239 protein-coding genes, 3 tRNA genes, 2 rRNA genes, 1 pseudogene and 1 riboswitch (2 of these 246 running past the window's edge) are annotated in these 220,416 nt (G+C 70.4%); of the genes and pseudogenes, 107 read left to right on the forward strand and 138 right to left on the reverse strand.

Annotated elements, in window-relative coordinates; all coding sequences use genetic code 11:
- A 23S ribosomal RNA gene (locus BJ964_RS15935) occupies nucleotides 1-2,647 on the forward strand (it extends 463 nt beyond the left edge of the window).
- Between the two features lie 100 nt (nucleotides 2,648-2,747).
- Nucleotides 2,748-2,864 (forward strand): 5S ribosomal RNA (rrf, locus tag BJ964_RS15940).
- Nucleotides 2,865-3,048: 184 nt separating this feature from the next.
- On the opposite strand, the gene BJ964_RS15945 is transcribed toward rrf, so the two are convergent.
- Nucleotides 3,049-3,837, reverse strand: a complete 789-nt coding sequence (locus BJ964_RS15945; RefSeq protein WP_203832674.1) for a hypothetical protein — start codon at nucleotides 3,835-3,837, stop codon at nucleotides 3,049-3,051.
- A gap of 125 nt (nucleotides 3,838-3,962) precedes the next feature.
- Between BJ964_RS15945 and BJ964_RS15950 the strand changes: the two genes are divergently transcribed.
- The 3 genes from BJ964_RS15950 to BJ964_RS15960 are packed head-to-tail and all read left to right on the forward strand — an operon-like array spanning nucleotide 3,963 to nucleotide 8,271.
- Complete coding sequence (locus BJ964_RS15950; protein WP_188121393.1) at nucleotides 3,963-6,593, forward strand: valine--tRNA ligase; 2,631 nt, start codon at nucleotides 3,963-3,965, stop codon at nucleotides 6,591-6,593.
- Nucleotides 6,590-7,915 (forward strand): bifunctional folylpolyglutamate synthase/dihydrofolate synthase, encoded by a 1,326-nt coding sequence (locus BJ964_RS15955; RefSeq protein ID WP_188121394.1) that lies wholly within the window; start codon nucleotides 6,590-6,592, stop codon nucleotides 7,913-7,915. Before BJ964_RS15950 ends, BJ964_RS15955 begins: the two co-directional genes overlap by 4 nt.
- The gene (locus tag BJ964_RS15960) at nucleotides 7,912-8,271 is read left to right on the forward strand and encodes a DUF4233 domain-containing protein (protein ID WP_188121395.1); all 360 of its coding nucleotides are present in this window, start codon (nucleotides 7,912-7,914) and stop codon (nucleotides 8,269-8,271) included. The genes BJ964_RS15955 and BJ964_RS15960 overlap by 4 nt, the downstream gene beginning before the upstream one ends.
- 34 nt (nucleotides 8,272-8,305) lie before the next feature.
- Here BJ964_RS15960 and BJ964_RS49520 read toward each other — a convergent pair whose 3' ends face one another.
- The gene (locus tag BJ964_RS49520; RefSeq protein WP_229807239.1) at nucleotides 8,306-11,824 is read right to left on the reverse strand and encodes a VOC family protein; all 3,519 of its coding nucleotides are present in this window, start codon (nucleotides 11,822-11,824) and stop codon (nucleotides 8,306-8,308) included.
- A 149-nt stretch (nucleotides 11,825-11,973) separates the two neighbouring features.
- On the opposite strand from BJ964_RS49520, the gene ndk reads away from it, so the two are divergent.
- Nucleotides 11,974-12,390, forward strand: coding sequence for a nucleoside-diphosphate kinase (ndk, locus tag BJ964_RS15970; protein ID WP_188121396.1), 417 nt, complete (start codon nucleotides 11,974-11,976; stop codon nucleotides 12,388-12,390).
- 12 nt (nucleotides 12,391-12,402) lie between these two features.
- On the opposite strand, the gene BJ964_RS15975 is transcribed toward ndk, so the two are convergent.
- Genes BJ964_RS15975 through BJ964_RS15990 form a run of 4 tightly spaced genes read right to left on the reverse strand, consistent with a single transcriptional unit; the run spans nucleotide 12,403 to nucleotide 15,962 of the window.
- On the reverse strand, nucleotides 12,403-13,188 hold the full coding sequence (locus tag BJ964_RS15975) for an ABC transporter permease (protein WP_188121397.1): 786 nt from the start codon (nucleotides 13,186-13,188) through the stop codon (nucleotides 12,403-12,405).
- Entirely contained in the window at nucleotides 13,185-13,955 is a 771-nt protein-coding gene (locus BJ964_RS15980; protein WP_188121398.1) for an ABC transporter permease, read from the reverse strand. The genes BJ964_RS15975 and BJ964_RS15980 overlap by 4 nt, the downstream gene beginning before the upstream one ends.
- Nucleotides 13,952-14,929 (reverse strand): ABC transporter ATP-binding protein, encoded by a 978-nt coding sequence (locus BJ964_RS15985; RefSeq protein ID WP_188121399.1) that lies wholly within the window; start codon nucleotides 14,927-14,929, stop codon nucleotides 13,952-13,954. The genes BJ964_RS15980 and BJ964_RS15985 overlap by 4 nt, the downstream gene beginning before the upstream one ends.
- A gap of 28 nt (nucleotides 14,930-14,957) precedes the next feature.
- Nucleotides 14,958-15,962 carry an ArsR/SmtB family transcription factor gene (locus BJ964_RS15990; protein ID WP_188121400.1) on the reverse strand — a complete coding sequence of 335 codons (1,005 nt, stop codon included), beginning with the start codon at nucleotides 15,960-15,962 and terminating at the stop codon, nucleotides 14,958-14,960.
- Nucleotides 15,963-16,349: 387 nt separating this feature from the next.
- Between BJ964_RS15990 and ileS the strand changes: the two genes are divergently transcribed.
- Nucleotides 16,350-19,466 (forward strand): isoleucine--tRNA ligase, encoded by a 3,117-nt coding sequence (ileS, locus tag BJ964_RS15995; RefSeq protein WP_188121401.1) that lies wholly within the window; start codon nucleotides 16,350-16,352, stop codon nucleotides 19,464-19,466.
- A gap of 133 nt (nucleotides 19,467-19,599) precedes the next feature.
- Nucleotides 19,600-20,268: a lysophospholipid acyltransferase family protein gene (locus tag BJ964_RS16000; RefSeq protein ID WP_188121402.1), complete on the forward strand. Its 669-nt coding sequence runs from the start codon at nucleotides 19,600-19,602 to the stop codon at nucleotides 20,266-20,268.
- Between the two features lie 32 nt (nucleotides 20,269-20,300).
- Here the strand turns inward: BJ964_RS16000 and BJ964_RS16005 are convergent, their stop codons facing one another.
- The gene (locus BJ964_RS16005) at nucleotides 20,301-21,515 is read right to left on the reverse strand and encodes a hypothetical protein (protein ID WP_188121403.1); all 1,215 of its coding nucleotides are present in this window, start codon (nucleotides 21,513-21,515) and stop codon (nucleotides 20,301-20,303) included.
- Between the two features lie 204 nt (nucleotides 21,516-21,719).
- Between BJ964_RS16005 and BJ964_RS16010 the strand changes: the two genes are divergently transcribed.
- The 17 genes from BJ964_RS16010 (at nucleotide 21,720) to BJ964_RS16090 (ending at nucleotide 41,663) form a co-directional block, all read left to right on the forward strand.
- On the forward strand, nucleotides 21,720-22,517 hold the full coding sequence (locus tag BJ964_RS16010) for an alpha/beta fold hydrolase (RefSeq protein WP_188121404.1): 798 nt from the start codon (nucleotides 21,720-21,722) through the stop codon (nucleotides 22,515-22,517).
- A 28-nt stretch (nucleotides 22,518-22,545) separates the two neighbouring features.
- Complete coding sequence (locus BJ964_RS16015; protein ID WP_229807238.1) at nucleotides 22,546-25,047, forward strand: SpoIIE family protein phosphatase; 2,502 nt, start codon at nucleotides 22,546-22,548, stop codon at nucleotides 25,045-25,047.
- Complete coding sequence (locus BJ964_RS16020) at nucleotides 25,044-25,388, forward strand: STAS domain-containing protein (protein ID WP_188121405.1); 345 nt, start codon at nucleotides 25,044-25,046, stop codon at nucleotides 25,386-25,388. The genes BJ964_RS16015 and BJ964_RS16020 overlap by 4 nt, the downstream gene beginning before the upstream one ends.
- Before the next feature lie 31 nt (nucleotides 25,389-25,419).
- The gene (locus BJ964_RS16025) at nucleotides 25,420-27,363 is read left to right on the forward strand and encodes a TIGR03960 family B12-binding radical SAM protein (RefSeq protein ID WP_188121406.1); all 1,944 of its coding nucleotides are present in this window, start codon (nucleotides 25,420-25,422) and stop codon (nucleotides 27,361-27,363) included.
- Nucleotides 27,364-27,430: 67 nt separating this feature from the next.
- The gene (locus tag BJ964_RS16030; RefSeq protein ID WP_203832677.1) at nucleotides 27,431-28,150 is read left to right on the forward strand and encodes a TIGR03936 family radical SAM-associated protein; all 720 of its coding nucleotides are present in this window, start codon (nucleotides 27,431-27,433) and stop codon (nucleotides 28,148-28,150) included.
- A gap of 229 nt (nucleotides 28,151-28,379) precedes the next feature.
- Entirely contained in the window at nucleotides 28,380-31,571 is a 3,192-nt protein-coding gene (locus BJ964_RS16035) for an Rne/Rng family ribonuclease (protein ID WP_188121407.1), read from the forward strand.
- 110 nt (nucleotides 31,572-31,681) lie between these two features.
- Nucleotides 31,682-32,167 carry a hypothetical protein gene (locus BJ964_RS16040; protein ID WP_188121408.1) on the forward strand — a complete coding sequence of 162 codons (486 nt, stop codon included), beginning with the start codon at nucleotides 31,682-31,684 and terminating at the stop codon, nucleotides 32,165-32,167.
- A 156-nt stretch (nucleotides 32,168-32,323) separates the two neighbouring features.
- A complete protein-coding gene (gene rplU, locus BJ964_RS16045) occupies nucleotides 32,324-32,638 on the forward strand; it encodes a 50S ribosomal protein L21 (protein WP_093621557.1) in 315 nt (104 codons plus the stop codon).
- A 7-nt stretch (nucleotides 32,639-32,645) separates the two neighbouring features.
- Nucleotides 32,646-32,903 carry a 50S ribosomal protein L27 gene (gene rpmA / locus BJ964_RS16050; protein ID WP_188121409.1) on the forward strand — a complete coding sequence of 86 codons (258 nt, stop codon included), beginning with the start codon at nucleotides 32,646-32,648 and terminating at the stop codon, nucleotides 32,901-32,903.
- A 136-nt stretch (nucleotides 32,904-33,039) separates the two neighbouring features.
- Entirely contained in the window at nucleotides 33,040-34,539 is a 1,500-nt protein-coding gene (obgE, locus tag BJ964_RS16055; protein ID WP_188121410.1) for a GTPase ObgE, read from the forward strand.
- A 72-nt stretch (nucleotides 34,540-34,611) separates the two neighbouring features.
- Complete coding sequence (gene pepN, locus BJ964_RS16060) at nucleotides 34,612-37,107, forward strand: aminopeptidase N (RefSeq protein ID WP_188121411.1); 2,496 nt, start codon at nucleotides 34,612-34,614, stop codon at nucleotides 37,105-37,107.
- Between the two features lie 68 nt (nucleotides 37,108-37,175).
- Nucleotides 37,176-38,678, forward strand: coding sequence for an ATP-binding protein (locus tag BJ964_RS16065; protein WP_188121412.1), 1,503 nt, complete (start codon nucleotides 37,176-37,178; stop codon nucleotides 38,676-38,678).
- 23 nt (nucleotides 38,679-38,701) lie between these two features.
- Nucleotides 38,702-39,307, forward strand: coding sequence for a nicotinate-nucleotide adenylyltransferase (nadD, locus tag BJ964_RS16070; protein ID WP_188121413.1), 606 nt, complete (start codon nucleotides 38,702-38,704; stop codon nucleotides 39,305-39,307).
- A 40-nt stretch (nucleotides 39,308-39,347) separates the two neighbouring features.
- A complete protein-coding gene (rsfS, locus tag BJ964_RS16075; protein WP_183226183.1) occupies nucleotides 39,348-39,749 on the forward strand; it encodes a ribosome silencing factor in 402 nt (133 codons plus the stop codon).
- Nucleotides 39,746-40,378: a histidine phosphatase family protein gene (locus tag BJ964_RS16080; protein WP_188121414.1), complete on the forward strand. Its 633-nt coding sequence runs from the start codon at nucleotides 39,746-39,748 to the stop codon at nucleotides 40,376-40,378. The genes rsfS and BJ964_RS16080 overlap by 4 nt, the downstream gene beginning before the upstream one ends.
- A gap of 35 nt (nucleotides 40,379-40,413) precedes the next feature.
- Nucleotides 40,414-40,785 carry a hypothetical protein gene (locus BJ964_RS16085; RefSeq protein WP_188121415.1) on the forward strand — a complete coding sequence of 124 codons (372 nt, stop codon included), beginning with the start codon at nucleotides 40,414-40,416 and terminating at the stop codon, nucleotides 40,783-40,785.
- Between the two features lie 29 nt (nucleotides 40,786-40,814).
- Nucleotides 40,815-41,663, forward strand: a complete 849-nt coding sequence (locus BJ964_RS16090; protein WP_188121416.1) for a DegV family protein — start codon at nucleotides 40,815-40,817, stop codon at nucleotides 41,661-41,663.
- 179 nt (nucleotides 41,664-41,842) lie between these two features.
- On the opposite strand, the gene BJ964_RS16095 is transcribed toward BJ964_RS16090, so the two are convergent.
- Both BJ964_RS16095 and BJ964_RS16100 read right to left on the reverse strand, forming a co-directional pair.
- On the reverse strand, nucleotides 41,843-42,883 hold the full coding sequence (locus BJ964_RS16095; RefSeq protein WP_188121417.1) for a hypothetical protein: 1,041 nt from the start codon (nucleotides 42,881-42,883) through the stop codon (nucleotides 41,843-41,845).
- 34 nt (nucleotides 42,884-42,917) lie between these two features.
- The gene (locus BJ964_RS16100) at nucleotides 42,918-43,697 is read right to left on the reverse strand and encodes a putative protein N(5)-glutamine methyltransferase (protein ID WP_203832676.1); all 780 of its coding nucleotides are present in this window, start codon (nucleotides 43,695-43,697) and stop codon (nucleotides 42,918-42,920) included.
- A 100-nt stretch (nucleotides 43,698-43,797) separates the two neighbouring features.
- On the opposite strand from BJ964_RS16100, the gene BJ964_RS16105 reads away from it, so the two are divergent.
- The 4 genes and pseudogenes from BJ964_RS16105 to BJ964_RS16120 form a co-directional block, all read left to right on the forward strand.
- Nucleotides 43,798-44,658, forward strand: coding sequence for a ComEA family DNA-binding protein (locus tag BJ964_RS16105; RefSeq protein WP_307838041.1), 861 nt, complete (start codon nucleotides 43,798-43,800; stop codon nucleotides 44,656-44,658).
- The gene (locus BJ964_RS16110; protein ID WP_188121418.1) at nucleotides 44,658-46,985 is read left to right on the forward strand and encodes a ComEC/Rec2 family competence protein; all 2,328 of its coding nucleotides are present in this window, start codon (nucleotides 44,658-44,660) and stop codon (nucleotides 46,983-46,985) included. Before BJ964_RS16105 ends, BJ964_RS16110 begins: the two co-directional genes overlap by 1 nt.
- A gap of 242 nt (nucleotides 46,986-47,227) precedes the next feature.
- Nucleotides 47,228-48,211, forward strand: a complete 984-nt coding sequence (gene holA / locus BJ964_RS16115; RefSeq protein ID WP_188121419.1) for a DNA polymerase III subunit delta — start codon at nucleotides 47,228-47,230, stop codon at nucleotides 48,209-48,211.
- Nucleotides 48,208-48,438: pseudogene (locus tag BJ964_RS16120) on the forward strand (hypothetical protein); the annotation flags it as partial. The gene holA and the pseudogene BJ964_RS16120, both read left to right, overlap by 4 nt.
- A 771-nt stretch (nucleotides 48,439-49,209) precedes the next feature.
- Here BJ964_RS16120 and rpsT read toward each other — a convergent pair.
- Together rpsT and BJ964_RS16130 are read right to left on the reverse strand one after the other, a co-directional pair.
- The gene (gene rpsT, locus BJ964_RS16125; protein ID WP_188121420.1) at nucleotides 49,210-49,476 is read right to left on the reverse strand and encodes a 30S ribosomal protein S20; all 267 of its coding nucleotides are present in this window, start codon (nucleotides 49,474-49,476) and stop codon (nucleotides 49,210-49,212) included.
- Nucleotides 49,477-49,641: 165 nt separating this feature from the next.
- Nucleotides 49,642-50,616, reverse strand: a complete 975-nt coding sequence (locus BJ964_RS16130; protein WP_188121421.1) for a phosphotransferase — start codon at nucleotides 50,614-50,616, stop codon at nucleotides 49,642-49,644.
- 55 nt (nucleotides 50,617-50,671) lie between these two features.
- Between BJ964_RS16130 and BJ964_RS16135 the strand changes: the two genes are divergently transcribed.
- The 4 genes from BJ964_RS16135 (at nucleotide 50,672) to BJ964_RS16150 (ending at nucleotide 54,617) form a co-directional block, all read left to right on the forward strand.
- Complete coding sequence (locus tag BJ964_RS16135) at nucleotides 50,672-51,205, forward strand: DUF4240 domain-containing protein (RefSeq protein ID WP_188121422.1); 534 nt, start codon at nucleotides 50,672-50,674, stop codon at nucleotides 51,203-51,205.
- 155 nt (nucleotides 51,206-51,360) lie between these two features.
- Nucleotides 51,361-52,275 carry a transcription elongation factor gene (locus tag BJ964_RS16140; protein WP_188121423.1) on the forward strand — a complete coding sequence of 305 codons (915 nt, stop codon included), beginning with the start codon at nucleotides 51,361-51,363 and terminating at the stop codon, nucleotides 52,273-52,275.
- Between the two features lie 91 nt (nucleotides 52,276-52,366).
- Nucleotides 52,367-54,253 (forward strand): translation elongation factor 4, encoded by a 1,887-nt coding sequence (gene lepA, locus BJ964_RS16145; protein WP_188121424.1) that lies wholly within the window; start codon nucleotides 52,367-52,369, stop codon nucleotides 54,251-54,253.
- An 82-nt stretch (nucleotides 54,254-54,335) separates the two neighbouring features.
- On the forward strand, nucleotides 54,336-54,617 hold the full coding sequence (locus BJ964_RS16150) for a GlsB/YeaQ/YmgE family stress response membrane protein (protein ID WP_188121425.1): 282 nt from the start codon (nucleotides 54,336-54,338) through the stop codon (nucleotides 54,615-54,617).
- A gap of 73 nt (nucleotides 54,618-54,690) precedes the next feature.
- Here BJ964_RS16150 and BJ964_RS16155 read toward each other — a convergent pair whose 3' ends face one another.
- Together BJ964_RS16155 and BJ964_RS16160 are read right to left on the reverse strand one after the other, a co-directional pair.
- Nucleotides 54,691-55,557, reverse strand: a complete 867-nt coding sequence (locus BJ964_RS16155; protein WP_188121426.1) for a hypothetical protein — start codon at nucleotides 55,555-55,557, stop codon at nucleotides 54,691-54,693.
- A gap of 63 nt (nucleotides 55,558-55,620) precedes the next feature.
- Entirely contained in the window at nucleotides 55,621-56,385 is a 765-nt protein-coding gene (locus BJ964_RS16160) for an enoyl-CoA hydratase-related protein (RefSeq protein WP_188121427.1), read from the reverse strand.
- A 27-nt stretch (nucleotides 56,386-56,412) separates the two neighbouring features.
- Here BJ964_RS16160 and hemW point away from each other — a divergent pair, with 27 nt between their 5' ends.
- Nucleotides 56,413-57,612 carry a radical SAM family heme chaperone HemW gene (hemW, locus tag BJ964_RS16165; protein WP_188121428.1) on the forward strand — a complete coding sequence of 400 codons (1,200 nt, stop codon included), beginning with the start codon at nucleotides 56,413-56,415 and terminating at the stop codon, nucleotides 57,610-57,612.
- A 3-nt stretch (nucleotides 57,613-57,615) separates the two neighbouring features.
- Here hemW and BJ964_RS16170 read toward each other — a convergent pair whose 3' ends face one another.
- Nucleotides 57,616-58,083: a DUF4870 domain-containing protein gene (locus tag BJ964_RS16170; RefSeq protein ID WP_188121429.1), complete on the reverse strand. Its 468-nt coding sequence runs from the start codon at nucleotides 58,081-58,083 to the stop codon at nucleotides 57,616-57,618.
- A gap of 129 nt (nucleotides 58,084-58,212) precedes the next feature.
- Here BJ964_RS16170 and hrcA point away from each other — a divergent pair, with 129 nt between their 5' ends.
- From hrcA to BJ964_RS16185, 3 genes are all read left to right on the forward strand, one after another.
- On the forward strand, nucleotides 58,213-59,238 hold the full coding sequence (hrcA, locus tag BJ964_RS16175) for a heat-inducible transcriptional repressor HrcA (RefSeq protein WP_188121430.1): 1,026 nt from the start codon (nucleotides 58,213-58,215) through the stop codon (nucleotides 59,236-59,238).
- A gap of 34 nt (nucleotides 59,239-59,272) precedes the next feature.
- Entirely contained in the window at nucleotides 59,273-60,409 is a 1,137-nt protein-coding gene (gene dnaJ, locus BJ964_RS16180) for a molecular chaperone DnaJ (RefSeq protein ID WP_188121431.1), read from the forward strand.
- A 334-nt stretch (nucleotides 60,410-60,743) separates the two neighbouring features.
- On the forward strand, nucleotides 60,744-61,478 hold the full coding sequence (locus BJ964_RS16185) for a 16S rRNA (uracil(1498)-N(3))-methyltransferase (RefSeq protein ID WP_188121432.1): 735 nt from the start codon (nucleotides 60,744-60,746) through the stop codon (nucleotides 61,476-61,478).
- A gap of 57 nt (nucleotides 61,479-61,535) precedes the next feature.
- On the opposite strand, the gene BJ964_RS16190 is transcribed toward BJ964_RS16185, so the two are convergent.
- The gene (locus tag BJ964_RS16190; protein WP_188121433.1) at nucleotides 61,536-63,902 is read right to left on the reverse strand and encodes a beta-glucosidase; all 2,367 of its coding nucleotides are present in this window, start codon (nucleotides 63,900-63,902) and stop codon (nucleotides 61,536-61,538) included.
- A 73-nt stretch (nucleotides 63,903-63,975) separates the two neighbouring features.
- Between BJ964_RS16190 and BJ964_RS16195 the strand changes: the two genes are divergently transcribed.
- The 8 genes from BJ964_RS16195 to BJ964_RS16230 all read left to right on the forward strand — a co-directional run bounded on the left by BJ964_RS16195 (nucleotide 63,976) and on the right by BJ964_RS16230 (nucleotide 71,724).
- Nucleotides 63,976-64,323 (forward strand): HIT domain-containing protein, encoded by a 348-nt coding sequence (locus BJ964_RS16195; protein ID WP_229807236.1) that lies wholly within the window; start codon nucleotides 63,976-63,978, stop codon nucleotides 64,321-64,323.
- Nucleotides 64,324-64,396: 73 nt separating this feature from the next.
- Nucleotides 64,397-65,794, forward strand: a complete 1,398-nt coding sequence (locus BJ964_RS16200) for a serine hydrolase domain-containing protein (protein ID WP_188121435.1) — start codon at nucleotides 64,397-64,399, stop codon at nucleotides 65,792-65,794.
- 116 nt (nucleotides 65,795-65,910) lie between these two features.
- Entirely contained in the window at nucleotides 65,911-66,990 is a 1,080-nt protein-coding gene (locus BJ964_RS16205; RefSeq protein ID WP_188121436.1) for a PhoH family protein, read from the forward strand.
- A gap of 24 nt (nucleotides 66,991-67,014) precedes the next feature.
- Nucleotides 67,015-67,485: an rRNA maturation RNase YbeY gene (ybeY, locus tag BJ964_RS16210; RefSeq protein ID WP_183226208.1), complete on the forward strand. Its 471-nt coding sequence runs from the start codon at nucleotides 67,015-67,017 to the stop codon at nucleotides 67,483-67,485.
- Nucleotides 67,482-68,837 (forward strand): hemolysin family protein, encoded by a 1,356-nt coding sequence (locus tag BJ964_RS16215; RefSeq protein ID WP_262479692.1) that lies wholly within the window; start codon nucleotides 67,482-67,484, stop codon nucleotides 68,835-68,837. The genes ybeY and BJ964_RS16215 overlap by 4 nt, the downstream gene beginning before the upstream one ends.
- On the forward strand, nucleotides 68,830-69,210 hold the full coding sequence (locus BJ964_RS16220) for a cytidine deaminase (protein ID WP_188121438.1): 381 nt from the start codon (nucleotides 68,830-68,832) through the stop codon (nucleotides 69,208-69,210). Before BJ964_RS16215 ends, BJ964_RS16220 begins: the two co-directional genes overlap by 8 nt.
- A gap of 518 nt (nucleotides 69,211-69,728) precedes the next feature.
- Entirely contained in the window at nucleotides 69,729-70,604 is an 876-nt protein-coding gene (era, locus tag BJ964_RS16225) for a GTPase Era (protein WP_188126980.1), read from the forward strand.
- Between the two features lie 82 nt (nucleotides 70,605-70,686).
- Nucleotides 70,687-71,724 carry an acyltransferase family protein gene (locus BJ964_RS16230; protein ID WP_188121439.1) on the forward strand — a complete coding sequence of 346 codons (1,038 nt, stop codon included), beginning with the start codon at nucleotides 70,687-70,689 and terminating at the stop codon, nucleotides 71,722-71,724.
- A 38-nt stretch (nucleotides 71,725-71,762) separates the two neighbouring features.
- Here the strand turns inward: BJ964_RS16230 and BJ964_RS16235 are convergent, their stop codons facing one another.
- Nucleotides 71,763-72,533 carry a DUF4097 family beta strand repeat-containing protein gene (locus BJ964_RS16235; protein WP_188121440.1) on the reverse strand — a complete coding sequence of 257 codons (771 nt, stop codon included), beginning with the start codon at nucleotides 72,531-72,533 and terminating at the stop codon, nucleotides 71,763-71,765.
- 106 nt (nucleotides 72,534-72,639) lie between these two features.
- On the opposite strand from BJ964_RS16235, the gene recO reads away from it, so the two are divergent.
- Both recO and BJ964_RS16245 read left to right on the forward strand, forming a co-directional pair.
- Nucleotides 72,640-73,416, forward strand: coding sequence for a DNA repair protein RecO (recO, locus tag BJ964_RS16240; RefSeq protein WP_188121441.1), 777 nt, complete (start codon nucleotides 72,640-72,642; stop codon nucleotides 73,414-73,416).
- The gene (locus tag BJ964_RS16245) at nucleotides 73,413-74,195 is read left to right on the forward strand and encodes an isoprenyl transferase (protein WP_188121442.1); all 783 of its coding nucleotides are present in this window, start codon (nucleotides 73,413-73,415) and stop codon (nucleotides 74,193-74,195) included. The genes recO and BJ964_RS16245 overlap by 4 nt, the downstream gene beginning before the upstream one ends.
- Here BJ964_RS16245 and BJ964_RS16250 read toward each other — a convergent pair.
- The gene (locus BJ964_RS16250) at nucleotides 74,182-74,874 is read right to left on the reverse strand and encodes an HAD family hydrolase (RefSeq protein WP_229807235.1); all 693 of its coding nucleotides are present in this window, start codon (nucleotides 74,872-74,874) and stop codon (nucleotides 74,182-74,184) included. The two genes, BJ964_RS16245 and BJ964_RS16250, sit on opposite strands and share 14 nt — an antisense overlap.
- A complete protein-coding gene (locus BJ964_RS16255; RefSeq protein WP_188121443.1) occupies nucleotides 74,871-75,164 on the reverse strand; it encodes an MTH1187 family thiamine-binding protein in 294 nt (97 codons plus the stop codon). Before BJ964_RS16255 ends, BJ964_RS16250 begins: the two co-directional genes overlap by 4 nt.
- A 112-nt stretch (nucleotides 75,165-75,276) precedes the next feature.
- On the opposite strand from BJ964_RS16255, the gene BJ964_RS16260 reads away from it, so the two are divergent.
- From BJ964_RS16260 to BJ964_RS16270, 3 genes are all read left to right on the forward strand, one after another.
- The gene (locus tag BJ964_RS16260; protein ID WP_188121444.1) at nucleotides 75,277-75,498 is read left to right on the forward strand and encodes a DUF2191 domain-containing protein; all 222 of its coding nucleotides are present in this window, start codon (nucleotides 75,277-75,279) and stop codon (nucleotides 75,496-75,498) included.
- Nucleotides 75,495-75,917 (forward strand): PIN domain nuclease, encoded by a 423-nt coding sequence (locus BJ964_RS16265; RefSeq protein ID WP_188121445.1) that lies wholly within the window; start codon nucleotides 75,495-75,497, stop codon nucleotides 75,915-75,917. Before BJ964_RS16260 ends, BJ964_RS16265 begins: the two co-directional genes overlap by 4 nt.
- Nucleotides 75,918-76,015: 98 nt before the next feature.
- Nucleotides 76,016-76,909: an aldo/keto reductase gene (locus tag BJ964_RS16270; RefSeq protein WP_229807234.1), complete on the forward strand. Its 894-nt coding sequence runs from the start codon at nucleotides 76,016-76,018 to the stop codon at nucleotides 76,907-76,909.
- Here BJ964_RS16270 and BJ964_RS16275 read toward each other — a convergent pair.
- The 6 genes from BJ964_RS16275 to BJ964_RS16300 all read right to left on the reverse strand — a co-directional run bounded on the left by BJ964_RS16275 (nucleotide 76,900) and on the right by BJ964_RS16300 (nucleotide 83,007).
- Nucleotides 76,900-77,823 (reverse strand): 5,10-methylenetetrahydrofolate reductase, encoded by a 924-nt coding sequence (locus BJ964_RS16275; RefSeq protein ID WP_188121446.1) that lies wholly within the window; start codon nucleotides 77,821-77,823, stop codon nucleotides 76,900-76,902. The two genes, BJ964_RS16270 and BJ964_RS16275, sit on opposite strands and share 10 nt — an antisense overlap.
- A gap of 65 nt (nucleotides 77,824-77,888) precedes the next feature.
- Nucleotides 77,889-78,380: a hypothetical protein gene (locus tag BJ964_RS16280; RefSeq protein ID WP_188121447.1), complete on the reverse strand. Its 492-nt coding sequence runs from the start codon at nucleotides 78,378-78,380 to the stop codon at nucleotides 77,889-77,891.
- Entirely contained in the window at nucleotides 78,377-80,071 is a 1,695-nt protein-coding gene (locus BJ964_RS16285; RefSeq protein ID WP_188121448.1) for a PHP domain-containing protein, read from the reverse strand. The genes BJ964_RS16280 and BJ964_RS16285 overlap by 4 nt, the downstream gene beginning before the upstream one ends.
- 111 nt (nucleotides 80,072-80,182) lie before the next feature.
- Nucleotides 80,183-80,986, reverse strand: a complete 804-nt coding sequence (locus BJ964_RS16290) for an energy-coupling factor transporter transmembrane component T family protein (protein ID WP_188121449.1) — start codon at nucleotides 80,984-80,986, stop codon at nucleotides 80,183-80,185.
- Nucleotides 80,983-82,413 carry an ABC transporter ATP-binding protein gene (locus BJ964_RS16295; RefSeq protein WP_188121450.1) on the reverse strand — a complete coding sequence of 477 codons (1,431 nt, stop codon included), beginning with the start codon at nucleotides 82,411-82,413 and terminating at the stop codon, nucleotides 80,983-80,985. The genes BJ964_RS16290 and BJ964_RS16295 overlap by 4 nt, the downstream gene beginning before the upstream one ends.
- A gap of 3 nt (nucleotides 82,414-82,416) precedes the next feature.
- Complete coding sequence (locus BJ964_RS16300) at nucleotides 82,417-83,007, reverse strand: ECF transporter S component (protein WP_188121451.1); 591 nt, start codon at nucleotides 83,005-83,007, stop codon at nucleotides 82,417-82,419.
- 70 nt (nucleotides 83,008-83,077) lie between these two features.
- A riboswitch (TPP riboswitch) is annotated at nucleotides 83,078-83,180 on the reverse strand.
- A 94-nt stretch (nucleotides 83,181-83,274) separates the two neighbouring features.
- On the opposite strand from BJ964_RS16300, the gene BJ964_RS16305 reads away from it, so the two are divergent.
- Both BJ964_RS16305 and BJ964_RS16310 read left to right on the forward strand, forming a co-directional pair.
- Nucleotides 83,275-84,090 (forward strand): alpha/beta fold hydrolase, encoded by an 816-nt coding sequence (locus BJ964_RS16305; protein WP_188126983.1) that lies wholly within the window; start codon nucleotides 83,275-83,277, stop codon nucleotides 84,088-84,090.
- Between the two features lie 31 nt (nucleotides 84,091-84,121).
- The gene (locus BJ964_RS16310) at nucleotides 84,122-84,628 is read left to right on the forward strand and encodes a DUF6328 family protein (RefSeq protein WP_188121452.1); all 507 of its coding nucleotides are present in this window, start codon (nucleotides 84,122-84,124) and stop codon (nucleotides 84,626-84,628) included.
- Here BJ964_RS16310 and BJ964_RS16315 read toward each other — a convergent pair.
- The 7 genes from BJ964_RS16315 to BJ964_RS16345 are packed head-to-tail and all read right to left on the reverse strand — an operon-like array spanning nucleotide 84,608 to nucleotide 88,818.
- The gene (locus BJ964_RS16315) at nucleotides 84,608-85,216 is read right to left on the reverse strand and encodes a hypothetical protein (RefSeq protein ID WP_188121453.1); all 609 of its coding nucleotides are present in this window, start codon (nucleotides 85,214-85,216) and stop codon (nucleotides 84,608-84,610) included. The genes BJ964_RS16310 and BJ964_RS16315 overlap by 21 nt on opposite strands.
- 16 nt (nucleotides 85,217-85,232) lie before the next feature.
- Nucleotides 85,233-85,634, reverse strand: a complete 402-nt coding sequence (locus tag BJ964_RS16320) for a Fur family transcriptional regulator (protein WP_188121454.1) — start codon at nucleotides 85,632-85,634, stop codon at nucleotides 85,233-85,235.
- A complete protein-coding gene (locus BJ964_RS16325) occupies nucleotides 85,631-85,930 on the reverse strand; it encodes an ArsR/SmtB family transcription factor (RefSeq protein ID WP_183226227.1) in 300 nt (99 codons plus the stop codon). Before BJ964_RS16325 ends, BJ964_RS16320 begins: the two co-directional genes overlap by 4 nt.
- Nucleotides 85,931-85,960: 30 nt before the next feature.
- Nucleotides 85,961-86,830: a metal ABC transporter permease gene (locus BJ964_RS16330; protein ID WP_188121455.1), complete on the reverse strand. Its 870-nt coding sequence runs from the start codon at nucleotides 86,828-86,830 to the stop codon at nucleotides 85,961-85,963.
- Entirely contained in the window at nucleotides 86,830-87,615 is a 786-nt protein-coding gene (locus BJ964_RS16335; RefSeq protein ID WP_188121456.1) for a metal ABC transporter ATP-binding protein, read from the reverse strand. Before BJ964_RS16335 ends, BJ964_RS16330 begins: the two co-directional genes overlap by 1 nt.
- A complete protein-coding gene (locus tag BJ964_RS16340; RefSeq protein ID WP_188121457.1) occupies nucleotides 87,612-88,520 on the reverse strand; it encodes a metal ABC transporter substrate-binding protein in 909 nt (302 codons plus the stop codon). Before BJ964_RS16340 ends, BJ964_RS16335 begins: the two co-directional genes overlap by 4 nt.
- Nucleotides 88,521-88,569: 49 nt before the next feature.
- Nucleotides 88,570-88,818 (reverse strand): DUF6703 family protein, encoded by a 249-nt coding sequence (locus tag BJ964_RS16345; protein WP_188121458.1) that lies wholly within the window; start codon nucleotides 88,816-88,818, stop codon nucleotides 88,570-88,572.
- A 34-nt stretch (nucleotides 88,819-88,852) separates the two neighbouring features.
- Here BJ964_RS16345 and BJ964_RS16350 point away from each other — a divergent pair, with 34 nt between their 5' ends.
- The 3 genes from BJ964_RS16350 (at nucleotide 88,853) to BJ964_RS16360 (ending at nucleotide 91,148) form a co-directional block, all read left to right on the forward strand.
- A complete protein-coding gene (locus BJ964_RS16350) occupies nucleotides 88,853-89,194 on the forward strand; it encodes an antibiotic biosynthesis monooxygenase family protein (RefSeq protein WP_188121459.1) in 342 nt (113 codons plus the stop codon).
- A 16-nt stretch (nucleotides 89,195-89,210) separates the two neighbouring features.
- Complete coding sequence (locus tag BJ964_RS16355) at nucleotides 89,211-89,699, forward strand: hypothetical protein (RefSeq protein ID WP_188121460.1); 489 nt, start codon at nucleotides 89,211-89,213, stop codon at nucleotides 89,697-89,699.
- Nucleotides 89,700-89,768: 69 nt separating this feature from the next.
- Nucleotides 89,769-91,148, forward strand: coding sequence for a glycine--tRNA ligase (locus tag BJ964_RS16360; protein WP_188121461.1), 1,380 nt, complete (start codon nucleotides 89,769-89,771; stop codon nucleotides 91,146-91,148).
- Between the two features lie 10 nt (nucleotides 91,149-91,158).
- Here BJ964_RS16360 and BJ964_RS16365 read toward each other — a convergent pair whose 3' ends face one another.
- Nucleotides 91,159-91,644: an XdhC family protein gene (locus BJ964_RS16365; protein WP_188121462.1), complete on the reverse strand. Its 486-nt coding sequence runs from the start codon at nucleotides 91,642-91,644 to the stop codon at nucleotides 91,159-91,161.
- Between the two features lie 130 nt (nucleotides 91,645-91,774).
- Between BJ964_RS16365 and BJ964_RS16370 the strand changes: the two genes are divergently transcribed.
- The gene (locus tag BJ964_RS16370; protein WP_188121463.1) at nucleotides 91,775-91,990 is read left to right on the forward strand and encodes a hypothetical protein; all 216 of its coding nucleotides are present in this window, start codon (nucleotides 91,775-91,777) and stop codon (nucleotides 91,988-91,990) included.
- A 57-nt stretch (nucleotides 91,991-92,047) separates the two neighbouring features.
- The gene (gene dusB, locus BJ964_RS16375; protein ID WP_188126984.1) at nucleotides 92,048-93,166 is read left to right on the forward strand and encodes a tRNA dihydrouridine synthase DusB; all 1,119 of its coding nucleotides are present in this window, start codon (nucleotides 92,048-92,050) and stop codon (nucleotides 93,164-93,166) included.
- A gap of 120 nt (nucleotides 93,167-93,286) precedes the next feature.
- Here the strand turns inward: dusB and BJ964_RS16380 are convergent, their stop codons facing one another.
- From BJ964_RS16380 to BJ964_RS16410, 7 genes are all read right to left on the reverse strand, one after another.
- Complete coding sequence (locus BJ964_RS16380; RefSeq protein WP_188121464.1) at nucleotides 93,287-94,363, reverse strand: DUF2786 domain-containing protein; 1,077 nt, start codon at nucleotides 94,361-94,363, stop codon at nucleotides 93,287-93,289.
- A gap of 76 nt (nucleotides 94,364-94,439) precedes the next feature.
- Nucleotides 94,440-96,056, reverse strand: a complete 1,617-nt coding sequence (locus BJ964_RS16385; protein WP_188121465.1) for a family 43 glycosylhydrolase — start codon at nucleotides 96,054-96,056, stop codon at nucleotides 94,440-94,442.
- A gap of 185 nt (nucleotides 96,057-96,241) precedes the next feature.
- A complete protein-coding gene (locus BJ964_RS16390) occupies nucleotides 96,242-96,613 on the reverse strand; it encodes a hypothetical protein (RefSeq protein ID WP_043526192.1) in 372 nt (123 codons plus the stop codon).
- Nucleotides 96,614-96,655: 42 nt separating this feature from the next.
- Complete coding sequence (locus BJ964_RS16395; protein ID WP_188121466.1) at nucleotides 96,656-97,147, reverse strand: roadblock/LC7 domain-containing protein; 492 nt, start codon at nucleotides 97,145-97,147, stop codon at nucleotides 96,656-96,658.
- Between the two features lie 38 nt (nucleotides 97,148-97,185).
- Nucleotides 97,186-98,196, reverse strand: coding sequence for a DUF4388 domain-containing protein (locus tag BJ964_RS16400; RefSeq protein ID WP_188121467.1), 1,011 nt, complete (start codon nucleotides 98,194-98,196; stop codon nucleotides 97,186-97,188).
- A gap of 30 nt (nucleotides 98,197-98,226) precedes the next feature.
- Complete coding sequence (locus tag BJ964_RS16405; RefSeq protein WP_188121468.1) at nucleotides 98,227-98,610, reverse strand: roadblock/LC7 domain-containing protein; 384 nt, start codon at nucleotides 98,608-98,610, stop codon at nucleotides 98,227-98,229.
- Between the two features lie 100 nt (nucleotides 98,611-98,710).
- Complete coding sequence (locus BJ964_RS16410) at nucleotides 98,711-99,187, reverse strand: DUF4388 domain-containing protein (RefSeq protein WP_188121469.1); 477 nt, start codon at nucleotides 99,185-99,187, stop codon at nucleotides 98,711-98,713.
- Nucleotides 99,188-99,338: 151 nt separating this feature from the next.
- Here BJ964_RS16410 and BJ964_RS16415 point away from each other — a divergent pair, with 151 nt between their 5' ends.
- The 9 genes from BJ964_RS16415 to BJ964_RS16455 all read left to right on the forward strand — a co-directional run bounded on the left by BJ964_RS16415 (nucleotide 99,339) and on the right by BJ964_RS16455 (nucleotide 108,623).
- A complete protein-coding gene (locus tag BJ964_RS16415; RefSeq protein WP_188121470.1) occupies nucleotides 99,339-99,683 on the forward strand; it encodes a VOC family protein in 345 nt (114 codons plus the stop codon).
- A gap of 31 nt (nucleotides 99,684-99,714) precedes the next feature.
- The gene (locus tag BJ964_RS16420) at nucleotides 99,715-100,923 is read left to right on the forward strand and encodes a deoxyguanosinetriphosphate triphosphohydrolase (RefSeq protein ID WP_188121471.1); all 1,209 of its coding nucleotides are present in this window, start codon (nucleotides 99,715-99,717) and stop codon (nucleotides 100,921-100,923) included.
- A gap of 11 nt (nucleotides 100,924-100,934) precedes the next feature.
- A complete protein-coding gene (gene dnaG, locus BJ964_RS16425; protein WP_188121472.1) occupies nucleotides 100,935-102,797 on the forward strand; it encodes a DNA primase in 1,863 nt (620 codons plus the stop codon).
- Complete coding sequence (locus BJ964_RS16430; protein WP_188121473.1) at nucleotides 102,794-103,330, forward strand: hypothetical protein; 537 nt, start codon at nucleotides 102,794-102,796, stop codon at nucleotides 103,328-103,330. Before dnaG ends, BJ964_RS16430 begins: the two co-directional genes overlap by 4 nt.
- A gap of 32 nt (nucleotides 103,331-103,362) precedes the next feature.
- A complete protein-coding gene (locus BJ964_RS16435; RefSeq protein WP_188121474.1) occupies nucleotides 103,363-104,286 on the forward strand; it encodes an ABC transporter ATP-binding protein in 924 nt (307 codons plus the stop codon).
- Nucleotide 104,287: 1 nt separating this feature from the next.
- Complete coding sequence (locus BJ964_RS16440; RefSeq protein ID WP_188121475.1) at nucleotides 104,288-105,046, forward strand: ABC transporter permease; 759 nt, start codon at nucleotides 104,288-104,290, stop codon at nucleotides 105,044-105,046.
- A 27-nt stretch (nucleotides 105,047-105,073) separates the two neighbouring features.
- Nucleotides 105,074-105,886 (forward strand): ABC transporter permease, encoded by an 813-nt coding sequence (locus BJ964_RS16445; RefSeq protein ID WP_188126985.1) that lies wholly within the window; start codon nucleotides 105,074-105,076, stop codon nucleotides 105,884-105,886.
- Between the two features lie 157 nt (nucleotides 105,887-106,043).
- A complete protein-coding gene (locus tag BJ964_RS16450) occupies nucleotides 106,044-107,162 on the forward strand; it encodes a YihY/virulence factor BrkB family protein (protein WP_188121476.1) in 1,119 nt (372 codons plus the stop codon).
- A 459-nt stretch (nucleotides 107,163-107,621) separates the two neighbouring features.
- On the forward strand, nucleotides 107,622-108,623 hold the full coding sequence (locus BJ964_RS16455; RefSeq protein WP_188121477.1) for an apurinic/apyrimidinic endonuclease family protein: 1,002 nt from the start codon (nucleotides 107,622-107,624) through the stop codon (nucleotides 108,621-108,623).
- 49 nt (nucleotides 108,624-108,672) lie between these two features.
- Here BJ964_RS16455 and BJ964_RS16460 read toward each other — a convergent pair whose 3' ends face one another.
- Nucleotides 108,673-108,984: a hypothetical protein gene (locus BJ964_RS16460; RefSeq protein WP_188121478.1), complete on the reverse strand. Its 312-nt coding sequence runs from the start codon at nucleotides 108,982-108,984 to the stop codon at nucleotides 108,673-108,675.
- A 237-nt stretch (nucleotides 108,985-109,221) separates the two neighbouring features.
- Between BJ964_RS16460 and BJ964_RS16465 the strand changes: the two genes are divergently transcribed.
- From BJ964_RS16465 to BJ964_RS16490, 6 genes are all read left to right on the forward strand, one after another.
- Nucleotides 109,222-109,294, forward strand: a tRNA-Asn gene (locus BJ964_RS16465).
- A gap of 262 nt (nucleotides 109,295-109,556) precedes the next feature.
- Nucleotides 109,557-110,822: an NAD(P)/FAD-dependent oxidoreductase gene (locus BJ964_RS16470; RefSeq protein ID WP_188121479.1), complete on the forward strand. Its 1,266-nt coding sequence runs from the start codon at nucleotides 109,557-109,559 to the stop codon at nucleotides 110,820-110,822.
- Between the two features lie 21 nt (nucleotides 110,823-110,843).
- Entirely contained in the window at nucleotides 110,844-111,026 is a 183-nt protein-coding gene (locus tag BJ964_RS16475) for a hypothetical protein (RefSeq protein ID WP_183226254.1), read from the forward strand.
- A 39-nt stretch (nucleotides 111,027-111,065) separates the two neighbouring features.
- Nucleotides 111,066-111,142: transfer RNA gene (locus BJ964_RS16480), tRNA-Ile, on the forward strand.
- A gap of 72 nt (nucleotides 111,143-111,214) precedes the next feature.
- Nucleotides 111,215-112,144 (forward strand): tyrosine-type recombinase/integrase, encoded by a 930-nt coding sequence (locus BJ964_RS16485; RefSeq protein WP_203832671.1) that lies wholly within the window; start codon nucleotides 111,215-111,217, stop codon nucleotides 112,142-112,144.
- Between the two features lie 391 nt (nucleotides 112,145-112,535).
- Entirely contained in the window at nucleotides 112,536-112,754 is a 219-nt protein-coding gene (locus BJ964_RS16490; protein WP_188121480.1) for a hypothetical protein, read from the forward strand.
- Between the two features lie 43 nt (nucleotides 112,755-112,797).
- Here BJ964_RS16490 and BJ964_RS16495 read toward each other — a convergent pair whose 3' ends face one another.
- Entirely contained in the window at nucleotides 112,798-113,058 is a 261-nt protein-coding gene (locus BJ964_RS16495) for a helix-turn-helix domain-containing protein (protein ID WP_188121481.1), read from the reverse strand.
- 131 nt (nucleotides 113,059-113,189) lie between these two features.
- Here BJ964_RS16495 and BJ964_RS16500 point away from each other — a divergent pair, with 131 nt between their 5' ends.
- From BJ964_RS16500 to BJ964_RS16515, 4 genes are read left to right on the forward strand one after another with little or no spacing between them, the layout of a single operon-like run.
- Nucleotides 113,190-113,993 carry an ABC transporter permease gene (locus BJ964_RS16500; RefSeq protein ID WP_229807233.1) on the forward strand — a complete coding sequence of 268 codons (804 nt, stop codon included), beginning with the start codon at nucleotides 113,190-113,192 and terminating at the stop codon, nucleotides 113,991-113,993.
- A gap of 11 nt (nucleotides 113,994-114,004) precedes the next feature.
- The gene (locus BJ964_RS16505) at nucleotides 114,005-114,250 is read left to right on the forward strand and encodes a hypothetical protein (RefSeq protein WP_188121482.1); all 246 of its coding nucleotides are present in this window, start codon (nucleotides 114,005-114,007) and stop codon (nucleotides 114,248-114,250) included.
- Nucleotides 114,247-114,774 (forward strand): hypothetical protein, encoded by a 528-nt coding sequence (locus tag BJ964_RS16510; protein WP_188121483.1) that lies wholly within the window; start codon nucleotides 114,247-114,249, stop codon nucleotides 114,772-114,774. Before BJ964_RS16505 ends, BJ964_RS16510 begins: the two co-directional genes overlap by 4 nt.
- Nucleotides 114,775-114,776: 2 nt before the next feature.
- Nucleotides 114,777-115,280, forward strand: coding sequence for a hypothetical protein (locus BJ964_RS16515; protein ID WP_188121484.1), 504 nt, complete (start codon nucleotides 114,777-114,779; stop codon nucleotides 115,278-115,280).
- On the opposite strand, the gene BJ964_RS47960 is transcribed toward BJ964_RS16515, so the two are convergent.
- The 3 genes from BJ964_RS47960 to BJ964_RS16525 are packed head-to-tail and all read right to left on the reverse strand — an operon-like array spanning nucleotide 115,201 to nucleotide 115,915.
- Nucleotides 115,201-115,521, reverse strand: coding sequence for a hypothetical protein (locus BJ964_RS47960; protein ID WP_229807232.1), 321 nt, complete (start codon nucleotides 115,519-115,521; stop codon nucleotides 115,201-115,203). The genes BJ964_RS16515 and BJ964_RS47960 overlap by 80 nt on opposite strands.
- Nucleotides 115,518-115,769, reverse strand: coding sequence for a hypothetical protein (locus BJ964_RS16520; protein ID WP_188121485.1), 252 nt, complete (start codon nucleotides 115,767-115,769; stop codon nucleotides 115,518-115,520). Before BJ964_RS16520 ends, BJ964_RS47960 begins: the two co-directional genes overlap by 4 nt.
- Entirely contained in the window at nucleotides 115,766-115,915 is a 150-nt protein-coding gene (locus tag BJ964_RS16525; protein WP_188121486.1) for a hypothetical protein, read from the reverse strand. The genes BJ964_RS16520 and BJ964_RS16525 overlap by 4 nt, the downstream gene beginning before the upstream one ends.
- Before the next feature lie 221 nt (nucleotides 115,916-116,136).
- Between BJ964_RS16525 and BJ964_RS16530 the strand changes: the two genes are divergently transcribed.
- Entirely contained in the window at nucleotides 116,137-116,355 is a 219-nt protein-coding gene (locus tag BJ964_RS16530; RefSeq protein ID WP_229807231.1) for a DNA-binding protein, read from the forward strand.
- Nucleotides 116,356-116,538: 183 nt separating this feature from the next.
- Here the strand turns inward: BJ964_RS16530 and BJ964_RS16535 are convergent, their stop codons facing one another.
- The 3 genes from BJ964_RS16535 to BJ964_RS16545 form a co-directional block, all read right to left on the reverse strand.
- Nucleotides 116,539-117,705: a helix-turn-helix domain-containing protein gene (locus BJ964_RS16535; protein WP_188121488.1), complete on the reverse strand. Its 1,167-nt coding sequence runs from the start codon at nucleotides 117,703-117,705 to the stop codon at nucleotides 116,539-116,541.
- A gap of 160 nt (nucleotides 117,706-117,865) precedes the next feature.
- Nucleotides 117,866-118,258 (reverse strand): GIY-YIG nuclease family protein, encoded by a 393-nt coding sequence (locus BJ964_RS16540; protein ID WP_188121489.1) that lies wholly within the window; start codon nucleotides 118,256-118,258, stop codon nucleotides 117,866-117,868.
- The gene (locus BJ964_RS16545) at nucleotides 118,255-118,464 is read right to left on the reverse strand and encodes a hypothetical protein (protein ID WP_188121490.1); all 210 of its coding nucleotides are present in this window, start codon (nucleotides 118,462-118,464) and stop codon (nucleotides 118,255-118,257) included. The genes BJ964_RS16540 and BJ964_RS16545 overlap by 4 nt, the downstream gene beginning before the upstream one ends.
- A 125-nt stretch (nucleotides 118,465-118,589) precedes the next feature.
- On the opposite strand from BJ964_RS16545, the gene BJ964_RS16550 reads away from it, so the two are divergent.
- Entirely contained in the window at nucleotides 118,590-118,871 is a 282-nt protein-coding gene (locus BJ964_RS16550; protein ID WP_188121491.1) for a PIN domain-containing protein, read from the forward strand.
- 60 nt (nucleotides 118,872-118,931) lie between these two features.
- On the forward strand, nucleotides 118,932-119,153 hold the full coding sequence (locus BJ964_RS16555; RefSeq protein ID WP_188121492.1) for a hypothetical protein: 222 nt from the start codon (nucleotides 118,932-118,934) through the stop codon (nucleotides 119,151-119,153).
- Nucleotides 119,154-119,265: 112 nt separating this feature from the next.
- On the opposite strand, the gene BJ964_RS16560 is transcribed toward BJ964_RS16555, so the two are convergent.
- The 18 genes from BJ964_RS16560 to BJ964_RS16645 form a co-directional block, all read right to left on the reverse strand.
- On the reverse strand, nucleotides 119,266-119,604 hold the full coding sequence (locus tag BJ964_RS16560; RefSeq protein WP_188121493.1) for a hypothetical protein: 339 nt from the start codon (nucleotides 119,602-119,604) through the stop codon (nucleotides 119,266-119,268).
- Between the two features lie 14 nt (nucleotides 119,605-119,618).
- The gene (locus tag BJ964_RS16565) at nucleotides 119,619-120,155 is read right to left on the reverse strand and encodes a hypothetical protein (RefSeq protein ID WP_188121494.1); all 537 of its coding nucleotides are present in this window, start codon (nucleotides 120,153-120,155) and stop codon (nucleotides 119,619-119,621) included.
- 9 nt (nucleotides 120,156-120,164) lie between these two features.
- Complete coding sequence (locus tag BJ964_RS16570; protein WP_188121495.1) at nucleotides 120,165-122,930, reverse strand: hypothetical protein; 2,766 nt, start codon at nucleotides 122,928-122,930, stop codon at nucleotides 120,165-120,167.
- 12 nt (nucleotides 122,931-122,942) lie between these two features.
- Nucleotides 122,943-125,399, reverse strand: coding sequence for a phage tail protein (locus BJ964_RS16575; RefSeq protein ID WP_188121496.1), 2,457 nt, complete (start codon nucleotides 125,397-125,399; stop codon nucleotides 122,943-122,945).
- A 9-nt stretch (nucleotides 125,400-125,408) separates the two neighbouring features.
- Complete coding sequence (locus BJ964_RS16580; protein ID WP_188126988.1) at nucleotides 125,409-125,624, reverse strand: hypothetical protein; 216 nt, start codon at nucleotides 125,622-125,624, stop codon at nucleotides 125,409-125,411.
- Nucleotides 125,624-126,133, reverse strand: a complete 510-nt coding sequence (locus tag BJ964_RS16585) for a DUF7426 family protein (protein WP_188121497.1) — start codon at nucleotides 126,131-126,133, stop codon at nucleotides 125,624-125,626. Before BJ964_RS16585 ends, BJ964_RS16580 begins: the two co-directional genes overlap by 1 nt.
- A gap of 1 nt (nucleotide 126,134) precedes the next feature.
- Nucleotides 126,135-126,887: a phage tail tube protein gene (locus tag BJ964_RS16590; RefSeq protein ID WP_188121498.1), complete on the reverse strand. Its 753-nt coding sequence runs from the start codon at nucleotides 126,885-126,887 to the stop codon at nucleotides 126,135-126,137.
- Nucleotides 126,888-126,896: 9 nt separating this feature from the next.
- Nucleotides 126,897-127,349, reverse strand: a complete 453-nt coding sequence (locus BJ964_RS16595; protein WP_188121499.1) for a minor capsid protein — start codon at nucleotides 127,347-127,349, stop codon at nucleotides 126,897-126,899.
- 1 nt (nucleotide 127,350) lies between these two features.
- The gene (locus BJ964_RS16600; protein WP_188121500.1) at nucleotides 127,351-127,716 is read right to left on the reverse strand and encodes a hypothetical protein; all 366 of its coding nucleotides are present in this window, start codon (nucleotides 127,714-127,716) and stop codon (nucleotides 127,351-127,353) included.
- A 3-nt stretch (nucleotides 127,717-127,719) separates the two neighbouring features.
- Entirely contained in the window at nucleotides 127,720-128,073 is a 354-nt protein-coding gene (locus BJ964_RS16605; protein WP_188121501.1) for a hypothetical protein, read from the reverse strand.
- The gene (locus BJ964_RS47965) at nucleotides 128,070-128,750 is read right to left on the reverse strand and encodes a hypothetical protein (RefSeq protein ID WP_229807230.1); all 681 of its coding nucleotides are present in this window, start codon (nucleotides 128,748-128,750) and stop codon (nucleotides 128,070-128,072) included. Before BJ964_RS47965 ends, BJ964_RS16605 begins: the two co-directional genes overlap by 4 nt.
- Before the next feature lie 16 nt (nucleotides 128,751-128,766).
- A complete protein-coding gene (locus BJ964_RS16615) occupies nucleotides 128,767-130,839 on the reverse strand; it encodes a DUF4082 domain-containing protein (protein WP_188121502.1) in 2,073 nt (690 codons plus the stop codon).
- Nucleotides 130,840-130,863: 24 nt separating this feature from the next.
- Nucleotides 130,864-131,253 (reverse strand): phage tail fiber protein, encoded by a 390-nt coding sequence (locus BJ964_RS16620; RefSeq protein ID WP_188121503.1) that lies wholly within the window; start codon nucleotides 131,251-131,253, stop codon nucleotides 130,864-130,866.
- Nucleotides 131,250-131,582, reverse strand: coding sequence for a hypothetical protein (locus BJ964_RS16625; RefSeq protein ID WP_188121504.1), 333 nt, complete (start codon nucleotides 131,580-131,582; stop codon nucleotides 131,250-131,252). Before BJ964_RS16625 ends, BJ964_RS16620 begins: the two co-directional genes overlap by 4 nt.
- A gap of 70 nt (nucleotides 131,583-131,652) precedes the next feature.
- Nucleotides 131,653-132,252 carry a hypothetical protein gene (locus tag BJ964_RS16630; protein ID WP_188121505.1) on the reverse strand — a complete coding sequence of 200 codons (600 nt, stop codon included), beginning with the start codon at nucleotides 132,250-132,252 and terminating at the stop codon, nucleotides 131,653-131,655.
- The gene (locus BJ964_RS16635; protein WP_188121506.1) at nucleotides 132,249-132,590 is read right to left on the reverse strand and encodes a hypothetical protein; all 342 of its coding nucleotides are present in this window, start codon (nucleotides 132,588-132,590) and stop codon (nucleotides 132,249-132,251) included. Before BJ964_RS16635 ends, BJ964_RS16630 begins: the two co-directional genes overlap by 4 nt.
- A gap of 3 nt (nucleotides 132,591-132,593) precedes the next feature.
- Nucleotides 132,594-133,652, reverse strand: coding sequence for a major capsid protein (locus BJ964_RS16640; RefSeq protein ID WP_188121507.1), 1,059 nt, complete (start codon nucleotides 133,650-133,652; stop codon nucleotides 132,594-132,596).
- A 28-nt stretch (nucleotides 133,653-133,680) separates the two neighbouring features.
- Nucleotides 133,681-134,385, reverse strand: a complete 705-nt coding sequence (locus tag BJ964_RS16645; protein ID WP_188121508.1) for a hypothetical protein — start codon at nucleotides 134,383-134,385, stop codon at nucleotides 133,681-133,683.
- A 111-nt stretch (nucleotides 134,386-134,496) separates the two neighbouring features.
- On the opposite strand from BJ964_RS16645, the gene BJ964_RS16650 reads away from it, so the two are divergent.
- Nucleotides 134,497-135,138, forward strand: a complete 642-nt coding sequence (locus tag BJ964_RS16650; RefSeq protein WP_188121509.1) for a hypothetical protein — start codon at nucleotides 134,497-134,499, stop codon at nucleotides 135,136-135,138.
- Here the strand turns inward: BJ964_RS16650 and BJ964_RS16655 are convergent, their stop codons facing one another.
- From BJ964_RS16655 to BJ964_RS16750, 20 genes are all read right to left on the reverse strand, one after another.
- The gene (locus BJ964_RS16655; protein WP_188121510.1) at nucleotides 135,139-135,282 is read right to left on the reverse strand and encodes a hypothetical protein; all 144 of its coding nucleotides are present in this window, start codon (nucleotides 135,280-135,282) and stop codon (nucleotides 135,139-135,141) included.
- Nucleotides 135,279-138,482 carry a phage minor capsid protein gene (locus tag BJ964_RS16660; RefSeq protein WP_188121511.1) on the reverse strand — a complete coding sequence of 1,068 codons (3,204 nt, stop codon included), beginning with the start codon at nucleotides 138,480-138,482 and terminating at the stop codon, nucleotides 135,279-135,281. The genes BJ964_RS16655 and BJ964_RS16660 overlap by 4 nt, the downstream gene beginning before the upstream one ends.
- A gap of 3 nt (nucleotides 138,483-138,485) precedes the next feature.
- Nucleotides 138,486-140,105 carry a phage portal protein gene (locus BJ964_RS16665; RefSeq protein WP_188121512.1) on the reverse strand — a complete coding sequence of 540 codons (1,620 nt, stop codon included), beginning with the start codon at nucleotides 140,103-140,105 and terminating at the stop codon, nucleotides 138,486-138,488.
- A gap of 73 nt (nucleotides 140,106-140,178) precedes the next feature.
- Nucleotides 140,179-140,290, reverse strand: a tRNA-OTHER gene (locus BJ964_RS16670).
- Between the two features lie 70 nt (nucleotides 140,291-140,360).
- Nucleotides 140,361-140,564, reverse strand: coding sequence for a hypothetical protein (locus BJ964_RS16675; protein ID WP_188121513.1), 204 nt, complete (start codon nucleotides 140,562-140,564; stop codon nucleotides 140,361-140,363).
- A gap of 3 nt (nucleotides 140,565-140,567) precedes the next feature.
- Nucleotides 140,568-140,789, reverse strand: coding sequence for an Acb2/Tad1 domain-containing protein (locus BJ964_RS16680; RefSeq protein WP_203832670.1), 222 nt, complete (start codon nucleotides 140,787-140,789; stop codon nucleotides 140,568-140,570).
- Nucleotides 140,776-140,991 carry a helix-turn-helix domain-containing protein gene (locus BJ964_RS16685; RefSeq protein WP_188121514.1) on the reverse strand — a complete coding sequence of 72 codons (216 nt, stop codon included), beginning with the start codon at nucleotides 140,989-140,991 and terminating at the stop codon, nucleotides 140,776-140,778. The genes BJ964_RS16680 and BJ964_RS16685 overlap by 14 nt, the downstream gene beginning before the upstream one ends.
- Nucleotides 140,992-141,006: 15 nt before the next feature.
- Entirely contained in the window at nucleotides 141,007-142,290 is a 1,284-nt protein-coding gene (locus BJ964_RS16690; protein WP_203832669.1) for a PBSX family phage terminase large subunit, read from the reverse strand.
- A complete protein-coding gene (locus BJ964_RS16695; RefSeq protein ID WP_188121515.1) occupies nucleotides 142,287-142,790 on the reverse strand; it encodes a helix-turn-helix domain-containing protein in 504 nt (167 codons plus the stop codon). Before BJ964_RS16695 ends, BJ964_RS16690 begins: the two co-directional genes overlap by 4 nt.
- Before the next feature lie 337 nt (nucleotides 142,791-143,127).
- Nucleotides 143,128-143,379: a MerR family transcriptional regulator gene (locus tag BJ964_RS16700; protein WP_188121516.1), complete on the reverse strand. Its 252-nt coding sequence runs from the start codon at nucleotides 143,377-143,379 to the stop codon at nucleotides 143,128-143,130.
- Entirely contained in the window at nucleotides 143,376-143,732 is a 357-nt protein-coding gene (locus BJ964_RS16705; RefSeq protein ID WP_188121517.1) for a DUF6221 family protein, read from the reverse strand. The genes BJ964_RS16700 and BJ964_RS16705 overlap by 4 nt, the downstream gene beginning before the upstream one ends.
- On the reverse strand, nucleotides 143,729-144,499 hold the full coding sequence (locus BJ964_RS16710) for a hypothetical protein (RefSeq protein WP_188121518.1): 771 nt from the start codon (nucleotides 144,497-144,499) through the stop codon (nucleotides 143,729-143,731). The genes BJ964_RS16705 and BJ964_RS16710 overlap by 4 nt, the downstream gene beginning before the upstream one ends.
- Nucleotides 144,496-144,738 carry a hypothetical protein gene (locus tag BJ964_RS16715; protein ID WP_188121519.1) on the reverse strand — a complete coding sequence of 81 codons (243 nt, stop codon included), beginning with the start codon at nucleotides 144,736-144,738 and terminating at the stop codon, nucleotides 144,496-144,498. Before BJ964_RS16715 ends, BJ964_RS16710 begins: the two co-directional genes overlap by 4 nt.
- The gene (locus tag BJ964_RS16720) at nucleotides 144,735-144,986 is read right to left on the reverse strand and encodes a hypothetical protein (protein ID WP_188121520.1); all 252 of its coding nucleotides are present in this window, start codon (nucleotides 144,984-144,986) and stop codon (nucleotides 144,735-144,737) included. Before BJ964_RS16720 ends, BJ964_RS16715 begins: the two co-directional genes overlap by 4 nt.
- A 52-nt stretch (nucleotides 144,987-145,038) precedes the next feature.
- On the reverse strand, nucleotides 145,039-145,356 hold the full coding sequence (locus BJ964_RS16725) for a hypothetical protein (protein WP_188121521.1): 318 nt from the start codon (nucleotides 145,354-145,356) through the stop codon (nucleotides 145,039-145,041).
- The gene (locus BJ964_RS16730; RefSeq protein WP_188121522.1) at nucleotides 145,353-145,631 is read right to left on the reverse strand and encodes a hypothetical protein; all 279 of its coding nucleotides are present in this window, start codon (nucleotides 145,629-145,631) and stop codon (nucleotides 145,353-145,355) included. Before BJ964_RS16730 ends, BJ964_RS16725 begins: the two co-directional genes overlap by 4 nt.
- Before the next feature lie 100 nt (nucleotides 145,632-145,731).
- Entirely contained in the window at nucleotides 145,732-146,121 is a 390-nt protein-coding gene (locus BJ964_RS16735) for an Lsr2 family protein (protein WP_188121523.1), read from the reverse strand.
- Nucleotides 146,118-147,062, reverse strand: coding sequence for a hypothetical protein (locus BJ964_RS16740; RefSeq protein ID WP_188121524.1), 945 nt, complete (start codon nucleotides 147,060-147,062; stop codon nucleotides 146,118-146,120). The genes BJ964_RS16735 and BJ964_RS16740 overlap by 4 nt, the downstream gene beginning before the upstream one ends.
- Entirely contained in the window at nucleotides 147,059-147,463 is a 405-nt protein-coding gene (locus BJ964_RS16745) for a hypothetical protein (protein WP_188121525.1), read from the reverse strand. The genes BJ964_RS16740 and BJ964_RS16745 overlap by 4 nt, the downstream gene beginning before the upstream one ends.
- 175 nt (nucleotides 147,464-147,638) lie before the next feature.
- Nucleotides 147,639-147,974: a hypothetical protein gene (locus BJ964_RS16750; RefSeq protein WP_188121526.1), complete on the reverse strand. Its 336-nt coding sequence runs from the start codon at nucleotides 147,972-147,974 to the stop codon at nucleotides 147,639-147,641.
- Between the two features lie 158 nt (nucleotides 147,975-148,132).
- Here BJ964_RS16750 and BJ964_RS16755 point away from each other — a divergent pair, with 158 nt between their 5' ends.
- A complete protein-coding gene (locus BJ964_RS16755) occupies nucleotides 148,133-149,296 on the forward strand; it encodes an RNA-guided endonuclease InsQ/TnpB family protein (protein ID WP_188121527.1) in 1,164 nt (387 codons plus the stop codon).
- A gap of 95 nt (nucleotides 149,297-149,391) precedes the next feature.
- On the opposite strand, the gene BJ964_RS16760 is transcribed toward BJ964_RS16755, so the two are convergent.
- From BJ964_RS16760 to BJ964_RS16800, 9 genes are all read right to left on the reverse strand, one after another.
- Nucleotides 149,392-149,634 (reverse strand): hypothetical protein, encoded by a 243-nt coding sequence (locus BJ964_RS16760; protein ID WP_188121528.1) that lies wholly within the window; start codon nucleotides 149,632-149,634, stop codon nucleotides 149,392-149,394.
- On the reverse strand, nucleotides 149,631-150,428 hold the full coding sequence (locus BJ964_RS16765) for a hypothetical protein (protein ID WP_188121529.1): 798 nt from the start codon (nucleotides 150,426-150,428) through the stop codon (nucleotides 149,631-149,633). Before BJ964_RS16765 ends, BJ964_RS16760 begins: the two co-directional genes overlap by 4 nt.
- A gap of 312 nt (nucleotides 150,429-150,740) precedes the next feature.
- The gene (locus tag BJ964_RS16770) at nucleotides 150,741-151,013 is read right to left on the reverse strand and encodes a hypothetical protein (protein WP_188121530.1); all 273 of its coding nucleotides are present in this window, start codon (nucleotides 151,011-151,013) and stop codon (nucleotides 150,741-150,743) included.
- On the reverse strand, nucleotides 151,013-151,228 hold the full coding sequence (locus BJ964_RS16775) for a hypothetical protein (RefSeq protein ID WP_188121531.1): 216 nt from the start codon (nucleotides 151,226-151,228) through the stop codon (nucleotides 151,013-151,015). Before BJ964_RS16775 ends, BJ964_RS16770 begins: the two co-directional genes overlap by 1 nt.
- Nucleotides 151,215-151,427, reverse strand: coding sequence for a DUF6011 domain-containing protein (locus tag BJ964_RS16780; RefSeq protein WP_188121532.1), 213 nt, complete (start codon nucleotides 151,425-151,427; stop codon nucleotides 151,215-151,217). Before BJ964_RS16780 ends, BJ964_RS16775 begins: the two co-directional genes overlap by 14 nt.
- Complete coding sequence (locus BJ964_RS16785) at nucleotides 151,424-151,621, reverse strand: hypothetical protein (protein ID WP_188121533.1); 198 nt, start codon at nucleotides 151,619-151,621, stop codon at nucleotides 151,424-151,426. Before BJ964_RS16785 ends, BJ964_RS16780 begins: the two co-directional genes overlap by 4 nt.
- Nucleotides 151,618-151,761 carry a hypothetical protein gene (locus BJ964_RS16790; RefSeq protein WP_188121534.1) on the reverse strand — a complete coding sequence of 48 codons (144 nt, stop codon included), beginning with the start codon at nucleotides 151,759-151,761 and terminating at the stop codon, nucleotides 151,618-151,620. The genes BJ964_RS16785 and BJ964_RS16790 overlap by 4 nt, the downstream gene beginning before the upstream one ends.
- Nucleotides 151,758-151,982, reverse strand: a complete 225-nt coding sequence (locus BJ964_RS16795) for a hypothetical protein (RefSeq protein ID WP_188121535.1) — start codon at nucleotides 151,980-151,982, stop codon at nucleotides 151,758-151,760. The genes BJ964_RS16790 and BJ964_RS16795 overlap by 4 nt, the downstream gene beginning before the upstream one ends.
- Nucleotides 151,983-152,025: 43 nt before the next feature.
- Entirely contained in the window at nucleotides 152,026-152,652 is a 627-nt protein-coding gene (locus BJ964_RS16800; protein ID WP_188121536.1) for a hypothetical protein, read from the reverse strand.
- Nucleotides 152,653-152,810: 158 nt separating this feature from the next.
- Here BJ964_RS16800 and BJ964_RS16805 point away from each other — a divergent pair, with 158 nt between their 5' ends.
- Entirely contained in the window at nucleotides 152,811-153,974 is a 1,164-nt protein-coding gene (locus tag BJ964_RS16805) for an RNA-guided endonuclease InsQ/TnpB family protein (protein WP_188121527.1), read from the forward strand.
- Nucleotides 153,975-154,034: 60 nt separating this feature from the next.
- On the opposite strand, the gene BJ964_RS16810 is transcribed toward BJ964_RS16805, so the two are convergent.
- Nucleotides 154,035-154,202 carry a hypothetical protein gene (locus BJ964_RS16810; RefSeq protein ID WP_188121537.1) on the reverse strand — a complete coding sequence of 56 codons (168 nt, stop codon included), beginning with the start codon at nucleotides 154,200-154,202 and terminating at the stop codon, nucleotides 154,035-154,037.
- Complete coding sequence (locus BJ964_RS16815; RefSeq protein ID WP_188121538.1) at nucleotides 154,199-155,248, reverse strand: hypothetical protein; 1,050 nt, start codon at nucleotides 155,246-155,248, stop codon at nucleotides 154,199-154,201. Before BJ964_RS16815 ends, BJ964_RS16810 begins: the two co-directional genes overlap by 4 nt.
- Before the next feature lie 158 nt (nucleotides 155,249-155,406).
- On the opposite strand from BJ964_RS16815, the gene BJ964_RS16820 reads away from it, so the two are divergent.
- Nucleotides 155,407-156,570 carry an RNA-guided endonuclease InsQ/TnpB family protein gene (locus BJ964_RS16820; RefSeq protein ID WP_188121527.1) on the forward strand — a complete coding sequence of 388 codons (1,164 nt, stop codon included), beginning with the start codon at nucleotides 155,407-155,409 and terminating at the stop codon, nucleotides 156,568-156,570.
- Nucleotides 156,571-156,630: 60 nt separating this feature from the next.
- Here BJ964_RS16820 and BJ964_RS16825 read toward each other — a convergent pair whose 3' ends face one another.
- The 8 genes from BJ964_RS16825 to BJ964_RS16855 form a co-directional block, all read right to left on the reverse strand.
- A complete protein-coding gene (locus tag BJ964_RS16825) occupies nucleotides 156,631-156,837 on the reverse strand; it encodes a hypothetical protein (RefSeq protein WP_188121539.1) in 207 nt (68 codons plus the stop codon).
- Nucleotides 156,834-157,436: an RNA polymerase sigma factor gene (locus tag BJ964_RS16830; RefSeq protein WP_188121540.1), complete on the reverse strand. Its 603-nt coding sequence runs from the start codon at nucleotides 157,434-157,436 to the stop codon at nucleotides 156,834-156,836. Before BJ964_RS16830 ends, BJ964_RS16825 begins: the two co-directional genes overlap by 4 nt.
- Nucleotides 157,433-157,564 carry a hypothetical protein gene (locus BJ964_RS47970; protein ID WP_262479342.1) on the reverse strand — a complete coding sequence of 44 codons (132 nt, stop codon included), beginning with the start codon at nucleotides 157,562-157,564 and terminating at the stop codon, nucleotides 157,433-157,435. Before BJ964_RS47970 ends, BJ964_RS16830 begins: the two co-directional genes overlap by 4 nt.
- On the reverse strand, nucleotides 157,561-157,941 hold the full coding sequence (locus tag BJ964_RS16835) for a hypothetical protein (protein ID WP_188121541.1): 381 nt from the start codon (nucleotides 157,939-157,941) through the stop codon (nucleotides 157,561-157,563). The genes BJ964_RS47970 and BJ964_RS16835 overlap by 4 nt, the downstream gene beginning before the upstream one ends.
- Complete coding sequence (locus tag BJ964_RS16840; protein WP_188121542.1) at nucleotides 157,938-158,369, reverse strand: hypothetical protein; 432 nt, start codon at nucleotides 158,367-158,369, stop codon at nucleotides 157,938-157,940. The genes BJ964_RS16835 and BJ964_RS16840 overlap by 4 nt, the downstream gene beginning before the upstream one ends.
- The gene (locus tag BJ964_RS16845; protein WP_188121543.1) at nucleotides 158,366-159,049 is read right to left on the reverse strand and encodes a hypothetical protein; all 684 of its coding nucleotides are present in this window, start codon (nucleotides 159,047-159,049) and stop codon (nucleotides 158,366-158,368) included. Before BJ964_RS16845 ends, BJ964_RS16840 begins: the two co-directional genes overlap by 4 nt.
- A 75-nt stretch (nucleotides 159,050-159,124) precedes the next feature.
- Nucleotides 159,125-159,370, reverse strand: coding sequence for a hypothetical protein (locus BJ964_RS16850; protein WP_203832862.1), 246 nt, complete (start codon nucleotides 159,368-159,370; stop codon nucleotides 159,125-159,127).
- A 105-nt stretch (nucleotides 159,371-159,475) separates the two neighbouring features.
- Nucleotides 159,476-159,733 (reverse strand): helix-turn-helix domain-containing protein, encoded by a 258-nt coding sequence (locus tag BJ964_RS16855; RefSeq protein ID WP_188121544.1) that lies wholly within the window; start codon nucleotides 159,731-159,733, stop codon nucleotides 159,476-159,478.
- 149 nt (nucleotides 159,734-159,882) lie between these two features.
- Here BJ964_RS16855 and BJ964_RS16860 point away from each other — a divergent pair, with 149 nt between their 5' ends.
- Nucleotides 159,883-160,323, forward strand: coding sequence for a hypothetical protein (locus BJ964_RS16860; RefSeq protein ID WP_188121545.1), 441 nt, complete (start codon nucleotides 159,883-159,885; stop codon nucleotides 160,321-160,323).
- 104 nt (nucleotides 160,324-160,427) lie between these two features.
- Here BJ964_RS16860 and BJ964_RS16865 read toward each other — a convergent pair whose 3' ends face one another.
- Both BJ964_RS16865 and BJ964_RS16870 read right to left on the reverse strand, forming a co-directional pair.
- On the reverse strand, nucleotides 160,428-160,784 hold the full coding sequence (locus tag BJ964_RS16865; protein WP_188127577.1) for a hypothetical protein: 357 nt from the start codon (nucleotides 160,782-160,784) through the stop codon (nucleotides 160,428-160,430).
- On the reverse strand, nucleotides 160,777-161,049 hold the full coding sequence (locus tag BJ964_RS16870) for a hypothetical protein (RefSeq protein WP_188121546.1): 273 nt from the start codon (nucleotides 161,047-161,049) through the stop codon (nucleotides 160,777-160,779). Before BJ964_RS16870 ends, BJ964_RS16865 begins: the two co-directional genes overlap by 8 nt.
- A gap of 152 nt (nucleotides 161,050-161,201) precedes the next feature.
- Between BJ964_RS16870 and BJ964_RS16875 the strand changes: the two genes are divergently transcribed.
- From BJ964_RS16875 to BJ964_RS16905, 7 genes are all read left to right on the forward strand, one after another.
- Entirely contained in the window at nucleotides 161,202-161,525 is a 324-nt protein-coding gene (locus BJ964_RS16875) for an HAD family hydrolase (protein WP_188121547.1), read from the forward strand.
- Nucleotides 161,526-161,816: 291 nt separating this feature from the next.
- The gene (locus BJ964_RS16880) at nucleotides 161,817-162,473 is read left to right on the forward strand and encodes a protein kinase family protein (RefSeq protein WP_188121548.1); all 657 of its coding nucleotides are present in this window, start codon (nucleotides 161,817-161,819) and stop codon (nucleotides 162,471-162,473) included.
- Nucleotides 162,474-162,545: 72 nt separating this feature from the next.
- Nucleotides 162,546-162,959, forward strand: coding sequence for a hypothetical protein (locus BJ964_RS16885; RefSeq protein ID WP_188121549.1), 414 nt, complete (start codon nucleotides 162,546-162,548; stop codon nucleotides 162,957-162,959).
- Between the two features lies 1 nt (nucleotide 162,960).
- Nucleotides 162,961-163,692, forward strand: coding sequence for a hypothetical protein (locus BJ964_RS16890; protein WP_188121550.1), 732 nt, complete (start codon nucleotides 162,961-162,963; stop codon nucleotides 163,690-163,692).
- Nucleotides 163,692-164,006 (forward strand): type VII secretion target, encoded by a 315-nt coding sequence (locus BJ964_RS16895; RefSeq protein WP_188121551.1) that lies wholly within the window; start codon nucleotides 163,692-163,694, stop codon nucleotides 164,004-164,006. The genes BJ964_RS16890 and BJ964_RS16895 overlap by 1 nt, the downstream gene beginning before the upstream one ends.
- The gene (locus BJ964_RS16900; RefSeq protein WP_229807110.1) at nucleotides 163,996-164,808 is read left to right on the forward strand and encodes a hypothetical protein; all 813 of its coding nucleotides are present in this window, start codon (nucleotides 163,996-163,998) and stop codon (nucleotides 164,806-164,808) included. Before BJ964_RS16895 ends, BJ964_RS16900 begins: the two co-directional genes overlap by 11 nt.
- A 364-nt stretch (nucleotides 164,809-165,172) precedes the next feature.
- Entirely contained in the window at nucleotides 165,173-165,565 is a 393-nt protein-coding gene (locus BJ964_RS16905; protein ID WP_188121552.1) for a hypothetical protein, read from the forward strand.
- 252 nt (nucleotides 165,566-165,817) lie between these two features.
- On the opposite strand, the gene BJ964_RS16910 is transcribed toward BJ964_RS16905, so the two are convergent.
- The 5 genes from BJ964_RS16910 to BJ964_RS16930 form a co-directional block, all read right to left on the reverse strand.
- Nucleotides 165,818-166,963, reverse strand: a complete 1,146-nt coding sequence (locus tag BJ964_RS16910; protein WP_188121553.1) for a peptidase M16 family protein — start codon at nucleotides 166,961-166,963, stop codon at nucleotides 165,818-165,820.
- Between the two features lie 591 nt (nucleotides 166,964-167,554).
- A complete protein-coding gene (locus BJ964_RS16915) occupies nucleotides 167,555-168,475 on the reverse strand; it encodes a TolB family protein (RefSeq protein ID WP_188121554.1) in 921 nt (306 codons plus the stop codon).
- A 184-nt stretch (nucleotides 168,476-168,659) separates the two neighbouring features.
- Complete coding sequence (locus tag BJ964_RS16920; RefSeq protein ID WP_188121555.1) at nucleotides 168,660-169,130, reverse strand: hypothetical protein; 471 nt, start codon at nucleotides 169,128-169,130, stop codon at nucleotides 168,660-168,662.
- A 179-nt stretch (nucleotides 169,131-169,309) separates the two neighbouring features.
- On the reverse strand, nucleotides 169,310-170,620 hold the full coding sequence (locus tag BJ964_RS16925) for a hypothetical protein (RefSeq protein WP_188121556.1): 1,311 nt from the start codon (nucleotides 170,618-170,620) through the stop codon (nucleotides 169,310-169,312).
- Nucleotides 170,621-170,667: 47 nt separating this feature from the next.
- A complete protein-coding gene (locus BJ964_RS16930; RefSeq protein ID WP_188121557.1) occupies nucleotides 170,668-171,723 on the reverse strand; it encodes a DUF2293 domain-containing protein in 1,056 nt (351 codons plus the stop codon).
- Between the two features lie 153 nt (nucleotides 171,724-171,876).
- On the opposite strand from BJ964_RS16930, the gene BJ964_RS16935 reads away from it, so the two are divergent.
- Genes BJ964_RS16935 through BJ964_RS16945 form a run of 3 tightly spaced genes read left to right on the forward strand, consistent with a single transcriptional unit; the run spans nucleotide 171,877 to nucleotide 176,596 of the window.
- A complete protein-coding gene (locus BJ964_RS16935) occupies nucleotides 171,877-172,677 on the forward strand; it encodes a DUF4142 domain-containing protein (RefSeq protein WP_188121558.1) in 801 nt (266 codons plus the stop codon).
- Nucleotides 172,678-172,700: 23 nt separating this feature from the next.
- Nucleotides 172,701-175,793 (forward strand): DUF4132 domain-containing protein, encoded by a 3,093-nt coding sequence (locus BJ964_RS16940; protein WP_188121559.1) that lies wholly within the window; start codon nucleotides 172,701-172,703, stop codon nucleotides 175,791-175,793.
- A 35-nt stretch (nucleotides 175,794-175,828) separates the two neighbouring features.
- Nucleotides 175,829-176,596, forward strand: a complete 768-nt coding sequence (locus tag BJ964_RS16945; protein ID WP_188121560.1) for an FkbM family methyltransferase — start codon at nucleotides 175,829-175,831, stop codon at nucleotides 176,594-176,596.
- Between the two features lie 3 nt (nucleotides 176,597-176,599).
- On the opposite strand, the gene BJ964_RS16950 is transcribed toward BJ964_RS16945, so the two are convergent.
- Nucleotides 176,600-177,352 carry a CDP-alcohol phosphatidyltransferase family protein gene (locus BJ964_RS16950; protein WP_203832861.1) on the reverse strand — a complete coding sequence of 251 codons (753 nt, stop codon included), beginning with the start codon at nucleotides 177,350-177,352 and terminating at the stop codon, nucleotides 176,600-176,602.
- A gap of 63 nt (nucleotides 177,353-177,415) precedes the next feature.
- Nucleotides 177,416-178,237 carry a hypothetical protein gene (locus tag BJ964_RS16955; RefSeq protein WP_188121561.1) on the reverse strand — a complete coding sequence of 274 codons (822 nt, stop codon included), beginning with the start codon at nucleotides 178,235-178,237 and terminating at the stop codon, nucleotides 177,416-177,418.
- 316 nt (nucleotides 178,238-178,553) lie between these two features.
- On the opposite strand from BJ964_RS16955, the gene BJ964_RS16960 reads away from it, so the two are divergent.
- From BJ964_RS16960 to BJ964_RS16970, 3 genes are all read left to right on the forward strand, one after another.
- Nucleotides 178,554-180,038: a cellulase family glycosylhydrolase gene (locus BJ964_RS16960; RefSeq protein ID WP_188121562.1), complete on the forward strand. Its 1,485-nt coding sequence runs from the start codon at nucleotides 178,554-178,556 to the stop codon at nucleotides 180,036-180,038.
- Nucleotides 180,039-180,168: 130 nt separating this feature from the next.
- A complete protein-coding gene (locus tag BJ964_RS16965; protein ID WP_188121563.1) occupies nucleotides 180,169-181,026 on the forward strand; it encodes a GDSL-type esterase/lipase family protein in 858 nt (285 codons plus the stop codon).
- Between the two features lie 115 nt (nucleotides 181,027-181,141).
- Nucleotides 181,142-181,831 (forward strand): hypothetical protein, encoded by a 690-nt coding sequence (locus tag BJ964_RS16970; RefSeq protein ID WP_188121564.1) that lies wholly within the window; start codon nucleotides 181,142-181,144, stop codon nucleotides 181,829-181,831.
- Nucleotides 181,832-181,875: 44 nt separating this feature from the next.
- On the opposite strand, the gene BJ964_RS16975 is transcribed toward BJ964_RS16970, so the two are convergent.
- From BJ964_RS16975 to BJ964_RS17015, 9 genes are all read right to left on the reverse strand, one after another.
- Nucleotides 181,876-182,454 carry a TetR/AcrR family transcriptional regulator gene (locus BJ964_RS16975; RefSeq protein WP_188121565.1) on the reverse strand — a complete coding sequence of 193 codons (579 nt, stop codon included), beginning with the start codon at nucleotides 182,452-182,454 and terminating at the stop codon, nucleotides 181,876-181,878.
- On the reverse strand, nucleotides 182,451-183,017 hold the full coding sequence (locus BJ964_RS16980) for a TetR/AcrR family transcriptional regulator (RefSeq protein WP_188121566.1): 567 nt from the start codon (nucleotides 183,015-183,017) through the stop codon (nucleotides 182,451-182,453). The genes BJ964_RS16975 and BJ964_RS16980 overlap by 4 nt, the downstream gene beginning before the upstream one ends.
- Nucleotides 183,017-184,744 (reverse strand): purine-cytosine permease family protein, encoded by a 1,728-nt coding sequence (locus BJ964_RS16985; protein ID WP_203832860.1) that lies wholly within the window; start codon nucleotides 184,742-184,744, stop codon nucleotides 183,017-183,019. The genes BJ964_RS16980 and BJ964_RS16985 overlap by 1 nt, the downstream gene beginning before the upstream one ends.
- Before the next feature lie 6 nt (nucleotides 184,745-184,750).
- Nucleotides 184,751-185,434 (reverse strand): ATP-binding cassette domain-containing protein, encoded by a 684-nt coding sequence (locus BJ964_RS16990; RefSeq protein ID WP_188121567.1) that lies wholly within the window; start codon nucleotides 185,432-185,434, stop codon nucleotides 184,751-184,753.
- 1 nt (nucleotide 185,435) lies between these two features.
- Entirely contained in the window at nucleotides 185,436-186,185 is a 750-nt protein-coding gene (gene urtD / locus BJ964_RS16995) for an urea ABC transporter ATP-binding protein UrtD (RefSeq protein ID WP_188121568.1), read from the reverse strand.
- 29 nt (nucleotides 186,186-186,214) lie between these two features.
- A complete protein-coding gene (gene urtC / locus BJ964_RS17000) occupies nucleotides 186,215-187,309 on the reverse strand; it encodes an urea ABC transporter permease subunit UrtC (protein WP_188121569.1) in 1,095 nt (364 codons plus the stop codon).
- On the reverse strand, nucleotides 187,306-188,196 hold the full coding sequence (gene urtB / locus BJ964_RS17005) for an urea ABC transporter permease subunit UrtB (RefSeq protein ID WP_221246213.1): 891 nt from the start codon (nucleotides 188,194-188,196) through the stop codon (nucleotides 187,306-187,308). Before urtB ends, urtC begins: the two co-directional genes overlap by 4 nt.
- A gap of 75 nt (nucleotides 188,197-188,271) precedes the next feature.
- A complete protein-coding gene (gene urtA, locus BJ964_RS17010) occupies nucleotides 188,272-189,570 on the reverse strand; it encodes an urea ABC transporter substrate-binding protein (protein WP_183226149.1) in 1,299 nt (432 codons plus the stop codon).
- A gap of 263 nt (nucleotides 189,571-189,833) precedes the next feature.
- Complete coding sequence (locus BJ964_RS17015) at nucleotides 189,834-190,883, reverse strand: substrate-binding domain-containing protein (protein WP_229807109.1); 1,050 nt, start codon at nucleotides 190,881-190,883, stop codon at nucleotides 189,834-189,836.
- A 71-nt stretch (nucleotides 190,884-190,954) separates the two neighbouring features.
- On the opposite strand from BJ964_RS17015, the gene BJ964_RS17020 reads away from it, so the two are divergent.
- Nucleotides 190,955-191,404 (forward strand): MarR family winged helix-turn-helix transcriptional regulator, encoded by a 450-nt coding sequence (locus BJ964_RS17020; RefSeq protein WP_188121571.1) that lies wholly within the window; start codon nucleotides 190,955-190,957, stop codon nucleotides 191,402-191,404.
- Nucleotides 191,405-191,522: 118 nt separating this feature from the next.
- A complete protein-coding gene (locus tag BJ964_RS17025; RefSeq protein WP_188121572.1) occupies nucleotides 191,523-193,982 on the forward strand; it encodes a rhamnogalacturonan lyase family protein in 2,460 nt (819 codons plus the stop codon).
- On the opposite strand, the gene BJ964_RS17030 is transcribed toward BJ964_RS17025, so the two are convergent.
- Nucleotides 193,954-194,403, reverse strand: coding sequence for a protein-tyrosine phosphatase family protein (locus BJ964_RS17030; protein WP_188121573.1), 450 nt, complete (start codon nucleotides 194,401-194,403; stop codon nucleotides 193,954-193,956). The two genes, BJ964_RS17025 and BJ964_RS17030, sit on opposite strands and share 29 nt — an antisense overlap.
- 31 nt (nucleotides 194,404-194,434) lie before the next feature.
- On the opposite strand from BJ964_RS17030, the gene BJ964_RS17035 reads away from it, so the two are divergent.
- From BJ964_RS17035 to BJ964_RS17045, 3 genes are all read left to right on the forward strand, one after another.
- The gene (locus BJ964_RS17035) at nucleotides 194,435-195,658 is read left to right on the forward strand and encodes an MFS transporter (protein ID WP_188121574.1); all 1,224 of its coding nucleotides are present in this window, start codon (nucleotides 194,435-194,437) and stop codon (nucleotides 195,656-195,658) included.
- 148 nt (nucleotides 195,659-195,806) lie between these two features.
- The gene (gene argS / locus BJ964_RS17040) at nucleotides 195,807-197,450 is read left to right on the forward strand and encodes an arginine--tRNA ligase (protein ID WP_188121575.1); all 1,644 of its coding nucleotides are present in this window, start codon (nucleotides 195,807-195,809) and stop codon (nucleotides 197,448-197,450) included.
- 104 nt (nucleotides 197,451-197,554) lie between these two features.
- Nucleotides 197,555-199,339: a bifunctional metallophosphatase/5'-nucleotidase gene (locus BJ964_RS17045; RefSeq protein ID WP_188121576.1), complete on the forward strand. Its 1,785-nt coding sequence runs from the start codon at nucleotides 197,555-197,557 to the stop codon at nucleotides 199,337-199,339.
- A gap of 30 nt (nucleotides 199,340-199,369) precedes the next feature.
- Here the strand turns inward: BJ964_RS17045 and BJ964_RS17050 are convergent, their stop codons facing one another.
- The 3 genes from BJ964_RS17050 to BJ964_RS17060 all read right to left on the reverse strand — a co-directional run bounded on the left by BJ964_RS17050 (nucleotide 199,370) and on the right by BJ964_RS17060 (nucleotide 202,035).
- Complete coding sequence (locus BJ964_RS17050; RefSeq protein WP_188121577.1) at nucleotides 199,370-199,981, reverse strand: hypothetical protein; 612 nt, start codon at nucleotides 199,979-199,981, stop codon at nucleotides 199,370-199,372.
- 106 nt (nucleotides 199,982-200,087) lie between these two features.
- A complete protein-coding gene (locus tag BJ964_RS17055) occupies nucleotides 200,088-201,539 on the reverse strand; it encodes a serine/threonine-protein kinase (RefSeq protein ID WP_188121578.1) in 1,452 nt (483 codons plus the stop codon).
- A gap of 106 nt (nucleotides 201,540-201,645) precedes the next feature.
- Complete coding sequence (locus BJ964_RS17060; protein ID WP_188121579.1) at nucleotides 201,646-202,035, reverse strand: hypothetical protein; 390 nt, start codon at nucleotides 202,033-202,035, stop codon at nucleotides 201,646-201,648.
- A gap of 295 nt (nucleotides 202,036-202,330) precedes the next feature.
- Between BJ964_RS17060 and BJ964_RS17065 the strand changes: the two genes are divergently transcribed.
- Nucleotides 202,331-202,672, forward strand: a complete 342-nt coding sequence (locus BJ964_RS17065; protein ID WP_188121580.1) for an STAS domain-containing protein — start codon at nucleotides 202,331-202,333, stop codon at nucleotides 202,670-202,672.
- An 18-nt stretch (nucleotides 202,673-202,690) separates the two neighbouring features.
- On the opposite strand, the gene surE is transcribed toward BJ964_RS17065, so the two are convergent.
- The 3 genes from surE to BJ964_RS17080 form a co-directional block, all read right to left on the reverse strand.
- Entirely contained in the window at nucleotides 202,691-203,524 is an 834-nt protein-coding gene (surE, locus tag BJ964_RS17070; protein ID WP_188121581.1) for a 5'/3'-nucleotidase SurE, read from the reverse strand.
- 29 nt (nucleotides 203,525-203,553) lie between these two features.
- Nucleotides 203,554-204,492, reverse strand: coding sequence for a 1-phosphofructokinase family hexose kinase (locus tag BJ964_RS17075; RefSeq protein ID WP_229794943.1), 939 nt, complete (start codon nucleotides 204,490-204,492; stop codon nucleotides 203,554-203,556).
- A 68-nt stretch (nucleotides 204,493-204,560) separates the two neighbouring features.
- Nucleotides 204,561-205,478, reverse strand: coding sequence for a cation diffusion facilitator family transporter (locus BJ964_RS17080; protein ID WP_188121582.1), 918 nt, complete (start codon nucleotides 205,476-205,478; stop codon nucleotides 204,561-204,563).
- Between the two features lie 132 nt (nucleotides 205,479-205,610).
- Here BJ964_RS17080 and BJ964_RS17085 point away from each other — a divergent pair, with 132 nt between their 5' ends.
- Nucleotides 205,611-206,537 carry an SMP-30/gluconolactonase/LRE family protein gene (locus tag BJ964_RS17085; RefSeq protein WP_188121583.1) on the forward strand — a complete coding sequence of 309 codons (927 nt, stop codon included), beginning with the start codon at nucleotides 205,611-205,613 and terminating at the stop codon, nucleotides 206,535-206,537.
- Here BJ964_RS17085 and BJ964_RS17090 read toward each other — a convergent pair.
- Together BJ964_RS17090 and BJ964_RS17095 are read right to left on the reverse strand one after the other, a co-directional pair.
- Nucleotides 206,534-208,657, reverse strand: coding sequence for a HelD family protein (locus BJ964_RS17090; protein WP_188121584.1), 2,124 nt, complete (start codon nucleotides 208,655-208,657; stop codon nucleotides 206,534-206,536). The two genes, BJ964_RS17085 and BJ964_RS17090, sit on opposite strands and share 4 nt — an antisense overlap.
- A gap of 188 nt (nucleotides 208,658-208,845) precedes the next feature.
- Nucleotides 208,846-209,799 carry an alpha/beta fold hydrolase gene (locus tag BJ964_RS17095; protein ID WP_188121585.1) on the reverse strand — a complete coding sequence of 318 codons (954 nt, stop codon included), beginning with the start codon at nucleotides 209,797-209,799 and terminating at the stop codon, nucleotides 208,846-208,848.
- Between the two features lie 180 nt (nucleotides 209,800-209,979).
- On the opposite strand from BJ964_RS17095, the gene BJ964_RS17100 reads away from it, so the two are divergent.
- Entirely contained in the window at nucleotides 209,980-210,597 is a 618-nt protein-coding gene (locus tag BJ964_RS17100) for a carbonic anhydrase (RefSeq protein ID WP_188121586.1), read from the forward strand.
- Between the two features lie 67 nt (nucleotides 210,598-210,664).
- On the opposite strand, the gene BJ964_RS17105 is transcribed toward BJ964_RS17100, so the two are convergent.
- Nucleotides 210,665-210,991, reverse strand: a complete 327-nt coding sequence (locus BJ964_RS17105) for a hypothetical protein (protein ID WP_188121587.1) — start codon at nucleotides 210,989-210,991, stop codon at nucleotides 210,665-210,667.
- 245 nt (nucleotides 210,992-211,236) lie between these two features.
- Here BJ964_RS17105 and BJ964_RS17110 point away from each other — a divergent pair, with 245 nt between their 5' ends.
- On the forward strand, nucleotides 211,237-211,728 hold the full coding sequence (locus BJ964_RS17110; RefSeq protein WP_188121588.1) for a DUF3145 domain-containing protein: 492 nt from the start codon (nucleotides 211,237-211,239) through the stop codon (nucleotides 211,726-211,728).
- A gap of 93 nt (nucleotides 211,729-211,821) precedes the next feature.
- Nucleotides 211,822-213,549 (forward strand): glycoside hydrolase family 3 protein, encoded by a 1,728-nt coding sequence (locus BJ964_RS17115; protein WP_188121589.1) that lies wholly within the window; start codon nucleotides 211,822-211,824, stop codon nucleotides 213,547-213,549.
- Nucleotides 213,550-214,585: 1,036 nt separating this feature from the next.
- Here the strand turns inward: BJ964_RS17115 and BJ964_RS17120 are convergent.
- The 6 genes from BJ964_RS17120 to BJ964_RS17145 all read right to left on the reverse strand — a co-directional run.
- A complete protein-coding gene (locus BJ964_RS17120; protein WP_188126996.1) occupies nucleotides 214,586-215,986 on the reverse strand; it encodes a carboxyl transferase domain-containing protein in 1,401 nt (466 codons plus the stop codon).
- Nucleotides 215,983-217,209 carry a beta-ketoacyl-ACP synthase II gene (gene fabF, locus BJ964_RS17125; RefSeq protein WP_188121590.1) on the reverse strand — a complete coding sequence of 409 codons (1,227 nt, stop codon included), beginning with the start codon at nucleotides 217,207-217,209 and terminating at the stop codon, nucleotides 215,983-215,985. Before fabF ends, BJ964_RS17120 begins: the two co-directional genes overlap by 4 nt.
- Nucleotide 217,210: 1 nt before the next feature.
- Nucleotides 217,211-217,453 carry an acyl carrier protein gene (locus tag BJ964_RS17130; protein WP_183226129.1) on the reverse strand — a complete coding sequence of 81 codons (243 nt, stop codon included), beginning with the start codon at nucleotides 217,451-217,453 and terminating at the stop codon, nucleotides 217,211-217,213.
- 56 nt (nucleotides 217,454-217,509) lie between these two features.
- A complete protein-coding gene (locus tag BJ964_RS17135; RefSeq protein WP_188121591.1) occupies nucleotides 217,510-218,460 on the reverse strand; it encodes a beta-ketoacyl-ACP synthase III in 951 nt (316 codons plus the stop codon).
- On the reverse strand, nucleotides 218,457-219,386 hold the full coding sequence (locus tag BJ964_RS17140) for an ACP S-malonyltransferase (RefSeq protein ID WP_188121592.1): 930 nt from the start codon (nucleotides 219,384-219,386) through the stop codon (nucleotides 218,457-218,459). Before BJ964_RS17140 ends, BJ964_RS17135 begins: the two co-directional genes overlap by 4 nt.
- Nucleotides 219,387-219,545: 159 nt before the next feature.
- Nucleotides 219,546-220,416, reverse strand: partial view of a PucR family transcriptional regulator gene (locus BJ964_RS17145; RefSeq protein ID WP_188126997.1) — the 3' portion only. The gene runs 284 nt beyond the window's last position; the window shows 871 of its 1,155 coding nt (coding positions 285-1,155); its start codon lies beyond the right edge, outside the window — the gene reads right to left on this strand; the stop codon is at nucleotides 219,546-219,548.

The raw sequence follows: 220,416 nt of genomic DNA on the forward strand, positions 1-220,416 counted from the left end.
GCGGACTCCTAGAATCTGCTGTGAATCTGCCAGGACCACCTGGTAAGGCTGAATACTTCCTGGTGACCGATAGCGGACAAGTACCGTGAGGGAATGGTGAAAAGTACCCCGGGAGGGGAGTGAAATAGTACCTGAAACCGTTCGCCTACAATCCGTCAGAGCCTTTCGGGGTGATGGCGTGCCTTTTGAAGAATGAGCCTGCGAGTTAGTGGCATGTGGCGAGGTTAACCCGTGTGGGGAAGCCGTAGCGAAAGCGAGTCTTAATAGGGCGTTTTTAGTCGCATGCTCTAGACCCGAAGCGGAGTGATCTAGCCATGGGCAGGTTGAAGCGTGGGTAAGACCGCGTGGAGGACCGAACCCACCAACGTTGAAAAGTTGGGGGATGACCTGTGGTTAGGGGTGAAAGGCCAATCAAACTCCGTGATAGCTGGTTCTCCCCGAAATGCATTTAGGTGCAGCGTCGCGTGTTTCTTGCCGGAGGTAGAGCACTGGATGGTCTAGGGGGCCCACAAGCTTACTGAAATCAGCCAAACTCCGAATGCCGGTAAGTGAGAGCGCGGCAGTGAGACTGCGGGGGATAAGCTTCGTAGTCGAGAGGGAAACAGCCCAGATCGCCAGCTAAGGCCCCTAAGCGTGTGCTAAGTGGAAAAGGATGTGGGATCGCATGGACAACCAGGAGGTTGGCTTAGAAGCAGCCACCCTTTAAAGAGTGCGTAATAGCTCACTGGTCAAGTGGTTCCGCGCCGACAATGTAGCGGGGCTCAAGCACACCGCCGAAGCTGTGGCATTGACACTTTGCTCGGTCATGGTTTTCGGATCATGATCCAGGCGTGTTGATGGGTAGGGGAGCGTCGTGTTGCGGGTGAAGCGGCGGAGTGATCCAGCCGTGGACGCTACACGAGTGAGAATGCAGGCATGAGTAGCGAATGAAGGGTGAGAACCCCTTCCGCCGGATGACCAAGGGTTCCAGGGCCAGGCTAATCCGCCCTGGGTGAGTCGGGGCCTAAGGCGAGGCCGAGAGGCGTAGTCGATGGATAACGGGTTGATATTCCCGTACCCGCAAAAGAGCGCCCAAGACGAACCTCACTGTACTAACTACTTGAAGTGCCGGCGGTCTTCGGACCAAAAAGCATGGAGACTAGGAACTTGGTGGGTAGTAGTTTAGCGATGGGGTGACGCAGGAAGGTAGATGATCCCGGCCGGTGGTTGTGCCGGGGTAAGCGTGTAGGACGTACCGTAGGCAAATCCGCGGTGCATATAGTCTGAGACGTGATGCCGAGCCGTTCTGGTGAAGTCATTGATCCTATGCTGCCGAGAAAAGCCTCTAGCGATGTTCTGAGCGGCCCGTACCCCAAACCGACACAGGTGGTCAGGTAGAGAATACCGAGGCGACGGGTGAACTGTGGTTAAGGAACTCGGCAAATTGCCCCCGTAACTTAGGGAGAAGGGGGGCCGGACGCGTGAAGCCCCTTGCGGGTGGAGCGTGGTATGGCCGCAGAGAGCAGGGGGAAGCGACTGTTTACTAAAAACACAGGTCCATGCCAAGTCGTAAGACGATGTATATGGACTGACGCCTGCCCGGTGCTGGAACGTTAAGGGGACCTGTTAGCTCTTCGGGGCGAAGCGGAGAACTTAAGCGCCAGTAAACGGCGGTGGTAACTATAACCATCCTAAGGTAGCGAAATTCCTTGTCGGGTAAGTTCCGACCTGCACGAATGGCGTAACGACTTCCCCACTGTCTCAACCACAGGCCCGGCGAAATTGCAGTACGAGTAAAGATGCTCGTTACGCGCGGCAGGACGGAAAGACCCCGGGACCTTTACTATAGCTTGACATTGGTATCTGAATTTAATTGTGTAGGATAGGTGGGAGACTGTGAAGCTCGGACGCCAGTTCGGGTGGAGTCATTGTTGAAATACCACTCTGTTGGGTTTGGGTATCTAACTTGCGGCCCTGATCGGGTCGAGGGACAGTGTCTGGTGGGTAGTTTAACTGGGGCGGTTGCCTCCTAAAGGGTAACGGAGGCGCCCAAAGGTTCCCTCAGCCTGGTTGGCAATCAGGTGTTGAGTGTAAGTGCACAAGGGAGCTTGACTGTGAGACTGACGGGTCGAGCAGGGACGAAAGTCGGGACTAGTGATCCGGCACTTGCGTGTGGAAGCGGTGTCGCTCAACGGATAAAAGGTACCCCGGGGATAACAGGCTGATCTTCCCCAAGAGTCCATATCGACGGGATGGTTTGGCACCTCGATGTCGGCTCGTCGCATCCTGGGGCTGTAGCAGGTCCCAAGGGTTGGGCTGTTCGCCCATTAAAGCGGTACGCGAGCTGGGTTTAGAACGTCGTGAGACAGTTCGGTCCCTATCCGCCGTGCGCGTTGGATACTTGAGAAGGGCTGTCCCTAGTACGAGAGGACCGGGACGGACGAACCTCTGGTGTGCCAGTTGTTCCGCCAGGAGCATGGCTGGTTGGCTACGTTCGGAAGGGATAACCGCTGAAAGCATCTAAGCGGGAAGCCTGCTTCGAGATGAGGTATCCCACCACCTTTGAGTGGGTAAGGCTCCCAGCTAGACTACTGGGTTGATAGGCCGGAGATGTAAGCACGGTAACGTGTTGAGTTGACCGGTACTAATAGGCCGAGGGCTTAACCACCCTAAACATTTTACTTGCGTCCACTGTGTGATTCACAGCAAACGAACAACCACCCCGGGAGAAGTCTTGGGTTGCTGGTTTGTTCCACGCTGATGGCTGTTTCGGTGGTCATAGCGGAGGGGAAACGCCCGGTTACATTCCGAACCCGGTAGCTAAGCCCTCCAGCGCCGATGGTACTGCACTCGGGAGGGTGTGGGAGAGTAGGACGCCGCCGGACTCAACGTGATAGAAAGGCCCACCCCAGACGGGGTGGGCCTTTCTTTTTGCCCTTTTTCGGTGACGGAAGGCTCACGCCCGGCGGGCGCTGCACGGCTGGGACGGTGCAGCGCCTCGCGGCGACCTCCCGGAACGGGGGTGGTGCGTTTGAGGGCGGGGACTTTCGTACCGGAAATGGGTCTTCTTTAGCTTCGGGTTTGGGTGGCGGAACGGATCTGGAGCATCAGGGGAGCGGCTTCGGCCGGGGTGCGGTTCGGGAACATGGCCAGGGCCAGGCTGCCGTGGTCGGCCCATCCGCAGACCGTCAGGTCGCCCTCGGAGGAATGGGTCACTCCGCATTTCATGGTGCCGCCCAGATCGCCGGCCTCCACGTCGCTGATCCCGGTGACCGCGCCCTGGTCGTCGCCCACCAGGTCGAAAGCGGTGCCCAGTTCGGAGCTGGGGGACCAGAACAGCGAGGTGCCGCCGAAGAACAGGACGCTCTTCTTGTCGGCCCCGGTGTAGACGGCGCCCACCGCCTTGGTCATCGGGATCTCCGCGGAGAGAGCGGTCTGCAGGTAGTCGGCGGTCGCGGCGGCCTCCTCGCTGTCGTCGAGGGTGAGCGAGCCGATGCTGGTCGGTGTGGCGAGCGTGGTGTTCCGCTGGGAGTTGATCCGCCAGCCGAAGACGGCCATGGTGCCGGCGCCGGCGACCGTCACCGCGAGCAGGCTCGCCAGGACGATCGTGCGTGTCCTGCTGCGCGGCTTCGTGGGGCGGTCGGTGTCGTCGCTCTCCGCAGCGGTCAGACCGAACGCGTTGTCACTGTCGGGGTCGTCGGGGGTTGCGCTCAGTTCCAGCGGGGTGTCGGCGGGCGCGGGTGATGGAGGGGTGCCGGGTTCGGAAATGGGCTGGTCCGCGGGGGCCTCCGGAGCGGGCGCGGGCTCCGGCTGCTCGGGGGAGGCGGGAGGGGGTGTGTGCTGACCGCGGTCCGACATCAGGCGAGCCTATCCGGTGGTGGCCAGCGCCGCGGGCGGCGGACGGGCCGATCACCCGGGGTGCCGGGGTCCTTCGGAGGAGGTGCGAATTCGGGTCGGTGGGCGGGGATCCGTAGACTTGTCGGGTGACCGATGAGACCGAACCCCGTACTCCCGACAGCCGGCCCACCGGTGGCCTCTCCGCCCAGTACCAGCCGGGCGAGGTAGAGCAGCGGCGGTACGAGCGGTGGGTATCGGAGGGTTACTTCACGGCGGACCCGAAGAGTGACAAGCCGCCGTTCACGATCGTGATCCCGCCGCCGAACGTGACCGGGTCCCTGCACGTGGGGCACGCCCTCGACCACACGATTCAGGACACCCTGGTCCGGCTCAAGCGGATGCAGGGCTACGAGGTGCTGTGGCTGCCCGGCATGGACCACGCCGGCATCGCCACGCAGAACGTGGTGGAGCGGCAGCTCGCCGCGCAGCAGCTGTCCCGGCACGATCTGGGCCGGGAGAAGTTCGTCGAGCGGGTCTGGGAGTGGAAGGCCGAGTCCGGTGGCGCCATCCTCGGGCAGATGCGGCGGCTCGGCGACTCCGTCGACTGGTCGCGCGAGCGGTTCACCATGGACGAGGGCCTCTCCCGCGCCGTTCAGACGATCTTCAAGCGGCTGTACGACGACGAGCTGATCTACCGGGCCAACCGGATCATCAACTGGTGCCCGCGCTGCCTCACCGCGCTCAGCGACATCGAGGTGGAGCACACCGAGGACGAGGGCGAGCTGGTCTCGATCCGGTACGGCGAGGGCGAGAACTCGATCGTCGTCGCCACCACCCGTGCCGAGACGATGCTCGGTGACACCGCGGTGGCCGTGCACCCCGACGACGAGCGGTACAAGCATCTGGTCGGCACCGAGGTCGAGCTGCCGCTGACCGGGCGGCGCATCCCGATCGTGGCGGACGAGCACGTCGACCCGTCGTTCGGCACCGGCGCCGTCAAGGTGACCCCGGCCCACGACCCCAACGACTTCGAGATCGGGCAGCGGCACGGTCTGCCCAGTCCGGCGATCATGGACGAGCGGGCGATCATCACCGTACCCGGGCCGTTTGAAGGTCTTGATCGTTATGAGGCCCGTCCGGCGATCGTCGCGGCGCTGCGGGCGCAGGGCCGGATCGTCGTGGAGAAGCGGCCCTACCTGCACTCGGTGGGGCACTGTTCGCGGTGCAAGACCACGGTGGAGCCGCGCCTGTCGCTGCAGTGGTTCGTCAACACGAAGCCGCTGGCCAAGGCGGCCGGGGACGCGGTTCGTGACGGCCGGGTCAAGATCGAGCCGGCGGAGCTGTCCAAGCGGTACTTCGCCTGGGTCGACAACATGCACGACTGGTGCATCTCCCGGCAGCTGTGGTGGGGCCACCGGATCCCGGTCTGGTACGGGCCGGACGGCGAGGTCGTCTGCGTCGGACCGGACGAGCAGCCGCCCACCGGCGAGGGCTGGAAGCAGGACGAGGACGTCCTCGACACCTGGTTCTCCTCGGGCCTGTGGCCGTTCTCCACGCTGGGCTGGCCGGAGCAGACCGCCGACCTGGAGAAGTTCTACCCGACCAGCGTGCTGGTGACCGGCTACGACATCCTCTTCTTCTGGGTCGCCCGGATGATGATGTTCGGTCTCTACGCGATGGACGGCCGCCAGCCGTTCGACGTGGTGAACCTGCACGGCATGGTGCGCGACCAGTTCGGCAAGAAGATGTCGAAGTCGTTCGGCAACGTGGTCGACCCGCTCGACTGGATCGACCGGTACGGCGCCGACGCCACCCGCTTCACGCTGGCCCGCGGCGCCAACCCCGGCTCCGACGTGCCGGTCAGCGAGGAGTGGTGCCAGGGCTCCCGCAACTTCTGCAACAAGCTGTGGAACGCGACCCGGTTCGCCATGATGAACGGCGCGTCGGTTTCGGGCGACCTCCCTTCGCCGTCCGAACTGTCCGCGATCGACAAGTGGATCCTCTCCCGCCTTCAGCACGTGACCGCGGAAGTGGACGGTTACTTCGCGGCCTACGAGTACGCGAAGGTCTGTGACGCGCTCTACCACTTCGCGTGGGACGACGTGTGTGACTGGTACCTGGAGCTGAGCAAGCCGGTGCTGGCCCAGGGCAGCGCCGTGACGCAGCGCGTGCTCGGGCACGTGCTCGACCAGCTGTTGCGTCTGCTGCACCCGGTCATCCCGTTCGTCACCGAGGAGCTGTGGATCGCGCTCACCGGCGGCGAGACGGTGATGAAGGCGGCGTGGCCGTCAGCCGACCAGGCGCTCGTCGACGACGCCGCCGAGGAAGAGCTGGCCGCCCTCCAGAAGGTGGTCACCGAGGTCCGGCGGTTCCGTTCCGACCAGGGGCTCAAGCCGAGCCAGCGGGTCACCGCCGCGCTCACCGGCCTGGGCAACGTCGGCATCGACGCGCACGAGCCGCTGATCCGTTCGCTGGCCCGTCTCGACGCGCCCGGCGCCGACTTCGCCACCACCGCCACCCTCGCGGTGACCGGCGGCATCACCGTCGACCTGGACACCCGGGGCGCCATCGACGTGGCCGCCGAACGGGCCCGGCTGGAGAAGGACCGGGCGGCCGCCGAGAAGGAGGCCACCCAGTGCCGGGCCAAGCTCGGCAACGAGGCCTTCATCGGCAAGGCCCCGGAAGCCGTGGTCGCGAAGATCAAGGACCGGCTCACGGCCGCCGAGGCCGATCTGGTCCGGATCGCCGCCGCCCTCTCGTCGTTGCCGGCAGCATGAGCGAGTTCGCAGAGGTCGAGGCCGCGCTGGACAAGCGCGGCTTCACCCGGATGGCCTTCGACATGCAGAAGATCCGGGACCTGATGGACGTGCTGGGCAGCCCACAGCGGGCGTACCCGGCGATCCACCTGACCGGGACCAACGGCAAGACCAGCACGGCGCGGATGATCGACGCGCTGCTGCGGGCACACGGGCTGCACACCGGCCGCTACACCAGCCCGCACCTGGAGAGCGTCCGGGAACGGATCAGCCTCGACGGGGAGCCGGTGTCGGAGGAGCGGCTCGTCGCCACGTTCGGCGAGGTGGCGCCGCTGGCCGAGCTCGTCGACGCGCGTCACGCGGAGCCGCTCACCTACTTCGACATGACGACGGCCATGGCATACGCGGCATTCGCCGACGCGCCGGTGGACATCGCGGTCGTCGAAGTGGGGCTCGGCGGCGAGGAGGACGCCACCAACGTCATCGACGCGGGCGTGTGCGTACTCACCCCGATCGGGCTCGACCACACCGAGTGGCTCGGCGACACGATCGAGGACATCGCCTGGCACAAGGTGGGCATCATCCACCAGGGCGCCACCGTGATCACCGCGCTCCAGACCGAGGAGGCCATGCGGCCCATCCTCGAACGGTGCGCCGACATGCAGGCCACCCTCGCCCGGGAAGGCAGCGAGTTCGGGGTGGTCGAGCGGAACCAGGCGGTCGGCGGGCAGGTGCTCACCCTCCAGGGGCTCGGCGGCGTCTACGACGAGATCTTCCTGCCGCTCTTCGGCGCCCACCAGGCGCAGAACGCCGCGATCGCGCTCGCCGCCGTCGAGGCCTTCCTCGGTGCCGGCACCGGCAGGCAGCTCGAGGTCGACCTGGTCCGGGAAGGGTTCGCCCAGGTGGACTCGCCCGGCCGGCTGGAACGGGTGCGCAGCGCGCCCACCATCCTGCTCGACGGCGCGCACAACCCGCACGGGATGGCCGCCACGGTCACCGCGCTGGAGGAGGAGTTCTCCTTCCGGCACCTGGTGGCGGTCGTGTCGGTGCTCGGCGACAAGGACGTCACCGGTCTTCTCGACCTGCTCGAACCGGTCGCCGCCAAGATCGTGGTGACCCAGAACAGCTCGCCGCGCGCCATGCCCGCCGAAGAACTGGGCCGGCTCGCGGTCGCCGTCTTCGGTGAGGACCGGGTGACGGTCACGGCGACCATGCCCGACGCCATCGAGGAAGCCGTCTTCCTGGCCGAAGAGGACGCCTCCGGTGAGACCAGCGGCGTCGCCGTGCTGATCACCGGATCGGTCGTCACCGTCGCCGACGCACGAAAACTGCTCAAACGATGAGCGCCCCGCAAGAGCCACGGCCCTCCGGGCTCAAGAACCCCCAAGCAGCGGTACGGGGACTCGGCGCCGGGACACTGGTGCTGGAGACGGTCGTGCTGCTGCTCATGGTGGCGCCCCTGAAGATGATCGCCGGAGACCGTAGCGGCCCGGCGATCATCATGGTGCTCGTCCTCGTCGTGCTGGCGATCGTGCTGGCCGGCAGCATGAAGCGGAACTGGGCGTGGGCCGGCGGCACCGTGCTCCAGGTCCTGCTGCTGCTCGGCGGGTTCCTGCACTGGACCCTGGCCGCGGTCGGGGTGATCTTCGGGTTGACGTGGGCGTACGTGCTGCACGTACGCCGGACGATCCTGGGCTGACACCCGGTCCCGTTCAGGGACCGGGTGACACCCGTCAGTGGATGGCCCGCCACTGGGTGATGGCGATGTTGTGGTTGTCCGGGTCGCGGAACGTCGCCGACCACAGCTCCAGGCGGTCGCCACGGTTCACCGGGCGGGGCGAGTGGACGAACTTGACGCCCTTCTCCCGCAACTCGGCGTGCACCGCCTCGATGTCGCCGACCTCCAGATTCAGGTAGATCAGGCGGCCCGCGTCGGACGACAGGTTGTGCACCGTACGCAGGACCAGGCGGGTGTCACCGGACGCCAGTACGGCACTGCCGTCGCCGTTGTCGATCTCGTGGAAGCCGAGCACGTCCCGGTAGAACTCGGTCGAGCGCGCCAGGTCGGTGACCAGGATGGTGATACCCACCCCGTGGATCGAGCCGGCCGGGCCCGGGCGGGCGCTCGGATAGCCGGTGATCACATCGGCGGCGTGCTCGTCCGGCTCGCTGCGGCCGGCGAAGTCACCCCAGGGGTTGCCGTCCTCCGGGTGCGGTGAGACGGCCGCGCGGCCCACCGCCACTCCCAGGATGCCGTCACGCAGCGCCGACGTGCCCTTCGAGGGCTGCTCCGAGGGCTGCTCCGAGGGTGCGTGCGTCTCTGGGTGACCGCGCAACGGCAGATCCAGCGGAATGTCGACGTGGTCGCGGGACGGATACGAGGCCGGCGGCGGCGCGCTCGGGAACGGCCGGTCCGGGGTCGGGGCGGTCGGGGGCGTCGTCAACGGGGACGGTGCGGGCGTGGCGCGCTCCGGGCGCGGCTGTGCCGGGAACGCCACCGGGGTCGGACCCGGCCTGGTGCCCGGCTCGTCCTCGGCGGTCGTCGAAGGGGTGCCCGGCTCGGCGCCCGGCTGCACGAAGAACCGGGTTCGGCTGCCCAGCGGATGGGCGTCGACGTTCGGGGGGACCGGAGTGGGTTCCTCCTCCGGCTCCGCCCACGGGGAGGTCGTGGGACGCGCCCAGCGGTCGTCGTGGGGCGGGGCGCTCGGTGCGGCCTGTCGCGGGGCCGGGCGATCCGGTGTTCCGGGGGTGGGCGCGGACAAGCGTTCGCCGCCGCGGGGTGCGGCCGCCTGCGATGGCCCGGCCCACGGGTCCCGGGGCGGTACTTCGGCTCGGGCGGGGCGCGCCACAGGGGTGGCCGTTCGAGGTGCGGGGGACGCCGTGGCCGGGCGTGCCGCGGGTGTGGTCGTTTGAGGTGCGGGCGGAGTCGCGGCCGGCCTGGCCGTTTGAGGAGCGGGCCGGGCCTGAGGCGGGGGCGGCGCCGCGTGACTCGGGCGGGGTACGCGCCTCGGGGGCGGTGCGGGGGCGTCGGCCGGGCGCGGGACCGGTGGCGGTGGTGGCTTCAACCCCTGGCTCCACGCGGTGGGTGGTGGCGGGGGAGTGCCGGTTCGGGGCGTCCGTGAGGCGGGCGAGACCGGATCGACCGGTCCGGAGCCGCGGCGTGGCCGCCTCGAGTCCTCGGGGGCCTGCGCGGATGGGCGCCCGGCGGGGACGGTCGGTGCGCTGGAGGTGGCCGTGGTCTCCGGGGCGGATCGCTGACCGGTGGCTTCACGCTCGTGGCGCACGCGGTCGGAGCCGTCTGGCCCGGCCGAGGTCTCGCGGGGGATGCCCGGGGCGGCTTCGCGGTCGGAGGGTCGCGCCGGGGGGTCGATGTCGTCGGATCGTCGATGGGATGCCTGGCGCGGAATCGCCGCAGACCGGGACGAGGCCGCAGCGGCACCGGCCGCAGCGGCACCGGCCGCAGCGGCGGCCGCGGTTCCGGCGCCGGATTGTGCCGGGCGGGTGGGCGGGCCGTCCAGGTCCAGGTCGACGGCCGGGTCGGCGGACTCCAGGTCGAGATCGACGGCCGGGCCGGTGTCCTCCAGGTCGAGATCGACGGCTGGATCGGCCTCGGGTCCGGCGTGGGTGCGGTGTGCGCCCGTCGTTCCGGTCCAGGCCTGGTGGGCGCCGGACTTCTCGGTGCTGCTCCGGCGGGTGCCGGCCTCATCGGCGTAAGGGCCGGCCGGGGTGGTCTCGTCCAGGTGGACAGTGCTCTGGGGAGTTGCCGCTGCCGGGTCGGCGTGACGGTTCTCCCGGGTAGGTGGTGCGCTGCCGGCTTCGGTGGGCCGGCGGGGGCGGGGCGCCGGGGAGGCGGCCCGGTCGCTCTCGGTGCGGTGGGCCTCGTCCGCATCGGGAGCCTCGACGGTGTGGAGGCCGGCCGGTGGGGTGGGAGCCGACTCGGTCGACGTGCGCTGGGGTGGGGGCATGGTGGCGGCCGTCGTGGTGGTGGTGCGGGCCGCGGCCGGTGGGGTGTCGCGCTCGACCGTCGCGGTGGCGGAGGCGCTCCGGGGGCGCGGGCTCGGGCGGGAGCCGGGTGGGCGGGTGGAGGCCGAGGCGGTCGTGGTGCGGGGACCACTCGCCGGGCCCGGCCCGCCGGCGGAGGGGTCGGAGGGATCGGGGCCGACCGGGCGGCCGGGGGCGTCCGTGGGCGCGGTGGCGAAGGCGGCACCGGACGGCGAGCCCGCGAATGACGCGGCGGGGCTGGGGCCGGGGGCCGGGCGTGGGCCGGTCGACGGGGCGGGGCCGGGGCCGGGAGCCGGGCGTGGGCCGGCCGATGGGGCGCGGCTGGGGCCTGAGGTCGGGCGCGGGCCGGCCGAGGGAGTGGGGTCGGCGTCGTACGACGGGGCCGGGTCGGCGTCGTACGACGGGGCGGGGTCCGGGTCGTACGACGGGGTGGGGAAGTCCTCGGCGTGGTCGGGTGCGCCGGACCGGGGCGGGTCGTCGAAGGCTGTGGACGCGGTGGCGGCGGCGGGGCCGAACGGGCGGGCCCGGCGGGGCAGCGGTGGAGGTTCCTCGTCGGTGCCGACGACCTGGCCCTCGACGATGGTGCCGGCGGGCGTGTCGCGGACCACGACGGGCGTGGCGCTCCGGCGGCCGAACCCTCCGGAGGAGGCACGCGGGCCGGGCGGGGGTGGCGGGTCCTCGGCGTCGACGTCCCACTCGCGTTCGCGGCCCTCCCACGGGGCCGGGTCGGCGGAGCCGAGCAGCTCCTCGTCGAGATCGTCCGGATCGAGGCCGTCGGCGGGGGCGGGAGGTGGCGGCGGGTCCTCGCCCTGGGGGCGGGCGACGGCGTCCTTCCAGTTGATGCGGACGCGGCGGGTGTCGTCGACGTCGACGGTGATCGGGACGGTCGTGCCCGGGTCCGGCCACTTCTCGATCGGCACCCGGGACTCGCGGACGGTGGCGTCGAAGGCGCCCAGGCCGGGCGCCACCACGATGAGTTCGATGGTGGCCCGCCCGTACGCCCCGGCGGGCGGCGGCTCGGTGACCGACCGCACCTCGGCGGTGCCCGCCACGGTGGCCCGGCCGCCACGGCGCGCCACGTTGAGGAAAGCGACCGCTATGGCGATGGCGAGAACGGCGACGCCGAAGAAGGCGACGGCCGCACTGCGCATGCCGAGCCCGTAAACGATCACGAAGGCCGCCAGCGTGGCCATGATCGCCGCTACCAGCTTGCGCGCCGGGGCGATTGGCCGGCCGGTCTGGTTCGCCACTGTGGACCTCCCGGTTGTTCCCGTCAGGTTATGGCCCTGCGGTGCGTCCGCGAAAGTGCGGCAGTACGGACATCGCCGCTCGCCCCGTTCGCGGTACCGATAGGCTGAACTCCCCGCGTGTCGGCCTGTAGTGATAACGGAGGAACTGCGTGTCCAGCCCTACCGAGCGTTCGCTCGTCCTGATCAAGCCCGACGCGGTCCGCCGCGGCCTTCTCGGTGAGATTCTGTCCCGTTTCGAGGGTAAGGGCCTGGTCATCGAGGCGCTGGAGATGCGCACGATGGACGGCTCCCTGGCTGACGCGCACTACGCCGAGCACGTGGACAAGGCGTTCTACCCGCCGCTGAGGGACTTCATGACGAGCGGGCCGCTGGCGGCTCTCATCCTCTCCGGTGACTCGGTCATCGAGGTGGTCCGGGCCATGATCGGCGCGACCGACGGCCGCAAGGCGGCCGCCGGCACGATCCGTGGTGACCTGGCGCTCTCCAACCGGGAGAACCTGGTGCACGCCTCCGACTCCCCGGAGAGCGCCGAGCGCGAGCTGGCGCTCTGGTTCCCGAAGTTCTAGATCTGACAGTCGCTACAGGGTCTCCAGGCTCGCCCGGCGACGGGACTCGGCCTCGAAGACCTTGAGCAGGAGCGCGGCGAGAACCGCGTAGCCGACGCCGACCAGCAGTTCCCGGCCCAGCGCGGGCGCGGCCGCCTCGAGGCCGCGCCCGGCGGCGAGCAGCCGGGCCGCTTCCGCCGCGTTGGTGATCGGCAGCAGCTGTCCGACAGTGATCATCCAGTCGGGCAGTCCGTCGCGTGGCACGTTGACCCCGGTCAGTAGGAGCAGCAGCGCGGCCGACACGTTGGAGACCACCCACACGTCGCGGAACCGCAGACCCAGCGCGCCCAGCGTGAGCCCGAAGAAGCCGCAGGCCAGCGAGCCGGCGGCCAGGGCCAGGGCCAGACCGGGCAGGGCGGCGGCGGGGATCCGCAGGCCGAGCAGCAACACGCCCATGAGCAGCGTGAACGCGGCGATGAGCAGGCCGTTCCCGGCGTACGGCAGCACCCGCCCCCAGAACACCACGGTCCGGCTGCGCGGGGACAGCAGCACGTGGCCGAGGGTGCCGTAGCGGCGCTCGTTGGCGACCGCCATCGTCCCGCCGAACACACAGGCGGTCGACGCGGCCAGCACCGCGTTGCCGACGATGAAGAACCGGTCGTCGGCCACCTGCAACTGCCGCCCCAGATAGGCGAAGAACAGCAGCTGGAAGGTGGGCCCGGCGAGCAGTGTCCCGACGTACATCGCGGGGGTGGTCCAGTTGAACAGGGCCCGGTACGCCAGCGCGCCACCGATGCCGATGAGCCGTAGTGTCCTCATGCCAGCGCCAGGGTCGCGGACGCGCGGGCGCGGCGTTCGAACGATTTCAGCAGGACCGCGCCGAGCACCAGGCACACCGTGCCGAGGGCCAGGCAGATCCCGATCGACGGCCAGACCGGCCCGCCGACGGTGGCCTCGCGCAGCGCCCGGGCTCCCCACGTGGTCGGCAGGACGGCCGCGATCGGGGCGGTCCAGGCCGGCAGCACGCTGATCGGCACGAGCATCCCGGAGAGCAGCCAGATCGGATAGTCGAGCGGGTTGGCCAGCGCGTTGGCGTTGCGCAGCAGGATGAACGTGGAGGCCAGCAGCAGGCCGAACATGCCGAGCCCCGCGATGCAGGCCAGGGTGGCGGCCCCGAAGGCGAGCGGGTGCGCCAGGTCGATCGGGATGCCGTAGACGATGCGGCCCCACAGCAGGGTGGCGACCAGCGCGTAGCAGCCGGTGACCGCGGTGGCGGCGGTGAGCGGCAGGACCACCAGCACCGGGTGCCGGGGCGTCAGCATGATGATCTCGAGGGTGCCCTCGAACCGCTGGTGCTGGATGGCGCCGCCGGAGCCGGTGAGCACCGAGGCCCAGACGCCCATCAGGCCGGCGCCGACCGCGGCCTCCAGCAACCGGTGCGGCTCGTCGCCGGCCTGGAACAGGTAGACCGCGAGGGTGGCTTGGACCAGCGGGATGACCAGGGCCAGGGCCACCTCGAACGGGGACCGGCTGAGGTGCTTGGCGCGCAGCACGGTGCCGATCAGCAGGGTGCGCAGCGTCCTCATGCGGCACCCACGATCGCCACGTACGCGTCCTCCAGTGTCGGCTCCCGGCTGTCCACCCGGCCCAGCCGGATCCCGGCGAGTTCCCGCAGCACGTCACCCTGTACGTCGACGTGCGCATCGGACTGGACGGTCAGCAGTTGCAGCGCCCCGCGGTCCTCCACCGAGGTTTCGCGGACGCCGGGCAGCCCCCGTAGGGCGGTGATCGCGGTGGCCGGGACGCCGTACGCCTCGACCTCCACGACCCGCCGCCCGTCTGCCCGGCTCCGCAGCTCGGCCGGTGTGCCGAGTGCCTGGATCTCGCCGCCGGAGATCACCGCGATCCGGTCGCAGAGCTCATCCGCCTCGGCCATGTAATGCGTGGTGAGCACGACCGTCGTGCCGTTGGCGGCCAGCCCGGCCACGGTGCGGCGCAGTTCCCGGGCGGCGACCGGGTCCACCCCGATCGACGGCTCGTCGAGGAACAGCACCTCGGGGGCGTGCAGCAGGCCGCGGGCGATGTGCAGCCGCTGCCGCATGCCGCGGGAGTAGCCCTCGACCCGCTCCTTCTCCCGTCCGGTGAGCCCGACGAGTTCCAGCAGTTCGGCGATGCGCCGTTTCTGGTCGCGGGGCGGTACGCCGTACAGCTCGGCGAAGTACCGCAGGTTGTCCAGCGCCGACAGCCGGTCGTAGAGGCCGCGGTCGCCGCCGAACACGTACCCGATCCGCCGTCGTACCTCCCGGGTCTGCTTGACCACGTCGAAGCCGCGGATCCGCGCGGTGCCGGCGGTCGGGATGAGCAGGGTGTTGAGCATCTTGATGGTGGTGGTCTTGCCGGCGCCGTTCGGGCCGAGCAGGCCGAACAGTTCACCGCGGCGCACCGTCAGGTCGATCCCGCGGACCGCCTCCACCGTCTCGCGCCGGGGCCGCAGCCAGCCGGTGCGGGTCCGGTACGTGCGGCGCAGGCCCTCCGCCTCGATGGCGTAGTCACTTTCCATGCCAGGAAACTAGGGAACGACTGTCGATTCAGGAAACGAATTCGGTCGTGGCCGAATCGTCGCCGAGCAGGTTGACCAGTGCCAGCCCGGCCGGTTCCAGGCCGTAGAGGACCCGGCGCCCGGCCCGCCGCCGGTGCACCACCCCGGCGGCCTGCAACCCGCCCAGGTGCTCGGAGACCGTGCTCGGCGCCAGCCCCAGCACGGTGGCCAGCCCGGTGGTGGTGGACGGGGTGGTCAGCGCCCGCAGCACGGTGGCCCGGCCCCGGCCGATGAGCAGGGCGAGCCGGTCGTCCGGGGCCGGGGTGTGGCTCTCGGCCAGCACGGCGGCGCCACGCGCCTGGTAGGTCACCAGCACCACCTCGGGATGGTCCGAGGAGTAGAGCAGCGCGCCCCGCGAGAAGATCAGCGGCACCAGCAGGAGCCGCTGGTCGGTCGCGGTGAAGTCGTCCTCCAGCTGCTTCATCAGGGTGAGCACCGGCCGCTCCCAGCGGACCCGGTCGTGCAGCCGGGCGAGCAGGGCGTCCGGGCCGTCGGCGGCCAGCGCCCGGGCCCGCAGCAGCACCTCCTCGTCGAGCGCGGCCCGCATGGCCGGCCAGTACGGCGCCATGGCCCCGTCCCAGAAGGCGGCGAGCCCGTCGGCGAGCCGGTTCAGCGCGGTCTCCCGGTCGTCGAAGAACGGGCGCAGGCAGGGTGGAACGTCCGGGTGGTGCCGGGCGACCTGCTTCGCGATCACCGCGGCGGGCGTGTGCCGGACCTCGTCGAGCTGCTCCTCGAAGGTGGGCGCCGGCGACCCCGGCATCGGGGCGAGGAAGTCCGGCAGCATCCGGCCCACCTCGAAGTAGACCCGCAACGGGACGGTCGCCGGATCGGAGCGCAGCACGGCCCGCGCCCGCCGGGCCCAGCCGTCGTACGGCCAGGGCGCGGTATCCGGGTGGCGGTGCAGCAGCCAGAGGCCGCAGACCGTCTCGATCAGTGGGCTGATCGCGATCCGGGTACGCGACAGCGTCGGTTCGTCGAGCTCGATCCGGATCATGTCGTGAAGTTTAGGGTCGAAGGGCGAGTGGGCAGCTCCGCCCGGCGCGGGCGGCACCGGGCGCGAGCAGCGACGGACGTCGCTTCCGGCCCACGGCGGCCGCGCGTAGGCGTACCCCTGAAGTAATGCGGATGAGGGAAGCGGAGCGTGCCCGGTATCGTTGTGCGCACGCAGGCTTTGAACCGGCCATCACCGGGGAGCCTCCGGAAGAACGGGCCTGTTTTCGAAACAGCCCTAGTAGAACCGGGCGGACACCGGACCGCGCAGCCTTCCGGCGAATGAGCGGGCGGGTCTCCATGAACCGCCAAGCGAGGTGGTACCGCGGGTCTTCACCGAAGGCTCGTCCTCGCAGTCACGTCATGTGAACTGCTTGAGGGGAACACCAAGATGGCCTACCCGAAACACACCGACGCCACCGGCGTTCCGGCGAGCCCGGACCTGCCGGCGGTCGAGCGCGCCGTCCTCGACCACTGGGCCGCCGACAAGACGTTCGAGGCGTCCGTCGAGCGGCGCCCGGCGGGGGAGAACGGCGCCAACGAGTACGTCTTCTACGACGGTCCGCCGTTCGCCAACGGCCTGCCGCACTACGGCCACCTGTTCACCGGGTACGTGAAGGACCTGGTGCCGCGCTACCAGACGATGCGCGGCAAGCGGGTGGAGCGGCGGTTCGGCTGGGACACGCACGGCCTGCCCGCCGAGGTCGAGGCGGAGAAGCAGCTCGGCATCACCACCAAGGCGCAGATCGTCGACCTGGGCATCGACAAGTTCAACGAGGCCTGCCGGACGTCGGTGCTCGCCTACACCAAGGACTGGGAGCGTTATGTGACGCGCCAGGCCCGGTGGGTGGACTTCCAGAACGACTACAAGACCCTCGACCCGGAGTACATGGAGTCGGTCATGTGGGCGTTCAAGACGCTGCATGACAAGGGCCTGGTGTACGAGGGCTTCCGGGTCCTCGCCTACTGCTTCCGGTGCGAGACGCCGCTGTCCAACACCGAGACACGGATGGACGACGTCTACCGGGATCGGACCGACCCCGCTCTGACGGTGAAATTCCGTTTGGAGACCGGCGAGGACATCGCGGTGTGGACCACCACGCCGTGGACGCTGCCGTCGAACCTTGCCCTGGCGGTCGGTCCGGACATCGAGTATGCGGTTCTGTCAGATGGAAACGGACAAAAACTGCTGGTGGGTGCGGCGCGAGTGGGCGCCTACGCCAAGGAGCTCGAAGGCTACGAGCAGGTCGGCAGCGTCCACGGCCGGGATCTCGTCGGCCGCCGCTACACCCCGCTGTTCGACTTCCTGGTCGAGCCGGGTGGGGAGAACGCCTTCCAGGTTCTCGGCGCCGACTTCGTGACCACCGAGGACGGCACCGGTGTCGTCCACATGGCCCCGGCCTTCGGTGAGGACGACCAGAACGCGTGCAACGCGGCCGGCATCCCGACCGTCGTGACCGTCGACGAACACACCCGGTTCACCTCGCTGGTCCCGGACTACCAGGGCCTCCAGGTGTTCGACGCCAACAAGCCGGTGATCGCCACGCTGAAGGAGCGCGGCGTGGTGCTGCGCCACGACGGGTACACGCACTCGTACCCGCACTGCTGGCGCTGTGACACCCCGCTCGTCTACAAGGCGGTGTCGTCCTGGTTCGTGGCGGTGAGCACGTTCCGGGACCGGATGGTCGAGCTGAACCAGCAGATCAGCTGGACGCCGTCGCACATCAAGGACGGCTCGTTCGGCAAGTGGCTGTCCAACGCCCGTGACTGGTCGATCTCCCGGAACCGCTTCTGGGGCTCGCCGATCCCGGTGTGGAAGTCGGACGACCCGCAGTACCCACGCGTCGACGTCTACGGCTCCTACGAGGAGCTCGCGCGCGACTTCGGGGTGACCATCACCGACCTGCACCGGCCCTATGTCGACCAGCTGGTCCGCCCGAACCCGGACGACCCCACCGGCAAATCGATGATGCGGCGCGTGCCCGAGGTGCTGGACTGCTGGTTCGAGTCCGGGTCGATGCCGTTCGCCCAGGTGCACTACCCGTTCGAGAACAAGGACTGGTTCGAGCACCACTACCCGGGTGACTTCATCGTCGAGTACATCGGGCAGACCCGCGGCTGGTTCTACACCATGCACGTGCTGGCCACGGCGCTGTTCGACCGGCCCGCGTTCCGCAACTGCCTGAGCCACGGCATCCTGCTGGGCGAGGACGGTCGCAAGATGTCCAAGTCTTTGCGGAATTATCCGGACGTGTACCGAGTTTTCGATACTTACGGCTCGGATGCCATGCGCTGGATGCTGATGTCGTCGCCGGTCCTCCGAGGTGGAGACATGCCGGTCACCGAGGTGGCGATCCGTGACTCGGTCCGGCAGGTGCTGCTGCCGTTGTGGAATGTCTGGTACTTCTTCAGCCTCTACGCGAACGCTTCGGACTACGTCGCGAAAAATCGGACAGACTCGACTCACCTGCTCGACCGATACATCCTCGCCAAGACCGGTGAGCTGGTCAGCGACGTCCAACGGCAGATGGACGACTACGACATCTCCGGTGCGGCGGCCAGCATCCGGTCCTACCTCGACGCCCTGACCAACTGGTACGTGCGCCGCTCCCGGGACCGCTTCTGGGCCGGCGACGAGGACGCCTTCGACACCCTGGCCACCGTGCTGGAGACCCTCACCCGGGTGGTGGCGCCGCTCGCGCCGCTGACCGCCGAGGAGATCTGGCGCGGCCTGACCGGCGGCCGTTCGGTGCACCTGACCGACTGGCCCTCGGCGGACGTGTTCCCGGCCGACCACGAGCTGGTCGCGTCGATGGACGCGATCCGGGACGTGGCGTCGGCGGCCCTGTCGCTGCGCAAGGCCAAGGGGCTGCGGGTCCGGCTGCCGCTGGCGACGCTCACCGTCGCCACCGCCGACGGAAGCCGGCTGGCCGGCCTCGGTGACCTGCTCAAGGACGAGGTCAACGTCAAGGACGTGGTCTTCACCGACGACGTGGCCGCGTACTGCCAGCAGGTCCTGACGGTCGTCCCGCGGGCGCTCGGCCCCCGGGTCGGCAAGCAGGTCCAGCAGGTGATCAAGGCGGTCAAGAGCGGCGACTGGCAGCTCGTCGACGGCGCCCCGGTCGCGGCCGGCGTCACCCTCGCCGAAGGGGAGTACGAGCTGAGGCTGGTCGCCGCCGACGTGGAGAATTCCGCGCCGCTGCCGGCCGGCGGTGGTGTCGTGGTCCTCGACACGGTCGTCACCGAGGAGCTGGCCACCGAGGGCCTGGCCCGCGACGTGATCCGCGTCGTGCAGCAGGCCCGCCGGGACGCCGACCTCGACGTCAGCGACCGGATCGCGCTCGTGCTGTCGGCCGCGCCGGTGGTCCGGGCCGCGGTCGAGGCGTACCGGGAGTTCGTCGCCGGTGAGACCCTCGCCACGTCGGTGGAGTTCGCCGAGCTGGCGGAGGGCTTCACGGGCGAGGTCGGCGACGCCGAACAGGTGACGGTGACCGTTTCGGCCGTGTGATTCAACCCGATTGGCCCGGATGTTCGCCTGGTGTGGGCGAATGTCCGGGCCGGTCCAAGATCACTAGGTACATCGCGGCCACTGTCAGCTAACCTCACAACACCATCCACCCCCCACGCGTCCGGAGGACGAGTTGCCGCTGCTCTACTCGATCGGCAAGGTCACTGTCGGCAAGGTGCTGATGACCGGCTGGCGGCCGCACGTCGAAGGCATCGAGAACATCCCGCAGACCGGCGGCGCCATCTTCGCGGGCAACCACCTCTCCGTCGCCGACGAACTCCTCCTCGGCGCCGCAGTGCCCCGCCACCTGGCCTTCTGGGCCAAGTCCGACTACTTCACCGGCACCGGCGTCAAGGGTTTCCTCAACCGCAAGCTGATGGAGGGCCTCGGCGCCATCCGCGTCGAGCGCGAAGGCGGCCGGGCCGCCCTCACCGCCTTCGACGCCGCCATCCCGGCGCTGCGCGAGGGTGAACTGATCGCGGTCTATCCCGAGGGCACCCGGTCGCCCGACGGCCGCCTCTACCGCGGGCGGACCGGCGTCGCCCGGCTGGCCGTCGCCGCGGGCGTCCCGATCATTCCGGTCGGCGTCCTCGGGACCGACAAGGTTCAGCCGATCGGCCGTCTCGTCCCGAAGCTGGAGCGCGGCGTCATCACGGTCAAGTTCGGCAAGCCGATCGAGACGGTGGGCCGGCCCGACGACCGCACCGCGCTGCGCGAACTCACCGACCAGGTGATGGGCGAGATCCAGCGGCTCACCGGCCAGGAGTACGTCCCGCGCTACGCCCCCAAGCGCGAGGAATAAGACCCCTTCATCCAGCCCCGGAGCCGGCCGTTTCACGTGGCCGGCTCCAGGACGGTGTCGCGGAGACCGCTCACCAGCTCGGCGCTCTCCTCCAGCGACCGCCGGGTGAGCAGAACCGTGGCGAGACTGCCGTGGTCCGCCCAGGCGCACGCCACCACCGCCGTGTCCTCCAGCCGGCCGGTCCCGCACCACTGATGCGCGCCGAACACACCCAGGTCGAACGGCTGCACGTCCTTCAAGCGGAGCGAATCGGACAGCCGCGCCAGCTGAGCCTCCACGTCGGAGCCCGGGGTGAGCCGGAAACCGGTGACCCCGAAGACGGTGACCCGCTTGCCGCGCCCGTCGGCGTAGATGCCGGCGAACGAGTCGCCGCCCGATCCGGCCGACTGCAACTCGTCGGCCAGCCGCTGTGCGGCGCGCTGGCCGGCCGCGGTGTCGCGCAGCCTCAGATCGGCGAAGGAGTCCGGCAGCACGGCCGTCACCGGGTACTGCCGGGCGCCCGGCACCAGCCAGTAGCCGAGGGCCAGTCCGATGATCACCAGCAGCACGAGGCGGCGCAGCCGGCGGCGCTTGCGTGGCCGGGGGAGCGGCCGGCCCGCCCAAGGGGGTGGCGTGGCCGGCGGGCGGGGCTGAACCGGGATCCGGTGCGGGGCCGTGACCTTCCGGCCCCACGCCCGGATCTTCTCCGGGGCGTTGCCGGCCGCTTCCTGCCCCTTCGCCGCGGCGCTGCGGGCCGCCTCCTGGCTTTTCGTGGCTGTGCGGCGGCCCCAGGCGCGGACCTTCGGAGGGAGCAGCGGCGGCAGGCCGCTGCCGGCGGCCGGCGGCGGGTAGGTGCCCGGCGGTGGGACGGCGGGTTGCGGGGCCGCCGCGCGGGTGGGCTCCGGCACGGGCGCGTCGAGGCGGGTCACCGGCAGATCGACCGGCGCGGCCGGTGTGGTGTAGGCGTCCGGCCAGACCGGAGTGTCCTGGTCGGCCCACGGGTCGACGGCCGGCACCGCGGTGCGGTCGTCCTCCGGGGCGGCCTCGCCGCCGGTGAGCCGGTCGATCATGCGGGACCAGCGGGAGCGGCGCGGACCCGGCTCGGGCACCATCGCGGCGCCGCTCCACCGGCCGGGAAGCGCCTCGGTGGGCGGGTCGTTCTCGCCGGATCCGGCGCACCGGGTGGGGTCGGGCATTCCGGCGGCCGGGGTCTCGTCGCCCGGCTGCGGGTCGGCCATCTCTCCGATCTCCTCCACGCTCGGCGACACAGTCGTCTCACCCAGGTTAGGGACGCTGTGCCAGTGGGACGGCGGGGCCGGATCCGGGCAGCGGACACCAATGGCGGACAACGAGGGCGATGTGCGAGACGCTCCGGAGTCGTATGGTTACCCGGACTTGGCATCGTCTGTCCTCGCTGGCCGGATGAGTGCCCGGATTCACGTTCGCGTGCAGACGGAAGAGGTCGCCGCACCATGAGCACGACGCAGAGGAACGCTGTCACGATCTCCGGGCCGGCCTCCAGCCGTCCGATGCTGTTCGCCCACGGGTACGGCTGCGATCAGAACATGTGGCGGCTGGTGACCCCGGCATTCGCGGACACCCACCGGATCGTCCTGTTCGACCACGTCGGGAACGGGCGGTCGGACCTGTCGGCGTACCGGGACTCCCGGCACGGCACGCTCTCCGGCTACGCCGAGGACATTCTGGAGATCATCGAGGAGAACGATCTGCGGGACGTCGTCTTCGTCGGGCACTCGGTGGCCGCCATGATCGGTGTGCTGGCCGCGATCCGGGAACCGGACCGGTTCGCCGGGATCGTGATGGTCGGCCCGTCCCCGCGGTACATCGACGACGAGGCGGACGGCTATGTCGGCGGGTTCGCCCGCGCCGACATCGAGGAGATGCTGGAGTCGCTGGACAGCAACTATCTGGGTTGGTCCAGCGCGATGGCGCCGGTGATCATGGGCAACCCGGAGCGGCCCGAGCTGGGCGAGGAGCTGACGAACAGCTTCTGCCGGACCGATCCGGAGATCGCCAGGAAGTTCGCGCAGGTCACCTTCCTCTCGGACAACCGCGCCGACCTGCCCAACCTCCGGGTCCCGTCGCTGATCCTCCAGTGCTCGGACGACGTCATCGCCCCCACCGTGGTCGGTGAGTACGTGCACAAGAACACCAGGGAGAGCACTTTCATGGCCCTCAACGCGACCGGGCACTGTCCGAATCTGAGCGCACCGGAGGAGACGGTTGACGCGATCAAGTCCTGGTTGTAGACACGGGCATGATCGGCGGACGATTGGCGTGAGTGAATCTGGCGGGCCGGACGTGACACAGGAGTTACGACTGCCCTGGGACGACGATCCCGAGGATCTGTACGAACACGCGCCGTGCGGCTACCTCACGACGCTCCCGGACGGCACCATCGTCCGGGTCAACGAGACCTTCCTGACCTGGACGGGGTATGCCCGTACCGATCTGATCGGTCACAAACGGTTCCGTGACCTGCTCACGCCCGGTGACCAGATCTTCCATGAGACGCACTACGCGCCGTTGCTGACGATGCAGGGTGAGGTGCATGAGATCGCGCTCGACGTGGTCCGCGCCGACCGGAGCCGGGTGCCCACCCTGGTCAACTCGGTGCTGGAGCGCGGCCCCAACGGCACTCCCCGGATCATCCGCACGATGATCTTCAACGCCACCGAGCGGCGCGGCTACGAGCGGGAGCTGCTGGGCGCCCGCCGCGCCGCGGAGTCCTCCGAGCAGCGGGTGCGGGTGCTCCAGCAGATAGTGGCCGACCTGGCGGCGGCCCCTACCGAGGCCGAGGTGGCGGAAGCGGTGATCCGCGCGCCGGAGCCCGCGTTCCAGGCCGCCAGCAGCAGCATCTTCCTGGTCGACCCGGAGCGCGACGAGCTGATCGCGGTCTCCTCGACCGACCCGACCACCGGCAACTGGGACGACATGCCCCGCTCGTCGACCCGGGCGGTCGCCGAGGTGGCCCGGCGCGGTGACCTGCACGTGATCGCCACCGTGGCGGAGGCCGAGGAGCACTTCCCGGATCTGGCCGAGTCGATGCGCCGCTCCGAGCGCAAGACCGTGGTGCTGCTGCCGCTCACCACCGGGCCGGCCGAGGACCACGGCGCCGTGTCGGTGCTGGGCGTGCTGGCGTTCAGTTTCCGTGAGGAGCGCGTGCTCACCGACGGTGAGCTGCGGGTGATCCGCCTGCTCGGACAGCAGGCGGGGCAGGCGCTGGACCGCGCCCGGCTGTACGACGAGGGCCGCCGCCGTGAGGACCGGTCCTCCTTCCTGGCCCGCACCACCCGGGCGCTGGACGAGCAGCACCGCCTGTTGCAGCGGGCCCGCCGCCTGGTCGAGCGGGTGGTGCCGGAGATCGCCGACTGGGCGCTGGTCCGCCTCCAGGTGGGCCCGGCCGGCCTGGTCGAGTACCACGGCGGCCCCGCCCCCGATCCGGAGCTGCTGGACGCCCGGGTCGCCGAGGCGGTCGAGACGTGTGCGCCGGTCTACGCCGGCGACGGTGACGGACTGGGCTGCACCGTGCTGCCGCTGACCGTCCGCGGCCGGGTGATCGGCACCCTGGCCCTGCGGATGGCCCCGGACCGGCGCGGCGCCGAGGCGGACCGGCTCTTCCTGGTCGATCTGGCCGACCGGGCCGCCCTGGCGCTGGAGAACGCCCGGCTCTACGAGCAGGAGCGGGCCATCGCCCGGACGTTGCAGCGCAGCCTGCTCGCCGCGGACGTGCCGGGCGCCGACTCCCGGTTCGCGCTGGAGACCCACTACCAGGCCGCCGCCCAGGACCTGGAGGTCGGCGGCGACTGGTACGACGCCTTCCTGATCACCGCGAACAAGCTGGCCGTGGTGGTCGGCGACGTGGTCGGGCGGGGCATCGACGCGGCCACCACGATGGGTCAGCTGCGCAGCGCGATCCGGGCGCTGGCCACCGCCGAGAACGGTCCGGCCCGGCTCCTGGAAGGGCTGGACCGGTTCTGCGAGCGGGTCGAGTCGGCGCGGATGGCGACCGTCGTCTACGCCGAGATCGATCTGCTCAGCGGCGAACTCGCGTACGCCACGGCCGGTCACCTGCCGCTGCTGCTGCACGAGCCGGCCGGCTCGCCGCAGTACCTCATGCAGGCCCGTTCGGCGCCGCTCGGCTCCCGGGCCGGCGACCGCCGCCGGGTGGAGGACCGGATCCGGCTGGCCGGCGGAAGCCGTCTGCTGCTCTACACCGACGGGCTCATCGAGCGCCGGGGCCGCCCGATCGACCGAGGTTTCGAGATCCTCGCCCGGGAGTTCTCGCGGCTGCGCGACGCGCCGCTCAAGGGCCTGACCGCCAATCTGGCCGACATCCTGGTCGGCCGAGACCACGGCGACGACGTCTGCATGCTCTGTCTCTCCCTCGGCACCGAGGAGCGGCTGGAGCGCTCGATCGGCGCCGACCCGGTCCAGATCTCCCTGCTCCGCGCGGACATGCGGGGCTGGATGGCGGGCCACGGCATCGACCCGGACTGTCTGAACGCGGTGCTGCTGGCCAGTTCCGAGGCGGTGGCGAACGCGATCGAGCACGGCTACCGGGACGACCCGTTCGGGATGGTGGACGTGTCCGCCACGATCAGCGCCGACGCCGTGGAGGTCCGGGTTCGCGACCACGGCGCCTGGCGCGGGCCGGGCGCCGACCTGGCCCGGGGCCGGGGCCTGCAACTGATCTACGAGTCGATGGACGAAGTGAGTTTCGACCAGGGAGAGGGGACGACGGTGACCATGCGGCGGCGGCGTCGGAGCGCACCATGACGGATCAATGGGTGAGCTTCTCCCGCCGGGGGACCGCCGAACTGGTCCACCTCAAGGGTGAGATCGACCTGGCCAACGCCAACGACATCGGCCGGGCCATCGTGGCCCGGACCACCGGGGCCGACGCCGTGCTGATCGACCTGACCGCGGTCTCGTTCCTGGACAGCGCCGGGGTCCGGTTGCTCGACTTCATCGTGGGTGACCTGGATGATCGGAGGAAGCCGGTTCGGCTGGTCGTCGGCGAGCGTGGGGCCGCACGGATGACGTTGCAGCTCTGTTCGTTCCGCAGTGACCTGCTGGCCACCGATCTGGACCACGCTGCGGCGGAACTGGACCGATAGCCTTCATCTGCCTCGCGTACCCTGGACACCCATGAGCGTGAGTTCCGTCTTCCCGCAGCTCGAGCAGCTGCTGCCCCGGGTCAGCAAACCGATCCAGTACGTGGGCGGCGAGCTCGGCGCCGTCGTCAAGGACTGGGACGCCACCACGGTCCGGTGGGCGCTGATGTATCCGGACGCGTACGAGGTCGGCCTGCCCAACCAGGGTGTGCAGATCCTCTACGAGGTGCTCAACGAGCAGGAGGACGTGCTCGCCGAGCGCACCTACGCGGTCTGGCCGGACCTCGAGGCCCTCATGAAGGAGAACGGCGTCCCGCAGTTCACCGTCGACGCGCACCGCCCGGTGAAGGCGTTCGACGTGTTCGGCCTGTCGTTCGCCACCGAGCTCGGCTACACCAACATGCTGAGCGCCCTGGACCTGGCCGGCATCCCGCTGGACAGCGCCGACCGGGACGAGACCCACCCGATCGTGCTGGCCGGTGGCCACGCCAGCTTCAACCCGGAGCCGATCGCCGACTTCATCGACGCCGCCGTGCTCGGCGACGGCGAGGAGGCGGTCCTGGAGATCACCGGGATCATCCGGGACTGGAAGGCGGAGGGCTGCCCGGGCGGCCGGGACGAGCTGCTGCTGCGCCTGGCCCGCACCGAGAGCATCTACGTGCCCCGGTTCTACGACGTGGACTACCTGCCCGACGGCCGGATCCAGCGGGTCGTGCCGAACCGGCCGGACGTGCCGTTCCGGGTCGCCAAGCGGACCACCATGGATCTGGACGCGTGGCCGTACCCGAAGAAGCCTCTCGTCCCGCTCGCCGAGACGGTCCACGAGCGCTACGCCGTGGAGATCTTCCGGGGTTGCACCCGGGGCTGCCGGTTCTGCCAGGCCGGCATGATCACCCGCCCGGTGCGGGAGCGGTCGATCACCACGGTCGGTCAGATGGTCAAGGAGGGCCTGGAGTTCTCCGGCTTCAACGAGGTCGGCCTGCTCTCGCTCTCCAGCGCCGACCACTCCGAGATCGGCGACATGTGCTCCGGCCTGGCCGAGCAGTACGCGGACACCAACGTCTCGCTGTCGCTGCCGTCCACCCGGGTCGACGCGTTCAACATCGATCTGGCCCAGGAGCTGTCCCGTAACGGACGGCGTACCGGTCTCACCTTCGCGCCGGAGGGCGGTTCGGAGCGGATCCGCAAGGTCATCAACAAGATGGTGACCAAGGAGGACCTGATCCGTACGGTCGTGACGGCGTACTCCAACGGCTGGCGCCAGGTGAAGCTGTACTTCATGTGCGGCCTGCCCACCGAGACCGACGAGGACGTCCTCGAGATCGCGCACATGGCCCACGAGGTGATCCGGGCCGGCCGCGACGCCGCCGGCACCAAGGACATCCGCTGCACCGTGTCGATCGGCGGTTTCGTGCCGAAGCCGCACACCCCGTTCCAGTGGGCCCCGATGGAGCGTCCCGAGGTCATCGACGCCCGCCTCAAGCTGCTCAAGAACGAGATCAACACTGACCGCTCGCTGGGCCGGGCGATCGGTTTCCGCTACCACGACGGCGAGCCGTCACTGATCGAGGGCCTGCTGTCCCGCGGCGACCGCCGGGTCGGCAAGGTCGTCCGCCGGGTCTGGGAGAAGGGCGGCCGCTTCGACGGCTGGTCCGAGCACTTCTCGTACGCCCGGTGGGTCGAGGCCTGCGACGAGGTCCTGCCCGAGATGGGCGTGGATCTGGACTGGTTCACCACCCGCGAGCGTGAGGAACTGGAGGTCCTGCCCTGGGACCACCTCGACTCCGGCCTCGACAAGGACTGGCTCTGGCAGGACTGGCAGGACTCCCTCAGCGAGTACGAGCAGGACGACTGCCGCTGGACCCCCTGCTTCGACTGCGGCGTCTGCCCGGCGATGGACACCGAGATCCAGATCGGCCCGACGGGCAAGAAGCTGCTTCCTCTGACACCCGTGAACAATCTGCGGATTCCCGCTTAGGAGATTTCCGATTCCCCCGAAGAACCAACCCGTCGGCGGCCAGGCACCGGTCGTCCAGCGGATCCGTCTGCGGTACGCCAAGCGTGGCCCGCTGCGGTTCACCTCGCACCGCGACTTCGCCCGAGCGTTCGAGCGGGCGCTGCGCCGTGCCGCCGTACCGATCGCCTATTCGCAGGGCTTCACCCCACACCCCAAGATCTCGTACGCGAGCGCCGCGCCCACCGGGGTCGGCAGTGAGGCGGAGTACCTGGAGATAGGCCTCCAGGCGCCGGTCGACCCGGAGCAGTTGCGCGCCGCACTGGACGCCGCGCTCTCCCCGGGCCTCGACGTCCTGGAAGCGGTGATCGCCGGCGAGGGCAGCCTGGCCGACCGGATCGACGCGTCCCGCTGGCAGCTGGAGCTGCCCGGGATCGAGCCCGCGGACGCCGAGAAGGCGGTGACCGCGTTCCTCGACTCCACGGAAGTCCTGGTGGAGCGCATGACCAAGCAGGGCCGCCGTACCTTCGACGCCCGGGCCGCGGTGACCCGTTGTGCGGTGGCCGGGGAGCCGGACCCACCTTCCGGGGCCGTTGGCGTACGGTGTGCGATAATCGACCTTGTCGTACGGCAGGTGACGCCCGCCGTGCGGCCCGATGACGTCCTCTCCGGCCTGCGCGTGGTGGCCGGCCTGGAGCCGCCGGTGCCCCCGCGGGTTACCCGGCTGGCCCAGGGCACACTCACCGCGCAGGGGGAGATCGTCGATCCGTTGGACGCGGATCGCGGGGACGTCGGCATCGGAGAACGCTAGCCGCGAATCGGCCGGCGTTCGTTGAACGTTTTTCAACGTGGCGAGGGCGGCAGCAACCGGTGCCGGTCAACGGCCCGGCGGTCTTCGGCCCGCTGCCAGGTTGAAAAAGGTTCACTTGACAGACTTCGGCAAGCCCGTCCCCAATCGGCCGGGCCCGAAAAACTTTGCAGCGACCCTGCGTGGCAGCGCTCACCCGCGCCCGGGGCCGCCGAGAACTGGAGAGCGCCCCATGCTCGATAACGAGCCCCCAGTCAACCTGGGAGAACAGGGCGGCGAACGGGACGGAGCAGTAACTCCTCCCGGAGATAGCGCCGCAAGCACCACCCCGGCACGCCGGACGCGGGCCCCCCGTCGCAAGGCGGCGGCACCTCCGCCGGAGGCCGAGGCGCCGGACGGCGCCGCCGAGCCCGGTGCGGAGACCGAGACCCCGGCTCCCGCTCCGGTGAAGAAGGCCACCCGGAGCCGGAAGAAGGCCGCCGCTCCCGCCGCCCCGGCCGAGGAGCCGGCCGTCGACGAGCCGGTCGCCGAGACCCCGCCGCCGGTGAAGAAGGCCACCCGGGCCCGCCGCAAGAAGGTCGAGCAGCCCGCCCTCGTCGAGGTGGAGGAGCAGCCCGCTCCCGCCGCCCCGGTCGCCGAGATCGCCGAGATCCCGGTCGCCGCCGCCGAGGACGAGGACGAGATCACCGAGGACGAGGCCGCCCTCATCGAGGACGCCGCTGTGGAGGCCGCCTCCGCGGCCCGCGAGGCCGCCGTACCGGTCGTCGGGGTCCTGCCGCTCGATGACGACTTCGTCGAGGAGAAGCCGGCCCGGCCGGCCCGGGCCCGACGGGCCGCGATGCCGCCGGCCGTGCTCTTCATGCCGCCGGAGGCCGCCGAGGCCGAGCCCGCCCCGGTGAGCCGTCGCCGTCGCGGCGCCGCCGAGCCGCTGGTGGCCGCCGAGGCCCCGGCCGCCGAGGTCGCCGAGACGGCCGAGGAGGAGACCGAGGAGGCCGTCGAGGCCCCGCGCCGTGGGCGGCGCCGCCGTCGTGGCGCGGCCGAGGAGCCCACCGAGGTCACCGCCACCGAGAGCGAGCCGGTCACCGACGAGGTGGACGAGGTCGACGAGAGCGCCGACGACGTCGAGGACGGCGCCGACGAGGACGAGGACGAGGACGGCGGCATCCGCCGTCGGCGCCGCCGGGGCCGTCGTGGCCGCGGCCGGGGCAAGGGCCCGTCCGACGAGGCCGACGAGAACGACACCGAGGACGGCGACGCCGAGGAAGGCGCCGAGGCCTCCGCCGAGGACGGCGAGGAGGACGAGGAGTCCGAGGACGGCGAGGGCGACGGGGTCACCCGCCGTCGGCGCCGGCGCCGGCGCAAGGGTTCCAGCGGTGACGGCGAGACCGGCGGCATCGAGGACGGCGTGCACACCGTGGTCCGGGTGCGCGAGCCCCGGCGTACCGACGAGGTGCAGGGTGTCTCCGGCTCGACCCGGCTCGAGGCCAAGCGCCAGCGCCGCCGGGACGGCCGGGAGCAGCGCCGTACCCGTCCGCCGATCCTGAGCGAGTCGGAGTTCCTGGCCCGCCGCGAGGCGGTGGACCGGGTCATGGTGGTCCGGCAGAAGCAGGACCGCACCCAGATCGCGGTCCTCGAGGACGGCATCCTGGTCGAGCACTACGTGGCCCGGGCCACCTCCGGCACCATGGTCGGCAACGTCTACCTCGGCAAGGTGCAGAACGTGCTGCCGAGCATGGAGGCCGCGTTCGTCGACGTGGGCCGCGGCCGTAACGCCGTGCTCTACGCCGGTGAGGTCAACTGGGACGCCACCGGCCTGGAAGGGCGGGCCCGCTCGATCGAGCAGGCTCTGCGCTCCGGCGACTCGGTGCTGGTGCAGGTCACCAAGGACCCGATCGGGCACAAGGGCGCCCGGCTGACCAGCCACATCGCGCTCTCCGGCCGGCACCTGGTCTACGTGCCCAACGGCAACGCGTCGGGCATCAGCCGCAAGCTGCCGGACAACGAGCGCAAGCGGCTCCGCGACATCCTGAAGAAGCTGGTCCCGGACGGCGCCGGTGTGATCGTCCGCACCGCGGCCGAGGGCGCCACCGAGGACGAGCTGGCCCGCGACGTGAAGCGGCTCCAGGCGCAGTGGGAGGACATCCAGGCCCGGGCCGCCGAGGGCAACGCGCCGCGCGCCCTCTCCGAGGAGCCGGACCTGGTCATCCGGGTGGTCCGGGACCTCTTCAACGAGGACTTCCGCGAGCTCGTGGTGCAGGGCGAGCAGGCGTACGCCGAGGTGGAGAACTACCTCGACTCGGTCTCGCCGGACCTGGTCGAGCGTCTGCGCCGGCACACCGGTGTGGCGGACGTCTTCGCCGAGTGGCGGATCGACGAGCAGATCCTCAAGGGCCTGGACCGCAAGGTCTTCCTCCCGTCCGGCGGTCACCTGGTGATCGACCGGACCGAGGCGATGACCGTGGTCGACGTCAACACCGGCAAGTACACCGGCGCGGGCGGCAACCTCGAGGAGACCGTCACCCGCAACAACCTGGAGGCGGCCGAGGAGATCGTGCGCCAGCTGCGGCTGCGTGACCTCGGTGGCATCGTGGTGATCGACTTCATCGACATGGTGCTGGAGAGCAACCGCGAGCTGGTGCTGCGGCGGCTCACCGAGTGCCTGGGCCGGGACCGGACCAAGCATCAGGTCACCGAGATCACCTCGCTGGGCCTCGTGCAGATGACCCGCAAGCGGATCGGCGCGGGCCTGCTGGAGGCGTTCAGCGAGAACTGTGACCACTGCAAGGGCCGCGGCCTGATCATCCACTCGGAGCCGGTGCCGGAGAAGCGGTCCAACGGCGGTGGCGGTAGCAGCAGTGGTGGTGGCGCCCAGGTGAAGGTGGTCGCCGCGGCGGTGCGTACCGAGGCGCCGGCCCCGCAGCAGCAGTCCTCCCGGCAGCGGCGCCGCCGGGGTGGTGGCGACAGCGCCCCGGTCGAGCCGGTGGAGCAGATCGAGACCGTCGAGCCGCTGGAGCAGGCCGAGGTCGCCGAACTGGTGGAGTCGGCCGTCGAGCCGGTGACGCTGGTGGAGGCGCCGCCGGCTGTCACTGAGGTGGCCGAGGAGCCCGGTCCGGTCGCGGAGGTGGCCGAGGTGCCGCCGGCCGCCCCGGTGGCGGGTTCCGGCATCGTCCGGCGCGTTCAGCCGGCGCTGACCACCTCGGACGGCGACGACGACTACGACATCAGTGGTTACGACCTGTCCCGGTACGACTCGCCGGAGGCCAACGGGCACGGCGGCGAGGCCGAGCCGATGCGGCTGGCCGGGATCGACGACCCGGACGCGGCCGAGGACGAGGACGACGAGGACGAGGATGTGGTGGGCGCCGGCACGGGCACCCGCCGACGGTCCCGGCGGAGTGGCGCACGGCGCCGTACCCGCCCCTGAGCGGCTGAAACCCGGCCCGGTAGCTATCTGTAAAGAAAGCTAACTACCGGGCCGGGTTTTCCGTTACCCTCGGCGGGATCGATCCCTGTCCCCCGAGGAGACCGACGCCCATGCGTACCCCTGCTCTCGCCTCCGTGGCGCTCGCCGCGCTGCTGCTGACCGGCTGCTCCGGCGGCGACCCCGCGCCCACGGCAGCCGGGCCGACCCCGGCCGTGGCCGGGTCGGCGGCCACCACCACCGAGAAGCCCACCGACACCGCGCTGGCCGAGGACACCGAGGCCATCTGCGCCCAGGCGAGCCGGACCAGCACGAGTTTCGGCACCACCTTCGCCGAGGACCACCAGCTGTTGACCAAGGCCGCCGCCGAGGGCGCCGAGGCGAAGGCCAAAGCCCGGGAGAAGGTCACCCGGGACGTGGAGAACTTCTCCTTCGCCCTGCTGGACATGTCGAAGCTCGCCTCGGACGCGGAGCTCAAGAAGGCGCTCGCCGCCATGGGTGCGCAGATCACCGCTCTCAAGGGTGACGTGGCCAAGATCGACGACAAGAAGCTGGCCGCCCTGCATGCCACGCTGGACAAGGCCTGCGGCCGGGGGTAGAGCCCGGTTTGGGCCTCGGCCCGGCTATGAAGTAGTCTTGCCGACGGCGCCTTTTCGGCGCTAGTTCCGTGCGCGCCTCCAAGCGCTTGCCGGAGCCTCTTAGCAACATCCGCCAGCAGCCCTACGGCTGCGTAAGTCTCAGGGAGTCCGCGTCCCATGTACGCGATCGTCAAGACCGGCGGCAAGCAGTACAAGGTTGCCGAGGGCGACGTGATCGAGGTCGAGAAGCTCGCGGGTCAGCCCGGCGATGCCCTGACCCTCGCCGCGGTCCTCCTCGTCGACGGTGACAACCTGGTGACCGAAGCGGCCAAGCTTGCCAACGTTACGGTGTCCGGCGAGATTGCCGAGCACACCAAGGGTCCGAAGATCCGGATCCACAAGTTCAAGAACAAGACCGGATACCACAAGCGCCAGGGGCATCGTCAGCCGCTGACCCGCGTCAAGGTGACCGGCATCAAGACCGGGAAGTAGGCGCGCCATGGCTCATAAAAAGGGTGCATCCAGCTCGCGTAACGGCCGTGAGTCCGCCGCTCAGCGACTGGGTGTGAAGCGGTTCGGTGGCCAGCTGGTCAACGCCGGCGAGATTCTGATCCGCCAGCGGGGCACGAAGTTCCACCCGGGCGACCTGGTCGGCCGTGGCGGCGACGACACGCTGTTCGCGCTTGCCGCCGGCAACGTCCAGTTCGGCACCTTGCGTGGTCGCAAGACCGTCAGCATCGTGCCGGCCGCGGAGTAGTTTTTCTCTACAGCGGGCCGTGGACCCTCGGGTCCGCGGCCCGCTGTTGTTTTCAACCCGGCGGCTGGCCCGCAGTGCTGTCCCAGCGACGCTGAGACAGCACTGAGAACCAGCCAGCAGTAGTAGGAGTCGCAAAGTGACCACGTTCGTCGACCGGGTAGTGCTGCACCTGCAGGCGGGTGACGGCGGGCACGGCTGTGCCTCCGTGCACCGGGAGAAGTTCAAGCCGCTCGGCGGGCCGGACGGCGGCAACGGTGGGCACGGCGGCAGCATCACCCTGGTGGTGGACCCGCAGCAGCACACCCTGCTGGACTTCCACTTCCACCCGCACATCAAGGCGAACAACGGTGGCGGCGGCGCCGGGTCGAACCGGGACGGCGCGACCGGCCGGGACCTGATCCTCAAGGTGCCGGACGGCACGGTCGTGCAGACCGAGGACGGCGAGGTGCTGGCCGACCTGATCGGCGCCGGCACCGAGTTCACCGTCGCCCGGGGCGGCCGGGGCGGCCGGGGCAACGCCTCGCTGGCCAACGCCCGGCGCAAGGTGCCCGGCTTCGCCGAACTGGGCGAGCCCGGCGACCAGTTGGACGTGGTCCTGGAGCTGAAGAGCGTCGCCGACGTCGGCCTGGTGGGTTTCCCGTCGGCCGGCAAGTCGTCGCTGATCTCGGTGATGTCCGCGGCCAAGCCGAAGATCGCCGACTACCCGTTCACCACGCTGGTGCCGAACCTGGGCGTGGTGCAGGCCGGTGAGGAGACCTACACCATCGCCGACGTGCCCGGCCTGATCCCCGGGGCGGCCACCGGCAAGGGGCTGGGCATGCAGTTCCTGCGGCACATCGAGCGGACCTCGGTGCTGGTGCACGTGCTGGACGCGGCGGCGCCGGAGATCGAGCGGGACCCGCTGGCCGACCTGGACGCGATCGAGGCCGAGCTGTCGGCGTACGGGGGGCTGGAGGACCGGCCGCGTCTCGTGGTGCTCAACAAGGTCGACATCCCGGACGGGCGGGACCTCGCCGAGATGGTCCGCCCCGACCTCGAGACCCGCGGCTACCAGGTCTTCGAGATCAGCGCGATCACCCGTGAGGGCCTGCGTGAGTTCAGCTTCGCCCTGGCCAAGCTGGTCGCCGAGTACCGCGCGGCCAAGCCGGTCGAGGAGGCGACCCGGATCGTGATCCGCCCCCGGGCGGTCGACGACACCGGCTTCACCATCGAGCAGGACGAGGACGGCGTCTTCGTGATCCGCGGCGCCCAGGTGGAGCGCTGGATCAAGCAGACCAACTTCGACAACGACGAGGCCATCGGCTACCTGGCCGACCGGCTGGATCGGATCGGCGTCGAGAGCGAGCTCGCCAAGAAGGGCGCCCAGGCCGGCGACCCGGTGCGCATCGGCACGCGCGAGTTCGACTGGCATCCCAACGCCGGGGAGTACGTCTCCGGCCCGCGCGGCACCGACTCCCGCCTGGAGGAGCTCGACACCCGGCCGTCCGCGGCGCAGCGGCTCGCGGCCCGCAAGGCCCGCCGTATCCGCAACGACGACGAGATTCAGCACATGGCCGCCGACGGGACGGTCAGCACGGTGTCGAACTCGCAGATGCCGGTGCTGGTCACCGACGAGGACGACGACACCGAGGGATAGTCCGGCGCGGACATACGGCGAGGGCGCTGCCCTCGCCGTATCGACGGACCGCGGCGGGGCATGATGGTCGTCATGCCGACCCTGACCCGTGCCGAGGCCGCCGACCGAGCGGCCGTCGTGGACGTCGAGGACTACCACGTCGACCTGGACCTCACCGCGGACGGTGACACCTTCCGATCCCGTACGGTCGTCCGGTTCCGGGCCCGGCCGGGCGCCGCCACGTTCCTGGAGTTCGAGCCGGTCGAGGTCGCCTCGATGACGCTGAACGGTGTGCCCGTGCCGTCCGGGGCGTCCACCGGCGCCCGGCTGGAGCTGACCGGCCTGGCCGAGGAGAACGAGCTGGTCGTCGACGCCCTGATGCGGTATTCGAACGACGGCGAGGGTCTGCACCGGTACACCGACCCGGCCGACGGCCGCACCTACCTCTACCAGCACCTGTTCATCAACAACGCGGGCCGGGTGCTGCCCAGCTTCGACCAGCCCGACCTCAAGGCGTCGTTCCGGGTGAGCGTGACCGCCCCGGCCGACTGGGTGGTGGCCACCAACGGCATCCTGGTCTCCCGGGAGGGCGGGCGCTGGGAGTTCGCGCCCACCAAGCGGATCTCCACCTACCTGGCCAGCCTGATCGCCGGGCCGTACCACGTGGTGACCAGCGAGCACGACGGCATCCCGCTGGCGCTCTACGCCCGCGCCGCCCTGGCCCAGCACCTGGAGGCCCAGGCGCCGGAGATCCTGCAACTGACCCGGCAGGCGCTGGACCGGTTCCACGAGATGTTCGAGATCCGCTACCCGTTCGGGCACTACCAGCAGGCGTTCGCGCCCGAGTTCAACTTCGGGGCCATGGAGTACCCGGGCCTGGTCGTCTTCCGGGACGAGATGATCCCGCGCTCCAAGGTCACCGACAGCGAGCGGGAACGCCGGGCCAACATCATCGCCCATGAGATGGCCCACATGTGGTTCGGCGACCTGGTCACCATGGCCTGGTGGGACGACCTGTGGCTGAACGAGTCGTTCGCCGAGTACCTGGGCAGCCGGGTGACCGCCGAGGCGACCCGGTTCTCCGACGCGTGGACCACCTTCGCCATGCAGCGCAAGGCCTGGGGACTGCGGGCCGACCAACGGCCCTCCACCCATCCGGTCGCCCCGTCCGAGGTCTCCGACACCGACGAGGCACTGCTCAACTTCGACGGCATCTCGTACGCGAAGGGCGCCGCCGTCCTCAAGCAGCTGGTCGCCTGGCTCGGTGACGAGGCCTTCCTGACCGGGCTGAACGCGCACTTCGAGTCGCACGCGTACGGCAACGCCACCCTGGCCGACCTGCTCGGCGCGCTGTCCAAGGCGTCCGGCCGGGACCTGTCCGGCTGGGCCGAGGTGTGGCTGCGCCGGGCCCAGGTCAACACGCTGCGTGCCGAGGTGACCCGGGACGGCGCGAACTACGCCGAGGTGGCCGTGGCGCAGACCGCTCCCGAGGGCTACCCGACACTGCGCCCGCACCGGATCGGCGTCGGCCTGTACGACCGGGTGCCCGGCGGAGGCGTGGTGCGCCGCAAGCGCCTCGAGGTCGAGCTGGAGGCGTCCGGGCGTACCGTGCTGACCGCTCTCGCCGGGGAGCCGGCGGCGGACCTGCTGCTGCTCGACGACGGCGATCTGACGTACGCGAAGATCCGCCTCGACCCGGGGTCGGCCGCCAACGTGCCGCAGCTCCTGCCGCTGCTGGACGACTCGCTGTCCCGGGCCGTGATCTGGGCCGCCATGCTGGACGCCGTGGTCGACGGCGAGCGCCCGGTCGCCGAGCTGGTCACCCTGGTCCTGGCCGCGCTGCCGATGGAGACCGAGGTGGCCGTCGTCGAGGACGTGCTGCGCGCCACCCGGGGCCTGGTCGACCGGTACGCCACCCCGGAGACACGCCCGGCCGCCCTGGAACTCGTCGCCCAGGCCGCCGACCGGCTGCTCGCCGCCTCGATGGGTGGCAGCTCCCGGCAGCTCGCCGCGGTCCGTGGCCTGATCGGCGCCACCGTCGACACCGCCCGGCTGCGCGGCTGGCTGGCCGGCGACGGCGTACCGGACGGGCTGACCGTCGACGCCGACCTGCGCTGGCTGATCATCTACCGGCTCTCGGTCCTCGGCGCCGCCGACTCGGAGATCATCGAGGCGGAGCGCGAGCAGGACCGCAGCGCCTCCGGCGAGCAGTGGGCCGCCCGGTGCCGGGCCGCCCGGCCGGACGCCGCGGCCAAGGAGGCCGCCTGGGCCGCGGTCATCGGCGACGGCTCGCTCTCCAACCGGCTCGCCGAGCTCACCGCGGCCGGCTTCTGGCAGCCCGAGCAGTTGGACCTGCTGGAGCCGTACGTCGAGCGGTACTTCGCCGACATGCCGGAGATGATGCGGGTGCGCAGCGGGATGAGCGCCGAGCACATCGCCGTGGTGGCGTACCCCACGGTCGCCGTGTCGGCGCGTACCCGGGAGCTCGCCGCCGGCCTGCTCGGCACCGACGGGCTGAACCCGATCCTGCGCCGCGTGGTGCAGGATTCCGACGACGACATGCGGCGGGCGCTGGCCGCCCGCGGCTGACCGGATTCGGTCGACTCCACCCCCGCGGCCTCGGGGCTTTCGTAGCCTGAGGCTTCGGGGGTGAATGCGTGGAGTGGTCCGAGGAGCTGGCCGGCGGTCTGCTGCAGGCCGCGCCGGACGCGATCCTGGTTCTGGCCGCCGGCCGCATCGTGCTCGCCAACGACCGTGCCGGGCAGATGTACGGCTGGCCCGTCGAGGAACTCGTCGGCCAGTCCGTCGAGGTGCTGCTCACCGACCATTCCCGGGCCCTCCTCCAGGAACGGCGGCGCGTCGTCGAGGAGGGCGTGCCCGGCTCGATCGGCCGGATCGTCACCACCGCGCGACGGCGCGACGGCGGGGAGTTCCCGGTCGAGTCGTCCACCGCACTCGTCGACACGGCCCAGGGCCGTGTCGCCGTCGCCGTGGTGCGCGACGTCACCGAGCGGGCCCGGGCCGAGGAGGAGAAGGACCGGCTCCGGGCCGAGGCGCACGCGCACCGCAGCCAGCGCCTGGAGAGCCTGGGCCAGCTGGCCGGCGGGATCGCCCACGACTTCAACAACATGCTCGGGGTGATCCTCAACTACGCCAACTTCGTGATCGAGGAGGCCGAGTCGGCCGAACCGGACGTCGCGATGATCGCCTCCGACGCCATGCAGGTGGTCCGGGCCGGTAGACGCGGCACCGACCTCACCCACCAGCTGCTCGCCTTCGCCCGGCGGGAGGTGGTCCGGCCGCAGCCGGTCGACCTCAACGCGCTGCTCACACAGGGCCAGGAGCTGCTGCGGCGTACCCTCGGCGAGCACATCAACCTGATCTTCCGGCCCGGCCCGGCCCTGCCGATGATCACCTGCGATCCCGGCCAGATCGAGCAGATGCTGGTCAACCTGGCCCAGAACGCCCGGGACGCGATGCCCTCCGGCGGCGACCTGGTGATCGACACCGCGGTGCTCGGCGACCGGGTCCGGCTGCGGGTCTGCGACTCGGGCCAGGGCATGCCCGCCGACGTGGCGGAACGGGCCTTCGAGCCGTTCTTCACCACCAAGGGCAGCGCCGAGGGCTCCGGGCTGGGCCTGGCCACCGTCTACGGCATCGTCACCCAGGCCGGCGGTGAGGTGACCCTGAACAGCGAGGTGGGGCTCGGCACCACGATCACCGTACTGCTGCCCGCCGGGGCCACACCGGCCACCGACGGGGCAACCGAACGGCCGGCCGCGACCGGCGGGCGCGGGGAGACCCTGCTCGTCGTCGAGGACGAGGACGCGCTGCGCGACGTGGCCGGGCGGATCCTCACCGGCGCCGGCTACCGGGTGCTCGCGGCCGAGGGCGGCGCCCAGGCCCTGGAACTCGCCGCCGGCCATGACGGCCGGATCGACCTGCTGGTCAGTGACGTGGTGATGCCCGGGATGCTGGGCAAGGAACTGGCCGAGCGGCTGGTCGTCGCCCGGCCGGGGACGCGGGTGCTCTACATGTCCGGGTACGCGCAGCCGGTGCTGGCCTCGCAGGGCACCCTCGACCCCGGGGTGGTGCTGCTGGAGAAGCCGTTCACGGCCGATGACCTGCTTGTGGCCGTACGCCGTCGGTTAGATGGTTGATCTTTCCGGGTTATTCTTCTGCGATGTCCGGAAGACGTGTTGGCATCATGGGCGGCACCTTCGACCCGATCCATCACGGTCACCTGGTCGCCGCGAGCGAGGTGCAGGCCCGATTCGATCTGGACGAGGTGATGTTCGTCCCGACCGGCCAGCCGTACGAGAAGGGCCGCGTCTCACCCGCCGAGGACCGCTACCTCATGACGGTCGTCGCCACCGCCTCCAACCCCCGCTTCCACGTGAGCCGCGCCGACATCGACCGGGACGGCCCCACCTACACCGTCGACACCCTGCGGGACATGCGTGCCGTCTACGGCCAGTCGGCGGAGCTGTACTTCATCACCGGGGCGGACGCGCTGGGCCGGATCATGTCGTGGAAGGACGCGCTCACCATGCTGGAGCTGGCGCACTTCATCGGCGTCACCCGGCCGGGGTTCGAGCTCTCCGGGGCCCACCTGCCGGCCGACAGCGTGACCCTGGTCGAGGTGCCGGCGATGGCCATCTCGTCCAGCGACTGCCGTAACCGGGTGGCGTCCGGCCTACCGGTCTGGTACCTGGTACCGGATGGTGTTGTGCAGTACATCAACAAGCGGGGCCTGTATCGGGACTCGGGTATTGCCAAGCCGGTGTGAGACGCTTGAAGTCCGCAAACCCGACCGAGGGGACTCTTCTTTGCCCGTCACCGAACGTGCTCTTGAACTCGCTCTGACGGCCGCTCAGGCCGCTGCGGACAAGAAGGCACACGACATCTCCGTCATCGACGTCGCCGACCAGATCTACATCACCGACGCCTTCGTCATCGCCTCGGCGTCCAACGAGCGTCAGGTGATCGCGATCGTCGACGCCATCGAGGAAGCCCTCATCAACCTGCCGGAGAAGGCCAAGCCGGTGCGGCGTGAGGGCCAGAACCAGGGCCGATGGGTGCTGCTGGACTACGTCGACATCGTGGTGCACGTGCAGCACAGCGAGGAGCGCGAGTTCTACGCCCTCGACCGGTTGTGGAAGGACTGCCCGATCATCCCGTTCGTCGACCGGGACATGGTCGACGCCACGGCCGGCACCGAGGCGCCGTGACGAGGCTCATCGTCTGGCGGCACGGCAACACCGACTGGAACGCGGGCGCCCGCGTGCAGGGGCAGACCGACGTGCCGCTCAACGATCTCGGCCGGCGGCAGGCCGTCGACGCCGCCGAGCTCCTCGTCCGGATGCGCCCGGCCGCGATCGTCGCCAGCGATCTCAGCCGGGCCGCCGACACCGCGGCCGCGCTCGCCGCGCTGACCGGTCTCGCCATCAGCACCGACGAGCGGCTCCGCGAGCGGCACTTCGGCGAGTGGCAGGGCCTCACCATGGCCGAGGTGGCCGCTGAGCGGCCCGAGGAGCACGCCCGCTGGACCGCCGGTGCGGACGTCATCGGCGGTGGTGTGGAGACCCTCGAAGACCTCGGCAAGCGGGTCTCCGACGCGCTCCAGGACGCGGCCCGGCCGGCCCCGCCCGGCGGCACGGTGGTGGTCGCCACCCACGGCGCGGCAGCCCGGCAGGGCGTCGGCCACCTGCTCGGCTGGGGGCGCGAGCAGCTGCGCACACTCCGTGCCCTGCAGAACTGTCACTGGGTCGAGCTGACCCACGACAGCGCGCGAGGGTGGCAGATGGCGGCGTACAACGTGGGCGTCCTCGCCGACCGGCCCGTCCCGCCGCCCGTCTGAGGGAACCGGCCGATGTCCGGTAACGTCTCACCACCATGCTGATCCGTAAAACCGTCGTCCCCGCCGCGCTGCTCCTGGCGCTCTCCGCCGGTTGCGCGAACAACACCGCCCCCATCGACGCCGGCGGCGCCCCCGAGCCCGCTCCGGTCACCTCCAGCGCCGCCGCGCCCTCGGCACCCGCCGGCTCGACCACCCTCACCGGGACCGTGACCGCCGGCGTCGAGCCGAACTGCCTGCTCCTCAAGGACGGCACCGGCGATCACCTGCTCGTCTTCGGCGACCAGAAAACGCAGGCCACGGTGCAGGTCGGCGCCGAGGTCACGGTGGTCGGCAAGGCCGATCCAGGGATGATGACCACCTGCATGCAGGGTGAGCCGTTCCTGGTCTCCTCGGTGGCCGGCAGCTGAGCTCCATCTGAATCAAGTACCTTGCCTGCATGACCATCGCGGTCGTGACCGACTCCACCGCGTACCTGCCGGCTGAACTCGACGGCATGTACGACCTGACCATCGTGCCGCTCACTGTCGTGATCAACGGCTGGGGCGGCCTGGAGGGCATCGAGGTCTCGCCGGCCGAGGTGGCCCGGGCGCTCACCGCGCGCCGGGCCGCCGTCAGCACCTCACGGCCGGCGCCCTCAGCCTTCACCGAGGTGTACCGTCGCCTGCTCGACGAGGGCGCCGACGGCGTCGTCTCGGTGCACATCTCCGCCAAACTGTCCGGCACCTACGAGGCCGCGCAGCTCGCCGCCGCCGAGATCGGCTCCCGCGTCAAGGTGGTCGACAGCGGGACCGCGGCCATGGGTCTCGGCTTCCCGGCGCTGGCCGCCGCGGAGGCCGCCCGCAAGGGCCACGACCTGGACGCGGTCTGGCAGGAAGCCACCGACCACGCGGCCCGGGTCACCACCCTCTTCTACGTCGACACGCTCGAATTCCTCCGCCGCGGCGGCCGGATCGGCGCAGCGTCCGCCCTGCTCGGCACGGCCCTGTCGGTGAAGCCGATCCTGCGCGTCGACGAGGGCGCCGTCGTGGTCCGCGACAAGGTCCGCACCGCCGGGCGGGCCCTCACCCGCCTGGTCGATCTGGCCGTCGAGGCGGCCGGCGACGGCGATGCCGACGTCGCGGTCCACCACCTGGGCACGCCGGACCGGGCGGCCGCGCTGGTCAGCGACCTCAGCGCCCGCCTCGGCGACCGGCTGCGGGACTGCTACCTCACCGAGGTGGGCGCGGTCGTCGCCGCCCACACCGGCCCGGGCCTGGCCGGCGTGGTGGTCCATCAGCGCGCCTGAGTTTGTGGTACGTGTGTCCTCGTCCCACCTTTCAGGGCCGTTCCGTCCGGTCGGCGCGATCTTGCTGCCCACTCGCGGCCTGCGCCGCGCCCGCCGGACGGGACGGCCCTGATGAAGGCGGGACGAGGACACGCGTACCACAAAAGGATCGAAACGCGGACCTTGGCCACGAACGATCTCTAGCTGGGGAAACGGTCCCAGGAGGAGGCCAGCCAGCGGGCCGGGGTGTGCTCGCCGGCGGTCAGGTGGGGAGCCAGGGCGGACCAGGGGAGGATGCGGTCGCCCAACTGGACCTCGTCGGCCTCGGGAAGCAGCGTGGGGGTGTCGCGGGGCCAGATCGCGCGGGTGCGCCAGCCCTCCGTGGCGTTGCCGAGCAGCTGGATGGCGGCGGAGGGCAGGTTCGGGTCGGGTGGCTGGTGGGCGTACTCGTGAACGGCCAGCAGGCGTTCGGCGCGACGGACCGGCTGGTGCAGGGGGTGGTCCGGCGGAGCCGGGTAGGGGATGGTGCGGCCGCGGTCGTCGCTCGTGTAGGCCATCGGGCTCAGGGCGTGCGGGGAGGTCGCGAAGATCGTTTCCGCCTCGGTGAAGAGGGCCGGCAGGTGGGGGCCGCCGTCGGCGGTGACCAGGAGGGTGCCGCGCTCGGGGGCGAAGGCCACCGGGACGCCGCCGACCTGGTCGGTGAGGCGTGACAGCCAGCCGTCCAGCAGCAGGTGGGAGGTCCAGTAGGCGTTGCCGTCGTCGACGAAACGGACCACCACCGGGCCGGTGGCCACGCCCCGCAGGACCGCGCCGGTCAGGTTGCCGCGGGCGGTCGTGAAGATCCGTTCGATACGGACTCCCCAGGTCTTCGACTGTGCCGGGGTGACGTAGGTCATCGTGTCGGGCTGGTCGACCACCACGAACTCGGAGAGGAACGGCAGCGCCGGCCGGTGCAGCGGGGAGCCCGGAGCGGCGCCGCGGAGCACGGGGCGCAGCAGCGGAGCGGCGTCCCGCCACGTGGCCGGGATGGGCTGCGGGCCGGCGACCAGGGCATCCAGGTGCGTGCGGTCGCGCAGCAGCGGGTCGAGACGCAGGATGGTCGGCTCGGTGTCACCGGGGGCGGTGAACCGAACCTCGAACGGTACGGCGTGATAGCGGGCGTCCCGGACACCGGCCCGGCGCAGCCGCCGGACGACCTTGGCGGCCAGACGGGCGCGGGCGATCCTGCGGAACAGGCCCACGGAGTCCCTCTTCTTACGTCAGGGGTCGGCGTTCTTACGTCAGGGATCGGCGCGACACGATCGCGCGGGCGTCGAGATCATCGTCGGTGGTGACGGTGGGCGTCAATCCGTTCCCGGTGGCCGCCGTGAGCGCCGCCGCGGTCTGCGCCTCGGTGATCTCGGAGATCAGCAGCCCGCCCGGGGCCAGCCAGCCGGCCGCCCCGGCGGTGACCGCGCGGAACACGGCCAGGCCGTCGTCGCCGCCGTCCAGCGCGGTACGCGGTTCGTGGTCCCGGGCCTCGGCGGGCAGGAACGGCAGGTGGCGGGTCGCGACGTAGGGCACGTTGGCCAGCAGGAGGGTGACCCGGCCGCGCAGCTCCGGCGGCAGGGCGCCGAACAGATCGCCCTGATGGACGGCGTGGTCCGGCAGGTTGTCCCGGGCGCACGCCACGGCGACCGGATCCACGTCGGCGGCGTGCAGGACGATTCCCGGAACCCGGTGGTGGACGGCCAGGCCCAGGGCGCCGGAACCGCAGCACAGGTCGACGACCACATCACCCGGACGGACCGCGGCGGCGCCGAGACGTACGAGCAGTTCACTGCGGACCCTGGGCACGAAGACCCCCGGCCGGAGGCGTACGCGGACGCCGCAGAAGTCGGCATGGCCGACCACCTGCTCCAGGGGCTCGCCGGCGGCACGCCGTTCGACCAGCGCGGCCAGGTGGTCAGCGGAGGTCGCGGCCCCGCTCAGGATCTCCGCCTCCTCCTCGGCGAACACGCAGCCGGCGGCACGCAGCCGGACGATCGCGGCGGCCCGGGCATCTGTCACACGCAGTCCTCAGCACGAATCGAAGGGCACGGGACGGTTGTCCACAATGCCGCGTCATCCACAAGGCCACGGGCGGGGGAACGCCGATCGCTCCTACGGTCGGGCCGTGCGAGAGGCGAAGGATAGCGGTGACGTCGTGGGGGCGCGGCTTCGGGCCGTGCTCGACGGGGGCGCGGCGCCGGCGGACGGGCCGCTGGAGTGGGCGGACATCATCCCCGCCTGGTCGGTGGAGGAGGACGATGTCTCCCCTTTAGAGAGCCGTTCCGCCGGCGGTTCGCAGGGTGGGGACGCTCCGCCCGCCGCCGGCTCGGGCGCCTTGCCGGGTGAGGGCGCCTTCGAGGGCGGGCACCGGCGGTGGTTGCACGCCTTCGATCCGGGGCGTCCCGGGGTGCGGGCGCTCGGCGCGGTGGCGCTGACGGTCGTGCTGATCGCGGCATTCCTGGCGTGGCGGGCCCGGCCGCGGGTCGATCCGGTCGAGCCGTCCCCGGTGGTCGCGGAGGCGGGCGCGTCGGCGCTGCCCCGGACCGGGGCCTCCGCCGGCGAGGTGGTGGTGGCGGTGGGCGGCAAGGTTCGGCGGCCGGGCCTGGTGCGGCTCAGCCCGGGCGCACGGGTCGCCGATGCCCTGGCCGCCGCGGGCGGGGCCGACCCGGGCGTGGACGTGGCGATGCTCAACCTCGCGCGGAGGGTCGCCGACGGCGAGTTGATCATGGTGGGGGTCACGCCGCCACCGGGTGCCGTGCCGGCCGCCGGGCCGTCCGCGCCCGCCGGCGCGGGATCGCTGGTGAATCTGAATGCCGCCACCCTCGCCGACCTGGACGGGCTGCCCGGGGTCGGGCCGGTGCTGGCGCAGCGGATCCTGGATGCCCGCGAGGCGCAGGGCGGGTTCCGGGCGGTCAGCGACCTGCGGAAGGTGGACGGCATCGGGCAGGCCCGGTTCGAGCAGCTGAAAGACCTGGTGACGGTCTGATGGGCGGGGCGGTCCCGGATCTTCGGCTGGCCGGGTTCACGATCGGGCTGTGGCTCGCGGCGCTGGGTGCGCTGCACCTCTCCGCCGGGTGGGGGATCGTGGCCGGGGCGGGTGGCCTGGGGTGCGCGGCGGTTCTCGCCGGGGCGCTCAGGTCCGCTGCCGTGGTGCGCTGGATCGGCGTGGCGGTGGCGCTCGGGGCCGGGTGCGGAGCGGTCGCCACCGCGGCGCGGATGTCGGTGCGGGAGGCGCCGGCGCTGTCCGTGCTCGTCGAGTCCGGTGCGACGGTCCGGGCCGCCCTCGTGGTGCGCGACGATCCCCGGCTCCTGGCCCGGTCGGCCGGGCCGCCGACGTTTCTGGTGGCGGTCACCCTGGAGTCGGTGACCCCGGAGGACGCGCCACCGGTCCGGCTCTCCGCGCGGGCCCTGGTGCTCGGCGGCGATCCGGGCTGGCGGGGGCTGCTGCCCGGGCAGCGGGTCACGGTCACCGGCCGCCTCCTGCCGCCCCGCCCCGGTGACCTGCGGGCCGCGGTGCTCTCGGCGCGGACCCCGCCGGTGCCGGAGGGCCGGCCGTCGTGGGCGCAGCGCGGCGCCGGTGTGCTGCGCGCGGGACTCCAGCGGGCCTGTGAGCCGCTGCCGGACGACTCCGGTGGCCTGCTGCCGGGCCTGGTGGTGGGTGACACCAGCCGGCTGGACCCGGCCCTGGAGGAGGACTTCCGGGCCACCGGGCTCACGCACTTGACGGCTGTCTCGGGGACGAACGTGGCGATCGTGCTGGGTGTCGTGCTGTTCGTGGTGCGCCGGTTCCCGGCCGGGCCGGTCCTCTGCGCGGTGCTGTGCGCGGTCGCGCTGGCCGGGTTCGTGATCCTGGCCCGGCCGTCGCCCAGCGTGATCCGGGCCGGTGCGATGGGCGCCATCGGGCTGTTGGGGCTGGCCGGCGGACGGCCACGGGCGGCGGTGCCCGCGCTGGCCGCCGGGGCCGCGGCGCTGCTGATCGCCGACCCGGAGCTGGCCGCCGATCCGGGGTTCGCTCTGTCGGTGCTCGCCACGGCCGGGTTGCTGCTGCTCGCGCCGGTGTGGCGGGACGGGCTGCGGCGGGCCGGATGCCCTCCAGGGGTGGCGGAGGCGCTGGCCGTGCCGGCCGCCGCGCAGGTGGCCTGCGGACCGGTGGTGGCGGCCATCTCCGGCACGGTCAGCCTCATCTCGGTGCCGGCGAACCTGGTCGTGGTCCCGGCGATCGCCCCCGCCACACTGCTCGGCGTGAGCGCGGCGGTGCTCTCGTCGTTCTGGCCGGCGGCCGCCGAGTTCACCGCGTGGCTCGGGCACTGGCCGGCGGAGTGGCTGGTGCTCGTCGCGCACACCGGTGCCCGGGTCCCGGCGGGCGCGCTGCCCTGGCCGGACGGCGCGACCGGCGGGCTGCTGCTGGCCGGGCTGACGGTGGCCGTGCTGTTCGCCGCGCGCCGGGCGATCGTGCGGCGGCTGGCGACCGTGGTGGCGCTCGGGGCGGTCCTCGGCGCGTTGCCGGTGCGGTTGCTCTCCCCGGGGTGGCCGCCGCCGGGGTGGTTCGTGGTGGCGTGCGCGGTCGGGCAGGGAGACGCCGTGGTGCTGGCCGCCGGGGCGGGGCGGGCCGTGGTGGTGGATGCCGGGCCCGAACCGAACGCGGTGGACCGGTGCCTGCGGCGGCTCGGTGTGCGGGAGGTGGCGGTCCTGGTGGTCAGCCACTTCCACGTCGACCACATCGGTGGCGTCGACGGGGTGTTCCGGGGCCGGCGGGTGGGCGCGGTGATCGGGCCCGCCTGGCCGGAGCCGGCGAGCGGGCGGGCCGCGGTGGAGAAGGCCGCCGCGGAGGCCGGGGTCGCGGTGGGGGTGGCCGGGGCCGGGTGGGCGTGTTCGGTCGGTGGGCTGCGGCTGGAGGCGCTCGGGCCGATCACCGAGATGCGCGGCACCAACTCGGATCCGAACAACAACTCGCTGATCCTGCGAGCCGGGGCCGGCGGCCGTTCGGTGCTGCTGCTCGGCGACGCGGAGACCGAGGAACAGGAGGATCTCGTCGCGGGGCTGGGCACGGCCGGGCTCCGGGCCGACGTGCTCAAGGTCGCGCACCACGGGAGCGCGTTGCAGGCGACGGCGCTGCTGGACGCCGTGCGGCCGGCGGTGGCGCTGGTGTCGGTCGGGCGGGACAACGACTACGGCCATCCCAACGCCGGGGTGATCGGGCGGATCGCGCGGGGCGGGGCGAGGGTCCTGCGTACCGATGAGTCGGGGGACGTGGCCGCGGTGATCGTGGAGGGGCGGTTGGCGGTGGCGGTCAGGGGTGATCCGCCGTCGTGAGGGCGGCGTGATGGCCCTTTCAGGCAGCACGACACGCCCGGGGGGAGCGTGAAATTTGCGCCTGATCACGCTCAATAAGGGATGAAAGGTGCAAACAGGCATGGCAGGGCATTGGTCCTGAGCACGCGACCCTACGGACGGGGCGACATGTCGGGCCGCCGATATGTCTGGTTTCGCATTCGGTGATCGGCGTCCTGCGCTAACGAGTGAGGCTCGCGGACTTGTCGCTCCCCCGTGCGACGATGTTGCGCGTGAATGCCGTGCCGCCCCCATCGTTGCTGCTCGTCCAAGGCGATGAGGAGTTGCTCGCCGCCCGTGCCGTCGCTGAGGCCGTCGATGCGGCCCGGGCCGCTGACCCCGGCGCGGACGTTCGGGAGTTCGAGGCCGGGTCGCTGGTCGCCGGTGAGGTCGCCGAGATCCTCAGCCCGTCGCTGTTCGGCGGCCGCCGGGTCCTGGTGATCCAGAGCGGTCAGGACGCGCGCAAGGATCTGACCACCGCCCTGCTCGCCTACGCGAAGAACCCCGACCCCGACGTGACACTGATCGTCACCCATGTGGGCGGGGCCAAGGGCAAGGCGTTCGCTGACGGGCTGCGCGCCGCCGGCGCGACCGTGGTGCCCGTGATGAAGCTGAAGAAGGACTCGGAGCGGATCGCGTTCGTGCGCAACGAGTTCCGCCGCAACGGGGCCCGCTGCGACGACACCGCCGCCTCCGCGCTGCTCCAGGCGGTCGGCAACGACCTGCGCGAGATCGCGGCGGCCTGCTCCCAGCTGCTCGCCGACACGGACGGGAAGATCACCGAGGCGGTGGTGGCCCGCTACTACAAGGGGCGCGCCGAGGTGACCGGGTTCGCGGTGGCCGACGCCGCCATGGTCGGCGACCTTCCCGGAGCGCTGGAGGCGTTGCGCTGGGCGCTGCACGTCGGGGTCGACCCGGTGCCGATCGCCGACGCGCTCGCCGACGGGGTGCGGACCGTGGCACGAGTCGCGTCGGCGGGGCGCGGGAATCCGTACCAGCTGGCCGGCACGCTCGGCATGCCGGCCTGGAAGATCGAGAAGGCCCAGGGGCGCAGCCGCGGCTGGACCCCGGAGGGGCTGGCCGACGCCATGCGGGCGGCCGCCGAGTGCAACGCCGCGGTCAAGGGCGGCGCCGAGGACCGGGGCTACGCCCTGGAACAGACCGTCTTCGCGATCGCGGCGGCCCGCCGGGACGGAGGAAACCGATGACCCGGACCATTCGCTCCCGCCGCGCCGACGAGGCGAACCGGCCGCTGTACGCCCGGGCGCTGCGACTCCGGCGCCTCGCGCCCAGCGGGCTGCTCTGCTTCGTCTTCCTCGAGGGCGCGGTCGTTCTCGGCATCCTCCTCGCGCTGGCCGAGCTGGTCAGCTGGTGGGGAGTGCTCGTCCTGCCGGTCACCGTGGCGCTGATGGTGAAGTTCAACGACCTGGTGGCCGGTGTGATCACGCCACGGCCGGTGGCCACCGAGACCGCGTCGGCGCGGGTTTCCGTGCTGCGCCCGGCCACTATGCCGGAGCACGGGCCGGCGCCCTCGGAGACGCTGTCGGAGTACCGGCCGGTCGACGAGACGGGGGCCGCGCGTTACGCGCCGGAGCGGAAGACCGCCGACTACGGGCCGGCGGTGCTGTCCGACTCGCTCGGGGACGGGTTTCCGACGGAGGACCTGCCCGGTGTGCCGGCGGTGGGATATCCCGGCACGTATTCCCGCGGACCCGCCTACGGTGACGGCGGGGGCAACCACAACGCCGGGCCTGGGCACGGTGGGGCCGGTTCCGCTGGTGGCTCGTTTCACGCTCAGCCGGCGGTGACGCCCGCGACCGGGTACGGCTCGGCCACCCAGGACCCGGCGGAGGAAGCCCCTGCCACGGGGAAGGGCGCGCCGATTCGGCGGCCATGGGCCGAGCAGCTGGACATGCGGCAGCAGATGGCTCGTCAGGCGGCGGCTCGCCGCTACGAGTGAGGGCCGCTTCTCAACGTCAGGCGGTGTGACGGACCAGTCTGTCCGCACCCGCCGCCACGGATTCCTACGGCACGTGAGCCGACGATTCTGAGTGCGGGCTGCCCGCACCGCTGAAAATGGGACCGGGCACCGCTGCGGACCCGAAGGTCCAGCGGTGCCCGGTTGTGTCCAAACCGGCCAACCCGAAGGGTGGCCGGAGTCAGCTGCCGCTGCTGTGCGGCTCTGACATGATCCGGAACGAGCGGATCAGGCGGACAGCGCGGCGATCTTCTTGGCGATGGCCGACTTGCGGTTGGCCGCCTGGTTCTTGTGAATTACGCCCTTGCTGGCGGCCTTGTCCAGCTGACGCGAAGCGTCACGCAGAAGAGCGGTGGCCGACTCGACATTGCCCGAGTCGCTCGCCTCGTGCATCTTGCGGATCACGGTCTTCAGCGAAGACTTGACCGACTTGTTGCGCAGACGGGCCTTCTCGTTCTGCCGGTTGCGCTTGATCTGGGACTTGATGTTCGCCACGCGACAGCCTTGTCCTGACTAGGTTCGGAAAAATGGTCTCAAGCGATGGTCGCCTTGCCCTCTGTCCCGACTCGGAGCCGGAGCAGCTGACAGGGTGTCACCACACGCGATGAGCCAGACTACCAGCACCGTTCCGAGCCGCCAAAACGGCTCCGGCCCCCGCGGTCAGCGAGTCCAGCCGCGGCGCTCGGCCAGCCAGGCCAGCGCCTGGGTTCCGCTGAACCGCTGATGCTGACGGCTGTGCGGGGAGGCGCTGGTCGGTCCGTCGGCCGCCCGGACCAGCCAGTACCCGGCCAGAGCGGCCAGGGCGCCGTCCACCCCGTCCGGCGGCGGGTTCCACGTGCGGATGTGGGCGTCGGTGTCGAGGCCGCTGGCGTACGCGCTGATCAGGAGCGTGACCGTGTCGAACCAGGGTGCGCCCAGACAGGGCCACGTCCAGTCGCAGAGCCAGGCCCGGCCGGAACCGTCGACGAGGACGTTGTCGACGCGCAGGTCGCCGTGGCACATGCCGGTGCCGCCGGCGGTCGAGGGCAGCCGGCGTTCGAGGTCGGCCAGTTCGCGCAGCCGCTCCGGGGCGACGGTGCCCCGCGCGGTCACCGGCATCGGCTCGTGCCCCGCCTCGATCAGCGACCACCAGGACATCTCCGCGCGCAGGATGTCCGGCAGCGCGGGCAGCCCCACAGCGAGCAGTTCGGGGGCGGGGTGGGCCAGTGCCGCCGCGGCCCGGCCCCAGGAGGTCAGCGTGGCCTCCAGGTCGGCCCCGGACCACGGCAGCGACGGGATCCGGCCGTCGACCGGCTCCATGCACAGGACGAACCATCCGGCCTCGGCCAGGGTCCAGCGGGGCCGGGCCGCGATCACCTCCTCGGGGAGGGCCGCGGTGATCGCCTGCTCACGTGCGTACCACTGGGCGGTGGGGTCGTCGAGCCGGGCGGCCTTGACGAAGGCGCCGGCGCCGGCCTCGGTGGTGAGCAGCGCGGCGAAGGCCCGGGTGAAGCCGCCGCCGGCGCTGCGCGCGGCGACGACCGGCGATCCGAGACGCGCGGCGATCGCCTTTCGCACGCCACGCGGCAGATCAGACCATTCCGGGCGTACGGCGGTGGCGTCGTACGGTACGTCGGGCAGCGAGATCGGCCGCATGTTCCCCATCCTGCCGCCGGCGGAATTGTCGTACCCCACTGGGAGGATCGCAGGCATGAGAACCGACGATTTCTGGGCGGTCATCGACCGCGCCACCGCCGACCGGCCGGCCTCGCCCGCCGAGGTCGCCGAGCGGGCCGTCGCCGACCTGGCCACGCGCGATCCGGAGGAGATCGTCGCCTGGGGCCGTCACCTGGACAAGGTGATGGCCGCGTCCGGCACCGAGGATCTGTGGGCCGCCGCCTACCTGATCAACGGCGGCGTCGACGAGGCCGGGTTCGACGCGTTCCGGGGCTGGCTGATCGCCCACGGGCGCAAGGCCGTCGCGGCGGCGGTGCAGAAACCCGATGTGCTCGCCAACGTCGTCGTGATCAAGGAGGCGGCCGACACCGGCGCCGTCTTCGCGGCCGAGGAGGTGCTCGACATCGCGGCCCGGGCCTACGAGCAGGCCACCGGCGGGCCGCTGCCGGCGGGGGAGCGGCCACGCACCCGCCCGGAGGTCGCCGACCTGTGGGATTTCGACAACGAGGACGAGATGCATCGCCGCCTCCCACGCCTGTCCGCCCTGTTCCTGGAGCCACCGGACTGACGCTTCGTCCGGGTCCGCGCCGGATGGGCCGGAGGGCGGGCGTGTGCTCGGGCGGGGGCGGCGCTGTGGGTTGAGTTCCAGCCGGCCGCCGGGCGGGTGTCCGGGGCTTGGGAACGAACCGGGCCGGGTGGGGCGGGTTCGGCAGACTCGGCGGCATGAGTGCTGAATCGGGAAGTGTGGCCGCGGTCAGTCGCAACGACGTCTACTCGTTCACGAAGCCGAATCGCGACGAGATCGTGCTGGTGGCCGGGATCGGTGTGGAGGGCGACGTGCACGCGGGCGTGCACGTGCGGCACCGCAGCCGGGTGAAGGCCGACCCCACTCAGCCGAACCTGCGGCAGGTGCACCTGATTCAGGCGGAGCTCTTCGGCGAGGTAGCCCGGAGGGGCTACGACGTGTCCTCCGGCGGTCTGGGCGAGAACGTGACCACCCACGGCCTCGACCTGCTCGGGCTCCCGCGCGGCACGATCCTGCGCTTCGGACCCGAACCGGCTGAGGGGCCGGGCAGCCGCGCCGGGCAGGTGGCGGCGCGGGCCGCAGAGGTGGACGGCCGGGCCGGGCAGGTGGCGGCGCAGGTCGCGGAGGTGGACGGCCGGGTCGGGCAGGTGGCGGCGCAGGTCGCGGAGGTGGACGGCCGGGCCGGGCAGGTGGCGGCGCAGGTCGCGGAAGTGGACGGCCGGGCCGTGCAGGTGGCGGCGCCGGCCGCGGCCGGTGGCGGGGAGCGGGACGGGACGGCGGTGCTGGGGGCCGTGTTCGCGGCGGCCGACGCCGCGACGCTGGACGAACCCACCGCCCGGGCCGCGGCGGCCGTCAGGGAGGCCGCCCGGCGGGACGGCGGTGACGATCGGCGGCCCGCGGTCATCCTGGCCGGGCTGCGGAATCCCTGCGCGCAGATCAACGGGTTCCGGGCCGGCCTGCTCAAGGAGGTGCTCCAGAAGGACGAGCGGGGCAACCTGGTCCGCAAGGCCGGGGTGATGGGGGTTGTGCTGCGGGGTGGGGTGATTCGTCCCGGGGATCCGGTTGCCGTGGAGCTGCCGCCGGGCCCGCACGGACCGCTCGAACGGGTGTGATCGGACCTGCCCTCGCGGGCGTGGGACGATAGGGGGCGCCGGCTGAAGTCCGGCGCCCACCCGAACCCGAAGACCAGCCCGATAAGAACGGATGACCGTGCCTGGACCGCTCGACCCCGGCGTGAACGTGATCGGATCGACCGATCCGAGCCGTATCCGCAACTTCTGCATCATCGCCCACATCGACCACGGCAAGTCGACGCTGGCCGACCGGATGCTGCAGATCACCGGGGTGGTCGACCCGCGCCAGATGCGCGCGCAGTATCTCGACCGGATGGACATCGAACGCGAGCGCGGCATCACGATCAAGTCGCAGGCCGTGCGCATGCCCTGGGTGGTCCGCGAGGGCGACAAGCAGGGCGAGTCCGCCGTCCTCAACATGATCGACACCCCGGGGCACGTCGACTTCACCTACGAGGTGTCGCGGAGCCTGGCCGCCTGTGAGGGCGCGGTTCTGCTGGTCGACGCGGCGCAGGGGATCGAGGCGCAGACTCTCGCCAACCTGTATCTGGCGATGGAGAACGACCTCCACATCATCCCGGTGCTCAACAAGATCGACCTGCCGGCGGCACAGCCGGAGAAGTACGCCGAGGAGCTGGCCAAGCTGATCGGCTGCGAGCCCTCCGACGTGCTGCGGGTGTCCGGCAAGACCGGCGTCGGTGTCGATCATCTGCTGGATGAGATCGTCCGGCAGTTCGTGGCGCCGGTCGGTGACGCGGACGCCCCGGCCCGCGCGATGATCTTCGACTCGGTCTACGACGTGTATCGCGGCGTGGTCACCTACGTCCGTGTGATCGACGGCCGGATCGGGGCGCGCGACAAGATCAAGATGATGTCCACCGGCGCGGTGCACGAGCTGCTGGAGATCGGTGTCGTCTCGCCCGAGATGGAGAAGGCGACGGCTCTCGGTGTCGGCGAGGTGGGCTACCTGATCACCGGTGTGAAGGACGTCCGCCAGTCGAAGGTCGGCGACACCGTCACCGGCAACAACCGTCCGGCCAAGGACGCGCTCGGCGGCTACAAGGAGCCGAAGCCGATGGTCTACTCGGGTCTCTACCCGATCGACGGCTCGGACTACCCAGCGCTGCGTGACGCGCTCGACAAGCTCAAGCTCAACGACGCCGCGCTCACCTACGAGCCGGAGACCTCGGCGGCGCTCGGCTTCGGCTTCCGCGTCGGCTACCTGGGCCTGCTGCACCTGGAGATCATCGGCGAGCGGCTGGAGCGCGAGTTCGGCCTGGACCTGATCTCCACCGCGCCGAACGTGGTCTACCAGGTGATCACCGAGGACGCGAAGGAGACGGTGGTCACCAACCCGAGCGAGTTCCCGACCGGCAAGATCGCCGAGATCCACGAGCCGGTGGTGCGCGCCACCGTCCTGGTGCCGAACGAGTACGTGGGCGCCGTCATGGAGCTCTGCCAGAGCCGCCGGGGCAGCCTGCTCGGCATGGAGTACCTGTCCTCCGAGCGGGTGGAACTTCGGTACACGCTGCCCCTCGCCGAGATCATCTTCGACTTCTTCGACCAGCTGAAGAGCAAGACCAAGGGGTACGCGTCACTCGACTACGAGCCCTCCGGCGAGCAGGTGGCCGACCTGGTGAAGGTGGACATCCTGCTGCACGGCGAGCCGGTCGACGCGTTCAGTGCCATCGTGCACAAGGACAACGCCTACTCGTACGGCACGACGATCGCCGCCAAGCTCCAGAAGCTCATTCCGCGGCAGCAGTTCGAGGTGCCCATCCAGGCGGCCATCGGCTCCCGGATCATCGCCCGCGAGACGATCCGCGCGATCCGCAAGGACGTGCTCGCGAAGTGCTACGGCGGTGACATCAGCCGGAAGCGGAAGCTGCTGGAGAAGCAGAAAGAGGGCAAGAAGCGGATGAAGATGGTGGGCCGCGTGGAGGTTCCGCAGGAGGCCTTCATCGCCGCGCTCTCCACCTCCGACAGCACTGACGCGAAGGGGCCGGGCAAGAAATAGGGCGGTTTGATTCCTCGGGGGGTCGGGAACACAGGGGCTCGACGGACGCAACCACCAAGCTCCACCCCCGAGGAGGAACCTCATGGAACTCACGCTCACCGGCATCATCGTCGCCCTGATCGTCGGCCTCGTGGTCGGCGCGCTCGGCCGGCTCGTGGTACCGGGCCGCCAGAACATCCCGCTCTGGCTGACCCTGGTGGTCGGTGTGGTGGCCGCTCTGCTGGGCACCGTGATCGCCCGTGCCGCGGGTGTCGCCGACACCGCCGGTTTCGACTGGATCGAGTTCTTCTTCCAGGTGGCTCTGGCCGCCATCGGTGTGGCGCTGGTCGCCGGTGTCGGCAGCCGTCGCCACCTGACCCGATGACCGCCTGACCACAAACACGGAAACGCCGGTCCCGCGCCCCGCGGGTCCGGCTTTTCCGTGTGCTCCGAAGGTCCTAGTGGAAGACCTCGGCCACCACTTGCGCCTGGTCGCCGGTGGCGCCGTCGGTGACCGGCTGCCACTTCCCCTCGGGGGCGCGCCATTCGAGATCACCGAACCGGACCCGTTCGAGGCCGGTGCCCGAGGCGTGCGAGACCAGCCAGTGGGCGAACCGCCAGCCCACGCTGGGATCGGCCACGGCCACGGTCAGCCCGGCCGTCTCGGCGCTGCGGGCCTGGCCGCCCAGCTTCCTGCCCCAGTCCAGCTGGAGGCTGCTGAGCAGGGCGGTGGCCGCCTCGGCGCCGCGGATGGCCGGGGTGTCCGGGACGACGCACTCGACGGCCCCGGTGGCCCGGCCGGTCAGCGCGGCGGCCAGCACCCGGGACTCGTCGGCCCATTTCTCGTACGCGTTCGGGTAGGCCGAGCGCTGCACCCGCTGGGCGGCGTCGGTGACCCGCATCTCTTCCCAGCCCTTGACCTTCTTGAGGGCCGTGTAGAACTTTCCCGCCGCGTACCTCGGGTCCTGGATCTGCTCGACCGTGCCCCAGCCCTGGCTGGGCCGCTGCTGGAAGAGGCCGACCGAGTCGCGGTCGCCGCTGTCCAGGTTCTCCAGCTTCGACTCCTGGAAGGCGGTGGCGAGCGCGACCACCACCGCCTGCTCGGGCATCCCCCGGCGCACGCCCACGGCGGCGATCGTCGCCGCGTTGGCCATCTGTGCCGAGTCCAGGGTCACCTCGCCCTCGGCGCTGACCGTGCACTCCGGGCCCAGTTGCGGCAGCTTGATGGTGCCCGCCAGGTTGTTGATCAGCACGATCACGCCGACCACACCGACGAGGGTCAGCGCGGTGATCACACCGACGATCGATCTGGTTCGCACCGTCACCTCCTCAGCCAAGCCGGACGCCAAGCCTAGACAACGACCGCTCGTGCCCCGGGTGGGGATGATTCATCGAACCCAGTCGGGGTCACGCTTCTCCCGGGACGCGGCCACGCCCTCCCGGCCCTCCGCGGATTTGAAGTATCCCGCCGACCGCTGTGCGAGATCGGCCAGGTCGGTACGGATGGACTCGCTCCGCGTACGCCGGAGAAGTTGTTTGGTGCCGGCGAGCGCGAGCGGCCCGCCGCGGACGAGTGACGCACAGTAGGCCGCGACAGCGGCATCGAGATCCTCCTCGGCGACCGCCGCGGTGACCAGGCCCACCTCGGCGGCCCGGGTCCCGTCGAAGACGTCGCCGGTGAGGTAGAGCTCGGCGGCGGCCCGGGGCGCCAGGCGCGGCAGCACGGTCGAGCTGATCACCGCGGGGATCACCCCGAGCCGTACCTCGGTGAAGGCGAACGTCGCCGAGCGGGCGCAGACCGCGATGTCGGCCGCCCCGATCAGGCCGAGGCCGCCGGCCCGGGCCGGACCGCCGATCCGCGCCACCACCGGCTTGGGGAACTCCCAGAGCGCGGCCAGCACGTCGGCGAGCATCTCGGCGGGCAGCTTGTCGCCGGGCTGGGCCGCGGCGGTCTCCTTGAGGTCGACGCCGGAGCAGAACACCGGGCCGGTATGGGACAGGACCACCACCCGGGAGTCCGGGTCGGCAGCCGACGCGGCCAGCGCGCCGAGCAGCCGCCGGAGCAGGGCGGTGGAGAGGGCGTTGCGGTTTCCGGGATTGTCCAGGGTAAGGGTGGTCACCCCGGCGCCGGTGGCGGTACGGACCAGATCCATGCCGGGAACCTTAACTACGCTTGTTGGATGGCCGGCGCACTCCCCGATGGTGAACCCGTACCCGACGACGGGTCGCTCCCCGACGAAGCCACCCGTGAGGTCGGCAAGGACGGGTTCGCCGTCTACGTCCACGTGCCGTTCTGCGCCAGCCGCTGCGGCTACTGCGACTTCAACACGTACACGGCGAGCGAACTGGGCGGCGGGGCGAGCCGCGAGGAGTACGCCGACACCGTCCTGGCCGAGCTGGCCCTGGCCGCCCGGGTGATCGAGCCGGGCCGGGTGGACACCGTCTTCGTCGGCGGCGGCACACCCACCCTGCTGCCGGCCGGCGACCTGGCCCGGATCCTGGAGGGCATCGACCGCACCTGGGGCCTGGCCCCCGGCGCCGAGGTGACCACCGAGGCCAACCCGGAGTCGGTGGACCCGGCCTACCTCCGGGAACTCCGCCGCGGCGGCTTCACCCGGATCTCGCTGGGCATGCAGTCGGCCGCCGAGAACGTGCTGCGGGTCCTGGACCGCAGGCACACCGCCGGGCGGGCGCCGCGGGCCGCCGCCGAGGCCCGGGAGGCCGGGTTCGAGCACGTCAACCTCGACCTGATCTACGGCACGCCGGGGGAGAGCCCGGAGGACTTCGCGGCCTCGCTGGACGCCGTGATCGGCGCCGGGGTGGATCACGTCAGCGCGTACGCCCTGATCGTCGAGGACGGCACCCGGATGGCCGGCCGGATGCGCCGGGGCGAGCTGCCGTACCCCTCGGACGACGTGGCGGCCGACCGCTACCTGGCCGCCGAGGCCGCGCTGAGCCAGGCCGGTCTCACCTGGTACGAGGTGTCCAACTGGGCGCAGCCGGGCGGGGAGTGCCGGCACAACCTGCTGTACTGGACCGGCGCCGACTGGTGGGGTCTCGGGCCGGGCGCGCACAGCCACGTCGGCGGGGTCCGCTGGTGGAACGTGAAGCACCCGGTGACGTACGCGAAACGCCTGGCCGCCGGGACCTCGCCGGGACACGCCCGGGAGACGCTGAGCGGTGACGACCGGCACATGGAGGACGTCATGCTCCGGGTCCGGCTGCGCGAGGGCATCCCGCTGGACCGGGTCGACGCCACGGGAGCCGCGCGGGCCATGGCGGACGGGCTGCTCGAGCCGGGGGCGTACGACGACGGCCGCCTCGTGCTCACGCTGCGCGGCCGCCTGCTGGCCGACGCGGTCATCCGTGACGTGGTGTGAGTCTCACCTGATGAAGCGCGCGCTCAGCGGATAGTTGAACGGCTCGTTGTTGGCCGCCTTCACACCGGCGACGACACCCAGGATGGTGGCGATGAGCCAGGCCGCGCCGACGATGAAGACGCCCACCCCGACGCAGATGAGCACGCTGCCGACCAGGCCGATGATGCCCCAGAGCAGCTGGAAGTTGAGCGCCTTGACGGCCTCCTCCCGCACGTACGGTGAGGTGTTCCCGCGAGCCAGCAGGGCGACCAGCGGCGCGATCCAGCCGAAGAACGTGCCGCCGAAGAACGCGCCGGCCGCCCCGCCGAAGTGCGCCACCAGGATCCAGGTGCGTTCGTCGCCGGCGGTGGACGGCGGCTTGTAGCCGTAGCCGTACCCCGGAGGCGGGTTGTAGGGAGGCGGCGGATATCCGCCCGGCGGCTGATAGCGGGCGGTCGGGTCGTCGTCCGGTGGGCGGGGCTGTTCTGTCATGAAAGACACGCTAGGACCCGCTATCGAGCCGGTCGACGACCGGGCAGGTACTTTCGATCATCGCGCTGCCGCCCCCGGCGACGTAGACTGGCACTCTATTAGCGGGAGTGCCAGAGGGGGAGGGGTCATATGAGTCTGGATGACCGCAAGCTCGAGGTGCTCCGGGCGATCGTCGAGGACTACGTCGACACCCAGGAGCCGGTCGGCAGCAAGGCCCTGGTGGACCGGCACAAGCTCGGCGTCTCTCCGGCCACCGTGCGTAACGACATGGCGGTGCTGGAGGAGGAGGGCTACATCCGGCAGCCGCACACCAGCGCCGGGCGCGTCCCCACCGACGCCGGCTACCGGCTCTTCGTCGACCGGCTCACCCGGATCAAGCCGCTCAGCCCGGCCGAGCGCCGCGCGATCGAGCGCTTCATGGTCGGCGCCGTCGACCTGGACGACGTGGTGCACCGCACGGTCCGCCTGCTGGCCCAGCTCACCCGCCAGGTCGCCGTCGTCCAGTACCCGAGCCTCTCCCGTTCCTCGGTGCGCCATCTGGAGCTTGTGCCGATCTCCACCACCCGCCTGATGCTCGTGATGATCACCGACACCGGCCGGGTCGAGCAGCGCCTCGTCGAGATGCCCGGCCCGGTGCACGACGGCGACGTGTGGGACCTGCGCCGTCGCGTCAACGAGAAACTCTCCGGTCAGCGGCTCGCCGACACCCCGCCCCTGGTGCAGCGGCTGGTCGACGAGTGTGACGATCCCGAGCGACGGGCCACGATGGCGTGCCTCGCGTCGGTACTCTTGGAGACCCTCGTCGAGCGGAGTGAGGAGCGCCTCGCCCTCGCCGGGACGGCCAACTTGACACGTGGCGGTGTGCTGGACTTCCAGGGCACGCTACGGCCCGTCCTCGAGGCTCTCGAGGAGGAGGTGATCCTGCTGAAGCTCATCGGCGACCTGGAGCCCCGGACCACCCGGGTCCGGATCGGTGACGAGAACGAGATCGACAACCTGCGGTCGGCGTCCGTGGTGAGCAGCGGTTACGGACCGGGCACCACGATCGTTGGTGGGCTCGGCGTGCTGGGGCCCACCCGGATGGACTACCCCGGCACTATCGCTACCGTTCGTGCAGTGGCACGCTACGTTGGCGACCTGTTGGCACAGAATTGACGGATTCGCGCAGACATTGAGGACTCCAAACCCCGTGGCCAAGGACTATTACGGAATTCTCGGTGTGAGCCGGGAGGCAACCGACGACGAGATCAAGCGCGCCTACCGCAAACTCGCTCGGCAGTACCACCCGGACGTCAACCCGGATCCGGAAGCGCACGACAAGTTCAAAGAGATCAACGCGGCGTACGAGGTCCTCTCCGACGACCAGAAGCGCCAGATCGTCGATCTCGGCGGTGACCCGCTCGCGCCCGGTGGCGGCATGCCCGGCGGCGCCGGCGGCGCCGGCCCGTTCGTCGGCTTCCAGGACATCATGGACGCCTTCTTCGGCACGGCCGCCGGTGGCGGCTCCCGGGGCCCGCGCCCGCGCACCCGTCCCGGCGCCGACGCCATCCTGCGTCTCGAGCTGGACCTGGTGGAGACCGCCTTCGGGGTGGAGGCGCCGATCACCGTCGACACCGCGGTGCTCTGCACCCAGTGCTCCGGCGCCGGCACCGCGCCCGGCACCCACCTGGCCACCTGCGACGTCTGCGCGGGCCGCGGCGAGGTCCAGTCGGTGCAGCGCACCTTCCTCGGCCAGGTCGTCTCGGCGCGCCCCTGCCAGAACTGCCAGGGCCACGGCACGGTCATCCCGAGCCCCTGCCCGACCTGCGCCGGCGACGGCCGGATAAGGACACGCCGCTCGCTCACCGTCAAGATCCCGGCGGGCGTCGAGGACGGCATGCGGATCCGCCTGGCCCAGCAGGGCGAGGTCGGCCCCGGCGGCGGCACCGCCGGCGATCTCTACGTGGAGATCCACGAGCGGCCGCACGACGTCTACTCGCGCAAGGGCGACGACCTGCACTGCCGGGTCACCCTGCCGATGACCGCGGCCGCGCTCGGCACCCGGATGACCATCAAGACCCTCGACGGCGAAGAGAACATCGAGGTCAAACCGGGCACCCAGCCAGCCAGCACGCTGCGTATCCGCGGCAAGGGCGTCCCGCACCTGCGCGGCCAGGGCCGCGGTGAGCTCTTCGTGCACCTCGACGTCAAGACGCCGACCAAGCTCACCGCCGACCAGGAGCGCATGCTGCGCGAATTCGCCAAGACCCGCGGCGAGGACGTGGCCGAGCTCTCCAAGCAGGGCGGCTTCTTCAGCCGGATGCGCGACGCCTTCAACGGCCACTGAGAGTTACGCACCCGACCACCCGGCGCTGTCCCCGGCAAGATCAAATTCAAGATCATGTCGTAGCCGGGTGGTGGGTGCGGACCGTCGCTCCCGCCGAGGACCGGGCGGTGGCGAGCTGGCCGCCGGCGCGTCCAAAACGCTCACCACCACCCGGTGACCTGAGCGAGCGGTAACGCTCACCCCACCTACACGCAGCGCCCTTGGTGCGCGGGCCCTGGTGTTATCGGGTGCCCACCCGCACACGCGGTGGGTTCTGTGTGCGGGCGCCGGTGTCTGTGGGTGGTCGGCGGTGCTGGCCGGGTGCGGGATCCCGGTGAGGGGTAGCGTCTCTGGGATGTCCGCGCCGCTGTTCCTGGTCGATAGCCTGCCCGCCGGATCGTCGTACACGCTGGACGGTCCGGAGGGGCATCATGCCGCCACCGTGCAGCGGCTTCGGGTCGGTGAGGCGCTGATCCTCGCCGACGGGCGCGGCGGCACCGCCCGGGCCGAGGTCACCGCGGTCGGGCGGGGCAGCGTCGAGGTGATGGTCAGCGCGGTCGGCCAGGAGCCGGCCGCCGACCCGAGGCTGGTCGTCGTGCAGGGCATCGCCAAGGGTGACCGGGGCGAACTGGCCGTGCAGGCGATGACCGAGGTCGGGGTGGACGAGATCCTGCCCTGGGCGGCGTCCCGGTCGGTGGCCCAGTGGCGCGGCGACCGTGGTGTCAAGGCTCGCGACAAGTGGACGGCCACCGCCCGGGAGGCCGCCAAGCAGGCCCGCCGCTCCTGGCTGCCGGTGGTGACGGGCGACCCCGACTGCTCCACCAAGCGGGTGGCGGACCGGATCGCCGGGGCGGCGGCCGCTTTCGTGCTGCATGAGGAGGCCACCGAGCGCCTCTCCACCGCCGCTCTGCCGGAGCAGGGCGACATCGTCCTGGTGGTCGGCCCCGAGGGCGGCATCAGTGACGCCGAACTGGAGACCTTCCGCGAGGCGGGCGCTACCCCGGTCCGCCTGGGCACCGCCGTCCTGCGCACCTCCACCGCGGGCGTGGCCGCCCTCGCCGTCCTGAACAGCCGCCTGACCCGCTGGTAATCCCTTACAGCCGGTTCCCAGGGCTGTCGCAAGCCCCGGGAACCGGCGGGATCCCGGTCAGTCGACAGTGATCCCGGCGGTCAGGCGGGGGTCGTCGAGGGCGTGTGCGGCGGTCACCGTGTAGTCGCCGGGAACGGTGCGCCAGCCGCCGTCCCACACCTGGAAGGCGCGTTCGGGCAGCGGGATCCTCACGGTCACCGTCTCTCCGGGGGCGGCCGAGGCGGTGGCGAAACCGGCGAGCCACCGCTCCGGGCGGTCCACCGGGCCGGGCTGGTTCGCCGACAGGTACAGCTGCACGACCTCCCGGCCGGGGCGGTCGCCGGTGTTGGTGAGCGTCACCCGTGCTCCGGTGACTTCGAGCGCGATCTCCCCGTACGCCCAGGTGGTGTAGCCCTGACCGGAACCGAACGCGAAGAGCGGGCGGGCCGACCAGCCGCGGTAGCCGATCCGGATGTCCTCGCCGTAGGCGAGCGTGCCGTCCGACGGGCGCACCTCCAGGACCGGGCAGTCCTCCTCCCGGCGCGGCCAGGTGGTGGGCAGGCGGCCGCCCGGCTCCGCGACGCCGAGCAGCACGTCGGCCAGCGCGGCGCCGGCCTCCTGCCCGGGGAACCAGGTGAGCAGCACCGCGGCCGCCTCCTCGGACCAGGGCAGCAGCACCGGCGAGCCGGCGTTCACCACCACGATCGTGCGCGGGTTGGCCGCGGCCACCCGGGACACCAGCTCGTCCTGGCGGCCGGGCAGGGCCAGCGAGACGCGGTCGAAGCCTTCCGACTCGACCTGTTCGGTGGTGCCGACCACGACGACCGCCACGTCCGAGCGGGCGGCCAGGTCGACCGCCTCGGCGATCAGGCCGTCGTCGTCCGGGCCGGGCGCCCGGTGGCCGAGCGTGGTGGAGACCGAGTGGGCCATGCCCGGTTCGAAGGTCTGCCGCAGCAGCACCGGAACCGGTACGCCGGCCTCCAGCTTCACGGTGAACCGTTGCTCGCGCGGGTGCAGCAGCAGGTCGGCGCGGCCGGTGCCGGGCGGGTGCAGGGAGCCCTCGTAGCGCGTCTCGCCGCCGACGACCAGCTGGAACGCGCCGAACCCGGAGACCGCCAGCACGTGTTCGCCACCGGCCGCCGGGGTGATCTCGGTACGCAGTTCGAGGGTGGTGATCGCGGCCACCGGCAGGCCGCCGGGCGGGTCGCCGAGCCAGCGGATGGTGGCCGTCTCCACTCCGAAGTCGTGCCCCTCGGCGGAGAAGGTGAACGGCGCCCAGTCCGGGCCCTGGGCGGGCGGCAGGAACGGGCGCGGGTCGGCGCCGACCGCGTGGGCCACGTCGACTCCGGGCAGCGCCGCGCGCAACCCGTCCAGCGGGGAGATCACGTGCCGCGGGGTGACCTGGGCGCTGCCGCCGCCGAGCACCCGCGCGTCGGTGGCCAGCGCGCCGATCACCGCGACCCGGGTGAGGTCGGCGGCCCGCAGCGGCAGGGCGGCGCGCTCGTTGCGGGCCAGGACGAACGACCGGACCGCCACCTCGTGTGCCACCGCGTCGCCGTCCTCCTCCGGCGGCGGCGCGGGCCGGGTGTGCCCGTCCAGGGCCCCGGTACGGGCGGCGAGCCGCAGCACCCGGCGCACCTTGTCGTCGATGACCTCCTCCGGTACGGCTCCGGAGCGGACCGCCTCGACCAGCGCCGGACCCCACGGGTTGTCCATGGCCGGCATCGCGATGTCGAGTCCGCCGAGCGCGGCCGCCACGGTGTCCCGGGCGGCCCGCCAGTCCGAGACGACCACCCCGTCGAAGCCCCACTCCCGTTTGAGGATCTCGTCCTGGAGGCGCCCGTTGGCGGCCATCGGCGTGCCGTTGACCCCGTTGTACGCGCTCATCACGCCCCACCCGCCGGCCGCCGCCACCCGCTCGAACGGGGCCAGGTAGATCTCCCGCAGCGCCCGCTCCGGGATCTGGACGTCCACGGTCATCCGGTCGGTCTCGAAGTCGTTGCCGACCAGATGCTTGACCGTGGTGCCGACCGAGTGCGCCTGCACCCCGGCCACGAACCCGGCCGCGATCTCCCCGGTCAGCAGCGGATCTTCGGAGTAGCACTCGAAGTGGCGGCCGTTCAGCGGGGTGCGGTGCATGTTGACGGTCGGGCCGAGCAGCACGTGCACGCCTTTGCGCCGGGCCTCCTGGCCGAGCAGCCGGCCGGCCCGTTCGGCGACCGCGGTGTCCCAGGTGGCGGCGAGCGCGGTGGGGCTGGGCAGGGCCACGGACGGGTCCTCGGGGGTGTAGCCGGTGCCCCGGACGCCGACCGGGCCGTCCGACATGACCAGCGACCGCAGCCCGATGTGGGGTACGGCCGGCAGCGACCAGAAGTCCTGTCCGGTCAGCAGGGACACCTTCTCCTCCAGCGTGAGCCGGCCGAGAAGGTCGTCGAGATCGGTCATGAGAGCGCTCCCAGGAGTGTGTCGGAGGTTCCGACGCCCATCTAAGCCCACCCCCGGCCATAAGATCCATGAGGTGGAAAACACCTGCCTGTTCTGCCGCATCCTGAGTGGCGAGATCCCCGCCACCGTCGTGCACCGGACCGAGACCACCCTCGCCTTCCGGGACATCGACCCGAAGGCGCCCAGCCACGTCCTGGTCATCCCGGTCGCCCACCACGCGAACGTGATCGAGCTGGCCGCCGACCCGGCCGCGGCCGCCGACGTGCTGGCCACCGCGGCCAAGGTCGCCGAGCTGGAGGGCCTGACCGACGGCTTCCGGGTCATCTTCAACACCGGGGAGCACGGCGGTCAGGAGGTCCACCACGTGCACGCGCACGTCGTCGGCGGTGCCCCGCTCGGACCGATGCTGGCCCGGCTATGAGTGAGCTTGCGAGCGAATCATCGAACTCGGTCTCGAACTCATGCCGACGCCGGAGCGAAGCGGAGGTGATGGCATGAGCGCGCCCAGTCCTCGTTACGAGCGCGCCGCCCGCCGGGCCCAGGCCGACGGCCGGATACCCGCGCTCTCGGTGGCGCTGCACCGCGCCGACCGGGAGCCGTGGGTCTTCACCGTCGGCGACTCCGGCAACCCGGACCACCCCCTCGGGCCGGGCACCCGCTTCCGGATCGGGTCGGTCACCAAGACCTTCACGGCGGTGCTGGTCATGCAGGCCCGCGACGAGGGCCTGGTCGACCTGGACGCGCCGATCGCCGAGTACCTCGACGTGCCGGCGCACGGCGACGCCACGGTCCGCCGGCTGCTCTCGCACACCGCCGGGTTCCAGCGGGAACCGTACGGCGACGTCTGGGACACCCTGATCTCCCCCGACGCCGGCCGGATGCTCGCCGAACTGGACCGGGCCGAGCGGGTCCTGCCCAACGCCCGGCGGTTCCACTACTCCAACCTCGGCCTGGCGGTGCTCGGCCAGATGGTCGCCCGCCTGCGCGGCGGCACCTGGGCCGAGATCCTCACCGAGCGTGTCCTCACCCCGCTCGGCCTGGAGCACACCACGGCCGGCCGGCCGTCGGACGCGGCCGTCGGCTACCTGGTCGACGCGTACTCCGACGCGGCCCGCCCGGAGCCGCCGGTCGACGTCGGCGGCGTCGCCCCGGCCGCCCAGCTCTGGAGCACCGCGACCGACATGGCGAAGTGGGCCGCCTTCCTGGCCAGCCCGGAGCTCGCCGACCCGGACGGCCGGGTGCTCGCCGCGGACACCGTCGACGAGATGCGCTGGCCGCTCACCACCACCGACGAGAGCCTCTGGGCGGCCGGGTTCGGGCTCGGCCTGATCCTGGTCCCGGAGGGCAAGCGGGTCATGCACGTGGGCCATGACGGCGCCATGCCCGGCTTCCTGGCCGGTGTCTACGGCCGGCGGGGCGGCGACGGCAACCCGGGCGGGCTCGGCTGTGCGGTGCTCGGCTCGTCCGGCACCGCGGGGCAGACCAACGAGCTGGTCCACGACCTGTTGCGGCTCGCCGCCGAGCTGGACCCGGCGGAGATCCGGCCGTGGCGGGCCGCGCCGCCCGCGCCGCCCGCGTACCGGCCGGTGCTCGGCCGCTGGTGGAGCGAGGGCATGGAGTTCGTCTTCGCCTGGCACGACGGCCGGCTCCAGGCGCGGGCCGCCGAGGCGCCGGCCGGGCGTCCGCCGGCGATCTTCGAGCCGCTGCCGGACCGGCCCGGCGTGCTGCGTACCGTCTCCGGGCGGGAGGCCGGCGAGCTGCTGCGGCTCACCCGCGACGACAGCGGGGCGGTGGTCCGGATGCACTGGGCGACCTACCGGCTCACCCGCCTTCAGGAGGGCTTCGACTCCGGCCTGGCGAGCGACGGGCCGGAAACCACCAACCGGCGATAATGGCATCGGCGGGCGGGCGGCCGAGCGGATAGGATGGCACGATCCTTGAGCGAGCCGCCCGACCCGTGGTGGCGAAGTAGAAGAGAGCAGGTGGCGGAGGCCCTTCGGGCCACCCTATGACCGGTACGCCGAACGAATCCAGCACTGGCTCGACCAGCCCGGTGCGGGCGCAGACCAAGATCTCGGTGAGCGATCCGAAGATCATGGTGAACCTGCTCGGCGCCAAGGACGAGATCCTCCGGCTCATCGAGCGCAACCTCGACAGTGACGTGCACGTCCGTGGCAACGAGATCACCATCACCGGCGATCCGGCGGAGAACGCGGCGGCCGAGCGCCTCTTCTCCGAGCTGATCGAGTTGATCGAGAAGGGTGAGACGCTCAGCGTCGACGCCGTCCGCCGCACCCTGCGGATGCTCGAGGAGAACACCTCCGAGCGCCCCGCCGAGGTGCTCACCCTCAACATCCTGTCCCGCCGCGGGCGCACCATCCGGCCCAAGACGCTGGGCCAGAAGAAGTATGTCGACGCCATCGACCAGAACACCATCGTCTTCGGCATCGGCCCCGCCGGCACCGGTAAGACGTATCTGGCCATGGCCAAGGCGGTGCAGGCCCTCCAGGCCAAGCAGATCAACCGGATCATCCTGACCCGGCCGGCGGTCGAGGCGGGGGAGCGGCTCGGCTTCCTGCCCGGCACGCTGACCGAGAAGATCGACCCGTACCTGCGGCCGCTCTACGACGCGCTGCACGACATGCTCGACCCGGAGTCCATCCCGCGCCTGATGGCCGCCGGGACGATCGAGGTCGCGCCGCTGGCGTACATGCGTGGCCGCACGCTCAACGACGCGTTCATCATTCTGGACGAGGCGCAGAACACCACGCCCGAGCAGATGAAGATGTTCCTGACCCGGCTCGGGTTCGGGGCGAAGATCGTGGTGACCGGTGACGTCACCCAGATCGACCTGCCCGGCGGGACGACCAGTGGCCTCAAGATCGTGCGGGAGATCCTGCGCGACGTGGAGGACGTGCACTTCGCCGAGCTGTCCAGCTCCGACGTGGTGCGGCACCGGCTGGTCGCCGAGATCGTCGACGCGTACGCGCGCTACGACGCCGTCCAGGAACAACAGTCGGCACAATCCGTCCACGCCGTGCCGGGCCGGGCCGCCAGCGGTGGCCGGGCACCGGGCCGCCGGCGCTGATTCGCAAGGGGTAATCGCACCACTATGTCCATCGAGATCGCCAACGAGTCGGGAGTCGAGGTCGACACCGACGCGATCCTCGCGGTTGCCCGGCACGCCCTGGACGAGATGGGGGTCAACCCGCTCGCCGAGCTGTCGATCCTGCTCGTCGACATCGAGTACATGGCCGAGTTGAACCATCGGTGGATGGGCAGCGACGGCCCGACCGACGTGCTCGCGTTCCCGATGGACGAGGGCAGTGTCGACCACGGCCCCGGCGAGTCCGGCACCGGTGAGCCGGCCCTGCTCGGCGACATCGTGCTCTCCCCGGAGGTGGCCGCCAAGCAGGCCGCCGCGGCCGGGCACGCCGCCGCCGACGAGCTGCACCTGCTCACCGTGCACGGCGCCCTCCACCTGCTCGGCTACGACCACGCCGAGCCGGAGGAGGAGCGCGAGATGTTCGCCCTGCAGAACAAGCTGCTGCAGAGCTGGCGCGCCGGGCGTAAAGCCGGCTGATCGTGGACCCCGCGTCGGCTGGGCTGCCGGACCTGCAACTGATCCTCCTCGCGGTCGCTCTGGTGCTGCTCGCCGGCCTGGCCTCGATGACCGACGCCGCGCTGGCCACCGTCTCGCACGCGCGCGCCACCGAGCTGGCCCGGGAGGGCAGCCGCGGTGCGGGCGCGCTGGCGGCGGTGGCCTCCGACGTGGTCCGCTACGTGAACCTGCTGCTCCTGCTGCGGTTGCTCTGCGAACTGACCGCCACCACGCTGGTGGCCCTGGTCGCGGTGGACACCTGGGGTGTCGGCTGGCGGGCCGCGCTGGTCTCGGCGGGCGCCATGACGGTGGTCAGCTTCGTGGTGGTGGGGGTGGCCCCGCGCACCATCGGGCGCCAGCACGCGTACGCGGTGGGCCGGGCGACCGCCCCGCTGGTGCGCTGGCTCGGCCGGGTGCTCAACCCGCTGGCCCAGCTGCTGATCCTGATCGGTAACGCGGTGACCCCCGGTAAGGGGTTCCCGGAGGGGCCGTTCGGCAGCCAGGTGGAGCTGCGGGAGCTGGTCGACCTGGCCGAGCAGCGCGGTGTGGTGGAGCACGGCGAACGCGAGATGATCCACTCGGTGTTCACCCTCGGTGACACGATCGCCCGCGAGGTGATGGTGCCGCGGACCGAGATGGTGTGGATCGAGGCGGCCAAGACGTTGCAGCAGGCGCTCTTCCTCTTCCTGCGGTCGGGTTTCTCGCGGATCCCGGTGATCGGCGAGAGCGTCGACGACGTGCTGGGCGTGCTCTACCTCAAGGACGTCATCCGGCTCACCCAGAACGGCAACCCCGACGCGACCGCCCAGGCGGTGGCCGAGGCGATGCGCGCGGCCAACTTCGTGCCCGAGTCGAAACCGGTCGACGACCTGCTCTCCGAGATGCAGGCGGCACGCAACCACCTGGTGATCGTGGTGGACGAGTACGGTGGCACCGCCGGCCTCGTGACGATCGAGGACATCCTCGAGGAGATCGTCGGCGAGATCACCGACGAGTACGACGTCGAGCGCCCACCCATCGAGTACCTGGAGGACGGGGCGGTGCGGGTGGCCGCGCGGCTGCCGATCGAGGACCTGGGTGAGGTGTACGGCGTGGAGCTTCCCGCCGACGAGGTGGAGACGGTCGGCGGCCTGCTGGGGCAGACGCTGGGCCGGGTGCCCATTCCGGGCGCCAAGGCGGAGGTCGGGGGCCTGCACCTGATCGCCGAGGGCACCGCCGGGCGGCGCAACCGGATCGACTCGGTGCTGGTGCGCCGGGCCCGGCCGGAACCCGCCGCCGAGCAGGACGATGAGAACGTTGCCGAGAACGAGGAAAGACAACCCGCTGATGCCTGATCAGACCTTCGCCGCCGTCGCCGTCCCGGGCGCCGGTGACACTCCGCTGAGCGCCGAGGACACCAAACTGGTGACCCTCGCGCGCAGCTCCCGTGCCCGGGTGGGCGCGGCCGAGGGCGCGGCGGTGCGTGATCAGGACGGCCGCACCTACGCCGCGGCGACCGTCGCGCTGCCCCACCTTTCGGTGACGGCGTTGCAGCTGGCGGTCGCGCAGGCGGCCGCGTCCGGGGCGACCCTCCTGGAGGCGGCAGCTGTGGTGACCGAGTCCACCGAGCTGGAGGGCGCGGGCCACGCCGCGGTGCGTGACCTGGCGGCCGATGCGCCGATCCACGTGGCGGGCCCGAGCGGCGCGCTGGCCGGAACGGTCCAGTGATGGCGGACCAGCCGGAGAAGCGCGGTCAGGCTCCGAAGAAGACGCCCGCCGCGTTGCGTGGTCAGGCTCCGAAGAAGACGCCCGCCGCGCCGCGTGGTCAGGCTCCGAAGAAGGCGCCCGCCGCGCCGCGTGGTCAGGCCACGAAGAAGGCGCCCGCCGCGCAACACGCTCAAGTGCCGAAGAAGGCGGCGGACGAGCGCCATCTCACCGCGGGGGAGCGCAACGAGCTGCGGCGTCAGGAGCGGCGGGCGGCCCGCCGGGCCGCGGAGCAGGGCGCGGAGCAGGGTGGGCGGTCACGCGGCGGCTCCGGCGCGGGCCGGGCTTCCACCGCATCGGGTACGCCGAACGCGCCCCGTCGTAGCGGGAGTGATGGAAAACCTACGGGTAAGGCCGGGCTTCCCACGAGCTCCCAGGGACGGGGTGCTGCTTCTGCCGACAGCTCACCGCGTACCGGGAAAGGGGTTTCGCCGAAGAAGCACCGGCACAAGGCCGCGAGTGCCGCGAAGCGTGATGATGGGGTGTACCGTGCCGGGTTCGCCTGTTTCGTCGGGCGGCCGAACGCGGGGAAGTCGACGCTGACGAACGCGATCGTGGGTCAGAAGATCGCGATCACCTCGAACAAGCCGCAGACCACCCGGCACGTCATCCGCGGCATCCTGCACCGGCCGGACGCGCAGCTCGTCCTGGTCGACACCCCGGGCCTGCACCGCCCCCGGACCCTGCTCGGCGAGCGGCTGAACGACCTGGTCCGCGAGGTGTGGAGCGAGACCGACGTGATCGGGGTGTGCTTCCCGGCGGACGAGCCGATCGGCCGCGGCGACCGCTTCATCTCGTCGGAGATCAGCGAGCTGAAGGCCAAGGTCATCGCGGTGGTCACCAAGGTCGACCTGGTCGACCCGGCCACCCTGGCGCAGCGCCTGCTCGACGTCTCCGAGCTGTACGACTTCGCGGAGATCGTCCCGGTGAGCGCGGTCTCCGGCCATCAGGTGGAGACCCTGACCGACGTGATGGTGAAGTACCTGCCGGAGTCCCCGCAGCTGTACCCGGACGACGTGCTGACCGACGAGCCGGAGCAGGTGCTGATCGCGGAGCTGATCCGGGAGGCGGCGCTCGAGGGCGTGCGCGACGAACTGCCCCACTCGATCGCGGTCATGGTCGAGGAGATGCTGGTCGAGGGCAACCTCACCCGGATCTACGCGGATCTCTACGTGGAGCGCGACAGCCAGAAGTCGATCGTCATCGGGACCCGGGGCGCGCGGCTCAAGGAGGTGGGCTCACGTGCGCGTACGGAGATCGAGAACCTGATCGGCCGGCGGGTCTACCTGGACCTCCACGTTCGGGTCGCCAAGGAATGGCAGCGCGATCCGAAGCAACTGCGTAAGCTCGGTTTTTAATCGAAACTTGGACATTTTCCAACTATGGTGAAGTTCACCATAGTTTGCACAGGTTGCCCGTCCGGGGGTAACACCTTGGGCCATGCGAAACCGGTACCTGGACCTGCTGCGCGCTGTGGCGACCGTCCGGGTGGTCGTCTATCACCTGACCGGCTGGACCACGCTCACCGTGGTCCTGCCGGCCATGTCCGTGATGTTCGCCCTGGCCGGCTCGCTGATGGCGGCCTCCCTGGACCGGTTCGGGGTGTGGGCGGTGGAGCGGCGGATCCGCCGGCTGCTGCCCTCGCTGTGGGTGATCGCCCTGATCGCGATCGCGACCATGCTGGCCGCCGGCACGTCGAGCGTGAACCCGATGCTCCTGCTCTGGGGGTTCCCCCTGGACACCCCGGAGGCGACCGGCTGGTGGATGCAGGGGCTGAGCCACACCTGGTACCTGCGGGACTTCCTCTGGATGGTGCTGCTGTCGCCGCTGGCGCTGCCGCTCTACCGCAGGTTCCCGGTGGCGACCGTGCTGACACCGTTCCTGGCGCTGCTGGCGATCACCCTGACCGGGACGACCGTGCCGCCGGTGGCACACGGCCTGGCCCTGTACGGCGGGGCCTGGCTGCTCGGCTTCGCCCACCACGACGGTCACCTGGAGCGGATCGGCCGTAAACGGCTGCTCGCCATCGCGGCCGGGCTCGCCGTGCCGGCCGCCGTCTGGGTGCTGACCCACCCCGGGCCGCGGGGCTACGACCTCAACGACATCCCGCTCGGCAACGCGCTCTGGTCGGCGGCGTTCATCCTGGTCGCGCTCGGATGCGTGCGGCCGGTGGTGCGCGACCACCGGGTGCTGACCCTGCTGAACGCGCGGGCGCTGACGATCTACCTCTGGCACGTGCCGGTGATCGTCGCGGTGACCCAGTGGGGCGAGCGGCACGGTCTGCCGGTCCAGGGCTGGGTCGGCATCGGCTGGCGTACGGCTGTGGTCTTCCTGCTGCTCGGCGTGGTGACCGCCGCGGTCGGCTGGGTGGAGGACCTGGCCGCCGGGCGCCGGGCCACCCTGCTGCCCGGCTGGCCGGTCCCCGTCCCGGTCTCCCCGGCACCGGCCGCCCACGAGCCGGTGCCCAGCCTCCGGTGACGCTCAGCCTCAGCCTCCGCCTCGGCTTCCGGTGACGCTCAGCCCCCGATGATGCTGACGTCGCCGGCCCGGGTGTGCACGTCCAGCACATGGGTGGCCTTCGCGTCCTCGGTGATGCCGACCACCTCCCGATCGCCGGAGCTGCTGCCGGTCCGGACCTGGTAGGCGCCGGGCGGGACCATCACCTGGACGTCGCCGTTGGTGGCCGCCGCGGTCACCGAGTTCACCTCGGCCAACTGGACGTCGATGTCGCCCGAGGTGGTGCGGACCGTGACCGGGCCGGCGGCGTTCAGCACGCCGAGATCGCCGGACTGGGCATCCAGGGTCACCTCGGAGCGGCCCACCACGTTGAGATCGCCCGAGGTCGCCCGCACCTTCACCGGACCGGTGCCGTGGTCCACCATCACGTCCCCCGAGGTGAGGCGGATGTCGACCGGGCCCACCCCGATCAGGCCCACGTCGCCGGAGGTCAGCTCGCCGCGCACGCTGACCGCCGCGGGTGCGGTGATCTCGTAGTCGACGCCGCAGTCCGGCCCGCAGTCGGAGGTCAGGGTCAGCACCCCGTCCTTCTGCTGGTAGGTGGTGCCCGGATCGCTGTCGCCCGTGATGATCCGCCGGATCGTCGTCTCGGTCGCGGTCTCGCTGCCGGTGATCCGGACGTCGCTGTGCCGGCCGGAGAGCACGATCTCGTTGATCTTGACAGTCTCGGTGTCCTCGAAGGTCAGCCGCGCGCCCACCGCGCCGTCGCAACCGGCCAGGGTGCCGCCCACCGTGACGGCGGCGAGGATCAGGGCAACTCTTCGGCTCATGGGTTGAACCTATTTCCGCCGTCCCGGAAAGCCATCGGGTTCCGCCCCGGAGTCAACCCTGAGATCCGGGTCAGGGTCTGTCGTAGGTACCGGGCAGAATGGCGGGGTGCCCGCCGGATACCGCCGCCAGCTCTACCGCGACGACGCGGTGGTGCTCCGTGTGCAGAAACTGGGCGAGAGCGACCGGATCGTCACCCTGCTGACCCGGCGCCACGGCCGGCTGCGTGCCGTCGCCCGCGGGGTCCGCCGGATCAACTCCCGGTTCGGCGCACGGCTCGAGCCGTTCGGTCACATCGACCTGCAACTCGCCGGCTCCCCCGAGGGGCTGGGCAGCTCGCTGCACTCGGTCAGCCAGGTCGAGGCGGTCACCCTGTTCGGCAAGAGCTTCCTCACCGACTACCCGCGCTACACGGCGGCCAGCGCCATCTGCGAGACCGCCGAGCGGCTCACCCCGGTCGAGCAGGAGCCCGCGCTCCGGCTCTTCCAGCTCACCCTGGGCGCGCTGAAAGCCCTGGCGGCCGGCGAGCACCTGGGCGGTCTGGTGCTGGACGCCTACCTGTTGCGCGCCATGGCCTTCGCCGGCTGGGCCCCCGCGCTCACCGAGTGCGCGGTCTGCGGCACCCCCGGGCAGCACGCCGCCTTCGCCGTCCCGGCCGGCGGCGCGGTCTGCCCCGACTGCCGCCCACCCGGCGCCGCCCACCCCAGCCCGGCCACCCTCGGCCTGATGTCCGCACTCACCTCCGGCGACTGGACCGTCGCGGACGCCGCCGAGGCCGCGGTGCGCCGCGAGTGCAGCGGCCTGGTCGCCGCCCACCTGCAATGGCACATGGAGCGGGCGCTGCGCTCGCTCCCGCTTGTCGATCGACGGGAGTTGAACCCTTGAGCCCGCGTCCGCCCACCCCACACATCTCCGGCGCCCGGCCACCCCAATTGCCCACGGCCGCGTTGCCGAAGCATGTGGCGATCGTCATGGACGGCAACGGCCGCTGGGCCAAGGACCGCGGGCTCGCCCGGACCAAGGGCCACGAGCAGGGGGAGCACTCGCTCTTCGACACCATCGAGGGCGCCATCGAGATAGGCATCCCCTACCTCTCGGCGTACGCGTTCTCCACCGAGAACTGGAAGCGCTCGCCCGAGGAGGTGCGCTTCCTCATGGGCTTCAACCGGGACGTCATCCGCCGCCGCCGCGACCAGCTGGTCGATCTGGGCGTGCGGGTGGTCTGGTCCGGGCGGGCCGGCCGGCTGTGGAAGAGCGTCATCCAGGAGCTGCAGACCGCCGAGGAGATGAGTCGCGGCAACACCAAGCTCACCCTCCAGTTCTGCGTCAACTACGGCGGCCAGGCCGAGATCGCGGACGCGGCGGCGGCCATCGCCCGGGACGTGGCGGCCGGCAAGCTCAAGGCCGACAAGGTCAACGAGAAGACCATCGCGCGCTACCTCTACCACCCGGAGATCCCGGAGGTGGACATGTTCCTGCGCCCGTCCGGCGAGCAGCGTACGTCCAACTTCCTGCTCTGGCAGTCGGCGTACGCGGAGATGGTCTACCTCGACACCCTCTGGCCCGACTTCGACCGCCGCCACCTGTGGTATGCGTGCGAGCTCTACGCCCAGCGCGACCGCCGCTTCGGCGGGGCCCTGCCCAACCCGGTCAGCCCGACGTAGCCTTTTGCCGGGTCAGCGCCCGCACCGCGACGTCGGTGTCGGCCAGATCCGGCAGCACCACGTGCGCGCCCGCCGCGGCCAGCTCCGCCGCGGCGGTGCGGCCCGTCGCCACGGCGACCGCGACCGCCCCGTTGGCCAGGGCCGCGGTCACGTCGTGGACCGTGTCGCCGATCACCACCGGGTGGAAGCTCTCGGCGTACTTGACCTGCGCCCGTTCCAGGCAGCGGCGCACCAGGACCGCCCGGACCGCGTGGTCGGTGCCGTAACCACCCACCTCGGCGTCGAACTCGCCGCCCAGCCCGAAGGCGGCGAGTTTCACCGCGGCGACCTGCGGGACGTTGCCGGTCACCAGGGTCTGCACCACCCCCGGGTCGTCGGCCAGACGGGCCAGCACCGCACGGACGCCCGGCATCAGCGCGCCCTGCTCGGCGAACTCGTGCCGGATCTCGTGGACCACCTCGACGTAGCGGGCGAAGAACCGCTCCGGTGTGCAGTCGGTGACCCCGTGGGACGCGAACACCTCCGTGCAGATGTCCGTGTCGGTCCGCCCGCCGAAGTTCGGCGTGTCCCGCCACTCCACCCCGGTCACCTCGGTGAACGCCGCCTTCCAGGCCCGCGTCGTCACCCCGCCGCCGCGCAGCAGGGTGTAGTCGATGTCCCACATCACCAGGCGCCTCACTCGGCCAGCACCCGCTCGATGTGCTCCACCTTGGCGGTCAGCGCGCCGGTCACACCGGGCCGGACATCCGCCTTCAACGACAGGCTGACTCGTGGGGCCACCGCGGCGACGGCGTCGACGGCCTGCTTCACGACGGCCATCACCTCGTCCCACTCGCCCTCGATCGTGGTGAACATGGCATCGGTCCGGTTCGGCAGACCGGAGGCGCGAACCACCCGGACCGCCTCGGCGACGGCGTCGCCGACGGAGTCCCCGGACCCGATGGGCGTGACGGAGAAGGCAACCAGCATCCGCTCATCCTTCCAGGTGGCTCGCGCTTGAGTCGATCAATGCGTACGACTACCCTAGGCGCTAAGCACGTTGCGCCGAGCAAAGTGCACTACCCTGGAGGGAAGTGGTTTCATGGGGGTCGCCGTGGTGGATGAGCCGATGAACATCGATGCGCGGGCTTTGATGGAGGCCGCGAAAATCCTGGGTACGACGACGGCGGGTGACACGGTCAACGCGGCGCTTCGCGAGATCGTCGCCGTCCGTCAGAGAGTCGAGGCCCTCGAAGAGCTCGGTCGGATGGGTCAGGCCGGCGATTTCGACGAGCTGCTGGACAAACGGAACTACCGCCGATGACAGCGAAGTACCTGGTGGATACCAGTGCATACGTTCGGCTCGCCCGCGAGTCCGCCCTGCGGGACGCATGGCGCCCATGGTTCGCTGCGGGGACCTTGGCGGTGTGCCCACTGACAGAATTGGAGATCTTCTTCGCCGCCCGGTCGGTCGACCATCGAAAGGAGATCGAGTCGACCATTCGGGATCGGTACAACTGGGTGTTCATGCCTGATGTGATCTTCGATCGGGCGGCTGAGGTTCAGGAGCTTCTCACCAGGTGCGGCGCTCACCGGTCCGCCGGCCCCGTCGATCTGTTACTGGCGGCCACGGCGGAGGCGCACGGGATGACGATCCTGCACTACGACCGTGACTTCGTGAAGGTTGCTGAGGTGACCGGGCAGCCGGTGCGGTGGATCGCGGAGCCCGGGTCGGTCAACTGAGGGCTTGGCTCTGTCTGAAAACTACCAGGGATGGCGATTCGCCGGTATCGGGAGCGCGGCCGAGTGTGGGAGCCCGGGGCGGGGCGTAGCTTCGCCGGGTGACAGTGGAGCGAATCGATGCGTCAGTGGCCGGGCGGTGGAAGCTCGGGGACACGTTCGTCAATCGGATGGGGTTCGGGTCGATGCGGCTCACCGTGCGGGCCGATCGGGAGCGGGCTGTTCGGGTGCTGCGCCGGGCGGTCGAACTCGGGGTCGATCACATTGATACGGCGGCCTTCTACTTCTCGCCGGGCGGGATTCTCGACGGGGAAGACGGGCCGGTTCGGTATGCGACCGAGCTGATTCGGGAGGCGCTCACCCCGTACCCCGAAGGTTTGATGATCGTCACGAAGGTGGGGCCGGACCCGCGGGCCGATGGTGGCTGGGGTGAGGCGATCACCGCGGAGCAGTTGCGCCGGCAGGTGGAGGAGAATCTGCGCCGGCTCGGGGTGAAGGCTCTTGACCTGGTCAATCTGAGGATCACCCGGGATCGGGAGAGGTTCGCCGAGCGGTTCGGGGCGCTGGCCGAAATGCGTGCGGAAGGGCTGATCCGCCATCTCGGGATCTCCAACGTCGGCGTCGAGCAACTCGACGAAGCCCAGCGGATCGCGCCGGTGGCGTGCGTGCAGAACGCCTTCGCCGCGGATCTTCGGCGGCACGAGGATCTGCTGCGCGAGTGCGGCGCCCGCGGGATCGCCTTCGTCCCGTTCTTCGCGATCGCCGGGTCGACGCGGGAGAGCGGCGTGGCGGCGGGAGACGCCGGGCCGGAGTGGCGGATCGCGCGGAGGCGTGGGGTCACCGGGCATCAGGTGCGGCTCGCCTGGACGTTGCATCAGGGACCGCATGTGCTGGCGATCCCGGGCACCGGCGACGTCGCTCACCTGGAGGAGAACATCGCCGCCGGTGGGATCTCACTCACCGCCGAGGAGCTGGCCGAGATCGATCAGCGTTGACGGTCGAGGAGGGTCGCGACCTCGGCGGCCAGTTCGGTGGTGGCCTCGATCTCGGCCTTGCGGATCGAGACGCTCTCGATGTTGAAGCCGTAGGGGATGCCCAGGTGCTCGCAGAAGTCGATCAGATCGCGGGCGATCAGCATGCACTGCCGGTAGGACTCGGTGAGCGGGTCGGGCGAGTGGCGGATCGCGTTCTCCAGCCAGCGGGGCACGTCCACACCGAGCCAGCGGACGAACTCCAGGGTCTTCAGCGAGCCGCACAGCGACAGCGTGAAGATCACCGTCCGGGGGTCGACGCCGCGCTCGCGGCACTCCAGGTAGTAGTCGCTGAGCAGGTTCTTCGTGTCGTTCAGGTGGTAGATCACCTGGGTCACGAAGAAGCCGATTCCCCGTTCCTGCTTGGCCAGCATGCGCAGGTGCTCGTCGCGGCGCTCGCCGATCACGACGGCGCCGAGCGGCAGGTCGGGGCGGACCTCGTTGCGCAGCTCCTGGGCCCGGCGCAGACCGGTGTGCACCGGCTTGCCGCCCGAGGAGGCGCCCACGAAGACGGTCAGCACCTGATCGCCGGCGCCGGCCAGCCAGCCCCGCAACTCGTCCTCGGGGTACTTGCCGACACAGCGGTAGATGATCACCGGCTCCCGCCAGCCGGCTGCCAGATGCCGGCTGTAGTAGCGCGCCGGGTCGAGGGTCGGCAGGTACGGGAAGGGCCGCTCGTCCGGGTTCCGGTCGGACTCGTCGTCGATGTCGTACAGGATCAGGCCGTCGAGGTCGAGCGCGCCGAGCCGCTTCAGGGTGACCTCGGCGATCTCGCTGATCCGGTCCTCGGTGGCGTGGCTCCGCGGCGGGGTGATGCTGAACACCAGGACGCCACTGCGGGCCTCGGCCAAGAGCTGTCGCAAGGGGGGACGAGACATGCGACCCACAGTAGGGGTAGCCCCGGCGTGGCCGGGCATCGCACACGTCCCGTCCCGCTCTGCGATCAGTGGTCGGCGCAGCAGGGAGTGGGGTTGCGGGTCTCGAACGGGATCAGCCGGCCGCCCGCGGCCGGGGCGGTGATCAGGACCAGTTCGCCGGCCCGGAACCGCGGGCGGACGAAGTCGCCGGTCTCCACCACGGTCGCCGGGTCGGCCGGGCCGCCGCCCAGCACCTCGACCCGGGAGATGGAACTGCGCTGGAGGATCTCGCTCACGGTCAGCTCGCCGGTGAGCCGTTCCACGCCGGGGAACCGTACGGCCCGCCCGTCGCGCCCGGCGGCGGCCTCCCCGGCGGCGGTCGCCAGCTCCGGGCCGGTCTCGAACGAGGCGGCCGTGAGCAGGCTGATCGCGACGTGCGGGTAGGGCGTGGCGACCAGGTGGGTGCAGGCCAGAACCGGCGCCGGGGTCAGCTCCATGATCCAGTGGTCGGCTTCGGCCAGGGTCCGGTGCCCGAGGCTGACCCCGATGATCCGGGCGGTGGCAACCGACTGACTCATCGGGGCAGGACCCAGATCGGGTTGGTGTAGAACCACAGGTCGCCCCACGGGTCGGCGGCGCCGCTCACGTCGAGCTGCGGCCCGTACGGGTCGACCGAGGCGCCGAGCAGGCCGGGCTGGGTGCGGTTGCCGTCGGTGCCGCGAACCCGCAGGTAGAACGGCTTGTCGAGGCGGCCCAGGTCGTACGAGAAAGTGATCTTCCCGGAGGTCTTCGACACCTCGAAGGACTTGACCACCCTGGTGTCCGGGGCGGTGAAGGCGTCCCGGTCGGTGACCGGCCCGGTGACCGTTCCGACGATCACGTCGACCCGCTTGAGGACCGGGATGAACCCGGCCCAGTTCGGCACGTCCTGGAGGTCGATGTCGAGGACCAGTTCGGTCGAGGTGCCGCGCCTGACCTGGAGGACACCGCCGAGCGGGGTGCCGGTCGACCAGCGGCGGTCGCCGGTGACCCGGACCCGGGCGTCCAGCGCCTTGATCAGCCGGCCGTGGTCGACCCAGACCCGGCCGGAGCGCAGGCCGTCCATGACCGCCCGGTACGAGAACGACGCCGAACCCACGTTGGTGCGGCCGTAGTAGCCGGGCCAGAAGTCGCCGGCCTGGGTGTTGATCGATCCGTTGTAGACCGGGTCGTTGTACTTCCCGTTGGCGTTGAAGTCGCTGCCCGGCCCGCGTTCGGTCTGGTCCAGGTAGTTGACGTGGCTGTCCGAGTTGACGGTGATCCACCAGGCCCGGCCCTCGGCCAGGAGGCTGTCCCACAGGCCGCCGACGGTGGCGGTCATCCAGTCGAAGCCGCCCCAGGTGCGGTAGCTCTCCAGCGGGTAGCCGGGGAACGACGCGGCCGACGGGCTGTTGTCGTAGTAGCCGCGGGCGCCGCCCCGGCCGTTCGGGGCGGGGATGCCGGCGGCCTGGTGGCCGGGCGCGCCCTCGAAGCCCACGGCGACCGTGGGGTCGGCGTCGCGCCAGTTGCGGATCTCGTGCGGGGAGTCGATGCCGCGCCGGGCCGGGTGGTTGGCGAAGAACAGGGCGCCGTCGATCTTGCGGGCCTTCACCTGCTCGCCGAGGAACTGGATGCCGGCGATCGCCATGGCCTCGTTCTGGGCGGCGGTGTTGGTCGACGGGAGCAGCGAGCCGTCGTACCGGGTCTCGAACTGCTTGAGGACCTCGACCTCGTTCCGGCCGGGGTGCACGAAGACGGTGGCGTGCTCGGCGGCCGGGATGTTCCACTCCAGACCCTGGAAGGTGAGCAGGCCGGGGAGTTCGGCACGGGTCTTCACGATGTCCGGGTTGACCTTGTCCACACCGATCTTGGCGTGGGTGGCGCTGCCGTGGTCGGTGATGACCAGCCAGTCCAGGCCGTACGCGTGCCCGTGCCGAGCCTGGTCGATCACCCGGTACTGGGCGTCCGAGCTGTACTGCGTGTGGATGTGATGGTCGCCGGCGAGCCAGCGGAAGCCGCCCTGCGCGGTCTGCGGGGAGGCGCCGTGAGCCGCGGCGGCGCCCGGGTGGGGCAGTACGGAGGCGGCGGCCCCGGCGCCGAGGAGTCCGGCGCCGAGCAGGAAGCTGCGGCGGGTGGCGTCGGAGGATGACAGTTCCGCGGTGGGAACGGAGAGATCGAGAGCCTCCGGAAGATCGTTCTCGGAGACTGCGTCATGCGAGTGATCGTGCGAATGATCGTGGCCGTGACCCATGGGCGACACCTTCGTCCCATCAGGACAACGCCCGTTGTCGATTTCGTGTCCGTCCAGCGAACGATCATCCTGCCGAAGGCGAAGGCGCTCCAGGTCCGCGGGCCGGGCCTGTCAGCCGATGATCGGATTGAAGTGGCCGAGCAGCACGGTGACCGCCAGGATCGTCAGCCCGGCCAGCAGGGCGGCGGCCAGCAGGACCCCGTCGGGCGCCGTGAAGTGCTGTACCCGCGCGTGGGTACGCGGGACGCCGGCGTCGAACCCGCGGGCGTCCATCGCCACCGACAGCCGCACCCCGCGCCGCAGCGCCCCGACCAGCAGCGCGAACGCCGTCGACGCGAAGAGCCGCAGCTTGGCCAGCGGATTGCGCCCGGCGTCCACCCCGCGGGCCCGCCGGGCCAGGGTGAGCGCCCGCCACTCGCTCCCGAGCAGTGGCACCAGCCGGAACGCCGCCAGCGCCCCGATCGCGAACCGGGCCGGGGCCTTCGCGTTCTGCACCAGCGCGTCGGCCAGGTCGGTGGGGTCGGTGGTGGCGAAGACGACGATGCCGGGCAGCGCGATCGCGAAGATCCGCAGGACCAGCGCGCCCGCGGTGGCCAGCACGCCGGTGGTGATGTCGAACGGTCCGAGCGACGCCACGGTGGCCCCGGTCCGCTCCCCGGCGAACAGGACCATGGTGACCAGGATGCCACCCGCGGTGATCAGCAGCGGGGTCAGCCGGCGGGCCAGCAGCCGCATCCGGATGCCGAAGAACGGCAGCACGAGCAGCTCCACGACCAGGGCCGCGGACGGGGTGAACGGGTCGACGGACAGGATCAGCGGCAGCGTGAACAGCAGCGCGGCGCCCAGCTTGGCGACCGGGTTGCGGCGGGCCAGCGGCGCGCCGGGGTCGGCGATCGGCTCGACGGACAGGCTCACGGACGAGACCTCCGCGGCAGCGGGTCCGGCGCCGGCTCCCCGAGGGGCACGATGCGATCAGCGAGGGTACGGACGAAGGCGTCATCATGCGTGACAGCGACCACCCCGTGACCGTCGTCGCGCAGCCCGGCCAGCAGTTCGACCAGCTCCTGCCAGGTGCGGCGGTCCTGGCCGAAGGTGGGTTCGTCGAGCACCAGCAGCCGGGGCGCGGTGGCCAGCGCGGTGGCCACGCTGAGCCGGCGGGCCTCCCCGCCGGAGAGGGTGTACGGGTTCGCCTCCGCGAGCCGGGTCAACCGCAGCCGGTCCAGCAGGTCGTCGACGATGCGGCGGATCTGCTCGGGGGTGCGGCCCAGCCGGCGCGGGCCGAGTGCCAGCTCGTCGGTGACCCGCCCGGTGACGAACTGGTGCTCCGGGTTCTGGAAGACCGACCCGATCCGCCCGGTCAGGGTGGCGGCCCGCCAGCGGTGCGGCGGGCGGGGGTCACCGAACGCCTCGACCCGGCCGGATGTCGGCGCCAGCAGCCCGCCGAGCAGCAGCGCCAGCGTGGACTTGCCGGCGCCGTTGGGCCCGGTCACGGCCACCACCTCGCCCGCTCCGGCGGACAGCGAGACGGGTGGGAGGCGTTTCGTGACTTCGGCGCGCGTCACGCGTACCAGATCGTCTGTCGGTTTTGTGGCGGCCTTGACCGGCGGCGTGCTGAACCCCGGCACCCAGACGCCCTCGCCGGCGAGTTTGTCGCCGTAGGCGGCGAAGATCAGCTCGGGCGTGCCGTCGGCGCGCACGCCACCGCCCGGCTCCAGGACCACGACCCGGTCGACAAGCGGAAGGGCCTCGGCCACCCGGTGTTCCACGATGATCAGCGTGGTCGAGGGATCGGCGGTCCGGGCGACCGCGTCCCGGATCAGCGCGGCGCCCGCCGGGTCGAGGTTGGCGGTCGGCTCGTCCAGCAGCAGCAGTCCGGGCCGCAGGGCCAGAACCCCGGCCAGGGCGAGACGTTGCGCCTCACCGCCGGAGAGCGCGGCGGTGGGCCGGTTGACGGGGTACGGGAAACCGACGCGATCCAGTACGTCGGACACCCGTGGCCAGATCTCGCCGGCCGGCACCCCCCGATTTTCCAGCCCGAACGCCACGTCGTCGCCGCTGCGGGCCATCACGAGCTGGGTCTGCGGGTCCTGGAAGACGATGCCGACCCGCTCGCGGGCCTTGCGCGGGTCCAGCCCGTCGATCTCGATGGCGCCCTCGGACTCGCCGGAGTCCTCCGGCAGCAGGCCGGCGAGGGCGGCGAGCAGGGTGCTCTTGCCGGCCCCGGAGGGACCGAGCAGCAGCACCCGCTCGCCGTGCCGGATCTCCAGGTCCAGCCCGCGGACCGCCCAGGCGCGGCGACCGGCGTGCCGCCACCCGAAGCCGCGAAGCCGAACCTCACTCATGAATCAGATGGTTGCCCGCTCGCGGCCGGCTCCGAACCGGTCCAGCACACCGGTCGGGGCCAGCGCCCGGACCAGCGCCCAGGAGCCGAGGCCGGCGATCACGGTGCCGCTCAGGACGGTGATCAGCGCGTACGGGATCCGGTACGACCAGAGGGCGGTCTCCGAGTTCCACACGAAGAAGTCGAAGATCGCCGCGCTCACACCGGTGAACGTGCCGGCCAGCAGCGCGGTGCCGATCTTGAACGACTGGTAGCGGAACGCCGCGAACGCCAGCTCGGCGCCGAGGCCCTGGGCCAGGCCCTGCCAGACGACGGTCAAGCCCCAGGTGCTGCCGAGCAGCCCGGACACGAGCGCCGCCACCAGCTCGGTGTAGAGCGACGCGCCCGGCTTGCGGATGATCAGGCCGCCCAGCACGGCCGGGATCAGCCAGACGCCGTACAGCACGGTCTGGGACGGGGGGAAGAAGGCGAAGGCGCCCTCGGTGATCACCCAGAGGTTGCCCCACGCCCAGAAGATGACGCCGAACGCCACGGCGATCACCGAGGCGATCACGATGTCTATCGTGCGCCACCGGTTCGGGTTGTTGTCTTTCATGTACGCCTCCCAGCGGACACCGGGAGGAGACGCACGCCGCGACCCGAGCGGCGGTGCCCGGGCACGACGCGGCTGGAGAGGACCGAACTTCCTGCGCTGGCATTACCCAGATCAGGTACGAGGGTCTGCGGTCGCCCGCACTCTCAGCGCTGTGCGCTCCCCTGTCGGATCGAAGCCCGGCCGCTGTCGCGGCAGGGCCTCGGTGGATGTGCTTCGATGACCGTAACACCTGGTAGCAGCGCGGCACAGGGAGGTAGTGATCACGTGATCGAGGTCAAGGCCAGGGGCATGACGTTCGATGTGCACGAGGGGGGACCCGCGGACGGCGAGCCGGTCCTCCTGCTCCATGGATTCCCGCAGGACTCCCGTGAGTTCGACCTGATCCTGCCCCGTCTGCACGAGGCCGGGCTGCGGACCTACGCCCTGGACCAGCGCGGATGTTCGCCCGGCGCGCGGCCCACGGCGGTCGAGGCGTACCGGATGTCGGAAGTCACCGACGACGCCATCGCCGTCCTCGACGCCCTCGGGGTCGAGAGCGCCCACGTGGTCGGCCACGACTGGGGCGCCCAGGTGGGCTGGCAACTGGCCGTCCACCACCCGCACCGGGTCCGGACCCTGACCGCGATCTCCGTGCCGCACCCGCGGGCGCTGCTGCTCGCCATCCGGGTCCGGCCCTCCCAGCGGGCCCGGCTCGCCTACTTCGGGTTGTTCCGCTCCGCGATCGCCGAGAAGGTGCTGTCCGCCCGGCACTCGTTCCTCCTGCGGCTCATGCTGCGCCCCATCGGGATGCGCGCCGAACAGTACGTGGCGGCGATGCGCGAGCCGGGCCGGCTGACCGGTGGGCTCAACTGGTACCGGGCCGTCACCAGCGAGCAGTACTCCGGGCTCGGGGTGGTGACCGTGCCGACCACCTACGTGTGGAGCGACCAGGACGGGGTGGTCGGGCTCACCGCCGCGCTGCGGACCCGGGACTGGGCGCAGGGCGACTACCAGATGGTGGCCATGCGCGGGGTCAGCCACTGGGTGCCCGAACAGGCGCCACGCGAGCTCGCCGACGCCGTCCTGGCGCGGATCGGCGTTTGACGGATCCTGCGGCGGGGAACGCCCCAACGGCATGGCGGTCGATACACACCACACCCCCCGTGAGACGGAGAAACAGCGCTGGGATCGCAACTTCGGCGACCTGCTCCAGGAGCTCAGGGTCGCGCAGACCGGAGTGCAGATCCTCTTCGCGTTCCTGCTGACCCTGCCGTTCAGCAGCGGATTCCCGAAGGCCACCGCCTTCCAGAAGGAGACCTACATCGTCGCGCTGATCAGCGCGGCGTTCGCCACCGCGATGATCATTTCGCCGGTGGCGTTCCACCGCGCCCTGTTCCGGCAGGGCCGCAAACCGGAACTGGTCCGCCACGCCCACAGGATGGCGTCCGGCGGCCTGGCCTTCATGCTGATCTCGATGGTCAGCAGCGTCCTGCTGATCACCGACTACCTGCTGGACTGGATGTGGGCGATCCCGCTGACCGTCGTCACCGCGGGCTGGTTCCTGACCTTCTGGGCCATCCTGCCGTTCGCCCACCGCGAATGGGGTGAGGACGAGGACGGCTCAGCGCCGGTGGACCCGTAGGCCCAGCGCCCGCAACTCCAGCTCGGCGAGCGCCTCGACGGCGGCCGCGTCACCGGCCCGCCAGCTCTGGGCGATGTCCGGGCCCAGCCTGGTCAGCTCGCTGAGCGGGCGGCCGGCCAGCGCGCGCAGCGCCAGCAGGTCACGGCCGGCCGCGTCGTCGCGGACCGCGGCCGCGATCCCGGCCCGGCGCATCCAGCGCAGCCGCAGCGGCAGCCACAGAAACAGGACCAGGGCCAACGGTACGGCCACCGCCATCAGCGGCAGGATCAGCGCCAGCCGTCCGACGATCTCCTGCTGCTCGTGACCGGCGTCGGCGATCGCCCGCGCGGCGTCCGCGGCGCCGGTGAACGGCCTGGTCAGATCGTCACCGACGACCGGCACCCGGCCCACCTTGCCACCCGCGTCGGCCAGGTTGTCGGCGATGCCGCTGCCGGCGCTCTCCAGTTTCTGTCCGGGCACGGCCAGTTTCTCGACCACGTCGTTCATCCACAGTGCCACCCGGATCCACAGGTAGACCCAGAGCACCACGAGGGCGTCGGTGATCAGTTGGCGAAGAACGACGGGGAATCGGTCCGCATAGGGCTTCACACCGGAAGCGTCGCACTCAGCTTTTCGCGGCGCACTCCGGGCACGTGCCGAAGATCTCCATGGTGTGCGAGACGTCGACGAAGCCGTGCTGGCCGGCCACCTTGTCGGCCCAGGACTCCACCGCCGGGCCGGCCACCTCGACCGTCCGCCCGCACGACCGGCACACCAGGTGGTGGTGGTGCCCCTGGCTGCACCGCCGGTAGAGGTGCTCCCCGCCCGGCGGGCGCATGACGTCGATCTCGCCGGCGTCGGCCAGGCCCTGCAACGTCCTGTACACCGTGGTGAGCCCGACCCGCTCGCCCCGCTCGCGCAACATCGCGTGCAGATCCTGCGCGCTGTGGAAGCCCTCGGTCTCGGCGAGGACGGCGCTGACGGCGCTGCGCTGCCGGGTGTTGCGGGTGGTGCTCTCGGCGTTCACTGTCGGCTCTCCCTGGCGTGGCTCACGGCGTCGGTGACGATATGGGCGACGTGTTCGTCCACCAGGGAGTATGCGATCTCCCGGCCACGCCGCACACCCCGCACCACGCCGGCCCCCCGCAGCACCCGCAGATGCTGGGAGACCAGCGGCTGCGGCGCTCCGAGCTTCTCCACCAGATCGTGCACGCAGCGCTCGCCCACGCCCAACTCGACCACGATGGCTACACGGATCGGTGCGGAGAGCGCGCGCAACAGCGCCCCCGCGGATTCGTACGCCTCGTAACCGGTGGTCGTCATCGTTGCGCCAACCGTACAGGTGGCGTGTCGTCAGACATGCAGGACGACATCGGGTGGCTCCGTGGCGGCCGGCGGGCGCTCGCGTTCGCGCCGGAACCGGCGGGCCAGGGCGCCGCCCACGGCGGTGGCCACGAACGCGGCCAGGGCCAGCAGCACGATCGTCGCGCCGGGCGCGGTGTCCACCTCGGCGGAGAGCACGATGCCCGCGCCCGCCGCCAGCACGCCGATCAGCATGGCCAGCGTCATGGTGCTGCGGAAACCACGGGTGACCTGCTGGGCGGCGGCCACCGGGACCACCATGAGGGCGGACACCAGCAGCAGGCCGACGGTACGCATGGCGATCGTCACGGTCACCGCCGTGGTCACCGCGAGCAGCAGATTGAGGGTGCGCACCGGCAGGCCGCTGACCCGCGCGTACTCCTCGTCGTTGCAGAGCGCGAAGAGCGCCGGGCGGAACACCAGCATGGCGGCCAGCACCGCGGCGCCGAGCCCGCCGATCAGCGCGAGATCCTCCGGCGACGTGGTGAGCAGCGACCCGAACAGGTACTGCATCAGGTTGCTGTTGCCGGCGTCGTCGGAGAGGCCGACCAGCAGCACCCCGCCCGCGATGCCGCCGTAGAAGAGCATGGCCAGCGCCAGATCGCCGGAGGTGCGGCCGCGCTCCCGGATCAGCTCCACGCCGACCGCGCCGACCGTCGCCACCAGCACCGCGGTGAGCACCGGCGAGTTGCCGGTCAGCAGGCCCACGCCGACACCGGTGAGCGCCACGTGGCCGATCCCGTCACCGATCAGCGAGAGGCGGCGCTGCACCAGGTAGATGCCGAGCGACGGGGCGGCCAGGCCGATGATCACGGCGGCCACCAGGGCGCGCTGCATGAAGGGGAGGGTGAGCAGGTCCATCAGTACGCCTTCGTCCCCTCGGTGGGCGCCCACTCGCAGATGGCCGGCTTGGCCTGGTCGGCGTGCGGGTGCACGTGCTCGTGACCGGGCTCGGCGTGGTGCCCGGCCGGTTCGGGAGGCGCCCCCTCGTACGCGATCCGGCCGTCGTGCACCACCACGGTCCGCCCGATCAGCGGCCGCAGCGGGCCCAGCTCGTGCAGGACCAGCAGGATCGTGCCGCCGTCGCCGGCGAACCGGGTCAGCGCCGCGGCGAACGCCTCCTGGCTGGCCGCGTCCACGCCGGCGTTCGGCTCGTCCAGCACCAGCAGGTTCGGTTCACCGGCCAGCGCCCGGGCGATCAGCGTCCGCTGCTGTTGACCGCCGGACAGGGTCGTCACCGGGTCACCGATCCGGTCCAGGAGGCCGACGGCGGTCAGCGCGTCGCGTACCGCCGCCTTGTCCTTCGACCCGGGGAAGCGGAAGACGCCGCGCCGGGCCAGCCGGCCGGACGCCACCACCTCGCCGACGGTGGCCGGCACGCCGCTGCCGGCGCCGAGCCGCTGCGGCACGTACCCGATCCGCTCCCAGTGCCGGAACCGGCGCTGGGCGACCCCGAACAGGTCGATCTCGCCGCGGCGCAGCGGGACCAGGCCGAGGATCGTCCGGATCAGGGTCGACTTCCCCGACCCGTTGGCGCCGAGGACCGCGACGACGTCGCCGGCCGCCACGCTCAGCGAGACGTCACGCAGCACCTCGCGGCCGTCGTAACCGACCGCCAAGTGCCTGACCTCCACCACAACGCTCATGAACACTCCAGACCGAGCTTCAATGCGGTCAGGTTGGCACGCATCGCCGAGAAGTAGTCCGCGCTGTCGTCGGTCAGACCCTCGATCGGGTCGAGAACGGCGGTCTGCGCGCCGGCCTCACGGGCGATCGTCTCGGCGACCTTCGTGCTGACCAGCGTCTCGAAGAAGATCGTGGTGGTGCCGTGCTCCTTGGCCTCGGCGGCCACCTCGGCCAGCCGCTGCGGGGACGGCTCGGTCTCCGGGTCTATGCCGGTGATGCCGATCTGGGTCAGCTCGTAACGGTCGGCCAGGTACGCGAACGCGGTGTGGCTGGTCACCAGCTCACGCCGGGCGCAGTTGGCCAGGCCGGTCCTGAACTCGCCGTCCAGGGCGGTCAGCTCGGTGCGCAGCGCGGCGGCCCGGCCGGTGAAGTCGGCGGCGTGCGCCGGGTCCGCCTTGCCGAGCCGCTCGGCCAGCTTGTCGGCGATGGTGGCGAGCCGCTCCGGGTCCAGCCAGACGTGCGGGTCGTTGGCGCCGTGCTCCTCCTCGGCGTGGGCGTCCGCCTCCTCGGCGGTGAGCGGCTGCACCGTGCCCACCGCGTCGAAACCGCGGTCCCCGCCGTTCTGCTTCATCGCGTCGTCCACGGCGGGCTGGAAGCCGCTCAGGTAGACGATCAGGCCGGCGTCGGCGACCTGGCCGACCTGGCTGGCGGTGAGCTCCACGTCGTGCGGCTCGGCGCCCGGTTTGGTCAGGGTCGACACCCGGACCGCGTCGCCGCCGACCCGCTCGCTGATGAACTGGAGCGGGTAGAAGGCGGTCACGACGGAGAGCTTGCCGTCGTCACCGTTGGCCGAGCCCCCTCCGCACCCGGTCAGCGCGGTCAGCGCGGTCAGCAGGGTTACGGCGGGGATCAGGCGGCGCATCATGACGGCAACTGTGGTCGATAATGACAATGATTGTCAAAGCCGCATGGTTTCACAGGGCTTTCGCCACCACGGCGGCCACCAGAACGCTCAACAGGACGAGCCGTACGGTCCTGGTGATCCCTGACTGCACCGGCCAGGTGGTGAAGGTCAGCGCGGCCAGACCGGCCGCCAGCACGCCCAGCAGCAGGGCGCCCACGATCCCGGGCAGGAAGAGCCCGGCCATCAGCAGGACGAGAGCGCCGACGAAGGCCGTGGTCGGGTTCACCCGGGCCAGCCGGTGAAGGAAGGACGGTGTCACAGTGGCTCCTGTCGCGCGTGCGTACCCTCGTCACATGCTGGTGCTCAACCGCTTCTCGGTCCCACCGGAAACGCAGGACGTCTTCCGGGAACAGGCGCACGCCGCGCTCGCCGCCCTCGCGCGCACGTCCGGTTACCGGTCCGGCCGCCTGACCCGGGCCCTGGAGGACCCGGCCGGGTGGATCCTGGTCACCGAATGGGAGTCGGTCGGAGCCTACCGGCGGGCGCTCGGGGCGTTCGACGTGAAGGTGTCCGCCACCCCGCTGCTCGCGCTCTCCCTCGACGAGCCGTCCGCCTTCGAGACCCTGGCCGAGGCCGCCCCCGGCGGGGACGTGGTGATCACGGCGAGCGACCGGGCGGCCGAACCCTGGCGCTGAACACTAGGCTGTGGACATGAGTCTCGTTCCACCTCCACCACCGGGCCCGGGCGTGCACCCGCCGTTCCCGGCGCCTCCGGTCGAGGGCCGGGGCAAGCGGATCGGGACGAGCCTGGGGATCACCGCGGGCGTCCTGGTGCTGATCTGCGGCGCGGGAGCGGTGGCCGCCGGCGGGTTCCTCACCGCGTTCGGCAACGCGCTCGACGAGCAGGCCGAGGTCGTCGTCAGCCGGTACCTCGACGATCTCCAGGACCGCGACTTCGACGGGGCGTACCAACAGCTCTGCCAGCAGGCGAAGGACAGCGAGAGCCAGGTCGACTACGTCGCCCGGATGTCGGCCAGCGAGCCGTTCTCCTCGTACCGGCTGGGTGAGCTGGCCCTCGGGGTGCGGATCGTCGTGCCGGTCGACCTGCTCTACCCCGACGGCGGCTCGGCGCGGCAGGAGGCCCTGCTCGGGCAGAACAAGAAGACGGGCAAGTTCGAGGTGTGCGACCTCGGGGAGTAACCTCGCTTTTCGTCCAGTCCTTTACGAATTTCCCCGCCGACACCCAGCCGGCGTAGGAGGAAACCGCACATGCCTGCCGACCGTATCGACAGCGTCGTCAGCCTGGCCAAGCGCCGGGGCTTCGTCTTCCCCTCCAGCGAGATCTACGGAGGAACCCGCTCGGCCTGGGACTACGGTCCGCTCGGCGTGGAGCTGAAGGAGAACGTCCGCCGGCAGTGGTGGAAGACCATGGTCCAGCAGCGCGACGACATCGTCGGCCTGGACTCCGCGGTCATCCTCGCCCGCGACGTCTGGGCGGCCTCCGGTCACCTCGACGCGTTCGTCGACCCGCTGACCGAGTGCCAGTCCTGCCACAAGCGCTTCCGGGCCGACCACCTGGAAGAGGCGTTCGAGGCCAAGAACGGCAAGCTGCCGGCCTCCCTCCAGGAGCTGAACTGCCCGAACTGCGGCAACAAGGGCACCTTCACCGAGCCGAAGATGTTCAACGGCCTGATGAAGACCTACCTCGGCCCGACCGAGAGCACCGAGGGCCTGCACTACCTGCGCCCGGAGACCGCCCAGGGCATCTTCGTCAACTACAACAACGTGGCCACGGCGGCCCGCAAGAAGCCGCCGTTCGGCATCGCGCAGATCGGCAAGAGCTTCCGCAACGAGATCACCCCGGGCAACTTCATCTTCCGTACGCGTGAGTTCGAGCAGATGGAGATGGAGTTCTTCGTCGCGCCCGGAAGCGACGAGGAGTGGCACGAGTACTGGCTCCAGCAGCGCTGGAACTGGTACCGCGACCTGGGCCTGTCCGAGAGCAACCTGCGCTTCTACGAGCACCCCAAGGAGAAGCTCTCGCACTACTCGAAGCGGACCGTCGACATCGAGTACCGCTTCCAGTTCGGCGGCACCGAGTTCGCCGAGCTCGAGGGCATCGCCAACCGCACCGACTTCGACCTGTCGACGCACTCGAAGCACTCCGGGGTCGACCTGTCCTTCTTCGACCAGGAGAAGGGCGAGCGCTGGGTGCCCTACGTCATCGAGCCGGCCGCCGGTCTGACCCGCGCGGTGCTGGCGTTCCTGCTCGAGGCGTACGACGAGGACGAGGCCCCGAACACCAAGGGCGGCGTCGACAAGCGCACGGTCATGCGGTTCGACCCGCGGCTCGCGCCGGTCAAGGTCGCCGTCCTGCCGCTGTCCCGCAACCCGGAGCTGTCGCCGAAGGCCAAGGGGCTCGCCGCGGACCTGCGCAAGCGCTGGATCGTCGAGTTCGACGACTCGCAGGCGATCGGCCGCCGCTACCGTCGCCAGGACGAGATCGGCACCCCGTTCTGCGTCACGGTCGACTTCGACACCCTCACCGACAACGCGGTGACGGTCCGCGACCGCGACACCATGAAGCAGGAGCGGGTCTCCCTCGACCAGATCGAGGACTACCTGATCAAGCGCCTGCCGGGTTGCTGATCCACCGGATCTAGAACTCGAAGCCGCCCGGTCGGCTGTTCCGGTCCGCGATCAACCCGGCCAGGGTCGCCACGGCGATCTCGGCGGGGGTGCGCGAGCCGATGTTCAGCCCGACCGGGCGGTGCACCCGCCCGATCTCGTCCTCCGGCACGCCCAGCTCGCGCAGCGCCGCCACATGCGGGCCCTCGTGCCGTGGATTCCCCAGGATGCCGATCCAGCGCGCCTTCCCGTCCAGCGCCTCCCTGAGCAGGGCGCCGATCTCCGGCCGGTGATGGTCGGTCAGCAGGATGTCGGTGTGCTCGTCCGGCGCCGCCGCCGACAGATCGCCCACGTAGGTGTCACCGTGCGGCCGGGGCGTGCCGCCCAGCCGGGTCGGGTCCGGCTCCACCAGCACGGTCTGGAAGCCCAGCTCCACCCCGAAGCGGAACAGCATCTCCGACACCGGGGACTCGAAGACCGCGATCAGCCGTCGTGGGCTCTGCGCACCGTTCTCCATACCCCAGACTCTGCCAGAGGCCCCGCCCGTTGTCACTCTTCCAGGTGACTTGCGACAGGTTGCTCAGTGACAATACCGTGGGTGGTGAAAGCAAGGCTACCTTTCACCCCTGGAGACAGCGTTGCCCACCATGGAAGAGTTCATGCAGGCCCTGGTGACCACCCAATCCGAGCACATCGCCGCGCTGGCGAAACAAACGGCGATCCTCGACAGGCACACCGCGATGCACAAGCAGCACGCCGGAGCGCTCGCGCGGGTCTCACTCGACGTGCAGCGCCTTCAAGACGGGGTTCAGCAGATCGTCGGGATGCTGGATCGGTTGATCGAGCAGGGCCCTCGGCAGTAGGCGATTCGAGGTCGCCGGGCATGGCGTGTCACCCTAGGACCCGTGATTGCACCGCTCATGCTCGGCGACCATGCCGTCAACCCGCCTGTCGTGCTCGCGCCGATGGCGGGCATCACCAACGTGGCTTTCCGGCGGCTCTGCCGGGAGCAGGGTGGCGGTGTCTACGTCTGCGAGATGATCACCACCCGGGCGCTGGTGGAGCGGATCCCCAAGACGCTCAAGATGATCGCGTTCGCCGAGGACGAGGGTTTCCGCAGCCTCCAGCTCTACGGCGTGGACCCGGACGTGACGGCGGCCGCCGTGCGGATGGTCGGCGAGGACGGCCTCGCCGATCACATCGACCTCAACTTCGGCTGCCCGGTGCCCAAGGTCACCCGGCGCGGCGGCGGTTCGGCCCTGCCCTGGCGGCGGCGGCTCTTCGGGCGGATCGTCAGCCAGGCGGTCGCGGCGGCCAAGCCGTTCGGCATCCCGGTCACCATCAAGATGCGCAAGGGCATCGACGACGACCATCTGACGTACGTCGAAGCCGGCCTCGCCGCGCAGGAGGCCGGCGTGGCGGCGGTCGCCCTGCACGCCCGTACCGCCGAGCAGCGCTATTCGGGTCAGGCCGACTGGGACGCCATCGCCACCCTGAAGCAGGCGCTGGACGTGCCGGTGCTGGGCAACGGCGACATCTGGGAGGGCTCGGACGCGCTCCGCATGGTCGAGCACACCGGCTGCGACGGCGTGGTGGTGGGCCGTGGCTGCCTGGGCCGCCCGTGGCTCTTCGCCGATCTGGAGGCCGCCTTCACCCAGGGCGCGAACTACCAGCCGGTGCTGCCCACCCTCGGCGAGGTCGCGAAGATCATCGCCCGGCACGCGCAGCTGCTGGTCGAGGCGCTGGAGGACGAGCGGCACGGCTGCGCCGACTTCCGCAAGCACGTGGCGTGGTACCTCAAGGGTTTCCCGGTCGGCGGTGACCTGCGCCGCAGCCTGGCGATGATCTCTTCGCTGACCGAGCTGGACGACCTGCTCGCCAGGCTGGACCCGTCGGTGCCGTTCCCGGCCGACGCGCTGGGCCAGCCGCGTGGCCGGGTCAACGCGCCCGGCAAGGTCTCCCTGCCGCACGGCTGGCTGGACAGCCGCGACGACGACACCGTCCCCGAGGGCGCCGAGACCGACGAGTCCGGCGGCTGACCGGCCGCCCGGCTCAGTGCGATCTTGGACGTTTCACCACCGGATCCGGGGGCGAAACATCCAAGATCGCGGAATTTCGGAGCGGACGTCAGGCCGCCGCCCAGCAGGCACGAAGCGCCGTCAACGCAATTCGGCCTCGTCGGCGGCGGCGCGGCCGGATTCCCAGCCCTCCAGGCTCTCCACGCGACTGCCGCGGGCCCGGACCGTGCGCGGGAACGCCCGGTCCATCGCCTCGTGCACCTGCACCTCGCGGCGGTGTAGGACCGGGAGCAGATCGCCGTGGCCGGTCATCTCGCGCTCGGTGACCTGCCGCAGCCGTTCTCCGATGCGTACGCCGTACGCGACCAGGAACGACCGTTTGAACGCCTTCAACCGGGCTTTGCGGACGTTCTTCTCGTCCCGCACCATCGCCCGGTTCGCCTGGACCAGCAGTGACGTGTAGAGCAGCTCGACCGCGTCGATGTCGGCGTCGAACCCGAAGATCGTGCTGAACCCCAGTTCCGGCGACCAGACCGTGCGGCAGGTGTTGGCCCGCGACACGGCGTCCAGCAGACCGGCCTTCTCGCTCTCGTACGGGTGGTCCACCCCGATCCGCCGGGCGAACGGTGTCACGTCCACCGCCGGGGCGGCGACCACCTCGATCCGGTACCGGGTGATCAGCTCCTGGGCCTTGGCGCTGTACGACTCCGCCTCGGCCGGGAAGTCGGTGGCCTCCGCCTTGGCCAGCAGTGCCCGGACCCGGTCGAGGATGCGCTGGTCACCGTGGTGCGGCACGGTCGTCAGGGGGGTGCCGGGCGCCGGGATCAGGATGTCGATGCGGGGCATCCGCCGCAGCTCGGCGAGCAGGGCGAGGGATGCGTCGAGCACCGCGATCCGGTCCGGCCGGCGGCCCTCGGGGGTGCGCAGCGCGTCCGCCTGGGCCTGCCAGCGTTCGTCGACCGGGTTTTTCCCACGGGCGTAGTCCCGGGCCGCGTCGGCGACCAGCCGGGCCTGGATCGGGTTGCCGCGCCGGGCGACCGCGCGGTGCAGTTCGGCCGGCTGCCAGCCGTTGCCGAAGAGGCGGCCGAACTCGCCGCTCAATGCTCCTGCTAGCGCCGCGTCCACCTCGATGGACGGGGCGCCGGTCAGTACGTCCAGCGCGTCCTCGTGATCGAGTGCCCCGGACCGTACCGCCTCGATGATGTCCCGGGCCGCCATGGGAGGGAATGGTAGTTGCCGGGGTCCTGGTTCCCGGCCAGGACCCCGGCGCCGTGACCGCCGAGCGGCCGGACGGTCACGGAGTCAGCAGCCGAACCTCCCGGGTCTGCCCGGTCTGTCCGGCCAGACGATAGCCGCCGGTGGCCAGGGCCTCGATGCGCCACAGGGTGCCGCCGAGCTCCGTTCGGCTGAACGAGTCGGTGACCCGGTACCAGCCGTCAGCCGTGTGGGTGAACCGCCAGCGCTTTCCGATCAGCCGGGTGTTGTCCAGATCGGTGAGCAGCACGTCGCCGACCGGCTGGATCCGGAAGTCCTGGCAGTCATCACCGGCGGTGAAGGTCTGCACCGCGGAACCCGCCCCGCCGCAGCCGGCGGGCTGGAGGGCCCGGCCGGCCAGCGGGTTGACGATCCGGGACCAGCCCTCGGTGCTCGGGGCGAGCCGGAACCGCTGGCAGTCGTTGGCCAGCCAGCCCCACTGGGCCACCCGGGCGCCGTCGGCGTCGATGCAGGCGGCCACCTCGGCCACCTTGTTGCTCCTGCGGTTGGTCAGGCTCACGAAGCCGTTGCCGCGGTCGATGAGCTGCCACTGCTGGCAGGCGTCGCTGCCGTCGGCGGTGGCCAGGGTGATGTCCGCGCCCTCGTAGCCGCAGGTGGCGTTCGCCAGGGCGGCGCCGCTGCCGGAGTGGATCAGCTGCACGTACGCCGGGCCGTGTCCGTGGCCGCGGTTGCCGCTGAGTGGGTCGGACAGCTGTGGCCAGCCGTCGGCCCACCGGATCCGGCGGATCGAGCCCTTCGGGTCGCCGTCGTCCGCGCCGTCGTAGTAGTGGTGGGCGAACAAGTCGCCGTAGACGTCGCCGTGGCCGGGACCGACGAAGTCGTTGTAGCCGGCCAGGATCTGCGAGCCGCCACCCTCGGTGAGGGCCACGCCGTCTTTGTCCAGGTACGGGCCGGTGATCGCCCGGGAGCGGCCGACCATCACCCGGTAGTCGCTGTTCACACCCCGGCAGCAGAAGTCGAAGCTGACGAACAGGTAGTACCAGCCGCCGTGGTAGGTCACCGACGGGCCCTCGATCGCCATGCCGTTGCGGGAGGCGATCCGGTACTCGGTGGTGTCCGTGGTGGACAGCAGGCCGGTTGTGACGTCGAGGCGCCGCATCCGGAGCCCGTCCCAGAACGAGCCGTACGACAGGTAGGCGTTGCCGGCCCGGTCGAAGCTGACGTCCGGGTCGATGGCGTTGACGTTCTCCACGCCGCTGGTGGTGCGCAGGACCATGCCCCGGTCCACCCAGCGCGGGTTCGCCAGGGACTTCGTGGTGGCCAGGCCGATCACCGAGTTGTTGGTGCCGAACGACGAGGCCGCGTAGTACAGGTGGTACACGCCGTCGAAGTAGTTGATGTCCGGCGCCCAGAAGTCGGCCGGGGTGACCCCGAGTTCCTCGACCACCCAGGCCGGCGGGGTGTCGAACACGGTGCCGGCGTAGGTCCAGTTGATCAGGTCGGTGGAGCGGCGGATCGGCAGGTAGGTCCGGGTCCCGCTGTCCCCTGTGATGATCTCGTAGTAGTAGCGGCCCTGTTTGATCAGGGTGGGGTCGTGGGCGACGGGGTCGGGGTTCGTCCGTGCCGCGGCGTGGGCGGGCACAGCCGGTGACGTGATCAGAAGTGCGGCGGCGAGCAGAGCACCGAGTATCTTCACGGGTCCTCACAGACGGAAGCGCAGGGTGCTGGCACACCCTTTGCAGCGCTGCAAAACAGGATGCACGCGCCTCGATCCGACGGCAAGGGTTTACGTCCCGGAAACCTTGTTCACGAATCGCCGCCGGGGGGCGGGGAGGGCGGTGCCGGCCCTCCCCGCCAGGGGTGGCGATCACGCCTCGTGCCTCAGACGTCGAGGTCGTTCTCGATGCGGCGCAGCTGATGCCGGGACATCGCGAGGTTCGCCCGGTCACGCCGCAGCGCCACGTAGAGGAAGAGGCCCTTCCCGGAGCGGCTCGTGAGTGGCCGGATCATGTGGTACTGCGTATCCAGCGTGATCAGGATGTCCTCGATCTTCTCGGAGAGGTTCAGCATCTCCATGGCGCGCAGCTTCGCGCGTACCACGTCGGTGTTGCCCGCGGCGGCGACCGTCAGGTCGAGGTCCTTCCCGCCGCCCAGAGTGCCCAGGGCCATGCCGCTGGTGTGGTCCACGAGCGCGACGCCGATGCAGCCGTCGATCTCCATGATTTCCTTGAGTGCGGTGTCCATGTCGGGCATGGGATTCGTTCCTCCGTTGCGGTGGGATGGGTTGTGTAACGGTCAGCCGGTCGCCTGGCGGCGCCGGGCGACGTTGTTCGGCAGGGTGGCCATCGGGGTCCGCCGGGCCAGCGGAGTGGATGGACCGGCCTGTGTGGGGATCTCCGGCCGCAGTTGCGGCGCGGTGTCCAGGGCGAGGATGCGGATCAGCCGGCGTACGCACCGCCGCGCCTCGAGATGGACCATGGCGAGGTTCGCGTCACCCGAGGTGACCACGGTGAGCAGGGCGTTGGGCCCCGCGGTGTACGAGGTGATGTAGCCGCCGTCGCACTCCACCACGGATTCCCGCAGCTCACCGTGATTGACCGCGTGCGCGAAACGCCGGGCCAGAGCGAGGTGGGCCGCGGCCAGGGCCGCGAGGGTGTCCGGTTCGATGCCGTGCGAGTCGTGCGCGACGACCAGCCCGTCCGCGGTGGCGAGCACGCTGCCGGACAACTCCGGCACCCTGGTGCGCAGGCGGCCGAGTTCCTCGAGTACCGCCGGATCCACCGTCATCCTCTCCTCGCTCCTTCGGCTGGTCGGGGGTGCGCGCGTCACCGCAGTGCCCTCAGTGCGGTGCGTATGCGCTTGAGCAGGACCTCGTCGGTGCCCTGGTGCACCGGCGGGCTATCGGTGGCCAGTTCCTTCGGCAGCTTCGCGCCGGGTTTCCGGCGGGCCAGGCGAGGTGGCCGGTTCGCCGCGGTGGGGCTTTCCACGGCCGCGGCGGCCGCTGGGGGGTCGCTGTTCGGAGGCGGGTGCCGGGCGGTCGCCTCCGGGTCTTTCACCCCCGAGATCACCGGTACGGCCGGAGCGGTCCGGTCCACCGGCGCCGAGGCCCCCCGTGGGTGCGGCAGCCGGACGAACTCGGGGCTGTCGGCCGCCCGCGTCTCGGGCAGCTCGATCAAGCCGGCCGCGGCCATCCGGCGTAGCTCCTGGATGGTCGCGTACCCGGCCCGGCCGAGCAGTTGGGCCAGGTCGGCCGGGGTGCGCTGACCGTCGGCGTGGACCAGGAGCTCCCACTGCGCGGCGGTGACCGTCACCCGTGCCCGGGGTGGGCGGGTGACCGGGCTGACCGGCTCCACGTCGATTCGCCGGTTCGGGAAGATCTCGTCGAGCAGGTGGACCCGGCGGAGCACCTCCCGGCTGACCGCGGCCGCGTCGATGTGTACGACCGCGCCCAGCCAGTGGGTGGCGCCGGGCAGGAACTCGACCGGTGCCGACTCCGCGGAGAGTGCGAAGTACGCCGCGTCGTAGGTCGCGCCGAGCACGCACAACTCCAGCTCGCCCTGGGTGAGGTGGCCCTGCTCGACCAGCAGCCGGCCCACCCGGGCGGTCGAGGTGCCCAGGTCGAGCGCGCTCTGCCAGGTCCGCCCGGCGAGCCGCCCGGACGAGGTGAGCAGCTCGCCCACCCCGGGCGCGGCCGGCGACTCGGCGTAGATGACCCGGCCCTCGAAGACGTAGACCGCGCCGCCGGGGTGGCCACCCACCATCAGCGCTCCGGTCTGCCGGGCTTCGGCGACCCGCGTGAGCAGGTCGCCGGGCGCGGCGGTCTTCGTCGGGGCCACCGATCGCTCCTTCGTGGTCAGTGGATCGGGTCATCGGGCCGCGACCAAGTCGTCGGCCAGGCGTTGCATCTTCCGGCGGGCCACGGCGAGGTTGCCGCGGATCCGGTCCAGCCACACGTAGAGCACCAGGCGGCTGTCGAATTCGGTCTGGACCACCCTCAGGAGGTGATAGCCCCCGGCAGTGGTGATGATCAGGTCTTCCAACAGGTCGTGCGGTATGGCCGAGACGAACAGCGATCGGCTGTTCGCGGCCTGGACCACCTCTGCCGTTCCGGCGGCGGCGGCCTCGTGGTCCTCGTTCGGCGCGGCCCCGGTCGTGGCGACCGGGAAACCCGTGGTGTAGTCGACGATGCTGGCGCCGACGGCGCCGGGGATCGTCATGGCTTCCTGTAGACAGTGGTCGACGCCGGGCACTTCACTCCTCAGCGTTGCGGTCGGCGGTCAGACCCTTCCCGTCCGCCACCGTGGGCCATCCTCCGGTGACCGTGCGACTACAAGTCGCACGTTCTGTGCGTCATGGTCCGGTGGCGGTGACCCGTTTCCGGGGCCGCCGTGGACCGGGCACGGCACGCAGCCGGGCCGCGGTGAGATGGCCCGGCGAGCCGAGGTCCACGCCGGGCACCTCGCCCAGCCAGTGCCGCTCGCCGGGCACGAAACGGGCCGGCGCGTCGGCCTGTTGCAGCAGTACGTGGGCGGCGTCGGCGATGACCGCCACCACCCGCAGGGACAGTTCGTTCTGGCCGAGCCAGCCGTCGCGCAGCAGCACCCGGCCGACCCGGTGGCCGCCGCGGCCCTCCGCGTACACGGCCCGCCAGGTCTGCGGGGCGAGCCGGCCGGACGACACCAGCCGTTCGCCGAGGCCCGGGCAGGCGGGCGACTCGGCGTACGAGATGCGGCCGGCGATCAGGTAGAGCACCCCACCCGGTACGCCGCCGATGTGCAGCGCGCCGGTCCGGCCGGACTCGCCCAGTTCGGTGAGCAGGCGCCGCATCGATGCGGTCGCCGGTGAACCAGGAATCACAGATTGTCATCCTGGGGCAATCATCGAGTGACGTCGTCGCACGCACGGTGCGCTGCTTCGTCCCGGTTCACCCGCCCGGGTCGCGTAACATGATCGTCATCTGTCGATCCCGGGAGGCGGAATGCCCAGTCGGTGGGAGCAGGTCGTGGTGGACTGCGCGGACCCGGCGCGGCTGGCCCGATGGTGGGCCGAGGCGCTCGACTACGTGATCGTCCACGAGACCCCGGACGAGGTGGAGATCCGCCGCACCCCTGATGAGCTGCCAGGACTGTTATTCGGCACGAGTCCCGACGTCAAGCGGAACAAGAACCGGCTGCACCTCGACCTGCGCCCGGCCGATCAGGAGGCCGAGGTGGAGCGGCTCGTCGGGATGGGCGCCCGCCCGGTCGACGTCGGCCAGGTGGAGGTGCCCTGGGTGGTGCTGGCCGACCCGGAGGGCAACGAGTTCTGCGTGCTCAGCGCCTGAACCGGCGGGCATCCGGCCTAGGGTGGGGATCATGACGGCCGCCGACGCTCAGCGGTGGGCAGCCGAGCCCGCCAAGGACAGCGGGTACGGGCGCACGCCGTACCAGCGGGACCGCGCCCGGGTGCTGCACTCGGCCGCGTTCCGCCGGCTCGCCGCGAAGACCCAGGTGCACACCGCCGGGTCGGACGACTTCCCGCGCACCCGGCTCACCCATTCGCTGGAGGTCGCCCAGATCTCCCGGGAGATGGGCGCCCGGCTGGGCTGCGACCCGGACGTGGTGGACGTCGCCGGCCTGGCCCACGACCTGGGGCATCCGCCTTTCGGGCACAACGGCGAGGACGCCCTGGACGCGGCCGCCGGACCGTGCGGCGGCTTCGAGGGGAACGCGCAGACCCTTCGGGTGATCACCCGTCTGGAGGCGAAGGAGCCCGGCGCCGGGCTCAACCTGACCCGGGCCACCCTGGACGCCTGCTCCAAGTACCCGTGGTTCCGCAAACCGGGCTACCGCAAGTTCGGGGTGTACGCCGACGACCGCCCGGTCTTCGAGTGGCTGCGCGACGGGCGCACCGACGAGGGCCGCTGCCTGGAGGCGCAGGTCATGGACTGGGCCGACGACGTCGCCTACTCGGTGCACGACGTCGAGGACGGGGTGCACGGCGGCTACATCGACCTGGACACGCTGCGCGACCCGGGGGAGCGGGCCGCGCTCTGCGCCGACGTGGCCGCCACCTACTCCACCGAGACACCCGGCGAACTGGCCGGCGCTCTCGACCGGCTGCTCGCCGACCCGGCCGTGGCGGGGGTCCGCGGCTACGACGGCGGGTACCAGTCCCTGGTCGCCCTCAAACGGATGACCAGCGTGCTGACCGGCCGGTTCGTCGCCTCGGCGGTGGGCGCCACACAGAGCCGGCACGGCACCGGGCCGCTGCGCCGGTACGACGCCGACCTGATCGTCCCGCGTACCGTCCGGGACCAGTGTGCGCTGCTCAAGGGCATGGCGCTGCGCTACGTGATGCGTTCCCGGGGCGAGGGCTGGTACGAGCGGCAGCGGACCATCCTGACCGAACTGGTGGAGGCGCTCACCCGTACCCCGGAGAGGTTGGATCCGCTCTTCCGGCCGCTTCATGCGGCCGCCGCGGACGACGCCGCGGCACTGCGCGTGGTGATCGACCAGGTCGCGTCGCTCACCGACCACGCCGCGGTGGCGTGGCACCGGACCCTGCTGGCGGGCCGCCGGTAGCGCGAGGCAGGATGTATGCCGTGGCGGGCAGGGTCAAGGACGAGGACATCGCACTGGTCCGCGACCGGACCTCGATCGTCGAGGTGATCAGCGAGACGGTCACTTTGCGATCGGCGGGCGGTGGCAATCTCAAGGGGCTGTGCCCCTTCCACGACGAGAAGACTCCGTCGTTCAACGTCTCACCCGCCCGTAATGTCTATTTCTGCCACGGGTGCGGGCAGGGCGGCGACGCGATCAAGTTCCTGATGGACGCGGAGCACCTGTCGTTCATCGAGTCGGTGGAGCGCCTGGCCGGCAAGGCCGGCATCCAGCTGCGCTACGACACCGAGCCGGGCGCTCCGGCCGGCCCGCGCCCACAGACCGGGCAGCGGCAGCGGCTCATCGCCGCGCACGCCGCCGCCGTCGAGTTCTACCGCGACCAGCTCGGTTCGCCGGGGGCGCGCAAGGCGCGCGAGTTCCTGGCCGAGCGGGGTTTCGGCCGGGACACCGCGGAACGGTACGGGTGCGGCTTCGCCCCCGACAGCTGGGACTCGCTCAGCAAGCACCTGCGCCTCAAGGGCTTCACCGCGGAGGAGCTGACCACCGCCGGGCTGGCCAAACCGGCCCGCTCCGGCTCGCTGATCGACCGGTTCCGGCGCAGGCTGCTCTGGCCGATCCGGGACCTCGGCGGCGACGTGATCGGGTTCGGCGCCCGTAGGCTGTTCGACGACGACGACGGCCCGAAGTACCTGAACACCCCCGAGACGCCGATCTACAAGAAATCGCATGTCCTGTACGGCCTCGACCACGCGAAACGGGAGATCGCCAAGCGTGGCCGGGCGGTGATCGTCGAGGGCTACACCGACGTGATGGCCTGCCACGAGGCCGGCGAGCCGACCGCCGTGGCGACCTGCGGCACCGCCTTCGGCGTGGACCACATCCAGGTGCTGCGGCGCCTGCTGATGGACAGCGACAGCTTCACCGGCGAGATCATCTACACCTTCGACGGCGACGCGGCCGGGCAGAAGGCGGCGCTGCGGGCCTTCGAGGAGGACCAGCGGTTCGTCGGGCGGACCTTCATCGCCGTCTCGCCGGACAACATGGACCCCTGTGAGCTGCGCCTCGCCCGCGGTGACCTGGCGGTCCGCGACATGATCGCGGGCCGGGAACCGCTGGTCGACTTCGCGCTGCGGCAGACCATCTCCCGCTTCGATCTGGACACCGTGGAGGGCCGCGTCGAGGCGATGCGCCGCGCGGCGCCGTTGGTCGCCAAGATCAAAGACCGGGAGAAACGCCCGGAGTACGCGCGAAAGCTCGCCGGCGACCTCGGCATGGACCTGGATCCGGTCCAGCGTGCGGTGAACAACGCGCTGCGCGGCGAGCAGGCCGAACCACGGTCCACCCGGCAGCAGGCGGCGGCCGACTCCCCGCAGCGCCTGGTCGAGCGGGAGGCGCTGAAACTGGCCCTCCAGGAGCCGGTGCTGGCCGGGCCGATGTTCGACGCGGTCGGCCCGGAGAACTACGGCGACCAGATGTTGCAGACCATCCGGGAGGCGATCACCCACGCCGGTGGCGCCGCCTCGTCCACCGGCGGCGTCGTCTGGATCGAGAAGGTCCGCGACGCCTGCCCCGACATGGGCGGCCAGATGCTGGTCAGCGAGCTGGCCGTGGAGCCGCTGTACGTGGACGGTCAGGCCGACCCGTACTACGTCCAGGTCACCCTGGCCCGGCTCCAGGGCGGGGCGCTCGCCACCCGCATCCGCGACCTCAAGTCGAAGGTGCAGCGGCTGAACCCGGTCACCAACAAGGACCAGTACCTGGCTCTGGCCGGGGAGCTCTTCTCGCTCGAACAGCAGGCACGGGCCCTGCGTGACCAGGCAGCAGGTGGACTGTGAAGCTCTTCCGACGGCGTCCCGTGCTCCCGGCGCGCTCCCGGCCCCCGCTGGCCGCCGAGGAGCGGATCCTGGCCTGGTCCGCGGTCGGCGACACGGCCGGGACGGACCGCGTGGTGGTCGCCACGAACCACGGGCTCTGGCTGCCGTCGGCGGTCGAGCGGCTCGGCTGGCACGAGATCCACAAGGCCGCCTGGTCCGGGCGGGAGCTGCGGATCACCCCGGCCGAGGTGCTGGTGGAACGCGACGGCTACACCGTGCTGGTGGACGGCCCCGAGGTGTCGTTCCTGCTGCTCGAGCCGGGCGAGCTGCCGGACCAGGTCCGTACCCGGGTGACCCGCTCGGTGGCGTACACGACGTATCACCCGCTGCCCGCGGGCGCGGTCCGGGTGGTCGGCCGCCGGGTCGGCGGCCGCGACGGGCTGAGCTGGGCGGTCCGCTACGACTCGGATACGCCCGCGGACTCCCCGGAGATCGTCGAGGCCACCGGCGAACTGGTCGGTGCGGCCCGGTCCGCGACCGATCCCAGGGACTGAAATCTGTCGTACCCCGGCCGTAGGGTCGGGGCGTGAACTCGCTCATCCACGCGCGTGGCCTGATCAAACGGTTCGGGGGATTCACCGCGGTCGACGGCATCGACGTCGACGTGCGGCCCGGTGAGGCGTTCGGCTTCCTCGGGCCCAACGGCGCGGGCAAGAGCTCCACCATGCGCATGATCGGCTGTGTCTCCCCACCCACCGACGGCGTGCTGCGAATCCTCGGGATGGACCCGCGGCGCGACGGCCCGGCGATCCGGGCCCGGCTGGGCGTCTGCCCCCAGCTGGACAACCTCGATCCCGAGCTGACCGTCCGGGAGAATCTGACCACCTACGCCCGGTTCTTCGGCATCCCGCGCAAGGTGGCCCGCGCCCGGGCCGCCGAGCTGCTCGCCTTCGTCCAGCTCAGCGAGCGCGCCGACAGCAAGGTCGAGCCGCTCTCCGGCGGGATGAAACGGCGGCTCACCATCGCGCGCGCCCTGGTCAACGAGCCCGATCTGGTGCTGCTCGACGAGCCCACCACCGGCCTCGACCCGCAGGCCCGCCACCTGGTGTGGGAGCGGCTGTTCCGGCTCAAGCAGCAGGGCGTCACCCTGGTGCTGACCACCCACTACATGGACGAGGCGGAGCAGCTCTGCGACCGGCTCGTGGTGATGGACGGCGGCCGGATCGTGGCCGAGGGCTCGCCCCGGGCGCTCATCGAGACCCACTCCACCCGCGAGGTGGTCGAGCTGCGCTTCCCCACCGAGGACCAGGGGCGGTATGCGGACAAGCTCGCCGGCATCGGCGACCGCGCCGAGGTGCTGCCCGACCGGATCCTGCTCTATGTGGGCGACGGCGACGACGCCCTGGCCGAGGTGCACCGGCGCTCGCTGAGCCCGGCCAGCGCCCTGGTCCGGCGCAGCAGCCTGGAGGACGTGTTCCTGCACCTCACCGGCCGGACCCTGGTGGACTGAGATGACCCCCTCGCTCTACGTGATGGAGTACCACCTGGTCAACTACCGGCGCACGTGGCGGGCCAGTGTGCTCTCCTCGCTGGTGCTGCCGCTGCTGACCATGCTCGGGTTCGGTGTCGGCGTGGGCTCCTATGTGACCGGCGGCGTCGAGGGCGTCAGCTATCTCCAGTGGATGGTGCCGGGCCTGATCGCCACCACCGCCGTGCAGGGGGCGATCGGTGAGTCCACCTGGCCGGTGCTGAGCTGCTTCGAGTGGGTGAAGACCTACTTCGCGCAGGCCGCCGCGCCGCTGCGGGTCGCCGACATCCTCGGCGGGCACCTCGCCTTCATGCTGTTCCGGGTGTTCACCAGCGTGACGGCGTTCCTGCTGATCGCGGCCCTGTTCGGGGCGCTGCGGTCGGTGTGGGCGCTGGCCGTCCTGCCGATCGGGCTGCTGCTCGGGCTGGCCGCGGCCGCCCCGGTGGCCGCCTACACGGCGTCCGTCTCCACCGACATGTACCTGGCGATCCTGCTGCGGTTCGCGGTGCTGCCGATGTCGCTGTTCTCCGGGGTGTTCTTCCCGGTCGAGTCGCTGCCGGAGGTGCTGCGCTGGGTGGCGTACGCATTGCCCCTGTGGCACGGCGTCGACCTGAGCCGGTCCGCGACGCTCGGGCTCGACCCCGGCCCGGAGGCGGTGTGGCAGGCCCTCTACCTGGTGGCGTGGGGGATCGCCGGGTGGTTCCTGGCGCACTGGCGCTACCGCAGCCGGCTGGTGATCTGAGATGACGTCCGAGAGGTGCGTGCGACCGTGCTGACCCTGGTGCTGCCCCGCCGGCTGGTGGGCTTCGAGGGGGCCGCACGCCGGTCGGCCTCGGTCGCCCAGCGCAACATCGCCGCGCTGAAGACGGCGTATTGGCTGGTCATGCTCGGTGGCCTGCTGGAGCCGGTGCTCTACCTGTTCTCCATCGGCGTCGGGGTGGGCGCGCTGATCGGGGAGATCACCCTGCCCGGCGGCCACACGGTGCGCTATCCGGAGTTCGTGGCCCCGGCCATGCTGGCGTCGTCGGCGATGAGCGGGGCGCTGTCCGAGACGACCTTCAACTTCTTCGGGAAGATGAAGTTCATGCGGCTGTACGAGGGCATGCTCGCCACGCCCGTGCGGCCCATCGAGATCGCGCTCGGCGAGCTGTCCTGGGCCATGCTGCGCGGCAGTGTGTACTCCGCGGCCTTCCTGGTGATCATGGTGCTGATGGACCTGACCACCCCGGCGCGGGCACTGCTCGCCTTCCCGGCCGCGGTCCTGGTCGGCTTCGCCTTCGGGGCGCTCGGCATGACCATCTCCACGCTGATCCGCGGCTGGCAGGACTTCGACATGATCGGCGCCGGGCAGTTCGCCCTGTTCCTGTTCTCCGGCACGTTCGTCCCCGCCACCACCTACCCTGCGGTGCTGCGGTGGCTGGTCGAGGTCACCCCGCTGTACCGCGCGGTCGACCTGATCCGCGGCATCAGCATCGGCACGCTGGGCCCGGTCCAGGTGCTGGACGTGCTCTACCTGCTGGCGATGACGGGCGCCGGCCTGCTCATCGCGGGCCGCCGGATGGAGCGGCTGCTCTGCCGCTGACCCGGTGGCGCGTCCCTTTCGGGCCACGCCCCACCACGGACGGTTAGCGGAACCCTTCGGTGGGCAACAGATGCGCAGGCCGTCCGTGCTCGCTGTGACGGGGACACGGCGGGCGGACCGGCCGGGAGCCATCGCTGATGCCCGGAGGGACCCCGCCATGAACCTGTTCCACAAGGCCGACGAGCAGGCGGCCGCGCCCACCGAGGACCGGGCGGCGTCGGAGGCGCGCCGGCAGGGCACCGCCGACTACGACGTGGCCGCCGCGGCGACCGCCCGGACGGCCGAGGACCGCGACCGGGATCTGTCCGCTCCAGGGCCGGACGCCGGCCCGGACAGCCCGATCCAGTTGCGGGGCAGGGGCATCGCCGCCGCCCTCAAACGGACCCTCAGGCAGTTCTCCGAGGACAACATCTCGGACTGGGCGGCCGCGCTGACCTACTACGGCGTCCTGTCGATCTTCCCGGGTCTGCTGGTGATCGTGTCGCTGCTCGGCATGCTCGGCAACGACGGGCGGCAGACGGTCCGGGACGCGGTCAACGACATCGCCCCCGGCCAGCAGGCGCAGGAGTACGTCGACCTGGTGCTCAACCAGGTGCAGGGCACCGGCAAGCCCGGGCTGGCCGCGATCATCGGTGTGGTCGTGGCGTTCTGGTCGGCGTCGGGGTACATCGCCGCCTTCATGCGCGCGTCGAACTCGATCTACGACGTTCCGGAGGGGCGGCCGATCTGGCTGACGCTGCCGATCCGGGTCGGTGTCACCGCCGTCGTCGGCGTGATGCTGATCGCCTCGGCCACCATCGTGATCTTCACGGGTGAGCTGTCCCGTGTGGTCGGCGAGATGCTCGGGATGGGCGGGGTGGCCGTCACCACCTGGAACATCGTCAAGTGGCCGGTTCTCGTGATGCTGGTCAGCCTGATGTTCGCGCTCCTCTACTGGGCCTCGCCGAACGCGAAGACCGGCGGCTTCTGCTGGGTCAGCCCGGGTGGCATCTTCGCCGTGGTGCTGTGGGTCGCCGCCTCCGCCGCGTTCGCGAGCTACATGGCCAACTTCGCGAACTACAACGCGACGTACGGCACGCTCGGCGGTGTCATCGCCTTCCTGGTCTGGCTGTGGATCTCGAACATGGCGATCCTGCTCGGCGCCGAGCTGGACGCGGAGCTGGAGCGGGGCCGGGCCATCGCGGCCGGGCACCCGGCCGACGACGAGCCGTTCCTGGAGCTGCGGGACACCCGCAAGCTCAAGAAGGGCAGCGAGCACGGCCTGAGCCAGCGCTGAATCCACCTGTCCGCGGTGCGGATGCGCGAGCAGTCGCCTCGTGCATCCGCACCGTTGTGCCTCGGCACGCGACGGACGCACGGGCAGGCGACGATTGCATGTCCGTTTGATCATAATCTGAACAAGCCGGCTGACCGACAATGCCTCTCCGTGACGGTCCGTGGGTGGCTACTCGCTGGTCACCCCAGTCTTAAAGATCTGCATGAATCGATGAGCGCGGCTGCTTTCGATCATGTTGTGGCTGGTGGCCGCGTCGCACGGCGGGTGCGCCGGTGATCCGTCTCACGGCGCAGGCTCGTATCCGAGGGCAGGTGTTCCACGGATGGAGGCGGCGATGAGACCCCGGCACCGTCAGATCGGGCGATCGGGTCCAGGCATGGGCATGGTCCATACTGGAACCGTCAGCGCGTGCGAATGCACGTGCACCTGCACGGGTGACCTCGTCCGGGGAGGAAATTGATGCGGCTGCGACATCCCTCCGGCCGGATCGTGCATCTCAGCTGCGGCATCAGCCTAGACGACGCGGAGGATCCGGCATCCGTCGTCGCCCGGCTCGACGCGGCCAACAGCGCGCTCCGCGGCCACTTCGGCACCGGGGCGCTCACCGTCGCGCTCCGGCTGCCGTACCGTCTCGCCGCCGCCCTCGCCGAGGACGGCCGCGCCCGCACCCGTCTGCGGGCCGACCTCGACGCCCGCGGGCTCGAGGTGGTCACACTGAGCGGCGCATCCGGACCCGGGCGCGGCGCGGACGGCGCATCCGGACCCGGGGACGGCGGCTCGGACGGCTCGCTGAGCGGCGCATCCGGACCCGGGGGCGGCGGCTCGGACGGCACGGAGACCGGCGCGGACGGGTCCGAGGCCGACTGGAGCGAGCCGGCCCGCCTGCGGCACACCCTCGACCTGGCCCGGATCCTGGTGGACCTGCTCCCGGCCGAGGAGGTCCGTGGCGCCGTCTGCACGTACGGGCTGGGCCGTGCCGACGAGTGGGACGAAGCCCGGCAGCGGGCCGGCGCGCGGCACCTGATGCGCCTCTCCGGCGGGCTGGCCGACCTGGCCTGGCGGGTCGGCCGTGCCGTCCGCGCCGGCTTCCAGCCCGGCCCCGGCCTCGTGCTGGACACCCCCGAGCAGATCGTCACGGCACTCACCCGGGTCGACAAGGACCGCCTCGGCGTCTGCCTCGACCTGAGCACGGCACTGCGCGACTGGCCCGCCACGGAGGCTGGCATCGACCGGATGACCGACGCCGGCCTCTCCGTCATCACCGCCCTGATCACCGAGCCGGGCGCCGCCTGGCAGCCGATGCTGCGCCACCTGCTCGCCGCCGACACCGCCCGCACCGAGTACGTGGTGGTCGACACCCCCGGCGGGGACGAGCAGCGCGCCGCCGACCTGGCGTACGTGCTGGCCGAGCTCACCGCCCTCGGCCTGGTGCCCGAGCAGCAGCCCTGCACCGCCCCCTGAACAGTCGAAGGGCCGCCCCGGACGAGGCGGCCCTTCGACTATCCGGCGGTCAGTACGTGGTGCCGGTGCCCTTCGAAGTGGAGACGCTGTCACTGGGCGCGAGCAGCTCATCCGTCGTGCTGGAGCTGGTGGTGCCGGTGTTGAGTTTCTCGCCGAGCTTGGACGACTGGAGCTTTTCCTTGCCCTCGGTGTAGAGCTTGTTGGCCTGCGCCTGGGCGACGCCTGCGGCTTCCTGAACCGTCGGGTGCTGCCAGACCTTCTGAGCACTGGCCCGGATCTCTTCGTACTTCTCCCGGCCGGCACGGCTGCCCAGGACGAAGCCCGCCGCGAGGCCGGTGAGGAACATCAGCTTTCCGCGCATGGTGGCGGCTCCTTCCGTTGTTCGACGCGCATGCGTCTGCTGGGGTGCATACCCATCCTGGCGGGGTGATACTCCCCGCGTCCTCATCCTGCCCGGGCGATACTTCGCAGCGACACCGTTTCGGCATGCCGAAGGGGCGCCACGCCCACGGGGGTATCCCGTTGGTGAGGCGCCGAGGTGGTCATGTAGTCTGTTCACCGTCGCCAGGGAGACCGGGCGACAGGCAGGAAAGAGCAATCCCCGATAGCTCAATTGGCAGAGCAGCCGGCTGTTAACCGGCAGGTTATAGGTTCGAGTCCTATTCGGGGAGCAGTAACGACGATGCTCCGGACCACAGTGGTCCGGAGCATTCGTGTTTTCCAGCCCTGTCCGCCTTTGATCAGGTGCGGCCGGCTGCCCCGATCTTGAGTGGCCCGACCGAGGTTACCGAGCGCGTGGCGGCAATCCTTCTGAATCGGGCCGCGCGATGCCCGTACGTCTGCGTGGTTTTGGGGTTGAAGGGCTTTCGCCTGCTCCGGCCAGCATGCGCGGTTACGCTGAGTTCCGCGTTGATTGCAGGCTGTGAGGTGGACATGTCGGGGCCGGTAGAGGTGGACGTCGTCATCATCGGCGGCGGGCTCGCCGGGCTGTCCGCTGCTCGCCGGCTCGATCGGGCCGGCGTCGAATGGCTCCTGATGGAGGCCTCCGACCGGCTGGGCGGCCGGGTCGCCACCGACGTCGTCGACGGCTGGCGGATGGACCGCGGATTCCAGGTCCTCAACACCGCCTACCCGCGGCTGCCCGCACTCGTCGACGTGGACGCGCTGGACATGCGCTGGTTCACCTCCGGAGTGCTGGTGCGCCGCGGGCACAGCCTGCACCGGCTGGAGAACCCGCTGCGCGAACCGCTCGCCACCCCGCAGACCCTGCTGTCCGGAATCGGCACCCTCGCCGACCGGCTCAGGTTCGCCGCGCTCGTCACCCGCTGTGCCACCCTGCCGGCGGCCCGGCTCCTCGAGATGCCGGAGACCACCACACAGGCGATGCTGCGCGGCGCCGGCCTCTCCCACCGGATCATCGAGGAGGTGCTGCGGCCGTTCCTCTCCGGCGTGTTCGCCGACCGCTCCCTGGAGACGTCCAGCCACGTGACCGCCATGATGCTGCGCTCCTTCGCCCGCGGCCGGATCGGCGTCCCGGCCGCCGGGATGGCCGCGCTGCCCGCCGCGATCGCCGGCCCGCTGCCCTTCCCGCAGTTGCTGATCGGCGCGCGGACCCTCTCCATCGGCCCCGGCATGGTCGTCACCGAGGGTGGTGAGGTCCGCTGCCGCGCCGTGATCGTCGCCACCGACCCGGCCGGCGCCGCCACCCTGCTGCCCACCCGCCTGCCCGTGCCGGACACGCACAGCCTCACCACGTTCTACTTCGGCGCCGGCCATGCCCCCATCGACGAGCCCATCCTCCTGCTCGACGGCGACCGGCGGGAGATCATCGCCAACACCGTCGTGATGAGCAACGCCGCACCCGAATACGCCCCCGGTGGCAAGAGCCTCATCGCGGCCACCGTCGTCGGCGTCTCGGCGCCCTCCAGCGCGTCCGAGGCCGTGATCCGGGTCGAACTGTCCCGGATGTACGGAACGCCGACCGACGACTGGGAACTGCTCAACGTGGTCACGGTGCCGCAGGCCCTGCCCGCGGCCCGCCCGCCCCAGGCCCGGCTGCGCAAGCCGGTCAACCTGGGCGACGGCCTCTTCGTGGCCGGCGATCACCGAGACAGCCCCTCCATCCAGGGCGCGCTGGCCGGAGGCTGGCGCACCGCCGGAGCAGTCCTGGCGTCATTCGGCGCTCGGGTCGGGGTGTAATGCCCGATAAAGGGGGTTTCAATGAGCGACATCAGTCCAGAGAACTACGCTGAGTTCATCACCCAGGACGGACCCGAAAGCCCCAGCCGCTGCGAGGAGGAGGTGCCGAGAATCGAGGATCTCCAGCCCCCGTTCATGATGTCCGATCCCCGGCTGCAGACCATCCTCCTGCCGAAAATCCCTGGTGCGGTGATAGATCGCTAGGCTTGGGAGCGGGGCACGGGATAGTATCGCCGCCGGTACGGGCCGGTAGCTCAGTGGGTTAGAGCAGGGGACTCATAATCCCTCGGTCGCGGGTTCGAGTCCCGCCCGGCCCACCACCAGCATAAAAGCAGGGGACTCAGTCAGATCGAGGACTGCACAGCGTACGTACAGAGAAGTACTTTGCGTTTGTGAATCCTGCTACAGGACCGAGCGAGCCCCTGGACCTCGACGACATCCGCACCCTGATCCCGGACTGGGAACGCCACCTGAAGGCGAGAAACCGGTCGGCGCAGACGATCGCCAGCTACCGGCGCTGCGCCCTGAACCTTGCCGAGTGGCTGGCCCGGGAAGGACGGCCGACCCTCGTCGGATCCGTCACCCGGGAACATATCGAGGCATTCCTGGCCGAAATGCTGGACCGGCTATCGGCCGCAACCGCCGCAAAGCACTACCGCTCGTTGCAGCAGTTCTGGAAATGGCTGCTCGACGACGAGGAGATCACCCGCTCGCCGATGGAACGAATGAGCCCACCCGCAGTGCCGGAACAGCCGGTCCCGGTGCTCACCGACGACGAGCTGCGGCGCCTGCTGGGCGTCTGCAAAGGTCCCGAATTCGAACCGCGCCGGGACAACGCCATTCTGCGCATACTGATCGAAACCGGTGTGCGGCTCGGCGAGATCTCCGGCCTGGACCTGGACGACATCGACTGGGAGATCGATGTCGTCCAGGTCCTGGGCAAGGGCCGCCGCCGGCGCTCGGTGCCGTTCGGCTCCAAGACCTCGGACGCTCTTCGCCGCTACGTGCGGGCGCGGGCCAAGCATCCGAAGGCCGGCACGAGCAGCGCGCTCTGGCTGGGCCGACAAGGGCGGATGACCGAGTCGGGACTGGCCCAGATGCTGGAGCGTCGCGGCATCCAGGCTGGTGTTCCGGATGTGCATCCGCACCGGTTCCGGCACAGCTTCGCCAACGATTGGTTGGCTGCTGGCGGGCAGGAGACGGACCTGATGCGGCTGGCGGGTTGGAAGTCACGGCAGATGGTTGGTCGGTACGCGGCTTCCGCCGCCGATGATCGGGCCAGGGCTGCGCATCGGCAGGCGGCCAGAGGCGATCGTTTTTAGACAAGCCGGGATCCGCGCCGTTAACGACGCCCGGATGCGTAGTGTCCCTCGAACGGATTAGGTCGACCGTTTTCAATCATGCACCGGCCGGATTAGATCGAGGATCGTGCGAATGATCCAGACGATCATTGAACCGTTTTAGGGTTCAAGTTCCGCAGGTAACGAGGGGTCGTCGCCGGGGGAGAACAGCCGCAATCGGGACGAGGGAAAACGCATGTCACCACGATCACCGGAGGATCAGCGCGCAACTGCGGCGGACACGCCCCGCCACGAAAAACGGACCGCGAAGTGGATCCAGGCCGGACTCTTCGCAGCCACCGGAGCGTCCGTTGCCCTGTGGGCCTGCCACCTCGAATCGGCCAGAGTTGTTCGCGGCCTGAGCTGGCTGTTCTTGTCCGTTGTGCTGGCGTCCTGGCCCGCCTATCTGGCCTGGCGGCACAGCACGGCTGCCAGCCGCGGCCACCGAGTCCTGGCGGACTACGACGAGGGCTACGTGGACGGGTATCTGTGCGGCGTCTCGGACCGACTCACCGGCGCAGACGCCAGCGCCGACAACTATGCCGACGGGTTCGCCGATGGCTACACCCACCGGCTCTCGGACGACGCCTGACCGATCCTGACCACACCCAAGACTGCGCCCCGGTGCCGACCGATCACGGCCCGGGGCGCAGTCGCGTCTCCAGGTCGGGCATCGAGCCGCGACGGTCCTCCCGGGACTGCTCCAGCAGCCTGATCAGGTCGCGGGGGTCGCACAGGCGCTGCTTGCCGGACGCGTTCAGCCGCCAGCCGATCGTGCCGTCCTCCAGGCGCCGGCTCAGGGTCGCCCTGGACGTGCCCAGCAGCTGGGCCGCCTGACCGGGGCGTAGCCACTCGCCACCACGGACGCGCGCTTCCAGGTCTGGCCCGTCCGCCATCCACGCCCCCACCCTGTCGCACCTGTGCCGAATGCGCCGATCGTATCGGCCGGGACGCCCGCCGTGATCGTTCACCCACCCGTGCGATCTCAAACTGTCTCACCCGTCTCACCTGTGTCATGATGGGGCGCATGTCGACCGACACCATCCCCGGCACGCCGGAGACCGCCCTGGACCGCGCCCGGGCCAAGATCGGCACCGGCCCGGTACCGGCACGCAGCACCCTGCGACGGATGCTCTCGGTGGGCTGGGAGACGGCCACCCAGATCCACGACCAGCTGACGTCCGAGCGGGAGCACAGGCGGGCCAAGCGGCGGCGTGGCATGCGAGCCGCGATGCGCCGTGTGCAGGCACGGGGGCCTCTACCCCGGCCGCTGCGCACACCGTCCCGCCGGCACCCGGCACCACCCGCGGAACCCAACGTGGCACCGATCGTGGCCGTCGTGCCGGACACCTCGGAGACGGTCTCGAAGATCGACGTAGCCGTGCCGCCTCAGCCCGCCCGGAAGACCGTCCGGACGTGGCCGATCATCGGCCTGATCCTGCCCGCCTTCGTCGCGATCTGGGCGGGCTGGGTCGACCTCGGCAGGCTCACCGGCTTCGGTGTCGTGAAGCCCTTCCCCGGCATCCCCGGCGCCGACCAGCTCCAGATCAACACGGCGATCACGCTCCCGATCGGCCTGGAAACCTACGCGGCGTTCGCGCTCTACGTGTGGCTCTCCGGACTGGTCTGGGGACAGGCCCTCACCTTCGCCCGCTGGTCCGCCATCGGCAGCCTCATCCTCGGCGCCGCCGGCCAGGTCGCCTACCACCAGATGGCCGCCGCCGGCTGGACCGCGGCCCCGTGGTGGATCACCACCATCGTCTCCTGCATCCCCGTCGCCGTCCTCGGCATGGGCGCCGCACTCGCGCACCTCGTGCGCTCACAGCCTTGAGGAGCCACCCCATGCGCCGAGCCGTTCGTATGCGCATCTTCGACGGCCAACACGAGGTCCTGCACCGCTACAAGATCCTGCACATGGTCGACCTCGACTCCCCGGCCCTCCCGCTGATGGTCGCCGGCCTCCTCGCCCAGGGCATCGAGCTGGCCCTGGCGCTGGAGAACGAAGAGGTTCGCACGCCGCGGCTGGAGCTGTGGTGTGCAGTCAGCGAGGTCAAGGTCTACGACCACCTGGGCGGGCTGATCCTGTGACCCACGAGATGAGCCCCACCGGCGTCGCCGTGCTCCTCCTACTCGCGATCGCCATCGACTACATCAGCATCGGCCCGAACTGGCTGCGGGACCGGCTCGCATTCCTCATGGCCATCCCCGCCGTGTACGAGGGCTTCAACAACAGCACCGCCGACCACTGGACGTTTCAGCGCCTGACTGGGTTCCTGGAATGGGCGCTCGACCAGCCGATCCTCAGCGGCGCGTACATCGGCGGCGCCAGCGCCAGCGCGGTCCTCGGCATCCTGGTCTTCGCCGTCTGGCTATACGGTCTGGGCGCCATCCTCCCGGCCAAGTTCTCCGCGAGGTTGGGCAGGATCGCCACCATCAACTTCCCGCCCAGCGGCGTGTGGGCGATCAACTGGCGGCTCTGGATCGTCGCGATCGTCCTCGGACTGCTCGGCGACGTGCCGGTGGCCTGGGTCGGCGACCTCACCCAGGGCACCAACGAGCTGCTCGCCGACATCATGTCCCCGATCCCGCGGCTGCTCCTGGGAGGCAACTGATGATGCTGCTCGCCGCCGCTCCGGCCGCCGGCACCGACGAGGGCTTCGGCTGGCTGATCGCCATGCTGATCGCTGCCCTGGTCGCCGTGCTGGCGATCGGCGGGCACCAGGCGTGGATGGATCAGCACGGCCCCTCCCCTACCCCACCGTGGGCCCGCCGATCCCGGGTGACACCAGGGGAAACGCGTGAACCTGACCCGGATGACACCGACTTTGACACCGAGGATGAACCCGACGAGTGGGGGCCGCCCTGGGCCCGGCGGATCCGGATGGCCGACGGCTCTGTCCTCGTCCGCGGCCAGTCGCACGCCGACCAGGGCGACGAGGAGGAGCCGGACGCCGACGAAGAGCAGGAGGAGACGCGGGAGGAGATGGCCGACCGGCTGATCCGGATCCGGTGCCGCTACTCCGACGCCGTCCGCGAGATCATGGCTGCGTTTGACGTTTCGGAGTCGACGGCGAAGCGGGCGATTGCCGCGGCCCAGGAGCGCGCTGGCGGCCGTTGACCGGGCCGCCGTTCCGCGCCCGGTCGGCGACGCTATGGCGCAACCCGGCGATCTGCACGAAGATCGAGCGCCGTTCGACCGCATTGCCGTCCGAGCCGAGCTCGTAGCCGTCCAGCCACACCCAACCCTCGTAGGTCGGCCAGTTGTGGACCCGGATGATCCGGAACAGGAACGGGTAGACGAACTGAACGCTCGCCGCCCTGGTGATGTGGACGAGGTCACCGCTGCGGGGCAGACTCATCGGCCTGCCCCAGCCGTGAGCCGGGCGACGTAGCGCAGCGGGCGGCGGATGCACTGCTCGTACAGCGCCAGGGCCGGTGCGGTAGGGACCGCCTGCGCGGCCTGGTCGAACATCGCCCACAGCGCGGCAGCGAGTGGTAGGCCGGTGCCGTGCTCGTCGACCAGCTCGGCCACCGCGGGCTCACACGGCCAGACCTGCCCGCAGCCGACACAGAGGCCACGTGGCCAGGCCGGCTCGTGCGCGGTCACCACGTCCACCGGGTCCGAACGGCCGGCTGGACGACACCGAGCCGGACGGGCGGGCAGGGGTAGACCTCGAACCGGCAACGGCAGTCGAGCCGCCAGGGCCGCAGGATGTGCCGCTGGGGTCCATGTCTCAGGGTGTAGGTGGTCATGCCGGACACCTCCGCCGTGTCTGCGGGGTGGGGAACGCAGGGGGAGGGGCGGCGGCGGGCCGGGCCACGCGGGCTGGACAGCCCGCCGCCGACGGGCGCAGCGACACCACGCCCACATGGCGGGCCACGACCCGTGCGACCGAGGCTACCTCAGCAGTTGTCGATGGTAAACACGCTGGTAGCGTCCATTGTCGACTGCGATGGTGCCTACGGTGATCACCGTGGCGAGGGCACGGAAGCTGTGGACGACGGGCGACATCGCGCGCAGGCTGGGCGTCACCCGCCAGTACGCGCTCCAGGTCACCAACGACCGCCGGCGCAACTTCCCGGAGCCGTTCGACGTGCTCCCTGGCGGCGTCCAGGTGTGGCTGATCGAAGACGTCGAGCAGTGGATCTCGCAGCATCCGAATCTGCGGATCGCCGAGGACCCTGAAACCTGATCGGGCTGTGCATGCCGTCATGGCCGCCTCCACCGTCGAGATGGGGGCGGCGGCGGGCCATGATCTGGGGCGTCCGGGGCCCACCGCCGCAGCGACGGCACCACCTCGCGCCCATACGATCGAGACGCCGTCGCGGATGGCACGCTACGAGCGCACACCAGGTGCGTTGATAACTACCGGCTATCAGTCCTTGACCAGGTCGGACAGCCCCACCGCGACCGCGGCATGACGCATCGGCTTCGTGATCGCGTTCCTCTTGGTACGCCGCACGACAGCGCCGACGGTGTCCCGCACCGTCGGCCGCAACCTGAACCACTGCGGACCTGCGGCTTCGCTCCGCAACATCATCGCGATCGACTCGTGGTCCCGGCCGACCTGGGACAGCGCGGTGGCCACGTCAGCAAAGTACGGTGCCTGCCGGTTCGCGATCGGGAGCCGGCCGGGGGCGACCTCGTCGGCGGCTTCGATCGCCCGGTGCGGCTCCCCGAGCTCCAGCTCGACGGCAACCGTCCAGAAGCCCACGTTCGTCGGCCCAAATGCAAACCGCGCCAGGCCCAGGTCTTCGGGCTCGCCGAGGGACTCCGCAGCGTCACCGGCCTCGCGGAGATGATCGTGCGCCAGTTCGCCCCGCCGGTCGACGGCTGCCCTCAGAGCGGCGTGCAGGTGCAGCATGCCGTACGCCTGGCGGGCCTGGGGATCGCCGATGTGGGGCTGGATCTCGTCGGCCACGCGCTGCGCGAGCCGGGTCGGGGCGCCGGGCATCTCCGGCGGCATGGCCAGGATCCGCACGAACTCGGCGATCCCGATCCAGGCCGGATCGCCCAACTCGCGCGCCTCGGCCACCGCCAAGCGGGCCGCGTCGCGGGCCAGGTCCGGGTGCCCCAGATGCTTGAGGGTGTACGTCGCCACGTGCGCGACCTGGACCAGATCACCCCCGCGCAGGCCTCCGAGCATGGACGGCAGCTGCGGGGCAACCGCCGCGAAGTCGTACCGGCCACCCGCGATCATCAGGTCGCGGACGTCGTGATGCGGTTCGGTCAGCTCGCCAACCTCGCGGCGGATTAGCGCCTCGCGGATGGCCGGCACGTGAGACGCGGCGGCTGCATGGGTCGGGTCAGTGGGATCGCCGGGCCGACCGGTGAGGTCCGCGATGGACACGTCCAGGGCGTTGGCGAGGGCAGCCAGGGTGCCGCGGGTGTTGACCGCCTTGATGCCGCGCTCGATGTTGCTGAGGTAGGGCTGGCTGATGCCGGCCAGGCCGGCGAGCACGCGCTGATTCTTCCCGCGCTTCTGCCGCCAGTAGGCGACCTGGGCGCCGATGTTGTTGTTCTCGCCGATGGTGGCGGGCATGGGTGCTCCCCTGGGCTGTGGGCGGGGGTGCGGACGTCGGGGTGTAAGGACCGGTCAATATCGACGGTACTGCTCAGATACCCCGCTGGCCGATGCCGTGCACACGAAAGAAGTGCCCTCCGTCACCAGGCGCTAAGGCCTGGTGACGGAGGGCATCGCCTCACGCCTGAACGGGGGCAGCACTTAATCTCTGGATCTCACGTCGAACTGCACGCTCGACGAGCTGCTGGCCAGAGATGCCTTCGTCAGCCGCGGCCTGTTCTGCCGCGCGGCGAAGGTCTCCGCTGACCCAAATTGCGACGCCGCGCGGGTGGTTGTGCGGCGGTTTCAGCTGATCAATCAGCTCCTTCTCGCGCTCCTCGGCGGCTATCGATGAGGAAAATTTCTCCACTGAGACCTGGATGTCCGGCGCCCACCAGACACGGTTGCACTTGTGGACGTACATGCGCTTTCGCAGGTCTCCGGTAACGCCCACGTAGAGCAACTCGTCGGCAGCAGAGTGCACGGTGTAGACCACGAACGGAGCTGCGGGATCCGGCGCCGGGAGGATCATCCGCCCTCCGCCTTGCGGAGCAACCGATCCACGTAGGCGTTGTGGCGGCGCAGCGCCTCCTCGACGTAAGCCGTCATGGTCAGGCGTTGCCGGGCGGCAAGGCCTTCGCCCTGCTCCCAGGTCTCGCCGATGCGGACGTTGCGCTTGGGCGTGACGCCGGTGGCCGGGCGCCCCCGGCGCCGTGGCTGCTCCTGCTCTTCACTCATGCCTTTACCGTACCACAAGAACAGCTATTTTCTGTCCCCCAAAAAGGGGACTCCCGCCCACCTCCTTGCCTGACTTTCTGTGGTACAGTTATTCCATCAGCAAGCGAGACGCCAGGGAGAACGAGATGCGCCAGATGACCGCCGAGAAGGCCGCCGAGATCATCCGCCGGGCCTACGGCACCTGGAAGAGCCAGGGCAACGAGGGCTGGATGAAGACCGTCGAGATCTTCGACCGCGCCGACCTGACCATCGAGGAGGCGGCCGAGGGCATCCGGCACCTGTTCCGGGCCGGCGAGGGCTTCAACGCCAGCGACGACCCGGCCCGCAACGAGCACACGGAACTGGAGCGGGCCTGCCAGATCCCGCTCCGCCGCGACGACGTGATCGGGCTGGTCCGCTGGAGGTGAGCGCACCGGGGGCCGGGAGGCCGGCCCCCACCCAACCCCAACGAGACAGAGGAGAGACCCATGATCGACGTGACCGTCACCGTGGACCCCGCCACCGGGAGCCTGATCATCACCCTGGACCCGGCCGCCGCGGGCGCCCTGGAGGACATCATCGACGCCGCCGACCTGCGCAGCCTGGCGCGCGAGCCCGAGAGCCGCGGCCTGGACGACGCGGACGGCGCCGCGGCTGCGGCTGTGGGCCGGGCCATCCTGGCCGGCATCCGCCAGGCGCGGGGCCACTGAGTAGCGGGGCCGGTCACCGGCCCCGCTCTTCTAGGTCATCTTGCAACGTTTCATTCCGGCACTCCGCCGACACCTCACCGGCCCAGGATCTTGACCCACGTGCACCCGGCGGTCACCGGATAACCCCCTGCTCGCGCAGCTCGGCGAGCACCAGGTCCGCGGCCGCACGCGAGCCGGCCTCGATCCTCGCGTCCAGCTCGCCGTTCGTGCGCCGGTCGATCACCTGGAGCGTCTGCGTCTGCGCGCTGGTCTCCGCATGGAGGTCGTCGACGCGTTGTGCCACACCGGACGCGGCCGCGCCGCCGGCGATGGCGCCGCCGCTGATGCCGGCGAGGACCGCGGTGACGGCGATGACGTCGCCGGTCTGCCAGTCGGCGAGTGTGGCGAGGGCGACGGCGAGGCCTCCGAGGACGCCGGTCAGGGCGACCGCCTGCCAGCTGATCTTGCTCATGTAGGCCTCCGGGGTCAGATCTGGATCACGGGGACGATCAGCACGTAGGTGCCGATCTTGAGCGAGGTGTTGTTGGCCGAGCTGGAGGCCTGCGCCCACTTCAGTGACCAGTTCCCGGCCACCGTGACGCTGACGTAGGCGGTCTCCTTGAAGGACGTCCAGCCCGCCGAGACGGCGCAGTCGTAGACGCAGTCCTGGGTGGCACCGAAGGCGCCGAGCTGCATCTCAGCCACGTTCTGCCGGTCGCTCGTGGCCGCCTGGCCCGGCCCATAGCAGGCCCGCACCTCCGGGCTCCACGTCCCGCTAAACCCCCACTGGGTCTTGAACTTCTGGGTGTTCGTGGTCGTCAGGTTGAAGTAGCCGGCGACGGTGATCACGTAGTCGCCGGCCGCCAGCTCGATCCCGGCGAGGTGGGTGTCATCGGCGACCGTGGTCGTCGAGTTACCGGAGTTCCGGTCATCCGACGCGGTCTTCCGCTTCGACCTGGGGAGCTGGGCTTGGAGTTCGTCCCACTCGGCTGGGCGCACCGGTTTGCCAGGGAGGATGGGCATGCAGACCTCCTATCGGGCCCAGCGCAGCGGCTGGAACATGATCAGCTCGGCCCCGGCGTCGTGGGCCAGGGTGTAGCCGTCCAGGCCCCGGGTGATGGTCATGGTCTGCGGCGAGGTGGCGCCGCTGATCGCCGTGACGGTGACCCGCTCCGCCTTCGCGCCGCTGGGATGCAAGATCCACATCGGGAACGGCACATCCGCGTCCAGCGGCCACGGGGTGCCGACCACGTCGACGTCCACCGCCTCCACCGCACCCGCAGCGACCGCGGTCAGGGGATCTACCAGGGTGGTGCCGTCGCTGTCGGCCAGGTCCACACCGGCCACCCCGACCACCCACGGCCCGTGCGGCAGGGTGTTGAACGTGATCTCGCGCCGCCTGGGGCGGATGACCTCGGCCCAGCCCTGGATCTGGATGTCGATCGGGTCCGGCGGCAGATCCGGCGGCGGATCAGTGATGACCAGCCGGTCACCAGGCCCAGCCGCGGCGATCGCCCGCGCCAGCTCCGGCTTGCCCGCGTCGACGAGCCGGGTCAGCGGGACCCGGACGACCGGAATCCGGACGTCATCCCACGTGCCCACGTGCGTCTCCCACCAGGCGACGTCGTGCAGCTGGTCGTCGGTCTCCAGGTCGAGGGTGTTGCCGCCCGGCCTGGGTCCGACACCGTCCGGGTGCTCGGCGACGGAGTTCCGGCCGGCGGTCTCCCGGGCCTGGTAGCTGGACCCGCCCCGGCGTTCGGCCGTGTAGTCGTTGACCACGTCCTCGGTCGGATCGTCCGGCTCCAGGTGCGGGCTCTCGCCCTCCGTGTCGTACACCAGGACGGCTCTCGGCGTCTGGTTGTAGAGCGACATCCGGGTGCGGTACTCCAACGCCATCGCGTCCCGGGCCTCGGACAGGATGCCCCGGTCCGCCGCCGCGCACGAGGAGAGCAGCTCCAGCTTCGTACCGGCCTTCTGCGGGCCCATCCGCTCGGTGTCGTCGGGGTGGCCGATGATCCGGACCGGCATGTCGAACTCTTCGCCGAACCGGATCAACCTCCGGCCAGCGGTTTCGCCGTCGTTGCCGACGATCGCCGCGTCGATGCCGGCCGCCAGCGTGGCGCTGGTGCCGAGCATGATGTGCCCGACGGAGCCCCCGTCGAGGTTGCCGGCTGGGGCGATCCGCAGCTGCGTCGAGCGGCCAACCGTGCGGCTCGTGAACGTCCCGTCAATACCCTGCTCGGACACCGTCAGGTCGTCGGCGATGACCCGGGTGAACATCTGCCAGTAGACGTCGGACCCGACCTGGGTGAGCTGCCAACCAATCATCTGGCGGCTGCCGAAAACGTCGAAGCTGATGTAGCCGGTGGCGGCAATCTCGGTGTCGGTGGAGTCCAGGCCGCGGATCCGCAGCCCGCCGAGGTTGGACACCTCGAGCACCCAGCGGACGGCGGAGCTGCCCGCGGCGCGGACCTCGCAGAGCACCGCGTCGGCCGTCCAGCCGGACACCGGGGCGTCGGCGACCATCCGGACGGCGATCACACCGGTGCCGGTGTGCGTGATCGGGACACCGGTCAGGGTGACGCCGGTGGCCAGTTCGAGCAGCGGGGCAGAGCCGGGGATGCGGTCGGAGGCGGCCAGGCTCGGGCTGCCCGTGATCGTCATGGTGGTGCCGCCGGTGAGACCGGACGCCAGCGACGTGGACTCTGAGCCGTCCTCGCAGGGCCAGTAGCCGACCATCAGCGGCAGGTTGACGGCCCCGGTGGCCTCGCGGAACAGCGGCGAGCGCACCGGTTCGCTCGGCAGTTTGAGACGGCGCAGCCAGCCGCCGATCTCGACGGACGCCCAGCGCTTGCGCCCGCTGGTGGTCCAACGGGTAGGCCAGTCCGCGATCTCACCAGAGGCACGACAGTCGAAGTCGCGGATCTCGGCGTCGCCGACGAGACTCCAGGTGCGGCCCGCCGAGTCTGCAAACGAGGTGGCTCCGACGCTCTGGGCGGTGAAGTCGGGGTTGGCCACCACCGTTCCGCCGATGCCGGACCGGACCTGGAGGGCGTGCAGCCGGCCGACGACCGGATCGATTGGCAGCGCCAGCGAGGTACCCGACACGAGCGTGGCCGTGGACGCGAAGATACTGGTGGTGCCCGCGGTGACGACCGGGTCACCGAGCTGTGTCCATGAACCGCTGATCGTGTCGGACGTGTAGAAAACAACGGTGTGGCCGGCGGCCCCGTTGTTGACATCCAGGGTGGCGCGGAGAGCGATCCGGCCGTCCCCGGCGGGCACGATGGCCTCGGTGGAGCTGACCTCGATCACGGCGGCGAACGTGCCGTCTGAGCTCCACCGCAGCCACATGATCATGTTGTCGTCGACCCACCACGACCACGACCTTTGGTTGCCGGTCGTGAGGTACTTCTCGGCCAGCGGCAGGCCGAGTTCACGCTGCCAGTGCAGCGGCTGCACGTCGGCGCGCACGTCCAGGTCCCCGGTGATGTCCAGGCTGGCGTGGTCCGGTGTGGAGACATAGGCGTCGTCGTCGGGCAGCCACAGGTGGGTGTCGTCGGGCACGATCCCGCGCGCCGGGACCGCCCGGCCCAGGTGCCCGAAGTACGGGCCCCGCGGGTTCCGCGCCGACAGCGAGCCGTCGTCGTTACGCAGCTTGAGGCTGCACAGGAGCGGGTCGGCAACCGCCGCGTCCTTCTGGCGGCCACCGGTGATCCGGGCCGGCTCATCGGTGTGCGCCGACACCGTCGTCCAGGTGCCGTCGATGTAGATCTGGGCTGCGAACGGGGCGTCCACCGGCACCTCCTGCTATTGGCCGAGGACGACCTGGACGTTGCCCCCGCGAGGCTTGATCGCGCCGCGCAGGATCTCGATGAGGAAGTCATCGACCGCGGAACCGCTGCTGCGTAGCTCCAGGACGGTGCGGCCGAGCATCTGCTGGAGCCGGCTGAGTGGGATGACCGCCTCGTCCTGGCCGCCCTCGCCGATGACGGCGAGGCGTCCGCCGGGTGTGGCCGGCACGATGCCGCCCTGAGCCAGGCGCGGGATGTTCGGGGTATCCAGGCGCATCGGTGGCCAGGACATGCCCATGAAGCTGCCGCCGGGGATCCCGAAGCTGAGGCCGTTCCAGCCGTCGATCACGTAGTTGATCGCCGACTTGAACGCCGTCTTGATGCCGTTCCACATGCCGGACGCCTTCTTGGAGATCTTGCCCGGCAGCTTCTCGAACCAGGTCATCATGGCGTCCCACTTGCCCACGACCCAGTCCTTGGCCGCGCCCGCCGCGTCCTTCACCTTCTGCCACCACTTCGGCGCGTTCTTCCCGACCCAGGAGATGGCGTCGCCGACTGCCCCGATCACGTTCTTGATCGCTTCGATCTTCTCGGCGGCCAGATCCACGGCGACACCCACCACCGTCATCACCGGCCCGACGATCGGACCGATCTTCTCCATCAGCTCGATGAACTTGCTGGTGTAGTCCGTCAGCTTCGTCCAGAAATCCTGGATCTTCTTCTGGTTCTCCGGATCCGCCAACCAGGCACGGACCTTCTCCAACGCGCCCTGGAAGCTATCGAGGGGATTCTTCTCCTCGGCGCTGCCCCAGATGATGCCGAAAAGCTCGCCGACGATCCCGACCACGGTCTTACCGATGGACATCACCTGGCGGAAGAACCCAGCTGCGGTCTTGAAGAACGACTCCAACTTGCCGCTGTCGTCGGCCTCCTGGATCCACGTCGAGAAGTCCTTGATCAGCCCGCTGAACTCGTCACCCAGGGCATCGATGAACGGAGCAGCAGCCGCACTCAGACGTCCCCATGCATCCACGAACGGGCCGGACAGCGCCCCTCCGACCTTTCCGACCAGCCGCTCGAAGGCGGCCATCCCGGTGTTCATGTTCTCGATGAACTTGGGCTTGGATGCCGACTCGGCCGCAGTGTGGAAGATCCCGTTGACCGTAGTGGCCATGCTGCCGAGCCGCTCCTTGAGCGTGCCCTTCCACGCGTCCGCAAGCTTCGTGATCTGCGGCCCGACCCCGGCGAACAACTTCTCCTGCACGTGAAGCCGCAGTTCCTCGAACGCTGGCTTCAGTTTCTTGATCGCCCGGACAGCAGCCTCAGCGGCCGGCGCCAGTTTCGTGATCGCCTGGCCGGCACCGCCACCTCCGCCACCACCGCCGGACTTCCGGGCCTGCGCCAGGGCGTGCTCAGCATCGGCGACGCCCTCAACCGCGGCCCGCTCCCGCTTGCGGGCGGCCGCCACCTCGTCGGTAGCGGCCCGGTGGCGCTCCTGGGCGGCCTTGACCTCGTCCGACCCCTTGACGCCCTTCTTGGCCGCCTCGGCCTGCTCCTGGCCGAGATCCTCGACCCGGTCTGCTGCCTCCTTCGCCGAGTGCTTGGCCTCCCGTAGCGCCAGATCGGCCTCGACGATCGCCTTCGGATCGCCCTTGCCCAACGCCTTGTTGTACTCGGCCTGGGCCTCGGTGACGCGCATGGCTGCCCGTTCCTGGGACAGCTGAGCGCCCTCCAGATCGGAGGCCAGGTCGCGGAGGTTTTCGGCCGCGCGTTCCTCAGCCCGCCGAAGATCGTCCTGGGTTTCCTTGGCTCGCTGACGGGCGCGGGTCAGGTTCTCCTGGCTGGCCAGCACCTCTTCGTTGGCGTCGCGCACCCGGCGTTCGGCCTGGGCGATCTGGTAGGCAGTGTCGACCATCGCGCCACCAGATCCGCCGCTGCCGCCGGTCTTCTTGAACGCGTCGTCGAGCCCCATGAAGCCCAGCCCCAGCACGCCGGTGAGCGCGCCGAGCCCGCCGATGATCCCGGGCAACGAGCCGAGCATCCCACCGAAAACTCCGATCGCCGGCGCCGCAAACAGGGCCGCGGCGCCGACCCCCGCGATCATCGGAGCGATCGTGCCGAGCGGGCCCGCCACCTGTGACAGACCCGACTGGACGTCTTGCAGCGAGCCCACCGCGACCCTGGCGCCAGCGCCGATGCCCTGACTCAGGGCGTCGCCGAACTCGGTACCAGCGGACACGAACCGGCCGCGTCCGTCCCGCAACCTGCCGTCAGCGCCGCGGGTGAACTCTTCGCCACCGCGGCGGCCGGCATCGCCCCACCGGCGAGCGATGCCGGCCGCCGCGGTGGCCGCGTCGCCCTCCATCGCCTGGCCGGTCTGCCGCGCCTTGCGCCGCCCGTCGTCGAGGCCTTTCTCCAGTTGCCGATTGTCGGTGCGGAGGATGGCGACCAGTTCGCCCAGCTTGAGTGCCATCCCGGCCTCCTACTCGTCGTCGACGGGCTCGTGCTCCTCGGCAGGCGACCGGAGGGCGCGGGCGATCCGGGTCTTGGGTTCGCTGAGCAGCTGCACGATCCGGGTTTGCAGCCACCGCCAGGACCGGGCACGCATCAGCGCCCGGTCCTCGACGTCCACGCCGTACTCGCTGTGGAGGTCGGCCTCGATCAGCGCCCAGTGGGAGAGCAGCTGCTCCCAGGTGATTACCGGCCCCGACGGCTCTTGCGCCTCGGGCGGGATGTCGTACCACTCGTAGAGGCCGGTGGCTTCGTCTCGCCGTCCGCGGCCGTACTGGTCCCGCCAGCCCGCTCCAGTGCCCGTTTCTCCGCCCGGTTGTTCCCCGGGCGCAGGACATTTGGGTCGCCACCGGCCAGCCAGTAGGTCTCGGCCTCGGTCTCGCCGACGCTGATCCAGATGAAGGCGGTCGCCGAGCAGAACTCGATGTAGGCGTCCGGGACGCCGTCCCGGACCATCTCGTCGTAGGCGGTACCGAGGACCCGCTGAGCCAAGGTCATCTTGCCCGGCAGTTCGGGCAGGTCCGCCTCGTCGACGTCCTCCCGGCTTCGGGCGGTCGCGATGGTGCGGCACCACAGGCCGAGCTCGGCCGACGCCAGCGGGATCGTGTACTCCCGCTGGACCTTGTCGCGGTCGGGGGCCGTGAGCACCAGCCCTGGCGAGAAGAACTCGTTGAGGGCGCCGAGCTTGGTCGCCACGTCAGCTGATCACCAGGTCGTCGGCGGTCGTGTTCGGGCTGGCACCAGCCGGTGTGGTGACGACCGCGTCCCGGGTGCCAGCCGTGAGTGCGGGCTTCGTCGCCACGATCAGCCCGTCGTTGACGACCACGAAGTTGGTCGCGGCCACGCCACCGAACGTCACGGCCGTCGCACCGGTGAGCTGGTATCCGAAGATCTGGATCAGGCCACCAGCGGCGGTACCGGCCGTAGCCGGCGACAGGCTGGTGATCGCCGGGAGCGCAGAGCCTGCCGGGTTGGTGATGTCGCTCAAGCCGCCCTGGCCCTTGAGGACGATGTCGATGACCCGGCGTCCCTTACCGCCCGACTGCTTCCATTCCTTTACATACACCCGGCCCTCGCTGGAGTGGCCGTCGTCCAGGCCGTCGCGGTTGTAGATGCGCGCCCCGAACTCGCAGGCCTGCGCCGATGCGGCACGCAGCGCCTTGAATTTGGCCCGCAGGAAGGCGTGCTGGGTGTCGATGGCCGAGCCGGTCAGGGTGGTCGAGTAGGCCAGCTTGACCTCCAACTGCCAGCCGTACCCGGTCACCGCATCCCGTTCGGCGCCGTCGTCCTCGTACGCCTCGTCGTCCTCGGTCCTGACGGTTTCGGCGAGCTTGAGCTCCTCGATGCCCATCAACTGGAAGTAGGAGGACGTGGGGTAGGTGGCGGTGTCGATGTCGAGTCGGTGTGTGCGGGACAGGTCGGTGACGCGGGTGGTGGGTGTGGTCGACATGCGAGCCTCCTAGTCGGTGTTGTTCGCCGTGGGCCGCATGGCATCCACGAAAAAGTTCTCGCTTCGTTCCCAGCGACGTGAGCCGTCCTGACCGAGCGACGTGTACGAGGTGCGGCTGACACTGACGACCGGGATATCGCCCCAGACCAGACCGGACGCGCCGTCGAGCGCGTCGAAGACGGCGTCGGCCAGGTCATCGCAGTCCCGCGGGTCCGGGCCCGCGCGGAGGCGGATCTGTACGCCGGTGCGGTGGTCCGCCAGCCCAGGCAGGTTGGTGCCGACCGGGTACGCGGTGATCGTCACCAGGCGGTCCGGCTGGTCGGGGATGGCCCGGATGGCGATCGCTGTGTCGTCGTCGGCGTAGCTGGTGCCGGTGGGGTCCCAGGTGCCGATGTCGGCGTCGGCCAGGTGCTCGGCGAGGCCGGTCAGTAGCCGGCTGGTCCAGCCGTCGCCTGTGGCCACCTCAGTCTCCGATCGTGTCGCGGAGCGGGCCGGCGAGCAGGGCGAGCATGGTGTCCCGCTCGGTGCTCATGGGCTCCTCCAAATATTTGGCCTGCCTGCCCGCATCGTGGCGCCAGGTCAGCTCCTCGTGCTGGCGTGCGGCGTAGGGGCGGTCGTAGGAGACTGCGGCGGCCTGCTCGTCGGCGTCCGTACTGACCTCGCCGGACCGCTCGAGGTCGCCCTCCTCCAACGGGGCCAGAGCTGAGGACACCTGGAGCAGGTGTTCCGCGGCCAGCTCGAGGCCGTCCATGGAGGCGCCTGTGAGTGCGGCGAGGATGCGGTCGTCGTCCCAGCTCAGCTCAAAGGAGTCGCCACGCTCGACGTCCACCGGCTACTCCAGACTCAGCTCTTGGTGCTCGGGGAGGGCGAGGCCGGGGGCGAGCAGCCGGGCAACGGCGATGATCCGGGCCGGGCGGGATCGCCAGGGGATGACGGCGAGGGAGCCCGGCTTGATCTCGGGGTTGAGCGGTGCAAACACCGTGCTGCTGCTGAGGTGCTCGCTGCCGTACGCGTCGACGGTCTGCACGACGACAGCGCGGCGGACGTCCTCGATCACGCACGGGGTGAGGTCGATGGCGTCCGCGTAGGTGTCGCCGTAGGCGCCGGAGCCGGTGTACTGCTGCACCGTGACCGCGGTGGCCATCGCGTCGGGGATGTTGGCGGCGACGAACTCTTCCCACGTCACCAGTTCACCCACCGCTCTCCGGGGCCTTGCCCGGTCAGCCCGGCGGTCTGGAGGGTGAGCCACGCCTGGTCGACGAGCCCATTCGTACGCGGCACCGGGGTAGTGGAGCCGGACGCCTTCGTGACCTGGATCTTGCCGATGGTGAAGTTCGTGGCCGTGGTGGTGACTCCGCCGAGGCCGGTGCTGTCGCCGTCCTGCTGGGCGCCGGCGATCTGCTCCAGTGAGGCCTGCTTGAGTGCGGCGATGACGTCCGCGTTCTCGACGTCGTAAACGGCGCACAGGAGCGCCCGGTCGATCTCCCGGGCTGCCCGGATGAGCAGGGTGTCCGCATTGTCGGGCAGCGGGGACAGGATGTTGGACAGGTCAGCCTGGCTCGCGTACGCACCGGTGGGCGGGGTGGTGAGCGTGCTCCCGTCGACCACCGCGAACGCCCCGTAGACGATGTCGGTGACCGGGCCGGACACCGACACGCTGTACGTCCACTGGCCGGTGCTCCCGGGGGCGAACGTGGCGGCCCGGTAGACGCCCGTGGACGGCGTGGAGACCGCGGGGACCACGGGACTGCCGGTCGCCGGGGTGGCTGTGAAGACGACGGTGGCCCCGGCGGTGAGCGCCCCGTCCCGGTCGTAGACGGTGTGCTCCAGGTTCACCCCGGCGCCGAACACGTATCTGGGCACGGGCGCCTCCAGGAGGTCAGGTCGGTGGTCGTCCGGTGGAGAGCGTCCTGGGCCGGGAGGCTGTGGAGAGCGTGGGTGGCCTGGACGTGGTGCGGAGCGTGCTGGTCGGGGAGGAGACGACCGGGGGCACCACGGTGGCGGTGGCGGTCAGGGTCCCGACGGCTGCCAGTGTGGCTGTGGTGCTGGTCTCCCGGGCGCCGACGCCGGTGAGGGTTGCGACCGCGGCGAGGAGGCCGGTGTCGACCGCGGTCAGCGTCGCGGTGGCGGTGAGCCCGCCAGTGCCGGCCAGCACCGCGGTCGCTGGCTGAACCCGTTCGCCAGCGGCGGTCAGGGTCCCGGTGGCGGCGAGGGTGGCCGTGGTGACCGCGGTACGGTCTCCGGCCGCCGTGAGCCCGCCGGTCGCGGCCAGGGTGGCGGAACCCTCGACGGGGGTATCCCCGGCGACGAAGTCGAGGTCGACGAAGTAGCCGCCGTTCGATCCGGCTCCGGTGGCCGGGTAGCTGAGCCCGACGCCGATGGTGAACGTGGCCTGCCTCAGCGTGCCGAGCCCGGCCGGGTCGTCTCCGGCGGCATCAGCGACCAGGTCGCCGTTGACGATGTCGCTGTCGTGCACGCCCGCCGAGTACACGTACCGGCCGGCGCTGGAGTGGGTAGCGGGGCGGTAGAGAACCCCGGCAGTGATGGGCACGGGGCTGTCGAAGGTGATGCTGTTCCAGCCGCCCGCGCTCGGGGGCCCGGCCAGCGTCTTCTGCGCCAGCTCCGTCCCGGCGGGGGTGGGGTCGTCGGCGGCGTCGACCTGGTAGAGCGCCCCGATGTAGGTGCCGCTGACCGTGTCGGTGGTGTACCAGCGGACACCGGTGGCGTAGCCGTCGACCGTGGCCCGGACGGTGGTGCCGAAGGTGATGCCTGGTGTGCCGTCGTCGGCGTCCGTGATGGTCGGCACCTGGTCGGTGAACACATGCTGGACCTGGCCCGGGATCTCCCCATCGGCGGTGAGCGCACCGGTCGCAGCCAGCGTGGCGGTGGCGTCGGTGGTACGGAGGCCGCTGGAGGCCAGGGCGCCAGTCGCCGCCAGCGTGGCTGTCGCCTCCTGGACGCGTTCGCCGGCGGCAGTCAGAGTGCCAGTGGCGGCCAGCGTCGCTGCGGCGGCCTGGGTTCGTTCGCCAGCTGCGGTCAGGCCGCCGGTAGCGGCGAGCGTGGCCGTCGCCTCCTGGGTGCGTACGCCGGTAGCGGTCAGCGTGCCGGTGCCCGCCAGGTCCGCCGTGGTGCTGGTCTCCCGGGCCGCCGTGCCCGTGAGTGCACCGGTCCCGGTGAGCGTGGCGGTGGTGATGGCGTCTCGGGTGGCCGTGCCCGCGAGTGCGCCGGTGCCCGTCATGGTGGCCGTGCCGACGCCGGTAAGGACGGCTGTGCCAGCCAGGGCACCGGTGCCGGCGAGAGTGGCTGTTCCGGCGCGGTCCGCTGTGGCCGTGCCGGTGAGCGTGCCCGTGCCGGCCAGAGTGCCACTGCCGCTCTGGATGCCGAGGGTGTTGAAGTTGTCGACAAACGCAAAGTTGGCTGTGCCGCTGCCGCGCTGCGCCTCGAAGATCAGCCGGAGATCGGTGTCGGACGTCCACACGGGTGCGGCCAGGGTGCGCCGGGAGGTCCACGTCGTACCGTCCGGCGCCGTGCTCCAGACGATGTTCCCGCCGGTCTTTTCGATCTTGAGCCACTTGTGCGTAGTGGCCGAGTACGTGACCGACGCCGCGCCGCCATCGAAGTAGCCGACGTTGGACTCGAAACGCAGATCACCACTGACCGCGTCGATGCTGCACGCCAGGTTGGTGCCGTCGGTGATCGACAGCACCGCCAGCCTGGTCAGGCAATAGTCCGATGCACCAGCAGCCGCCGCGGCGGTGACCTCGGCATACACGGTGTCCAGGCTGTAGATCGCCTCGGACAGGATGCCCGCGAAGTCGGGTGTGCCACCGGTCTGCGAGACGGGGACCCGGCCGCGGCCAGCGGAGACGTCGGCGCCGTAGGAGTTGTCCCATGGCGGCACCGAAAGGGATGGCCCCGGGAAGGTGTCGGTGACAGTGCTGGTGGCTGGCATCCAGGCTCCCCGGGGCTTGGTGGGTCAGGCGGCCAGGCCGCCCTGCGTAGCCGTCACCGTGACCGTCAACGTGTCACCATTCGCGACTGCCTTGCTGCTGGCGAGCGCCCCGGACGACATGAAGTTGCCGGACGACGACGCATCCCACTCGCTGATGTGGGAGATCGTCTCCGAGCCCGCCGACCACGACGTCCACGACACTGCCGTCGCCGTGCTCGACCGGTTCGTCGACACCGTAGATGGCGCCGCGAATGTCAACGCCTTCCGCGTCGTCTCCGCGCTCGCGTTGCTCGTCCCGGCAGCTCCAGGGTCACCTGTGTGCAGCTTCGCGTGCGCCGTATACGCCGTGAAGTTGGTCGCCCGCCTGACGTTCAGCACCGAGTCCGCGTACGTCGTGCTCAGCCCTGTGGTCACTCCGACACCAGCCCTTCCAGGTGCGTCAGCAGCGCACCGCCGCGCAGGGTTTCAGCCCCTGCCGTCTGCGTGTTGCAGGTGCCGTCCGGGCATCCCACGGCCCGGCAACAGTCCAGGTGCCGGTAGAGACCCGGCTCCACCAGCTGAGCGACCGCCAGCGCCTTGATCTCCGGGCTGTGGTCGCTGCCCAGGACGATCGCGATGACGTCCTGGCCCGGGCGGTCGTCCCGGCCCGGGTCCGCGCCGATCGTGTGTCGGGGGTGGTCGTCGACCAGGCCGCAGGTGTCGCACACCCTGGTCGGGCGGTCGCCGCCGATGTTCTTGTGCATCAGCCCCTCCAGGGCGGTTGGAACGGTGCGGGCCCAGCCAGATCAGCCAAGGACCAGGCCCGCACCGAGATCAGGTCAGAATGCAGAGCGGCACACCGGCAATCGCCGTGAGCGCACCGAGAGTCGCCGGCGCGGTGTCGGTCAGCGATGAATCCGACGTCGCCGACAGGATGAGCTCGCCGCTGATGAGCGCCGCGGACTCGACCGCGTTGTGCAGAGCCACACCGGCCAGGGTCGGCGGGGTGGTGGCCTTGACCATGATTCCGGCGCGGTACCAGCCGGTCTCCGTGATCGCGGCCGGCGTGCCGAGCGCCTTGGTCATCTTCGTGTTCGCTGCCCACGCGGTCGACGTCTGGTCGGCGGTCTGGCCGACCAGCGCCCCGTCCGGGTCGTACAGCGCGAACCACCAGTTCGTCGGTACGGAGGCCGCGGTGGTGGCGCTGACGAAGGTGATGCTGGTGACCGTGTCGCCCTGGAACAGGTAGATCGGCACCGTGGACAGGACCTGGGTGGTGAGCACGGACGCGTTGGAGACTGCCGCCCGGCGGGGCATGTTGGTCCGGTACATGTCGTCCGTCGGGTCGATACCGGGGTACCGCTCCCGGGACTGCGCCACGAACGAACCCATCTCGTCGCGGATGTTGCCGGTGAAGTCACCGTGAACAGTCACTTTGCGTCCCCTTCGGGCTCGGCGGACCGCTCGGCGAGCTGGTCGCGGGTGAGTGCTTCGGCCTCGGCGGGGTCGACGCCCTGGGCGACCGCGTAGGCGACCCAGTCGGCTTTGGACGCGGACTTGGCGGGCCGCTTCGGCGCGTCAGGGTCGGCCGGGTCGTCCGCGGGTGCTGGGGCGGGCGCGGGTTCGTCGAGCCGGGTGACCCGGTAGGCGTGGCGACCGAAGTACGCCAGCGCCTGCCGGGACGGCTCACCCTCCGCGACGCCCTGGTTGAACAGCACACCGACGACCAGGCCGGTGACCCGCGTGGGTGCCTTGATGCGGTATCGGGGCATGGTTCAGACCTTGATCTTCCGGAGCACGCCGCAGCTCTTGGTGTTCTTCAACACCACCGCGGTCGGGCCCATCTCGATCTCGCCGGACTTGAGCGCACCGGCGGTGGAAAAGTCGGGCATCCACGTCTCGGTCAACGGCTTGCCGGCCACCGACGCGGCGTGCAACGAATCCAGACCGAACGTGACCGCATAGATGTCGGTCAGGTTGGTGATGGTGCTGCCGCCGCCACCCTCGTCGGCGTCGGCCGAATAGATCGGGATGATCGGGTTGGCGCCGGTCATGCCGTTGCCCATGTCGATCAAGGCCCAGTCGCCGTACCGCTCGATCTTCCGGCCGAGGTCGTCCTTCTCCGCCGTGTACATCCCGGCCCAGCGCGCCAGAGCGCGGATGCGGGTGATGGAGCGCGTGTTGCCGAGGATGGCCTTCACGCCGGGCGGCAGCGCGCCGGCCGCACCGAGGTCGCCGCCGCCGGTCTTCGACGGGGTGATCCCGGACAGGAACGTGTCCAGGTGGTCCAGACCGGCCATGGCCAGCGCCTGGGTGATGACCGTGGCCTGGGTCCAGTCCAGGTACCCGGCCGTGACGGAGTGGTCGAGCGGGTCGTACTCGGTGGCGGTACCGGTGAGGCTTTTGTCCAAGCCGTCGAAGCCGTTGACGTCCACGGCCACATCGCCGTTGATCAGCTCTTCGAGCCACTTCTGCTGAGTGGCGGTGAGGAGCTGCTGCATCTGGAACGTGACCTCGTTGGTGGCCGCCTGGCCGAGGTTCGCCAAAACCCGGTCGATCGTGAATGCGCCACCGTGTGGCTTGAGGTCGACGTCGTAGCGGGTGCGCTGCGCCTGTCCGGCGGTGTACTCGCTGCCGATGGCACGGAATGCAGCGGACCGCGGCGTGGTGAGGCGGGTATAGCCGTAGGTCAACGTGCCACCGCCGGTGGGGTTGACCGTGTCATCGAACACGATCTGGTCCAGGACCCAGGAGTAGCGCCGCAGGTTGTCGATCACCGCGAAGTTGATGTCGTCCTGGACGTTCACCTGGGCCTGGGCGAGAGTGATAGCCACCTGGGCTACCTCCTGTCAGGTCAGAGGGCTATTGCTGCATGCGGGCCGCGATTGCGGCGCCGAGTCCGGCGGGGCGGGTACGTGTGCCTCCGCCGCCGGTGTGGTCGCTACTGCCGGACCTCGTGCCGCCCTTGGCGCCAGCCGTTCCGTACTTCGCGGGGTTGTCCTTAGCCGCCTTCGCGACGAGCGCGGCGACCTTGTCGCCGTAGTCGGAGGCGGCCGGGTCCAGCTTGGCGAGCTGGTCGGTGAAACTGCGGCTGTCGAGCAGCTCGGCGGCGTTGGCCTTGTGCTCGTCAGCCGCGTCACGCACGGCCGACTTCACGGCCAGGGCGTTCGCCCGCTGCTCGGCCGCGGTTGCCCGCTCGGTGAGCTGCCGGACCTGGTCTTCCGGATCGGCCTTGCCGTCCGTGCCGAGTCCGAGCGCCTTGAGCACGCTGGCCAGCTTGTCGCTGCTGTCTTTGGCTGCCTGTTTGGCCTTCTTCTCGCTGTCGCGGGCGGAGGTGATCGCCGCCCGGGCCTTGTCGGCGTCGAAGTCGCCGGTGAACTTGGGCCCATCGGGCTTGTCGTCGTCACCGGCGCCGTCGTTCGCGCCGCCAGCGGCAGGGCCGCCACCGGCGGACCCGTCCCCTCCGCCGTCGCCCGGATCGTTGCGGTGCCAGCCGCCCCGAGGCGGTCGAGGCGCCGACCAGATTCCGGACATCAGGGTCAGGGCACGGCGACGGGTGCGGTACATGGGTACTCCTTGGCATCGGCGGCACCTTGTCCGCTCGGACCTGCTGTCCGTCAGCCCTTGGCTGACGGTCATTACCGTGCGCCGTCATTTCGCCCCCACACAGGAGGATCGATGAGGGCACGTCACGTCATGAGTGCGATCGGGTTGATCGCGATCGCCGGATGCTCAGGCCCGGCACCGGCGCAGGTCATCGTCAACACCCCGGCGCCGGTAGCGACACCAGTGCTGCCCACGTGCGCGGAGGTGTTCAAGCCCGGCCAGGTCGTCACCAGCTACGACGAGCAGGCCGGCTGCACCAACAAGCAGGGCAGCATCCAGTTCATCGGCGCGCACGACTGCGCTGACGGCACCAAGCTGTGGTCGGTCGACGCCACCACCGGTGCTCCGGCCGGCTACGCGCGCCAAGGCCAGCCGTTCCGCGTGGTGAAGGGCGACATCGCCGCCAGCAAGGGCTACAAGAAGGCGTATCAGGCCTGCCAGAACAAGCCGGCCGCCGCCGGGTCGAGGGAGCACACGATGGACGTCGAGCAGACCACCGAGGCGACAGCCGTAGTGGCCGGGGTCAAGGTGACCACCACCGCTGACCTGCGGGCTACGACGCCAGCCACTCCGGCAACACCCGCCATCCCTGCGACGCCGGGCAAAAAGCAGCCCGACAGCGTTCCTCCGGCCGAGCGGACGCCCTACCCGGGCGGTGAGTGGGCCAACGCACCCCAGACGCCGCCGACCGGGGAGATCGTGGACCCGGGCTGATCAGCCCTCGGCGTCCGATTCCGGGGCCCACACCGGGATCGGACCGCCCCGCGGCTCGGCGAGGATCGGCGGCTCGTAGTCGCCATCCTGCCGCTGACGCATCGCCTCCAGCCGCGCCGCAGCATCGTCATCCTCGACAGTCACAGCATCTCCACATCAAGCCGGCGCACACCGTCCACCACACCATGGTCGGCGACGACACGGTAGGACCGGCCACGTTCGAGCAGGATCTCCGACTCATACCCGGCAGCCGAGAGAGTCACCCCGCCGGTGCCCTTCGGCGCCAGGATGCGCAGGACCAGGCCGTCACCCTTCGACGCGCTGCCCCCACCGAACTTGACCGCCGTCTGCTCCGCCGTCGTGGTGGAAACGTAGGCGAGCTCGTGCCACTCTGCCCCCGTCAAATCCTCGGCTGCACGGTCACGGCCGAAGAACTGGCGCACGCTGCCGAGTCCGCGGTAGATCAGCACGTCAGAGGTCAGGGCTGAGTCGGCCATGGCCGAGTCGATCGCGTCGATCTTCGGGGTCGCGGAAGCAACCGCGCTGGGGTGGTCGGTGGTACCCCGAAGCACAGCGTTGATGGTCGCGTAGGCCATCTTCTTGTAGTCGTTCAGCGCGGACCGTTGTGGTGCGGTGAGCTGCGCTCCGGGCGCGGTCTTCTTGCGTACCAGGTTCAGTGGCGCGGCGGCCAAGGCGTCTTTGCCGGCCGTTGCCGTCGCGAGCCGCTCGTCGAACGTCTGCTCCTGGGCGGCGGCCTGCTCGCCGCTGACCGTGCTGTCGTCGCGGTCAATACTCGTTTCCGGCGCGGGCACGACAGTCACGTCCAGCCGGCGTACACCGTCCACCACGCCGTGGTCCTTGGTGACCTCCAGTTGTAGGCCATGCTGGAGCAGCAGCTCGGACTCGGCGTCGACGCCAGACACCTCTACGGCGCCGGTTCCGCCCGGGACGGTGATCCGCATCAGGGTGCCGGTGACGCCTTCGTGCCGACGCTGGCGGGCGAAGAGGTCAGCCAGCTTTGGGGATGCGGAGGTGGATGCGTAAGCATCCTCACGCCAGGCGAACCCAGTGAGATCCCCGGTCACCCGGTCGCCGAAGATGCGGCCGCTGCCGATGCCACGCCAGACGGTCACGTCCCTGCTCAGCGGAGACGCAGCCATGGCCGAGTCGATTTTGGCGATCAACTCGTCGAGTTCGTCGACGGTAGGTCCGCCGCGGAGAGCACCGTTGATCGACGTGTAGAAGGCGCCGCCGTAAGCGAGTAGCGCCTCCTCCTGGGCCTTCTTCAGCTTCGGGCCACTGCTACGGCGGAGGCCGAGCGGCGCCGCAGCCAGGATGGCCTCCTTTTCGGCGCGCTCATCGGCCACAGGCTGCGTGGCCTGATCGGCTTCCGGTCCAGCGCTCTCAGATCCCGGCAGCGGTGGCAACGCATTCTCACCAGCACCAACCTCATCGGTGAGCTTCACGTCAGCTGCGTCGAACACCACCAGCTGGCTGCCGCCGACATCGTCGCCCCAGACCGGGTCCATGACCGGCTGGTGGATGTAGATGCTGTCGTAGCCGGCGGCCCGCATCCGGGCGGTGATCTCCTGCGGAGACAGGCGCTCGCCAGGCTCAGCCAGGCCTACCTCGACCATCTTGGCGAGCAGCACGCTCGGGCCGTTGCTCTCGTCCGGGTCCATGTCGACGCGGAACGGGTTCTGCACTCGGGCTTGGGCCGTGAACATCATTTCGTCGCGGTCTTCGGCGTCGTGCATGCCGTTGAAGTAGCGGTCGGCGGCGTGCTTGTCGGTAGACAGGTAGAGGCCGATGCCGTAGTGCGCGCCGTTGGTGCTTCCGTCGCCGACCAGGAGGCCGTTGCGGCGCACGCTGGCTGCGACTTCGGAGGATGAGACGGTGTGCCACAGTTTCGGCCACGTCACCGGCCGACCGTCCTCTGGGGTGAGGCTGGCCTTCTCTTCCTGTTCTTTACGCTCCTGCCGCTCGCGTTCCTCCTGCTCGCGTGCTTCCCGCTCGCGTTCCGCCTTCTCCCGGGCTTCCTGTTCGCGGCGGGCCTGCTCGGCACGCTCGCGCTCGGCGGCTTCCGCGCGCTCGCGCTCGGCCGTCTCCTTCGCCAGCCGCTCCTGCTCCGCCTGGGCCTGGCGTGCCTTATCGGCGAGGACGTTGAGGGCTGCCTCGGCCGGAGCCGGTGATGAGGCCCTGGTCGGCGGCAGGTTGCCGGCGCCGATTTGCTCCCGGTAGCTCAGCCGCTTGAGCGCCGGGTTGGCCTTGAGGTGCTCGCGCATCTCGTTCTGCCACTTCCGCACCCGGGCCTTCGCGCCAGCCTTCGCCTCCGGGGTGAGCGCGGCCTGTTCGCGTTCCTTCCAGCGGCGGATGTTGCGCTCGATGGCCCGCTGGCGTTGCCGGGCGAGGTCGCCCTCGGGGTCGGCGGTGGGCTGCGGGGGCAGCTTGGTCACACCGGGCAGGTACGCGCGGAGGCTGTGACGGCAGTTCGGGTGCTGAAACCCGTTCCGGCGGGCAGCCTCCACCGTGGCCCGGATCTCGATGTCGACGGGCTCACCGGTGATCTGGTGCGGCACGGTCACGTCGCCGGTCGGGCCGGGCCCGATGCGCAGGATGCCGCCTTCGTACGGCCTGCACCTCTCGCATTCGCCGGCCACGTTGCTGACGATGACCAGGTCCAAGCCGAGGCGCTGCTGCCGGTCGGTCTGGCCTTGCACAGCGGCGCGGGCAGTGACGGTGCGCAAGGCCATCTCGACGTAGGAGGTGAGCCGCCAGCGGCGCCCACTGACGTCGCGGAAGCTGGTGAGGCCGCGGTCGACGAACCGCGCCCAGGCCATCTGGCTCGCCTCGCGGCGGGTGATGCCGCCGGCCACGGATGCCGCGGTGGCCTGGGCGATGACCCGCCGGTAGGCGTCGAGGACGTCCCGGAGCACGTTCTGGCTGCGCTCGCCGATGTCCTGCACCAGCGCCGCGGCCAAGTTGTGGAGGACGCTGGCGCGCGGGATCTCGGCAAGCACCGCGGGCGCCCGGGCGGCGTCCGGGTCGCGGGGCAGCAGCCGGGCGGGGATGCCGAACAGTGCCGACGCCGAGCCGGCCCGGTAGGCGGCGGCCAGGGCGGTCCGGATCGCGGCCGCACCAGCACGCAGCGCCAGGGCCAAGGTTCGCTCCACGCTGGTTCGCAGCGTGGATAGCGCACCGAGCCGTCGCACGGCCCAGTCGGGGGCGTCGAGGCCCTCGGCGAGGCGCTGGGTGACCTGCTCCAGGACGGCCTGCTCAGCAGCCCGGTACAGGTCGACGGTCTCCCGGACGATCTCCTCGATCTGCTCCGGGTCGACCGCCATCGCCTACTCCTCGGGGTCCTCCGCCTGGCCGTCCTCGTCCTGGTCGTCGCCGGGCTGCTGGCCAGCGTGAGCGCCGAGTGTGTCCTCGACGCTGATGGCGGCCTGCTGGTCGTCCTTGATCCGCGCCACCTCCTCGTCCACCTGGTCGTCGTCCCAGTCGGGGTGGACCATGCGCACGCTGGTCTCGATGGAGATGGCGGAGGCTGCGTTGAGCAGCTGCACGACGCGGGCGATGGTCTCCGGGCCCTCGCTGACCGAGTCGCCGAACTCGACGGATGGTCGCTCCGGTGTGACCGCGGCGGCGAGGCTCCAGGCCTGCTCGTACTCCAGGAGGAGCTCCACGGCCTGGGCGATGCCGGGACGCCACGCGCCGGAGATCCGGTTGCCGCGGGTGGTGAAGCTCATCCGCTCGCGGGCTTGGACTTCGGTGGCGGTCTGGGCGGAGACCCCGTCGTCCCCGCCCAGAGTCTGCGCGGATAGGCCTGCGTGCCGGAGTGCCTGCTCGACGAGGGCATCCGCGGTCTCTTTGTGCTCCTGCCAGCGGATGTTGAACTGGTGCGCCGAAATCTGCTGGGTGAGGCTGGCGTCGCTCTTGATCATGGTGTTGACGCTGGACCAGACCTCGCGGTCGGCGTCGAAGGTAGCGCCTTGGCCTCGGCCGTTGGACTGGAGCATGTGTTCCGGGACGACGAGCCGGCCTTTGGCGAGGCGGACGTCCCTCATCCAGCTGGTCCACACCTCGTCGAGGTTGTCGAAGATCGGCTCATTGCCGTCGAAGTCCGACCTGCCCAGGTATTTCAGCCCGGCGATGGTGCGCCACTGTCGCTGTGGCCCGGCGTTCGGGATCCGCACCACGTCGAGCCGGTCCAAGCCGGTCGGCTCGGCGCCGTCGGCGTCGACCAGGTCCGCCAGGTGAGCGCTCGCGGTGTACTCGGCCAACGGGACGACGCGGCCGAGCTTGTCCGCGGTGCCCTCGTAGACGGCATGCACGATCCGTCCGGCCCCGTTCACCACCTCGTGGTGTTCGAGGAGTCGGACGACGCGATCCCGGTCCTGGGCAAGGACGGACCAGAACGTGACTTCCAGGAGCCGGCCCCAGCGGATGACCGGGATCGCGCCGTCGGCATGCACCGTCGCCAGGAAGGCGCGGTCGCTGTAGACCTCCGGGTCCCGGACGGGGCGGAGGTAGACGTCGCCGAGCGCGCTCGCGGCTTCGGCGGCGTGGAGGAGCAGGGTGTGGAGGCCGTCCTCCGCGAGCTGCTCCAGGCGCTCCTGCACTGCGGCGGTCTCGGAGGTGATGGCCGGGGGCTCGGAGAAGATCAGGTCCGCAGCGGTGCGCGCCAGATCCGCAGGCAGCGGGATGTGCAGCCGGCCGTCCCGGGCGCCGGTCGGGGGCGGGCTGCCCCACAGCCAGCGGGAGATGGTGCCAACAAGACCGCCCGCGTACTGGCTGGACCGGGCCCGCTGGGAGGGTGGGAGGGATTGGCCAGAGGCGTCGCGCCAGCGGTAGACGGCGCGCAGCTTGTCGGCGGACCCGTCCAGCCAGGCATCCCAGTCGCGGTATGCGCTGTAGGCGGGGGCGTACTCGACGGGGGGCCAGGCGCCTTCGGTGGGGATCGGCACCGGGCCTCCTTCGGGTGATGCGGCGTGGGGTGCGCGGTCCGGCCGCACATACGAAGGCCGAGGGCCTACAACCTGGTGGGGTGGGCGGGAGTCGAACCCGCGACCTCCAGCCCCTTCGCCCCGGCGATACAGCGCGCACTCGCGCCGGGGTCTGGCTGGCGCTCTACCGTCTGAGCTACCTCCCCATGGCCGCCGGTCCTCACCGCGCCGCTGTAGGGCGCGACTCGCCTGGACTGCGGCGAGGACCGGCGGAGATCAAACGCGTTTGCGCGGGTCGATGACCTTGCCGGTGAGGATGTACTCCTCGAACGCCTTCGCGTCCTCCAGCACCAGCAGGCCGAGTGCCCCGGGCGGGACGTCGGAGCCGGTGTGGATGTGCGCGGCAATGAGCAGGGCGGCGGCGCGCACCTCGTCCGGTTCGTCGGCGGCGAGCTGGCTGGCCTCTTTGAGCAGGTCCACGGGCTACTCCTGGTCCGGCTGGCGGGCGATGGCGGCGTTGCCCCAGAACATGACCTGCTCCAGGTTGGTGATCGCCAGCGCCTTCTCCCGGCCCTCCGGCAGCAGCGCGTTGAGGTGGTCGGCCAGGTCGCCACACGCCACCCGCACGCTGACGTGCGCGTCCTGCCGCTCCGGTGTGGTGGCCGGGTGGAAGGCGAACCGGCGGGCCAGATCAGACGAGTCCACGAAGGCTCCTATTTAGGATCTTGAGGCTGATGCCGGCCTGCTTGGCCAGCCGTTTGACCTCGGTGGTCGGGTATCGGCGGTGGCCGCCCGGCGTGACCACGGCGGACAACCGTTTCTCCTGCTGCCACCGCCACACGGTCTTCGGGGCGACGCCGAACACCGAGGCAACCTCGGCAGGTTTTAAGAGCGGGGGTGCGGGCATCGGGGGCTCCTCGGGTCAGGCTGCGGCGAGCACGCCCGGCATCTCCCGGATCAGCGGCCGCCACAGCACCTCGGGCGTCTTGATCGCGTACCGGCCGGCGTCCATCGAGTGGTCCATGAGCTTGATCGGCTTGTCCTCGCCTTTGAGGGCCGCGTCTGGGTCCCAGACGTAGCCGGGGCACTCCTGGATCCAGCCCTCGCACGACTCATGCACCCGGAGCAGGCCTTCGGCGAGGAGGGAGGCGACGAGGCGGATGCCGTCCTCGACCGCGTTGTCTGCGTTGGTCGGCGTCAACCCGTCGTGGAACAGCTGGCGATTGAACGAGGCGGCGGACGGGTCGACGCACACCCAGTCAGGCCAGATCCGCAACTGCTCCAGCCACTCCCGCAGCCTGGCCGAATACTGGGCATCGGTGAGCTGCCGCATCTGCTTCTTCGAGTCCCAGCGCCACTCCCGCGCCAGGTAGAGCAGCCCGTCGTCGCCGACGCCGAGGATGAGGCCGGCGAACGGATTGACCGTCCCGTAGTCGATGCCGAGGCTCACCCATCGGCGGATCGGGGGCAGCGTCTTCACGACGTGCACAGCCGGATCCCACGACTCGTAGATGGCTCCTTCGGCCATCACCCACAGACCGAGGATGTTCCGCTTGAAGTACAACCCCTTGTACTGCCGGTGATACCTGTCCTTGACCTTCTGCGACAGGACTGGGTTGTCGTCGAGCAGGAACTTCAGCACGTACCAGTCGCCGGCCAGCTCACCGCCCGGCTGAGCACGGTCGATGCCTTCGGTCTTCAAGAAGTGCATCGGGTTGTCGGGGTTGGTGTTGCCGAAGATCTGGCTGCCGTCGACGGAGCAGCGGCCGAGGAGCTGCTCGTGGAACGGTTGCTGCATCAGTGACCATTCATCGACGTACGCGCCGCGGCAAGTCATTCCGCGGAGGCGTTCCTCGCTGCTGGCGTCGTTGAAGGTGATTACCTCGACGGTCTCGCCGAGGATCTTCGCCGTGGACGCGCCCCGCGTGTAGCTGGTGGCCTTGGCCAGCGGCCCGAACAGCCTGGTGTCCCGGAGCGGGTTGAAGATGTTGCGGACCGCAGTGTCATACGTCTTCGCCGTGACCAGCAGATCCCCGGTGGTCGGGGTCTTCGGGTCGCCGATGAACATCAGCCAGCGCAGCAGCCCCGACGCGGTCTTGCCGGACCGGATGGCGCCCTCGGCGAGGTTGACGAACCGGTCCGACTCGACGAGGTACTGGATCTGCTTCTCGGAGACCGGCAGCTCACGCAGGTCGAGCTTGGTCACGTGTCGCGGCCGGCGAACAGCTTGGACAGGCCCTCACGCAGGTCGGTGAGCATGCTCTTGTCGTCGGCGTTGCCGGTGTCGCGGTCGTGGTCCTCCAGGCGCAGGCTCTTGTCGATCGCCGTGGCCGCCGCTTGGACCAGGTCGCGTTGGTCGCGTGCGTCGGGCAGGTCGAGCATGCCGGTGAGCAGATCGCCCTCGTTGCTGAGCCGCCACACCTTGTACGGCTTGTTGGCCCGGTCGAGGAGGCGTTCGGCCTCGTCGAGGAGGCGGTGCATGAGGGCGACACGGCGGGCTTTGGCGTCAACGATGCGGGCTTCGGTGGCTTCGGCGACCAGGAACCGATCGAACGATAGGCCCATCAAGGCGGCGTGGCGGGCGACGGAGGTTTTGCCTCGCCCGATCTCGCGGGCGATCGCGGCGCAGGAGAGGCCGTCGCTGTGGAGGGCGAAGATCCGGTCCCGCTCCTGCTGGGTGATGGGTTTGTATCGTCCGCCTGCCATGGGTGCCTGCCTTGGGGTGCGGGCCGGGCCTTGCCGGCGGCGCGCGCGACCGGCCTTGCGGTGCGCTGGGGATATGACCGGGCGCCTGCGTGGTGGCCGCCCGGTATTTGTTGATCATCGGTGTGTTGGGCGTAGGCGCGTCCACGCCAGCCATGCCCTCGGAGTTCTGTGGTGCAGGGTGGCGCCCGCGCCTGACCCCCTGCCAGCGGAGCGGGCGCCTACCCTGTGCCGTCTCTCGTGCGCAGCCCCGCAGCCCCTGGAGACGGCAGCAGCCCACCGCGCGCGACGCGATGGGCTGCCAAGAATGGGGAGGTTTGCCGTTTCGGGCAGAGTCTTCCTACTGCGTTGAAACGGTCAACGCGATGGTAGCGCGTGATCGTCCGATGTCACGCGTTCGGCGTTCCTCCTCAACTGCGGCGTCGAGGGGGTACATGCGGATGCCGCGGCCTGGGCCGGGGATGAGTGCGCTGGGGATGCGTTTGCGGCGTGCCCAGGTGCGGACGGTGTCGGGGCGGATGTGGGCACCGAGCTGCTCAGCGATCTCTTCGGCGGTGCCCCAGGGTTCGCGGGTGACCGGGTGCGGGATCATGGCCGCCATTCCTCGCGGTACTCCGGGTGGCTGGCGTACGGCAGGGCGAGCGTCTTGACCAGGTAATCGCCGCCGATCGCCCAGGGCTCGTCGTTGGCGACCAGGCGGGATGTGCCGGTGCCGGTGGCGCCGACGAGACACTCCAGCAGCCGTCGCTTGGCCTCGACCTCGGCACGCCACCGCTTGGAACTGACGAAGATGTCCACACCCGCGAGCCAGTTGGGCGGATGGCCTTGGAAGATCGGCGCGGTCTGAACCCTGCTCTCCTCCCGCTCCATGGCCGTGATCTTGCGCTCGTCCTCGTTGAGCCGGACGCGCAGGAACGCGACCAGGGCGGGCACGTCGGCGGTCATGCTGCCAGTCCCATCGTTCGTACTCCGGCAGCGATCGACACGGCAAGGCCGGAGTCGGGGGCCCAGATGTGTCGTACGCCGCGCTCCTGGACGTCCATCCCGCACGGGCAGGCCTCGCCGATGCACATGCACGCGGCAGCACACACCACCGTCCACCGGCCCGAGTCCGGCGCCGACGTCTGGATGCGCAACCGGCGGCGGTCGCATGCCGGGCACGGCGGGGCCAGCGGCGGGGCCAGCAGATCGGCATCCAACCCGGCGTACGCGCGGACCTGCTGGTCGGCGTCGTCCAGGAGCAGCCGGACCGCCTCCGCCAGATGCGGAACGGTCACAGGCAGCACAGTCGAGATCCACGTCCAGCGTGCGTCCCGCGTGATCCCCCAGGCGTCCAGCACGCGGTGCCAGTGGCCGGTCCAGGCGAGCAGCCGGTTCCGGTGGTGGTGGTAGGCGAGCATCGTGTGGACGTCGACGAGGACCTGGTAGAGGTCGCGTTCGAGGTCGGCGAGGCCTGGAGCGTCCCCGGGCGCCGCGCTGCCGGCGGACGGCTTCAGCCCGCGCAGGGAGCCGGCCGCCCGTTCGGCCTTCTCGGCACGAAGCAGCTCGTCGTGCCGTGCCAGTGAGGCGAGTGAGCGGGGGCGGGCTTCGGCGGGGCCGAGTTGTGGGCGGCGGATGAGGAGGGCGTCGCGGTGTTCGTCGAGGTGGCGGAGTGCGGCGCGGAGGGACCAGAGGGCGGCTTGGGCGTGGAGCTGGTGCGGATGCTGGATCACTGCCTGCTCCCGTCGCCGGGTGGGAATCCGTGTTCGTCAAGCCAGCGGTCGGACTCCTCGCAGCGGAAGTGCGGCAGCACCTTGCCGTGTTCGGCGCACCTGCTTCGTTGGGCGATCCCGTAACCACGAGCGGCCAGCTGTTTCTCGATCCGGGCCGCGAACTCCCGGGGTGTCGGAACCGGCAGGCCGTAGGACGCCTCGATGGCGTCTACCAGCGCATCGGTTGCTTGGGCGGTCATGAGTCACCGCCTGTGGTGAGCTGCGGCGACACGTCGTCGCAGCCGCAGGTGGGGGTATGACGGTCGCCGTGTTTGCCGTCCTGGCCGAGCGGCCGGTGCCGGTCACACTCGTCGATCAGGCGCTGGAGCCGGAGCACGTGCTCACGGGTGCGGTCAGGATCGAGTCCCGAGGCACCGATCCTGGTCTGGGCGACGCACAGCGTCTCGCGCAGCATCTTCGGGCTGTCGGGGATCTCGTAGCTGGTCATTGGGTGCTCCCGGGTGTGGTGGGCCGCCGGGCGGCAGCGGCCCACAGACGGACTACTGGGGTGGGGTGGCGGTGTTCGCGTCGATGTGGTCGAGCAGCTGGTCGCGGGCCCCGATGTACTCGCCGCCGTATGTCGCGCCACAGGTGCACTCGACGGTGTACGCGTTCATGTAGTGGCTCCATCGGGGACCGTCGCCGACCATGCGGTGCTCGAACGGCGGCAGCTTCGGCGTGACGTCGTAGTCGCGCTCGACCAGGGCGAGCACGGCGGCCAGGCCGCGAAGCACGTCCTCCTTCGAAGCGAACTCGCCACCGCAGGCGTCACCGGCGTCGAACAGCGCCTCATACATCTCGTCGGTCGGCTCGATCACGACGGCTCCGAGTCGAACAGGGCGGTAAGACGGCGGCGTGCCTTGCACACCGTGCAGATCTCCTCGGTCGCCCGGGCGAGGTGGAAGTGCGGTTGTGGCTCACCGAGTACGGCCAGGACGTCGGCGGCGAGCGGGGCGAGCCCGGCCACGATGCCGCGCTCGACCGCCTCGCGGATGTCGTCGCCGGCGGTGCCAGCGAGGCCGGTGCCCTCCAGCTGGTAGCGGACGGCGTTGACCATGCGGGCGAGCATGATGCGGCGGATGTTGTCGGTCACCAGATCCTCCAGAGCAGGCCAAGGGCGATCAGGGCGGTGGCGATGAGGACCATGCCGGCGTGGAAGGGGCCGAGGTCGGTGTGGACGGCCAGTGCGTCGATCACGGCACCCTCAGGTCCTCGGCCATGGCCCGCTCGTGTGCGACTCGCACGTACGCGGGCACCCGGCCGTGACGGCTGACGGGGATGCCACGGCCGTCGGCCCAGGCACGCAGCTCGTCGTTCGACGCGCTCGGCGGCGGGGCGATCCGCTTGACGCGGAGGGCGTCGACGAGGCTGTGGCCGGTCTTGTGCTGCCAGGCGAGCGCCATCTGGGCGGCCCGGCCGCGCTGGTAGCCGGCGGCCCCAAGGGTGCGGGTGACGGTGATCGGGTCTTGCTGTTGGGTGTCGCGGCAGATGTCGGCGAAGGTGCGGCCGAGGCCCCACATGGCGAGGATCTGCGCGGCGTCATGGCCGACCGGGTAGCCGGCCATGACGATCGTGTCGGTCACGAGGTGCCGCCGGGGCGTGGGATCCGGATCGTCCACATGCCGTTGCCCGCCTCGACCTGGCGGCCGTCGTAGAGCGAGATCTCCTCGTCGGTGAGCGGCCGCGTCGTGTCCTTCGGGAAGTGGACGTGGAGGAAGCCGAGGCCGGTGACCCACTGGCCGATCCAGTGGGTGTCGATTTCGTCCTCGATGACCGCGAGGGCGGGGGTGTCGCGGGAGATGTCGCCGGCGAACTGGTGGTGGGCCTCGGTGGCCATCACATATCTGGGGGATGCGAGTAGTTCTCGCGTATCCTGTGAGGTCATAGGATAACCGTGATTATCCAATGACCTCACAGCCTGATCTTGCGTCCCTGGCTCGACCACCCCGGCTTGCGCGGAGGCACAGAACGAGCCATCGCCGGTCGTTGCTGAACGAGTCCCGTTCAGGTATTCGATCGCGGCGGGCGTGAGCGACATTCGCGTGTCTTCGGGGGTGTCCGGGAGCGGCGCGTTGAGGGCTCGCCGGATCTCGCCGACCTGGATTTCGGCGTTGTCGTCGATTGGGTTGCCGTCGGTGTAGCTGATGAGGTCTTCGACGCGGGCGAGTGTGGCGGCGGCGTGTTCGTAGCGGCGGCGGTAGGCCTGTGCGGCGTGGCGGGCGTTCTCCTGGGCCTTGGCGAGGCGGTCTTCGAGGTCGGCGCGGAGGCGGTTGATCTCGACGTGGGCCTGTTCCAGGTCGAGGCGGAGGGCGGCGACCGTTGGCAGCTCGAAGTCGTTCAGACGGCGGAAGGCGGCGCCGGGGGCGGGCTGTGTGGGGCCGTCTGGGTGTGTGCGGCCGCGGGCGATGGTGGTCCACTGGCAGTCAGTGCTGTAGGTGTGGGGGTAGGGCTGGCCGGAGGGGCAGGGCTGGTTGTCGTGGCGTGCGTGCCGGATGCCGCCCTGCTCGATGTCGTCGTGGCTCATCGGGCCACTCCGCGCAGGGTCTCGGCGGCGAGGCGGTAGCCGTGCTGGTAGGCCGCTTCGATGGTGAGCGCGGTGAAGTTGTCCTCGGGCTTCCTTCGGCGGAGGACAACGCGACGGTCGTAGCCGGCCTCGGCGGCCTTATCGGCCAGCGTGTTCCAGCCCTCGTCTCCGAGGTTGCACGGCATCTGCTCGATGTGGGCGATGGCGTTGAGGCGCCCGGCTTGGTAGCCGGCGTCTCCGGCGCGGATGATCGCCTTGTTGATCTCGTGCATCAGGACGAGGAGGCCGGAGGGGACGGGGATACCGAGTCGTTCGAGCCATGCGCGGATGGCGATGGTGTCGCCGATGGGGATGCCGGATGCCTCTAGGTAGATCTCGGCGGTCTTGATGCTGTCGGTCATGTGCGGCGCTCCGATTCGATCGTGAGGCGGATTTGGCGTGCTCGGGCGGGTGTGATCCAGGAGTCCGGCTGTTCGGGCTCCTGGGCGGGTTTGGTGGCGCGGGCGGCGGCTCTGGCTACGGCGGCTGCGGCTGTGTCGCGGGTGCGTTTCTCGCCGGGGGTCAGGTGTGGCTGCATCACGTGCTGGGCACCACCACCAGGCGGCCAGCCCGTACCGCGACGGCTTCCTTGGCCTTCTTGGCGCGCCGCTTCCAGCGGTTCTCGTCGTCTGGCCAGTTCCGGTAGTGCCACCAGTTCCACAGGTTGATCGCGTCGAAGACGATCTGCCAGGGCGTCGGGGAGTGCCAGTCTCTGACTGCGGCGAGTAGCAGGCCGGGCGGCGCGAAGAGCCACAGTTCCTGGTGTGCGCGGGCGAAGGAGCGCCACAGTGTCTCCGCCTTGGACCGGTTCCCGCGGATCTGGCAGTAGATGTGGCCGATCAGGGCGAAGACGAGCGCCAGGAGCCAGGTCATCAGATTCCTCCGTGGAGACTCCGGCCTTCAGGCCGGAGAGGAAACGGAACCCCTGCGGAGCAGGTCAGGGACAGCCCATTCGCCGTCAAGGCGGATGGGCGTCTACCCACGGACCGTCCGCGAGGGTGGTTCCACATAGGTGTGTTAGCTTGTGAGCCGTGTCCGAACGTGCTGTGAAGCGGGCTTTCAAGTTCCGCTTCCACCCGACTCCGGAGCAGGCCGACCTGCTGAACCGGACGTTCGGGTGTGTGCGCAAGGTGTACAACCTGGCCCTGGAGGCCCGCACCACCGCCTGGTATCAGCGCCGGGAGCGGGTCAACTACAACGCCACCAGCGCCATGCTGACGGCGTGGAAGAAGACCGAGGAACTCGCGTTCCTCAACGAGGTCTCCGCCGTGCCGCTGCAGCAGGGCCTGCGGCATCTGCAAGGTGCGTTCGCCGCGTTCTGGGAGAAACGGGCCCGGTATCCGCGGTTCAAGTCCAAACACAAGTCGCGGGCCTCGGCCGAGTTCACCCCGTCCGCGTTCCGCTGGAACAACGGCGAACTGACCCTGGCCAAGACGGCCACCCCGCTGGACATTGTCTGGTCGAGGCCACTGCCCGAAGGGCAGTCGCCGTCGACCGTGACCGTGTCCCGCGACAGCGCCGGCCGCTGGTTCGTGTCCCTGCTCTGCCAGGACACGATCGAACCCCTCCCGACCGTCGAGAACGCGGTCGGGATCGACGCCGGACTCGACCACCTGATCACCCTGTCCACCGGCGAGAAGATCACCAATCCCCGTCACGAACGCGCCGACCGTGAGCGGCTGGCCCGCGCCCAGCGGGAACTGGCCCGTAAAGAAAAGGGCTCCAGGAACCGGGACAAGGCCCGGCTGAAGGTCGCCCGCATCCACGCCCGCATCAGCGACCGGCGCCGCGACCACCTGCACAAACTGACCACTCGGCTCGTGCGTGAGACCCAAACGCTCGTGATCGAGGACCTGACCGTGCGCAACATGGTCAAGAACCACACCCTGGCCCGCGCCATCAGTGACGCGGCCTGGACCACCTTCCGCGAACAGTTGACCTACAAATGCCAGTGGTACGGCCGGAACCTGGTCGTGATCGACCGCTGGTACCCGTCGTCCAAGGTCTGCTCGGCCTGCGGGCACCTCACCGAGAAAATGCCGCTCAACGTGCGGTCGTGGACCTGCCCCTGCGGGGCCGCCCACGACCGTGACGTCAACGCGGCACGCAACATCCTGGCCGCCGGGCAGGCGGTGTCGGCCTATGGAGCTGGCGTAAGACCTCAACGGAAACCTCCGTCCGGGGCAGCAGGCTGAGAAGTAGGAAACCCGGTGGGCGACCACCGGAATCCCCGTCCCTTCAGGGCGGGGAGGATGTCAAGCTGATGACCCGGGCAAGGGTGATGAGCGTGTCAGCCATGGTCGGTCTCCTCGGTCGGCAGTGAGCGCAGATGGCGGGCGGGCGGCTCGTCTCGGTCGGCGGCGATCCGCATTGAGCGGCAGATGCCGCAGTAGGCCGGGTCGGTCTTCGGGTACGGGCAGTCGGCGTGATGGCCGTTGCGGGCACGGCGGGCCGGGTAGAAGGCGGGGCGGGCGCCGGTTCGCGGGTTGACGGTCGGGTCGTCGGCGTGGAGTCGGATGACCTGGGCGCTCACGGGGCTACCTCTGCGGCGTGCTGGCGGGCTTGGTGGGCGGCGATGGCGGCGGCGCGGCGTTCGCGGGCTTCGGCGATGGCTTCGGCCGCCCGGTCACCTCGGCCGAACGGCGAGCGCAGTTCAGGCATCGGAGGAATCGAATTTCTCGGCTTTTCTCGCACGCGCGGACCCGCAGCGTCCGTACCCAGATTTCCCCCGGTGTCAGGAGAGGTGAGTTCTTTCGGGTAGGTGGTAAGGGAAGGTGGGGGCTCATCCTGGGTGAGCGCAGATGGCGTCCCAGGTGAGCGCAGATGGCCGGTATCTGCGCTCACCTGGGTGGGCGCAGATGGCTCTGGCTGAGGCTCGGGTTCTGCGCTCTGCTCGGGTGAGCGCAGATGCTTGGCTCGGATGGTGCGGTCGGACGACCCGGCACGGTTCCGATTGCGGATCTCGTCGCGCATCCGGTCGTACGCTGCGGGGTCCGGCAGATCGATGTGTTCCAGCAGCTGGGTGCCGAGGACGAGCCGGTACTCGTCGGACAGGCCTCGGCGGAAGTTGCCGTGCCTGACCAGCTCGATCAGGCCGACAACGCGCATCCAGGCCAGGTAGCGGCGGGCGGTGGAGTAGCCGATCTCGCAGTCGACGGCCAGGCGGGCCACGCCACAGTGGATGCCGGTCCCGTCGGCATCCGCATAGGAGCTGAAGGTGAGCGCAACACCCTTGCGTTCGCGGCCGAGCCGGGCACGGCGCACGAGGGCGTTCCAGGCGCCGACGGTGACGCCGATGTCGGGTGGGGTGAGCGCAGATTGCGTCATGGGCGCTCACCCGGGCGAGCGCAGATGGTTCGGGCACGCGGCATGGCGCGGTAGGGCTCTGGCATCATGAAGCCAGGCGTCCTTCCGGTCGGGATAAGCGACGGGTATGGACTGCCGAGTCGGCCGGGTGTGGGCGCTCCAACGCCCTGCCCGGCCGCGCTGTCTCGGCGGCCGTTTGTGCTGCTCATCCTACCGGTCCGGTCTGTCCGGGAGTCCACCGACCCACCCCGTCGCGTCACGAAAACAGTCGATCTTTCTGATAGATGGCGAACTGTCCGATCCGGCCCTCCCCAACCGGACCGGACAGCACGGTCAGGCCTCCGGGAAACAGCCGGGTTCGGTGCAGGCGTGCGCGCCCATGTGGTCGGCCCACGCCGCCGTGAATAGCGCGGCCGACGGGCCCTTCGGGTCACATGCCGCGACCGGCACGTCCACCTCCGCCGGCTGGTTACTGCCCATCGCGCGGCCGGTATTCGTGCGCTTGTCGCTGGCCGGGCGGTGGGCGATCGCGCCGGGGCCGAGCTGGCCTCTGACGGCGAGGCTGTAGCCGCCGGTCAGCAGCTCACGCGGGATTGGTGTGCTCATCAGGTGTCTCCTCGGGTCCATGCGGTGAGGTCCAGCCAGGGCCGGTCGATGGGGACGGCCGCGGCGAGGACGAAGATCAGCCGCCAGCGGTCAGCGGGGTCAGGGAGCTGGTGGCGGAGCCAGGTGCCGTTGGCCTCGGCGCCGTACTCCCGCACCCGGGCCGCCAGCTGTGCGGCGACCTGGGCGAGCCGGTCGGCGGCGTCATCCGAGGCCACCGGCCACCGCCAGGTCGAACAGCTCCAGCTGCCCGTCGACCAGCCCGGCCGGCACCGTCCGGGTGGAGGCGGCGAGCAGGGTGGTGCAGCGGCGGGACTGGGTGAGGCCGAGACGGCGGGCGCAGGTGGGGCCGACGCCGCGGGCCCGGGCGAGCGGGTCCCGCAGCTTCCGGGCGCACACCCGACACCGGCGGCTCACCCGCCACCTCGCGTGTCGTGACCAGGCCGGTAGTGGTAGTCCCGGCCGTCGCGGCGCTGAGTCGTCCAGCCCTCCGCCTTGGCGTCGGCAAGCGCCTTCGCCCGAGTGTTGGCGTAGATCGCGGGATCGCAGCCATACGGATCGCCGGGGAGGCCGCAGTCGCACCGCAACTCGTACTCGGTGTAGATGCTCACAGGACACCGAGCCGTGCCGCGGTGACGACCTCGGCGTGCTGCCGGTCGTGCACCTCGCCGCCCACACACGGGCCACCGCACGCGCCGCAGTAGTCGTCCTCGTCCGGCTCCGGCGGGTCGAAGTCCAGGTCGGCGTTCACCGGTCGCCTGCCCGGCGCTGGTGCTCGGCCTGGGCCTCGGCCCGCTCCTGCTCGGCGGTGGTGATCGTGTCCTCGTCGTGCACCGAGTTCTCCCGCGACAGCGGGCAGCAGGCGCCCACGCCAGGGACCTCGCTGGGCCGCCAGCGGTGCGAGGCGATCCCGCGGTGAGGCTGGCGGGCCCGCCGGACCGGCTGGAGGCCGATCCGGCTACGGCGCCTCACGCGACCGCTCCAACCTGCTCAAAGGTGACGCGGTAGGCGGCCATCAGGACTCGTCCTCCGAGCAGCCCTCGTCGTGCTGGACGACGCTCCTGCTGCACCCGGGGCACCCCGGATAGCCGGGCTCCCCGAACTCCGGCACATATGCCGGCACGTCCTCCTCTTCCTCCGGTTCATGGACGGCAGCAGCCGCGCGCTGCGGCTGGAGCCGTTCCAGGAGCTCGGCCCCGACCACCGCATACACCTGCTTCGCCTCACGGGAGGCGCGAATCGTCAGCGCGCCCGGGACGCCACCAGGTCGGACCGACATACCCGGCACGATCTCCCCGGTCTGCGGGTCCACCACCACATCCCCGGCCGGCACCGTCCGGGCCAGCAGGGCGGCCTGAAACGAAGCCCGAACCTGGTGGATGGTCTCGACCTCGCCCGGGTACCGCTGCTGGCACCAGGCCAGCAGCGCGGCGATGTCGGAGATGTACGCGGTCTCCTTCGACAGCGGGAGCGCGACGGTGCCGAGGTCGGGCAGGCGCCACGACGGGGCGGTGCCCTGCTGGTCGAGTTCGGCGCGTGCGTCGTCGGCGAGCTGCTGCCGGAGGCTCCCGGCCCGGTCCTTGGCGGCGGTGGCCAGGGCCTCCATGCGGAGGATCTCGGCGACCTGGTCGGCGCGGTTCATCAGATTCCTCCGTGGAGACTCCGGCCTTCAGGCCGGAGAGGAAACGGAACCCCTGCGGAGCAGGTCAGGGACAGCCCATTCGCCGTCAAGGCGGATGGGCGTCTACCCACGGACCGTCCGCGAGGGTGGTTCCACATAGGTGTGTTAGCTTGTGAGCCGTGTCCGAACGTGCTGTGAAGCGGGCTTTCAAGTTCCGCTTCCACCCGACTCCGGAGCAGGCCGACCTGCTGAACCGGACGTTCGGGTGTGTGCGCAAGGTGTACAACCTGGCCCTGGAGGCCCGCACCACCGCCTGGTATCAGCGCCGGGAGCGGGTCAACTACAACGCCACCAGCGCCATGCTGACGGCGTGGAAGAAGACCGAGGAACTCGCGTTCCTCAACGAGGTCTCCGCCGTGCCGCTGCAGCAGGGCCTGCGGCATCTGCAAGGTGCGTTCGCCGCGTTCTGGGAGAAACGGGCCCGGTATCCGCGGTTCAAGTCCAAACACAAGTCGCGGGCCTCGGCCGAGTTCACCCCGTCCGCGTTCCGCTGGAACAACGGCGAACTGACCCTGGCCAAGACGGCCACCCCGCTGGACATTGTCTGGTCGAGGCCACTGCCCGAAGGGCAGTCGCCGTCGACCGTGACCGTGTCCCGCGACAGCGCCGGCCGCTGGTTCGTGTCCCTGCTCTGCCAGGACACGATCGAACCCCTCCCGACCGTCGAGAACGCGGTCGGGATCGACGCCGGACTCGACCACCTGATCACCCTGTCCACCGGCGAGAAGATCACCAATCCCCGTCACGAACGCGCCGACCGTGAGCGGCTGGCCCGCGCCCAGCGGGAACTGGCCCGTAAAGAAAAGGGCTCCAGGAACCGGGACAAGGCCCGGCTGAAGGTCGCCCGCATCCACGCCCGCATCAGCGACCGGCGCCGCGACCACCTGCACAAACTGACCACTCGGCTCGTGCGTGAGACCCAAACGCTCGTGATCGAGGACCTGACCGTGCGCAACATGGTCAAGAACCACACCCTGGCCCGCGCCATCAGTGACGCGGCCTGGACCACCTTCCGCGAACAGTTGACCTACAAATGCCAGTGGTACGGCCGGAACCTGGTCGTGATCGACCGCTGGTACCCGTCGTCCAAGGTCTGCTCGGCCTGCGGGCACCTCACCGAGAAAATGCCGCTCAACGTGCGGTCGTGGACCTGCCCCTGCGGGGCCGCCCACGACCGTGACGTCAACGCGGCACGCAACATCCTGGCCGCCGGGCAGGCGGTGTCGGCCTATGGAGCTGGCGTAAGACCTCAACGGAAACCTCCGTCCGGGGCAGCAGGCTGAGAAGTAGGAAACCCGGTGGGCGACCACCGGAATCCCCGTCCCTTCAGGGCGGGGAGGATGTCAACGCTGCCCCTCCCCCATGGTCGGGGTGAGCGGTGCGGCGATCCGGGTCGGCCCGTGCCAGATCAGGCGCAGCCCGTCCACCTGCTCCGCGGAGAGCGGCGGGGCCGCGGCGACGAGGCGGCCGATGTGGGCCAGGATCCTCGGGTCCTGTGTGATGTCGTTCATCGCGCACCCGCCCCGACCGGCTCCTGCTGCTGGAGGTAGCTCTCCAGCTTCGCGATCACCTGGTTGACCTCGGCGGCGGTCAGCTCCTTGGTCTGGTCGACCTCACGCTTGACCACGTCGGCGATGTAGGCCATGCCCTGTTCGCGGCTGGAGATCTCCGCCCGCTGGAACAGGCCGAACATCTGGTTGAGCTGGTCCTTGGAGGCGAACTCCACCTCCGGTTCGGCGGGCTGTGTCTCGACCAGGTCCCGCACGTGTGCCGTGCCCGGGTCGCACTTCAACGCGTCGAAGACGATGCCCTCGATCGACCAGTCGGCGGCCAGCTTGAACGGGTCGTCGTAGCCGGGCCGGATCCCGGTGTGCACCGACCGCAGCCCGACCACGAGACCCGGCTCGGACCGGTCGAGGCGGATCCAGCACGACACGTCGAACCCGAGCGTCTTGTGGCCCTCGACCCGGTACTCGCGTTTGCGCTCGATCGGCTTGCCGTTGTCGTCCAGGGCGGCGACGTCCTTGCCCCGGGCGGTGATCAGCACGATGCCGGGGAAGGTCATCAGGATCGTCATGAGCTTGCGGTGGCGGGCGTTGGCCTCGTTCCACAGGTCCATGGAGATGGTGGGCTCTTCGTCGGCGGCGAGCCGGGCCTTGCCGTACTTCTGGGCCTTGGCGTTGTGCCGCTGGCGGGCCTTGTCGGAGGCCCAGTCCTTGTGGAGGTCCCACTCGGCGGTCATCGAGTCGATCGTCAGCACGACGGGCGGCTGGCCGGCATCGGCGGCGTGCTGAGCCTCGTCGCGGACCGCGGTGACCGCGCCGAGGATCGAAGCCCAGGTGCCGTCGTGCTCGACGACGAGGTAGTTGGCGCCGGGGATGGCGCCGTACTCGTCGGCGGAGCCTTCGCCGAGGTCGATCCAGTACATCTGGCCGATGCGGCTGCTGGTGGAGAACTGGGCGCAGGCCCAGGACTTGCCGCTCTTCTCGCCGCCCTCGATGAGGATGAGGGGCCAGGGGACGCGGCCGGTCGGCTTGCGGGTCTTGAGCGCGGTCATCAGATTCCTCCGTGGAGACTCCGGCCTTCAGGCCGGAGAGGAAACGGAACCCCTGCGGAGCAGGTCAGGGACAGCCCATTCGCCGTCAAGGCGGATGGGCGTCTACCCACGGACCGTCCGCGAGGGTGGTTCCACATAGGTGTGTTAGCTTGTGAGCCGTGTCCGAACGTGCTGTGAAGCGGGCTTTCAAGTTCCGCTTCCACCCGACTCCGGAGCAGGCCGACCTGCTGAACCGGACGTTCGGGTGTGTGCGCAAGGTGTACAACCTGGCCCTGGAGGCCCGCACCACCGCCTGGTATCAGCGCCGGGAGCGGGTCAACTACAACGCCACCAGCGCCATGCTGACGGCGTGGAAGAAGACCGAGGAACTCGCGTTCCTCAACGAGGTCTCCGCCGTGCCGCTGCAGCAGGGCCTGCGGCATCTGCAAGGTGCGTTCGCCGCGTTCTGGGAGAAACGGGCCCGGTATCCGCGGTTCAAGTCCAAACACAAGTCGCGGGCCTCGGCCGAGTTCACCCCGTCCGCGTTCCGCTGGAACAACGGCGAACTGACCCTGGCCAAGACGGCCACCCCGCTGGACATTGTCTGGTCGAGGCCACTGCCCGAAGGGCAGTCGCCGTCGACCGTGACCGTGTCCCGCGACAGCGCCGGCCGCTGGTTCGTGTCCCTGCTCTGCCAGGACACGATCGAACCCCTCCCGACCGTCGAGAACGCGGTCGGGATCGACGCCGGACTCGACCACCTGATCACCCTGTCCACCGGCGAGAAGATCACCAATCCCCGTCACGAACGCGCCGACCGTGAGCGGCTGGCCCGCGCCCAGCGGGAACTGGCCCGTAAAGAAAAGGGCTCCAGGAACCGGGACAAGGCCCGGCTGAAGGTCGCCCGCATCCACGCCCGCATCAGCGACCGGCGCCGCGACCACCTGCACAAACTGACCACTCGGCTCGTGCGTGAGACCCAAACGCTCGTGATCGAGGACCTGACCGTGCGCAACATGGTCAAGAACCACACCCTGGCCCGCGCCATCAGTGACGCGGCCTGGACCACCTTCCGCGAACAGTTGACCTACAAATGCCAGTGGTACGGCCGGAACCTGGTCGTGATCGACCGCTGGTACCCGTCGTCCAAGGTCTGCTCGGCCTGCGGGCACCTCACCGAGAAAATGCCGCTCAACGTGCGGTCGTGGACCTGCCCCTGCGGGGCCGCCCACGACCGTGACGTCAACGCGGCACGCAACATCCTGGCCGCCGGGCAGGCGGTGTCGGCCTATGGAGCTGGCGTAAGACCTCAACGGAAACCTCCGTCCGGGGCAGCAGGCTGAGAAGTAGGAAACCCGGTGGGCGACCACCGGAATCCCCGTCCCTTCAGGGCGGGGAGGATGTCAACGGGGCTGCCCCTTCGAGTCGTCGGCGTTGGCGGGGTCGGTGGCGGGGCCGCGCAGGAACTCCTCCCAGATGGCACGGAGCCGCTGGGAGGCCGGGGTGGCCGGCCACTCGGTGATCTGGGGCGGGATGCCGGAGCAGCCGCAGAGGTCGCTGAGCAGCGCGCCGCAGCAGGCCCGGACGGGCACGGTGTGGACGGTGGTCACAGCCAGTCCTCCACATCCAGGCGCTGGGCCAGGTTGCGGGTCGCCCGGTAGGTCGCGGCCTTGACCGCGCCCTCGGCGATGCCCATCTCCCGGGCCGTCTCGACGACCGACAAGCCCCGGAAGTACCGCAGGATGAGCACGGTCTGCTGCTGGTCAGTGAGGTACAGCAGTGCCGCCGCGAGGTCCTGACTCCGCAGCGCCGCGAGGACCGGCTCGTCCGCCGCCGGCACCGGATCTAGAAGGTCGAACGCACCGTTCTCGAACGGGCTGGTGACGGCGCCGGACGGCCGGCTCAACCTGGTCGACAACCGCTTGAAGTGGTCGGCGACCAGGTTTCGGGCGATCGTGAAGAGCCACGCCCCGATCGCCTTGTCACGGCACTCGAACTGCGTGCCCAACTGGGCGAACGCCTTGCAGAACGTGTCCTGCGCGAGGTCCTCGGCGAGCTGCCGGTCCAGCACCCGACGGGACGCGAACCGGAAGACCAGCGGGTAGTGGATGCGGTAGATCTCCGCAAACGCCTCCCGGTCACCGGCCTGGTGTCGGCGCACCAGGTCGAGGCCGTCCTCGACGGAGGGCTGCATCGTGGGGGCGGTCATGAGGCCCTCCGGGGGCGCGGGATCCGGGCGAGGGCGGTGGCCTGCTCGCGCTGTTCCATCACCAGCTCGTAGGCCGCGTAGGCGAAACAGGAGAGGGAGATCAGGGCCATGAGCAGCTCGAACGTCATCGGGATCCGCCTTCTTTGCGGCGCGGGTCCAGCGGCAGCCAGAGGACGCGGGTCTGCTGCATCGCCCTGAGCCGGTCGGCGCCGACCGGCGGCATCCAGTCGGCCGGGACCAGCTCGACGCTGTCCTCGTGGTGCCGTCCGGCAGGCTTGGCCGGCACGAACGCCGGGAACGGGTGCGGCTGCGGCTGCGGCACGACGGTCGGCGTGTGCGGGTCGCAGGCGGGCGGCAGCGGCTCGGTGCTCTCCGAGACACCCGGGTGCTCCGGGCCGAGCTGCCGCTGCCTGGACGTCGCGACCCCGGCGACGACCAGGACGATGGCGACGAGGATGGCGGGGATGAGGACGATCGCGGCGGCGACCATGTGCTGGCGTGTCACTGGGTGTCTCCGTCCTGCTCGTGCGGTGGTGTGACGGCCGGAGCGGCGAAGCGGGCGTCCCATTGGGAGACCCAGGCGGCCCGTTCGATGTCGGCCTGGCGCTGGCGCCGGCTGCGGTTCGGGTGCGGCTTCATCAGGAGGGACTCCTGCTCGGCCGAGGCCTGGCGCAGCTCGTTGCGCCAGCGGAGGCCCTCGTCGACCTGAGCGCGCAGCTCGGCGACCGTGGCGACGGCCGACTCCAGCTCGGCGATCGCGGTGTCCCGCTCGGCGGCCGCGATCGCCAGCTCCCTGCGGAGCTGCTGCTTGCGGTTACGCAGGAGCCCGTTGGCGGTGTCGCCGCGGTCGGCGCGGCGCCGGTGGAATCGCAGCCGGAGGTGGACGACGACCAGGGCCAGGACTGCGGCGACGGCGATGGCCTCGGCGATCACCGGGCACCCCCGGCCAGCTTGGCCTCCAGCTCAGCGATCCGAGCGAGCAGGATCGTCTCGCCGGGGTCCGGGATGCTCGCGAACACCTCGGCCTTAAGCCCGGCCGTCTCGGTGCTGGACTGGTGACGCCAGCCGGCGCCCACCTGTACCGGCTTGCCCGGAGCGCCGAACAGGTGCAGCCCGAGCTGGTCGGCGTTAGCGATGGCCTCGGCCTGCTCGAACACCCCGGCGACGAAGTGGAAGCTCAGCCGGGTGTATTTGGTCAGCGGACCGGTGTAGACGGCGAGCTTGTCGGCCAGGTCGTGGAGCGTGGCGGCCAGCTCGGTGCCGCGGTTCCAGTCGCCCTGGTTGGCGAGCGCCCCGTTCAGGCCGGCGGCCATCGCCTGAGCAGCCTGGAGCTGCCGGTCGATGTGGTCGGTCTCGCCGAGGTCGTCGACCATCTCGAGCTGCCACTCGGCGGCGATGTGCCCCTCCTCGGAGCTGCCGGGCAGACGCCACACGCCGTCCTCGGCACCGGGGGTCTGCGGGACCGGCAGGGCGGACAGACAGCGGATGCTGACCCGAACGTTGCTCTCCGGCCCGTACTCGTCGAAGGCCTCGGCAACGGTGGTGATGTAGCCGTCCTCGTCGGCGAGGAACGCCTGCCAGAGGCTGGGGTTGGTCGGCGGCTCGTACTTCATGTGGTACTCCTTGGGGTGTCTGGGCGGTCCCGCGTGCCGGAGAAGCGAGGCGGGGCCGCTCGGGTGTTTGCGCTGCTAGACGCGGTTGCGTGCCCGGGACTGGGCCGAGCGCAGAGCCATCCGCTGGTAGTGCGCCTTCCGGAGGTTCTCGGCGGCGACAGCACGGGCCTGCGGGTCAGTGATCTCGGCAGGGACCTGCGTCTCGAACCGGTCGTGCAGCGCCTTACGGGCCGCCTCGGTCCGCGCCGTCCGGTCGACGGTCTTCCCCCAGCTGGTGTTCGCGGCGATCCGGGCCCTCAGGGTCCGTTCGGCCGGCGTCACCAGGCACCAGCCCGCTGGAGCCGTCGCGCTTCCGGGGAATTCACACGCGCCCACCGCATGCGTACTCCACGCGTACTTTGTGCCTGATTCTGCGTACTGATTGCGCTAGTCGGCGGCACGTACGGCCTCCTGGCTGCGCATCAGGTTGGCGCTGGTCGTGCCCAAGGCCGCAGCGATCCGGCGCAAGAGCGGAGCACCGCAGCTGCGGCGGCCGCGCTCGATGTCGGAGATGTGCTGCTTGCTGGTGGCGGCGCGCTCGCCGAGCATCGCGCCAGTCAGGCCGGCTTCCACGCGGAGGCGACGAATGCGTACGCCGTCCACGCCGCCGGGAACCCGGTAGGACCTGGGTGCCGTGTCGGTCATGACCTAGATACTTGCGTACAGCCGCGTACTACGCAAGCTTGTACGCAGAAAAGTACGCTCAGGAATGTCACGAGATACGCAAGTATTGGCCCAGGCTCATTCATGTTTGATGTTGCGTACTTGCGCGTACCTTGCCCTACGCTGGAGCCATGACCGATCTCGCGCCCACCGAGCTCGGCCAACTGCTCGAAGATGCACGCCGACAAACAGACGGCACCGGCATCACCCTCCGAGAAGCCGGCAAGCGCGCCGGCTTCTCGGAAGGACGCTGGCGCCAACTCGTACGCCTGGGCCGCGGCCCAGGCGGAACCGTCGTCGCAGCAGCCCTAGCAGTTGGAGCCGAGCCCGCCAAAGCACTCGCCGCAGCAGGCCACCCCAACGACCCTGAGGCAGTTCAGGCGTTCACCGAGGAAGCGCGACGGCCGAAGCGTGCCGGAACAGCCGTGTCGGGCCTGGCGGAAGAGATCGAGCGGATCAGGGCACTGCCACTGCCGGCTGGCGAGAAGCTTCGGGCCGCGCAGGGAGTGATCGCACTCTTCGAGGACCTCGCCCGAGAGCGCCACGACGAGACGGCCGAGAGTGGGCAGTGAAGAGCCCACTCTGTACAGCAAGGGATTGTTTCTACAGGCGGATCCGCGACCCCGCGTATATGCTGGTCAGGGGATTTGTAGTACAGCGCTTAGACCGGTGGTCCTCATAATCCCTCGGTCGCGGGTTCGAGTCCCGCCCGGCCCACCTTTCCGACCTGCTTCTTCGCAGGCGGCCGGACCGCGTCGAAGGCCGGTCCGGCGTGGTCGGTCCGCAAATAGTCCGCACTACGGCCGGTTACCGCCTGGTCGAGGCGGTCCGCGACCGCATCGAGGTCGTCCTCGAAGAGGTCCGCATAGACGTCCAGGGTCATCGCCGCTGAGGCGTGGCCCAGCATTCGCTGGACCGCTTTGACGTTCGCGCCCTCCGCTACGGCCAGGCTGGCGACGAGGGCGACGCTGGAGACCAGTTCGTCCAGCAGGCCCGAGCCTGGTTCGACAGCATCTGGGACACCATCACCCACGAGTACACCCCGTGACCCTCACCGATCTGGTCAGCGCGACCCGATGCCTCCTGGTCGACTTCGACGGCGCCTCCTGGTCGACTTCGACGGCCCGGTTTGCTCCGTGTTCGCCGGCCATCCAGCCGCCGCAGTCGCCGACGAGTTGCGCGCCGCCATCCGCCGTCACGGTGATGGCGAGCTGCCGCCGGCCATTGCCGATTTGGAGGCTGATCCGCTCCAGATCCCCACCGCGGTTGCCATGCTCGATAACCAGCAGCTCACCCATGAGGTCGCCCGAGCGTGCCGTGACTCGGTGGTCACCGCAGTCAGGTCGGCCGTTCCAACCCAAGACGCGGAGGGCGTGTTGAGCGCCGCCCACGCTTCCGGACGCCGAGTCGTCATCGTCAGCACAACGCCAACGAGGCAATCGGCGCCTACTTGCAAAGCCACGACCTTATTCGCTACGTCGATGGGATCGCCACGCGGTTCGACGGGATGGATCCTCGCCTGCTTAAGCCGCACCCGTTCCTTTGGGGCCGCGGCCTTGCCTCTGTGGCCGCGACGCGGATCGGAGCGGCCTTTATAGGGGACTCGGTCACCGACATCGAGGCAGGCAGGACCGATGGCATTCCCGCCATCGGGTACGCCAACAAGCCGGGCAAATACCAGCGTCTGACCGATGCGGGAGCCGATGTCGTGATCGAGTCGATGCTTGTGCTGGCGAGCGAGCTGCACCACAGCGAAGTCAGGCCAGCGCCATGACCGATCAACTCGCGGTCCCGGCCGCAGTACTCGTCAACGTTCGCCATCGCTAGCCCGAGATTGCAGAGCCCTGGGCTGCGCAGGTCGGCGCTGAGTTCCAGGCTATCTGCGAGCGATATCGAGCCAGCCCCCGTGAGGCCTTGCCTGCCCGGTACGGATTCGTCGCTGCCGTCGACACGCCAGACGGCCAGCTCGTACTTCGCAGCAGTCCCGATCCGCACGGAGGCGATCAAAGCCGCGGTTGCCAGCGCGCTTGCCGCACTGGGTGCCGCACCGCAGGTACATGAATCGGTGACCACCGATCACGGAACCTGGACGGTAATCGAGCGGGTGCTCCCCGGAACGCCGCTCAGCCAGGTAGATCCCGCAACCGTCGATCCCTCAGCACTTGTCACGCCCTTGGCGGCGATGCGGGACCAGCCGCCACCACGACCCGGCATGCCATCAATCTTCGACTGGCTTCGCGGCCGCCTCGAAGACGATCAACTCACCGACCTTCGCCCCGGCACCACCGTCGCGCCTCCGAGCGAACGACGAACTGCGCTCGCGATACTGGATGGCCTCGCCAGCGACCACACGCCAGCTCTGCCATGGGGGGACGCCTCCAGCGGCAACATCATCGCGAGCGGCCCTCGTCGCTGGATGTACATCGACCCTCGTGGTGTAACCGGCGAGCACACCTATGACGCGGTTGTTCTCGCGATTCGGATCGCTGCGGTATATCCCTCTCCTGAGATCCCGGAGTACATCGCAGAGTTGGCCCGAACCAGCTCCACTCGACTGCGTGCATGGATGAAGATCGCCGAGATCGCGCGCGTATCGGTGCCGTCCTGGCTGTCGGATTCCCGGCAATCGATGTTCGGGGGACGTGAACCACCTCGCCCACGAGGGCGTGTACGACTGTGGATAGGTCGGCTTCCATCCCTAGGGATCTGTGCGACGAGTTGACTACTCAAGTAGCCAACTCGCGCACATAGCTGACCGAAACCCTGTCGGACAGCTCGTGGACGAGGAGTAGCCATGACCGGGCGAACGAGTCGCGGGGAACGCTCCGGCGGCTTCACCCTGCTGATGCTGTGTACTACGGCTTCGATTCTGCTGCTGACCGTGGCGCTTCTGGTGACCTCTTCCGAGGATGTCGCCGACGCGACGCCCTTCGGTCGGATCGGGACCCTGGTCGTGACTGTCGGGGCCGCCCTCGTGGTTTGCGCATCGGCCGTCATTGCTCGGCACACCGCGGTTCCCGCAGTGCGGGCGACTGCCGTGGGAGCGTCGATCATTGCCGCTGCTCTCGTGGCGGTGATGGCGTTCCTCTTCTTGTTCGCAAACAGCGCTCAGTTCGCTGTGGGGCTCCTGTTGGCCTGTGCTGCTGTCCTGGTTGCCCTGGGAGGCCGTGCGGTCGCGCAGGCGTCCGGAACGAGGGAGGCCCGTTGAGATGCATTCGGATCTGACGCAACGCTTGCAGCGGCTCCAGCAGCGCGCCACCCAGCTCGGCCAATTGGCAACCGAGTTGGCGTCTGCCGCGCCCGAACGGTCGGAAGGCTATGACGCGAGCGGCCGCGTGTTCGTGGAGCTCGGCCGAGATGGACTGCCGGCTGATATCCAGGTGCAGGATCGATGGCAGGACCGATTGGAGCCGGAACAACTAGGCCAGGCGATTTTGGACGCCAACCACGATGCCGGAGAGGCAGCAACCCGGGCATGGACTGGAAGCCTGGACGAAAGCCATTGGTGGAGGCGCCGGCAGGACGCGGACGCGGGACCTCAGCAGGGTCCGTTCCAGCGCAACGGGCCGCTGCCCAGGTTACCTATGGGACGTCCGCAGCTGGACGGCGAGTTCAACGAGAAGATCATGAGGGCTCTGCGCGTAACGGTGAACCAAGCGAACCAGCCCGCTCCTGTCGTCGAGGTCGAGGGTACGGACGACGGACATCATGTCGTGTTGACGCTGAACGCCGCCGGTCTCAGCGAGTGCTTCATCGAGCCGGACTGGGCGCGTAATCGCATGGCCGGCCTGATCACGGAAGGCCTCTTGACCGCGCTGCGTCGTGCCAGGCGCAAGCTGCCGCCGTCCGGCCATGCGGGGGCCGACCTCGATGCCTTGATCGGTGATGCTCTGGCCACGTTGAACGCTTTCGCCCAGCAGCCGGCGAGCGGAGATGCGTGATGGGTTTGCCCAGTTCGGAAGAGGTTTCGCTGGCCACTCAGGCTCTGCGCTCCGAGGCATCGGTATGGAACGCGCAGGGCGGGAGGCTCGCCGAACTCAGCGCACAGGTCGAGGCCATGGAGTTCGGCCGGGTCGAGGCCGGCCTGTTTCAGATCATGGTGAGCCCGTACAACGACGTCGTTCGAGCTGTGGCCGCCCGTTGCATGGAGGGCCGGGCCGCGATGACGGACATGGCCGACACGCTACGCAGGGCGGCGGATATCTACGAGTCCGAGGATCAGGCGGGCGCGCACCGAATCAAGGATGTCTACTGAATCGGGGAAAGCGATGTTCAGCCTGGCTCAGTACGAGGCAGTGATGGGCGAGATCGAGACCGGAACGAAGACCTTCGAGGCGAAACTCGCCGAGGTGATTCCCGCCGCCGACAGCGTCTCCAGCCAGTGGTACGTGAACCACGTCCTGGCGGAGCTGCTCCAGTGGATCGCCCGGAAGACGGTGGAAGTAGGAACCGAGATCCTCAACTTCATCAGGGACGTGCTCAAAGGGGCCACCGCGCCGATCTTCATGTTCATGGATGCGTACAAGTGGACGGACTTCAAGGCTGCTGCGAACGGAGTTTCAGCCGATGTCACCACTCAGAATCTGGTGATCGACAACTCGGACTGGTCCGGCAAGGGACACGAGGCCTACCTCGGTGCGGCGGCCGCCCAATCCGCCGCCGCCGGCCGTATCGGATCCGTCGCCAAGAGCGTGTCCGACAACCTCATGCTCTGTGCTGGCGCTGGCCTGGCCTTCTACGTCGTGGTCGCCGGCGTGATCGCCAAGCTCATTGTCGAAGTGGCCGCCGCGACTGCCGCGATCAGTTCGGCTGTCTTCTCCGCGGTCGGCGCGATGATCTTCCTGGAGTCGGGAGCGGTCAACACGATGGCCATCGCGACGGCTGTCGGTGCACTCGCTGCCTTCCTCGGAACTCAGGTCAACGCCCTGATCACCCTCCACGGCGAGGCCGTCGATCCCACCAGCTTCCCGAACGGGGTATGGCCGAATTCCAACAGTGCGCAGTACAACGACGGAACGGTCAACGATGGCGATGCGGACTGGTCGCTCAAGGACTAACGAGCCCATGACACCAACGCCAGCAACGTACTGCTGAATGCATCTCTTCTGAATCAAGGCGCCGCGCAAGCGCGGCGCGGGCCGGACGCGCTCGGCCTGCTGGCGGGCTCCGCCCGGCATCGCCCGGCGCGCCGGCCAGTACTTCGCGGCGGTGCTTGAGCCGGGGGATGCCTTCGGCACGACGCTTGTGCTCTGGAGAGAGCTGATGCCGCGCCGCCCGTCGTCGACTGGGGCGAAGGTCAAACAGGTACGACCGTGCCGATCCCGCCAGACCGGACGGCCGGGTTTGGCTGGCTCGGCTTCGCATTGGCTGGTCCGGTTGCTATAAAGCCCTGTCGACCTACCAGGCCAACTTGGGGGAAGTGTGACCTCTATCGAGAGCATCGATCTTGATCCCGGATCGACCTACGCCGTTACGTTGTCGGTCGGGCAGTGGCTGTACGTGCTCGGAACTCTCGACAACGAGACGGACGCGGAGGATTTCGAAGATGATCCGCGAGGGGTGGTGGAGCCTTGCAGGGCGGTCATGCAGGACATCGAGCGCCTTGCCTACGGCGCTGATGGACTGCCGTTGCCACACGAACGCATGGTCACGATCGACGTGCCGGGTCGGAGCTGTCGGATCGTCGCGGGAGCACTTGACGATTGGGCAGCCGTGGCGGCCCGGGAGACGGCACCGGAGCCGGGCTTCGAGAACGAGGCCGCGGAGATGAGAGAGGTGCTACAAGCCTGGTTGGCCCAACTCGTCCGGAAGTGAACTCAAAGGTCGCGGAGGGTTGCGCTTAAGTTGCTGCCGCGCCGCTTCGCGGCTTGCCACCGAATACGGTGGTCCAGGAGGTGCCGGGCCCGGCGCGATCAGCGGGCAGCGCAGCCCGGCAGCCGCGTTGCTGTACAGCAACGCCAGCAGCCGGAGCGGGTGGGACCGGACCTGATCAAGCCGTCTGAGCTCGTACGACTCTTGATCCGTATTGCGGGTAATTCATAGGTTCAGGGTCCACGCGGGCGCCGCTCAGTCGAACGGGATTGGCTCACGATCGCGGGTGAGGCGCGTTTCCGGGTCGGTCCGGTGCCGGCGTAGTACTTGCCTGATCAGTGCGACGCCGTCGTCGAGGTTGTCGAAAATGCCGATCCTGAGGGCGAACGCGGTCCATCCGCGGCCGGGAGTGAAAGTCGAGCCGGCTGTATCGGCCCAGCCACGGTCCGCCTCACGCAATGTCCGGTCGAGGTCTGCGCACACTGCCAATGCGTGGGCGTGCGACCGCCCCTCAATAGGCAGGTCTAGGTCGAGCAGGTAGAGACGCGAATCGCGTAGCGGGCTAGAGCCGAAGTGGGCAGCGATCAGTGAACCGCGGGGTGCGCCGACCCGCTCCTCGTCGATCCAGCACTGCTCGGCCGGACTTTCTGGAGCGGGCATGGTGCCTGCCGCCAGAGTCGCCTCAGCGGCGGATACCAGCTTCTGCCAGGCTGCGAACGGGAAGTCGCCGTCGGGACAGCGCAGGCTGTACACGACACCGTCAGCCTCGTTCGCCTTGTCCTGTCCGACCGTCCAGGTGCCGGCGGCGTCCTGACTCCATACGACCCCCCTGTCGCGGCCGTCGACTCGGTGGAGCCAGTCTCGGGTACGAGGCCACCACGTCTTGACGGGCACGGGCGGGCCGAAGTCGATATCTAGCATCGGGACCATCGGGTCGGCCTGGACCCGAGGAAGGCGTGGAGAGCCGAACGCGGCCTCCATCATCGGGGTGATCGCATCCAAGTCGTCGCCACGGCCGAGGATGACGAAGCGGCCGGCAAGGGCAAGAACTGGGCCGGGATGCCTGAGCGCGGGGTCGAGGACGGCAGCGGCGCGTGCAATCAGGTCCAGCTCGGTCCATCGGAGTGCGGAGGGGTGCCAGTGAGCCTGGTCATCCCACCCCAATCGGAGGGCCTCATTGCTGTCCGGGGTGCGCATCGTGAGGTTGACCATGTGGAGCCCGACGTAGATCTTAAGCACGAGGGCATAGCCGCCGCCCACGGGAAACTCCACGACAAGCGACGATTCGTCCTCGTCTTCGTCCTCTTCATCGTCATGGACGGTGGCTTCGTCTTGGAAGAAGTAGGCACGCCAGAAGTCCGGATCATCCAGCCGGGCTTGGAGATCGACAGGCAGAGGCATGCGCGGCAGCCTAGTACGGCAGGCAAGCGCGCAGCCAAGATCGATTGGTCCGCAATCAGTCCGCACGAGGTCCGCAAAGACAGCGGAACGCTGTCAGATCATGGCAAGCGTTTTCGCAGGTCGACGGGTGTTTGTGCCGGTAGATCAAGTTGGGTTTTCGATCTCATAATCCCTCGGTCGCGGGTTCGAGTCCCGCCCGCCCCACTCTCCCTGCCTGGCGTCGCTCGCGGCGGGGTGGCGCAGCTCATGTGGGTGAGGCCCTTGAGACCGACGCTCTCCGCGGCCCGGTCGAAGGTCCGCCGGCGGAAGTTGTTGTTGCGCAACACCCCGCCCTCCGGCGATGTGAGCACCAGCTCCTCGAGAAGGGAGAGAGTGTTCCCGTCTGCCCACGATCCGCCCACAACCGTTCATGGAGAGCTGGACTCCGCTAGATCACAACGAAAACGGCCCTGGTCAGCGTTTCCGCTGTTACCGGGGCCGTTTCCCTAGCCTGTGGCGGGTAGAGGATTCGAACCTCTGTAGCTTTCGCAACGGATTACAGTGCGCCGATCACTCGGCCTCGACCAGGTCGAACGGTCACCGGTGTCAGCGTCAGGGGAGGTAGTCGCGCAGTGTCAGGTTGCGCAGTGAGGACGGCTCGGTCTTGCTGGCCAGTACCTTGCCCTTCGCGGACAGCAGCGTGAGCACCCGCTTGCTCGCCGGACCGCTGCGGACCAGCAACCTGCCGTTCGACAGCAGGAGGACCTGCGACACGCGGCCGCGTACCGGCAGGGCGATCGGCTTACCGGTTTTGGTGTCGACAACGGCATCGGCCACCTGGCCGCTGCCGAGGTCGCCGTCGGTTTCGTTGCCCTTGATCAGGTCAACGGTGATCCGGCTGCCGTCGCGGTTGGTGCTGACGATGTCGTAGGCGCGCAGCTGCTTCGGGTTGGTGCGGTCCTGCTTGCCGAGCACCGGCACCCGCTTGACGTCGGTCCCGTCGACCCGAGCGGACCAGATGCCGCCCGTGCCGTCCGACCAGAGGTAGCGCTTGCCGTCGCCGGTCATCCGGATGTGGATGCCCTGAATGCTGCGCGGCAAGGGGGTGAACTTGCCGTTGGAGACCTGTACGACGCCGGCCTTGTTGTCGGACTTCCGGGCGACGATCAGCCCTTTGCCGTTCGCCGTCCAGTTCGGCCCGTAGCCGAATGGCGCCACCCGGAGCGAGAGTTTGCGGACGTGCGTGCCGTCCGGGTTCGACACCTGGAGCCGGCCGGCTTCGGTGACGTAGGCCAGTCGCTTGCCGTTCGGCGAGAATTCGGCGTAGTTCGCCTTGTAGCCGTTCAGTACGGTGCGTAGCTTGCCGCTGCGGTAGGAGAGGAATTTCTCGCCGTTGTAGTTGTCCTTGGCGTAGTAGAACGTACCGCTGATCTTGGTGCTGGTGACCGACGACGTGGTGCTGGCGGCCGGTGCCGCCGAGGCCGCGGTGGCCGACAGACCGGACAGCAGCAACAGGCTTGTAGTGATGGCCAAGCCGACCTTGATTGATCTCATCTTCGTCCCCCATGGGTTCGGTGACGTCGTCGACGCCACGGTGGTCACGCTTGCGCTGGTGTAGAGCCCCTACCTGGCGTTTTGCGGGTGGCCGGACCGCGTCGAAAGTCGGTCCGGTGTGATCGGTCCGTAGATGACCCGCACTACGGCCGGTGACCGCGGATCAGCAGCCGCTTTCGGTGCCCTGGTTGAGGCGGTCCCGGACGGACGGGGAGACGTAGCCGTCGCAGACCTCACCGGTGCCGAGGTTGAGCGCCTTCCAAGCGCGGGCCTCGCTGTCGAACTGGAACAGAACCGAGGCGATCTCACCCTCCGGCTCCTTGCGGAACGTGGACCGGCCGTAGGCGAAACCCTGGTAGCAGTTGGGCTTGGCCATACCGTCCGGCTTGCCGCCCGCTTCGTAGAGGTCGCTCTTGCGAAGTGCCTCGAACAGGGTCGCGGCGCTGACCGGGCAGGGGTCGGCTGCACTCTGCTCCGCTTTGGCCGCGGTGGTGGTGGGTGCCGCCGTCGGGGTGGTCGCGCTGGTCGCGCTGGTCGCCGGCCTGGCGGCGTCGCCGATGTGTTCGGCCGGCTGCGAGCAGGCTCCGGCGAGGGTGACGAGGGTCAGGATGCCGGTGAACTTGAGCGCGCGCATCGTTCTTGGTTCTCCTTGGATCAGGGCTCTGTCATACCGTGCGATGCGCGTGATCGGCCCTCAGTTCGCGATTGTTTATAACGAGAAGGTAACGGTCCGGTGGTGAGTGTGGGGCGGCAAGCCCGTTCAGCGGCGCCTGGCGGAGTTCGCCAAGCGCCGCTGAGCCGGTGGCGGATTCGTCAGGGCGTGGTAGGCGTCAGTTCCCATCCGGTGATGACCGTGTCCGACTCGAAGCCGTCCGCGGTGCGGGCACGGGCCATGACCTCCAGGTATTCCGCTCCGGGGCGCGTGGTGTGAACGAAGGTGGCGTTGCCGTTCTCGTCGGCGGTCACCACCTGCTCGGTGTTCCCGAAGTCGACGGAATAGACGAACTCGGTGACGTCCGGTGAGTCCGTACGCAGGATGATCGTGACCGGCCGGCCCGCGGGTGACGGGCTGCCGTCGGTCGGCAGGTCGGGCGAGCTGATGGCCGGTCGCGGAACCTGCACTGGCACGTAGAGGTTCGCCCTGGTCTCGGGCGAGACCACGCCCTCCGCGGTCTGGCTGGTGACGGTCAGGAAGTTGTCCCCCCGCCGGTCAGGGGTGACGACGACGGTGCTGCGGCCCTCGGCATCGGCGGTGGCGGTCGCTGGCGGGCCATCGTTCAGCCGGTAGGTGAACGACACCGTCCCGGGCACCTGACTCGAGAGTTGGATCGTCCGCGGCTCGCCGACTGCGGCGCCCCAATTCTGGTCGAAGACCTTCGGCGTGTGGTCGATGACCTGGAACGAGTACGTCGTCTCGACCGAGCGGTTGAGGGTGCGGTCGATCGCCTGAACCGTGAGGACGTTGGTGCCCAGCATGGTCGGCGTGATGTCGACGGTGGCCCGGCCGTCACGGCCCACCGGCACCTCGACCAGCCCGGTCGTGGTCGTCGAGTACCGGAACTTCGCCACGTCCCGGTCACCTCCGGCCACGGCGAACGTGAACTTCCCGGTGATGCCCGCGCCGCCGCCCGGAGCGTTTTCCGGATAGTCGGTGGACGTCACGACCGGGGCGTGCGGACGGGTCGTGTCGACGGTGACGGTGCAGATCGGTGACCACGCCGACACGGCGCCCGCGGCGTCGGTGGCGCGTGCCTTCAGGTGATATTTCTGGCCGTCGGTCAGGGTGGCCGGGACCGTCGTGAACACGGTGCCGGAGTACGTCAGTTCGGTGGCGGTCCAGTCGATGCGCCGCGCCGGTTCGCCGGCCGGCCAGATCACGAACGCCGGGGTCAGCGTCTCGCCCGGAACCGTGGCGAAGTCGGCGTCGGTGAACTGGGCGGTGACCGCCGGGCCGGTGGTGCCGACGAGGATGCCGCCGGGCGCGCAGGCGATGCCGCCGACCGTCAGCGACGTGGGGACGGCCGGCGGGTTGTTGGTGGCCGCCGCCCAGCTCGGGGAGGCGGATAGGGCAAGGACGACGGTCGTCGCGGCGACTGTGGTGACGCGGTGAGCAAGGAAACCCATGAATCCCCCGCAGATAGTGATGAGCGCCGATTCGGCGCGTCGTGATCCTAAGGGGTTCGCCAAAGGGCGAGCACGTGATCGATGGCGTCCCGGATCCGGGCTCTGGCCTCGTCCCGGGGGACTCCGGACATCAACAGCTCGTCGTACGGGGTGTCGTCGTGCCGGATCGAGGCGATCACCGCCCGGGTGACCGCGTCCGGGTCGAGGGCCCGGCCGGCGGCGCTCCGGCCCACCCGGCCGCTGCCGCGGATGCTGGTGTGCTGGCTGATCGCGTCGGCCCGGTCCGGTGGGCAGCCGGGGAACAGACGGGTGATCTCCCCGGCCAGCTCTCCCTGGAACGTCTCGTCGGCGGCCTCGCGGCGTTCGCGGTCGCGTTCGCGGCGGCGGGCGCGGGCCTCCTCGTCGGACAGGCACTGCTGTTCGGCCTGGTCGAGTGCGGTCTGTTCGACCAGCAGGCCCTGGCGTTCGTGGCGTTTGCGGGAGCGGTTGAAGCGGACGACCACCGCGGAGAGCCGGCTGGCCGCCTTGGCGCGGCGGGTGAGCGCCGCGTCGCCGGCCGGCAGGAAGACCAGGTGGTCGAGGTCGGCGCAGGTGAGGCAGATCGGGCCGGCGTCCTCCATCGTCAGCATCTCGGCGCCGTCGTGGCCGCAGCTCGCGCAGGTGAAGTCGCGCACCGGCAGCATCACCACGAGATCCGGGGGCCGGCTCTGCCGGGCGGTCAGCCGTTCCCGCTGGCGTTCCGGCAGGTCCGCGGGCATCCAGTGGGTGCGGTAGGCGCGTTCCCGCGCGGGGTCGGCGGTGGCGGTGAAGCGCAGCGGCCGGCGGTCGCGGGTGGCGGACGGGTAGTCGACCTCGCTGGGGCGCAGACCCCGGCTCTCCACCCAGCGGTGGAAGATCTCCAGGGCATCGGTGAGCCGGTCGGCGGAGACCGCCGCGACGGACTCCAGGTCTGGTGCCCGGCCCTGCCGCCAGTCGGTGACCAGCCCGGGTGGCAGCCAGCCCATCCCGGTGAGCACGTCGAGCGGGCACACGTGACGCTGCCGCTCCAGGGCCTGCTCGGCCGCGGTCACCACGTGGCGTTCCAGCTTGGCGACGGGCGGCATGGGGGCACGCTACTCCGCTCCGGGAACGGGTGGGCACAGATGGGCCACAGGTTTCGTGATCCGATCCGGTCAATGGCTCGTATCACCCTGTGTCCGCAAGTGTCGACGCGACTCGATGAGTCCTGGGTGGCACACGAGAACGAGGGAGGTTTGATGTCCGTGTGGCGCCGTCTGTGCAGTGCCGCGGTTCTCTCCGCCGCGCTGGTCATGCTCGTGCCGGATCCGGCACGGGCCGCGCCGGACGTCCCGGTGCCTCCCGAGAACCTGCTGCTCGACCGGGGGACCGGTGCGATCTCGGCCGCGGACAAGGATCTCGTCGTGAAGGTCCGTCTGGCCGGCCTGTGGGAGATCCCGGCGGGGGAGATGGCCCAGCAGAAGTCGAACAGTGCACGGATCAAGCGGATCGGCCAGAACATCGCCGACCAGCATGCCGCGCTCGACCAGCTGGCCCGTGCCGCCGCCAAGGAACTGAAGATCGCCCTGCCCAACGAGCCGAACAGCGACCAGCAGGGCTGGCTCGACGAGATGGAGGCGGCGCAGGGCCCCGAGTTCGACGCGATCTACATCGACCGGCTGAGGTCCGCGCACGGCAAGATCTTCCCGGCGATCGCGACGATCCGGGCGAGCACCCGCAACGACACCGTCCGCAAGCTGGCCCAGCAGGCGAACCAGTTCGTCATGACGCACATGACCCTGCTGGAGAGCAGCGGGATCGTGGACTTCGCCGCCCTGCCGACCGCCCCGGCCCCGAACGCCGCGGCCAGCAGCAAGCCGGCCGCCCAGGTCCTCTCCGCGGCCGAACAGAACTCTGGTGAGAGCGGCGCGAACATTCCGTTGATCGCCGCGGCCCTGGCCGGCGGCCTGGTCGCGGGCGGCCTCGTCACCCGGCAGATCGTCGGTGGCCGCGGCCGGAACGGCTACCGGTCGAGGCGCCCACGCTATTACGGAGGCTGAATCCTCGTCGTTAGGGTGGCGCGATGACCTCGTCGACGGATGGTGTGATCGTCACCGATTGGCTCCGCAAGGTCCTGCACCCGCGCCGGGGTGGCATCGTCACCGACATCCGGCCGCTCGCCGGGGCCGACGAGGCCTGGGCCGGCCTGCGGCGCGGCATCTGGGCGCAGGACGCCGCGATCCGGGCGAACTCCACCGAGTCGTCGCGGGTGTGGCAGCTGGTCACCTCGTCCGTCGCGGAGGACCGGGCGCTCGGCGCCCGGCTGCTCGACGAGGGGATGCGGATCGGTGACGAGCGGGAGGACCATGCTCTGATCCGGGCGGTCCGCGAGCGGTTCCAGTACGTCGATCACGGCGCCGACGAGTGGCTGGCCGACTTCCTGGTGGCCGCCCACGGCCTGCCCGAGGCGTGCCGGCGGGTGCTCGGCGGCTTCCACGTCGACCTGCCGTACACCGGGGTGGGTGTCTTCGGCCGGCTGCGGGAACTGCTGGTGGCGGCCGATGCGACGACGTACGCCCAGGCCCGTGACCTGCTGCTGGACGTGCGGGACCGGATGGCCAAGGAGCTCACCGGCAGCCTCCGCGCCGACCTGTTCTGGGCGGTCACCTATCTGCTGCCGCTCGGCCCCCAGGCGGGGCCGGAGGAGCGGGCCGCGCACGCCGAGGCGATGCTGTACGTCGGCCGGTTCGGCAACGCCGCGGTACACGCCTCCGGGCTGGCCGCCGGCGACCTGGACACCCTCGAACGGTTCCTGCGCGCCAACGACCGGGTGCGCCACGAGTTCTTCGCCGGCCGGCTCTACCTGTCCGGCGTCGTGGAGACGGCGGGCGCGGCGGCCGGCCCGGTGCTGGCACGGATGCGGCCGGACTCCCCGTACCACGACGACCCGTATTACAACGGCATCTGGTGCACTCTGCTCGCCCACGTCGACGACGACACGGCCCGGGCCGCGCTGGACGAGCAGCGCCGTGCCGGGCATACGTGGGCGACCGGATTCACCGTTCCGGAAACGGCGCGGGTGGACGTACCGGATGAATTGCCTTGTCCTTATCAGCCGCCGAAGGCGGTGCATCCGGCCTGGCTGGCCGTGGCCGTGCCGGTGGAGCCCGTGCTGCGCCTCCGGGACGCCGAGCGGGAGGAGGCCGGGCGGAAGGGCGTGTACCCGGACGCCGAGCAGTGGGACGGCGTGCCGATCGGCCGGTGCGACACCGCCGCGGTGACCGCCTGGCTGGAGCATCGCGAGCGCTGGGCGATCCCGGCGACGCTGCCCGCCCTGGCTCTCGCGCCGCGCTGGACCCATGAGCGGCTGATGGCCCTCGGGTTCACCCACTACCACTACTGGGTGCGGTCGCTGATCCCGTTGCTGCTGCTCAGGCACGGGGTGAGTCACGTCGCGCCGCTGCTGTCGGCGTTCGCGGACGCGGCGAGCGTGGAGGCGGCGCTGGAGGTGGCGCAGCCGGTCGGGCACGCGTCGCTGGCCGCGCCGATGGCCCGCGCCTTCGCCGGGAAGAAGCACCGCCGCCCGGCCCGCTCCTGGTTGCTGCGCCATCCGGAGCACGCGGCCGCCGGGACGGTGGCGCTGTGGCGCGCCGAACCGGACGACCCGGCGACCGGGCGGGTGCTGCGCTACCTCGACGCGCAGGGGCACCGGGAGCTGCTCACCACCCAGGCCGGCGACCGGGCCGCGGACCTGGTCACGCTCCTGGAACGGGACCCGCTCGACGCGCCGAAGGCCAGGAGGCCGAAGATCGCGGCCTATCTGACGGCCGAGCCGCTGCCTCCGCTCACGGCCGCCGACGGCAGCCGGGCGACAACCGACGATCAAGACCATTTCCTGGTACGCCTGGCGTCGTGCGACACCGACGAGGTGCACCCGGCGGTCCTCGCCGCCCGGAACCGCTGGACCGCCGCGTCCCGGGCCGCCTTCGCCGACGCGCTGTTCGACCGCTGGGTAGCCGCCGGGGCGCCGGCCGCCGACGGCTGGTGCATGCAGGCGGTGGGCCTGATCGGCGACGACGCGGGCGCCCGGCGGCTGGCCGCGCACGCCCGGCAGTGGGCCGGCACCAACGCGGCGGCCCGGGCCCAGGCCGCCCTCGACGCACTGCGGCATCGCGGCACCGAGGCCGCCCTGATCGAGTTGAGCCTGCTCGCCGAGCGCTCCCGGTTCCCGGTCTTCAAGAGCCGCGCCCGGGACCACATCGAGGCGATCGCCGACCTGCGCGGGCTCGCCCCGGACGAGCTGGCCGACCGGCTGGTGCCGTCGCTCGGCCTCGACGAGGAGGGCGGGGACGTCCTCGACACCGGCGCCGGAGTGTTCCGGATCGGCTTCGACCACCAGCTGGCCCCGGTCCTGCGGGACGTGGACGGCCGGATCCTCGCTGACCTGCCCCGGGGCGGCGACCCGCAGCGACGTAGGGCGGCCAAGGACCGGCTCACCGCGCTGCGCAAGGAGGCCCGCGCCTCGGCGTCGCTGCACGTGGCCCGGCTGGAACGGGCGATGTGTGCCCAGCGGCGGATCCCGGCCCCGGTCTTCCTGGACCGGTTCGCGGCCCATCCGTGGATGACCCACCTGGCCCGCCGCCTGGTCTGGGGCGTCTTCGACGGCGAGGCCTTGACCGGCACGATCCGGATCGCCGAGGACGGCACACCGGCCACCGTGGACGACGAACTGGCCGCGCTGCCGGACGACGCGACCCTCAGCGTGCTGCATCCGCTGCTCTTCCCGGACGGCGACCTGGCCGCCTGGGGCGCGGTCTTCGCCGACTATCAGCTGCTCCAGCCGTTCGCACAGCTCGACCGGCCGGTTCATCGAGACCTTCGAGACCTTTCCCGGTACGCCGGGAGCGCGACCACCTACGCCGCGCTGCGCGGCCTGGAACGGCGCGGTTGGACGCGCTGGTACGACGCCGCCGTCCAGATGGCGAAACCGCTGGGCGGGGGAAGACACGCGCTGCTGCGCACCGATCCGGGCTGGCACGCCTCGGACACCGTCGACACCGCCCCGCCGCAGACCGTCGTCGACGTGATCCTGGTCGGTGCGGGCGGTCTCAGTCCCGGGGAACTGCCGCCGGTGGTCTTCTCGGAACTGGTGCACGATCTGCGCATACTCGACTGAGCCGGCCGCGCATCCAAGAATTGCTATAATCCGGTATGCAATTCAACCGTGACGCGCTCGACTCGCTCAAAGCCGATCCGGCGGCCTCGCCCATTCACCGGTCGCTCGGTTTCTACTACGGAAATGCGGAGCACGACGCGGCGCTGGACGCGTTCTACGCGCGTTTCGTGGGTCCCGGCGATCTGGTCTTCGACGTCGGGGCGCACGTGGGGGACCGGATCGGGAGTTTCCGGCGGCTCGGGGCGAGGGTCGTCGCGGTGGAGCCACAGCCGCTCTGCCTGCGTGCGATCCGGGAGATCTACGCTGGTGACGACGATGTGGTGGCGATTCCGGCGGTGTGCGGCGGGTCCGCCGGGACGGTCGACTTCTACGTCAACTCGGCGAATCCCACGGTGTCCACGGCGTCCAGCGACTTCGTCCGGGCCGCCGACGGGGCCGACGGCTGGCAGGGTCAGGTGTGGGACGAGCAGTTCCGGGTCCGGTCCGTGACACTCGATTCACTGATCGCCGAACAGGGGATTCCGGCATTCGTGAAAATTGACGTCGAAGGGTTCGAGGAAACGGTTCTCTCGGGTCTGACCCGTTCCGTTCCGGCGCTGTCCTTCGAATTCACGACAATTGAACGGGAAGTGGCGCTGCGCTGTCTCGACCGGGTCACCGGGCTCGGTTTCAAGGAGTTCAACATCGCGATGGGCGAGTCGATGTCGATGACCTTCCCGGAGTGGGTGGGCCGGGAGGAGATGGCCACCCACGTCCGGGAGCTGCCGCACGAGGCGAACGCCGGCGACGTCTACTGCCGCTGAGCCCTACACGGTGGTGGCGGCGGGTTCCGCCTGGCGGGATCCGCTCCACCAGGGGGCCTCGCGGCGCAGCGACTCCCGCTGCCACAGCCAGCGGACGTCCTTGCCGAACGACCAGACCAGCGAGGCGATGCTGACCGCGATGCAGGCCTGCGCCAGCGGGACCGGCAGCAGGCCGGCGCTCGTCACCACCAGGACGGCGCCCTGTGAGGCGGCCACCACCTTGCGGGAGAACCGCGGCGGCAGCGCGCCGTTCAGCCAGGGCATCGGGTAGGACGCGAGCACGTAGGCGTACCGGAAGAGGCCGATGCCGACCGCCCACCAGCCCAGCGTGGTGCCCAGGTAGACACTCAGCGCGATGGCCAGGACCGAGTCGGCCTCCATGTCGAACCGGGCACCGAACTCCGAGGTGGTGCCGGTCCGCCGGGCGATCTGGCCGTCCAGGCCGTCACACGCCAGGGACACCGCGGCCAGCCCGATCAGCGCGACGTGGTGGGTGTTCCCGGCGACCGCGTCGGCGGTGAGGGCGATCACCCCGCCGGTCAGGATCAGCCGGCCGAAGGTGACGGTGTCGGCGTGCCCCCAGCGGTGGCCGTGGTGGTGCTCCAGGGAACGGCCCAGCAGCGTCCACGTACCGGCCGCGAAGACGATCCCGGCCAGCCAGCCCGCCGCCCCGAGCCCGACGGTGGCTCCCAGCAGGAGCAGGACGGTTGCTTGCACGATGCCGCCGAGGACCAATGGGCGTGCCGGAACCGTCACTATTCCTCCTGTAGCCGCTCGTTGACCTGCCGTCCGGTAACACGGCTCGGGGCGGCGGGCGGTTCAGCCGGAGATCTTGAATTCCGCGGGCGCGCCGAGCCGGTCCGCGATCCGCTCGGCGTACGCGGTCAGGAAGGACTGCCGGACCGTACGGCTCTTCGAGTCGACCAGGTTCATGGCCCGGGCCGCCTGCGCCAGCAGCGAACCGAACAGCAGCTCGGTGGCGTACAGGCCGGTCACCGGCCCGGTGACGTCGACCACGCCGAACTCCTGCATCCAGACGGCGTGACAGCCGTTCGCCGCGGCCACCGCACACAGCAGCTGTGCCTTCGGCTGCTCGTACGGGTTGTCCACGGCGATCCGCCGCCCACCCGTGCGCCCGTCCCCGGTGTTCTCCCGGAGCAGTTCCTGTGCCGCCAGGGTGCGGGCCTCCGCGATCTCGGCGTCGTCGGTGCCCTCGGCCTCGGCCAGCAGTCCCCGTACCCGGTCCAGCAGTTGCCGGCCCGGCTCACCGGCCGGCGCCGGGCTGACCGGCCCGACCCGCGGCATCGACGTGAGCAGGCGCAGCACCTGGAGGATCGACTCGATGGCGTCGGTCCGGTCGAGCCCGTTGCGGTCCGCCCACTCGGGCAGCGGTTCCGGCCCGGTGACGAGCCGGCTGTGCCGGGCGCTGTGCTCGCGCCGTACCGCCCGGACCATCTCGGACGTCTGCCATCCGCGTTGTCCGGCCCGCTCGATCTCGCCGTGCAGGGCCGCGAGCAGCGTTCGGTCGACCTCGCGCGGGTCGGTGCTCGATGCCAGCCGGAGACAGGCCCCGGTGTCGAGATCGAGCAGGGTGTCGGTGACCGGCCGTTGGGCCGGGATGCGGGGCCGGCCTGCCGCCAACCGCTTCACCTTGTGTCGTTTCCGGCTGTTCCAGCCCACGGGTGGTTCACCTTGCTGTCGGAGTCGGGTTTCTCGGCCACCTCACCATCCGGGGCGGAGAGCCCGTGGGGTTTCGCGGGGCGTTGCACCCGATCGGGCAGTGCGCTACCGATCGGCAACCTCCGGTGGGGGTACCGGGCCACCACGGGCCGGTAATCCCGCGGCGGGTACCCCATTTGCAACCTTTCTGCATTGAGCCAAACTTTGCAGCGAGCGGCGCGGCCGCCGAAAGGGAGGGTCCACACCGAAAAGCAACCTCGAGAGAGGCGGAGTTCCCTTGCGCCGTTTCCGCGTCCGCGCCGCTGTCGTCGCCTCGTCCGTGCTGATGGGCCTCGGTCTCTCGGCGGCGCCCGCTCTTGCCGCGGGACAGACGGACGCGATGACGCTGACCTCGACCACCCTGGCTGACCGGCTCGCCGGGGTGAAGTCGGCCAAGTCGATCAACTACTACCCGTCGAACGGCGGCTGGTCGGCCATGTGGACCGGCTTCGACGCGGTCCGGATCGACGCCGACCTGGCCAAGGCGGCGGAACTCGGCGCCGACAACGTCCGGGTGATCGTCTTCCCCTCGGTGTTCGGCTTCCCGGCGCCGAAGGCGGAGTACACCGAGAAGCTGCGCAAGTTCATCAGCATCGCCGACGCGCACGGGCTCACCGTCAAGGTGACCCTCTTCGACTGGTGGGCCGGCTACTCCGAGGTCGCCGGCAGCGTCGCCTGGGCCAAGGCCGTGCTGGCGCCGTACGCGGACGACCCGCGGGTCCTCGCCGTCGAGGTGAAGAACGAGATCCAGCCCGGCGACGCACCCGCGATGACCTGGGTGAAGCAGTTCATCCCGGCGTTCCGTTCCGCGATCCCGAACTTTCCGCTGGCCCTCTCGGTCGACGGTGGCACCGGCGCGGCCGGCTTGGCGCAGCTCAAGTCGGCGCTGACCGCCAGCCCGCTCGACTACTACGACTTCCACTTCTACGGCAACTCGGAGCGGGCGCTCCCCGAGATCCGCAAGGCGCAGAACGCCGTCACCCCGACCCCCGTCGTGATCGGTGAGACCGGTGTCAGCAGCGCGGTCTACAGCGAGGGCGAGCAGGCCGTCTACCTGGCCCGGGTCTTCCGTGCCGCGACCGAGGCCGGCATCGGCTCGGTGTCGCCGTGGACGCTGAACGACTTCTCGGACGGCGCCATCCCCACCAACTCGGTGGTGTCGACGATGCCCGCCCAGTACAAGTTCGGCCTGTTCCGCGCCGACGGCACCCCGAAGCTGGCCGCCACCGCCGTCAAGACCGCCTTCGCCGGGGCCCCGATGCCGAACAGCCTCCTCAACCTGAGCTTCGAGGCGGCGGCGATCGACTCGCCGTGGCGGAAGACCAATCCCGACGCGGGTACGGCCGTGATCACCACCGAGATGGCCCGTACCGGGGTCCAGTCGGCGCGCTTCTCCGGCACCACCCGCACCGCCTCCGGCCTGCCCGGCCTCGTCCTCTCGCCGATCACGCCGGTGCAGCCCGGCTACCGCTGGCGGGCCGAGGCGTACGCCCGCGGCGTCAACGCCACCGGCATCACCGAGATCGCGCTGAGCTGGTTCGACGCGGACGGCAAGTGGATCAGCCAGAACACCTCGAACCGTCTCCCGGCGGGCAACACCAGCTGGACCAAGCTGGTGGTCGAGACGGTCGCCGCTCCGGCCGGTGCCTACGCGGTGCAGCTGCACCTCAAGTCCGGCGACAACACCGGGACCGTGTGGTTCGACGACGTGGCGATCAGCTGACCGATGCGATGCGAAAGGCGGGCGCGAGCCCGCCTTTCGCCGCTTCAGGCGCTCTCCTCCCGGGTCGGCGGATTCCGGGAGGCAAGCTAGAGGGATGACCCAGCGGGCTCTCTGTAGTGGATGGAGCACCATGACTCGCCGTTGGCATGTGGTCGTCCTGGCCCTGCTCGCCGTGTTCGCCCTGGCCTGCGAGGGCAGTGGCAACGCCCAGCCGAAGCCGACGAGGACCAGTGCCAAACCGGCCACCGGCTATCCGGCCTCGATGGTGGCGCTCGGCGACTCGATCACCGCGGGGCTGGGCAGCTGCGCCGTCTACGTGGCGTGCACCCGCAATTCCTGGTCGACCGGGAACAATTCGGCGATCGCCAGCCACTACGACCGGATTCTGGACAAGAACCCGAAGATCAAGGGGGAGGCGGACAACCTCGCCGAGCCCGGTGCCGAGGCCGACGCGCTGGCCGGGCAGGCCCGCCGGGCGGTCGACCTGAAGCCCCAGTATGTGACGATTCTGATCGGCGCCAACGACGCGTGTGCCCGCCGGGTGGAGGACATGACCTCGGTGGCCACCTTCCGTGACGAGATCGGTGCGGGGCTGGCCCGGCTGAAGAAGGGCCTGCCGAAGTCCCGGGTCCTGATGGTCAGCATCCCGGACCTGTACCGGCTGTGGCAGGTCGGCCGGGAGAGCGACGAGGCGGTCGCGGTGTGGAGCCGTGGCGGGATCTGTCCGTCCATGCTGGCCGAACCGGCCTCCACCGCGGCGGCCGACCAGCAGCGGCGGGAGCGGGTCCGGGACCGGATCGAGGCGTACAACACCGAGCTGCGGAAGGCGTGCAGGGCGTACGGCGGCCGGTGCCGCTGGGACGGCGGCGCCGCGCACCGGATCCGGTTCGATCTCGACCTGGTGAGTGAGTTCGACTACTTTCATCCGAACGCGGACGGCCAGAAGGAACTGGCCGAAGTGGTCTATCCCGGTCGTTTCACATGGTGACGGTCGTCACAGCTCGCCAGAATGGCACTGCTTTACCAGCAACGGGTGATTTCCGGGACACCGGACCGGGAGATATACAAGCGACAGAGCGGCAGCAACCACCGAAGGGAGCCCGATGGCCACCTGGATCCTGGTGCCATGTCTGGGCCAGTTGCGCACCGAGCTGAACCGGATCGCACCCGGCCGGGACACAACGAGCGACGGCACGATCGGTGACGTAGCGCACCAGAGCCGAAGCTCCGACCACAACGACGACGAGATCGGGACCGTCCCGATCAGAGACGCGGATTCCAAGCACGAGGTGCACGCCATCGACCTCGACGTCGATCTGCGCGAGTCGGACCTGACCATGGAGAAGGTGGTGCAGCACATCGTGGCCCGCTGTCGCAGCGGCGCCGAGAAGCGGCTGCGCTACGTGATCTACAACCGGCGCATCTGGGAGGCGTCGAACAACTGGCGTCAGCGCTCCTACACCGGGGACAACGCGCACACCGAGCATGCGCACTTCTCATCCTCGTACGAGACACGGTACGAAGCCTCGACCGCATCCTGGCAACTGGAGGACATTCCCGTGGCACTGACCGAAGCGGACAAGAAGTGGCTGGCCGCCCAGATCGACAAGGCGGCCACCACGGCCGCCGAGCGGGTGTGGAAGACGAAGTGGAACATCAACTTCGAGCCCGGCAGCACGCCGTACCTGGCGGAGGCCGGCAACATCCTGGCCCACGTGCCCGGTGAGCACGCCCGCGGCGAGGCACTGCTCAACGAGATCAAGACCGACGTGGAGAAGCTGCTCGCGGAGTGACATGTGAGGAGGGGCCGGTCATCGGCCCCTCCTCTGTGACTGGCCTAAACAGGGGTGACGCGGTCGCGGATGGTGTCGAGGACCGCCTCCGCTGCCCACGCGGCGGCGTCGGCGATGTCCCGTCCGTCCATCCCGAACTCGCGGCGGAACGTCACCCAGGTTCCGACCGAGTCGAGATGTGACAACGCCGTGATGACCGCCCGGCGCTGGGCCGGGTCGAGGGACGGCGCCGCGGTGTCCAGCAGCCGCTCCAGCTGCGCCCGGCCGGGCGACGGCGCCGCACCGCTCACGCCGCGCATCGCCGTCTCGGCGACGACGTGGGCGAGTTCCGGCCGCGCGTTGTACCGCTGCATCGCCTCGCGGATCGCGAGAGGGACGTCGAAGATCGAGTGCGACTCCTCGCGGGCGAACAGCGTCGCCTCGATCCAGGCCGCGGTCGCGAGCAGCAGGTCGACACGGGTCGGATAATTGCGGAACACCGTGCGCTCGGCGATGCCGGCCCGGCGCGCGATGACCCGGTACGACACGTCGTCGCTGCCGAGCTCCTCGATCAACTCGGCGTAGGCGGCGAGGATCGCCCCCTGTGTGCCGCTGCGCGCCGGGATCGCCGCGGACCCGGTCACGGCCGCACCCACGTCGCCTCCGGCAGGCGCGCGAGCACGGTGCCCACCGCGTGGTCGAACGCCTCGCAGATCTCGCCCGCGTCCAGGTCGAAGCCGGTGCGCAGCCGGGCCCAGAACATCGCGGACGAGAAGTAGCGCAGCGATGCCGCGACCCGCAGGCGATCCCGCCGGTTCAGCGTCGGCGCCGCCACCTCGAGCATCGCCTCGATCGCCCGGGTGATGTAGGCCGGCTCGGTGTCCAGCGTCGGCGAGATCGCGGACGCCCGGGCGCCGACGTACGCGTACGCCGGCAACGTGTCGAAGGCTCGGAAGCGCTCGTGCACGGCGGCGCAGAAGTCGGACACCGTCACGAACGGCGGCAGCGGGAAGCAGGCCTGCTCGATCCAGTTCGACAGGGCGGCGAGCAGGTGGGCGCGTGTCGGGTACTGCCGATAGATCGTGCGCTCGGAGATGCCGACCTCGTCGGCGAGGGCACGGTAGGAGATGTCGTCGAACGTGCGCTCGCGCAGCAGCACCGCGGCACTCGCGAGAATCGCGGTCGCGGTGTCGACCGGCTCCTCCATCACGTCTCCCTCTTTCGGGCGGCCGCCCAGTGCTGAGGCCTGGTGACTTCCGGCGGGAGCACGTATCGATCGGAATCGTCGAGCGTGAGCGCCAGGGACGAGACGTACAGGATCTCGCCGTGCGGTCCCCTCTCGGCCGAGGCCAGCATATCCGGCCGCTCGAACATGTATCCGGTGACGTGGCAGCGGAGCCGCTCGCCCGAGGGGTTGCCGTCGGCGTCGAAGCGGGGGGAGTCGATGCCGTCGGAGCGGCGTCGCAGGTAGTACCGCCCGCGCGTGGCGAGGGCGGTGACCGGCGTCACCACGAACGCGACGCCGATCGCGATGAGCACCGAGAGCGGCTTCACGTCGGCGCCGAACACCCCGGCGAACGCGAGCAGCGACAGCACCGAGGCGAGCCCGACCGACGCCAGGCCGACCGGGTTCCAGTCGTGGAGCATGCCGCGGCGGAACTCGGGGAACCGCGGCGAGATGCGCAGCACCCACTTGTTGATCGCGATGTCGGTGGCGATCGTCACGAGCCAGGCCATGACGATGTTCGCGTAGAGGCTCAGCACGAAGGAGATGAGGGTGAAGACGTCCAGCATCATCAGCACGTACGCGATCACCAGGTTGAACAGGACGAATATCGTGCGGCCCGGGTAGTGTTTCGCCAGCCTGGTGAAGACGTTCGACCAGGCGAGCGAGCCTGAGTAGGCGTTCGTCACGTTGATCTTCACCTGGGCGACCACGATGAGCACCAGGGCGAGCACGATCGCGAGCCAGTCGGGGACGAGGGTCTGGTACATCTCCACGAACTGCTTGACCGGCTCGGTCGCCTGGTGCCCGAGCGTGGGCTCGACCCGGACCAGCAGGTAGACGGCGAGGAACACCCCGATCACCTGCTTGGTGCCGCTGAAGACGACCCAGCCCGGCCCGGCGAACACGAACGACGTCCACCACGAGCGGGTGTTGGACGGCGTACGCGGCGGCATGGCCCGGATGTAGTCGATCTGCTCGGCCAGCTGCGGGGCGAGGGCGAAACACACGGCCGCGCTCGACACCACGGCGCCGAAGCTGATCGATCCGTCAGAGTTGCCGGTGAACGTCGTGAAGGCGCTCACCACCTCGGGGTCGGAGGCGAGGATCCACAGCAGCGGCAGCAGGGCGAGGGCGAGCCACAGAGGGGTGGTCCAGAACTGCAGGCGCTCCAGCGCGCGCATGCCGTAGATGACGATCGGGATCACCACGACGGTCGAGACGAGATAGCCGAGCCACAGCGGCATCCCCGTCGCCACCCGCAGCCCCTGCGCCATGATGGCGCCCTCCAGGGCGAAGAAGATACAGGTGAAGCCTGCGAAGATCACCGTCGTGATGATCGAGCCGTAATAGCCGAACCCCGACCCACGGGCGATGAGATCGAGGTCGAGGTTGTAGCGCGCGGCGTAGTAGGCGACCGGCACACCCACGATGAGGATGATGACCGACGCGAACACGATGCCGAGCACGGCGTTGGAGGTGCCGTGGTCGATGCCGATGCTCGCGCCGATCGAGAAGTCGGCGAGGAACGCGATGGACCCCAGTGCGGTCGCGCCGACGGAGGCCGCGCTCCAGCGCCGGAAGGTGCGCGGCACGTAGCGGAACGCGTAGTCCTCCAGACTGTCCTCTGCGGCCGCGCGCGCGTTGTCCGTCGACACAGGCCAAATTTTGCCGTCCAGTGTTACGACGGCGTTGCAGGTGTGAGTCATGCCTGCTCAGATCGCCATGGCGGCTCGCACTGTGGAGGTTGCCGCCATGCCACCCACTCCGGTCTGTGTGACGAAACCCGAGGCGAGTACGACGTAGCGCTCGGCGGCCTCCAGGGCGAAACCGATGTGCTGTTCGACGAGCAGCACGTGCATGCCCTCCTCGGCCAGCTGCATGATGGTTTGCTCGATCTCGGCGACGATCGTGGGCTGGATGCCCTCGGTGGGTTCGTCGAGGATGAGCAGCTTCGGCTGGGTGATGAGGGCGCGGGCGATCGCGAGCTGCTGGCGCTGTCCGCCGGAGAGCAGGCCCGCCTTCCGGGTGGCGAACTGCTCCAGGGCGGGGAAGCGGGCCAGCTGCGCGTCGATCAGGGCTTTGCCGTTCCGGCGCCCGTCGGCCACGAGCTGCAGATTCTCCAGCGTGGTGAGCTGGCCGAACGACTGCTGACCCTGCGGCACGTACGCCATGCCGCGAGCGACGCGCCGGTTGGGGGCGAGCGACGTGATGTCCTCGCCGTCGAACAGCACCCGGCCCTTGGTCGGCTTGATCAGGCCGATCGCGAGACGCAGCAGGGTCGTCTTGCCGGCGCCGTTGTGGCCGAGCACGGCCACCACCTTGCCGGCCGGCACCGTCACGCCGTGCAGCACCCGCGTGCGCCCGTAACCGGCCTCGATGTCGGTGAGTTCCAGCATGTCAGCCCTCCGTCATGGCGTCTGCGGTGCCGAGGTAGACCTCCTGCACCCTGGGGTCGGCCTGCACCTCGGCCACCGTGCCCTGGGAGAGCACCCTGCCCTGGTGCAGCACCGTCACGCGGGTGGCGTAGCGGCGCATGAAGTCCATGTCGTGCTCGACCACGAGCACGATCCGCTTTGCCGCGATGCGCTGCAGCAGTTCGCCGGTCGCGGTGCGCTCGTCCTGGCTCATGCCGGCGACGGGCTCGTCGAGCAGCAGCACCTTCGCGTCCTGTACGAGCAGCATCGCGATCTCCAGCCACTGTTTTTGGCCGTGCGACAGGATGCCGGCCGGCGTGGCGAGTTCACCGGTGAGCCCGGTCTCCTCCAGCGCCAGCTCGATCGACGGGTCGGTGCCACGCCGGGACCGCAGCAGCGAGGCGGAGGAGCGGTGGCGCCCGGCGGCGATGTCGAGGTTCTGCAGCACGGTGAGCTCGTCGAAGACGCTCGCGGTCTGGAACGTGCGGCCGACCCCGAGGCGGACGATCCTGTGCACCTGCCTGCCGAGCAGTTCCTTCTCGCCGAGCTTCGCCGATCCGGTGCCCTTGACCAGCCCGGTGATGGCGTCGATGCAGGTCGTCTTGCCGGCGCCGTTCGGGCCGATGAGGAACCGAACCTCGCCGGGATGCGCGTCGAAGGAGACACCGCCGACCGCGACGAAACCGGAGAACTCGACACGGAGGTCGGTGACGACCAGTGAAGCCTCGGTCATGACTGTTCCCCCTCTCGGGATTCGGTCGGTCATGACCGCACCTCTTCAAGTTCGGCGGCGGTGGGGACCGCCGCCGGGGTGGGCTGGGCGTCCGGCTTTCGGCGGGCGGCGGCGATCCGGGCGGGCAGCGACGACAGCCCGTTCGGCAGGAAGAGGATGACGACGACGAAGAGCAGACCGAGGATGTAGGTCCAGCCCTCGGGCCAGGTCGAGCCGAGGCTCGACTGCCCCCAGCCGACCGCCATCGCGCCGAGCGCGGGGCCGAAGAGCGAGGCGCGGCCGCCGAAGGCGACACCCGCGATCATCATGATCGAGGCGGCGGCGCCGATCTCGGCCGGGGTGATGATGCCGACGATGGGCACGAACATCGCCCCGCCGATGCTCGCCATCAGCGCGGATACGACGAACGCGACGAGCTTGACGTTGGCCGGGTCGTAGCCGAGGAAACGTACGCGCTCCTCCGCGTCCCGGGTGGCGACGAGGAGCTCACCGAACCGGCTGCGGTAGAGCTGCCACACCGCGAGCAGGCAGACGACGAGGAGCCCGGCCGCGATGAGGTACACCATGAGTTTGTTCGCCGGGTCGTTCAGCACGTAGCCGAAAAAGTACTTGAAGTCGCTGAGCCCGGTGTCGCCACCGGTCTCGCGGATGGTGGAGCTGATCAGGATGGCCAGCGCGACCGCGAGCGCCTGCGTCAGGATCGCGAAGTATGCGCCCTTCACCCGGCGCTTGAACAGCGCGTAGCCGAGGACGCCGGCCAGGACCACCGGGAGCACCACGATCGCCAGCAGGGTGAACCCCGCGCTGCGGAACGGCTCCCAGAACGCCGGGAGCGGCGCGAGCGGGTCGTAGAGCACCATGAACCCGGGGATCCGGTCACCCGCGGTCTCCAGCGTGAGGTGCATGGCCATCGAGTAGGCGCCGAGGGCGAAGAACACGCCCTGGCCCATCACCAGCATCCCGCCTCGGCCCCACACGAGGCCGATGCCGACGGCGACGATCGCCCAGCAGCAGTACTTGCCGAGGTTGTTGAGCCAGTGATCGGTGAGCACGAAGGGGGCTACCCCGAGGAGCAGCACGGCGAACACCCCGATGCCGCTGAGGGAGATCCAAGGCTTGGTCATGCCAGACTCCTGGTTCGCACCGTGAACAGGCCCTGCGGGCGCAGCTGCAGGAAGACGATCACGAGGATGAAGGCGAGCACCTGCGCCAGGCTGCCGGTGGTCCAGTAGGCGAAGTACGAGAGGGCGACGCCCACCGCCCACGCGGCGATGATGGTGCCCTTGAGCTGGCCGATGCCACCGGCGGCGACGACGAGGAAGGCCGGGATGATGTACTGCGCGCCCATCTGCGAGTTCGTGCCGCCGATGAGCGACGCCGCCACGCCGGCGACCCCGGCCAGACCGGACCCGGTGAAGAAGGTGAGACGGTCGACGGTGCGGGTGGAGATCCCCGAGGTCTCGGCGAGGTCCCGGTTGTGCACGGTGGCCCGGATGCGGCGGCCGAACGAGGTGTATTTGAGCCAGGCCGACAGCGCTGCGACGCAGACGGTCGCGAGCAAGATGGTGAAGAGCTGCCGGAGCGGCCATTCGTAGCCGAGGATGTTCAGCTGCCCGTCGAGCCAGCCGGGCTTCTCCACCGGGACGCCCTGGGACGGGAAGATCTGCAGTGCCGCCTGCTGGAGGATAAGGCCGACACCGACCGTGACGAGCAGGGTGTCGAGGGGCCTGCGGTACATCCACTGGATGATGGTGACCTCCAGCAGGAGGCCGAACAGGCCGGCGACGACGAACGCGACCGGCAGCGCGACCGGGATCGACAGGTCGCTGGCGGTGATGACCTGCTGGACGAGGTAGGCGGCGAAGGCGCCGATCATGAGGAACTCGCCGTGGGCCATGTTGATCACGCCCATCTGGCCGAAGGTGAGCGAGAGGCCCAGCGCGGCGAGCAGGAGCAGCGCGCCCTGTGCGCTGCCGTTCAGCAGCGGTGCTATCAGTGCGTCCACGTGCATTCGCTCTCTCTAGCGTCTCTACAGAGGAGGGAGGGGTCGCGTGCCGCGGGCGGCACGCGACCCCCCTGCGGGCGATCAGCCCGCCGCGTCCACCAGCTGCTTGCGGATGTCCGCCGGGAACCAGTCGTAGCCCTCGAGGTACGGGTCCGGCTCGATGAACTTGTCCGAGGCCCAGACGATGTCGAACTGGTTGCTGGAGTTGATCTTTCCGATGTGGCCGGGCTTGGAGATGTGGTGGTTCTCGCCGTCAAGCGTGACCTTGCCCTCCGGCGCGTCGAACGTGATGGTGTTCTTCTTCGCCGCGGCGTTCACCGCGTCGACGTCGAACGAGCCGGCCGCCTCGACGAGCGCCTTGTACAGGTACATCGAGATGTAGGCGGCCTCCATCGGGTCGGAGGTGACACCGCTGCTGCTGGGGTAGGCCTTCCAGCTCTCGATGAACTTCGGGTTGGTCTCGGTCTTGAGCGACTGGAAGTAGTTCCAGGACGCGTACTGACCGGACACCTCGTGGCCCATCGCCGGGGCCTCCTCCTCGGCGATCGACACCGAGATGATCGGCGTCGTCGCGGCGGTGAGACCAGCGTCGTAGTACGCCTTGATGAAGCCGACGTTCGACGAGCCGTTGATGGTGTTGAAGATGAAGTCGGGCTTGGCCGCCACGATCTTCGCCACCTGGCTGGTCCAGTCGTCCTTGTCGAGCGGCACGTACTCCTCACCGACGATCTCGATGCCGAGCTTGGCCGCGTACAGCTTGATGATCGCGTTCGCGGTGCGCGGGAAGACGTAGTCGCTGCCGGCGAGGAACAGCTTCTTCACACCCTGGGAGGCGAGGAAGTCCATCGCCGGGATGATCTGCTGGTTGGTGGTCGCGCCGGTGTAGTAGATGTTCGGCGACGACTCGAGGCCCTCGTACTGCACCGGGTAGAAGAAGAGACCGTTGTTCTTCTCGACGACCGGCTTGACGGCCTTGCGGGAGGACGAGGTCCAGCCGCCGAAGATCGCGGCGACGCAGTCCTGGGTGAGCAGCTTCTCGGTCTTCTCCGCGAAGGTGGGCCAGTCGGTGGCGCCGTCCTCCTGGATGTACTCGATCTTCTTGCCGAGAATGCCGCCCGCGGCGTTGATCTCGTCGGCGGCCATGTGCAGCACGTTGGAGACGGTCTTCTCGGAGATCGCCATGCCGCCGGTCAGCGAGTTGAGGAAGCCGAGCTTGACGGTGCTGCCCGAGGTGTCGACGCAGCTGGCTGCCGGGGAGGCCGCGCTGGCGGCCGTCTCCTCGCCGGCCTTCGCGCCGCAGCCGGCGAGCACGAGGGCCATGGACGTCCCGATGGCTCCGGTGGCCATCAGCGTACGCAACCGCTTACTGGTGGTGGACATATATAGGTGCTCCGTTCCTGGTCAAGGGGGCGTGCCAGGGCGAGTCGCCGGTCAGGTGCTACCGGTTGCTGCGTGTGAGAGCAGATTGGCCGTGAGTCATTGCTCTGACATTTCTGAACTGTTCCAACTCTGTAGCCGACACATCGGCGCTGATGTGAATCTCCTGGAAGCGAGCGGAGACCTTGGGAAAGTTCATGTCAAAGTTCTGCCACGATCCGCGAGGCTGCAGCGGCGATGGCACAGTCCTGACATCGCTCCTGGGGTCAGGGCAGCTGGGTGAGGACGTCGAACTCCACGCCCTTGGCCTCGGCCAGATAGACGCGCTGGTTCACGTGCCGTCGGCGCAACCGCAGCAGCCCGCGCGGGCCCTCGTAGGACACCGACTCGGCGTTCGCCCCGATCGCCCGCGGGTCGACGCCGCCGGCCCGCTCGACCAGGGCGGCGAGCAACAGCACGCCCTCGTGACAGGACTCACCGAGACTGCCCAGCGGCGGCGCCTCGGGACCGAACCGGGCCGCGTACCGCCCGTGGAACTCCAGATTCTCCGGGGTGACCATGGAGGCGAAGAACCCGGCCGTGCTGAACAGGTCGTGGGTTGCCGGTGCGCCGCTGGCCAGCAGCATGTTCTCGTCCATCAGGGTGCTCAGCCGCAGGCAGCGCGCGGCCAGCCCGGAACGTCCGAAGGCCCGGTTGAACCGGACCGCGTCCGTGCCGACCAGCAGCATCAGCACCGCGTCGGCGCCGGAGTGCTCGATCCGCCGTAGCACACCCGAGAAGTCGTGCGACCCCAGCGGCACGTAACTCTCGCCGGCGACGCTCAGCCCGGCGGCGGCCGCGTACCGCCGGGCGGCCAGCGCGGTGCGGCGCGGCCAGACGTAGTCGTTGCCGACGATGTACCACTTCCGGGCCGCGCGTTCGTCGCCGAGCAGGCTCATCGCCGGGAACAGCTGCACGTCCGGGGTCTCGCTGGTGAGGTAGACGCCCTCGGCCCGCTCACCGCCCTCGTAGAGCGCGGTGTAGACGTAGGGGACCCGCCCGGCCACCCGCGGCGCCACTGCCTGCCGGACCGTCGAGATGTGCCAGCCGGTGACACCCTGCACCGCGCCGGTGTCGGCGAGCGCGGCCACCTCGTCGGCCACCACCTGTGGGGCGGCGCTACCGTCGACCGGCACCAGGCGCAGCTCCCGGCCGAGGACGCCGCCCGCCCGGTTGATTTCCTCGGCGGCGAGTTGCGCGCAGAGTTCGGCGCTCGGCCCGAAGATCCCGGCCGGGCCACGCAACGGTACGACCAGGGCCACGTCGAACGACGTCATGGGCCTCATGTTGCAACATCGCCGCCCCGAACCGAAAAGGATAAGCGTCGGAGTTGGGTAACATCCCGACGATGCGGGGATCCACGGACCTCATGTACCTGCTCACTCGCGCCGAACGGCTGCTCTCCCGCCGGCTGGCCACCATCCTCGACGCCGAGCGCTGCTCGATGGACGCGTGGCGGGTCGTCTCGGTCCTGGCCGACGGCCGGGGCCACTTCATGACCGAGCTGTCCGAGCTCAGCTTCCTGCCACCGGGCAGCCTCACCCGGCTGATCGACCACCTGGTCGAGGAGAACCTCGTCTACCGCCGCGGCGACGACGTCGACCGGCGGCGCATCCGGGTGCACCTGGCCGCCCGGGGCCGCCGCCTGCACGACCGGGTGGACGCCGGGATCAGGCGCAGTGTCGCGGACCTGCCGATCGACGGCGAGCTGCTGGACCGCCTCGGCGATCTGATCACGGCTCTCGATTCGAAGGTGGCGCCGGTCTCAGTTTTGCAGCGCGGCAAAGCGCTGACCTGAGCGAACTGACGGTACGAAACCGTCCTAATTAAAACCGGCGCAAACGCCGATACACAGTCGTCCCATACGTTCCGGCGCGCGCCGACCTCCCGGCGTACCGGATCATGGAGAACTGACGATGAGAGCGGTCATCGCCGCCGCGGTCGGCTTCACGCTGACCGCCGGCTTCCTCGCCACGCCGGCCCAAGCCGGCACCTCACCAGAAGGCCGGATCGTCGAGTCGCTGGACCGCGGCCTGGTCGCCGTGCCCGCCCAGAACGGCGGCACCTTCCTGAGCTGGCGCCTGCTCGGCACCGAATACGGCAACAACGTCGCGTTCAACGTCTACAAGGGCACGAAGAGGCTCAACCGGAAGCCGATCGACGAGTCGACCGGCTTCACCGACACCACCCCGGGCGACGGCGTCTACACGGTCCGGGCGGTCGTCCGGAACCGGGAGCAGGCGCCCAGCGGCCCGGCCCTCACACCCGGTGACATCCCGCTGCTGGCGGCCGAGAACTACTACGTGCACCACGCCTGGCCGGGCGACCTGGACGGCGACGGCCGCTACGAGATCGTGGTGTCCCGCCTGTCGTACGCCCTCGACAAGCCCGGCTACCTGGAGGCGTACACCCTCGACGGGACGAACCTGTGGCGGGTCGACCTGGGCGTCAACTCGTACGCCCGGGCCGGTGGCAACGCCGCCAACGACCCGCCGCTCGCCGCGATCAGCGGGTACGGCGAGGTCGCCGGCTACCGCAACGACGACAACGTCACCGTCTTCGACCTGGACAGCGACGGCCGGGCCGAGGTCTTCGTGAAGACCGCCAACGGTGTCACGTTCAGTGATGGCGCCGTGATCCGGTCGGCGAACCAGCTCGACCAGTTCGTCTCGGTGGTCGACGGCCTGACCGGTGTCGAGCGCGAGCGGGTCCCGGTGGCGGACGACTTCGCGGCCGACGGCCCCTCCGGCGGCCAGTACGGCATCGCCTACCTGGACGGCGTGCACCCCAGCCTGATCACCAAGCAGGTGGTCCGGATCGGCGCCAAGCGCGGCGACTTCCGGGTCCTCTTCGCGGCCTGGGACTTCGACGGCCGTGACCTGACCCGCCGTTGGAAGTTCGTGCGTGGCACGGATCAGGGCACCAGCTTCCACCAGCTGCGGATCATCGACGTCGACCAGGACGGTAAGGACGACATCGCGGACGGCAACTACGTCGTCAACAGCGACGGCACCTTCCGCTACGTCGTCGAGGGCTCGGTCCACGGCGACCGCTTCCACATCGGTGACCTGGACCCGTCGCGGCCCGGCCTGGAGGGTTACGCCATCCAGCAGACCGAGGGCGGGATCTTCACCAACTTCCCCTGGTACTACTACGACGCGGGGACCGGCGAGCGGCTGATCACCGGCTCGCACCCGGACGTCCCGCAGGACGCCACCCTCTGGGACATCCCGCGCGGCACCACCGCCGACATCGACCCGGCCCACAAGGGCTACGAGTTCTGGGCCGCCACCGCGAACCCCGACCTGCCCGGAGCCGGGGTCTGGAGTGTCGACGGCACCCAGATCAGCAAGACCACGCCGAGCGTCAACTTCCGCATCTGGTGGGACGGTGACAAGGGCTCCGAGCTGCTCGACAACACGTACGTCGAGAAGTGGAACCCGAAGACGAAGACCTCGTCGAAGATCTTCGAGCCGTCCGGTGTCGTCTCGTCGTGGCGCAACGCGGTCCCGTTCTACGGCGACATCCTCGGTGACTGGCGCGAGGAGTACTTCGCCGAGACCGCCGACCACACCACGCTGCGGTTGTTCACCACGAACATCCCGACCACCGTGAAGCTCTACACGCTGGCCCACAACCCGGGCTACCGGCTGGGCTGGACGGTCCGTGGCTACCTCCAGTCGACGCTGACCGACTTCTTCCTCGGGTACGGCAGCCGCCCGCCCGCGAGGCCGAAGATCCGGACGGTCCGGGAAAGCGCCTGGTCCGTGATCGCCGAGGACAACTTCGTGAGCGACTCCGGCAAGTGGTCCGCCGAGTTGCAGAGCGGCGGTACGGTCGCGGCGAGGAACGGGGTGCTCGACATCGACGTGCCCAACGGCGCCACGGTTTGGCTCAAGCAGGAGATCGAGGGCCCGTACGAGATCGAGTTCACCGCCACCCCGGTGTCCGCCGGCGGCCCGAACGATCACGTCACCGACCTGAACACGTTCTGGAATGCCCGGGACGTCCGCTCGCCGGAGGACATCTTCGCCACCGCCCGGAACGGGGCCTTCGCCCAGTACGACTACCTCAAGACCTACTACGTCGGCCAGGGCGCGAACCTCAACACCACCACGAGGTTCCGCAAATACGTGGGCGAGCCGGGCAACCGCCCGCTGATCTACGACTACACCACGCCGCTGATCGAGGGAGGCGTCCCGGTCCGGGTGCGGATCCGGGTGAACGGCGAGCAGATCCGCTACTACAGCGACGACCAGCTGGTCTTCGACTACACCGACGCGACCCCGTACGACAGCGGCTGGTTCGCCTTCCGCACGGTGGCCAGCCACTTCCACATCGAGGACTTCACGATCTGGCGTCCTCCGACGGCCTGAAACGCGCGACGAACCGCTTCTGCCAGGGTGTCTCGACGGCCTGGTGGTGGTAGTGCCGGCGGACGAAGGCCACCGCCTCGTCCGCCGGGACGCCGTCGATGATCGCGAGGCATGCCAGCGCGGTTCCGGTCCGCCCCACGCCGCCGGTGCAGGCGACCTCGACCCGCTCACCCTCGGCGCGGCGCAGGGCTTCGGTCAAAACCTCTTCGGCGTACGCGCGATCGCGCGGCAGCCAGAAGTCGGGCCACCGGATCCACCGGCTGGTCCACCCGAACTCGGGCGGCGGCGAGCCCAGCAGATAGACCCCGAACCGGGGCGGGTGCCCGGTCGGCATCGCCCGTCGCAGCCCGCGGCCCCGGATCAGCCGTCCGGACGGCAGCCGCATCACCCCGTCGGCGTCCTCGTCCCAGCCATCCGCCATGGCTAGATCGTGCCAGTAGGGTGCTCACCTTGTGAGTCCCCTCGTCCAGACCCTCCTGCCCACCCGCCTCGGAACGAGTTTCCGCTGGCTGCTCGCGTCGTCCTGGACGACGAACCTCGGTGACGGCATCGGCGCCGCGGCCGGTCCGCTGCTGGTCGCCTCGCTCACCTCCGACGAGTTCCTGATCGCCCTGGCCGCCCTGACCACCTGGGCGCCGCCGCTGATCTGCGGTCTCTGGGCCGGTGTCCTCTCCGACCGGCACGACCGTCGCATGATCGTTCTGGCCGCCAACGCCTTCCGGGCCGTGGTCCTGCTGGTCATGATCGCCGCGCTGACCACCGGCCACCTGACGGTCGTGGCGGCGCTGACCGGCGTCGCGCTGATCAGCACGGCCGAGGTGTTCGCCGACAACACCACCGGCACGCTCACCCCGATGCTGGTGGACCGGGACGACCTGGCGCTGGCCAACGCCCGCCTCCAGACCGGCTTCATCACGTTCAACCAGCTGGCCGGGCCGTCGATCGGCGCCGCGCTGTTCACCCTGGGCCGGTCCTGGCCGCTGGTGTCCGAGGTGCTGCTGATCCTCGCCGGGATGCTGCTGGTGAGCCGGGTCAAGCTGCCGCCGCACGGCCGTACCGGCAGTCCGGACGTGCGCCGCGAGATCGTCGAGGGTTTCCGCTGGGTGCTGCACCACCCGCCGGTCCGTACCCTCTGCCTCACCATCCTGATCTTCAACCTGTCGTTCGGCGCCGCCTGGGCCGTGCTGGTGCTCTACGCCCGGGACCAGCTCGGGCTCGGCGACTTCGGGTTCGGCCTGATCACCACCGTCTCGGCGGTCGGCGGCCTGCTCGGCACCGCCCTGTACGGCTGGATCACCGCCCGGGTGAGCCTCGGCAACGTGATGCGGATCGGCCTGATCATCGAGACCCTGACCCACCTGATCCTGGCCGCGACCCGTTCACCGCTGGTGGCGCTGCCGGTGTTCTTCCTGTTCGGCGCGCACGCCTTCATCTGGAGCACCACCTCCACCACGGTCCGCCAGCGGGCCGTGCCGGAGCACCTCCAGGGCCGGGTCAACGCGGTCAACACCATCTGCGTGTACGCCGGTCTGGTCGCCGGGTCGGCGATCGGCGGACTGCTGGCCAAGCAGTACGACGTCGTCGCCCCGTTCTGGGCCGCGTTCGCCGCCTCGGCCGTCTTCCTGATCCTCCTCTGGCCGCAGATGACCCGGATCGCGCACGACGATCAGCTATAGTCCCGGCATGTCTTGCTTCAGCGTGCGACGCCGGCGTCCCGAGGGCCGCCGCTGAAGCTCTGCTTTCCTCCCGGCGGGTCGACACCCGCCGGCACTGGACAGCAGTGGTCGGTCCGACCCGCCTCCGCATCCGTCGAGAGGCCGGACCATGAATCTCGAATCACTCCTGCACGACCGGCTGGCGCCCGCCTTCGCGGCGGTCGCCGGCACACCGGTGGACCCGGCCGTCCGGTCCTCCCCGCACGCCGATCTCCAGTCCGGGGCGGCGCTCGCCCTGGCCGGGCGGCTGCACCGGCCACCGCGGGAGATCGCCGCCGAGGTGGCCGCCACCGCTGACCTGACCGGGATCGCCGAGGTCACCGTCTCCGGGCCGGGCTTTCTCAACCTGACCGTCGCCGACGGCTGGATCGCCGCGGCCCTGGACGCGATCGCCGACGATCCGCGGCTGGGCGTGCCGCCGGTGCCGGATCCGAAGAGGATCGTGATCGACTACTCCTCGCCGAACCTGGCCAAGGAGATGCACGTCGGCCACCTGCGGTCCACGATCATCGGCGACTCGCTGGCCCGGCTCCTCGACTGGCAGGGCCACGACGTGCACCGGGTCAACCACATCGGCGACTGGGGCACCCCGTTCGGCATGCTGCTCGAACACCTCGCCGAGGCGCCCGCCGGGACCGGGCACTCGCTCGCCGGTCTGACCGCCTTCTACCGGGCGGCCCGGGTGCGGTTCGACACCGACGAGGACTTCCGGACCCGGGCCCGGCTGCGGGTGGTGGCGTTGCAGAACGGCGACGGGCCGACCCGGGAGCTGTGGCGGCGGCTGGTCGCCCAGTCGGAGAAGGCGTTCCTGGGCGTCTACGACCGGCTCGGGGTCACCCTCGGGGCGGAGCACTTCGCCGGGGAGAGCACCTACCAGGACGAACTCGCCGGCATCGCTGCCGAACTGGCGGAGAAGGGCCTGCTGACCGAGAGCGACGGCGCCCTCTGCGCCTTCCCGGAGGGCTTCACCGGCCGGGACGGCGCGCCGCTCCCGCTGATCGTGCGTAAGTCCGACGGTGGATTCGGGTACGCCGCGACCGACCTCGCCGCACTTCGGCACCGGGTGTCCGATCTCGGCGCGGACGAGCTGCTCTACGTGGTCGGGTCACCGCAGCGGATCCACTTCCGGATGGTCTTCGCGGTGGCCCGGGCGGCCGGGTGGCTGCCTGCGACGGTCAGCGCCGAGCACATCGGGTTCGGCTCGATCCTGGGCGCCGACGGCAAGATGCTCAAGACCCGGGCCGGTGACACGGTCCGGCTTTCCGGGCTGCTCGACGAGGCGGACTCCCGGGCCACCGACCCGGCGCTGGGCATCGCCGCGATCAAGTACGCCGACCTCTCCGGGGACCGGCGGGGTGACTACGTCTTCGACTGGGACCGGATGCTCGCCTCGACCGGGAACACCGGACCGTACCTTCAGTTCGCGTACGCCCGGATCTGCTCCATCTCACGGAGGGCCGAAGGCGCGCCGGGACCGATCCGGATCACCGAGCCCGCGGAGCGGGCGCTCGCCCTCGCGCTGATGGGTTTCGAACCGGCGCTGACCGCGGCCGCCGGACCGCGGGAACCCCATCGGATCGCCACCTACCTGTACGACCTCGCCAGCACCTTCAGCCGGTTCTACGAGCAGTGCCGGGTGATCGACGCCGAACCGGAGACGCGGAGCAGCCGGCTGGCCCTCTGCGAGCTGACCGCACGGACCCTGCACACCGGAATGTTTCTCCTCGGTGTCGAGGCCCTCGACCAGATTTGATCACCACGCAATCCCCGATTCATCGACCGATCAGGTGATCGGCCGTTAGGGTGCTGGTTTCGGCGCCCACAAGGCGCGATCGATCCGATGTTGAGAGGTTCGCAATGACCCTTCCCACCGGCGTCTCGCGGCGGAGCGTCCTCGCCGCGTCGGCAGCCGCCACCGTCGCCGCGCCGCTCGTCTCCTCGTCAGGCGCGCAGGCCGGCGGCACGGCCGTGGAGAAGACCTACCGGCTCACCGTTCTGGGCACGTCGGACACCCACGGCAACGTCTACAACTGGGACTACTACAAGGACGCGGAGTACGACGACAGCGCCCACAACGACGTCGGCGTGGCCAAGCTGGCCGCGCTGGTGAACAAGCTGCGCGCCGAGGCGACCGGCCCGGTGCTGGTGCTGGACGCCGGCGACACCATCCAGGGCACCCCGCTGGCCACCTACTACGCCAAGCAGGAGCCGATCACCTCGACCGGTGAGAAGCACCCGATGGCCCGCGCCATGAACGTGCTGCACTACGACGCCGTCACGCTGGGCAACCACGAGTTCAACTACGGCCTCCCGCTGCTGAACCTGTGGATCCGGCAGCTCGGCTTCCCGGCCCTGGCCGCCAACGCGATCAGTGTGAAGACCGGAAGGCCGGCGTTCACGCCGTACGTCATCAAGAAGGTCTCGCTCGGCCGGCACGCGCCCACCCTGCGCGTCGGCATCCTGGGTCTCACCAACCCCGGCTCGGCGATCTGGGACCGGGCCAACGTCGAGGGCAAGCTCGAGTTCGCCGACATGATCGCCACGGCCGCCAAGTGGGTGCCGATCATGCGGGCCCGCGGCGCCGACGTCGTGCTGATCTCCGCGCACGGCGGCGACAGCGGCACCTCCAGCTACGGCCCTGAGCTGCCGAACGAGAACCCGACCGCGCTGATCGCCGAGCAGGTGCCCGGCATCGACGCGATCCTCTTCGGCCACGCGCACCGCGAGGTGCCGCAGCGGTTCGTCGCCAACCTGAAGACCGGCGAGCAGGTGCTGCTCTCCGAGCCGTCGAAGTGGGGCCAGCGGCTCACGAAGATGGACTTCGACATCACCCGCGTCAAGGGCCAGTGGAAGATCACCACGAAGGCCGCGACGTCGCTGAACACCAACACCGTCGAGGCCGACCCGAAGGTCCTCGCCGCGGTGCGCAGGCAGCACGAGAAGACGGTGACCTACGTCAACCAGGTCGTCGCCGCCTCGACGGTGGAGCTGTCCGCCGCCACCAGCCGGTACGAGGACACCCCGATCCTCGACTACATCAACAAGGTGCAGACCGACACCGTCACGGCGGCGCTGGCCGGTTCCGAGTACGCGAGCCTGCCGGTCCTGTCGATCGCCGCGCCGTTCAGCCGGACCGCGGTGTTCCCGCAGGGCGACGTCAAGATCAAGGACGTGGCCGGGCTCTACATCTACGACAACACCCTGGAAGCGGTCGTGCTGACCGGCGCCGAGGTGAAGGCGTACCTGGAGTACTCGGCGAAGTACTTCGTCACGCACGCGGCCGGTGCCCCGGTGAACCCGGAGACGATCAACGACCCGGCCGTGCCTGACTACAACTACGACGTGCTCTCCGGCGTCGACTACGACATCGACATCAGCAGGCCGGTCGGCAGCCGGATCACCCGCCTCCAGATCGGTGGGGTGGACGTCGCCGCCGACGCGCGGTTCGTGGTCGCGGTCAACAACTACCGGCGCTCCGGCGGCGGCAGCTTCCCGGGCATCGTGAAGACCCAGGTCTACAACGCGCAGCAGGAGATCCGCCAGCTGCTCATCGACTGGGCGCAGGCCAAGGGCCGGATCGACCCGGCCGACTTCTCGGTGCGGAACTGGCAGCTCGTCCGCGAGGGCGTGCCGGTCTTCTGATCGGGGGAGCGGGCCGGGTGACCGGCCCGCTCACTCCTCCTCCTGCCAGTTGCCGCGGGCGTCGGCCGCCACGTACATGCCGGTGCTCTTGCCGGTGGGCAGCTCGAACGTGCACAGATAGGTGCGCAGCCCCTCGGCGTTCCGGTCGCTCTCGCCCAGGCAGGCGACACCGGTGAACTCGCCGACCTCCTTGACGATCCGGCTGTCCGCGGCGAGGGTGTCCTGGAGAACCGTGGTGATCCGGTCCTCCTGATAGGCGTGGTAGGCCGGAACCGCGACGGTGACGGTCAGCGCCGCCCAGACGGCGGCGCCGCCCAGCACCGTCAGGCCGTAGGCGATCCAGTAGGGCGAGCGCTTCCGGCCGTACCCGCGGGCCTGGCCGGACCGCCGCAGCGCCGAGATGATGCCGAGCGCGCTGAGGAAGAACGTCCAGTACACCACCGGGCGCCAGGACGGCGCCTCCGGGCGGCCCGCCGCGTGCACCTCCCCGGGGAAGCGGACGAGCAGCTGGCCGTGCTTGTGACCGGTCGGGTCGACCGGCGGGGCGACCGGGGCCACCGGCGCCGGATCGGGTTCCGGCGGTCTGGCCCACGGCGGAGCGGTGGAGTACCGCCCCGGCTCCGGTGGAAGATGGACTGTCATCGTGCGGCGAACCTCTTCCCTAGCGGCCGGATGATTCTCCGCGCCGTCGGGATCATCGGCTGTGGTCCGCCCGAGTTGAGGATTAGTTGTTTTTCAGGTGCGGCGCTCAGCCGCCCGGGTTCACCGGCGGGTCGGTGACCGGATCCGTCGTCGGTGTCGTCGGCGGCGTGGTCGGTGGGGTGGTCGGCGGCGTGGTCGACGGGGTGGTCGTCGGGTCCGTGGGATCCGGCGACGACGACGATGCCGACGGCGAGGCCGCCGACGGGCTGGCCGAACGGCTCGACGACGTCTTCTTCGTCTTGTTCGGCCGGGAGCTGGTCTCCGAGGTCTCCACCGCGGACGGGGAGTCCTCCGCGCTCGGCGGCGGCGGGAGGATCGGGTCGGCCTGGTTGCCCTGGTTCTGTTTGCCGGTGCTGCCCTGGGCCGGCGGGTCACTCTTGAACGCGAACGCCACGCCGATACCGCCGGCCACCAGGAAGAGGGCCAGGATCGCGAACATCAGCAGACGCTGCGCCGGTGGCTGGGCCGCCTTGGAGCCCGGCCGGGAGAACGGGACCGGCGCCGGGACGGCACGCTGCATCGGCGCCGGCCGGGGTGTGGCCGGGCTGATCGGCGCGGTCGGGAACTGGCCCGTCCCCATGCGGGTGACCGGGAACTGCCCGGTGCCCATCCGGGCGGCCGGGCTGATCGGGGCGGCCAGGGTGGTGCCGGTGAGCCGTTTCCAGTCCATCGGCCCGGCCACGGCGAACGCCGCCTCGGCGAACTCGGCGGCGCTCTGGAACCGGTCGGCCGGCTGCTTCGCCATCGCCCGGGCGATCAGGTCACGAACCTCGTACGGAACGTGGTCGGGCAGGGGTTCCGCATCGTCCTCCAGGTGGCGCAGCGCCACCTGGAGAGCGTTGTCGCCGTCGAACGGCGGCACACCGGCGATGCAGTGGTAGGCCACCGCTCCCAGCGCGTAGATGTCGGTGGCCGGTGTCAGGTTGCCCTTGGCCACCTGCTCCGGCGCCATGTAGAGCGCGGTGCCGACGATCGCGTTGAGACCGGTGACGCTGGTCATCGCGTTCGACCGGGCCACGCCGAAGTCGACCAGGATCACCGCGCCGGACGGCTTCACGATCAGGTTGCCGGGCTTGACGTCGCGGTGGACGATCCCGTTCTCGTGGGCGGCGTGCAGCGCGTCGGCCGCCTGCGCCACGATCGACATGGTCTCGGCGACCCCGAGCGGGCCCTCCTTGACCCGGGCGGAGAGCGGCTCGCCCTCCACGAAGGCCATCACCAGATAGGCGACCTTCTCCGGGCCCTCGTAGTCGCCGTCGCTCGCGTAGTCGTAGACCTCGACCACGCCCGGGTGACGGAACGCCGCCATCATCCGGGCCTCGCCGTAGAAGCGGGCGGCGAACTCCGGGTCCTCCAGCATCGCGGTGCGCAGCACCTTGACCGCGACGGTCCGGCCCAGCACGACGTCGGTGCCGCGCCAGACGTCGCCCATCCCGCCGGTGGCGACGCGCTCGTCCAACCGGTAACGGTTGTCCAGGAGGTTTCCCGCGTTGAGCACCAGCGGACCTTATCTGTAGGAGTTCAAGCCGAATGCCGCTCAACTGTACAGAGCCGTGGCCTTTCGCGGGAGGTCGGCAAGGGCCTGCGGAAACGGCCCCGCCGGGTCACCTCTCGTCGGGCACCGGAGTCACCACGACGGCCGTCTCGGCCAGCTCGATCTCCTCGTTCTCGGCCTGCCGCTCCAGGGCGGCCCGCGCGGTGCTCGCGGCCACCCAACCGGCGGCGATGCCGACCAGGCCGACCGCGACGATCAGGCCCCAGGGGCGTCGCGCCCGCCGGCCGGCGAGGGCGCTCGCGGCCGCGTTGGCCCGCGCCCACGCCTCGTCGGTGACATAGGTCACTCGGTCACCGGCCTGTCCGGCCAGCTTCCGGCTCTTCCGCCCGGCCCGGCCGGCGGCGCGGCCGGCGCTGTCCCCGGCCGTGGACCACGCGCCCTGGAGATGCTCCCAGGCCTCCTCGGCGGTCTTCTCGGCCTGATTCTTCCTCGAGAACATCGTCTGCACCTCCGGTTGCACGGTCTTCCCGGGAGAGCTTGCCCAGGATCAACTCTGCGCAAACGTCCGCTGTGGACGCCATCACGGTTACAAAACGATTTGACTCCGCGCAGTAGGGTTGACCGGGTTCACACGAGCCACTCAGGTGACTAACAGGTTCGGCGCCTAACCTTTCGGGCAGTTTCTACCGAACCTTCCGGGGGGAGTCGTGCCGCCCTGTCCAGGGTCGGCGTGGCAGTTGCCCGCGTTTAAAGGAACAACGCCCGGAGCGACCGGGCGGGTGGAGGGAAGAGGCGTGACGCTGTCGATAACGACGTCGACGCTGGCCGACGGCGCGGTGGAGGTCTCCCCGCGAGGCGAGATCGATGTCGAGAACGCGTACGAGATCCGTGAGGCCGTGGCGGCTCAGCTGTCCTCCGGATCCCCTGCCCGGATCGAGCTCAACATGCGGCATGTGACCTTCATCGACTCGGTCGGCATCAGCGCCCTGGTGGCCGCGTTCCAGCTGGCCGGGGTCAGTGGGGTCAAGCTGGTGGTCACCCGGCCCAGCCGCTTCGCCCACCGGCAGCTCTGGGTCACCGGGCTGCTCGGCCTCTTCGGCAACCCACAGCCCTTCGACGAGACCGTCACCGCCTGACGCTCCCGCGGCGCCCGCTCAGAAGGCGGGCGTCTGCACCTGGACGGCGCCGACGTTGATCCGGACGTCGGCCTCGGCGGGCGCCCGGATCGGGGTGACCACGGCGAAGTTCTCGGCGAGCGCGGCCAGGTCGGTGCCGGGGTCCGGGGTCTCCTCGGCGGCCTGCACGGCGGTCCGGACATAGCCGTCACCCGCCTCGGCGATGCTCATCTGCACCTGGCCGAAACCCGCCAGGGTCGCCTGCCGTAGTCCGCGGATGCCGTCCACGTGCAGGTCCGGGACGTTCAGGTTGAAGATCGTGCCGGGCGGGGTGTGCAGCAGCGAGGGCAGCAGGCGGACCGCGAGGTCGGCCGCGCTGCCCCAGTGGTGCTGCTCGTCGTCGAGGTGGTCGAGAGCGGCGATGGCGGCGCCGCCGCTGGCCGCGGTGGCCGCCGCCGGGGTCAGCACGTCGAGCGAGACGGCCAGGCCGTGCAACCCGGCGTGCGAGGCGGTGAGGCAGGCCCCGACCGTGCCGGAGTGCACCACGGCGGCGCCCGCGTTGGCGCCCCGGTTGATGCCGGAGAGCACGATGTCCGGCGCCGGCCCGAAGGCGTCCCGCAGCGCCAGCAGGACGATGTAGGCGGGGGAGGCGGCCACCCCGTACGCCGGGATGTTCTTGATCCCGGCCAGCTCGCGCTGCTCCGAGACGATCTTTCCGTCCTTCACGACCGCGGTCATCGAGGCGCTGCTACCACTGGACTCGCTCAGCGGTGCGGCCACCACCACGTCGTACCCGGCGTGTGCCACCGCGTGCGCCAGCCAGCGGATCCCGGGTGCCTCGATGCCGTCGTCATTGGTGATCAAAATGCGCATTCGGGGTTGCTTGCCCGGTTGAGGGGTCATTATGCCTTCTCTATCGGGGTCAGCCGGACCCGCTCGGTGAGGACCCGGACCGCGTCCACGTGCCCGGTGCCGAGCCCGTGCCGGGTGACGTTCAGCGCCCCTGCCGCCGCCCCGGTACGTACAGCCTCCTCGATATGGCCCCCGTGGGCCAGAGTGGCGGCGACCCCGGCCGTCATCGAGTCCCCGGCGCCCCGGTGTTCGGCGGGGGTGAGCCGGGGCAGCGCCACCGTGTAGATCTCCCCGTCGAAGAGGGCCAGCGCGCCCTCGTCGGCCCGGGAGACCAGCACCGTCTCGGCGCCGTTCTCGTGCAGCTGGATGAGCGCCTTCACCAGCGATCCGGTGCTGCCGTCCGGTGCCATCCCGTCGGCGATCAGCTCCTCGTGGCTGATCTTGAGGACGGTGATGCCGGCCTCCAGCACCGCGGCCAGATGGCGGCTGCACAGGTCGGCGATCACCTTGCAGCCGTTCGACCGCAGATCGGCGGCGAGGCGGCCGTACACCTCGGGTTTGATCACCGAGGGATGGGCCGGGCCGCTCAGGATGGCGATGCCGGCCCGCAGGCCCTCGGCGAGGGTCAGGTTGTAGAGCTCGTCCAGCTCGTGCCGGGACAGGGGGGTGCCGGGACGCTCGGCGATCTCCTGGCGGCTGCCGCCCCGCCGGTCGTGCACGTACCAGCCGCTGCCGTGCTCGCGCATGACCAGCCGTAGCGTGACGCCGGGCAGCGCCAGCAGCGGGGCCAGAACCCGGCCCACCTCGCCGCCGGCCGCCGCGCAGAGCGTCACCCGGGCCCCGAGCGACGTGATCATCCGGGTCTGCCAGATGCCCTGGCCGCCCGGATGGACGTGCAGCTCGGGCTCGTCGTGGTGTTGTTCGATGGTCACCGTCAGCTGTGGGGCCGGCGCGAAGACCATGACTCGCCCGTCACTCATGTCTCGCATTGTTATCTTTTCGCGCATCCGGCGTGGCGGTTCGCAAAAAGTACAGATGAGGTTTAAAGCTCGAAGATTTACCAGCTGACCGGCGTGCAGTCCCGTGCCGCCCCGGCCGGCTCCACCTGGAGCGTGGCGTGGTCGATCCGGAAGTCCTCGTGCAGCGCCTCGCGCGCCGCGGTGAGCACCGTGCCCAGCTCCGCCTGCGGGTCCAGCCGCAGGTGCGCGGAGGCCACGTCCATGCCCTCGGTGAGCGTCCAGACGTGCAGGTCGTGCACGTCGCAGACGCCCGGCACGGCGGCCAGCCGCTCCCGGACCCGGGCCACGTCCAGGTGCTCGGGGGCGGCCTGGACCAGGATCCGGATCGCCGAGCGGCCCAGGGCGAAGGTGCGCGGCAGGATCATGAGGGCCACCAGGACGGCGACGATCGGGTCCGCGTACGCCCACCCGGTGCGCCAGATGATCAGCGCCGCCACGATGACCCCGGCCGACCCGAGCAGATCGCCGAGCACCTCCAGGTACGCCCCGCGCACCCCGATGTTCTCCTTGGCCCCCGAGCGCAGCAGCGCGAAGGCCACCAGGTTCGCCAGCAGGCCGCCGACCGCGACCAGCAGCATCCAGCCGGCCGGCACGTGCGGTGGATCGGTGAACCGCTGCACCGCCTGCACCAGGACGAACCCGGCCACCACGGTGAGCAGTGCCGCGTTGGCGAGCGCGGCCAGCACCTCCAGCCGGTAGAGCCCGTAGGTGCGGCGCGAGTCGGTGCCGGCCCGGTGCGCGGCGGTGATCGCGGCCAGGGTCATCGCGATCGCCAGCACGTCGGTGAACATGTGCCCGGCGTCGGAGAGCAGCGCCAGCGATCCGGTGATCCCGGCCGCGACCGCCTCGACGACCATGAAGACGGTCAGCAGTCCGGCCGCCCACCAGAGGCGCCGTCGATGCCCGGCCCCGCTGGTGAGCAGGTCCCGGGTTCCGTGGTCGTGGCCGGCTCCCATGTCGTTTACCCTCCGTCGTCCGGCAGGCCGCCGCTAATGTATGCGGACATTGCTATATATGCAAACGGTTGTGACCCCGGTGCCGTGCGATGAGAATCTCGATGACCCGTTCTGCATCGGAAAGGAAGTTTCGTGCTTCGACGTACCCTTGCGAACGTTCTCTGCCTCACCGCGTGTGCGGTGACCGTAACCGCCGCGCCCGCCTCGGCGGCCCTGACCAGCCCACTGCCCAGCACAATCACCCTGCCGAGCGGTTTCCAGCCGGAGGGGATCGCGATCGGCGGGAAGCCCTACGCCTACTTCGGCTCCCGCGTCGACGGCGACATCTACCGCGCCGACCTGCGGACCGGAGAAGGCGCCGTGTTCAGCGAGGGCCCGGGGACCGCCTCACTCGGCCTCAAGATCGACGGCGGCCGGCTCTTCGTGGCCGGCGGCGCGGGCGGCGACGCCCGGGTCATCGACCTGCGCACCGGCCGGGTCCTCAGGTCCTACCAGCTGCAACCGGTGGGCTCGAACACGTTCATCAACGACGTGATCGTCACCGAGGAGGCCGCCTGGTTCACCGACTCGCGCAACCTCGTGCTGTTCAAGGTGCTCCTCGGCCGGCACGGCAAACTGCCGGAGGCGGCCACCGCGGTCCCGCTCACCGGCGACATCGAGCTGCTGACCGGCAACAACGCCAACGGCATCAGCGAGACGCCGGACGGCCGCGGCCTGATCATCGTGCAGTCCAACACCGGATTCCTGTTCCGGGTCACCCACTCCGGCGTCACGTCACGCATCGACGTCGGAGACACGCTGCTCACCAACGGCGACGGCCTCTGGCTCCGCGGCCGCAGCCTCTACGTGGTGCAGAACCGGCTCAACCAGATCGCCGAGATCACGCTGAACCGGTCCGGGACGGCCGGGACCCCGGTGTCGGTGACCACCGACCCGGGCTTCGACGTGCCGACCACCATCGCCGAGTACCGCGAGCGCTTCTACCTGCCCAACGCCCGCTTCACCACCCCGCCGACCCCGGAGACCGCCTACGACGCGGTCTCCGTGCCGATTCCCTAGGGGAGCCAGCCGGGGCTCGTGCCCACGGTGGTCAGCCGCTGCGTCGCGCGGGACAGGGCCACGTAGAGGGTGCGGACCCCGGCCGGGTCGGTCGCGATCTGCGACGGCTCGACCAGCACGACCGCGTCGTACTCCATGCCCTTGGCCTCCAGCGCGGTCACCACCTGGACCCGCTCCGGCAGCCCGGCCACCCAGCCGGCCACCTCGTCGTGCCGCGGCACCGGCATGATCACGCCGATCGTGCCGTCCACCTCGGCGAGCTGCTTCTCGGTCAGCTCCCGCACCGCCTCCGGAAGACCGCCGATGGTCACCGACACATCGGCCGGTTCGACGCCGGTGCTGCGCACCGCGGAGGGCAACGGCAGATCCGGCATGATCGTACGGATGACGCGCGCCGCCACCTCGAAGATCTCCGACGAGTTCCGGTAGTTCGTGGTCAGCGCGTAGCTGTTGCGCGTGCGGGTGCCCAGCGCCCGTTCACGGGCCCGGTCCAGCTCGTCCAGGTCGCCGGACCACGCGGTCTGCGCCGGGTCGCCGACGATCGTCCAGGACGCGTACTGCCCGCGCCGCCCGATCATGCGCCACTGCATCGGCGTCACGTCCTGCGACTCGTCGACGACCACGTGCGCGAACTCCCGGTAGTCCTCCTCGCGCCGCACCTGCTGGGCGCGGGCCGCCGCCTGCCGGTCGGCGAACGTGCTGACCTCCTGGATCCCGTCCCGGACGTGGAACGGGTTCTTCGACTTCCGCTGCGGCTGCCGGGGACGGCCCATCAGCTCGTCCAGCTCGTCCAGCAGCGCCACGTCGGAGATCGTCGGCCCGTGCTCGCCCAGCGCGTCGAACGAGCCCTGCAACGCGGTGATCTCGTCCCGGGAGAGGAGCCCGTTCGCGTACGCCCGGAGCCGTCTCGGGTCGGCCAGCCAGCGCAGCACCCGCATCGGGGTGAACCGCGGCCACCACGCCTTCAGGAACTCCCGGAAGTCGGTGCGGTCGGCCAGCTCCGACTCGAACTCCTTCTTCTCCGGCAGCCCGCTCACCCGCGCCTCCCGGGCCTGCGCCCAGAGCGCGTCGAAGACCCGGTCGAAGCCGTGCCCGCGGACCTCGTTGCGCCGTGCCCCGCGTTGCAGCACCTTGCGCCGGATCTGGTCCAGCGCCTGCGCGTCCAGCCGCAGCAGCGTGCCCCGGTAGAGCAGGCGCAGCTCGGTCGGCGCCCCCGGCACCGCGTCGTGCGAGGCCCGCTCCAGCACCCGCCGCATCCGCAGCGAACCCTTGATCGCGGCCACCTCGCCGGAGTCGACCCGGGTGGCGTCGTAGCCGGGCACCAGCGAGCCGAGCGAGCGCAGCGTCGCCGTCTCCTCGCCGAGCGACGGCAGGACGGTCGCGATGTACTCCACGAAGACGCCCGACGGGCCCACCACCAGGATGCCGCCGCCCGCGAACCGGCTGCGGTCCGAGTACAGCAGGTAGGCCGCCCGGTGCAGTGCCACCGCGGTCTTTCCGGTGCCCGGTCCGCCGGTCACGATCGTCACACCGGAGGCGGGGGAGCGGATCGCCTCGTCCTGCTCGCGCTGGATGGTGGCGACGATGTCCCGCATCCCTCGGCCGGTCGCCTTCGCCAGGCTGGCCAGCAGCGCGCCGTCACCGACCACACGCATGCCGTCGGGGGCCGCGTCCGGATCGAGGAGGTCGTCCTCGATGCCGATGACCCTCTCCCGGCTGGACTGGATCATGCGGCGCCGGACCACGCCGAGCGGCTCCGCCGCGGTGGCCCGGTAGAACGCCGCCGCGGCCGGCGCCCGCCAGTCCACCACCAGCGGCTTCGAGCCGTCGTCCCGGATGCCCATCCGGCCCACGTAGTGGGTGGCGCCGGCCTTCAGGTCGAGTCGGCCGAAGACGAGCCCCTCGTACTCCGTGTCGAGGGCGTGCCGGCGGCGGGCCGCGTGAAAGACCATCGCGTCACGCTCCACCAGGGCCCCGAAGGTGCCCACCCCGGCCAGGCGGTAGCCCTCCTTCTCGGCACGGGAGGCGTCCCGGCGCAGTTCGACGAGGCGGGCGTAGACGCGGTCGACGTGCTGCTGCTCGACCGCGATCTCCTGTTGCAGGACGGTGGTGTCGCTCAAGTCCGCTGTTCTCCCTCTCATGGCGCACCACCAAAGCGCGCTCGGCGCGAAGGGGGCAATCGAACTTACTCCTACGCCCGGGTCCGCGTCGAACGACCCCGGCGGTCACCCCGTGGTCGGAACTTCCCAGGATCCTCGCCGAAACCCCACGAGATGTGTATTTCCGGAGGAAACGATCGACGTGGGCATTAGGCGGCGCGGGAGCAGCGGCTCGGGCGCGTCAGCGCGCGACGGGCCCGCTTGGCGTCCCGGGCGGCCCGGCGGACGATCGCGACCAGCGCCTCCGACACCTCCGCCGGCCGCTCCAGCGGGAGCATGTGCCCGGCCCCGGCCAGCACGGTCAGCTCGGCCCCGGTGAGCGCCCCGGCGATCGACTCCGCGCAGGCCGGCGGGGTGAGCCGGTCCCGGTCGCCGACCAGCACGGTGGTCGGCATCCCGCTCAGCTCGGCCAGCGTGTCCAGCCGCAGTTGGGCGCCGATCGACTCGCGGAAGCCGCCGATCGACCGCAGCGGCGCCCGGCCCAGGCTGCGCATGGTCAGCAGCATGGCCTCCTCGGCGCAGTCGTCACCGAAGAGCAGCCAGCGCAGGGCCGGCCGCAGGGCAGGCAGCACGGCCCGGTGCGGGCGCCAGGTGCCGGAGCGGGCGAGCAGCCCCGCCCCGAAGGTCTCACCGGCCCGCAGCACGTTGGCCAGGCTGACGGGTAGCCCGTACCGGGTGTGGGTGTGGCCCTCGGCGGTGGTCGAGACCAGGAGCAGGCCGGCCACCCGCGCGGCGAACTCACCGGGATGGCGGTGGGCGTACTCCATGATCGTCATCCCACCCATCGAATGCCCGGCCAGAACGACCGGGCCGGTTGGCGCGCAGCGGCGAATCACCTCGGCCATGTCGTCGCCGAGCCGGGCCAGCGTGGCCTCGCGCAACCGGGTGGCGCCGGAGCGGCCGTGGCCGCGGGTGTCGAAGGCGATCACCCGTGGAGCCCGGCGGCCCATTCCGGCGAGAGCGGTGATCTGGTGCATCCAGGTCCGGCGGTCGAGGCACCAGCCATGCGCCAGCACCACGGTGACCTGGGCGTCCTGGGGGCCGGAGATCGACACATGCAGCTTGACGCCGTCGGTCGTGGTGATCTCGGAACGCGTCTGCATGGGTACCTCCGTGATGGTCACGGTCCCCGCTTACCCACGGGTAATAATCATCACTCGCGATCATCGCGATTACCAGCGTGTTTCGATCCAATTTCCGGCTGACGGGGGCCGGAAGCCTCTGGACCGTGAGTTAGCTCGCAAACACTGTTGCGAACCGCCGGGCCGACGAGAATCACCACCATGACGGCCACTCGCGATGCCCAGGTCAGCACGCCCGCAGCCGCCTTGAGCGAGCTCATCTCAGGCAACAAACGTTTCGTATACGGCCACCCCCGCTACGGCCACGACGTCGCCCAGGCGGCGGCCACGGCGCAGGGGCAGAAGCCGCACTCGCTGGTGTTCGGATGCATCGACTCCCGGGTTCCTCTGGAGGCGATCTTCGACCAGTCGTTCGGCTCGATCTGTGTGGCCCGTTCGGGCGCGCACGTGCTGGACCGTTCGCTGGTCGGCTCGATCAACTTCGCGGTGGCCGAGCTGGGCGTCTCGCTGATCCTGGTGGTCGGGCACAAGCGCTGTGGCGCGGTGCACGCCACCGTGCAGGCACTGCGGGACGGCGCCACCCCGGGCAGCGACTCGGGCTCGGTCGGCTATCTGGTCGACGAACTGGCGCCGGCCGTGCAAGAGGTGGGCCTGGACGACGAGGACGCCGCGGAGAAGGCGGTCCGCAAGCACGTCGCGCGTACGGCGGAGCGGCTGCGCGAGAACCCGGACCTGGCCGGGGAGATCGCCGCCGACCGGGTCCGGGTGGTCGGCGCCGTCTACGACCTGGACAGCGGATGGGTCGAATTCCTCGACTGATCTTGTGCTGATCATGCGAAAAGGCGCCTCCCGGGAAAACCGGGAGGCGCCTTTTCGATGCGCTTGCTCAGCCCTCGAAGACGCCGGCGTCGACGAGCCGCTTCTCGATGTCGGCCCAGCCGTGCTCCGGGTTCACGGTGTGCAGGCTGGTCAGCTCGGCACGGATCTTGGCACCGTGACCGGCGGCCGTCAGCACCCGGATCTCCTCGACGAACGCGTCCGAGTTGGTCGAGAGGTGCGTGGTCTTGCCGTTGGTCAGGTTGCGCACGTACGCGAAGCGGCCGTTGGCGAGCGGGATGAGGTACTTGTACTCACCGAGCACGCTGAGGGCGCCACCCGCACCCTGGCCGGCGCGGACTGATGCGCGGGCAGTCTTTGAAGTGTTGCTCGCCACGGCGGTACTCCTTGAAGGAAAGCTGAAAAGGCAGAAAAAAGGCCGTGGCAACTCTACACGACGGCGACCCGACCATACCGTCAGAGCTGGTAACAGCGTTGGGCAGGGTATGCCACTACGGCTGCTCCCATAGTCGATGTTGCGGATTCTCTGGCGCACCGTCCGTACCACCCGGCATCATGGGACACGATCAACCGCGGTCGAGGTCGTAGGGGAAGACGCACCTCGGTCTCCGGGAGGTCACCGTGCCAACGTGTGGCGTCGTATACGTCCACTCGACCCCACTCGCCGTGTGCCAGCATGTCGAGTGGGCGATCGCGCGCGTCCTGACCGCGCCGGTCAATCTGCAATGGACCGTGCAACCGGTCGATCCGAGCATGCGCCGAGCCGAGTGCAGCTGGACCGGTCGCGCCGGTACTGGCGCCGAGCTGGCTGCTGCCCTGCGACAGTGGCCCATGATCCGATTCGAGGTCACCGAGGAACCCAGCCCGGGTGTCGACGGGGAGCGGTTCATGCACGTCCCCGGCCGTGGGCTGTTCCACGGGGCGATGGGCGCTTCGGGTGACATCCAGATCGGTGAGGACCGGCTGCGCGCCATCATGTCCTCGGTCCGTGCGCCCGAGGCGCTGTCGCATGCGCTGGAGAAGGCGCTGGGCACCGCCTGGGACGTCGAGCTGGAGCCCTACCGCTACGCCGGTGACGGCGCGCCGGTGACACTGCTCACCCGGGTCGGCTGAGCGTTTGCACCCGGCGACCAGGACAAACCCGCCTGAACCATGCCCAAAATGCGGGTGGGGGTCAAGTAGCGACGTTTGCCGTGAACTGGTTCGATGGCGATCGTGAAGAGTCTGTCGCGCGCCCTCGCCGTACCTCTGCTCATGCTTCTCGGAGCATGTGGCGACGAGCCGGCGCCGACCCCGGCCGCGACCGGATCCGTCCCGCCCGCGGCGAGCGCCCCGCCGTCCGCGGCCGCCGGGCCGGCCGGCGACCCGGCCGCGCGGGCCGCCGAGGTGGTCGCCCGGCTCAGCGACGAGGACCTGGCCGGGCAGGTGCTGATGCCCTACGCCTACGGCAGCTCGGCCACCACGGTCGACCCGGACAACGCGAAGGCCAACCAGGGCCTGGCCGGCGTCGACACCCCGGCCGAGATGATCACGAAGTACCGGCTCGGCGGCCTCATCCTGGTCGGATTCGCCGTGGACGACCCGACCAGCAAGACCAACCCCACCACCAACGTGGAGAACCCGAAGCAGGTCCGCGAGCTCACCACCGGGCTCCAGCAGGCGGCCGCGAAACTGCCCGCCACGGCGCCGCTGATGATCGGCATGGACCAGGAGTACGGCGTCGTCACCCGGGTCGCCGACGGGGTCACCATGCTGCCGTCCGCGCTGGCGTTCGGCGCCGCCCGGAAACCGGCCCTCACCGAGGCGGCCTGGCACGCCGCCGGCGAGGAGCTCGCCGCGATGGGCGTCACCGTCGACTTCGCCCCGGTCGCCGACACGCTGAACACCGGCGGCGGGGGCGTGATCGGATCACGCTCCTTCGGCAGCGACGCCAAGGTGAACGCCGGACAGGTCGCCGCCGCGGTCCGCGGCCTCCAGTCGGCCGGGGTCGCCGCGACGCTCAAGCACTTCCCGGGCCACGGTCACACCACCGCCGACAGCCACAGCGAGCTGCCACTGATCGGCCAGAGCCGTGGGACGTGGGAGACGCAGGACCTGCCGCCGTTCCGCTCCGGGATCGACGCGGGCGCCGGCCTGGTCATGTCCGGCCACCTGAACCTGGCCTCGGTCGACAAGGGCGTCCCGGCCACCTTCTCCCACAAGATCATGACCGAGGTGCTGCGCGGCCGGCTCAAGTTCACCGGCGTGGCCGTCACCGACGCCATGAACATGGCCCCCGCCAAGAAGTGGCCGGCCGGCGAGGCGGCCGTGCGGGCCCTCAACGCCGGCAACGACATGCTGCTCATGCCACCGGACATCGGCGCGGCCCGGGACGGCATCCTGGCCGGCCTGAAGACCGGCAGCCTCAAGCGGGAACGCCTCACCGAGGCGGTCACCCGCATCCTCACCCTCAAGTTCACGACCGCGCTCACCCCGCAGCCGGACCTCGCGGTGATCGGCTCCGCGGCCCACGAGAAGGCCGTCGCCGCCGCCGATGCCGCCGCCGTCACCATCCTGCGCGGCCGGTGCGCCGGGCCGCTGACCACCGGGCCCGTCTCGGTCACCGCCCCGGCCAGCCGCGAGGTCGCCCGGACCAACCTGGTCAAGGCCCTCCAGGCGGCCGGCGTCCCGGTCCAGACGTCCGGCGGCACGGTCATCCACCTGGCCGGCTACGGCGACCAGCGGGTCGACCTCGACGACCGGGCGGCGATCACCGTGATGATGGACTCACCCGGCCTGCTCGCGTCGGCCACCTCGCCGACGCTGATCGCCACCTACTCGTCGAGCAGACTCTCCATGGAGGCGCTCGCCGCGGTGATCGCCGGAAAGGCCACGGCGCCGGGCCGGTCACCCATCGCGGTCGGCAAACTCCCCCGGACCGCCTGCGCCGCATAAACCTTTCCGGTACGGGTCCCCCGCCCTCCGCCGAAATTCCCCGTCCCGCCCGCTCCACGCGATCGTCTGCCGGGTCCAGCCTGTGCCGCGCCCACCGGGCTGAGCTCGGTGGTCCCGCCGAATCACTCAGCCCCCGCGGCCGCTTACGCCGAGCGGGTGGTCCCGGTCCGGCTTCCCCACCACGCGCCCCGCCGGCCCGCGGCCGTAGCGCCGGCCAGGCCGAGTGGGTGGTCCCGGTCCGGCTTCCCCACCACGCGCCTCGCCGGCGATCTTGGGCGATGGTTGCTTTCGGGCCGATCTTGGTTCCTGGTTGCTGTCCGGGCGGAGTCAACCATTACCCATGATCTATTTCTGGGGGATCTTGGATTATCGGATGCGCCAAGCAGCGGTGGGAAAACGTCCAAGGTCGCGGGGTGCGGAAGCGTAGCCCGGGAGGCGCGGAAGGGTAACGGCAGACGCACGCCCCGCCAGGCGCGACCTTGGACGATCGGCCACCCGCAGCGGTGGGGAAACGTCCAAGGTCGCGGGGTGCGGAAGCGTAGCCCGGGAGGCGCGGAAGGGTAACGGCAGACGCACGCCCCGCCGGGCACGATCTTGGACGATCGGCCACCCGCAGCGGTGGGGAAACGTCCAAGGTCGCGGGGTGCGGAAGCGTAGCCCGGGAGGCGCGGAAGGGTAACGGCAGACGCACGCCCCGCCGGGCACGATCTTGGACGATCGGCCACCCGCAGCGGTGGGGAAACGTCCAAGGTCGCGGGGTGCGGAAGCGTAGCCCGGGAGGCGCGGAAGGGTAACGGCAGACGCACGCCCCGCCAGGCGCGACCTTGGACGATCAGCCACCCGCAGCGGTGGGGAAACGTCCAAGATCGCGGGGTGTGGGAGGGGTGGGAGGGGTGGGAGGGGTGGGAGGGGTGGGAGGGGGCAGCGGCTTGCGTGGCTGGGCTGGGCGGGGTCGATGTGGTTGGGGCGGCGTCACGCGTACCGGGAACGGGGTTGGGAAGGCCGTTGATCGCCGTGGGTGAGGGGCGCGCGGGGTTCAGAGGGGGATGCTGCCGTGGGCGCCCCGGCCGGCGGGGGCGGCGGCCAGGGCCAGCGCGATGCGGCGGCGGGTGTGGGTGGGGGGTATGACCGCGTCGACCACGCCGATCTCCACCGCCCGGTCGATGCCGCCGGTCTGGGCCGACTCGTGGGTGGCCAGCTGGTCGCGGAGGTGGGCGCGCCGGGCGGGTGGGGTGGCGGCCAGGCGTTTGCGGTGCAGGACGTTGACCGCGGCCTCGGGGGTGAGGGCCGCCACCTCGGCGGTGGGCCAGGCGAAGACGGCGGTGGCGCCCAGGGCGCGGGAGTTCATGGCGATGTACGAGCCGCCGTAGGCCCGGCGGGTGACCAGGGTGACGCGGGGTACCACCGCGTCGGCGAAGGCGTGCAGCAGCTTGGCGCCGCGGCGGACCACGCCGTCCCCGTCGTGGCCCGGGCCGGGCAGGTAGCCGGGGGTGTCGGCCAGGACGATCAGCGGGACGGCCAGGGCATCGCACATCCGGACGAAGCGGGCGGCCTTCTCGGCGGCTCCGGCGTCCAGGGAGCCGTCCAGGACCAGCGGGTTGTTGGCCACCACGCCGACCGTACGGCCGGCGAAACGGCCCAGGACGGTGACGATGTTCGGCGCCCAGTCGGCGTGCAACTCTGTGCCGGCGGCGTCGAGCAGGGCCAGGATCAGGGGCTTCACGTCGTAGGGCAGGTCCGGGCCGGAGGGTAGAAGAGCGTCCGGGGAACCGCCGCCGCGGCTGCCGAGGGTTACGTCGTCGGGGGAGAGGCGGCCCTGACGGCCCAGCAGGAGGACCATCTCGCGGGTCCGGGCGAGGGCTTCGGCGTCGGTCGCGGCGGTGAGGTGGACGACCTCGGAGCCGGCGGCGCCGGCCGGGCCGGAAGGGGTGTCGTCGGCCGGGCCGGAAGGGGCGTCGCCGGTCGCGAGGACCCGGCCTGCCCGGCTCGCGATCACGATGTCGGTGAGGGCGGGACCGTATGCGGCGCTGCCGAGCGCCGGGCCGAGTACCGCGGAGATCTGCGGCACCCGGCCGGACGCCCGGACCATGGCCGCGAAGACCTGGCCGGCGCCGTCCAGCGCGACCACGCCCTCGGCCAGGCGGGCGCCGCCGGAGTGCCAGAGGCCGGCGACCGGGACGCGGTCGCGGACCGCGGTGTCGATCGCCGTGACGATGCGCCGGCAGCCGGCCAGGCCCAGTGCGCCGCCCATCCGGGTGACGTCGGTGGCGAAGGCGACCGCCGGTGTCCCGTCGACCTGGCCGCGCCCGTACAGCACGCCCGAGTCGTCCCTCGCCGCCAGCAGCCGGAGCGTGCCGCGGTCGAAGAGCGTCTTGAGCCGTTGTTCCGGGTCGCGGTGGTCGACGGGACCGGGGTGACCGGAGGGGATCAGCGTCAGGCCTTGGTGAAGATCAGTGCCACGTTGTGGCCGCCGAAGCCGAACGAGTTGTTCATCGCCGCGCGGATGTCCGCGGCCCGGGCCTTGTGGGCCGCGACCTCCAGGTCGAGGCGCTCGTCGGGTTCGTCGAGGTTGATCGTCGGAGGGATGATGCCGTCCCGGAGGGCCAGGATGGTGGCGATCGACTCGAGCGCGCCGGCCGCGCCGAGCAGATGGCCGGACATCGACTTGGTCGACGTCAGGATGGGGTGCGTCCCGACGGATGCCTTGATGCCCTTGATCTCGCCCATGTCGCCGACCGGGGTCGAGGTGGCGTGGGCGTTCACGTGGTGGATGTCGGCTCCGGTCAGACCGGCGTCCTGGATGGCCATCCGCATGGCGCGGATGCCGCCCCGGCACTCCGGGTCGGGCTGGACGATGTCGTACCCGTCCGAGGTGATGCCCGCACCGGCGAGCCGCGCGTAGATCCGGGCGCCACGGGCCACGGCGTGATCGGCCCGCTCCAGGATCAGCGCGCCCGCGCCCTCACCGAGGACGAAGCCGTCCCGGTTCTTGTCCCACGGGCGGGACGCCTTCTCCGGCTCGTCGTTGCGGGTCGACATGGCCCGCATCGAGGCGAAACCGGCGAGCGGCAGCGGGTGCACCACGGCCTCGGTGCTGCCGGCCACCACCACGTCGGCCCGGCCGGCGCGGATCAGGTCGAGCCCGAGCGCGACCGCCTCGGCGCCGGTGGCGCAGGCGCTGGCCATGGCCCGGACACCGGCGCGGGCGCCGAGTTCCAGGCCGATGTACGCGGCCGGTCCGTTCGGCATGAGCATCGGTACGGTGTGCGGGCTGACCCGCCGCGGCCCCGACTTCTCCAGGATGTCGTCCTGTTCGAGGGTGGTGATCGCACCCCCTATGCCGGTGCCGTAGCTGACCGCGAGGCGTTCCGGGTCGAGCCCCGAGTCGGCCAGGCCGGAGTCGGCCCAGGCCTCCTTCGCCGCGATCAGCGCCATCGCCTCGGCCCGGTCCATCCGGCGCAGCTTGACCCGCTCGATGACCTCGATGGGCTCGACGGCGAGCTGGGCGGCGATGCGGACCGGGAGTTGGCCGGCCCACTCCTGGGTGAGCGGACTCACCCCGGAGCGGCCGGCGAGCATTGCGTCCCAGGTGGACGCGACGTCCCCGCCCAGCGGGGTCGTCGCGCCGAGCCCGGTGACGACGACGTCTACGGTGCTCATGTCAGTGGTTCGCCTCGATGTAGCTGACGGCGTCGCCGACGGTCTTGAGGTTCTGCACCTCGTTGTCGGGGATCTTGACGCCGAACTTCTCCTCGGCGGCCACCACGACCTCGACCATGGACAGCGAGTCGACGTCCAGGTCGTCGGTGAAGGACTTCTCCTCGGCGACGTCGTCCGGGTTCACCCCGGCGACCTCCTCGAGGATCTCGGCGAGGCCGGAGGTGATCTCTGTGCGAGTTGCCATTGTGGGAATCTTTCCTCTCGATGGTGCGGTTTGGCGACGGTCAGGTGACGTCCGTGCTAAGGGCAGCGGACGACCTGGCCGGCGTAGGTGAGGCCACCGCCGAAGCCGAACAGCAGCACCGGCGCCCCGGAGGGCACCTCCCGCCGCTCGATCAGCTTCGACAGGGCCAGCGGGACGCTCGCCGCGGACGTGTTGCCCGACTCGACGAGGTCCTTGGCGACGATCACGTCCGGGCCCAGGCCGAGCCGCTTGACGATGCCGTCGATGATCCGGGTGTTGGCCTGGTGCGGGACGAAGGCGGCCAGCTCGGACGGCTCGATGCCGGCCCGCTTGCAGACCTCGATCGCGAACGGCGCGAGCGCGGTGGTGGCCCAGCGGAAGACCGTCTGGCCCTCCTGCTTGATGTAGGGCTGCCAGCCCGCGATGGTCAGGGCGTCGCCCTTGTCCGGGGCGGAACCCCACAGCACCGGGCCGATCGCGGCCTCCTCGCCGTCCGGGACGGCGCTGACCACGGCCGCGCCCGCCGCGTCGGCGAACAGGACGGCGGTGGTGCGGTCCGACCAGTCGACCACGTCGGAGAGCTTCTCGGCGCCGATGACCAGGGCGTTGCGGGTCGCGCCGGCACGGATCGCGTGGTCCGCGGTGCCCAGCGCGTACGAGAAGCCGGAGCAGGCGGTGTTCAGGTCGAAGGCGGCCGGGGCGGCGATGCCGAGCCGGGCCGCGACCCGGGTCGCCACGTTCGGGCAGCGGTCGACCGCTGAGCAGGTGGCGACCACGACCATGTCGATGTCGGCCGCGGTGAGCCCGGAGGCGGCGAGCGCCTTCTCCGCCGCCCAGGTGGCCATGTCGGCGACCGACTCGGTGCCGGCGATCCGGCGCTCGGCGATGCCGACCCGGTCCCGGATCCACGCGTCGTTGGTGTCCAGCGTACGGGCCAGGTCGTCGTTCGTGACCACGCGCGAGGGCTGGTAGTGCCCCATCGCGACAATGCGGGAACCCGCGGTCATCGTGTTTCTCCTTCGTGCCGGGCGATCAGATCGAGAGCGGCGGGCAGGTCGTCCGGGGTGTTGAGTGTGACGATCTCCGGGGCGCCGTCGCCCTTGAGTTCGCGCTTGACCAGGCCCGCGAGGGTGCCGGCGGGGGGCAACTCGATGATGCCCGTGACGCCGAGCTCCTTGAGGGTGCGCATGCACAGGTCCCAGCGGACCGGGGCGGTGACCTGGCGGACCAGGCGCTGGATGATCTCCGCGCCGTCCGTCACCGCCGCGCCATCGGAGTTCGACAGCAGGGTTCGGACCGGATCATGCGCGACAACCTTACCCGCGGCGGTGGCCAGAACGGCCTCGGCGGAAGCCATGTAGGGGGTGTGGAACGCGCCCGCTACGGGTAGCGCGATGACCCGCACCCGGGCCGGCGGCTCGGCGGCGAACTCGGCGAGGGCGGGCAGCGCGCCGGCGGCGACGATCTGGCCGGCGCCGTTGCGGTTGGCCGGGTGCAGGCCGTGCTTCTCGATCGCGGCGACCACCTCCTCGGGGTCGCCGCCGAGGACCGCGCTCATCCCGGTCGGCTCGAGGGCGCAGGCGGCGGCCATCTCCCGGCCGCGGATCCCGGCCAGGGTGATCGCGTCCTCCGGCGACAGCACGCCGGCCAGTGCGGCCGCGCCCAGCTCGCCGACGCTGTGGCCGGCGACCACCCGGACACCGGCCGGCGGCAGGTGCGCACCGGCCAGCAGGGCGGCGGCGACCAGCAGCGGCTGGGTCCGCGCGGTGTCCTTGATCTCGTCGGCCCCGGCCTCGGTGCCGAGATGAACCAGGTCGACGCCGGCGAGCGCGGACCATCCACGGAGACGGGACTCCGCGTCCGGGAGGTCGAGCCAGGGAGTCAGGAAGCCGGGCTTCTGCGAGCCCTGGCCTGGCGAGAGTACGGCGAGCACGTCTTCGACTCTTCCGGATCGGAGGCCTTTGCGCGGTAGCCGGGCACGACCAAACCCTACGACCAGCGTTGTAGGGTTCCTACAAAACAGGGGTCTACTTGGGCAACTTTCACCCCATTCATGACTACCGCGATCGTGTCTGATGGTGCGAGATCCGGCTCACGTTCCGGGATCGAGGCGTCCCACGGTGAGGGCCATCCGCAGGGCGAAGGCGTCCCGGCCGTCCAGCGGGGAGAGGGCGGTGACCTCGGCGACCCGGCGCAGACGGTAGCGGACGGTGTTCGGGTGGACGTAGAGCTCGCGGGCCGCGCTCTCCAGCACCCCGCCGGAGGCGAAGAACGCGTCCAGGGTCTCCAGCAGGCCGCTGCCGGCCCGGGTCAGCGCCCCGAAGACGTCGTGGCGCAGCTTGCGTCGGGCGTCCATGTCCCCGGAGAGGGCGCGCTCCGGCAGCAGGTCGTCGGCGGCCACCGGGGACGGCGCCCCGGGCCAGGCCGGCGCGGCCCGGAAACCGGCCAGCGCGGCGCGCGCCGACTCGGTGGCCTGGTCCAGGGACGGCACGGCCGGGCCGACCACCACCGGGCCCTCACCGAACCCGCCGCCGAGCGCGGACGCGGCCGCCACCGGGTCGGTGGCGCCGCCGACCACGACCACCAGACGGTCGCCGTGCACGCCGGCGATCACCTCGAGCCGGGCGCGGCGGGCGGCCCGGTAGACGGCGTGCAGCACCGCGGTGATGTCGCCGCCGGGGGAACGGCCCACCACCACGGCCACCGGCGGCGCGTCCGCCCAGCCGAGTGCGGCGGCCCGGCTGGCCAGCACGTCCGACGAGTCGCCGCGCAGCAGGGCGTCCACCAGCAGGGCCTGGAGCCGGGCGTCCCAGGCGCCACGGGACTCGGCGGCCCGCGCGTAGACCCGGGCCGCGGAGAACGCGATCTCCCGGGAGAAGCGCAGGATCGCCTGGATCAGGGCCTCGTGCTCGGCCGGCTCGGCGAAACCGGGCACCTCGGCCTCGGCCACGTCGACCGTCACC

Origin of the sequence: Actinoplanes lobatus (assembly GCF_014205215.1) — a bacterium.
Lineage (GTDB): Bacteria > Actinomycetota > Actinomycetes > Mycobacteriales > Micromonosporaceae > Actinoplanes > Actinoplanes lobatus.

Excerpts from the sequence above, each read along its gene's own strand:
- BJ964_RS17020 (WP_188121571.1), top strand. The coding sequence starts at position 190,955 with ATGCGGGGATCCACGGACCTCATGTACCTGCTCACTCGCGCCGAACGG.
- BJ964_RS16965 (WP_188121563.1), top strand. The coding sequence starts at position 180,169 with ATGACTCGCCGTTGGCATGTGGTCGTCCTGGCCCTGCTCGCCGTGTTC.
- BJ964_RS17135 (WP_188121591.1), bottom strand. The coding sequence starts at position 218,460 with ATGACCGCGGGTTCCCGCATTGTCGCGATGGGGCACTACCAGCCCTCG.
- surE (WP_188121581.1), bottom strand. The coding sequence starts at position 203,524 with ATGCGCATTTTGATCACCAATGACGACGGCATCGAGGCACCCGGGATC.
- BJ964_RS16310 (WP_188121452.1), top strand. The coding sequence starts at position 84,122 with ATGGCGGTCGATACACACCACACCCCCCGTGAGACGGAGAAACAGCGC.
- BJ964_RS16140 (WP_188121423.1), top strand. The coding sequence starts at position 51,361 with ATGAGTGCTGAATCGGGAAGTGTGGCCGCGGTCAGTCGCAACGACGTC.
- BJ964_RS16990 (WP_188121567.1), bottom strand. The coding sequence starts at position 185,434 with ATGCTGGAACTCACCGACATCGAGGCCGGTTACGGGCGCACGCGGGTG.
- BJ964_RS17060 (WP_188121579.1), bottom strand. The coding sequence starts at position 202,035 with ATGTTCTCGAGGAAGAATCAGGCCGAGAAGACCGCCGAGGAGGCCTGG.
- BJ964_RS15955 (WP_188121394.1), top strand. The coding sequence starts at position 6,590 with ATGAGCGAGTTCGCAGAGGTCGAGGCCGCGCTGGACAAGCGCGGCTTC.
- BJ964_RS16565 (WP_188121494.1), bottom strand. The coding sequence starts at position 120,155 with ATGCCCATCCTCCCTGGCAAACCGGTGCGCCCAGCCGAGTGGGACGAA.
- BJ964_RS16300 (WP_188121451.1), bottom strand. The coding sequence starts at position 83,007 with ATGAAAGACAACAACCCGAACCGGTGGCGCACGATAGACATCGTGATC.
- BJ964_RS16800 (WP_188121536.1), bottom strand. The coding sequence starts at position 152,652 with ATGAACCGCGCCGACCAGGTCGCCGAGATCCTCCGCATGGAGGCCCTG.
- BJ964_RS16505 (WP_188121482.1), top strand. The coding sequence starts at position 114,005 with ATGCGCCGAGCCGTTCGTATGCGCATCTTCGACGGCCAACACGAGGTC.
- BJ964_RS16525 (WP_188121486.1), bottom strand. The coding sequence starts at position 115,915 with ATGACCACCTACACCCTGAGACATGGACCCCAGCGGCACATCCTGCGG.
- BJ964_RS16890 (WP_188121550.1), top strand. The coding sequence starts at position 162,961 with ATGCATTCGGATCTGACGCAACGCTTGCAGCGGCTCCAGCAGCGCGCC.
- BJ964_RS15945 (WP_203832674.1), bottom strand. The coding sequence starts at position 3,837 with ATGTCGGACCGCGGTCAGCACACACCCCCTCCCGCCTCCCCCGAGCAG.
- BJ964_RS16335 (WP_188121456.1), bottom strand. The coding sequence starts at position 87,615 with ATGAGCGTTGTGGTGGAGGTCAGGCACTTGGCGGTCGGTTACGACGGC.
- BJ964_RS16555 (WP_188121492.1), top strand. The coding sequence starts at position 118,932 with ATGATCGACGTGACCGTCACCGTGGACCCCGCCACCGGGAGCCTGATC.
- hemW (WP_188121428.1), top strand. The coding sequence starts at position 56,413 with ATGGCCGGCGCACTCCCCGATGGTGAACCCGTACCCGACGACGGGTCG.
- BJ964_RS17095 (WP_188121585.1), bottom strand. The coding sequence starts at position 209,799 with ATGCAGACGCGTTCCGAGATCACCACGACCGACGGCGTCAAGCTGCAT.
- BJ964_RS15990 (WP_188121400.1), bottom strand. The coding sequence starts at position 15,962 with ATGATCCGGATCGAGCTCGACGAACCGACGCTGTCGCGTACCCGGATC.
- urtC (WP_188121569.1), bottom strand. The coding sequence starts at position 187,309 with ATGACCAAGCCTTGGATCTCCCTCAGCGGCATCGGGGTGTTCGCCGTG.
- BJ964_RS17025 (WP_188121572.1), top strand. The coding sequence starts at position 191,523 with ATGAGAGCGGTCATCGCCGCCGCGGTCGGCTTCACGCTGACCGCCGGC.
- BJ964_RS16930 (WP_188121557.1), bottom strand. The coding sequence starts at position 171,723 with ATGCCGCCCGTCGCCAAGCTGGAACGCCACGTGGTGACCGCGGCCGAG.
- BJ964_RS16265 (WP_188121445.1), top strand. The coding sequence starts at position 75,495 with ATGACAGCGAAGTACCTGGTGGATACCAGTGCATACGTTCGGCTCGCC.
- BJ964_RS16170 (WP_188121429.1), bottom strand. The coding sequence starts at position 58,083 with ATGACAGAACAGCCCCGCCCACCGGACGACGACCCGACCGCCCGCTAT.
- BJ964_RS17130 (WP_183226129.1), bottom strand. The coding sequence starts at position 217,453 with ATGGCAACTCGCACAGAGATCACCTCCGGCCTCGCCGAGATCCTCGAG.
- BJ964_RS16010 (WP_188121404.1), top strand. The coding sequence starts at position 21,720 with ATGAGCACGACGCAGAGGAACGCTGTCACGATCTCCGGGCCGGCCTCC.
- BJ964_RS16635 (WP_188121506.1), bottom strand. The coding sequence starts at position 132,590 with ATGCCCCGATACCGCATCAAGGCACCCACGCGGGTCACCGGCCTGGTC.
- BJ964_RS16540 (WP_188121489.1), bottom strand. The coding sequence starts at position 118,258 with ATGATCCTCCCGGCGCCGGATCCCGCAGCTCCGTTCGTGGTCTACACC.
- BJ964_RS16135 (WP_188121422.1), top strand. The coding sequence starts at position 50,672 with ATGAGAACCGACGATTTCTGGGCGGTCATCGACCGCGCCACCGCCGAC.
- BJ964_RS16295 (WP_188121450.1), bottom strand. The coding sequence starts at position 82,413 with ATGAGTGAGGTTCGGCTTCGCGGCTTCGGGTGGCGGCACGCCGGTCGC.
- BJ964_RS16365 (WP_188121462.1), bottom strand. The coding sequence starts at position 91,644 with ATGGAGAACGGTGCGCAGAGCCCACGACGGCTGATCGCGGTCTTCGAG.
- BJ964_RS16470 (WP_188121479.1), top strand. The coding sequence starts at position 109,557 with ATGTCGGGGCCGGTAGAGGTGGACGTCGTCATCATCGGCGGCGGGCTC.
- BJ964_RS16575 (WP_188121496.1), bottom strand. The coding sequence starts at position 125,399 with ATGGCACTCAAGCTGGGCGAACTGGTCGCCATCCTCCGCACCGACAAT.
- BJ964_RS16185 (WP_188121432.1), top strand. The coding sequence starts at position 60,744 with ATGTCCGCGCCGCTGTTCCTGGTCGATAGCCTGCCCGCCGGATCGTCG.
- BJ964_RS16935 (WP_188121558.1), top strand. The coding sequence starts at position 171,877 with ATGTCCGTGTGGCGCCGTCTGTGCAGTGCCGCGGTTCTCTCCGCCGCG.
- urtD (WP_188121568.1), bottom strand. The coding sequence starts at position 186,185 with ATGACCGAGGCTTCACTGGTCGTCACCGACCTCCGTGTCGAGTTCTCC.
- BJ964_RS16550 (WP_188121491.1), top strand. The coding sequence starts at position 118,590 with ATGCGCCAGATGACCGCCGAGAAGGCCGCCGAGATCATCCGCCGGGCC.
- BJ964_RS16020 (WP_188121405.1), top strand. The coding sequence starts at position 25,044 with ATGACGGATCAATGGGTGAGCTTCTCCCGCCGGGGGACCGCCGAACTG.
- hrcA (WP_188121430.1), top strand. The coding sequence starts at position 58,213 with ATGAGTCTGGATGACCGCAAGCTCGAGGTGCTCCGGGCGATCGTCGAG.
- BJ964_RS16350 (WP_188121459.1), top strand. The coding sequence starts at position 88,853 with ATGCTGGTGCTCAACCGCTTCTCGGTCCCACCGGAAACGCAGGACGTC.
- BJ964_RS16360 (WP_188121461.1), top strand. The coding sequence starts at position 89,769 with ATGCCTGCCGACCGTATCGACAGCGTCGTCAGCCTGGCCAAGCGCCGG.
- dusB (WP_188126984.1), top strand. The coding sequence starts at position 92,048 with ATGCTCGGCGACCATGCCGTCAACCCGCCTGTCGTGCTCGCGCCGATG.
- argS (WP_188121575.1), top strand. The coding sequence starts at position 195,807 with ATGAATCTCGAATCACTCCTGCACGACCGGCTGGCGCCCGCCTTCGCG.
- lepA (WP_188121424.1), top strand. The coding sequence starts at position 52,367 with ATGACCGTGCCTGGACCGCTCGACCCCGGCGTGAACGTGATCGGATCG.
- BJ964_RS16280 (WP_188121447.1), bottom strand. The coding sequence starts at position 78,380 with ATGAGTCAGTCGGTTGCCACCGCCCGGATCATCGGGGTCAGCCTCGGG.
- BJ964_RS16650 (WP_188121509.1), top strand. The coding sequence starts at position 134,497 with ATGAGGGCACGTCACGTCATGAGTGCGATCGGGTTGATCGCGATCGCC.
- BJ964_RS17075 (WP_229794943.1), bottom strand. The coding sequence starts at position 204,492 with ATGCGAGACATGAGTGACGGGCGAGTCATGGTCTTCGCGCCGGCCCCA.
- BJ964_RS17115 (WP_188121589.1), top strand. The coding sequence starts at position 211,822 with ATGGCGATCGTGAAGAGTCTGTCGCGCGCCCTCGCCGTACCTCTGCTC.
- BJ964_RS15975 (WP_188121397.1), bottom strand. The coding sequence starts at position 13,188 with ATGAGGACACTACGGCTCATCGGCATCGGTGGCGCGCTGGCGTACCGG.
- BJ964_RS16025 (WP_188121406.1), top strand. The coding sequence starts at position 25,420 with ATGAGCGTGAGTTCCGTCTTCCCGCAGCTCGAGCAGCTGCTGCCCCGG.
- BJ964_RS16900 (WP_229807110.1), top strand. The coding sequence starts at position 163,996 with ATGTCTACTGAATCGGGGAAAGCGATGTTCAGCCTGGCTCAGTACGAG.
- BJ964_RS16925 (WP_188121556.1), bottom strand. The coding sequence starts at position 170,620 with ATGGGTTTCCTTGCTCACCGCGTCACCACAGTCGCCGCGACGACCGTC.
- BJ964_RS16515 (WP_188121484.1), top strand. The coding sequence starts at position 114,777 with ATGCTGCTCGCCGCCGCTCCGGCCGCCGGCACCGACGAGGGCTTCGGC.
- BJ964_RS16545 (WP_188121490.1), bottom strand. The coding sequence starts at position 118,464 with ATGAGTGAAGAGCAGGAGCAGCCACGGCGCCGGGGGCGCCCGGCCACC.
- BJ964_RS16420 (WP_188121471.1), top strand. The coding sequence starts at position 99,715 with ATGACGGCCGCCGACGCTCAGCGGTGGGCAGCCGAGCCCGCCAAGGAC.
- BJ964_RS17045 (WP_188121576.1), top strand. The coding sequence starts at position 197,555 with ATGACCCTTCCCACCGGCGTCTCGCGGCGGAGCGTCCTCGCCGCGTCG.
- BJ964_RS16830 (WP_188121540.1), bottom strand. The coding sequence starts at position 157,436 with ATGACCGCCCCCACGATGCAGCCCTCCGTCGAGGACGGCCTCGACCTG.
- BJ964_RS16645 (WP_188121508.1), bottom strand. The coding sequence starts at position 134,385 with ATGTACCGCACCCGTCGCCGTGCCCTGACCCTGATGTCCGGAATCTGG.
- BJ964_RS17015 (WP_229807109.1), bottom strand. The coding sequence starts at position 190,883 with ATGACGTCGTTCGACGTGGCCCTGGTCGTACCGTTGCGTGGCCCGGCC.
- BJ964_RS16200 (WP_188121435.1), top strand. The coding sequence starts at position 64,397 with ATGAGCGCGCCCAGTCCTCGTTACGAGCGCGCCGCCCGCCGGGCCCAG.
- BJ964_RS16090 (WP_188121416.1), top strand. The coding sequence starts at position 40,815 with ATGACCATCGCGGTCGTGACCGACTCCACCGCGTACCTGCCGGCTGAA.
- BJ964_RS16235 (WP_188121440.1), bottom strand. The coding sequence starts at position 72,533 with ATGAGCCGAAGAGTTGCCCTGATCCTCGCCGCCGTCACGGTGGGCGGC.
- BJ964_RS17030 (WP_188121573.1), bottom strand. The coding sequence starts at position 194,403 with ATGGCGGATGGCTGGGACGAGGACGCCGACGGGGTGATGCGGCTGCCG.
- BJ964_RS16150 (WP_188121425.1), top strand. The coding sequence starts at position 54,336 with ATGGAACTCACGCTCACCGGCATCATCGTCGCCCTGATCGTCGGCCTC.
- BJ964_RS16855 (WP_188121544.1), bottom strand. The coding sequence starts at position 159,733 with ATGACCGACACGGCACCCAGGTCCTACCGGGTTCCCGGCGGCGTGGAC.
- BJ964_RS16475 (WP_183226254.1), top strand. The coding sequence starts at position 110,844 with ATGAGCGACATCAGTCCAGAGAACTACGCTGAGTTCATCACCCAGGAC.
- BJ964_RS16590 (WP_188121498.1), bottom strand. The coding sequence starts at position 126,887 with ATGTCGACCACACCCACCACCCGCGTCACCGACCTGTCCCGCACACAC.
- BJ964_RS47960 (WP_229807232.1), bottom strand. The coding sequence starts at position 115,521 with ATGAGTCTGCCCCGCAGCGGTGACCTCGTCCACATCACCAGGGCGGCG.
- BJ964_RS16130 (WP_188121421.1), bottom strand. The coding sequence starts at position 50,616 with ATGCGGCCGATCTCGCTGCCCGACGTACCGTACGACGCCACCGCCGTA.
- BJ964_RS15985 (WP_188121399.1), bottom strand. The coding sequence starts at position 14,929 with ATGGAAAGTGACTACGCCATCGAGGCGGAGGGCCTGCGCCGCACGTAC.
- rplU (WP_093621557.1), top strand. The coding sequence starts at position 32,324 with ATGTACGCGATCGTCAAGACCGGCGGCAAGCAGTACAAGGTTGCCGAG.
- BJ964_RS16845 (WP_188121543.1), bottom strand. The coding sequence starts at position 159,049 with ATGAAGTACGAGCCGCCGACCAACCCCAGCCTCTGGCAGGCGTTCCTC.
- BJ964_RS16940 (WP_188121559.1), top strand. The coding sequence starts at position 172,701 with ATGACCTCGTCGACGGATGGTGTGATCGTCACCGATTGGCTCCGCAAG.
- BJ964_RS16745 (WP_188121525.1), bottom strand. The coding sequence starts at position 147,463 with ATGACCGACAGCATCAAGACCGCCGAGATCTACCTAGAGGCATCCGGC.
- BJ964_RS16260 (WP_188121444.1), top strand. The coding sequence starts at position 75,277 with ATGGGGGTCGCCGTGGTGGATGAGCCGATGAACATCGATGCGCGGGCT.
- BJ964_RS16750 (WP_188121526.1), bottom strand. The coding sequence starts at position 147,974 with ATGACCTGGCTCCTGGCGCTCGTCTTCGCCCTGATCGGCCACATCTAC.
- BJ964_RS16910 (WP_188121553.1), bottom strand. The coding sequence starts at position 166,963 with ATGCCTCTGCCTGTCGATCTCCAAGCCCGGCTGGATGATCCGGACTTC.
- BJ964_RS16980 (WP_188121566.1), bottom strand. The coding sequence starts at position 183,017 with ATGGAGGAGCCGGTCGACACCGCGACCGCGATTCTCGCGAGTGCCGCG.
- BJ964_RS16380 (WP_188121464.1), bottom strand. The coding sequence starts at position 94,363 with ATGGCGGCCCGGGACATCATCGAGGCGGTACGGTCCGGGGCACTCGAT.
- BJ964_RS47970 (WP_262479342.1), bottom strand. The coding sequence starts at position 157,564 with ATGACGTTCGAGCTGCTCATGGCCCTGATCTCCCTCTCCTGTTTCGCC.
- BJ964_RS16285 (WP_188121448.1), bottom strand. The coding sequence starts at position 80,071 with ATGGGTCACGGCCACGATCATTCGCACGATCACTCGCATGACGCAGTC.
- BJ964_RS16810 (WP_188121537.1), bottom strand. The coding sequence starts at position 154,202 with ATGAACGACATCACACAGGACCCGAGGATCCTGGCCCACATCGGCCGC.
- BJ964_RS16920 (WP_188121555.1), bottom strand. The coding sequence starts at position 169,130 with ATGCGCGCGCTCAAGTTCACCGGCATCCTGACCCTCGTCACCCTCGCC.
- fabF (WP_188121590.1), bottom strand. The coding sequence starts at position 217,209 with ATGAGCACCGTAGACGTCGTCGTCACCGGGCTCGGCGCGACGACCCCG.
- pepN (WP_188121411.1), top strand. The coding sequence starts at position 34,612 with ATGCCGACCCTGACCCGTGCCGAGGCCGCCGACCGAGCGGCCGTCGTG.
- BJ964_RS16885 (WP_188121549.1), top strand. The coding sequence starts at position 162,546 with ATGACCGGGCGAACGAGTCGCGGGGAACGCTCCGGCGGCTTCACCCTG.
- BJ964_RS16535 (WP_188121488.1), bottom strand. The coding sequence starts at position 117,705 with ATGCCCGCCACCATCGGCGAGAACAACAACATCGGCGCCCAGGTCGCC.
- BJ964_RS16220 (WP_188121438.1), top strand. The coding sequence starts at position 68,830 with ATGCCTGATCAGACCTTCGCCGCCGTCGCCGTCCCGGGCGCCGGTGAC.
- BJ964_RS16695 (WP_188121515.1), bottom strand. The coding sequence starts at position 142,790 with ATGGCAGGCGGACGATACAAACCCATCACCCAGCAGGAGCGGGACCGG.
- BJ964_RS16275 (WP_188121446.1), bottom strand. The coding sequence starts at position 77,823 with ATGTCTCGTCCCCCCTTGCGACAGCTCTTGGCCGAGGCCCGCAGTGGC.
- BJ964_RS16625 (WP_188121504.1), bottom strand. The coding sequence starts at position 131,582 with ATGCACAAGAACATCGGCGGCGACCGCCCGACCAGGGTGTGCGACACC.
- BJ964_RS16985 (WP_203832860.1), bottom strand. The coding sequence starts at position 184,744 with ATGACTCACACCTGCAACGCCGTCGTAACACTGGACGGCAAAATTTGG.
- BJ964_RS16705 (WP_188121517.1), bottom strand. The coding sequence starts at position 143,732 with ATGACCGCCGACGTGCCCGCCCTGGTCGCGTTCCTGCGCGTCCGGCTC.
- BJ964_RS16970 (WP_188121564.1), top strand. The coding sequence starts at position 181,142 with ATGGCCACCTGGATCCTGGTGCCATGTCTGGGCCAGTTGCGCACCGAG.
- BJ964_RS16085 (WP_188121415.1), top strand. The coding sequence starts at position 40,414 with ATGCTGATCCGTAAAACCGTCGTCCCCGCCGCGCTGCTCCTGGCGCTC.
- BJ964_RS16355 (WP_188121460.1), top strand. The coding sequence starts at position 89,211 with ATGAGTCTCGTTCCACCTCCACCACCGGGCCCGGGCGTGCACCCGCCG.
- BJ964_RS16370 (WP_188121463.1), top strand. The coding sequence starts at position 91,775 with ATGGAAGAGTTCATGCAGGCCCTGGTGACCACCCAATCCGAGCACATC.
- BJ964_RS16815 (WP_188121538.1), bottom strand. The coding sequence starts at position 155,248 with ATGACCGCGCTCAAGACCCGCAAGCCGACCGGCCGCGTCCCCTGGCCC.
- BJ964_RS17080 (WP_188121582.1), bottom strand. The coding sequence starts at position 205,478 with ATGGGAGCCGGCCACGACCACGGAACCCGGGACCTGCTCACCAGCGGG.
- ybeY (WP_183226208.1), top strand. The coding sequence starts at position 67,015 with ATGTCCATCGAGATCGCCAACGAGTCGGGAGTCGAGGTCGACACCGAC.
- urtB (WP_221246213.1), bottom strand. The coding sequence starts at position 188,196 with ATGCACGTGGACGCACTGATAGCACCGCTGCTGAACGGCAGCGCACAG.
- BJ964_RS16945 (WP_188121560.1), top strand. The coding sequence starts at position 175,829 with ATGCAATTCAACCGTGACGCGCTCGACTCGCTCAAAGCCGATCCGGCG.
- BJ964_RS16455 (WP_188121477.1), top strand. The coding sequence starts at position 107,622 with ATGCGGCTGCGACATCCCTCCGGCCGGATCGTGCATCTCAGCTGCGGC.
- BJ964_RS16190 (WP_188121433.1), bottom strand. The coding sequence starts at position 63,902 with ATGACCGATCTCGACGACCTTCTCGGCCGGCTCACGCTGGAGGAGAAG.
- BJ964_RS15980 (WP_188121398.1), bottom strand. The coding sequence starts at position 13,955 with ATGAGGACGCTGCGCACCCTGCTGATCGGCACCGTGCTGCGCGCCAAG.
- BJ964_RS17100 (WP_188121586.1), top strand. The coding sequence starts at position 209,980 with ATGACGGCCACTCGCGATGCCCAGGTCAGCACGCCCGCAGCCGCCTTG.
- BJ964_RS16685 (WP_188121514.1), bottom strand. The coding sequence starts at position 140,991 with ATGCCCGCACCCCCGCTCTTAAAACCTGCCGAGGTTGCCTCGGTGTTC.
- BJ964_RS16415 (WP_188121470.1), top strand. The coding sequence starts at position 99,339 with ATGCCCAGTCGGTGGGAGCAGGTCGTGGTGGACTGCGCGGACCCGGCG.
- BJ964_RS16765 (WP_188121529.1), bottom strand. The coding sequence starts at position 150,428 with ATGACGCAATCTGCGCTCACCCCACCCGACATCGGCGTCACCGTCGGC.
- holA (WP_188121419.1), top strand. The coding sequence starts at position 47,228 with ATGTTGCGCGTGAATGCCGTGCCGCCCCCATCGTTGCTGCTCGTCCAA.
- BJ964_RS16325 (WP_183226227.1), bottom strand. The coding sequence starts at position 85,930 with ATGACGACCACCGGTTACGAGGCGTACGAATCCGCGGGGGCGCTGTTG.
- BJ964_RS16440 (WP_188121475.1), top strand. The coding sequence starts at position 104,288 with ATGACCCCCTCGCTCTACGTGATGGAGTACCACCTGGTCAACTACCGG.
- BJ964_RS16560 (WP_188121493.1), bottom strand. The coding sequence starts at position 119,604 with ATGAGCAAGATCAGCTGGCAGGCGGTCGCCCTGACCGGCGTCCTCGGA.
- BJ964_RS16860 (WP_188121545.1), top strand. The coding sequence starts at position 159,883 with ATGACCGATCTCGCGCCCACCGAGCTCGGCCAACTGCTCGAAGATGCA.
- BJ964_RS16340 (WP_188121457.1), bottom strand. The coding sequence starts at position 88,520 with ATGATGCGCCGCCTGATCCCCGCCGTAACCCTGCTGACCGCGCTGACC.
- BJ964_RS16740 (WP_188121524.1), bottom strand. The coding sequence starts at position 147,062 with ATGAGCCACGACGACATCGAGCAGGGCGGCATCCGGCACGCACGCCAC.
- BJ964_RS16255 (WP_188121443.1), bottom strand. The coding sequence starts at position 75,164 with ATGCTGGTTGCCTTCTCCGTCACGCCCATCGGGTCCGGGGACTCCGTC.
- BJ964_RS15960 (WP_188121395.1), top strand. The coding sequence starts at position 7,912 with ATGAGCGCCCCGCAAGAGCCACGGCCCTCCGGGCTCAAGAACCCCCAA.
- BJ964_RS16495 (WP_188121481.1), bottom strand. The coding sequence starts at position 113,058 with ATGGCGGACGGGCCAGACCTGGAAGCGCGCGTCCGTGGTGGCGAGTGG.
- BJ964_RS16500 (WP_229807233.1), top strand. The coding sequence starts at position 113,190 with ATGTCGACCGACACCATCCCCGGCACGCCGGAGACCGCCCTGGACCGC.
- nadD (WP_188121413.1), top strand. The coding sequence starts at position 38,702 with ATGTCCGGAAGACGTGTTGGCATCATGGGCGGCACCTTCGACCCGATC.
- BJ964_RS17050 (WP_188121577.1), bottom strand. The coding sequence starts at position 199,981 with ATGACAGTCCATCTTCCACCGGAGCCGGGGCGGTACTCCACCGCTCCG.
- BJ964_RS16410 (WP_188121469.1), bottom strand. The coding sequence starts at position 99,187 with ATGCGGCGCCTGCTCACCGAACTGGGCGAGTCCGGCCGGACCGGCGCG.
- BJ964_RS16450 (WP_188121476.1), top strand. The coding sequence starts at position 106,044 with ATGAACCTGTTCCACAAGGCCGACGAGCAGGCGGCCGCGCCCACCGAG.
- BJ964_RS16035 (WP_188121407.1), top strand. The coding sequence starts at position 28,380 with ATGCTCGATAACGAGCCCCCAGTCAACCTGGGAGAACAGGGCGGCGAA.
- BJ964_RS16460 (WP_188121478.1), bottom strand. The coding sequence starts at position 108,984 with ATGCGCGGAAAGCTGATGTTCCTCACCGGCCTCGCGGCGGGCTTCGTC.
- BJ964_RS16110 (WP_188121418.1), top strand. The coding sequence starts at position 44,658 with ATGGGCGGGGCGGTCCCGGATCTTCGGCTGGCCGGGTTCACGATCGGG.
- BJ964_RS16395 (WP_188121466.1), bottom strand. The coding sequence starts at position 97,147 with ATGACGGTGGATCCGGCGGTACTCGAGGAACTCGGCCGCCTGCGCACC.
- rpmA (WP_188121409.1), top strand. The coding sequence starts at position 32,646 with ATGGCTCATAAAAAGGGTGCATCCAGCTCGCGTAACGGCCGTGAGTCC.
- BJ964_RS16660 (WP_188121511.1), bottom strand. The coding sequence starts at position 138,482 with ATGGCGGTCGACCCGGAGCAGATCGAGGAGATCGTCCGGGAGACCGTC.
- BJ964_RS16870 (WP_188121546.1), bottom strand. The coding sequence starts at position 161,049 with ATGGGTGAGCTGCTGGTTATCGAGCATGGCAACCGCGGTGGGGATCTG.
- dnaG (WP_188121472.1), top strand. The coding sequence starts at position 100,935 with ATGTATGCCGTGGCGGGCAGGGTCAAGGACGAGGACATCGCACTGGTC.
- BJ964_RS16390 (WP_043526192.1), bottom strand. The coding sequence starts at position 96,613 with ATGCCCGACATGGACACCGCACTCAAGGAAATCATGGAGATCGACGGC.
- BJ964_RS16770 (WP_188121530.1), bottom strand. The coding sequence starts at position 151,013 with ATGAGCACACCAATCCCGCGTGAGCTGCTGACCGGCGGCTACAGCCTC.
- BJ964_RS16720 (WP_188121520.1), bottom strand. The coding sequence starts at position 144,986 with ATGACCAGCTACGAGATCCCCGACAGCCCGAAGATGCTGCGCGAGACG.
- BJ964_RS16895 (WP_188121551.1), top strand. The coding sequence starts at position 163,692 with ATGGGTTTGCCCAGTTCGGAAGAGGTTTCGCTGGCCACTCAGGCTCTG.
- BJ964_RS16700 (WP_188121516.1), bottom strand. The coding sequence starts at position 143,379 with ATGATCCCGCACCCGGTCACCCGCGAACCCTGGGGCACCGCCGAAGAG.
- BJ964_RS16330 (WP_188121455.1), bottom strand. The coding sequence starts at position 86,830 with ATGGACCTGCTCACCCTCCCCTTCATGCAGCGCGCCCTGGTGGCCGCC.
- BJ964_RS16040 (WP_188121408.1), top strand. The coding sequence starts at position 31,682 with ATGCGTACCCCTGCTCTCGCCTCCGTGGCGCTCGCCGCGCTGCTGCTG.
- BJ964_RS16615 (WP_188121502.1), bottom strand. The coding sequence starts at position 130,839 with ATGCCAGCCACCAGCACTGTCACCGACACCTTCCCGGGGCCATCCCTT.
- BJ964_RS16205 (WP_188121436.1), top strand. The coding sequence starts at position 65,911 with ATGACCGGTACGCCGAACGAATCCAGCACTGGCTCGACCAGCCCGGTG.
- BJ964_RS16715 (WP_188121519.1), bottom strand. The coding sequence starts at position 144,738 with ATGACCGCCCAAGCAACCGATGCGCTGGTAGACGCCATCGAGGCGTCC.
- BJ964_RS16230 (WP_188121439.1), top strand. The coding sequence starts at position 70,687 with ATGCGAAACCGGTACCTGGACCTGCTGCGCGCTGTGGCGACCGTCCGG.
- ileS (WP_188121401.1), top strand. The coding sequence starts at position 16,350 with ATGGCCTACCCGAAACACACCGACGCCACCGGCGTTCCGGCGAGCCCG.
- BJ964_RS16160 (WP_188121427.1), bottom strand. The coding sequence starts at position 56,385 with ATGGATCTGGTCCGTACCGCCACCGGCGCCGGGGTGACCACCCTTACC.
- urtA (WP_183226149.1), bottom strand. The coding sequence starts at position 189,570 with ATGTCCACCACCAGTAAGCGGTTGCGTACGCTGATGGCCACCGGAGCC.